The sequence below is a fragment of the Parasphingopyxis marina genome (genome assembly GCF_014237875.1).
Classification (GTDB): Bacteria; Pseudomonadota; Alphaproteobacteria; order Sphingomonadales; family Sphingomonadaceae; genus Parasphingopyxis; species Parasphingopyxis marina.
Window position 1 is genome coordinate 664,393 of record NZ_JACJVJ010000001.1, and the last position, 229,000, is coordinate 893,392.

Annotated in this window: 199 protein-coding genes, 4 tRNA genes and 1 pseudogene (2 of these 204 running past the window's edge); 115 read left to right on the forward strand and 89 right to left on the reverse strand. The window is 63.2% G+C overall.

The features are described 5' to 3' along the window. From H6P80_RS03355 to H6P80_RS03365, 3 genes are all read right to left on the reverse strand, one after another. On the reverse strand, positions 1-980 hold the 5' portion of the coding sequence (locus tag H6P80_RS03355; protein WP_185799918.1) for an MFS transporter. Its footprint begins 385 nt before the window's first position; only the first 980 of its 1,365 coding nucleotides appear in the window; its start codon is at positions 978-980; its stop codon lies off the left edge, out of view. Position 981: 1 nt separating this feature from the next. Further along, positions 982-1,884, reverse strand: a complete 903-nt coding sequence (locus H6P80_RS03360) for a CmcJ/NvfI family oxidoreductase (protein WP_185799919.1) — start codon at positions 1,882-1,884, stop codon at positions 982-984. Positions 1,885-1,993: 109 nt separating this feature from the next. After that, complete coding sequence (locus H6P80_RS03365) at positions 1,994-4,303, reverse strand: TonB-dependent receptor (RefSeq protein WP_221892866.1); 2,310 nt, start codon at positions 4,301-4,303, stop codon at positions 1,994-1,996. A 472-nt stretch (positions 4,304-4,775) separates the two neighbouring features. On the opposite strand from H6P80_RS03365, the gene H6P80_RS03370 reads away from it, so the two are divergent. Continuing rightward, on the forward strand, positions 4,776-5,912 hold the full coding sequence (locus tag H6P80_RS03370; protein ID WP_185799921.1) for an LLM class flavin-dependent oxidoreductase: 1,137 nt from the start codon (positions 4,776-4,778) through the stop codon (positions 5,910-5,912). A 95-nt stretch (positions 5,913-6,007) separates the two neighbouring features. Here H6P80_RS03370 and H6P80_RS03375 read toward each other — a convergent pair whose 3' ends face one another. The 3 genes and pseudogenes from H6P80_RS03375 to H6P80_RS03385 form a co-directional block, all read right to left on the reverse strand. Then, entirely contained in the window at positions 6,008-6,514 is a 507-nt protein-coding gene (locus H6P80_RS03375; protein WP_185799922.1) for a flavin reductase family protein, read from the reverse strand. A 16-nt stretch (positions 6,515-6,530) separates the two neighbouring features. After that, positions 6,531-7,172 (reverse strand): annotated as a pseudogene (gene ribB / locus H6P80_RS03380) (3,4-dihydroxy-2-butanone-4-phosphate synthase); the annotation flags it as partial. Positions 7,173-7,248: 76 nt separating this feature from the next. Next, positions 7,249-8,925 carry a CocE/NonD family hydrolase gene (locus tag H6P80_RS03385; RefSeq protein ID WP_185799924.1) on the reverse strand — a complete coding sequence of 559 codons (1,677 nt, stop codon included), beginning with the start codon at positions 8,923-8,925 and terminating at the stop codon, positions 7,249-7,251. 513 nt (positions 8,926-9,438) lie between these two features. Between H6P80_RS03385 and H6P80_RS16440 the strand changes: the two genes are divergently transcribed. The 3 genes from H6P80_RS16440 (at position 9,439) to H6P80_RS03400 (ending at position 12,268) form a co-directional block, all read left to right on the forward strand. Next, on the forward strand, positions 9,439-10,179 hold the full coding sequence (locus H6P80_RS16440) for a hypothetical protein (protein WP_185799925.1): 741 nt from the start codon (positions 9,439-9,441) through the stop codon (positions 10,177-10,179). Positions 10,180-10,503: 324 nt separating this feature from the next. Next, positions 10,504-11,505, forward strand: a complete 1,002-nt coding sequence (locus tag H6P80_RS03395; RefSeq protein ID WP_185799926.1) for a Rieske 2Fe-2S domain-containing protein — start codon at positions 10,504-10,506, stop codon at positions 11,503-11,505. Between the two features lie 22 nt (positions 11,506-11,527). Beyond that, the gene (locus tag H6P80_RS03400) at positions 11,528-12,268 is read left to right on the forward strand and encodes an SDR family NAD(P)-dependent oxidoreductase (protein WP_185799927.1); all 741 of its coding nucleotides are present in this window, start codon (positions 11,528-11,530) and stop codon (positions 12,266-12,268) included. 32 nt (positions 12,269-12,300) lie between these two features. Here the strand turns inward: H6P80_RS03400 and H6P80_RS03405 are convergent, their stop codons facing one another. The 3 genes from H6P80_RS03405 to H6P80_RS03415 all read right to left on the reverse strand — a co-directional run bounded on the left by H6P80_RS03405 (position 12,301) and on the right by H6P80_RS03415 (position 15,668). Next, entirely contained in the window at positions 12,301-13,257 is a 957-nt protein-coding gene (locus tag H6P80_RS03405) for an amidohydrolase family protein (RefSeq protein WP_185799928.1), read from the reverse strand. An 8-nt stretch (positions 13,258-13,265) separates the two neighbouring features. Further along, on the reverse strand, positions 13,266-14,624 hold the full coding sequence (locus H6P80_RS03410) for an MFS transporter (protein ID WP_185799929.1): 1,359 nt from the start codon (positions 14,622-14,624) through the stop codon (positions 13,266-13,268). A gap of 108 nt (positions 14,625-14,732) precedes the next feature. Then, the gene (locus H6P80_RS03415) at positions 14,733-15,668 is read right to left on the reverse strand and encodes an alpha/beta fold hydrolase (protein WP_185799930.1); all 936 of its coding nucleotides are present in this window, start codon (positions 15,666-15,668) and stop codon (positions 14,733-14,735) included. Between the two features lie 384 nt (positions 15,669-16,052). On the opposite strand from H6P80_RS03415, the gene H6P80_RS03420 reads away from it, so the two are divergent. The 11 genes from H6P80_RS03420 to H6P80_RS03470 all read left to right on the forward strand — a co-directional run bounded on the left by H6P80_RS03420 (position 16,053) and on the right by H6P80_RS03470 (position 30,853). Continuing rightward, on the forward strand, positions 16,053-17,048 hold the full coding sequence (locus H6P80_RS03420) for a methyltransferase (protein WP_185799931.1): 996 nt from the start codon (positions 16,053-16,055) through the stop codon (positions 17,046-17,048). Positions 17,049-17,064: 16 nt separating this feature from the next. Beyond that, a complete protein-coding gene (locus H6P80_RS03425; RefSeq protein ID WP_221892867.1) occupies positions 17,065-18,552 on the forward strand; it encodes an FAD-linked oxidase C-terminal domain-containing protein in 1,488 nt (495 codons plus the stop codon). A gap of 3 nt (positions 18,553-18,555) precedes the next feature. Beyond that, entirely contained in the window at positions 18,556-19,704 is a 1,149-nt protein-coding gene (gene glcE / locus H6P80_RS03430; protein ID WP_185799932.1) for a glycolate oxidase subunit GlcE, read from the forward strand. Further along, complete coding sequence (glcF, locus tag H6P80_RS03435; protein ID WP_185799933.1) at positions 19,694-21,043, forward strand: glycolate oxidase subunit GlcF; 1,350 nt, start codon at positions 19,694-19,696, stop codon at positions 21,041-21,043. Before glcE ends, glcF begins: the two co-directional genes overlap by 11 nt. After that, a complete protein-coding gene (locus H6P80_RS03440; RefSeq protein ID WP_185799934.1) occupies positions 21,030-21,476 on the forward strand; it encodes a GlcG/HbpS family heme-binding protein in 447 nt (148 codons plus the stop codon). Before glcF ends, H6P80_RS03440 begins: the two co-directional genes overlap by 14 nt. A 276-nt stretch (positions 21,477-21,752) precedes the next feature. Then, positions 21,753-24,056 (forward strand): TonB-dependent receptor, encoded by a 2,304-nt coding sequence (locus tag H6P80_RS03445; RefSeq protein ID WP_185799935.1) that lies wholly within the window; start codon positions 21,753-21,755, stop codon positions 24,054-24,056. A gap of 78 nt (positions 24,057-24,134) precedes the next feature. Then, entirely contained in the window at positions 24,135-25,769 is a 1,635-nt protein-coding gene (locus H6P80_RS03450; protein ID WP_235973700.1) for a carboxylesterase/lipase family protein, read from the forward strand. Continuing rightward, on the forward strand, positions 25,766-27,352 hold the full coding sequence (locus tag H6P80_RS03455; RefSeq protein ID WP_185800960.1) for an AMP-binding protein: 1,587 nt from the start codon (positions 25,766-25,768) through the stop codon (positions 27,350-27,352). The genes H6P80_RS03450 and H6P80_RS03455 overlap by 4 nt, the downstream gene beginning before the upstream one ends. 116 nt (positions 27,353-27,468) lie before the next feature. Beyond that, on the forward strand, positions 27,469-28,086 hold the full coding sequence (locus H6P80_RS03460; protein WP_235973792.1) for a TetR/AcrR family transcriptional regulator: 618 nt from the start codon (positions 27,469-27,471) through the stop codon (positions 28,084-28,086). A gap of 77 nt (positions 28,087-28,163) precedes the next feature. Beyond that, on the forward strand, positions 28,164-29,078 hold the full coding sequence (locus H6P80_RS03465; protein ID WP_235973701.1) for an SDR family NAD(P)-dependent oxidoreductase: 915 nt from the start codon (positions 28,164-28,166) through the stop codon (positions 29,076-29,078). Positions 29,079-29,173: 95 nt separating this feature from the next. Further along, a complete protein-coding gene (locus H6P80_RS03470) occupies positions 29,174-30,853 on the forward strand; it encodes an MFS transporter (protein WP_185799936.1) in 1,680 nt (559 codons plus the stop codon). 49 nt (positions 30,854-30,902) lie between these two features. On the opposite strand, the gene H6P80_RS03475 is transcribed toward H6P80_RS03470, so the two are convergent. Next, positions 30,903-32,216 (reverse strand): protease-associated domain-containing protein, encoded by a 1,314-nt coding sequence (locus tag H6P80_RS03475; RefSeq protein WP_185799937.1) that lies wholly within the window; start codon positions 32,214-32,216, stop codon positions 30,903-30,905. A gap of 187 nt (positions 32,217-32,403) precedes the next feature. Between H6P80_RS03475 and H6P80_RS03480 the strand changes: the two genes are divergently transcribed. Further along, positions 32,404-34,029, forward strand: coding sequence for a carboxylesterase/lipase family protein (locus H6P80_RS03480; RefSeq protein WP_185799938.1), 1,626 nt, complete (start codon positions 32,404-32,406; stop codon positions 34,027-34,029). A gap of 109 nt (positions 34,030-34,138) precedes the next feature. After that, the gene (locus tag H6P80_RS03485; RefSeq protein WP_221892868.1) at positions 34,139-34,312 is read left to right on the forward strand and encodes a DUF1559 family PulG-like putative transporter; all 174 of its coding nucleotides are present in this window, start codon (positions 34,139-34,141) and stop codon (positions 34,310-34,312) included. Between the two features lie 19 nt (positions 34,313-34,331). Here the strand turns inward: H6P80_RS03485 and H6P80_RS03490 are convergent, their stop codons facing one another. The 3 genes from H6P80_RS03490 to H6P80_RS03500 are packed head-to-tail and all read right to left on the reverse strand — an operon-like array spanning position 34,332 to position 37,115. After that, a complete protein-coding gene (locus tag H6P80_RS03490) occupies positions 34,332-36,092 on the reverse strand; it encodes a sodium:solute symporter family protein (protein WP_185799939.1) in 1,761 nt (586 codons plus the stop codon). After that, a complete protein-coding gene (locus tag H6P80_RS03495) occupies positions 36,089-36,385 on the reverse strand; it encodes a DUF4212 domain-containing protein (RefSeq protein ID WP_185799940.1) in 297 nt (98 codons plus the stop codon). The genes H6P80_RS03490 and H6P80_RS03495 overlap by 4 nt, the downstream gene beginning before the upstream one ends. Positions 36,386-36,407: 22 nt before the next feature. After that, complete coding sequence (locus H6P80_RS03500; RefSeq protein WP_185799941.1) at positions 36,408-37,115, reverse strand: 6-phosphogluconolactonase; 708 nt, start codon at positions 37,113-37,115, stop codon at positions 36,408-36,410. Positions 37,116-37,304: 189 nt separating this feature from the next. Here H6P80_RS03500 and H6P80_RS16395 point away from each other — a divergent pair, with 189 nt between their 5' ends. Beyond that, positions 37,305-38,048, forward strand: coding sequence for an LCCL domain-containing protein (locus H6P80_RS16395; RefSeq protein WP_221892870.1), 744 nt, complete (start codon positions 37,305-37,307; stop codon positions 38,046-38,048). 17 nt (positions 38,049-38,065) lie between these two features. Here the strand turns inward: H6P80_RS16395 and H6P80_RS03510 are convergent, their stop codons facing one another. Continuing rightward, positions 38,066-39,652, reverse strand: a complete 1,587-nt coding sequence (locus tag H6P80_RS03510; protein WP_185799942.1) for a phytoene desaturase family protein — start codon at positions 39,650-39,652, stop codon at positions 38,066-38,068. Between the two features lie 140 nt (positions 39,653-39,792). On the opposite strand from H6P80_RS03510, the gene H6P80_RS03515 reads away from it, so the two are divergent. Next, positions 39,793-40,839, forward strand: coding sequence for an LCCL domain-containing protein (locus H6P80_RS03515; RefSeq protein WP_185799943.1), 1,047 nt, complete (start codon positions 39,793-39,795; stop codon positions 40,837-40,839). Positions 40,840-40,946: 107 nt separating this feature from the next. Continuing rightward, positions 40,947-41,672: an esterase/lipase family protein gene (locus tag H6P80_RS03520; RefSeq protein WP_185799944.1), complete on the forward strand. Its 726-nt coding sequence runs from the start codon at positions 40,947-40,949 to the stop codon at positions 41,670-41,672. Positions 41,673-41,678: 6 nt separating this feature from the next. On the opposite strand, the gene H6P80_RS03525 is transcribed toward H6P80_RS03520, so the two are convergent. After that, on the reverse strand, positions 41,679-42,077 hold the full coding sequence (locus H6P80_RS03525) for an acyl-CoA thioesterase (protein ID WP_185799945.1): 399 nt from the start codon (positions 42,075-42,077) through the stop codon (positions 41,679-41,681). 10 nt (positions 42,078-42,087) lie between these two features. Next, positions 42,088-44,157 (reverse strand): S9 family peptidase, encoded by a 2,070-nt coding sequence (locus H6P80_RS03530; protein WP_235973793.1) that lies wholly within the window; start codon positions 44,155-44,157, stop codon positions 42,088-42,090. 188 nt (positions 44,158-44,345) lie between these two features. On the opposite strand from H6P80_RS03530, the gene H6P80_RS03535 reads away from it, so the two are divergent. Both H6P80_RS03535 and H6P80_RS03540 read left to right on the forward strand, forming a co-directional pair. Next, a complete protein-coding gene (locus tag H6P80_RS03535; protein WP_185799947.1) occupies positions 44,346-46,142 on the forward strand; it encodes an aminopeptidase P family protein in 1,797 nt (598 codons plus the stop codon). A 37-nt stretch (positions 46,143-46,179) separates the two neighbouring features. After that, the gene (locus tag H6P80_RS03540; RefSeq protein ID WP_185799948.1) at positions 46,180-46,335 is read left to right on the forward strand and encodes a hypothetical protein; all 156 of its coding nucleotides are present in this window, start codon (positions 46,180-46,182) and stop codon (positions 46,333-46,335) included. Here H6P80_RS03540 and H6P80_RS03545 read toward each other — a convergent pair. Next, on the reverse strand, positions 46,332-46,469 hold the full coding sequence (locus tag H6P80_RS03545) for a hypothetical protein (RefSeq protein ID WP_185799949.1): 138 nt from the start codon (positions 46,467-46,469) through the stop codon (positions 46,332-46,334). The two genes, H6P80_RS03540 and H6P80_RS03545, sit on opposite strands and share 4 nt — an antisense overlap. A 101-nt stretch (positions 46,470-46,570) precedes the next feature. Between H6P80_RS03545 and H6P80_RS03550 the strand changes: the two genes are divergently transcribed. The 6 genes from H6P80_RS03550 to H6P80_RS03575 all read left to right on the forward strand — a co-directional run bounded on the left by H6P80_RS03550 (position 46,571) and on the right by H6P80_RS03575 (position 53,145). Next, positions 46,571-46,645 (forward strand) — tRNA-Thr (locus H6P80_RS03550). A gap of 378 nt (positions 46,646-47,023) precedes the next feature. Then, positions 47,024-49,543, forward strand: coding sequence for a TonB-dependent receptor (locus H6P80_RS03555; protein WP_185799950.1), 2,520 nt, complete (start codon positions 47,024-47,026; stop codon positions 49,541-49,543). A gap of 208 nt (positions 49,544-49,751) precedes the next feature. Then, complete coding sequence (locus H6P80_RS03560) at positions 49,752-50,756, forward strand: sensor histidine kinase (RefSeq protein ID WP_185799951.1); 1,005 nt, start codon at positions 49,752-49,754, stop codon at positions 50,754-50,756. Between the two features lie 11 nt (positions 50,757-50,767). Further along, entirely contained in the window at positions 50,768-51,166 is a 399-nt protein-coding gene (locus H6P80_RS03565) for a response regulator (protein WP_185799952.1), read from the forward strand. A 30-nt stretch (positions 51,167-51,196) separates the two neighbouring features. Then, positions 51,197-52,204 carry a threonine aldolase family protein gene (locus tag H6P80_RS03570; RefSeq protein WP_185799953.1) on the forward strand — a complete coding sequence of 336 codons (1,008 nt, stop codon included), beginning with the start codon at positions 51,197-51,199 and terminating at the stop codon, positions 52,202-52,204. Next, positions 52,201-53,145, forward strand: coding sequence for a DMT family transporter (locus H6P80_RS03575; protein ID WP_185799954.1), 945 nt, complete (start codon positions 52,201-52,203; stop codon positions 53,143-53,145). Before H6P80_RS03570 ends, H6P80_RS03575 begins: the two co-directional genes overlap by 4 nt. On the opposite strand, the gene H6P80_RS03580 is transcribed toward H6P80_RS03575, so the two are convergent. After that, positions 53,142-53,936: a Rossmann-fold NAD(P)-binding domain-containing protein gene (locus H6P80_RS03580; protein ID WP_185799955.1), complete on the reverse strand. Its 795-nt coding sequence runs from the start codon at positions 53,934-53,936 to the stop codon at positions 53,142-53,144. The genes H6P80_RS03575 and H6P80_RS03580 overlap by 4 nt on opposite strands. Before the next feature lie 55 nt (positions 53,937-53,991). Between H6P80_RS03580 and pepN the strand changes: the two genes are divergently transcribed. Then, entirely contained in the window at positions 53,992-56,592 is a 2,601-nt protein-coding gene (pepN, locus tag H6P80_RS03585) for an aminopeptidase N (RefSeq protein ID WP_185799956.1), read from the forward strand. 25 nt (positions 56,593-56,617) lie between these two features. Here the strand turns inward: pepN and H6P80_RS03590 are convergent, their stop codons facing one another. Genes H6P80_RS03590 through H6P80_RS03605 form a run of 4 tightly spaced genes read right to left on the reverse strand, consistent with a single transcriptional unit; the run spans position 56,618 to position 60,071 of the window. Continuing rightward, on the reverse strand, positions 56,618-57,205 hold the full coding sequence (locus tag H6P80_RS03590) for an ABC-type transport auxiliary lipoprotein family protein (protein ID WP_185799957.1): 588 nt from the start codon (positions 57,203-57,205) through the stop codon (positions 56,618-56,620). Positions 57,206-57,214: 9 nt separating this feature from the next. After that, positions 57,215-58,159, reverse strand: a complete 945-nt coding sequence (locus H6P80_RS03595) for an MlaD family protein (protein ID WP_185799958.1) — start codon at positions 58,157-58,159, stop codon at positions 57,215-57,217. A 15-nt stretch (positions 58,160-58,174) separates the two neighbouring features. After that, positions 58,175-58,954, reverse strand: a complete 780-nt coding sequence (locus H6P80_RS03600) for an ABC transporter ATP-binding protein (RefSeq protein ID WP_407947216.1) — start codon at positions 58,952-58,954, stop codon at positions 58,175-58,177. A 7-nt stretch (positions 58,955-58,961) separates the two neighbouring features. Further along, a complete protein-coding gene (locus tag H6P80_RS03605) occupies positions 58,962-60,071 on the reverse strand; it encodes an MlaE family ABC transporter permease (protein WP_185799960.1) in 1,110 nt (369 codons plus the stop codon). 65 nt (positions 60,072-60,136) lie between these two features. Here H6P80_RS03605 and H6P80_RS03610 point away from each other — a divergent pair, with 65 nt between their 5' ends. Beyond that, the gene (locus H6P80_RS03610; protein WP_185799961.1) at positions 60,137-60,808 is read left to right on the forward strand and encodes an HAD-IB family hydrolase; all 672 of its coding nucleotides are present in this window, start codon (positions 60,137-60,139) and stop codon (positions 60,806-60,808) included. A 9-nt stretch (positions 60,809-60,817) separates the two neighbouring features. On the opposite strand, the gene H6P80_RS03615 is transcribed toward H6P80_RS03610, so the two are convergent. From H6P80_RS03615 to lgt, 6 genes are all read right to left on the reverse strand, one after another. Beyond that, on the reverse strand, positions 60,818-62,161 hold the full coding sequence (locus H6P80_RS03615) for a cystathionine gamma-synthase family protein (protein WP_185799962.1): 1,344 nt from the start codon (positions 62,159-62,161) through the stop codon (positions 60,818-60,820). Between the two features lie 50 nt (positions 62,162-62,211). Next, positions 62,212-62,844: a sulfotransferase family 2 domain-containing protein gene (locus H6P80_RS03620; protein ID WP_185799963.1), complete on the reverse strand. Its 633-nt coding sequence runs from the start codon at positions 62,842-62,844 to the stop codon at positions 62,212-62,214. Positions 62,845-62,933: 89 nt separating this feature from the next. After that, positions 62,934-64,340 carry an SLC13 family permease gene (locus tag H6P80_RS03625; RefSeq protein WP_185799964.1) on the reverse strand — a complete coding sequence of 469 codons (1,407 nt, stop codon included), beginning with the start codon at positions 64,338-64,340 and terminating at the stop codon, positions 62,934-62,936. 62 nt (positions 64,341-64,402) lie between these two features. Further along, positions 64,403-65,179 (reverse strand): peptidoglycan editing factor PgeF, encoded by a 777-nt coding sequence (pgeF, locus tag H6P80_RS03630; RefSeq protein ID WP_185799965.1) that lies wholly within the window; start codon positions 65,177-65,179, stop codon positions 64,403-64,405. Between the two features lie 70 nt (positions 65,180-65,249). After that, complete coding sequence (locus H6P80_RS03635) at positions 65,250-66,305, reverse strand: class I SAM-dependent methyltransferase (RefSeq protein WP_185799966.1); 1,056 nt, start codon at positions 66,303-66,305, stop codon at positions 65,250-65,252. Continuing rightward, positions 66,292-67,164, reverse strand: coding sequence for a prolipoprotein diacylglyceryl transferase (gene lgt, locus H6P80_RS03640; RefSeq protein ID WP_185799967.1), 873 nt, complete (start codon positions 67,162-67,164; stop codon positions 66,292-66,294). The genes H6P80_RS03635 and lgt overlap by 14 nt, the downstream gene beginning before the upstream one ends. A 101-nt stretch (positions 67,165-67,265) precedes the next feature. Here lgt and H6P80_RS03645 point away from each other — a divergent pair, with 101 nt between their 5' ends. The 8 genes from H6P80_RS03645 to H6P80_RS03680 all read left to right on the forward strand — a co-directional run bounded on the left by H6P80_RS03645 (position 67,266) and on the right by H6P80_RS03680 (position 76,444). Then, the gene (locus tag H6P80_RS03645) at positions 67,266-67,832 is read left to right on the forward strand and encodes an HD domain-containing protein (RefSeq protein ID WP_185799968.1); all 567 of its coding nucleotides are present in this window, start codon (positions 67,266-67,268) and stop codon (positions 67,830-67,832) included. Positions 67,833-67,882: 50 nt separating this feature from the next. Then, a complete protein-coding gene (locus tag H6P80_RS03650; RefSeq protein WP_185799969.1) occupies positions 67,883-70,129 on the forward strand; it encodes a xanthine dehydrogenase family protein molybdopterin-binding subunit in 2,247 nt (748 codons plus the stop codon). After that, complete coding sequence (gene hemH / locus H6P80_RS03655) at positions 70,126-71,133, forward strand: ferrochelatase (protein WP_185799970.1); 1,008 nt, start codon at positions 70,126-70,128, stop codon at positions 71,131-71,133. The genes H6P80_RS03650 and hemH overlap by 4 nt, the downstream gene beginning before the upstream one ends. An 82-nt stretch (positions 71,134-71,215) precedes the next feature. Next, the gene (phbB, locus tag H6P80_RS03660) at positions 71,216-71,938 is read left to right on the forward strand and encodes an acetoacetyl-CoA reductase (protein WP_185799971.1); all 723 of its coding nucleotides are present in this window, start codon (positions 71,216-71,218) and stop codon (positions 71,936-71,938) included. A gap of 14 nt (positions 71,939-71,952) precedes the next feature. Further along, positions 71,953-72,189: a ribbon-helix-helix domain-containing protein gene (locus H6P80_RS03665; protein WP_185799972.1), complete on the forward strand. Its 237-nt coding sequence runs from the start codon at positions 71,953-71,955 to the stop codon at positions 72,187-72,189. 75 nt (positions 72,190-72,264) lie between these two features. Next, positions 72,265-74,568, forward strand: coding sequence for a TonB-dependent receptor (locus H6P80_RS03670; protein ID WP_185799973.1), 2,304 nt, complete (start codon positions 72,265-72,267; stop codon positions 74,566-74,568). 44 nt (positions 74,569-74,612) lie between these two features. Then, the gene (locus H6P80_RS03675; protein ID WP_185799974.1) at positions 74,613-75,296 is read left to right on the forward strand and encodes a Fe2+-dependent dioxygenase; all 684 of its coding nucleotides are present in this window, start codon (positions 74,613-74,615) and stop codon (positions 75,294-75,296) included. Positions 75,297-75,328: 32 nt separating this feature from the next. Beyond that, positions 75,329-76,444 carry a PepSY-associated TM helix domain-containing protein gene (locus tag H6P80_RS03680; protein ID WP_185799975.1) on the forward strand — a complete coding sequence of 372 codons (1,116 nt, stop codon included), beginning with the start codon at positions 75,329-75,331 and terminating at the stop codon, positions 76,442-76,444. Here the strand turns inward: H6P80_RS03680 and H6P80_RS03685 are convergent. Both H6P80_RS03685 and H6P80_RS03690 read right to left on the reverse strand, forming a co-directional pair. Beyond that, on the reverse strand, positions 76,441-81,108 hold the full coding sequence (locus H6P80_RS03685; RefSeq protein ID WP_185799976.1) for an NAD-glutamate dehydrogenase: 4,668 nt from the start codon (positions 81,106-81,108) through the stop codon (positions 76,441-76,443). The genes H6P80_RS03680 and H6P80_RS03685 overlap by 4 nt on opposite strands. A 103-nt stretch (positions 81,109-81,211) precedes the next feature. Beyond that, positions 81,212-82,543 (reverse strand): PAS domain-containing protein, encoded by a 1,332-nt coding sequence (locus tag H6P80_RS03690; protein WP_185799977.1) that lies wholly within the window; start codon positions 82,541-82,543, stop codon positions 81,212-81,214. A 189-nt stretch (positions 82,544-82,732) separates the two neighbouring features. Between H6P80_RS03690 and H6P80_RS03695 the strand changes: the two genes are divergently transcribed. Beyond that, positions 82,733-82,808, forward strand: a tRNA-Thr gene (locus tag H6P80_RS03695). Between the two features lie 401 nt (positions 82,809-83,209). On the opposite strand, the gene H6P80_RS03700 is transcribed toward H6P80_RS03695, so the two are convergent. From H6P80_RS03700 to H6P80_RS03730, 7 genes are all read right to left on the reverse strand, one after another. Next, entirely contained in the window at positions 83,210-83,929 is a 720-nt protein-coding gene (locus tag H6P80_RS03700; protein ID WP_185799978.1) for a CPBP family intramembrane glutamic endopeptidase, read from the reverse strand. 76 nt (positions 83,930-84,005) lie between these two features. Beyond that, complete coding sequence (locus tag H6P80_RS03705; RefSeq protein ID WP_185799979.1) at positions 84,006-84,950, reverse strand: pirin family protein; 945 nt, start codon at positions 84,948-84,950, stop codon at positions 84,006-84,008. Between the two features lie 125 nt (positions 84,951-85,075). Then, complete coding sequence (locus H6P80_RS03710) at positions 85,076-86,344, reverse strand: serine hydrolase domain-containing protein (RefSeq protein WP_185799980.1); 1,269 nt, start codon at positions 86,342-86,344, stop codon at positions 85,076-85,078. A 1-nt stretch (position 86,345) separates the two neighbouring features. Beyond that, positions 86,346-87,335: a hypothetical protein gene (locus H6P80_RS03715; protein WP_185799981.1), complete on the reverse strand. Its 990-nt coding sequence runs from the start codon at positions 87,333-87,335 to the stop codon at positions 86,346-86,348. A gap of 29 nt (positions 87,336-87,364) precedes the next feature. After that, positions 87,365-87,868, reverse strand: a complete 504-nt coding sequence (locus H6P80_RS03720; RefSeq protein ID WP_221892871.1) for an anthrone oxygenase family protein — start codon at positions 87,866-87,868, stop codon at positions 87,365-87,367. 47 nt (positions 87,869-87,915) lie between these two features. Next, the gene (locus H6P80_RS03725) at positions 87,916-88,728 is read right to left on the reverse strand and encodes an NAD(P)H-binding protein (protein WP_328804966.1); all 813 of its coding nucleotides are present in this window, start codon (positions 88,726-88,728) and stop codon (positions 87,916-87,918) included. Between the two features lie 128 nt (positions 88,729-88,856). After that, positions 88,857-89,936: an AraC family transcriptional regulator gene (locus tag H6P80_RS03730; RefSeq protein WP_185799984.1), complete on the reverse strand. Its 1,080-nt coding sequence runs from the start codon at positions 89,934-89,936 to the stop codon at positions 88,857-88,859. 62 nt (positions 89,937-89,998) lie between these two features. Here H6P80_RS03730 and H6P80_RS03735 point away from each other — a divergent pair, with 62 nt between their 5' ends. From H6P80_RS03735 to H6P80_RS03750, 4 genes are all read left to right on the forward strand, one after another. Continuing rightward, positions 89,999-90,472: a helix-turn-helix domain-containing protein gene (locus H6P80_RS03735; RefSeq protein ID WP_185799985.1), complete on the forward strand. Its 474-nt coding sequence runs from the start codon at positions 89,999-90,001 to the stop codon at positions 90,470-90,472. 135 nt (positions 90,473-90,607) lie between these two features. Continuing rightward, positions 90,608-90,695, forward strand: a tRNA-Leu gene (locus H6P80_RS03740). 165 nt (positions 90,696-90,860) lie between these two features. Beyond that, positions 90,861-92,081, forward strand: a complete 1,221-nt coding sequence (locus H6P80_RS03745) for a tyrosine-type recombinase/integrase (protein WP_185799986.1) — start codon at positions 90,861-90,863, stop codon at positions 92,079-92,081. 63 nt (positions 92,082-92,144) lie between these two features. Further along, positions 92,145-92,420 (forward strand): hypothetical protein, encoded by a 276-nt coding sequence (locus tag H6P80_RS03750; protein WP_185799987.1) that lies wholly within the window; start codon positions 92,145-92,147, stop codon positions 92,418-92,420. Positions 92,421-92,453: 33 nt separating this feature from the next. Here the strand turns inward: H6P80_RS03750 and H6P80_RS03755 are convergent, their stop codons facing one another. The 3 genes from H6P80_RS03755 to H6P80_RS03765 all read right to left on the reverse strand — a co-directional run bounded on the left by H6P80_RS03755 (position 92,454) and on the right by H6P80_RS03765 (position 94,282). Then, entirely contained in the window at positions 92,454-92,831 is a 378-nt protein-coding gene (locus tag H6P80_RS03755) for a hypothetical protein (RefSeq protein WP_185799988.1), read from the reverse strand. Between the two features lie 138 nt (positions 92,832-92,969). Further along, positions 92,970-93,575, reverse strand: a complete 606-nt coding sequence (locus H6P80_RS03760) for a class I SAM-dependent methyltransferase (RefSeq protein ID WP_235973794.1) — start codon at positions 93,573-93,575, stop codon at positions 92,970-92,972. A 122-nt stretch (positions 93,576-93,697) separates the two neighbouring features. Further along, positions 93,698-94,282 (reverse strand): SOS response-associated peptidase family protein, encoded by a 585-nt coding sequence (locus H6P80_RS03765; RefSeq protein WP_185799990.1) that lies wholly within the window; start codon positions 94,280-94,282, stop codon positions 93,698-93,700. A 219-nt stretch (positions 94,283-94,501) separates the two neighbouring features. Between H6P80_RS03765 and H6P80_RS03770 the strand changes: the two genes are divergently transcribed. The 9 genes from H6P80_RS03770 (at position 94,502) to H6P80_RS03810 (ending at position 106,812) form a co-directional block, all read left to right on the forward strand. Beyond that, on the forward strand, positions 94,502-95,527 hold the full coding sequence (locus H6P80_RS03770) for a hypothetical protein (protein WP_185799991.1): 1,026 nt from the start codon (positions 94,502-94,504) through the stop codon (positions 95,525-95,527). 89 nt (positions 95,528-95,616) lie between these two features. Then, positions 95,617-95,784 carry a helix-turn-helix domain-containing protein gene (locus tag H6P80_RS03775; protein WP_185799992.1) on the forward strand — a complete coding sequence of 56 codons (168 nt, stop codon included), beginning with the start codon at positions 95,617-95,619 and terminating at the stop codon, positions 95,782-95,784. A 9-nt stretch (positions 95,785-95,793) separates the two neighbouring features. Beyond that, positions 95,794-96,273 (forward strand): helix-turn-helix domain-containing protein, encoded by a 480-nt coding sequence (locus H6P80_RS03780; RefSeq protein WP_185799993.1) that lies wholly within the window; start codon positions 95,794-95,796, stop codon positions 96,271-96,273. A gap of 3 nt (positions 96,274-96,276) precedes the next feature. Then, on the forward strand, positions 96,277-97,377 hold the full coding sequence (locus tag H6P80_RS03785; protein WP_185799994.1) for a site-specific integrase: 1,101 nt from the start codon (positions 96,277-96,279) through the stop codon (positions 97,375-97,377). Positions 97,378-97,489: 112 nt separating this feature from the next. Further along, on the forward strand, positions 97,490-99,664 hold the full coding sequence (locus H6P80_RS03790; RefSeq protein WP_185799995.1) for a site-specific DNA-methyltransferase: 2,175 nt from the start codon (positions 97,490-97,492) through the stop codon (positions 99,662-99,664). A gap of 3 nt (positions 99,665-99,667) precedes the next feature. Further along, positions 99,668-102,259 (forward strand): DEAD/DEAH box helicase, encoded by a 2,592-nt coding sequence (locus tag H6P80_RS03795; protein WP_185799996.1) that lies wholly within the window; start codon positions 99,668-99,670, stop codon positions 102,257-102,259. A 508-nt stretch (positions 102,260-102,767) separates the two neighbouring features. Next, positions 102,768-104,432, forward strand: a complete 1,665-nt coding sequence (locus H6P80_RS03800; RefSeq protein ID WP_185799997.1) for a GSCFA domain-containing protein — start codon at positions 102,768-102,770, stop codon at positions 104,430-104,432. A 57-nt stretch (positions 104,433-104,489) separates the two neighbouring features. Then, positions 104,490-105,656, forward strand: a complete 1,167-nt coding sequence (pobA, locus tag H6P80_RS03805; protein ID WP_185800964.1) for a 4-hydroxybenzoate 3-monooxygenase — start codon at positions 104,490-104,492, stop codon at positions 105,654-105,656. A gap of 124 nt (positions 105,657-105,780) precedes the next feature. Beyond that, positions 105,781-106,812, forward strand: coding sequence for a hypothetical protein (locus H6P80_RS03810; protein ID WP_185799998.1), 1,032 nt, complete (start codon positions 105,781-105,783; stop codon positions 106,810-106,812). Here H6P80_RS03810 and H6P80_RS03815 read toward each other — a convergent pair. Further along, the gene (locus tag H6P80_RS03815) at positions 106,809-107,969 is read right to left on the reverse strand and encodes an acyl-CoA dehydrogenase family protein (protein WP_185799999.1); all 1,161 of its coding nucleotides are present in this window, start codon (positions 107,967-107,969) and stop codon (positions 106,809-106,811) included. The two genes, H6P80_RS03810 and H6P80_RS03815, sit on opposite strands and share 4 nt — an antisense overlap. Before the next feature lie 132 nt (positions 107,970-108,101). Here H6P80_RS03815 and H6P80_RS03820 point away from each other — a divergent pair, with 132 nt between their 5' ends. After that, positions 108,102-108,560, forward strand: coding sequence for a MaoC family dehydratase (locus tag H6P80_RS03820; RefSeq protein ID WP_185800000.1), 459 nt, complete (start codon positions 108,102-108,104; stop codon positions 108,558-108,560). Here the strand turns inward: H6P80_RS03820 and H6P80_RS03825 are convergent. Continuing rightward, the gene (locus tag H6P80_RS03825; RefSeq protein ID WP_185800001.1) at positions 108,557-109,018 is read right to left on the reverse strand and encodes a hypothetical protein; all 462 of its coding nucleotides are present in this window, start codon (positions 109,016-109,018) and stop codon (positions 108,557-108,559) included. The genes H6P80_RS03820 and H6P80_RS03825 overlap by 4 nt on opposite strands. A gap of 117 nt (positions 109,019-109,135) precedes the next feature. On the opposite strand from H6P80_RS03825, the gene H6P80_RS03830 reads away from it, so the two are divergent. The 3 genes from H6P80_RS03830 (at position 109,136) to H6P80_RS03840 (ending at position 112,661) form a co-directional block, all read left to right on the forward strand. Continuing rightward, positions 109,136-109,516, forward strand: a complete 381-nt coding sequence (locus H6P80_RS03830; RefSeq protein WP_185800002.1) for a histidine triad nucleotide-binding protein — start codon at positions 109,136-109,138, stop codon at positions 109,514-109,516. Positions 109,517-109,558: 42 nt separating this feature from the next. After that, positions 109,559-110,986, forward strand: coding sequence for a sodium-dependent transporter (locus H6P80_RS03835; RefSeq protein WP_185800003.1), 1,428 nt, complete (start codon positions 109,559-109,561; stop codon positions 110,984-110,986). 109 nt (positions 110,987-111,095) lie between these two features. Beyond that, a complete protein-coding gene (locus tag H6P80_RS03840) occupies positions 111,096-112,661 on the forward strand; it encodes an amino acid permease (RefSeq protein ID WP_185800004.1) in 1,566 nt (521 codons plus the stop codon). Positions 112,662-112,664: 3 nt separating this feature from the next. On the opposite strand, the gene H6P80_RS03845 is transcribed toward H6P80_RS03840, so the two are convergent. Next, positions 112,665-113,663: an adenosine kinase gene (locus H6P80_RS03845; RefSeq protein ID WP_185800005.1), complete on the reverse strand. Its 999-nt coding sequence runs from the start codon at positions 113,661-113,663 to the stop codon at positions 112,665-112,667. Positions 113,664-113,778: 115 nt separating this feature from the next. On the opposite strand from H6P80_RS03845, the gene H6P80_RS03850 reads away from it, so the two are divergent. Both H6P80_RS03850 and H6P80_RS03855 read left to right on the forward strand, forming a co-directional pair. Next, complete coding sequence (locus H6P80_RS03850; protein ID WP_235973702.1) at positions 113,779-114,522, forward strand: EI24 domain-containing protein; 744 nt, start codon at positions 113,779-113,781, stop codon at positions 114,520-114,522. Then, complete coding sequence (locus tag H6P80_RS03855) at positions 114,512-114,862, forward strand: hypothetical protein (protein ID WP_185800006.1); 351 nt, start codon at positions 114,512-114,514, stop codon at positions 114,860-114,862. The genes H6P80_RS03850 and H6P80_RS03855 overlap by 11 nt, the downstream gene beginning before the upstream one ends. A 26-nt stretch (positions 114,863-114,888) precedes the next feature. Here the strand turns inward: H6P80_RS03855 and queG are convergent, their stop codons facing one another. Then, entirely contained in the window at positions 114,889-115,941 is a 1,053-nt protein-coding gene (queG, locus tag H6P80_RS03860) for a tRNA epoxyqueuosine(34) reductase QueG (protein ID WP_185800007.1), read from the reverse strand. A gap of 58 nt (positions 115,942-115,999) precedes the next feature. Here queG and H6P80_RS03865 point away from each other — a divergent pair, with 58 nt between their 5' ends. The 4 genes from H6P80_RS03865 (at position 116,000) to H6P80_RS03880 (ending at position 121,189) form a co-directional block, all read left to right on the forward strand. Then, entirely contained in the window at positions 116,000-116,944 is a 945-nt protein-coding gene (locus H6P80_RS03865) for an ABC transporter ATP-binding protein (RefSeq protein WP_185800008.1), read from the forward strand. Beyond that, positions 116,941-118,176 (forward strand): ABC transporter permease, encoded by a 1,236-nt coding sequence (locus H6P80_RS03870; protein WP_185800009.1) that lies wholly within the window; start codon positions 116,941-116,943, stop codon positions 118,174-118,176. Before H6P80_RS03865 ends, H6P80_RS03870 begins: the two co-directional genes overlap by 4 nt. A 214-nt stretch (positions 118,177-118,390) precedes the next feature. Continuing rightward, on the forward strand, positions 118,391-119,746 hold the full coding sequence (locus H6P80_RS03875) for a cytochrome P450 (protein ID WP_185800010.1): 1,356 nt from the start codon (positions 118,391-118,393) through the stop codon (positions 119,744-119,746). 177 nt (positions 119,747-119,923) lie between these two features. After that, a complete protein-coding gene (locus H6P80_RS03880; RefSeq protein WP_185800011.1) occupies positions 119,924-121,189 on the forward strand; it encodes a cytochrome P450 in 1,266 nt (421 codons plus the stop codon). Between the two features lie 3 nt (positions 121,190-121,192). On the opposite strand, the gene H6P80_RS03885 is transcribed toward H6P80_RS03880, so the two are convergent. After that, positions 121,193-122,431, reverse strand: a complete 1,239-nt coding sequence (locus H6P80_RS03885; protein WP_185800012.1) for an adenylate/guanylate cyclase domain-containing protein — start codon at positions 122,429-122,431, stop codon at positions 121,193-121,195. A gap of 181 nt (positions 122,432-122,612) precedes the next feature. Between H6P80_RS03885 and H6P80_RS03890 the strand changes: the two genes are divergently transcribed. Then, positions 122,613-123,692 carry a PAS domain-containing protein gene (locus tag H6P80_RS03890; protein WP_221892873.1) on the forward strand — a complete coding sequence of 360 codons (1,080 nt, stop codon included), beginning with the start codon at positions 122,613-122,615 and terminating at the stop codon, positions 123,690-123,692. Here the strand turns inward: H6P80_RS03890 and H6P80_RS03895 are convergent. The 3 genes from H6P80_RS03895 to H6P80_RS03905 all read right to left on the reverse strand — a co-directional run bounded on the left by H6P80_RS03895 (position 123,689) and on the right by H6P80_RS03905 (position 126,481). Beyond that, positions 123,689-124,471, reverse strand: coding sequence for an isocitrate lyase/PEP mutase family protein (locus H6P80_RS03895; RefSeq protein WP_185800014.1), 783 nt, complete (start codon positions 124,469-124,471; stop codon positions 123,689-123,691). The two genes, H6P80_RS03890 and H6P80_RS03895, sit on opposite strands and share 4 nt — an antisense overlap. A gap of 118 nt (positions 124,472-124,589) precedes the next feature. Continuing rightward, positions 124,590-125,390, reverse strand: coding sequence for a LytR/AlgR family response regulator transcription factor (locus H6P80_RS03900; RefSeq protein ID WP_185800015.1), 801 nt, complete (start codon positions 125,388-125,390; stop codon positions 124,590-124,592). Then, complete coding sequence (locus tag H6P80_RS03905) at positions 125,387-126,481, reverse strand: sensor histidine kinase (RefSeq protein ID WP_185800016.1); 1,095 nt, start codon at positions 126,479-126,481, stop codon at positions 125,387-125,389. The genes H6P80_RS03900 and H6P80_RS03905 overlap by 4 nt, the downstream gene beginning before the upstream one ends. A gap of 179 nt (positions 126,482-126,660) precedes the next feature. On the opposite strand from H6P80_RS03905, the gene H6P80_RS03910 reads away from it, so the two are divergent. Beyond that, entirely contained in the window at positions 126,661-127,695 is a 1,035-nt protein-coding gene (locus H6P80_RS03910; RefSeq protein WP_328804927.1) for a substrate-binding domain-containing protein, read from the forward strand. A 146-nt stretch (positions 127,696-127,841) separates the two neighbouring features. Then, positions 127,842-128,540, forward strand: coding sequence for a phosphate signaling complex protein PhoU (gene phoU, locus H6P80_RS03915; RefSeq protein WP_185800017.1), 699 nt, complete (start codon positions 127,842-127,844; stop codon positions 128,538-128,540). Between the two features lie 28 nt (positions 128,541-128,568). Here the strand turns inward: phoU and H6P80_RS03920 are convergent, their stop codons facing one another. Then, positions 128,569-129,954 (reverse strand): OprO/OprP family phosphate-selective porin, encoded by a 1,386-nt coding sequence (locus H6P80_RS03920; protein WP_185800018.1) that lies wholly within the window; start codon positions 129,952-129,954, stop codon positions 128,569-128,571. A 275-nt stretch (positions 129,955-130,229) separates the two neighbouring features. Here H6P80_RS03920 and H6P80_RS03925 point away from each other — a divergent pair, with 275 nt between their 5' ends. From H6P80_RS03925 to H6P80_RS03935, 3 genes are all read left to right on the forward strand, one after another. Next, positions 130,230-131,840, forward strand: a complete 1,611-nt coding sequence (locus tag H6P80_RS03925) for an inorganic phosphate transporter (RefSeq protein ID WP_185800019.1) — start codon at positions 130,230-130,232, stop codon at positions 131,838-131,840. Positions 131,841-131,910: 70 nt separating this feature from the next. Continuing rightward, positions 131,911-132,522 carry a glutathione S-transferase family protein gene (locus H6P80_RS03930; RefSeq protein ID WP_185800020.1) on the forward strand — a complete coding sequence of 204 codons (612 nt, stop codon included), beginning with the start codon at positions 131,911-131,913 and terminating at the stop codon, positions 132,520-132,522. A 125-nt stretch (positions 132,523-132,647) separates the two neighbouring features. Next, on the forward strand, positions 132,648-132,842 hold the full coding sequence (locus H6P80_RS03935) for a Flp family type IVb pilin (protein WP_185800021.1): 195 nt from the start codon (positions 132,648-132,650) through the stop codon (positions 132,840-132,842). 678 nt (positions 132,843-133,520) lie between these two features. Here the strand turns inward: H6P80_RS03935 and drt3b are convergent. From drt3b to H6P80_RS03960, 5 genes are all read right to left on the reverse strand, one after another. Next, a complete protein-coding gene (gene drt3b / locus H6P80_RS03940) occupies positions 133,521-135,587 on the reverse strand; it encodes an antiviral reverse transcriptase Drt3b (RefSeq protein WP_185800022.1) in 2,067 nt (688 codons plus the stop codon). After that, entirely contained in the window at positions 135,577-136,920 is a 1,344-nt protein-coding gene (gene drt3a, locus H6P80_RS03945) for an antiviral reverse transcriptase Drt3a (protein ID WP_185800023.1), read from the reverse strand. The genes drt3b and drt3a overlap by 11 nt, the downstream gene beginning before the upstream one ends. Before the next feature lie 76 nt (positions 136,921-136,996). Continuing rightward, the gene (gene lepA / locus H6P80_RS03950) at positions 136,997-138,817 is read right to left on the reverse strand and encodes a translation elongation factor 4 (RefSeq protein ID WP_185800024.1); all 1,821 of its coding nucleotides are present in this window, start codon (positions 138,815-138,817) and stop codon (positions 136,997-136,999) included. 65 nt (positions 138,818-138,882) lie between these two features. Further along, on the reverse strand, positions 138,883-139,584 hold the full coding sequence (locus H6P80_RS03955; protein WP_235973703.1) for a COG3904 family protein: 702 nt from the start codon (positions 139,582-139,584) through the stop codon (positions 138,883-138,885). Positions 139,585-139,588: 4 nt separating this feature from the next. After that, complete coding sequence (locus tag H6P80_RS03960) at positions 139,589-140,098, reverse strand: hypothetical protein (protein WP_235973704.1); 510 nt, start codon at positions 140,096-140,098, stop codon at positions 139,589-139,591. A gap of 260 nt (positions 140,099-140,358) precedes the next feature. On the opposite strand from H6P80_RS03960, the gene H6P80_RS03965 reads away from it, so the two are divergent. From H6P80_RS03965 to H6P80_RS03990, 6 genes are all read left to right on the forward strand, one after another. Next, on the forward strand, positions 140,359-141,102 hold the full coding sequence (locus H6P80_RS03965; protein WP_185800026.1) for a CsgG/HfaB family protein: 744 nt from the start codon (positions 140,359-140,361) through the stop codon (positions 141,100-141,102). 161 nt (positions 141,103-141,263) lie between these two features. Continuing rightward, positions 141,264-142,571: an FAD-dependent oxidoreductase gene (locus tag H6P80_RS03970; protein WP_185800027.1), complete on the forward strand. Its 1,308-nt coding sequence runs from the start codon at positions 141,264-141,266 to the stop codon at positions 142,569-142,571. Between the two features lie 141 nt (positions 142,572-142,712). Beyond that, on the forward strand, positions 142,713-143,708 hold the full coding sequence (locus H6P80_RS03975) for an aldo/keto reductase (RefSeq protein WP_185800028.1): 996 nt from the start codon (positions 142,713-142,715) through the stop codon (positions 143,706-143,708). 69 nt (positions 143,709-143,777) lie between these two features. Then, the gene (locus H6P80_RS03980) at positions 143,778-145,526 is read left to right on the forward strand and encodes an N-acyl-D-amino-acid deacylase family protein (protein ID WP_185800029.1); all 1,749 of its coding nucleotides are present in this window, start codon (positions 143,778-143,780) and stop codon (positions 145,524-145,526) included. Positions 145,527-145,536: 10 nt separating this feature from the next. Then, complete coding sequence (locus H6P80_RS03985) at positions 145,537-146,343, forward strand: Stf0 family sulfotransferase (protein WP_185800030.1); 807 nt, start codon at positions 145,537-145,539, stop codon at positions 146,341-146,343. Positions 146,344-146,413: 70 nt separating this feature from the next. Next, positions 146,414-147,238, forward strand: a complete 825-nt coding sequence (locus H6P80_RS03990; protein WP_185800031.1) for a Stf0 family sulfotransferase — start codon at positions 146,414-146,416, stop codon at positions 147,236-147,238. Positions 147,239-147,241: 3 nt separating this feature from the next. On the opposite strand, the gene H6P80_RS03995 is transcribed toward H6P80_RS03990, so the two are convergent. Beyond that, positions 147,242-148,033 (reverse strand): alpha/beta hydrolase, encoded by a 792-nt coding sequence (locus H6P80_RS03995; RefSeq protein ID WP_185800032.1) that lies wholly within the window; start codon positions 148,031-148,033, stop codon positions 147,242-147,244. A gap of 203 nt (positions 148,034-148,236) precedes the next feature. Between H6P80_RS03995 and H6P80_RS04000 the strand changes: the two genes are divergently transcribed. The 6 genes from H6P80_RS04000 (at position 148,237) to H6P80_RS04025 (ending at position 155,125) form a co-directional block, all read left to right on the forward strand. Next, a tRNA-Pro gene (locus H6P80_RS04000) sits at positions 148,237-148,313 on the forward strand. A gap of 188 nt (positions 148,314-148,501) precedes the next feature. Next, a complete protein-coding gene (locus tag H6P80_RS04005) occupies positions 148,502-149,902 on the forward strand; it encodes a spinster family MFS transporter (RefSeq protein ID WP_185800033.1) in 1,401 nt (466 codons plus the stop codon). Further along, positions 149,899-150,324, forward strand: a complete 426-nt coding sequence (locus H6P80_RS04010) for a nuclear transport factor 2 family protein (protein WP_185800034.1) — start codon at positions 149,899-149,901, stop codon at positions 150,322-150,324. The genes H6P80_RS04005 and H6P80_RS04010 overlap by 4 nt, the downstream gene beginning before the upstream one ends. A 75-nt stretch (positions 150,325-150,399) precedes the next feature. Next, positions 150,400-151,926: a tryptophan halogenase family protein gene (locus tag H6P80_RS04015; protein WP_221892874.1), complete on the forward strand. Its 1,527-nt coding sequence runs from the start codon at positions 150,400-150,402 to the stop codon at positions 151,924-151,926. Further along, positions 151,923-153,422, forward strand: a complete 1,500-nt coding sequence (locus H6P80_RS04020; protein ID WP_185800035.1) for a tryptophan 7-halogenase — start codon at positions 151,923-151,925, stop codon at positions 153,420-153,422. Before H6P80_RS04015 ends, H6P80_RS04020 begins: the two co-directional genes overlap by 4 nt. 83 nt (positions 153,423-153,505) lie before the next feature. Continuing rightward, positions 153,506-155,125, forward strand: a complete 1,620-nt coding sequence (locus H6P80_RS04025; protein WP_221892875.1) for a hypothetical protein — start codon at positions 153,506-153,508, stop codon at positions 155,123-155,125. A gap of 85 nt (positions 155,126-155,210) precedes the next feature. On the opposite strand, the gene H6P80_RS04030 is transcribed toward H6P80_RS04025, so the two are convergent. After that, complete coding sequence (locus tag H6P80_RS04030; RefSeq protein ID WP_185800037.1) at positions 155,211-155,996, reverse strand: MmyB family transcriptional regulator; 786 nt, start codon at positions 155,994-155,996, stop codon at positions 155,211-155,213. Between the two features lie 82 nt (positions 155,997-156,078). Between H6P80_RS04030 and H6P80_RS04035 the strand changes: the two genes are divergently transcribed. From H6P80_RS04035 to H6P80_RS04045, 3 genes are all read left to right on the forward strand, one after another. Beyond that, the gene (locus tag H6P80_RS04035) at positions 156,079-156,855 is read left to right on the forward strand and encodes a class I SAM-dependent methyltransferase (protein ID WP_185800038.1); all 777 of its coding nucleotides are present in this window, start codon (positions 156,079-156,081) and stop codon (positions 156,853-156,855) included. A gap of 156 nt (positions 156,856-157,011) precedes the next feature. After that, a complete protein-coding gene (locus H6P80_RS04040) occupies positions 157,012-157,929 on the forward strand; it encodes an SDR family NAD(P)-dependent oxidoreductase (RefSeq protein ID WP_185800039.1) in 918 nt (305 codons plus the stop codon). Positions 157,930-157,939: 10 nt separating this feature from the next. After that, positions 157,940-158,779, forward strand: a complete 840-nt coding sequence (locus H6P80_RS04045) for an SDR family NAD(P)-dependent oxidoreductase (RefSeq protein ID WP_185800040.1) — start codon at positions 157,940-157,942, stop codon at positions 158,777-158,779. Between the two features lie 10 nt (positions 158,780-158,789). Here H6P80_RS04045 and H6P80_RS04050 read toward each other — a convergent pair whose 3' ends face one another. Beyond that, positions 158,790-160,796, reverse strand: coding sequence for an amidohydrolase family protein (locus H6P80_RS04050; RefSeq protein ID WP_185800041.1), 2,007 nt, complete (start codon positions 160,794-160,796; stop codon positions 158,790-158,792). Between the two features lie 72 nt (positions 160,797-160,868). Continuing rightward, the gene (locus H6P80_RS04055) at positions 160,869-161,789 is read right to left on the reverse strand and encodes a TauD/TfdA dioxygenase family protein (protein ID WP_185800042.1); all 921 of its coding nucleotides are present in this window, start codon (positions 161,787-161,789) and stop codon (positions 160,869-160,871) included. Between the two features lie 242 nt (positions 161,790-162,031). Here H6P80_RS04055 and H6P80_RS04060 point away from each other — a divergent pair, with 242 nt between their 5' ends. After that, positions 162,032-162,253 carry a hypothetical protein gene (locus tag H6P80_RS04060; protein WP_185800043.1) on the forward strand — a complete coding sequence of 74 codons (222 nt, stop codon included), beginning with the start codon at positions 162,032-162,034 and terminating at the stop codon, positions 162,251-162,253. 17 nt (positions 162,254-162,270) lie between these two features. After that, complete coding sequence (locus H6P80_RS04065; protein WP_185800044.1) at positions 162,271-162,471, forward strand: hypothetical protein; 201 nt, start codon at positions 162,271-162,273, stop codon at positions 162,469-162,471. A 6-nt stretch (positions 162,472-162,477) separates the two neighbouring features. Here the strand turns inward: H6P80_RS04065 and H6P80_RS04070 are convergent, their stop codons facing one another. Then, positions 162,478-164,241, reverse strand: coding sequence for a DUF885 domain-containing protein (locus tag H6P80_RS04070; protein ID WP_185800045.1), 1,764 nt, complete (start codon positions 164,239-164,241; stop codon positions 162,478-162,480). A gap of 159 nt (positions 164,242-164,400) precedes the next feature. Here H6P80_RS04070 and H6P80_RS04075 point away from each other — a divergent pair, with 159 nt between their 5' ends. From H6P80_RS04075 to H6P80_RS04100, 6 genes are read left to right on the forward strand one after another with little or no spacing between them, the layout of a single operon-like run. Further along, positions 164,401-165,465 carry a phosphotransferase family protein gene (locus H6P80_RS04075; RefSeq protein WP_185800046.1) on the forward strand — a complete coding sequence of 355 codons (1,065 nt, stop codon included), beginning with the start codon at positions 164,401-164,403 and terminating at the stop codon, positions 165,463-165,465. 54 nt (positions 165,466-165,519) lie between these two features. After that, complete coding sequence (locus H6P80_RS04080) at positions 165,520-166,284, forward strand: SDR family oxidoreductase (protein ID WP_185800047.1); 765 nt, start codon at positions 165,520-165,522, stop codon at positions 166,282-166,284. Positions 166,285-166,306: 22 nt separating this feature from the next. After that, complete coding sequence (locus H6P80_RS04085; RefSeq protein ID WP_185800048.1) at positions 166,307-167,110, forward strand: SDR family NAD(P)-dependent oxidoreductase; 804 nt, start codon at positions 166,307-166,309, stop codon at positions 167,108-167,110. Continuing rightward, on the forward strand, positions 167,110-167,907 hold the full coding sequence (locus H6P80_RS04090) for an SDR family NAD(P)-dependent oxidoreductase (protein ID WP_185800049.1): 798 nt from the start codon (positions 167,110-167,112) through the stop codon (positions 167,905-167,907). Before H6P80_RS04085 ends, H6P80_RS04090 begins: the two co-directional genes overlap by 1 nt. 13 nt (positions 167,908-167,920) lie before the next feature. Beyond that, on the forward strand, positions 167,921-168,877 hold the full coding sequence (locus tag H6P80_RS04095) for an aldo/keto reductase family protein (RefSeq protein WP_185800050.1): 957 nt from the start codon (positions 167,921-167,923) through the stop codon (positions 168,875-168,877). Between the two features lie 7 nt (positions 168,878-168,884). Beyond that, complete coding sequence (locus H6P80_RS04100; RefSeq protein ID WP_235973705.1) at positions 168,885-169,670, forward strand: acyl-CoA thioesterase; 786 nt, start codon at positions 168,885-168,887, stop codon at positions 169,668-169,670. On the opposite strand, the gene H6P80_RS04105 is transcribed toward H6P80_RS04100, so the two are convergent. Then, complete coding sequence (locus H6P80_RS04105) at positions 169,667-171,376, reverse strand: class I adenylate-forming enzyme family protein (RefSeq protein ID WP_185800970.1); 1,710 nt, start codon at positions 171,374-171,376, stop codon at positions 169,667-169,669. The two genes, H6P80_RS04100 and H6P80_RS04105, sit on opposite strands and share 4 nt — an antisense overlap. 233 nt (positions 171,377-171,609) lie before the next feature. On the opposite strand from H6P80_RS04105, the gene H6P80_RS04110 reads away from it, so the two are divergent. The 4 genes from H6P80_RS04110 (at position 171,610) to H6P80_RS04125 (ending at position 177,551) form a co-directional block, all read left to right on the forward strand. Next, positions 171,610-173,661, forward strand: a complete 2,052-nt coding sequence (locus H6P80_RS04110; RefSeq protein ID WP_185800051.1) for a 3-hydroxyacyl-CoA dehydrogenase NAD-binding domain-containing protein — start codon at positions 171,610-171,612, stop codon at positions 173,659-173,661. A gap of 23 nt (positions 173,662-173,684) precedes the next feature. Next, positions 173,685-175,001, forward strand: coding sequence for an amidase family protein (locus tag H6P80_RS04115; RefSeq protein ID WP_185800052.1), 1,317 nt, complete (start codon positions 173,685-173,687; stop codon positions 174,999-175,001). Between the two features lie 155 nt (positions 175,002-175,156). Continuing rightward, positions 175,157-176,242 (forward strand): acyl-CoA dehydrogenase family protein, encoded by a 1,086-nt coding sequence (locus H6P80_RS04120; RefSeq protein ID WP_185800053.1) that lies wholly within the window; start codon positions 175,157-175,159, stop codon positions 176,240-176,242. 34 nt (positions 176,243-176,276) lie between these two features. Then, on the forward strand, positions 176,277-177,551 hold the full coding sequence (locus H6P80_RS04125; RefSeq protein WP_185800054.1) for an MFS transporter: 1,275 nt from the start codon (positions 176,277-176,279) through the stop codon (positions 177,549-177,551). Here the strand turns inward: H6P80_RS04125 and hmgA are convergent. The 4 genes from hmgA to H6P80_RS04145 all read right to left on the reverse strand — a co-directional run bounded on the left by hmgA (position 177,548) and on the right by H6P80_RS04145 (position 182,663). After that, a complete protein-coding gene (gene hmgA / locus H6P80_RS04130; protein WP_185800971.1) occupies positions 177,548-178,825 on the reverse strand; it encodes a homogentisate 1,2-dioxygenase in 1,278 nt (425 codons plus the stop codon). The genes H6P80_RS04125 and hmgA overlap by 4 nt on opposite strands. Positions 178,826-178,871: 46 nt before the next feature. Further along, positions 178,872-179,945, reverse strand: a complete 1,074-nt coding sequence (hppD, locus tag H6P80_RS04135) for a 4-hydroxyphenylpyruvate dioxygenase (RefSeq protein ID WP_185800055.1) — start codon at positions 179,943-179,945, stop codon at positions 178,872-178,874. Positions 179,946-180,156: 211 nt separating this feature from the next. Continuing rightward, positions 180,157-181,347: a CaiB/BaiF CoA transferase family protein gene (locus tag H6P80_RS04140; RefSeq protein WP_185800056.1), complete on the reverse strand. Its 1,191-nt coding sequence runs from the start codon at positions 181,345-181,347 to the stop codon at positions 180,157-180,159. Positions 181,348-181,451: 104 nt separating this feature from the next. Further along, positions 181,452-182,663 (reverse strand): acyl-CoA dehydrogenase, encoded by a 1,212-nt coding sequence (locus tag H6P80_RS04145; protein ID WP_328804928.1) that lies wholly within the window; start codon positions 182,661-182,663, stop codon positions 181,452-181,454. A 352-nt stretch (positions 182,664-183,015) separates the two neighbouring features. On the opposite strand from H6P80_RS04145, the gene H6P80_RS04150 reads away from it, so the two are divergent. Next, a complete protein-coding gene (locus tag H6P80_RS04150) occupies positions 183,016-183,633 on the forward strand; it encodes a sulfotransferase family protein (protein WP_185800057.1) in 618 nt (205 codons plus the stop codon). Here the strand turns inward: H6P80_RS04150 and H6P80_RS04155 are convergent. Next, positions 183,630-184,814 carry an acetyl-CoA C-acyltransferase gene (locus H6P80_RS04155; RefSeq protein ID WP_185800058.1) on the reverse strand — a complete coding sequence of 395 codons (1,185 nt, stop codon included), beginning with the start codon at positions 184,812-184,814 and terminating at the stop codon, positions 183,630-183,632. The genes H6P80_RS04150 and H6P80_RS04155 overlap by 4 nt on opposite strands. Positions 184,815-184,959: 145 nt before the next feature. Here H6P80_RS04155 and H6P80_RS04160 point away from each other — a divergent pair, with 145 nt between their 5' ends. Both H6P80_RS04160 and H6P80_RS04165 read left to right on the forward strand, forming a co-directional pair. Then, the gene (locus H6P80_RS04160; RefSeq protein ID WP_185800059.1) at positions 184,960-188,175 is read left to right on the forward strand and encodes an amidohydrolase family protein; all 3,216 of its coding nucleotides are present in this window, start codon (positions 184,960-184,962) and stop codon (positions 188,173-188,175) included. Between the two features lie 175 nt (positions 188,176-188,350). After that, positions 188,351-189,475 carry a serine hydrolase gene (locus H6P80_RS04165; protein WP_185800060.1) on the forward strand — a complete coding sequence of 375 codons (1,125 nt, stop codon included), beginning with the start codon at positions 188,351-188,353 and terminating at the stop codon, positions 189,473-189,475. Here the strand turns inward: H6P80_RS04165 and H6P80_RS04170 are convergent. From H6P80_RS04170 to H6P80_RS04185, 4 genes are all read right to left on the reverse strand, one after another. Further along, a complete protein-coding gene (locus tag H6P80_RS04170; protein ID WP_185800061.1) occupies positions 189,472-191,091 on the reverse strand; it encodes an alkaline phosphatase D family protein in 1,620 nt (539 codons plus the stop codon). The two genes, H6P80_RS04165 and H6P80_RS04170, sit on opposite strands and share 4 nt — an antisense overlap. 66 nt (positions 191,092-191,157) lie before the next feature. Beyond that, on the reverse strand, positions 191,158-191,958 hold the full coding sequence (locus H6P80_RS04175) for a tryptophan 2,3-dioxygenase (protein WP_185800062.1): 801 nt from the start codon (positions 191,956-191,958) through the stop codon (positions 191,158-191,160). A 49-nt stretch (positions 191,959-192,007) separates the two neighbouring features. Further along, the gene (locus H6P80_RS04180) at positions 192,008-194,092 is read right to left on the reverse strand and encodes a RelA/SpoT family protein (protein WP_185800063.1); all 2,085 of its coding nucleotides are present in this window, start codon (positions 194,090-194,092) and stop codon (positions 192,008-192,010) included. Between the two features lie 46 nt (positions 194,093-194,138). After that, positions 194,139-194,447, reverse strand: a complete 309-nt coding sequence (locus tag H6P80_RS04185) for a CC_3452 family protein (RefSeq protein WP_185800064.1) — start codon at positions 194,445-194,447, stop codon at positions 194,139-194,141. Between the two features lie 248 nt (positions 194,448-194,695). Between H6P80_RS04185 and H6P80_RS04190 the strand changes: the two genes are divergently transcribed. After that, positions 194,696-195,172, forward strand: coding sequence for a winged helix-turn-helix transcriptional regulator (locus tag H6P80_RS04190; protein ID WP_185800065.1), 477 nt, complete (start codon positions 194,696-194,698; stop codon positions 195,170-195,172). Between the two features lie 69 nt (positions 195,173-195,241). Here the strand turns inward: H6P80_RS04190 and rpoZ are convergent, their stop codons facing one another. Continuing rightward, on the reverse strand, positions 195,242-195,586 hold the full coding sequence (gene rpoZ / locus H6P80_RS04195) for a DNA-directed RNA polymerase subunit omega (RefSeq protein ID WP_185800066.1): 345 nt from the start codon (positions 195,584-195,586) through the stop codon (positions 195,242-195,244). A gap of 117 nt (positions 195,587-195,703) precedes the next feature. Between rpoZ and H6P80_RS04200 the strand changes: the two genes are divergently transcribed. Then, positions 195,704-196,870, forward strand: coding sequence for a phospholipase D-like domain-containing protein (locus H6P80_RS04200; RefSeq protein WP_185800067.1), 1,167 nt, complete (start codon positions 195,704-195,706; stop codon positions 196,868-196,870). 11 nt (positions 196,871-196,881) lie between these two features. Here H6P80_RS04200 and H6P80_RS04205 read toward each other — a convergent pair whose 3' ends face one another. Continuing rightward, positions 196,882-197,499, reverse strand: coding sequence for a class I SAM-dependent methyltransferase (locus tag H6P80_RS04205; protein ID WP_185800973.1), 618 nt, complete (start codon positions 197,497-197,499; stop codon positions 196,882-196,884). A 162-nt stretch (positions 197,500-197,661) separates the two neighbouring features. Between H6P80_RS04205 and H6P80_RS04210 the strand changes: the two genes are divergently transcribed. Next, on the forward strand, positions 197,662-198,954 hold the full coding sequence (locus tag H6P80_RS04210; RefSeq protein ID WP_328804929.1) for an MFS transporter: 1,293 nt from the start codon (positions 197,662-197,664) through the stop codon (positions 198,952-198,954). A gap of 7 nt (positions 198,955-198,961) precedes the next feature. Here H6P80_RS04210 and H6P80_RS04215 read toward each other — a convergent pair whose 3' ends face one another. Further along, a complete protein-coding gene (locus H6P80_RS04215) occupies positions 198,962-201,274 on the reverse strand; it encodes a CDC48 family AAA ATPase (protein WP_185800069.1) in 2,313 nt (770 codons plus the stop codon). 283 nt (positions 201,275-201,557) lie between these two features. Here H6P80_RS04215 and H6P80_RS04220 point away from each other — a divergent pair, with 283 nt between their 5' ends. Beyond that, the gene (locus tag H6P80_RS04220; RefSeq protein WP_185800974.1) at positions 201,558-202,466 is read left to right on the forward strand and encodes a LysR substrate-binding domain-containing protein; all 909 of its coding nucleotides are present in this window, start codon (positions 201,558-201,560) and stop codon (positions 202,464-202,466) included. A 1-nt stretch (position 202,467) separates the two neighbouring features. Here H6P80_RS04220 and H6P80_RS04225 read toward each other — a convergent pair whose 3' ends face one another. Genes H6P80_RS04225 through H6P80_RS04235 form a run of 3 tightly spaced genes read right to left on the reverse strand, consistent with a single transcriptional unit; the run spans position 202,468 to position 204,744 of the window. Then, a complete protein-coding gene (locus H6P80_RS04225) occupies positions 202,468-203,229 on the reverse strand; it encodes an SDR family NAD(P)-dependent oxidoreductase (protein ID WP_185800070.1) in 762 nt (253 codons plus the stop codon). Positions 203,230-203,243: 14 nt separating this feature from the next. After that, positions 203,244-203,690, reverse strand: coding sequence for a peptidylprolyl isomerase (locus tag H6P80_RS04230; RefSeq protein ID WP_185800071.1), 447 nt, complete (start codon positions 203,688-203,690; stop codon positions 203,244-203,246). Between the two features lie 28 nt (positions 203,691-203,718). Then, a complete protein-coding gene (locus H6P80_RS04235) occupies positions 203,719-204,744 on the reverse strand; it encodes an LLM class flavin-dependent oxidoreductase (RefSeq protein ID WP_185800072.1) in 1,026 nt (341 codons plus the stop codon). A gap of 103 nt (positions 204,745-204,847) precedes the next feature. Here H6P80_RS04235 and mgtE point away from each other — a divergent pair, with 103 nt between their 5' ends. Both mgtE and H6P80_RS04245 read left to right on the forward strand, forming a co-directional pair. Next, positions 204,848-206,260 carry a magnesium transporter gene (gene mgtE, locus H6P80_RS04240; protein ID WP_185800073.1) on the forward strand — a complete coding sequence of 471 codons (1,413 nt, stop codon included), beginning with the start codon at positions 204,848-204,850 and terminating at the stop codon, positions 206,258-206,260. Between the two features lie 50 nt (positions 206,261-206,310). Continuing rightward, a complete protein-coding gene (locus H6P80_RS04245; RefSeq protein ID WP_185800074.1) occupies positions 206,311-206,715 on the forward strand; it encodes a DUF1489 family protein in 405 nt (134 codons plus the stop codon). On the opposite strand, the gene H6P80_RS04250 is transcribed toward H6P80_RS04245, so the two are convergent. Then, entirely contained in the window at positions 206,712-207,428 is a 717-nt protein-coding gene (locus H6P80_RS04250) for a GIN domain-containing protein (protein ID WP_185800075.1), read from the reverse strand. The genes H6P80_RS04245 and H6P80_RS04250 overlap by 4 nt on opposite strands. Next, on the reverse strand, positions 207,425-208,045 hold the full coding sequence (locus H6P80_RS04255) for a class I SAM-dependent methyltransferase (protein WP_185800076.1): 621 nt from the start codon (positions 208,043-208,045) through the stop codon (positions 207,425-207,427). Before H6P80_RS04255 ends, H6P80_RS04250 begins: the two co-directional genes overlap by 4 nt. 90 nt (positions 208,046-208,135) lie before the next feature. Between H6P80_RS04255 and H6P80_RS04260 the strand changes: the two genes are divergently transcribed. Then, on the forward strand, positions 208,136-208,438 hold the full coding sequence (locus H6P80_RS04260) for an ArsR/SmtB family transcription factor (protein WP_185800077.1): 303 nt from the start codon (positions 208,136-208,138) through the stop codon (positions 208,436-208,438). Continuing rightward, positions 208,438-208,968 carry an SRPBCC family protein gene (locus H6P80_RS04265; protein WP_185800078.1) on the forward strand — a complete coding sequence of 177 codons (531 nt, stop codon included), beginning with the start codon at positions 208,438-208,440 and terminating at the stop codon, positions 208,966-208,968. Before H6P80_RS04260 ends, H6P80_RS04265 begins: the two co-directional genes overlap by 1 nt. Positions 208,969-208,971: 3 nt before the next feature. On the opposite strand, the gene H6P80_RS04270 is transcribed toward H6P80_RS04265, so the two are convergent. Next, positions 208,972-209,166, reverse strand: a complete 195-nt coding sequence (locus tag H6P80_RS04270) for a hypothetical protein (protein ID WP_185800079.1) — start codon at positions 209,164-209,166, stop codon at positions 208,972-208,974. A gap of 217 nt (positions 209,167-209,383) precedes the next feature. Between H6P80_RS04270 and H6P80_RS04275 the strand changes: the two genes are divergently transcribed. The 4 genes from H6P80_RS04275 to H6P80_RS04290 are packed head-to-tail and all read left to right on the forward strand — an operon-like array spanning position 209,384 to position 213,412. After that, a complete protein-coding gene (locus H6P80_RS04275) occupies positions 209,384-210,319 on the forward strand; it encodes an SGNH/GDSL hydrolase family protein (protein ID WP_185800080.1) in 936 nt (311 codons plus the stop codon). Continuing rightward, positions 210,316-211,569 (forward strand): GDSL-type esterase/lipase family protein, encoded by a 1,254-nt coding sequence (locus H6P80_RS04280; RefSeq protein WP_185800081.1) that lies wholly within the window; start codon positions 210,316-210,318, stop codon positions 211,567-211,569. The genes H6P80_RS04275 and H6P80_RS04280 overlap by 4 nt, the downstream gene beginning before the upstream one ends. 12 nt (positions 211,570-211,581) lie before the next feature. Further along, complete coding sequence (locus tag H6P80_RS04285) at positions 211,582-212,991, forward strand: MBOAT family O-acyltransferase (protein ID WP_185800082.1); 1,410 nt, start codon at positions 211,582-211,584, stop codon at positions 212,989-212,991. A 16-nt stretch (positions 212,992-213,007) separates the two neighbouring features. Next, a complete protein-coding gene (locus tag H6P80_RS04290) occupies positions 213,008-213,412 on the forward strand; it encodes a hypothetical protein (protein ID WP_185800083.1) in 405 nt (134 codons plus the stop codon). Positions 213,413-213,486: 74 nt separating this feature from the next. On the opposite strand, the gene H6P80_RS04295 is transcribed toward H6P80_RS04290, so the two are convergent. After that, complete coding sequence (locus H6P80_RS04295) at positions 213,487-214,131, reverse strand: cell wall hydrolase (RefSeq protein WP_185800084.1); 645 nt, start codon at positions 214,129-214,131, stop codon at positions 213,487-213,489. 412 nt (positions 214,132-214,543) lie between these two features. Here H6P80_RS04295 and H6P80_RS04300 point away from each other — a divergent pair, with 412 nt between their 5' ends. Then, on the forward strand, positions 214,544-215,875 hold the full coding sequence (locus H6P80_RS04300) for a CapA family protein (RefSeq protein WP_185800085.1): 1,332 nt from the start codon (positions 214,544-214,546) through the stop codon (positions 215,873-215,875). Here H6P80_RS04300 and H6P80_RS04305 read toward each other — a convergent pair. Genes H6P80_RS04305 through H6P80_RS04330 form a run of 6 tightly spaced genes read right to left on the reverse strand, consistent with a single transcriptional unit; the run spans position 215,872 to position 221,947 of the window. After that, positions 215,872-216,792, reverse strand: a complete 921-nt coding sequence (locus H6P80_RS04305) for an RDD family protein (RefSeq protein WP_185800086.1) — start codon at positions 216,790-216,792, stop codon at positions 215,872-215,874. The genes H6P80_RS04300 and H6P80_RS04305 overlap by 4 nt on opposite strands. Next, positions 216,779-217,789, reverse strand: a complete 1,011-nt coding sequence (locus H6P80_RS04310) for a stage II sporulation protein M (protein WP_185800087.1) — start codon at positions 217,787-217,789, stop codon at positions 216,779-216,781. Before H6P80_RS04310 ends, H6P80_RS04305 begins: the two co-directional genes overlap by 14 nt. Next, positions 217,789-219,123, reverse strand: coding sequence for a DUF58 domain-containing protein (locus H6P80_RS04315; protein WP_185800088.1), 1,335 nt, complete (start codon positions 219,121-219,123; stop codon positions 217,789-217,791). The genes H6P80_RS04310 and H6P80_RS04315 overlap by 1 nt, the downstream gene beginning before the upstream one ends. Positions 219,124-219,145: 22 nt before the next feature. Then, the gene (locus H6P80_RS04320; RefSeq protein WP_185800089.1) at positions 219,146-220,102 is read right to left on the reverse strand and encodes an AAA family ATPase; all 957 of its coding nucleotides are present in this window, start codon (positions 220,100-220,102) and stop codon (positions 219,146-219,148) included. Continuing rightward, positions 220,092-221,291 (reverse strand): hypothetical protein, encoded by a 1,200-nt coding sequence (locus H6P80_RS04325; protein WP_185800090.1) that lies wholly within the window; start codon positions 221,289-221,291, stop codon positions 220,092-220,094. The genes H6P80_RS04320 and H6P80_RS04325 overlap by 11 nt, the downstream gene beginning before the upstream one ends. Next, positions 221,288-221,947, reverse strand: coding sequence for a hypothetical protein (locus H6P80_RS04330; RefSeq protein ID WP_185800091.1), 660 nt, complete (start codon positions 221,945-221,947; stop codon positions 221,288-221,290). The genes H6P80_RS04325 and H6P80_RS04330 overlap by 4 nt, the downstream gene beginning before the upstream one ends. A 125-nt stretch (positions 221,948-222,072) precedes the next feature. On the opposite strand from H6P80_RS04330, the gene H6P80_RS04335 reads away from it, so the two are divergent. Together H6P80_RS04335 and H6P80_RS04340 are read left to right on the forward strand one after the other, a co-directional pair. Then, on the forward strand, positions 222,073-222,966 hold the full coding sequence (locus H6P80_RS04335) for a hypothetical protein (RefSeq protein WP_185800092.1): 894 nt from the start codon (positions 222,073-222,075) through the stop codon (positions 222,964-222,966). Positions 222,967-223,031: 65 nt separating this feature from the next. Then, positions 223,032-224,036: a fumarylacetoacetate hydrolase family protein gene (locus tag H6P80_RS04340; protein ID WP_185800093.1), complete on the forward strand. Its 1,005-nt coding sequence runs from the start codon at positions 223,032-223,034 to the stop codon at positions 224,034-224,036. A gap of 4 nt (positions 224,037-224,040) precedes the next feature. On the opposite strand, the gene H6P80_RS04345 is transcribed toward H6P80_RS04340, so the two are convergent. Beyond that, on the reverse strand, positions 224,041-224,466 hold the full coding sequence (locus tag H6P80_RS04345) for a DUF2147 domain-containing protein (RefSeq protein ID WP_185800094.1): 426 nt from the start codon (positions 224,464-224,466) through the stop codon (positions 224,041-224,043). A 113-nt stretch (positions 224,467-224,579) separates the two neighbouring features. Between H6P80_RS04345 and H6P80_RS04350 the strand changes: the two genes are divergently transcribed. Continuing rightward, positions 224,580-225,473 (forward strand): S-methyl-5'-thioadenosine phosphorylase, encoded by an 894-nt coding sequence (locus tag H6P80_RS04350; RefSeq protein ID WP_185800095.1) that lies wholly within the window; start codon positions 224,580-224,582, stop codon positions 225,471-225,473. Here H6P80_RS04350 and H6P80_RS04355 read toward each other — a convergent pair. The 3 genes from H6P80_RS04355 to H6P80_RS04365 all read right to left on the reverse strand — a co-directional run bounded on the left by H6P80_RS04355 (position 225,470) and on the right by H6P80_RS04365 (position 228,544). Then, on the reverse strand, positions 225,470-226,093 hold the full coding sequence (locus tag H6P80_RS04355; protein WP_185800096.1) for an O-methyltransferase: 624 nt from the start codon (positions 226,091-226,093) through the stop codon (positions 225,470-225,472). The genes H6P80_RS04350 and H6P80_RS04355 overlap by 4 nt on opposite strands. 25 nt (positions 226,094-226,118) lie before the next feature. Continuing rightward, complete coding sequence (locus tag H6P80_RS04360) at positions 226,119-227,015, reverse strand: radical SAM protein (protein ID WP_235973707.1); 897 nt, start codon at positions 227,013-227,015, stop codon at positions 226,119-226,121. A 113-nt stretch (positions 227,016-227,128) separates the two neighbouring features. Then, positions 227,129-228,544 (reverse strand): dihydrolipoyl dehydrogenase family protein, encoded by a 1,416-nt coding sequence (locus H6P80_RS04365; RefSeq protein WP_185800098.1) that lies wholly within the window; start codon positions 228,542-228,544, stop codon positions 227,129-227,131. Between the two features lie 155 nt (positions 228,545-228,699). On the opposite strand from H6P80_RS04365, the gene H6P80_RS04370 reads away from it, so the two are divergent. Beyond that, positions 228,700-229,000, forward strand: the start of a protein-coding gene (locus H6P80_RS04370) for a methyltransferase domain-containing protein (RefSeq protein WP_185800099.1). It continues 743 nt past the right edge of the window; the window shows 301 of its 1,044 coding nt (coding positions 1-301); its start codon is at positions 228,700-228,702; its stop codon lies beyond the right edge, outside the window.

Here is a 229,000-nt window from a genome sequence, read left to right on the forward strand (position 1 = left end):
AGCGCCCTGGCCATGTCCATTCGCGATATCAGGAAGGTGAGGAGGAGCGGGCCCAGTATCGCGCCGATCGCCGAAAGGCTCATCATTCGCGTCGCGGTCGCGGCCTCGATTCCGGCGAGCACGTGCAGGAAGCTGGGCAGCCAGGCCGTCAGCGTCTGGACCGAGCAGAGCAGCATCGCGCTCGCCAGCCACAGGAGGAGGGTGAGCGGCGCCCGGCCATCGCGGAAAAGCGCGGTCAGCGACGATCCCGATACAGGCTTCTCGCTCGTGACAAAGCGTGTCCCGGGCCGCGGCACGAAATCGGGATCGATGCGGCCAAGCAGTTGCCCGATACGCGGGTCGTCCGGCCGATTGACGAGCAGGTATCGGCAGGATTCGGGCAGATAGACATAGAGGAACGGGATTGCCAGCAGCAGCGCCCCGCCGCCGAACCAGAAGGCGAGCTGCCAGCTGTGCCAGGCGACGAAGCTCGGGCCGATAAGCCCCGCGGCGGAGGCGCCCAGTCCCTGCGCTATGAACAGCCAGAGCAGCAGTTTGCCGCGTCTCTCCTCGGGCATATATTCGGCCACCAGCGCGACGATGTTCGGCATCGTCCCGCCAAAGGCGACGAAGGTCAGGAAGCGGATCACCGCGAACTGGGTCAGGCTCCCCGGCAGCGTCGATAGCAGCGTCAGGATCGCGAAGGCCGCCGCGCCGATCAGGATGATCCCGCGCCGTCCCTTGATGTCGGCCAATAGCGGTATGGTGTAGAACCCCACCGCCATGCCGGTGCTTTGCGCCATGAACACAAAGGCCATCGCGGCGATCGGCTCGTCGAACGACCCGATGATGAAGGGAGCCAGATTCGAAACGACAAAGGCATCATAGCCTTCCATCGCCATGAGCAGCGCGCCGGCGGCGTAGAGCAGTCTGCGAAATCCGCCGAGCTCGGCGCGGTTGAGGATCTCGTCGACGGATTGGGTGGCGGGATGGTCCGTCACGCTATCGTTCGAAATAGGCCGTGCAGCGCAATTCTATGCTCTTCCTCGTCACGGGGCGGGCGACGGAGCGATCGACAAAGGCGGTATGGGGGACGCGCCACGCGCCCGAATGATCCGAATCGTGGAATTTGAACAGCAACGCCTCGTCGCGGGTCATGTCCGGAAAGAACCACCAGCGATGTTGCGGACTATAGGCGAAAAGCGTCGCGGCCTGCATCGTCTCCTCGCCTTCGATCGGCGCGTTGCGTGCGGCTTCGTCCGGGACGTCGTCGACGAACACCAGCGTGTTGCGCAGGCCCTCTTCCGGCGCGACGCTGGGCGATTCGCAGACCGCGAGCGGGCGATCCTGGGGAGGATCGGAAAAGGTCCGCCAAAGGCTCATGCTGATGGCCCGGCGGTAGCCGGGTCCGCCCGGCACCTGCTCTTCATAGAGCTGGCGGGCGAGCCGTTCGGCGACATCGGGATAATGGTCGATATGAACCTGCAGGCCGGGCGGTTGCATCCGCCCCGTCCGGTCGCGCCGGCCCCGCGCCTTGAAATCCCGGACCTCGTTCTCGTCGGTCGATCGGAGGTTCCAGTTGGTTATCGCCACGGTGCTGGCCCCGGTGACGTCTTTTACCAGGGCAATCGCTTCGGCCGGATAGGCCGCGCCGACTTCGTCCTGGTCGAGAAAATTTGCGATCTTGCTCTTATGGTCGAGCAATTCGAAGCCGGCGGCGTCCAGGTGCAGCCGGTCGCGATGCGGACGGCCGTTTCGGATCTGCACGGCATGTTCGGTGAAGCCGAAGGTGTTGACCTCGGCGCCGGTGGCGACGAAGCGGCGATATCGCGGCAGCCCCGGTTCGGCGTAGTAAATCCGGGCGTCGATCGCTTCCGGTCTTGCGGCGTCTTTCGCTTCAGCCATGGGGCCCACTCCTTGGGGCGGGTCGCGGGCGGGCCTTCGGCCCGCCCGCTCGTCGATCCCGACGGGGCCGCCCGCGCAGGAGCTGGCCCCGATCTGTGCGGCGGTTCCGCTAGAAGCGGAACTGGCCGCGGATGCCGAACGTACGCGGCGGCCGGATATCGGCTCCGGAGAAGTTGGTGGAACCGAACCGCCGGGCGTCGTTGTAAACCGCTTCGTTGGTCATGTTGCGCATCCACAAGGCGATCTCGTAATTATCGTCCGGCGAATGATAGGCGACCTGCGCGTTCAACAGCGCATAGGAACCCTGCTCCATGAAATCGACGGTCGTGAAGTCGAGCATGTAGGACGAGCTGAACTGGCCATCGATGTCGGCGACGATCATGCCGCCATTGGCCAGTTCGAATTCATGCGTCCAGCCGGCGCTGATCGTCCAGTGCGGAGCGCGCGGCAGCGGCAGGCCCGAACAATCATGCCCGAAGAGCGGCGAAGTCGCGCCCGTGGGGTTCGTCACGAAATCGACGATGCCCAGCGAGGCGCATTCCCGGTTCGCGTCGACCGGGAACGGCGTCGAATAGGTGAAGTCCGTGAACTTGGTATTCAGATATTCGATGTTCGCGCGGAACGTGTCGCTCTGCGCCGGTTGCCACACAATGTCGGCGCTGGCACCGTAGAGCCGGGCGGAACCCGCATTGCGCGTGACGAACGCCGGAATGCCGCGTGTGTCGACATTGACGAAGCTGAACTGGTAATCGGTATAATCCCAGTAAAAGGCTTCGATGTTGAGCTGCAGCGTGTGGTTGAAGAACTGGTTCCGGATGCCGCCATTGTAGGAGGTCAGGAATTCCGGGTCGTAATCGTTGCCCGGAGCGCCGCCCGAGAAGATACCGCCCGACTTGAAGCCGCGATCGACGGTGAAATAGAACATCGAATCCGGGCTGAGATCGAATTCCACGCCCGCACGCCAGGTCCATGCATCATTCTGCACCGAATTGTCGGGGCTGCCGCGAACGCAGAAGGGCAGGGAAGGATCGATCGTGCCGATGGACGGGGGACAGGGCGGTGCGTTGGGAACCGACGAATAGGTCGTCCTGACGCCGAAAAGGCCCCGCTCTTCGTCCGTATAGCGCACGCCTGCGAGCACCCGCAGATTATCGGTCAGCGAGATACGGCCGTCGGCGAAAAAGGCGATGGCTTCGGTCGTGCCGATATAGCTGGTGATCAGCGTCGAAGGGCCGACCATGCCGCCCGCCGTTGCCGGGGCGTCGATCTGCGCGTCGAAGTCGGTCTCTTCGTCGAAATAATAGCCGCCAACGACGAGATTCAGCCGCTCGGTGTTGCGCGCCAGGCGAACCTCAAGCGTCTTCTGCTCGACATCGTCCTGCTCGTAAAAATTGAGCGTCCCGGCGGGCGAGGCAAAGAATTCGAAATCCTGCCAGCGATAGGCCGGGATGATGGTAAGTTCGGCAAAGCCGAGATCGGCATTCAGCTCTGCCGAAATCCCGGCATAGCTGTTGTCGACAAAGCCGTCGTCGGGAACGCGCGGGGCGTTGGTGACGATCTGATATTGACGGAACAGGTCGCCCGAGGATGCCATCCACGGATCGGCGCCCGGGGGCACCGGAAAGAGAACCGGGCCCTGGCCCATGCCGCCGGTATGCGTATATTCGCCGCGCAGGCCGAGGCTGATCGAATTGTTCGGCTCCCAGAGCAGCCGGAGGCGCCCCGATTGCTGGCTGGCGTCGTTATAGCCGTCGTCCAGATAGCCGTCGCGATCGATGACGTTGAACGCCACGCGCGCGGCAAGCGTGCTGCTGAGCGGCGTGTTCGCCATGCCCTGGACATGGATCAGGTCGTAATTGCCGAGATTGAGCATGACGCTCCCCTCGGTGTCGAAATTCGGCTCGTTGGTGATGACGTTGATAACGCCGGCCGACGCGTTGCGACCGTACAGGGTGCCCTGCGGCCCCTTGAGCACTTCGACGCGGTTCACATCGTAAAAGCCGCCGCTGAACTGGGTCGAGCGGGCGATGTGCACGCTGTCGACGTTGAAGGCGACCGCGCTCTGCGCGATACCGTTGACGGTATTGTCGCCGACGCCGCGCAGATAGATGCGCGAATAGGCGAAGGTACCGATCTGCAGGTTGGGCACGAGGCGGCTCAGCCCCTCGGCGTCTGCCAGATTGGAACTGACCAGCTCTTCGCTGCTGACGACATCGATCGACAGCGACGAATTCTGAACCGTTTCCTCGCGACGCTGCGCGGTCACGAGAATCTGTGTGATTCCGGCATTCGTTTCGGCGGTCGAACTGGCCGCCGTTTCGGTATCATTGGTCCCGACTGTTGAATTATCTACCTGGGCGATTGCAGCGTGTGAGACACTGGCCGCAGCGATTGCAATACCCGTTTTAATGTAGCGCATTTCCTCTCCCCTATTCGGCTTTTTTGAACTCGGCGGCCGTCGCCTTACCGTGCGCTGGGCTAGCCCGGTTCGGCACGATATTCAATAGAAAGGATAAAAATTTATTGATTGTGCCTTACAAATCACGGCGTAAAAAAATATCATGAATACAGAGGTATAACGGGATTTTTCCCGGGATAAGCGGCGGATGGCGGCAAAGGGATTTAACCGGATATAGAAATAATCGGATTATTGTCGCTTGTTATTCCAGCCGGAGTCCCGGCGCGAAAACGGACTCCGCTGCCGGGCGCCGCGAGGCCATGGCGACGGGCGGCGCTTGGGCGCCGAATCGGGTGGCTGAGACGGGCATATTTTAAATTTAATTAGAAATACTATTGTGCGGGATACGCAATGGCGTTAGGAAATCGCCAGACAGTCAGGCGGGCCGCCGCGTCCGCTGGATCAAAAAGATAAACGAAACGGGAGAAGTTCCTTGTCTGAAACGCGTAACGTGCGATCGGGAGTGTTCTTGCCGCCGCATCACGGCAACAATGAAGACGTCACTCTATGTATGCAGCGCGATTTCGAACTGGCCGAATGGCTGGATCATCTGGGCTTCTCCGAGCTGTGGATGGGCGAGCATCATTCCGGCGGCATGCAGATCTATGGATCGCCCGAACTTTGGATCGCCGCGGCCGCCGAGCGGACGCAGCGCATCAAGCTCGGCGCCGGCGTCATTTCCGTGCCCTATCACAATCCCTATTTGATCGCCGACCGCATCGTGCAGCTGGATCACCAGACGCGCGGACGGGCGATGTTCGGCTTCGGTCCGGGCATGCTCGTATCGGATGCGGCGATGCTCAATATCGTGCCCGACCAGCAGCGTGCGCGGCTGGTCGAGGGGGTCGACGTCATTACGCGCCTGATCGATGGCGAAGTGATCACGCAGGATAGCGACTGGTTCTCGTTGCGGGATGCCAGCCTGCAGCTGGCGCCCTATAGCTATCCGCGGCCCGAACTCGTCACCGTCACCTCGAAAACGCCGACCGGCTCGCGCCTTGCGGGCAAATATGGGCTCGGCATCCTCACGCACGGCGCCGGCAATGTCGATGGCAGCTGGCAGGCCGCGGTCGAGGCCGGCAAGGAACATGGCAACGATCTGGACCGCAAGGACCTGCGCGTCGTCGTGTCGTTCCACCTCGCCGAGAGCAAGGCGCAGGCGATCAAGGAACTGGATTTCGGCCTCGAAGACTGGATGCATTATCTCGAAGCGCTGAACCCCAAAAGCTATGCCGAGACTCGTGCCAAGGGCGGTACGGACCCTGAAAAACTGATCGCCGCGCGCGGCGGCCTGGCGGGCACGCCCGACGAGGCGGTCGAGTATCTCGAGGCGCTCTGGGAGAAGACGGGCGGTTTCGGGACGATCGTCCTTACCGGCACCAACTGGATGGGTTTCGAGGCGACCAAGCGCTCCTACGAATTGTTCATGCGGTACGTGCTGCCGCGTTTCAACGGCTCCAACGCCCGGCGCGACCGGTCGCTCGAATGGGTTTTCGAGAATCGCGAAAATTTCAGCGGTGCGAACCAGGCGGCGATCGAAAAGGCCGTCGCGGCTGACGGACGCACCTGAGCAAAGAGATCCTCCCCGGCGAATATTCCCGGGTAACTCGTGCCGGTCGCCGCGGTGGAAACCGCGTGCGGCCGGCCTTTTTTCGGAAGCTGCGGCTAGACGAGATCGAGCGGATTGCCGATCCGCGCATAGCGGCCATCGACATAGATGAGCGGGCTGACGCTGCCGTTGACGGCGACCTCCTCGACCTGGCCGATCACGATATGGTGGGTTCCGTAGTCGAACGCCTTGTCGTTGCGGCAGAGGAAGCTCGCCTGTGCGTCCGCGAGGACCGGGCAGCCATCGGGCGCGCCTCCCCAGTTGCCGAAGGCGAAGCGCGCCTCGCCCTTCTCCTTGCCGCTGCAGGCGGTGGAGATTTCGCTATGATCGCTGTGCAGGATGTTGACGCAGAAATCCGCGCCCTCGGAGAGCGGGGCATAGAGGCTCGCCGAACGGTTGACGCAGATCAGCAGCGAAGGCGGATCCATGCTGAGTTCGCTGACCGCGGTCGCGGCCATCGCGTAGCGCTGGCCTTCGTGCCGGCAGGTAATGACGACCACGGCCTTGGCGAGGCGGCGCAGGCCGTCGCGCAGGGCCTCGGCGACGGTTGTTGGGCTATCCATGTGCTTTCTCCAGAGTGCGCCGATAGGCGATAAGGTCCTCTATCGATCCGATCCGCAGCCCGTGAAGCCGGGCGAACCGCCTGAGCTCCGGCAGCCGCGCCATCGTGCCGTCGTCGTTCATGATCTCGCAGATCACCCCGGCCGGCGTTAACCCGGAGAGGCGGGCGATGTCGACCGCCGCCTCGGTATGGCCGGGCCGTTCGATCACGCCGCCGGGCCGGGCGACGAGCGGGAAGACATGGCCGGGCGAAACGATATCGGCCGCGCCGTTCGCGGGATCGACGGCGGCGGCGATGGTGACGGCGCGGTCGTGCGCCGAGATTCCGGTGGTAACCCCGCGTACCGCCTCTATCGAGACGGTGAAGGCCGTGCCCAGCGGCGATTGGTTGCGCTTGACCATCGGTTCCAGGCCGAGCTCTTGCGCGCGTTCCCGGGTGATGGCGAGACAGATCAGTCCGCGCGCATGCTTCGCCATAAAGTTGATCTCGCGATCCGATACGAACTGCGCGGGCAGGACGATATCGCCTTCATTTTCCCGGTCGTGCGAATCGACGAGAATGAAAGGCTTGCCCGCTTGCGCTTCGGCAATAATCTCCGGGATGGACGAAAAGATATCCGGCGTCGCGTTCCGGTTATGCTCCGCGCGGCGCTCGAGCAGCGCCGACAATTTCGGACATGGCGCGCTCAGCCCGTATTCGAGCGTGTCGATATAGGGCTGGCGCCCGACAACGGCGTCACTGCGCATCGGCAAGTTCCTCGGCAAGCGTCACCATGGGGACGAGAAGATAGGATTCGGCGCCGGGGCCGGTGTGAATCCGGTTGGTGCCGATATTCACCGTGTCCTCGTGCCGCATGTAGAGCATCGGTTTGGGATAATTGTAGATATCGCGTCCCTTCACGCGCAGGCGCAGCACGTCGCCGGCTGAAAAGCGCGTGCCGGAGGGCAGGATTTCGACATGCGCTTCGACGACCTCGCCGGGCGCGACTTTCTGCTCGGTCGCGTTGGTCAGGATGGGCTGATATTCCGTGCTCTGCCCGGGATCGAGCTCGCGGCGCGACAGGCGCAGCCAGCCAAAGGCGACCGGGCCGTCCTCGAAAAAGGCGTAATGGGTGAAGCCCGTCTTGCTTGTCCCGCCGTCGAGCTTCTCGATCGTGACGAACAGGTCCATATCGTCCGCTTCGTCGGCCGAGACATGCAGGCAGAGCTTCATATGGCCGACGAGTTCGGCATCCTCTTCGAAGCGATAGTCGAAATTCGCTTCCTGGGCGTCGTCCAGCGGATCGTAACTCACCGAGCATTTTTCGGCGGGAACTTCCCCGTTGAGGCTGCCCTCGCCGGCGTCGAGATAGAGCCGGCGATAGTCGGTGTTCTCGACCGGCCATGCGGCAGCGGTTTTTTGCGTCGCGACGCCGTGGCGATCGCGGACATGCAGCCTGACCGCCGGCCATTGCGTGATCTCGCTATCCTCGCCCTTGAGGAAATGATCGAAAAAGGCGGACTGGCGAGCGATGGATTGCGGCTCGTAGAAATAGGCCCATTTCTTGCTGCCGTGGATCTCCAGCCATTTCTGCGGCGAGGCGATCCTCTTGAAGCCTTCGAGCGTACCGCGCGTATGGACGCCGTGGTCGCTCCAGCTCGAAACGACATAGGCGGGCACGTCGATATTCGAAAATTCGGGAACCTTGGATTTCCAGTAATCGTCGAAAAACAGATGCTCGCGCGTGAGCGCCCAGAGATCTTCGACCTTATGGTCCGACACGCCCCAGCGGACCTGGATGTGCGGCCAGAAATAGGTTTCCGGGATGCCGCCATGGCGGACGATATCGTTGAACGTGTCCGACCAGCCTTCCCAGGGGTTGATCGCTGCGAGATGGGGCGGGTTGAGCGCTGCGACGCGCCATTGCGCGGAGGCGAGATAGGATACGCCGGACAGGCCGACCTTGCCGTTGCTCCAGTCCTGCGTGCCGGCCCACTCGATAAGGTCGTAATGCGCCTCGGCCTCGCGCGGTGTGAAATAGCCGCCTTCGGTGTTCGCATACCAGTTGCCGGGTGTTTCGGCATGGATCACGGCATAGCCGCGCGGTACCCAATAGGCGGGATCGGGCGCTTCGAAGATGCAAAGGTCGGACTGCCATTCTTCCAGCACGCCGGAAGCGGGATAGAGTTTGCCGAGCGGCGTCGGATCGTGCTTGCCATAGGGCGTCCATACGACGAGCGGCGGTACGGGCCGGCTTTCGTCGGCCGGGCGGAACAGGTCGATATAGATGGTGAACCCGAATCGCGTCGGCACCTCGACATCGCGTTCGATGATCATACCGTCCCGGACGATGCGCTCATATTTGCGCGGACGTCCGTCCCTATATTCGGGCGAATTGAGCGGTTCTCGAAGCCGTTCCAAATAGCTGCCCATCGGGTTCTCTCCATTGCTTGCCTGTTTTGTCCGGCCAATCTAGCGGGCCGAATGTTTAAATTCAATACATCTATAAATTATACATGCCGGCGCGGAGTAGGGTGCGCTCGGCTGCCGCTTTCGGTCGATAGCAGCCGGGCCGCGCGGATGCGCGCGCCCTGGGCTTCTCCCCGCCACGCACGCCGCCAGCCCTCTTCTCGGCGCCGCGAAAATCCGGCAGCCGCCTGGTTGCGGCCGCGCGCGCGAGGCAAGACGGGCGCGGCGCGGGCGGCCGCTGCTGTCTTTCCCGGGTGGGCCCGGTCGCCAGGCCCGTTTATTCTATCACAGTAGAAAATATACCTTGGTGACGACAGGCGGGCCTTGCGTTCCGGAGCATCCATCTTGCGGCTCCGAAATTGTGGCGCCGTGTTGCCCAAATATCAAAGCCCGGCTAGTCAGTACGAGGCGATTCCGCCGCGAATTCGATGGGATAGGCAATTTCGCCGGCGTCGAAGCAGACAGGAGACCCGGCCCGTGCCCGGCAAGACGACATCGGCTGATGAGGCCCAGAAAAAGGCGGCCGGGAAAAAGCCGGTTGGAAAAAAGCCGGCGGCCAAGACGAAAAGCCGGTCGATCGGGCGGCCGAAGGGAAAGCGCCGGATCGGCAAGACGTTTCTCGTCGACAAGACGGTCGAGCTCCTCAGGACCGTGCCGCCCGAGAAATTGTCGCTGTCGATGGCGGCGCGTCACGCCGGCGTGCATCTGACGCTGTTCAAATATTATTTCACGGACCGCACGCGCCTGCTGGTCGATGTCGCCAGGACGCTGTCGATAGCGCTGGGCGACGGAGTCGCGGCGATCGAGACCAAAGAACTGCCGGCGCCCGAGCGGCTCCGTATCCGGATCGATGCGATGGTCGACTTCTTCTTCACCAACCCCTTCTATTACCGGCTGATGGTTGAAATTATCGGCGACGATACCGATCCGCTGGCGACCGAGCTGATCACGGTGTGGATGTCGAAGACGCTCGACATCTACAAGGAGATTATCGACGCCGGCGAAGCCGAAGGGTCGCTGCGGCCGATCGATCCCTATTTCACCTTCGTCGCCATCATGGGGGTGTGCGAGCAGTTCCAGCATGCCTCCCGTATCGTCGAGCGGACCCAGGCCGTCGGCGGCGGCAGGAGCCGCAACACCGCCGCCGAGTATAAGGCGTTCGTTTACGAGCTGATGATCAAGGGACTCGGCACCGAAAAGCTGGCCAAGGCGCGCTAGCCCCCGGCCGCGAATATATGGGCCGGCGCTCTCGCGCGGCACTAATTCATATTCTCTAGAAATAAATCGGGCGTCGTCGTTCGTGCCCGCCACACATCGAGGCGAGCGAAAATCGCCGCCGGTCGTTGCGTCTTTTCCCACATTCCTCGAACATTTGCTGGTGCGCGCGGCGGTTGGCGCGGGGTGGCCGTGGCGACGGAGCGCCGCCGCAGCGGCGGCAGCGGCCATTTTTCCCGAATTATTTTATAGATACCTATAAAATCTTTTATTTTGGACGGCTACGTGTTACGCGACTCCAAAATACGGAGAAACAGGATGTCTTTTATGGAACCGAACGAAGCGGAAATGCTCGCCCAGCCGCGACGCCCCGATTATCTGGGCCGGGAATATGGCCGGGAGCATGACGGCAAATATCTGAAGAACTGGAATCCGCTGCTGCTCTCGTCGAATCTGCCCCAGGGCGAGATCGTCGGCGTGGATTTCCTGGGAACGCGCGTCATCGTCTATCGCGACGAGGCCGGGCAGGCCATCGTGCAGAGCGCCTATTGCCCGCATGTCGGCGCCGATCTGTCGTGCGGCGAAATCGTCGATGGCAAGGTCCGCTGCCCCTATCACCACTGGAAATTCGCGGCCGACGGCAAATGCGCCGAAATTCCCGGCGAAACCGTGATTCCGCGCGTTGCCAAAATCTACAATTATCCGGCGGCGGAACGCTGGGGGATGATCTGGGCCTTTAACGGCGAGGAAGCGCTTTTCGACCTGCCGGAAATGCCCAATATCGCCGAGGAAGACCTGGTCTACGAGGCCTTTCATCGCGGGGTCCGTCCGATCGAAGGGTGGATCGGATCGTCCAACCTCGTCGACTTCCAGCATCTCAAGACCGTGCACGGGATCCCCGATCCCTATCCGACCAAGGTCGATTATGACGATTATCTCGTCACCGTTCGCCAGGAATCGGACAACCGTATCGCCGATACGCAGCTTTACGGCGGTACCTGGCTGACTGCGCACATGCAGTTTTCCGACGGGACCGAACGGTTTTTCATGGCCGGCAGCTCGCAGGTCGCGCCCGGCTTTTCGGATTCCTTTTTCGTCGTCGCCATGCGTCGCTCGCAGGCGGAGGAATTGGGCGAAGAGGGGACGAATGAAGAGCTGAAAAACCGCATCGCCTATATGCACAAGCTCTATTCGGAGGACGAGCCGATCCTCTTCTCGATCCGCTTCCGCGGTTACGGGAAGAGCGCGCTGCTCGGTGCCGACAAATATTTCGGCCAGTTCCTGCGCTATATCGAGCAATATCCCCGGTCCGCGCCCTTCGACGTCTAGGCCGCAGCAAGGAAATATCGCCATGAATGCAACGACCGACCCCGCCGGCCGGATCGCGCTGGTCACCGGTGCCAACAAGGGTATCGGCCGGGAGATCGCCAAGGGCCTGGCCGAAGGCGGGGCGACCGTGCTGCTCGGCGCGCGCAACGCCGAGGCGGGGCGTGCGGCGGCGGAAGAGCTGGCCGCTAAAGGCCTGAGCGTCGAATTCCTGGCCGTCGACATAACCGATGCCGATTCGGTGGGGAACGCGGCCTCCGAAATCGAAAAGCGCTTCGGCCGCCTCGACATTCTCGTCAACAATGCCGGCATTTCCGTCGACAAGGGTGCGCCGCCGAGCCAGGCCGATCTCGGCTTGATGCGCGATACCTATGAAACCAACGTCTTCGGCGTCGTCGCGATGATCCAGGCGATGCTGCCCTTGCTCCGCAAATCCGATGCCGGGCGGATCGTCAACATGTCGACCGGGCTGGGTTCGCTCACATTGACCCGCGGCGCCGATGCTCCGCTCTCCTTCAGCCGCCTGCTTGCCTATAATTCGTCCAAGACCGCTGTGAACGCGGTCACCGTGCAGTTCGCCAACGAGCTGCTCGACACGCCGATCAAGGTCAACGCCGCCAATCCCGGCCTCTGCGCGACCGACCTTTCGAACGGCAACGGGCGTCCCCCCAGCGAGGGCGCGGCGGTCGCGATCGAACTCGCGCTGCTCGACGCCGATGGGCCGACGGGCGGGCATTATGGCGATACCGGGCCGGTGCCCTGGTAGGATCTGCGCGGTCGGTGCGTCGCGGCGCCGCGCTATGCCGCCCGATGGCGAAAGATATGCTCACCGGTTTCCTGCAATACCTGCCTTGCCTCGCTTTCGGTTAGCCGGCTGCAGGCCGCATGCGCTTCGGCGACCAGCTGCCGATAGGGCCGCGTCGAATTGCCGAAATCCGAACCCCACATCAAGCGCTCGGCGCCGAACGTATCGACCGCCGTGCGCAGAAAGGCCGAGGTCGCTATTCCGGCGTTGTAGAGGATGTCGAGGTCCAGCGTCGTCCATTTGAACAGGATGTTGGGAAGGCCGACCATTTCGAAATGGTCGGGCAAAAGTCCGTTGTCCGAATCCGCGCCGCCTAGCCATCCCAGATGTTCGAGGACGATGATATTGTCGGGGAAGCGCCCGGCGAGATCGCGCACGGCCGTCAGCGCCGTCGAGGTCGGCCGGGGCGGCAGATAGGTCATGCAGATCGGCAGGCTCAGGTCCCGGGCCAGAGAGCAGATGGCGAGCGCCTCGGGCGAGTTGAGCCAGGGCAGGGTGCCGTCGCCGGTGTCGAAACCGGTCAGGCGGACCGCGGTGATCCGGCGATGGGCCGCGAAATCGGCCAGCATCCGGGGGCTTTCGGGGTTGCTGGCCTCCAGCATGATCTCGGTAGCGATGCGTTCGGGAAAGGCGTCGGCGACGTCGAGCAGATAGCTGTTGTCGCCCTTGTACGCGCCGCGATACTGGACGCCGACCCCGCCGCTCACGCCGAGCGCGTCCCACAGCGCCAGCATCGGCGCGGGCATTACCGGATGGCTGAGGATTCGGGCACGCATCACCTCTTCGGGTTCGCGGGCGCCGCGCGGATCGATCGGATAGCGGGCGATGTCGTTGGTGAAAAAATGGATATGGCTGTCGTAGAGCGCCGCCGCCGGCGCGGCCGCGTGCGCCGCATGGCCCAGGAACGGCGCGAGCGCGACGCCGGCGAGCACCGATCTCCGGGACAGCATGATCGGGCCTATCCGCGCGCCGGGGCGAGCCTGGCCTCGCGCGGCGCGGCGGCGCTCTTGGTGATGTGGAAGATGAACATCGCCGCCGCCGCGATCAGCAAAGGCGCGGCGATCGCCGAGTAGATCCACAGCGCCGGCCATTGGGCGGCCAGCATCGCGCCGCCGAGCCCCGGGCCGATCATCGAGGTGATGCGCCCGATGCCGCCGGCCCAGCCGATGCCGGTCGAACGGTTCGAGGAGGGGTAGCTCGAGGCGACCAGCGCGTTGAGCCCGGCCTGCGAGCCGATGACGAGCAGCCCGAAGGAGAAGCCCAGTACCCAGCCGAGCACCGGCGCCTGGGCGACGAGGGTCAGCGCCGCCATGGCGAAGAAGGACACGAACAAGGTCATGGTCAGCGACGCCGGCATGCCGAACCGCTTCATCAGGAAGGTGAGCAGGATCGGCCCCGTGATCGCGCCGAAGGCGGAGAAGGAGGACATGCGCGTCGCGGTGGAAGGATCGAGCCCGCCCAGCACATGGAGATAGCTGGGCAGCCAGGCGGAGAAGGAAGCGACCGAACACAGCGCGCCGCCCATCGCGATCCATAGCAGCAGGGTCATGAGCGCGCGGCCGTCGCGGAACAGCCCGGCGACCGGCGAACCGCTGGCCTGGATCTCGTCGGTGACGAACACCGTGCCCGGCGCGAAGGTGAGCCCCGGATCCACTTTTCGCAGCGTCTCGCCGATCCGCGGATCGGCGGCGTCGCGCGTGACGAGGTAGCGGCAGGATTCGGGCAGATAGACATAGAGGACCGGCACGAGCAGCAGGAGCGCGATGCCGCCGGCCCAGAAAGCGGCTTCCCAGCTGTGCCAGGCGATGAAGGTCGGGCCGACAAGTCCGGCCAGCGACGCGCCGAGGCCATGGCCGATGAACAGCCAGGTGATCAGTTTCCCGCGCCGGCTTTCGGGCATCAATTCGGTTACCAGCGCGACGATATTCGGCATCGTGCCGCCCAGCGCGCCGAAAGCGAGAAAGCGCACAAAGGTGAATTCGCCCAGCGTGCCCACCATGGTCGAAAGGATCGTCAACACGCCGAACGTCGCGGAGCCGATCAGCACGATGCCGCGCCGGCCGATACGGTCGGCCAGCACCGGGATCGTGTAAAAGCCGAGCGCCATGCCCGCCGCCTGGGCGGTGAAGACAAAGCCCATCGAGGGAATCGGAATATCGAGGCTTCGCGCGATGAACGGCGCAAGATTGGCGACGATATAGGCGTCATAGCCTTCGAGAGCCATCAACAGGCCGCAAAAGGCGTAAATGCCCCAACGGTATCGGCCCATGGCCGGTTGCTCGAGAACCGAGTCGATCGAATGAACCGAAGACGCCATATATTCCCTCTCCACCCTGCGCTTCCCGGCAGTTTGGGGTTGTTGCTATCACCAGACTCCGGTCACAGCAATATATTCTATTGCTTTTTAATTTAGGTGCGTCGGCGCTCAGCCGGACCGCGAATGTCTCCCGATGAAATCGAGAATGGCGGCGTTGAACGCATCCGGCTGCTCCCAATAGAGCGAGTGTCCGGCTTCGGCGACGATGACCAGTTCGTTCGGCTGCACCCGGCGCGCCACAAAGCGCATCAGCGAGGGCGGTATCATCAGGTCGGCGCCGCCGGTCATGAGCAGCAGCGGCGCGGAGATCGAAGCGATGCGCGCAAGGGTGATCGGACTCTCGGTCGACTGGCGCACGCTTCCGCCCTGCCAGGCGATGTCTTCAAGCGCCTCCCATGCGGCCACGCCTTCCCGGTTGCCGGCGCGATAGGAGGGGCCGAGCTCGCTAAAGGCGTGCGAAATCCCGTACACGCCGGGCGGGAACATCTGCCGGGCTATCTCCAGGAACTCGGGATCGCTGATCCCCATATGGCCCGACGAAAGGGCGACGCTCAGGGCCCGGCCCGGATGATCGAGCGCGAATTCCAGGGCCGGCAGCGCGCCGCCGGCGCTGCCGACAAGGTGCGCGGCCGGAATCCGGAGATAGTCGAGCAGGGCGGCAAGGTCCGCCGTAACCGTGCCGGGCTCTGCGGGATCGATGGGGTCGGACCGATAATGGCCGCGCCCCGAATAGGTGATGACGCGGTAGCCGGCCGCGGCGAACGGGCCTTGCTGGTAAGCCCAGACGGCGTAACTGCCGGTCCAGGGATGACACAGGACCACCGGCTCCCCGTCTCCGCCGGTGTCCTGATACCAGAGGCGGGTCTGCGGCAGCGTGGCCAGGCCTTCGTCCTGCGGTCGGAGTGGCGGCGGCGGGGGCCAGGCGGTCTGCGCGGCGCGCATGGAGAGGGAAACGGGCGCGGCGTAGGCGGTCCTTGTGCAGGCGGCGGCCGCGAGCGTGCCGGCGATACCGGTAAGGGCGCCCCTGCGGCTAAGGCCGGTCATGCGGACGGTGCACGGCTAGACAAGAGGCATCCGGGATGCGGATACCGGGATGGACGCGGCGATCGAACGGTGCCGATGAGGGCGCGTAGCTCCGATATTGGACGAGTGCAAAGGCCATATCCTCCCCCGAACGTTCGAGCGCCAGTCTAAAAGGGCCTTTGTCGCCGCGCAAGATATTATAGACATATTGAAAATAATGCTGCTACAGAGGTCCGGCGATGGCGGATCCCCGGAACATCCATTTAAAAAGCTTTTTGGTGGAACTATTTGGCGGTTTTCCGCTGGGCTATCGGGGAAAAGCAAAACTATTAAAAGCAAGTCGAATTAACGACGCTGAAAAATAAACGCGCCAGAGGCGCGCGAAGGCAAGGAGGGGACAGGCATATGACGGACGATCCGCGAGCGGAATTGCGGGATTCGATCACGGCGGGGTGGCGAACCAGGTTGATATATGCCGGGGTCAAGAGCGGGCTGATAGATGCGCTTTCCGCCGAGCCGCGTTCTGCCGGAGAATGCGCGCGCGAGCTCAGCCTCCACGAGGACACGACGTTTCGCGTGTTGCGCGCGCTCGCCACATTCGGCGTGTGCGATCATGTCGCTGACCGCGATTTCGTGCTGACGCCAAAGGGCGCGATGTTGCAGTCCGGCGCCTCGCTGTCGTTGCGCGGCATGGCGCTGCACTGGGGCGGGCGCACCATGGCTTCGCTCGAAACCGTCGGCGCCACGCTGGAAACCGGCGAACCCGGCTGGGGCGGCGGCGACTTTGCCGGTCTGCTCGCGGACCCGGTCGAATCGGACATCTTCTACCGGGCGATGGCCGAGCAATCGCTCCCGGTTGCCCGGGCGCTTGCCGAGGCATGCGATTTCGGCGGTTTCGAAGCCGTAATGGATGTCGGCGCCGGCTATGGCGCGGTGCTGGCGGAAATCCTGAAGGCCACTCCGTCGATCCGCGGCATCGTCTACGATCTCGAAGGCGTGGCGGCGGGCGCGCAGGCCTATCTCGCCGAGGCGGGGGTGGGCGAGCGCGTCGAATTCCTTCCGGGGAGCTTTTTCGATGGCGTGCCGGCCCGGGCGGACTGTCTGGTCCTCAAATTCATCCTTCACGACTGGTCCGACGCGGAAGTGGCGACGATCATGGCGAACTGCCGCGAGGCCCTGCCCGTTGGCGGGACGGTTTTCGTCATCGAGAAGATATTGCCCGAAACGGTCGGTCCCGAGGATGAAAGCGCCGTGCGTTCGGACCTCGTCATGATGCCGATCAACGGCAAGGAGCGGACGAAGCGGGAGTATAAGCAGATCGCCGCCGATGCCGGCTTCAATTATGTCCGGGCTGCCTTTCTGGTGGACGAATGCTCGGTCATCGAGCTCGAAGCGGTTTAGGATATCGGGCGGAGGGATGGCGACCGGCCCCGCCCTTGCCAATTCGGCGCCGCCGCGTGACGCGATCGTGGCGGCGATGCGCGATATCCTGCCCGCCGATGGCGTCGTCGACGACGCGGCGGGCCTGCGCTCCTATGAATCGGACGGCCTCACGGCCTATCGGCAGGTTCCGCTCGTCGCCGTGCTTCCCGAAACCACCGCCCAGGTCGCGGCGATCCTGCGCTGGTGTCATGCGCGCGGCGTAAAGGTCGTCCCGCGCGGATCGGGCACGTCCCTGTCCGGGGGCGCGCTGCCGCTGGCGGACGGCGTGCTCCTCGTCCTTTCGAAGATGCGGGCGATCCTGGACATCGATTATGCCAATCGCGTCGCCGTCCTCCAGCCGGGCATCGCCAATCTGGCCGTCACCCAGGCCGTGGAAGCCGAGGGCTTCTATTATGCGCCCGATCCTTCCTCGCAGATCATCTGCTCGATCGGCGGCAATGTCGCTGAAAATTCGGGCGGGGTTCACTGTCTCAAATACGGGATCACCACCAACAATGTGCTGGGCGTCGAGCTGGTCCTGATGGACGGCGAGACCGTTCGCCTCGGCGGCACCCTGCTCGAACAGCAGGGCCTGGACCTGCTCGGCCTGATCGTCGGTTCGGAAGGGCTGCTGGGAATCGTGACCGAAGTCACGGTGCGGATCCTTCCCAAACCGCAAACGGCGCGCGCGCTGCTGCTGGGCTTCGCGACGATCGAGCATGCCAGCCAGTTCGTGGCCGATGTGATTTCAGGCGGGATCATACCGGCAGGCATGGAGATGATGGACCGTCCGGCGATCCATGCCGCCGAGGCCTTTGTGGGCCGGGGCTATCCGCTCGATGTCGAGGCGCTCGTCATCGCCGAACTCGATGGCCCGGCGGTCGAATGCCAGCATCTTGTCGACGAAGTCGCGGCGATTGCCGGGCGCAATCATGCGGTGTCGACGCGGGTTTCCCATAGCGAGGAGGAGCGGCTCTCCTTCTGGGCGGGTCGCAAGGCGGCGTTTCCCGCCGTGGGACGGCTGGCGCCCGATTATTATTGCATGGACGGGACGATCCCCCGGCACCGGCTTGCCGAGGTGCTGCAGCGGATCGCCGCGCTTTCCAGCGAGTATGGGCTGGGGGTCGCCAATGTCTTCCATGCCGGTGACGGCAACCTGCATCCGCTGATTCTTTACGATGCCAACCGACCCGGCGAGCTCGAACGTGCCGAGGAATTCGGGGCGGATATCCTGCGGCTGTGCGTCGAGGTGGGCGGCGTGCTGACCGGCGAACATGGGGTCGGCGTGGAGAAGCGGGATCTGATGCCGGTCATGTTCACGCAAACCGATCTCGATCACCAACAGCGGGTCAAATGCGCGTTCGACCCGGAACTGCTCCTCAACCCGGGCAAGGTCTTCCCCACGCTGCGCCGCTGTGCCGAGCTTGGCCGGGTGCACGTCCATGGCGGCCGGCTGGCCTTTCCCGACATTCCCCGGTTCTGAGCGATGGAAACGGAGAGACTTCAGCGGGCGATCGCCGATGCCGGGCGGGAAGGGCGGCGGCTGGAGATTCGCGGCGGCGGCAGCAAGCGCGCGATCGGCGCGCCGCGCGACGATGCCGCGATCCTCGATACCTCGGCCTGTCGGGGGATCCTCGCCTATGATCCTGCCGAACTCGTGGTCACCGTCGGCGCGGGAACGCCGCTTGTCGAGGTCGAACAGCTGCTTGCTGATAATGGCCAGATGCTCGCCTTCGAGCCCTTCGATCATGGCCCGATCTTCGGCGAGCCCGAGGGCAAGGCAACGATCGGCGGTGTCGTGGCGGCGGGGGTGTCCGGTTCGCGCCGGCTGTCGGCGGGCGCCGCGCGCGATCACCTGCTGGGCTTCCGGGCGATATCGGGCCGCGGCGAAGCCTTTGTCGGCGGCGCCAAGGTGGTGAAGAATGTGACCGGTTACGACCTGCCCAAGGTGATGGCCGGAAGCTGGGGGCGGCTCGCGCTGCTCACCGAGCTCAGCCTCAAGGTGCTTCCCGCGCCGCGCGAGCGCGCCAGCCTGATGCTCGAAGGCCTGACCGATGCCGAGGCGATCGGCACCTTGTCGCGCGCGCTGGGCGGCGATTGCGACATCGCCGCGGCGGCGCATTTTCCGCAGGGAACGGCCCGAGCCGATGCGGTCACGCTGATGCGTCTCGAAGGGTTCGGCCCGTCGGTCGAGGCGCGGCTGGCCGCGCTGACACAGGATTATGGCGGCGCAGTCCTTCGCGGCGAGGAAGAGCGGGCGCTTTGGGAAAAGCTGAAAACGCTGGAGCCGCTCGCCGACGGCGCCCTGTTGTGGCGGATCGTCGTCCCGCCGTCCTTGGGCTGGAGGGTTCCGAAAGGACTGGACGGCTTTGCCCGTCGCTGGCTCTACGATTGGGGCGGCGGGCTCATCTGGTTGACGGCGTCCGATCCCGAGGCGCCCGTACGGCGCGTCGCCGAAAGCGTCGGCGGCCATGCCATGCTGGTCCGGGCCGCGCCCGACGTGCGCACCTTCGTCGATACCTTTCATCCCGAAGCGCCTGCCGTCGCGGCGCTTTCCCGCCGGGTCGCCGCAGGCTTCGATCCGGCCGGCGTTTTCGCTTCGGCGCGTTTTGCAGGGGGCGCCGATGCGCACTGAGTTCCCGCCGGGCAGCGCCGAACGCAGCGACATGGCGGTCAGCGAGGCCGAGGTCCGCAAATGCGTGCATTGCGGTTTCTGTCTCTCGACGTGCCCAACCTATGTGCTGCTGGGCGACGAGCGCGATTCCCCCCGGGGCCGCATCTATCTGATCAAGTCGATGCTCGAGGAGGAGGCCGCGCCCACGCCCGAGGTCGTGCGGCATATCGATCGCTGCCTGTCCTGCCTGTCCTGCGAGACGACTTGTCCCTCGGGCGTCGATTACCGGCGGCTCATCGATCACGCGCGGATTTATACCGAGGAGCATTATAAAAGGCCGCTTCATGAACGGATCGTGCGCCGCTTGGTGGCGGCGCTCCTCCCGCATCCGCGGCGGTTCCGCTTCGCTTTGCAGCTGGGCCGCCTGGCCCGGCCGCTCGCCGGGCTTTTCGGCCGGGGATCGACGATCGGGGCGATGCTGGGCCTCGTTCCGGCGCGGATGCCCGCCAGGGCGGGCCTGCAGGTGCCGTCCGGCGGCAGCCGAGGCAGGGTCGCCCTCGTCCAGGGCTGCGCGGAGCCCGTGCTCCGGCCCGAGATTCGCGCGGCGACGGCAAGATTGCTGGCGCGATCCGGCTATGAAGTCGTGTTCGTGCGCGGCGAAGGCTGTTGCGGCGCGCTCGTCCACCATATCGGGCGGGAACGCGACAGCCTCGCGGCTGCCCGCCGCAATGTCGATGTCTGGACGGCCGAGCAGGAACGGTTCGGCCTCGACGCGATCGTCACCACCGCCGCCGGCTGTGGAACGATGATCAAGGATTATGGCGCGCTGCTGCGGAACGACCCCGACTATGCCGAAAAGGCCGAGCGGATTTCGGCGATGGCCCGCGATGTGACCGAGCTTTTGTCCGAAGGCGATGTCGCCGCCGCACCGACTGGCCTCGCGGTCACCTATCACGCCGCCTGTTCGTTGCAGCACGGCCAGGGGGTCGTCGAACAGCCGATACAGCTGCTCGCTTCGGCCGGCTTTGCCGTCAGCGAACCGGCCGAGGCCCATCTGTGCTGCGGTTCGGCGGGGCTCTACAACATCCTGCAGCCCGATCTCGCAGCCAGGCTCAAGGAACGAAAGCTCGGTCATATCGCCTGCGCGAATCCCGATATCGTCGTAACCGGCAATATCGGCTGCGCGATGCAGCTCGCATCGGGAGCGGCGGTGCCCGTGCTCCATACCGCCGAAATGCTCGATTGGGCGACCGGAGGTCCGTTGCCCGCCGCATTGGCGGAAGCAGGAATCGACCGCGTTTTGGGAATTTCGCCGCGCTCGAAGACCCCGCCTCAAGGAGAAGACCATGACCCTCGATGAGAAGCCGACCATTCTATCCCTTGAGCGCGCGGAGACAATGATTGCGGCCGGCTTCCGCAAGGGCGGCGAGCTCGGTCTAAAGCCGCTCAGCATCGCCGTCCTCGATGCCGGCGGGCATCTCCTTGCCTTTGGCCGTCAGGACGGTTCGTCGATCATGCGGCCTCAGATCGCTATCGCAAAGGCCAGCGGGGCGCTCGGCCTCGGCGTGTCGTCGCGGACCATTGGCGAGATGGCCGGGGAGCGGCCGAGTTTCATTGCGGCTCTTCACCGGCTTTCGCCGCAGGGCCTATTGCCGGCGGCAGGCGGCCTGCTGGTTGCCGATAGTGAAGGTCGGCTGTTGGGCGCTATCGGCGTGACCGGCGACACGTCGGATAATGACGAGCTGTGCGCGCTTGCGGGCGTGGCCGAGGCGGGTTTCACAACGCCAGGCTAACCGGCGGGCACGAAAATTCCTCTCGCGTGAAGGATTGGAGTCGAGCGCATTCTTCGGCCCTCCCGTTATGCGCAGCGGATCACAGAATTTTTGATCGCGACGTCACAGCGTTATCGTCCGGCATTCGGCCCCGATTTGCGCGGCGACACCCATTCCTTATCTTCGCCAATGTTATTCACGCTCGCGATAGTGAATATTGACAAGCGACTGCGGCGCGCGCATGGGAGGCTCAGAACAAAGGTGGAAAAATCCGCCATAGAGAGGGGAGATGGTTGCATGAAAGCCAAGTTTTTGGGGTCCGCCTGCGCGGCCGCATTTATCTGTCTGCCGAGCGTTGCCGCGGCTCAAACAGGTCCAGGGTCGGAGAGCGAGGAAGGGAGCGAGGCGCAATCGTCGGCGCCTTCTGTCCAGCAGACCCAGGGGGCCAATGGTCAGATCATCGTTACGGCGACCCGTCGCGAAATGCTGCTACAGGATGTGCCGCTGAGCATCACCGCCTTTCAGCAGGAAGAACTGACCGAACGCGGCGTCGTCGGCTATGAGGGCTTGGCGCAAAATACGCCCGGCGTCGTCGTCAACCGGCCGACGGCGAACTTCAACAACTTTACCGCTCGCGGCATTGCGACAAACGGCTATGGCGCGAACCTGCAGGGAACGGTTGCGATCTATATCGACGAGTTGCCGATCTCGGCGAACGGCAACTCGACCATTCTTGATCCCAGCCTTTATGATGTGGAGCGGGTTGAATTCCTGCGCGGCCCGCAGGGCACGCTGTTCGGTTCGAATTCGCTCGCCGGTGCGGTCCGCATCATCACCCGCGCGCCCAACGCCCGGGAGTTCGAAGCTTCGGCGCTCATCGATTTGGGGCTGACCGGGGACGATTCCTTCCGGCAGCGCTACAATGCGATGGTCAATATCCCGCTGGTGGAAGACCGGCTCGCCTTCCGCGCAGTCGGCTTCTATCGGCACGAGGAAGGCTATGTCGATAATATCGGCACCGGCGTCCATAACTCGAATACACTTGAGGATGTCGGCGGCCGCGCAACGCTGCTCTGGGAACCGACCGACCGGCTGTCTATCCGGCTGGGCTATTCATACGAGAACAGCCAGCCTCAGGATTCGTCGCTGATCATTCCTGCGATCGATCGCCGCACGCGCCTTTCGGATCGGCCGGACCTGTTCCAGGGTGAACTGACAACCTATAACGGCACGATCGAATATGATTTCGACGGGTTCGATTTCATCAGCTCGACGACCTACGCCACCTATGACGCGAGCTTCTATGTCGATCTCGCCGGCACCTACGGTCAGGCATTCCCGTTCGCTCTCGATGCCTATGGCTATGACGACATCTTCGTGGAGGAGGCGCGTATCGCGTCCGATCCGGGTGGCAGTTTCGACTGGGTCTTGGGTCTCTTCTATTATGACAAGCGCCGGGACGTCGACTACGCCTATCGCTCCACCCCCGAATATCTGGCGATGCAGGGCATTACCGGTCTGCCGGACGAATATTATCAGCGTTTCGGCGCCCATTTCAATTCGAGCGAACTGGCCGGATTCGGTGAGCTGACTTACCGGTTTGCCGACGATTTCTGGGTGACGGGCGGGCTACGCTACACCAGAAACTCGACGCAAGGCTTCACCGAACCGGGCGGTTACAACAGTAACTATCTCACCCTCGCTTTCTTTGGATTCACCAATGTTCCGGTGACGATCACGCCGGTCGCGGCGGCGACCGGCCTCAAGGTCACGGACAGTCAGGCCTCCTGGAAGATCAGCGCCTCGTGGCAGCCGTCGAACGAACTCACCACCTACGCGACCGTCGCCACCGGCTTCCGTTCACCGGTGGTCAACGCCCGCGCCGGCCTGGTCAGCACGCTCGACCCTACCGACATCGTCATTCCCGACGGCGCCGATTCGGACAGCCTCATCAACTACGAGATCGGGCTCAAGGGTGTCTGGCTCGGCGGCGATCTGCGGGTCAATCTGGCGGCCTATTATATCGACTGGAACGATATCCAGGTTCAGGCGAACCGCGTGTCCGATTCGATCCAGTTCGCCACCAATATCGGCGGCGCAGTCAGCAAGGGCATCGAGCTGGAGCTATTCGCACGGCCATGGCCGCGAGTCAGCATCAATCTGGTAGGCTCCCTGAACGACGCGGAGGTAAACGATCTGACAGCATCGGAGTCGGCGATTTCGGGCGCTGTCGACGGTACGCGTCTCGCCGCACCGCATTTCCAGGGATCGGCCACCGTCCGCTACGATTTTCCCATCTCGACGAATGATAGCGGCTGGGCCGCATTCAACATTTCGCATGTGGGCTCGTTTCCCGGCCTGTTCCCGTTTGTGCCGGGCCAGCCGGGCGTCGTAAACCCGACCTATGATTTCACCGAGGCATGGCAAAATGTGAACCTCTATGTGGGCGCGAACATCGGTGATCTCAACATCACCGCCTATGTCGAGAATCTCTTCAACGACAGCTCGATCACCTATGTCCACCCCGAAGCGTTTCTCGAAAGCCGCTACGCGACCTTGCGCCCGCGTACGATCGGCTTTCGCGTCGGATATAATTTCTGATCGGTCATTATCGCCTGGCTGCGGTGTCCTGCCTTCCGGGCAGACACCGCAGGCCGTTACGGTGAACGGAGAAAATTTTTGAAAGCTGGTTTCCGATTGCTGGTTCTTGCCGTCGCTGCATGTACCGCGATGTCGGCTGCGGCGCGTTCCGAAGTTATCGTCGACGCCCCGGCCGGCAGCGTTCGTGGATATGCCGAAGACGGGCTCGAGATATTCAAAGGACTGCCCTATGCCGCGCCACCGGTCGGCGAAAACCGCTGGAGGCCTCCCGTCGAACTGCCGCGCTGGGAGGGCGTACGCGAAGCGACCGAATTCGGCGCTTCCTGTATCCAGGTAGGGTCGCTGCCTCAAAGCATTTACGCCGACGATCCTGGCAGACAGAGCGAAGATTGCCTGTCGCTCAATATCTGGGTGCCCGAAGGTGCGGAAAACGCGCCCGTCTTCGTATGGATATATGGCGGAGCGCTGGTCAACGGTTCGAGCAGTTTCTCGATATATGACGGGGCCGAGTTGGCGCGGCGCGGACTTGTCGTCGTTTCGATCAACTATCGTGTCGGTCCGCTCGGTTATCTCGCACATCCCGCGCTCAGCGCGGAATCGGCGGATGGCGTTTCGGGCAATTATGGCCTGCTCGATCAAGTCGCGGCTCTACGCTGGGTCAACCGCAACATTGCGGCGTTCGGCGGCGATCCCGATCAGGTGACCATCGCGGGGGAATCCGCCGGTGCGCTCAGCGTGATGTATCTGATGGCGTCGCCCAATGCCCGCGGGCTCTTTCACCGCGCCATCGCGCAAAGCGCATATATGCTCTCGACTCCGGAACTTTCGGAGGAGAGTTTCGGTATGCCGTCTGCCGAAGCGGTCGGCAGCTGGCTGGAGGAGCAACTCGACGCCGATGGGATAGATGCGCTGCGGGCGATGGATGCGCGCCGCGTGACGATGGGTGCGGTCCGAGCTGGATATGTTCCTTGGGGGACGATCGACGGCCGAATCCTTCCGCGCCAGCTGGTGGATATTTTCGATGACGGCGAACAGGCACCGGTTCCGTTGATCGCAGGGTTCAATAGCGGCGAAATCCGCTCGCTGCGCCGCCTTCTGCCGCCGGCGGCCAGCGATGCGGATGCCTATGAGGCGGCGATCCGCAACGGCTATGGCGATCTTGCGGACACCGTTCTGGGCTTTTACCCGCCGGGCAATATCGACGAGGCGATGCTCGCGACAACCCGGGACGCGATGTATGGCTGGACAGCCGAGAGGCTGGTCGCGAAACAGACGGCGCTTGGCGTTCCCGGCTATTTCTACTTGTTCGATCATGGCTATCGGGCCGCAGACGAGGCGGGCCTTCACGCCTTTCACGCATCCGAAATTCCCTATGTTTTCGGGACGACGCGGCGCACCGCGCCGAACTGGCCGGAGGTGCCGCGCAACGAGACGGAGCGAAGCCTGTCGCGGGCAATGACCGATTATTGGGCCTCCTTCGCCCGCACTGGCACGCCGGTGGCGGAAGGCCAGCCCGATTGGGCACCCTATGGAGAGAATGAAGCCTATATGTATTTTTCCGAAGCGCCGCAGCTCGCCAATCACCTGCTGCCCGGCATGTACGAGCTCCATGAACAGGTAATGTGCCGCCGTCGCGCCGCCGATATTCCGTGGAACTGGAATGTCGGGATCATTGCGCCGCCCATGCCTCCGCAGGCTTCGGGGTGTCGATGACCCATGGCGAGATACAGCCTTATGCGCTGACATTGGATAAATTTCTTGTCCACGCCGCCAAATGGCATCCCCGCGCGCAGGTCGTGACGGCTCGCGATGGCGGCGAGGTAGATCGTATCGGCTATGCCGAGCTGCTTGAGCGCGCCCGCCGCGTGTCGAGCGTTCTCGCCGATCTGGGCGTATCCCAAGGGGACCATGTCGCCACGCTCGCCTGGAATACGCAGGCGCATGTCGAAACCTGGTATGCGATCATGAGCATGGGCGCGGTCTGCCACACGCTCAATCCGCGAATATTGGCGGCGAGCAGCGCGGATATGGTGCGGCAATCGAAGGCGCGCGTCCTTATCGTGAGTGCCGATCTTCTGCCCTTGGCATCGGAGATCGCCGAACTGGCGCCCGTTATAGAGCATCTCGTCGCGATCGACGAACTTGGGGACGTGCAATCCAGGCTTTGCGGCGATCGCACGGTTCTCAGCCTCGAAACGGCAATTGCGGCGGAGCTCGATGAAGTCGAATGGGGCGATTTCGACGAAACCGCGCCATGCGGCCTGTGTTTCACCTCTGGCACGACCGGCGCGCCGAAGGGAGTGACCTATACCCATCGCGGCAATTATCTGCACACGCTGCGGCAGTTGCAGGCGGAGGTTGCCGGCATCACCTCGCGCGATGCGGTCCTGACCGTCGTTCCGATGTTTCATGCCAATGCCTGGGGCTTGCCCTTCGCCGTCCCGGCGACGGGCGGAAAACTCGTGCTGCCCGGGCGGCAGGCGGACGGCGCCAGTCTGGCCGGTCTCATCAAAGACGAAAATGTAACGATTGGGGTAGCCGTTCCGACGGTCTGGCTGGGCCTGATGGATTATCTTGATGAGACGGGAACAGAGATTCCTTCGCTGGAGCGCATCATGGTCGGCGGTTCGCCGATGCCGCCCGCGCTGATGCAAAGGATCGAGGATCGCGGGATCGTGCTGCAAACAACATGGGGCATGACCGAACTTTCGCCTTTGGGCACGTCCGCATCGCCGTGCGATCTCGACAGGACGGCTTCGCAATCAGGGCGCCCTGCGATGGGCATCGATCTGATGCTGACCGACAGCGAGGGGACGCCCCTTCCCGAACAGCGGGGCGTCGAGGGCCATCTGCATGTCCGTGGCTCGTCTGTGGTCGGGCGCTATTTCGGGCAGGAAGAGCCATCTACGCAGGACGGCTGGTTCGATACCGGCGATCTTGCCCGCATCGACGATCGCGGCAATCTGATGATCACCGGACGCTCCAAGGATCTCATCAAGTCGGGTGGAGAATGGATCAATCCGGCGGAAATCGAGGCCATTGTCGGGGCGTTGCCGGAGGTTTCACTGGTCGCCGTTATCGGTCGGTCCGATCCAAAATGGGGCGAGCGGCCCATCTTGCTGGTCGAGACGCAGAAGGATCAGTCGATCAGCGACGCCGCCCTTTTGGAACCGTTACAGAGCCGTGTGGCGTCCTGGTGGATACCGGAAATTGTTGTTCGGGTTGGCAACATGCCATTGGCAGCGACGGGCAAGATCGACAAGATACGCCTAAGAGCGGAATATAGTGCCGCATGAACGGGCGAAATTCGATTATGTACCAGCCCGTCGAAGCCAAACGGAAGGGGCGCATCTTGGCAGAAGCCGACAAACCACGGCGCAAACGGCTGACGAAAGCGGAACGGCGTGCGGAGATGACCGAGCAAATTCTGGACGCCGCCGAATACCTGTTTTCCAAGCGCGGCCTTTACGGCGTGACGCTCAACGATGTCGCCAAGCGGGTCGGCGTGCATCACACGCTCGTAAACTATTATTTCGACGACAAGCAGAAGCTGTTCGAATCGGTCTTCGCGCGGCGTGCCGGCGTGACCAGCGAATTGCGGATGAAGGCGCTCGACGATTATGACGCGTCGACCGGCGGCAAGCCCACAGTCGAAGGGGCATTGCACGCCTTTCTGGATACCGATCTCGATCTCTATATCCAGGGCGGCGAAGGGTGGAAGAATTATGCGGCTTTCGGCGCGCGGGCATCGAACGCGTCCGAGGGCACCGAACTGATGGACAAGCATTTCGATCCCGTCGTGCTGCGGCTAATCGACTTGCTCAAGAAAGCGCTTCCCGATTGTGCCGAGGAAGACATCTTCTGGGGCTACCATTTTGTCACCGGCGCATTGATGCTCACGCTCGCGCGGACGGGGCGTATCGACACGCTGTCGGGCGGGCTTTGCAAGTCCGAGGATTATTCTGCGGTCAAAAAGCGCATGGCGAAGTTCATGGCGGCGGGCTTCAACGAGATCTGCAAGGGGAACTAGCGGTTGTGAGAAAATGTAGCGCGATGGACGCGCGCGCCGCCCAAGTCATTAACTAGCGTGAGAGTGAAGAACTGAAAATGGATCAGCAGACGGGTAGGATGAATCTTGACGGGCGGATTGCCATCGTCACCGGCGCCGGAGGCGGGCTGGGGCGCTGCCATGCGTTGCAGCTATCGAAACTGGGCGCGAAAATCGTCGTCAATGATCTCGATGCAGCGGGGGCGGAAAGCGTCGCCGAGGAAATTCGCTCCGGCGGCGGCGCGGCGATCGGTGTGGGGGCATCGGTCACCGATATGGTCAAGGTCGCCGCGATGGTCGATCGGGCGATGGCGGAGTGGGGGCGTATCGACATTCTCGTCAACAATGCCGGCATCCTGCGCGATCGGAGCTTCGCCAAGATGGATCTCGACGATTTCCGGCTGGTTCTGGACGTCCATCTGATGGGCGCTGCGATCTGCGCCAAGGCCGTGTGGGACATCATGCGCGGGCAGCATCATGGACGCATCGTGATGACGACTTCGTCTTCAGGGCTCTACGGCAATTTCGGACAGGCAAATTATGGCGCCGCGAAAATGGCGCTGGTCGGACTGATGCAGACCCTGGCGATCGAGGGCGAGAAATACGGGATTCGCGTCAATGCGCTCGCACCGACCGCAGCGACGCAGATGACGGACGGCGTACTGTCGGAAGATGCGCTCGCGCAACTGGACCCTGCTTTGGTTAGTCCGGGCCTGCTGGCGCTGGTCGGCGACGATGCCCCGACACGGGCCATCCTCTGCGCGGGCGGCGGGCATTTCGCCCGCGCGCACGTCACGCTCACCGAAGGCGTTTACGTTGGCGGCGGAGAAAACGCTGCCGAACGCGTGGCCGATAGCTGGGAGGCGATCGGCGACCGATCGGCCGAAACCGTCCCCGCATATGGTTTCGTCCAGGCGGAGCGTGAACTGGCCAGTGCCGGCTGCAAACTGCCGGCGATGGCGGTTTCGCGCTAGCGCCGAAGCAAGAACGAGCCGGCGCGAAACAAATAAACACGGCGCCGAATGGAAAGGCCGAAGCCCAAAAAAGGGGCGCGGGGAGGGGATGAGAAATGGCGACGAACGAAACGGTATTGCCCAAGGATGATGCAGAGCCCAGCGGGGCGAAACAAAGCGAAAAACTGGTCATCGCCGCCTCGTCGCTCGGCACCATGTTCGAATGGTACGACTTCTATCTCTACGGCCTGCTCGCGACCTATATCTCCGCCCAGTTCTTTTCGGGCGTCAACGAAACCACCGCGTTCATTCTCGCTTTGGGGGCGTTTGCCGCGGGTTTCGCCGTGCGTCCCTTCGGCTCGATCGTGTTCGGCCGCGTCGGCGATCTGGTGGGAAGGAAGAACACTTTCCTCGTCACCATGGGATTGATGGGTCTTTCCACCTTCGCCGTCGGCTTTTTACCGAGCTACGCTTCGATCGGTGTGGCGGCGCCCATCATCCTTGTGGGCCTAAGGCTGTTGCAGGGGCTGGCCGTGGGCGGCGAATATGGCGGGGCGGCAACCTATGTCGCCGAGCATGCACCGCATAACCGGCGCGGCCTTTTCACGAGCTTCATCCAGACGACCGCGACGGTGGGCCTGTTCACGGCACTGCTGCTGGTGATCGGGCTGCGTACGCTGTTGGGCGAGGAAGCCTTTGCCAGCTGGGGCTGGCGCGTGCCGTTCCTTGTGTCGATCCTGCTGCTTGCGGTGTCGCTCTGGATCCGGATGCAGCTTGCCGAGAGCCCGGTCTTCCAGAAGATGAAGGAGGAGGGCAAGACCTCCAAGGCGCCGCTCAAGGAAGCCTTTGCGCGCTGGGGCAATCTCAAATTCGTGCTGATCGCGCTGTTCGGCGCCGTCGCGGGGCAGGGGGTGATCGGCTATACGGCTCAGTTCTATACGCTTTTCTATCTCGAACGGATCGCCAGGATCGACGGCGCGACAGCGAATATCCTGCTCGTCATCGCCCTGATCATCGCCACACCAACCTTCATTTTCTTCGGTTGGCTCAGCGACAAGATCGGTCGCAAGAAGATCATCATGACGAGCTGCGTCCTCGCGACCGTTACGCTCTTTCCGCTGTTCCAACTGCTCACCCATGCCGCAAACCCTGCACTGGCAGAGGCGGTGGAAAGCTCGCCGGTAACCGTGGTTGCGCATGACGGCGAATGTTCGTTCCAGTTCGATCCGATCGGCAGCAACACTTTCGACACCTCGAGCTGCGACATCGCCAAGGCCTATCTCGCGCGCAGCGGCGTGAATTACAGCAATGTCGAGATGCCCGCCGGCACGATTGCCGAAGTGCGGGTCGGTGGAAGGGTGATCCGTGCGCCGGATCCCGCAGCTTTGTCGGGCGAGCAAAGGGTCGCCGCGATTTCCGCTTTCCGCGATGAGGTCGGCGCCGCGCTCGAAAGCGCCGGCTATCCCTCGGAGGCCGATCCGGCGCTGATCAACCGGCCGCTGGTGATTGCGATCATCGTCGCGATCATGTTGCTGGCAACGGCGGTCTATGCGCCCCTGGCCGCGATGCTGGTCGAGCTGTTCCCGGCGCGTATCCGCTACACCTCGATGTCGCTTCCCTATCATATCGGCAATGGCTGGTTCGGCGGATTCCTGCCGACGGTGGCCTTCGCCATGGTCGCGGCCACCGGGGATATCTATTACGGGCTCTGGTATCCCGTGCTCGTGGCAGGAATGACGGCGATAGTCGGCATTCTCTTCCTGCCCGAAACCTTCCGGCGCAATATCGACAATTAAGGGGGCCGGAAGGCACTAGCGGAGGCGGTTTGTGCCGCCTCCGCCTTTTTTACGCGGTCGCCAGGACATGCTCGACCAGCCGCCGGAAGGCGGCGGATGTTTCCGCCACGGCGCCCGCCGATACGCAGCGCGCATCGTCTTCGGCGATATGGTGAAAGCGGTGAATGCCGAAAATTCCGGCGACCGGCGCATAGCCGGCCTCGATGACATTGGTCAGCTCGCCGGCCGACAGGTCCTCGCTTGAATAGGGCGCTTCGAGCCCGGCAAGCCCCGAAAATTCGCGCTGCGCCGCCGGCAGCAATTCTGGACTGACGACTAGATAGCGCTGCGAATCCGTGCCGGGAAGCGGCGTCATCGCGCCGACGGAATCGTGCCAGTCGCGCGAAGCAAGGTTGGCGCCGAGATGCAGCCAGAAGGCCGTTTCTTCCGGGCGCGGCGCGGCGGCGTGCAGCATCTCCTCGGCGCCGAGATATTGATATTCGTGCGCGCTGTTGCAGATGAAGGCGAGGTCGAACTGCGTCGCGGCGCTGCCGGCCCAACGCGCGATTTCGAGCCATGCGGCCACGCCGCCGCCACGTTCCCCCGCGCAGCTGCCCCAGCCGGAACGCGGCGTGGAGACGACGAGCCAGCGGCCCCGGCCCCGGTCTATGCGTCCGGAAATGTTGAAGCAGGGCCGCCGTCCGCCGATGCCGGTCACGGTCATCGTGGCACGGTCGCCGCGCGTCGCCGCGGCGAGAAACGGCGCGGCCGCTTCCGGCGCCAGAAGCGCGACCGGGCCGGCGAACATCGGTTCGCGACCGTCGGTGTTCAGCGCGATCGTCTTTCCCGTCGGGCCGTTGGTGATGACGATGGCGGCGCGCGCGCCTCGGGCAAAGGCGGTTTCGATCGGCCGCCGGATGGCATCGGACAGCGCGGTCGACCAGCGCCGCGATGGCAGGTCGATGAGCGCGATGGCACCGGCGAGTGACGCGGACATGCCTTCGGGGCCGACGCGCACGAGCGGGCCGGTGATCCCGTCCGGTCCGCTCGGGATGACGATCGGCTGCGGCTGGAGCGCAGCGTGCTCCTCGCCGCAGACAAGGTCGCTGCGCTCCGCATCGAAAAAGGGCACGCTCAGGGTCTGCCGCTCGACGGAAAAGCCCGCGCTTTCGAGCTCGGCCTCGAGCCATGCTCCGCAGGCATTGTCGCCTTCGCCGCCGGATTGTTTGTTTCCAAAGCCGATATAACGGGCCAGATCGTCAGCCACCGATGTCGATCGGCCGGTCGCCGCCTTGAGAGCAGACGGCATCAGGGTCGATGGTATCAGCGGCAGCGCCGTCGTCCCGGCCAGAAACTGGCGCCGGGTTGCATCCTGGCTTTTCATACCCTCTCCCGGATTTCTTCCGCGCGCCGATTCATCTTATGCGCGGGGCAACGGCCTTTGCGCCATTGATATTCACTATCGCGATAGTGTATTTCTGGCGCGCCCGGATGACAAGCGGAACGACGGTCGCGAATCGGGCGAAGGGGAGACTCCTATCCTGAAGACCCGCCAACTCATTCGCGCGGTCATGCTGCTCGCCGCGGCGCTTGCGACGGGCTTCCCGGCGTCCGCCCATGCCACCGATGGGCCCGAGGCCGTCGTCGAACAGGGCAGGCTGGCCGGCGTCTCCGAAAACGGGCTCCACATTTTCAGGGGCATTCCCTATGCCGCGCCGCCGGTCGGAGACGCCCGTTGGCGTCCGCCCGCGCCGCCATCGGCTTGGGAGGAGATACGCGATGCCACAACCTTCGGGCCGAGCTGCATCCAGCCCCCGGTGCCCCCGACCAGCCTATATTTCGACCCGCCTGAGACGGTTAGCGAAGACTGTCTGACGCTCAACATCTGGGCGCCGGAAGACGCGGCCGATGCGCCGGTGATCGTCTGGATCCATGGCGGATCGCTGCGGATCGGCGGCAGCGCGGAGCCAATGTACGACGGCGCCAACTTTGCCGAGCGGGGTATCGTCTTCGTGTCGATCAACTATCGGCTCGGCGCGCTCGGCTGGCTTGCGCATCCCGAGCTCAGCGCGGAATCGCCGCACGCCGCATCGGGCAATTACGGCCTGCTCGACCAGATCGCCGCGTTACGCTGGACGCGGGACAATATCGCCGCATTCGGAGGCGATCCCGGTAATGTCACGATCATGGGCGAATCGGCGGGCGCGCTCAGCGTTACCTATCTGATGGTGAGCCCGCTCGCCCGCGGCCTGTTCCACAAGGCGATCGCCCAGAGCACCAATACCCGCGCCGTGCCGGAACTCCGCCGGACGGTCTACGGCCTGACGCCGGCCGAGGAGACCGGCGCCGCTATCGCCTCCGCGCTGGGAGCGGCCGACCTCGCCGCCCTGCGGGCAATGGATGCGGAGAGGCTGATGATGACGGCGCTGATGGCGGGCTTCCGCCCCGAAGGAACGATCGACGGTTGGGCGCTCACCGAACAGGCCGTCGAGACGTTCGATGCGGGGCGTCAGGCGCCGGTGCCGTTGCTGACCGGCTTTACCGAAGGGGAGATGCGCGCGGGGCTCGTTCCGCTGCCGGCCATCCCCACCGATGCCGCGAGCTATGAGGCCGAAATCGTGCGGCGCTATGGCGATCTCGCGCCCGAATTTCTCCGCCTCTATCCGTCGTCGGATATCCGCGAAAGCATGATGGCGACATTGCGCGATGCCGTGTTCGGCTGGGCCAGCGAATATCTGGTGGACCGGCATTCGGCGGCCGGGCTTCCGGCCTATCTTTATCTGTTCGACCATTGCGATCCCGCCGCGCGCGAGCGGGCAATTTGCGCCTTTCATGCGAGCGAACTGCCCTTCGTCTTCGGCCAGACCGGGCCTGAGGCGTCGCTACCGCCCAACTGGCCCCGGCCGGACGGGGCGGATGAGATCGCGCTATCTTCGGCGATGATGGATTATTGGGTGAGTTTTGCCCGTACCGGCGTTCCGTCCGGCGAGGGCCGCCCCGATTGGCCGGCCTATGCGGCGGACCAGGCCTATATGCGTTTTGCCGGCGAACCGGTTCCGGAGACCAACCTTTTTCCCGGTATGTTCGAAATGCAGGAAGATCTCGTCCGCCACCGCCGTGCCAGCGGCCAGCAATGGTTCGTCAATGTCGGCGTGATGGCACCCATGATGCCGGATGCACAGGAACCCGGCCCCTAAAAGGGCAAATCTTTTCCGGATTTCCGTTTCGACCGGTGATGCCGGTCACAATGCGGCCTTTGGCGATGTCCCATACCGTCGATCGGAAACAACGCATGGAGACGCAACGATGACGAACAAGACGAAGCCCGAAGAACTCAACAATGACGAACTCGAAAATGTTACCGGCGGCATCGCGCTGCTGCTTCCCGCCGTACAGTCGGCGCGCGAAGCCGCACGGAGCACCGATACGCCCAAGTCCAGCAACAATCTGAAGCAGATCGGCCTCGCGCTCCACAATTAGGCGCGCGATTCCGGCAGGATCAGGCCCCGGCGTTGCCGGGCAGCCTGATCCGGTCGACGAGCCTGCGGATTTCGAGCGGCGGCGCCTTGGTCGCCGCCGAGACGCTGATCGCTACGGCGAAGTTCAGCAGCATACCGATCACGCCGATGCCCTCAGGCGAAATCCCGAACCACCAGTTTTCCGCAACATTGCTCTCGGGCGACCAGAGTTTGAACCAGGCGATATAGAGGAAGGTGAAGGTGAGGCCGGTGACCATGCCGGCGATCGCCCCTTCCTTGTTCATGCGTTTGGAAAAGATGCCCATGAAAATCGCCGGGAAGAGCGAGGCCGCGGCCAGCCCGAAGGCGAAGGCGACCACCTGCGCAACGAAACCCGGCGGATAGATGCCGAGATAGCCGGCGACGAGGATCGCCGCCGTCGCCGCGATACGCGCGGCGCGGAGCTCGCCTTTCTCGGTTATTTTCGGCCGGAAAGTCTGTTTCAGAAGATCGTGACTCACCGCCGTCGAGATGACGAGCAACAGACCCGCCGCCGTCGAGAGCGCCGCCGCCAGCCCGCCCGCCGCGACCAGCGCGATCACCCAGCCCGGCAGGTTCGCGATCTCCGGATTGGCGAGCACCATGATGTCGCGGTCGACATAGACCTCGTTCTCGCCCTCGGTCGCGTCGTTGGAGACGAGCCGCTCGCCCGATGCGCCGCGTTCTTCGGTAAAGACGGGCGCGCCGGCAAAGGGATCGCCCGAGCGATATTGCATGACGCCGTCGCCGTTGCGGTCGTTAAAGGCGATAAGGTCGTTTTCCTCCCAGTTGGTGAACCAGCCGGGGGCTTGCGTGTATGGCGTCTCGTTGACCGTCTCGACGAAATTCAGCCGCGCAAAGGCGCCCACGGCCGGTGCGGTGGTATAAAGGAGCGCGATGAAGACCAGCGCCCAGCCCGCCGATTTGCGCGCATCCCGCGCGCTCGGCACGGTGAAGAAGCGCACGATGACATGCGGCAACCCTGCCGTGCCGATCATCAGCGCGGCGGTTATGCAGAAAATGTCGATCATCGATTTGGTGCCGTCGGTGTACGCCGTGAAACCGAGATCGGTGAGCGTGCCGTCGAGCTTCTGGAGGACGTAGAGCCCCGATCCGTCGGCGACCTGACTGCCGAGGCCGATTTGCGGCACCGGATTGCCGGTGACGAGAAAGCTGATGAAGAAGGCCGGCACCATATAGGCGAAGATCAGCACGCAATATTGCGCGACCTGCGTATAGGTGATCCCCTTCATCCCGCCGAGCACGGCGTAGACGAAGACGATCCCCATGCCGATGATCACGCCGAGATCGACCGGCACCTCCAGGAAGCGCGAAAAGACGATGCCGACCCCGCGCATCTGCCCGGCAATATAGGTGAAGCTGATGAAGATCAGGCACACCACGGCGACGACCCTCGCGGCGCTCGAGTAATAACGCGCGCCGATGAAATCCGGGACGGTATATTGGCCGAACTTGCGGAGATACGGTGCGAGCAGCAGGGCGAGCATCACATAGCCGCCGGTCCAGCCCATCAGATAGACCGATCCGTCGTAGCCCAGAAAGGCGATCAGCCCCGCCATCGAAATGAAGCTCGCCGCGCTCATCCAGTCGGCGGCGGTCGCCATGCCGTTGACGATCGGATGGACATGGCCGTCCGCGACATAGAACTCGCTCGTCGAGGCCGCTCGCGAGGCAATGGCGATGCCGATATACAGCGCGAAACTCGCGCCGACGAATAGGTAGATAAGCGTTTGGGTCGTCATTCGCCATCGACCCCATATTCGCGCTCGATCACCCGCATCTTGCGGACATAGACGACGATCAGCAGGATGAAGACGTAGATCGAACCTTGCTGGGCGAACCAGAAGCCGAGCGGATATCCGCCGAGGCTCCACTGGTCGAGGAAATCGCGAAACAGGATCCCGCAACCAAAGGAGACGATAAACCAGATCGTCATCAGCACCGCGAGCAGCCGGACATTGGCGCGCCAATAGCCGCTCTCGCGGGCGATGCGTTGCTCTTCGCTTTCAGGACCGGCGTTTTCGCTCTCGTCCATCCTCATCCCCTCCGGTGTTCGGCTAGTTGGCGCTCCAGTAGATATCGATCGGGATTTCGGTTTCGGCGAGAACCCGGCCGATCGGCACGTTGGACAGCGGCCCATCGTCGATCGCCTTTTCGAGCAATTCTTTCTTCTGGGCGCCGGATAGCGTGACGATCATGGTGTGTGCCGCCAGCAGCGCGCCGCGCGTCATCGTCACCCGGTCGACCGGCGCGTCGGCGGGCATCGGATCGGGCGTCACGCCGATCGCCCGGCGCGCCTTGGGCGCGTTGATCGCATCGTCCATCACATTCGGGAATATCGAGGCCGTCGAGCCGTCGTCCCCCATGCCGAGCCAGACGAGATCGACCGGCCAGCTGAACCCTGCCAGCCGCGCATCGGCGCTCTGGCCGGCTTCCTTGGTGCTCCAGTGCTGGTGATGATCGAGCAGCGGCTCGACGGTCGCTCCGGTCGGGCCGAGAATCCGCTCGAGCATCTCGAAATTGCTATATTCGCTCCCCGCATCGACGATGCGTTCGTTGGTCGGAAAGACGCGGACCTTGGACCAGTCGAAATCGCGCTTGGCGAGCACTTCGAGAATCGGCTGCGGCGTTTGGCCGCCAGGCAGAGCCAGTTCGGCCTTGCCGTTGGTTTCGATGGCCTTTTCGATGATGAAGCCGATATCGCCGGCGACTTCGCCCGCCATCGTTTCGGCATCGTCAAACTCCCACCATTCCACTTCGATCATTCTCTGCTCCGCTTGGATGTGCGTGTTTTCCCCTCATAGCCATTGCGGCGGTGAAGGCCAGAGTGCCGGGCACCGCGTCGCGGCATTTGCCAGCTTTCCAACGCGCGGATAGTCTCCAGCCGCCGTTAAGGTCGTTTCGATTCGGCCGGGTCGCGTCCGGCACCTTGAAGTCATCACGAGGGGATTTTTATGAAACGCACTACCATTCTCACCATGTCGGCGCTTGCGGCGTCGGCGGCCATTCTCACCGCTTGCGGCGGCGCGGCGGAAGCGCCGGCCGAAGAAGAGGTCGTCGAAGCCGAGCCGCTCGCCGATGCTTGCCCCGACAGGGTACAGGATATGCGCGGTTCGGAAGACAGCTTCACCTGCTCCTGCTCGGCTGAGACGGCCGAAACCGGCAGTGTCTGGGGTGCGGGGCCCTATTCGGACGATTCGGCGGTTTGTCGCGCGGCGATGCACGCGGGTCTCGTTGGCGATGAACCCGCCAATGTGACGATCACCTTCCTGCCGGGCCGCGATTCCTATTCGGCCGCGACCGCGAACGGCGTCGAAACGCGGCGCTGGGGCAGCTGGGGCGGCAGCTTCTTCTTCGAAGGTGCCGAAGCCGGCGAACCGGAAGAGGAAGTGGCAGCGGTTGAAGCTTGTCCTGCCAATGCCCGCGATCTGCGCGGCACGGGCGAAACGGTGACGTGCGGCTGCGATGCCGCCGCTTCGGCAAGCGGTTCGGTATGGGGTAGCGAAACCTATACCGACGATTCGCGGATTTGCCGTGCGGCCGTCCATGCCGGTGTGATCGAAGCCGATGGCGGCGAAGTCACCTTCACGGTGGTCGATGGCCTCAGCAGCTATTCCGGCTCGGAAGCGAACGGCGTGACCACGCGCGACTATGGCACCTGGTCCGGCAGCTTCGAATTCCAGACCGACGAAGGATAGGGTTTCACCCTTTTGTTTCAGGCGCGGGCGGCGGTTCGAAAGAATCGCCGCCCGTCCTTTATGACCGCCTGGGCCGCATTACGGCCGGGCCGCCCGGTGACGCCGCCGCCCGGATGCGCGCCCGCGCCGCACAGATAGAGGCCGGGCACCGGCATCCGGTGATCGGCAAGCCCCAGCATCGGCCGCATCGCCCAGAGCTGGTCGAGCGACATCCGGCCGTGGAAGATATCGCCGCCGACCAGTCCAAAGCGCCGTTCGAGATCCAGCGGAGAGAGAGCCATCTGGCCGAGGATGCTGGACCGGAATCCGGGTGCATGCGCCTCGACCGTGTCGAGGATGGTGTCGGCCGCCGCTTCGCGATGCCTGTCCCAGTCGAGCGTCGGATCGAAATGCTGGCAGAACAGGCTGGCGACATGCGCGCCGGGCGGCGCCAGCGTGTCGTCCATCGTGGAAGGGATCAGCATCTCGATTACCGGGGCCTTCGACCAACCCCGCGTGCGGGCCTCCTGATAGGCCGCGTCCATATAGTCGAGGCTCGGCGCGATGATGATGCCGCTGGAAAGATGCGGGCCCGGTTCCGGCAGGCAGGCAAAGCGCGGCAATTCCTTCAGCGCGACGTTCATCCGGAAGGTGCCCGATCCCGAGGCGTGCTGTTCCATCCGGGCGCGCAATGCCGGGTCGAGCAATCCGGGTTCGACGAGATCGAGCAACAGCCGCTTGGGATGGACGTTACCGATGACGATATCGCCCCTGATGCGTTCGCCGTTCGCGGTTTCCACGCCATCGGCATGGCCCGAATCCGCCAACACCTTAGCGACGGTTTCGTCGGTACGGATGTTGATGCCCAGCGCTTCGCAGGCGCGCGCCATCGCCTGGGTGATTGCGCCCATGCCGCCGATGGCATGGCCCCATTTCCCATCCTTGCCGTTCACTTCGTTGAAGACATGGTGGAGCAGCACATAGGCCGATCCCGGCGTGTCGGGGCTGTGATAGGCGCCGACGATGCTGTCGAAGCCGAAGGCGGCCTTTACCGGCTCGCTTTCGAAAAAGCCGCCCAGGAATTCGCGCGCCGAGCGGGTGAAAAGGTCGATCGCGTCGCGCTGCGCGTCGAGCGGCAGTTTGAGTGCCGCGCGCCCTTGGCCGAGCGCACGGAACAGATCCGCAATGCCGCCGCCGGCATTGGGCGGGATGACATCGGCAAGATAGCGCAGCAGCGCGGCGGCGGCCGAAAGCCGCTGCCGATATTCGGGTAATCTCTCGGCGTCCCGCACCGAGAATTTGGCAACCTCCGCATGACTGCGCCCGCCGCCGAGAATCAGATAGCCATCCTCGCCCAGCGGCAGGAAATTGTCGATCGGCCGCTCGACGATTCTCAGCCCATGATCGTGGAGCTTCATGTCGGCAATGATTCCGGGATCAAGCAGGCCGACCGTGTAGCTCGCCGTCGAATTGCGAAAGCCGGGGTGGAAGGTTTCGGTCACCGCAGCGCCGCCGACGATGGATCGCGTCTCCAGCATTTCGACGCGATAGCCGGCGCGGGCCAGATACCAGGCGCAGACAAGGCCATTATGCCCTGCGCCGATAATGATTACCTTCCTACCCATTGCCAAGGGCATAGGCCTTCGCGCGGGCCCTGTCAGCGGTTGCCAAGCTCCTGATTTTCGGCAAGACTGCTCCTCGAAAAGGGTCGCACCGAAACTATTGCGAGGCGCTGGAACGGGGCGCGTCGAACAGGGAGACTGTGATGACCCGAATAGCCATACCCTTCGTGCTGGCGCTTTTCGCGCTGCTCTCGTTGCCCGTCGCAACGCCGGGCGAAGCGATGCAATCCCAGCAATATCGCGAATGTCCGAGAACGTCCGCGCAGTTCGGCCAGACCCGGGGCTCCGAAACCTGCTATTGCAGCGCGAGTGCTGTCCGTTCCGGCAATGTCTGGGGCACCGGATATTTTACGGACGATTCAAGCGTCTGCAGGGCCGCGCTGCATGACGGCAAAGTCGGTCCTGGCGGCGGCAATGTTCGCGTCGTGTTTCTTGGCGCCCATGGCAATCATCACGGTTCGACGCAGAATGGCGTTACATCCCGCGATTACGGGCTTTGGCCGCGCAGCTTCCGCTTCGCGAACGGCGATTATGGCGGCGGACCTGAAGACCGGCCGGGTTATGGCAACGGCCAGGCTTGCCCGGGCAATGCGACCTCGTTCCGCGGCAGCAACCGGGCCGTGCAGTGCCAGTGTTCGGCGAGCGACACGCAGTCGGGCACGGTTTGGGGCACCAACACCTATACCGACGATTCGAACATTTGCCGCGCGGCTCTTCATGCCGGCGTGATCAGCGGGCGCGGCGGTGCCGTCACCCTGTGGCCGCGGTCGGGCCGCAGTTCCTATAGCGGCAGCTATCGCAACGGTGTCGAAACGCGCAACTATGGCCGGTGGAGCGGCAGCTTCGAATTCTCCGGCAGCAGCAGCGGAAACCCACCGCCCAATTGGGGCCGGGCGGAGGAATGCCCGCGCAACGCGGTCGCCCTGCGCGGTTCCCGTGCAACTTTGCGCTGCGAATGCCCAAGCGGCGCAAGCCAGGGCGGCACGGTATGGGGCACCGGTATTTACACTGATGATTCCAGCATTTGCCGCGCAGCGGTGCATGCCGGTGTGATCGATACCCGCGGCGGCACCATTCGCGTGACGCCGCAGTCGGGACGCAGCTCTTATAATGGCAGCCGTCGCAACGGCGTCGAGAGCCGCAATTACGGCCGGTGGAGCGGCAGCTTCGAGGTCCAGCGCGACCGCTAACGCGGAATCGGGGCGGGCTGCCGCGTTTCGGGCGGCCCGCTTCCCCCCAAAGCCTTGATTGTCGGGCCCGTTTCGGCTTCCTTTACGTTTTTGTGACACTGGAAGCCATGCAGACGAGTTTCAACAGCACCGGCGCAATAGCCGCGTCTCCCGCGATCGAACGCCCGGGCCTGGGCGGCTTGGCGCGTGAGGGCTGGGAAGCCTGTTTCCGCTTTTTCTCCGAAAGTACGGGCCGCTCCCTGGCCGGAACCGTCGACGGCGGTGGACGTCCCGTACTCGGCATTCCGGGATTCCTCGCTTCCGACCGGTCTATGCGCGGGCTTTATGCCGCCCTCGGCGCGAATAATTTCGGCGTGCATGGCTGGGAGCAGGGGCGCAATTTCGGTGTCACCGAAGAAACCATGCCGAAGCTGATCGAGCGACTCGATGCGCTTCACGTTCAATCAGGCCGCCGGGTTGCGCTGGTCGGCTGGAGCATTGGCGGCATCATTGCGCGAGAGCTTGCGAAATGCCGGCCAGACAAGGTCGAACGCGTGGTGACCCTGGGCAGCCCCTTTTCCGGCGATCTCCACTCGATCCGCATCTGGCGGATTTACGAATGGGTGGCGGGTCACAAGGTGGACGAGCCGCCCTATGCCTGCGCGACACACGAAAAGCCGCCGGTCAAGACCATCGCGCTCTGGTCGCGGCAGGATGGCGTAATTCCGCCGGCCCTCGCGCGCGGCGGCAAGGGGGAGGCGGACCGGACGATCGAAATCGATTCCGCCCATATCCGGATGACGTCCGATCGCTCGGCGCTGCGTGCGACGCTCCACGCGCTCACCGAACGCTAGAAGACGCTAAAGGAACGGCGCGGCGACTTCGGGCGGCACGCGTAACGGCTTGCCGCTTGCCCGGTCGATCATCGCCCAGGTGGTCTTCGCCCGAATGCGCGGCTTTCCGTCCCCGCCTGTAAATTCCATATATCGGTCGAACCGCGCGCCTTTCGGCCCTTCTTCGATCCATGTGGTGCCCGTCACCGTTTCGCCTTCCAGAGCGGGACGCAGATAGTCGATCTCGTGCCGGGTCACGACCCAGATATAGGCAGCTACATGCGCGGGATCGGACACCGCGTTCCAGTGCGCGACCGCGAGTTCCTGGATCCACTGCACCCAGACCGCGTTGTTCACATGGCCGAGCTCGTCGATATGTTCGGGCCTTGCGGTGACCCTGTGCGAGAAGGCCCTGTCGCGGCTCATGCGGCTACGCTTACTCCTCCACGCCGAGCTGGGTCAGGATGAAGGCCTGGGCCTGGGCTTCGTCGACGATCGACTGGAAGCGGCCGGACTGGCCCTGGTGCCCCGCACCCATATTGGTCCGCAACACCGTCAAATTGTCGTCGGTGCGCGTCGCGCGCAGCCGGGCCGTCCATTTCGCCGGTTCCCAATAGGTCACGCGCGGATCGTTGAGGCCCGCGGTGATCATCATCGGCGGATAATCTTGCGCCGTGACATTGTCATAGGGCGAATAGCTCTGGATCAGGCGGAAGGCGTCGGGATCGGTGATCGGGTTGCCCCATTCGGGCCACTCGCCGGGGGTGAGAGGGAGCGATTCATCCAGCATCGTGTTGAGCACGTCGACGAACGGCACTTCGGCGACGATCGCGCCGAACAGCTCGGGATCGGTGTTGGCGATCACGCCCATCAGCTCGCCGCCCGCCGAACCGCCCGAGGCCGCTATCCGGCCTTCGCTCGTATAGCCGCGCGCGACCAGCCCGCGGCCGACATCCACGAAATCGTTGAAGGTGTTGGTGCGACGTTCGAGCTTGCCGTCGAGATACCATTGATAGCCGAGATCGTCGCCGCCGCGGATGTGGGCGATGGCGAAGATGAAGCCGCGATCGACAAGGCTCAGCTGCCGGGTCGAGAAATAGGGCGTCACGGCATAGCCATAGGCGCCATAGGCATAGAGATGGACCGGCGTATCGGCGTTAGGGGTCACATCGCGGCGATGGACGAGGCTGACGGGCACCATGGTGCCGTCGCGTGCCTCGATTTCGAGCCGCTCGGTGACATATTGGCTGGCGTCATAACCCGAAGGCACCTGCTGCACCTTGAGCGTGGTCAGCGTCCCGCCGCCCTCGGCCGAGTCATAGCCCACGGCATAACTGTAATCGGTATCGGGGGTGACCATCGACTCGTAATCGATGCGGATCGTATCCGTATCGAACTCGGCGACCGGGCCGAGACCCGCCGTATAGCTCGCTTCGGGGAAGGGGATGCGCTCGACGGTCTCATTGTCGTAATAGCGGATCTCGACCTGATCGAGCCCGCGTTCACGCGCCTCGACGACGTAGAAATTCTGGAAGGTCGTCAGCCCGGTGATGTAGAAATCGTCCGATCCTGCGACCAGTTCGGTCCATTCGACGGGCGCCTCGACCGGCGCGGTTGCGAGACGGAAATTCACATGCTCGTCGTTGGTGTGGATGTAGAGCGTGCCCTCATGCTCGTCGACATCGTAAAGCCGGTTGGTTTCGCGCGGCGACACCAGCACCGGTTCGGCCGTCAGATCGTCGAGCGGGACGAGGCGGATCTCGTTGCTGACATTGTCGCCGGCCCAAACCGTCAGGAATCTGCGCGACTGGGTCATGTCGATGCCGATTTCCATGCCTTCTTCGGGCTCGCGATAAAGCTCGGCATCTTCCGAAGGATCGGTGCCCAGCCGGTGATGCATCGCCACTTTGGAGCGCCAATTGTCGTCGACCGGCGTGTAGACGATGCTCGCGGAATCGGCGGCCCAGACGACGTCGCCCAATATGCCGGGAATGGCATCGGGCAGCGTTTCGCCGGTTTCGAGATTAAGGAAACGCAGCACATAACGCTCCGCGCCGTCGGTATCGGTCGAATAGGCAAGCAGCCGGGCATCGGGGCTCACCTGCACGGTGCCGAGCGAGAATTGCTCATGCCCTTCGGCCAGCGCATTCTCGTCGAGCAGCAGTTCGTCGTCACCGCCGGCTATCGGGCGGCGGTACCAGAGCCGGTATTCCTGGCCTTCATTATAGGCATACCAATATTCGTAATCGCCGTCGGGAACCGGGACGCTGGCGTCGTTTTCCGGGAGCCGGCCGCGCATTTCGGCATAGAGCGTGTCGATAAGCGGCTGGTGCGGGGCCATGACCGCTTCGAAATAGGCGTTTTCGGCGCGCAGATAGTCGAGCACGGGCTCGTCGTCGATTTCGGGATAACCCTGGTCCTTCAGCCAGAAATAGGGATCCTCGACCGTGATCCCGTGCAGGGTGAAGCTGTGAGGGCGCTGCTCGGCAACGGGCGGCGCGGGCATTTCGGAAGCGGCGGTTTCGGACACGGTTTCATTTTCCTGCTGGGCGAGTGCCGGTGCGGCGATGGCGACGAGGCTGACGGCGGCAAGCAAGGAACGTATCGGCATGGCGGGAAGTCCTTTCTGGCGGTGGCGCGCCGCCGTTCGGGCGACTATGTAGGCCGCTAGTAACACCAAAAGGGCCAATTGCCATGTCCACCTACGAAGATCGTCTCAACGCGCTGCGCGAGGAGCTCGCGTCCCGCAAGCTCACCGGTTTCGTCGTGCCGCTGACCGACGAACATATGAGCGAATATGTCGGCGCCTATGCCCAGCGCCTTGGCTGGCTGACGGGCTTTCAGGGCTCGGCCGGCACCGCCGTGGTGATGTCGGAAGAGGCCGCTATCTTTACGGACGGACGCTACACCCTGCAGGTCCGCGAGCAGGTCGATGGCGAGAATTGGGAATATGTAGGCGTGCCTGCGACGAGCGTCGCCGACTGGCTGAAGGATCATGCCAGCCAGGGTGGCCGGATCGGATACGATCCCTGGCTCCACACGAGGCAATGGGTGACGGCCGCGACCAAGGCGCTTGCGGAAAAGGGCGCGGAACTCGTTGCCGTCGACACCAATCCGATCGATGCCGTGTGGCCCGACAAACCTTTGCCTTCGGACGCCAAGCTGATCGTCCATGACGAGAAGTTTGCCGGCAAGTCATCGCCCCGTAAGCGCCAGGACATGGCCGACGAAATGGCGGAGAAAAAGGCCGATGCCGCAGTGCTCGCCGCACTCGATTCGATCGCCTGGACATTCAACATCCGCGGCGCCGATGTCGATCACACGCCGGTCGCGCTCGCCTATGCCATCGTTCACAAGGACGGCACGGCCGATTTCTTCGTAGAGCCGGACAAGATGAGCGAAGACGTCCAGCGCCATCTCGGCAATGGCGTTCGCGTGCATGAGCGTTCGGCTTTCCAGGGGGTGCTTGGGTCGCTCAAGGGCAAGCGTGTGATCGCCGACCCCGAACGCGCGGTCGCGGCGATCTTCCAGACGCTTGAGGATGCCGGCGCGACGATATTGTCCGAAGCCGAACCGGCCGTGCTGCCGAAGGCCATCAAGAATCCGGTCGAGCTGCAGGGCATGCGCGATTCCCACGAACGCGACGGCGCGGCGCTCGTGCGCTTCCTGCACTGGCTGTCGATTGAGGCGCCCAAGGGCGGCGTTACCGAAATGTCGGCGGCGAAGCGGCTGCTGGAATTCCGTCAGGAAAACCCGCTGCTGCGCGATCTGTCCTTCGACTCGATTTCGGGCGCCGGGCCGCACGGCGCGAGCCCGCACTACCGCGTTTCCGAGGAATCCAGCATCCCGCTCGAAATGGACTCCATCTATCTGATCGATAGCGGCGGCCAATATCCCGACGGCACGACCGATGTGACGCGGACCGTGATCATCGGCACGCCGACGCCGGAAATGCGCGATCGCTTCACCCGCGTGCTGAAGGGCCATATCGCGCTGGCGACAGCGGTTTTTCCGCAAGGTACGCGCGGCAGCCAGCTCGACAGTTTCGCGCGGCAATATCTCTGGGCCGCGGGGCTCGACTATATGCACGGCACCGGCCATGGCGTCGGCAGTTTCCTGGGCGTTCATGAAGGGCCGCAGCGGATCAGCGCGGCCAACTATCCGGGCTCCGGCTGGGACGAACCCCTGCACGCCGGGATGATCCTTTCGAACGAACCCGGTTATTACAAGGCCGGCGAGTATGGCATCCGGATCGAAAATCTCGTCGCCATCGAAGAACGCGAGATCGCAGGCGGTGAAGCGACGATGCTCGGCTTCGAAACGCTCACCTTCGTACCGATCGACCGCAATCTGATCGATACGACGATGCTGACGGCCGTCGAGTGCGATTGGGTGGACGGCTATCATGCCGATGTCGTCGCCCGGATCGGACCGCACCTCGATGATGCGGCTGCTGCCTGGCTCGGCGAAATGTGCGCGCCGCTGGATTGACGGTACCGGTATGAAATTTCCGGGGCAAAGCGACGAAATGCGCGAACGCCGCCGCCGGCTCAACCGGCGGATCGCGCTTCCCGCGCTGATTGGCGGGCTGGTCCTTGCCGCCGGGATCTACTGGTATTTCGATACGTCGCAGCGCGACTGTGGACGCTGCAGCGGGCCCGGCGACGCTGCGACTATAAATTAGTCCCCGGCGGGTTCGCCGCTATCGCCTCCGCTTCGCTGTTCGCGCGCCTGGCCTTTGCGGCGACGCAGGTTCTTGCGCAGCTCCTCGGCCAGCCGCTTCGCGCGTTTGTCCTTGGCGTCCTTTGCATCGCTCATGCGCCGCGTCATGCCGTTTCGCCGCCGCCTTGCCAAGCTGTGCTTGACAAAAGGCGCGCGCTGCCGCCATAGGCGCGCCCTGCTTTGATGCGTACCGGTTTGCTGCTGTAGCTCAGGGGTAGAGCGCACCCTTGGTAAGGGTGAGGTCGAGAGTTCAATTCTCTCCAGCAGCACCATTTTCTCAAGAATATAGACGAGTTTCCCGTCCCCCATTTTGTGGTCGGGAGAGCGTCCGCCCGGCCGGGGCGTACCCATCTGCCCGGCTGCGCTCGCCCCTCGAAAGTCTGCGACAAGGATTATGTATAGTATAGTGCGTACCGTTCCGGCCTTCGCTTGCATCCATGGCCGTTTCATCGTCCCCATCCGAACGGCCCTTTGCAGAGTGCAGAGGCAAGATCGTCGATACCGGGCCTGGAATTAACCTCTTGTCGCTATCGTTAGCCGGGCCGGACATCCGGTCCGCAAATTCACCCCCCGATCCGCAGGTCGATGCTGCCGCATTGCCAGCGATCACAATTGTCATCCCCCACCCAAGACCCCCGAAGGAATGAAAAGTGAAAAAGTCCATTTTGCTGGCCGGTGCGGCCCTGTATTTCGCCGCGACGCCGGCTGGCGCGCAGTCCATCGAAGACGAGGCCGCACCTGCGGCCGCCGATAACGAAACGTTCGGCGATACGGTGATCCTGGTGACCGCCACGCGGCGTTCCGAAGACGTGCAGAGCGTGCCGCTTTCTGTTTCCGTTCTCGGCGGCGAGCTGGTTGAAAATGCCGGCGTGGCCGATATCCGCGATTTCGAACAGCTGACGCCGAGCCTCGTCGCGACCACCGGCCAATCCTCCTCGAACGCCACGGCGCTCGGCATTCGCGGCATCGGCACCGCCGGCGACAATCCCGGCTTCGAGCCCGCCGTCGGCGTGTTCATCGACGGCGTCTATCGCGCCCGCGCCGGCGTTGCTCTCAGCGAACTTCCGCCGATCGAGCGCGTCGAAGTGCTGCGCGGCCCGCAGGGCACGCTGTTCGGACGTAATACGTCAGCCGGTGCGCTGAGTATCGCGACGGAGATGCCGGAATTCGAACTCGGCGGCTTCGTCGAGGGCAGCTATGGCAATTACGATGCCTATGAATTGCGCGGCATGGTCACCGGGCCGGTTAGCGACGCCATCGCGCTGCGGCTCGACGGCGTCTATCGCCAGCGCGACGGCTATATCACCGACGTAAACAGCGGCCGCGATATCAACACCGTCGATCGTTACGCCGTGCGCGGACAGGGCCTGTTCGAGAACGAACGGCTGACGATCCGCTTCATCGCGGACTATGCCGAGACCGACGAAGAGTGCTGCGGCGCCGTCAACATCGCGCGCGGCCCCACCGCCGGGATCGTCGATTTCGTTGCCGGGCTGGCGGGCAATGCGGGTATCCCCGTTGCCGATCCGGAAGACCGGATGATGGCGGTAACGCCCGGCCGCAACTATAATGAAGCGGTCAAGGACTGGGGCGTTTCCGCCGAAGCCACCTATGAATTCGATACCGTTACGCTGACCTCGATCACGGCGTTCCGGGATTGGCGCTCCCTGCGCAATCAGGACATCGATTTTTCCGGGATGGACCGGGCGTATCGCGATGGCTACCGCACCGGGCTGCAGGATTTCACCCAGGAAATCCGCATCCAGGGCACCGCGTTCGACGACCGGCTCGACTGGCTCGTCGGCGGTTTCTATCTGAACGAAACGCTGACCCTTCGCGACAATGTCCGCCTGGGCGCGCAGGCCAATCAATATGCCGACGGTGCCTTTGCGTTCAATCCGGCCGCCGGGTTCGAATTTTTCGACAGCTTCGGCCCGACCGTACCGGAATTCGGCCAGGTGCTGTTGGCGACCAATCCGCAACTTGCCGCCGCTGCCGCCGGAAACCCCGCCCTGTTCGCGCTGTTAAACACGCCGCTGCCGGGCAACCCCGAGGGATCCGGCCAGCTGGCCGACAATTATACCGTCGATACTCAGGCGATCGCGCTGTTCACGCACAATGTCATCGAAATCGCCGATGGACTCTCGCTGACGCTCGGCCTCCGCTGGAATCACGAGGAAAAGGATATCGATGCAAATCTGGTGGCGAATACGCCGGCTTGCGATTTTTTCTTCGACCCGGCCGCCACGGCCTATAGCAGCCTGATCATTGCGAATGTGCCGACCGCGTTCCTGCTGGCGTGCAATCCGACCGTGAACCCCGAATTCAACGGGACCTATTCGGGCAGCACCAGCGACGATGAATTTACCGGCACCATCCGGCTCGCCTATGAAATCACGCCTGACGCGCTGATCTATGCCGGGTTCGATCGCGGCTACAAATCGGGGGGCTATAATCTCGATCGCGCCGGTTTCGATACCGTCCTGCTGGGCGGCGATGGCCCGCAGATCGAGGATCTCGAATTCGCGGCGGAAACCGTGGACGCCTATGAGATCGGTCTCAAGACGAACTGGGGCCGCGAATTCACCTTCAACATCGCGGCTTTCTATCAGGATTTCTCGAACTATCAGCAGCTGGTGTTTTCGGGCACGAGCTTCTTCGTTCAGAATGTCGAACAGACGATATCGAAGGGCTTCGAAATGGATGCCATCGTCCGGCCCGTTCGCGACCTGACCTTCCAGTTCGGCTATGCCTATACCGATGTCTCCTATGATCCTTCCAGCAATCTTGCGGGCACGCCGCTCGACGGGGAGCAGGGGCTGCAACTCAGCAATGTGCCGCGGCACACGCTGACCGGGGCCGCGACGTGGACGCCGCCCTTGACCGACCGGCTGAACGCGTTGCTGCACGTCGATACCCGTTTCAGCAGCGATGAAGCGACCAGCACGGGCGGGCGTGGCATTGCCGATAATGAAGGCCATGCCATCGTCAACGCCCGGATCGGCATCGCGTCGGACGACGATCGCTGGCGGGTCGCGCTGTTCGTCGAGAATCTGTTCGACACCTATTACAATATCTCCAGCTTCGCGGTGCCCGAGCAAACGGGAACGGTCGATGGTTATCCGGGGCTGCCCCGTTTCTACGGCGTTTCCGCCCGTTTCGGCTTCTAGCCCGTTTCGCGAGATCCCTTGGATTGACGGCAGGGCCGGCGCGAGCAACCGCGCCGGCCCTGTTTCTGTGGGATTATGCGTGCCGGCGGGGCGGGCATGGCTAATAGAAAATTTACCAATGCCGCCTACCCCTTGGTCTTTGGGATACGGGGTATTGGGCGCGTATCGGACGGCCTGCGGGCGCGTGCGACAAAGCCGGAGTGGTTGAATGCTTCATCAGCGCGGTGTGTTTCACCAGGAAGCCGGATTGATCGACGCGACATTCGAGAATGCAGCGGTGGGCATGGCCCATGTCAGCTTCCAGGGGCGCTGGCTGCGGGTCAACGAGAAGCTGCTCGATATCGTCGGCTATTCGCGCGAAGAGCTCCTGCAGATTACCTTTCAGGATATCACGCATCCCGACGATCTCGACGCGGATCTCGAGCAGCTCGATGCGCTGATCAAGGGCGATATTCCTGCCTACACAATGGAAAAGCGGTATTTTCACAAGGATGGCGGTCTGATCTGGATCAACCTGACGGTTGGCCTGCAGCGCGACGAGGACGGCGAGCCGCTATTCTGCATTTCGGCGATCGAGGACATTACCGAGCGCAAGGCCAATGAAGAGCGGCTGCGGGTGCTGGTCGACGAACTCAACCATCGGGTGAAGAACACGCTCGCCACGGTACAGGCGATCGCGCACATGTCGTTCCGCAAGGACGAGCCGATCGCCGATGCCCGGGCCGAATTTACGAGCCGCCTCCACGCGCTGTCCGGCGCACACGACCTTCTCACCGAAGAAAAATGGATGGGTGCCGATATCATGAGCGTGGTCGATCGGGCGCTGCGCGCCTTCCGGCTGGCCGACGAGACGCGCTTCCATGTCGCCGGACCGCGCATCCGGCTTTCGCCGCGCGCGGCCCTGACCTTGGCAATGGCGGTCAATGAACTCGCGACCAATGCGGTCAAATATGGCGCGCTTTCGGTGCCCGACGGTTCCGTGCAAATCGCCTGGGGCCGGTTCGGCAAGGAAGGCGTCGACGAGATCGTCTTCAAATGGATCGAATCCAACGGCCCCGAAGTATCGATGCCGGACGGCAGCGGCGGCTTCGGCTCGACCCTGCTCGAACGTATCCTTCCCGGCGATTTTCAGGGCGAAGCCGAACTCGAATATGCGCCCACAGGCCTGCGCTACACGCTGACCGCGATCCGGCCACGGTCCGCGGATATCTAGAGACAAGGCATATGGCGAACCCGCAAAACCTGCTTCCGGAAAAAGTCCTCATCGTCGAGGATGAATTCATGCTAGCCGTGATGCTGCAGGATATCCTGGAAACGCTCGGCGTACGGCAGGTCAGCCATGCCGCCACGCTTGCCGATGCGCTCGATCTGGTCGCCCGCGAACCTTTCGATTTCGCCTTTCTCGACATCAATCTTGGAAAGGAAAATTCGATCCCCGTTGCACGCGCCCTGGCGGATCGCGATATTCGCTTCGTCTTTGCCTCCGGCTATGATGCGAAATTCGTCGCCGAGGGAATTTCGGCGCCGCTGCTACGCAAGCCGCTGGGCCTGGACGAGATTCGGACGGTGCTGACGGCATCGGATTTCGATACGCAATCGGGCCGGATCAGCCGTATCGGTTGACCTTTACGCCGCCGCGACTATGCGGCGGACATGCGCTTCTTTTCCGATAATGCGGCCCCGGTCTGCCCCGAAATACTCGAAGCGCTAGCCCGCGCGAACAGCGTCGACACGGCCTATGACGGCGATGCACTGAGCGCGCGGCTCGACGCCGCCTTTTCCGATCTTTTCGAAACCGAGGTAACGGCGCTATGGGTATCGACCGGCACGGCGGCCAATTCGCTCGCTCTCGCCGCGCTCTGCCCGCCGCATGGCAGCATCATCTGCCATCGCGAGGCGCATATTCAGAATGACGAGTGCGGCGCGCCGGGTTTCTACACCCATGGCGCATCGCTGCTGCTCGGGACAGGCGAGGGCGCGAAGCTCGATCCCGAAGAAATTTCACGGATCGCGGGCGCGATCCGCGACGATGTCCACCAGATGCAGGTCCATGCCGTCTCGATCACCCAGGCCAGCGAATATGGCATGGCCTATGCGCCCGACGAGGTCGCGGCGATCGGCGATCTCTGCCGGGCAAAGGGCTGGGGGCTGCACATGGACGGCGCGCGCTTCGCCAATGCCGTCGCGCATCTGGGCTGCGCGCCCGCCGACATCACCTGGCGCGCCGGCGTCGACATGCTGAGCTTCGGCTGCGTCAAGAACGGCGCGATGTCGGCCGAGGCGATCCTGCTGTTTGGCGATGCCCGGGAAAAAGCGGAGGAAATCCGTTTTCGGCGCAAGCGCGGCGGGCATCTGCTCTCGAAAGGCCGCTATCTCGCCGCGCAGATCCTCGCGATGCTCGAAGGCGATCTGTGGCTCGACAACGCCCGGGCTGCCAATGCGGGCGCGGCGCTGATCGCCGAGGCCGCTCCGGACCGGCTCGTCCATCCGGTTGAGGCGAACGAGGTGTTCATCCGGCTCTCTTCCGAAGAAGCCGCCGGTCTGCGCGCCAAGGGCTTCGATTTTTACGACTGGGGCGAAGGCGAAGCGCGGCTGGTGACGGGTTGGAACCAGGATGCCGAGGCTGTGCGCCCGCTCGCCCAGGCCATCGCCGCTTTATGAACGCAGCCCCAGCGTTCGAAGCCGAAACCAGCTTCTGGACGCCGCGTATCCTGCTCTCCTTCCTGCTGATCGTGCTGATCTGGGGATCGACCTGGATTGTCATCAAGGATCAGATCGCCAGCGTGCCGCCGGTCTGGTCGGTTTGTTATCGTTTCTTGGCGGGCAGCACAGCGATGTTCCTGCTGATCGCCTTGCGTCGGCAGCGGCTATGGCTGGACCGGCGCGGGCAGTTCTGGGCGATCCTGCTCGGCCTCAGCCAGTTCGCCTTCAATTTCAACTTCGTCTACCGGGCGGAAGGCTATATCACCTCGGGTCTCGTCGCCGTGCTGTTCGCATTGCTGATGGTGCCCAATGCGGTTCTCGGACGGATATTTCTTGGCCAGCGGATCAAGCCGGGCTTCGCCGCGGGCTCGGCGATCGCGATAGCCGGTATCGCGATGCTTTTCGTTCAGGAATACCGGCTGGCCCCGGTCGGCGGCGATGCCGTCTATATCGGCATCGGGCTTACGGCGATCGCCATATTGTGCGCGTCCGTCGCCAATATCCTGCAGGCGAGCGATGGCGCCAAGGCGCATCCGATCCTCACCCTTCTCGCCTGGGCGATGTTCTGGGGCATGCTGGCCAATGCGATCATTGCCCTGTTCACGGCGGGCCCGCCGGCGGTCGATCCCCGGCCCGGCTATTTCCTCGGCATCCTTTATCTGGGCGTGATCGGATCGGCCGTCACCTTTCCGATCTATTTCGGGCTGATCCGCGAAATCGGCGCGGCCCAGGCCGCCTATAGCGGTGTGCTTATCCCCATCGTCGCGATGATCATCTCGACGATCTTCGAAGGCTATCGCTGGTCGCCGCTGGCGCTCGGCGGCGCCGCCGTGGCCATCGCCGGACTCTTGCTGGCAACACGCGTGCGGCGGCCGAAAATCCTGCGCGTTCAGGGCTAGCGAGTGGCTATCGCCTGCAAACCTTCGCGATAGGTCGGATAGCGGGGCGCCCAGCCCAGAATCCGCTTCGCCTTGCCGTTCGCGATCCGTCGGTTCTCGGCATAGAAGCCGCGCGCCATCGCGCTGAGCCCGGCCTCGGCCATGGTCTGGAGCGGCGGCGGTTCGATCCCCAGCAGCCGGCAGCCATATTCGATTATGTCATTGTGCGGCGCTGGCTCGTTATCGGCGAGATTGTAGACGCCCGACGGTCCGTCGAGCGCGGCGAGGACGCCGGCGACGATATCGTCGACATGGACGCGGCTGAAAACCTGGCCCGGCAGATCGATCCGGTGCGCCTTGCCGGCGTCGATACGATCGAGCACCGAACGGCCGGGGCCGTAAATGCCGGGCAGCCGGAAGACGCGAACCGCGTCACCGAGCGCCTGCCAGCGCGCATCGGCCGCGGCGCGCGCCTGTCGCCGCCCGCCGCCGATGGGCGCGGTTTCGTCGGCCCAGGCACCGCCGGTATCGCCATAGACTCCGGTGGAGGAAAGATAGCCGATCCAGGGCGCGTGCTTCAGCGCCTTGCCGTAAAGATCGAGCACCGGGTCGCTATCATCCACCGGTGGTACCGAGGACAGGATATGCGTGGCGTCGCGGATCGCCGCCGTTACGGCCTCGCGGTCGGCAAAGGCGATCGCGTCCTCGTCGGCCTCTCTCCGCGTCGCCGAGACCGTCCAGCCCTCGCCGCGTAGCCGCCCTGCGATTCGCCCGGCTGTGTAACCCAGACCGAAAATCAAAAGCTTCGTCATGCTTTCGGTCCTAGCCGATATTGTGCCCGGGGGGCAGCGGGCCTAGATCGGTGGAATGCTCGATATGCAATCCGCGACCCCGCCGCCGCCCATCATCCACCGTGAAGACTATCGCCCGCCCGACTGGCTGGTGCCGGACATCGCCCTCGATTTCCGGCTCGACCCCGGAAAGACGCTGGTCAGCGCGCGGCTCAAGGTCGTGCGCAACGGCGATCATGCCGAACCGCTGCGTCTCGACGGCGAGGGGCTGAAGCTGATCGAGGTCAAACGCGACGGCGTGGCTCTTGAAAGCGGGGTATGGCGGCTGGAGGACGACCGGCTGGTTGTCCCGATCGACGCCGACGAGGCGGAGATCTCGACCTTGGTCGAAATCGAACCGGAAAAAAATAGCCAGTTAATGGGCCTCTATGCCTCGGGCGGTATCCTGTGCACTCAGTGCGAGGCTCAGGGCTTCCGCCGTATCACCTTTTTCCCGGACCGGCCGGACGTGCTGTCGCGCTACAGCGTGTTGATGGAGGCGGACCAGGCCAGCTATCCGGTGCTGCTCGCCAATGGGGATTGCATTGAAAGCGGCGAAGGCGTGGAAGGCCGCCACTGGGCGCGATGGGAAGATCCCTGGCCCAAGCCCTGCTATCTGTTCGCGCTCGTTGCCGGCGATCTGGCCGCCAATCGCGACAGCTTCGTCACCATGTCCGGCAAGACCGTGGATCTCGCCATCTGGGTTCGCGAAGCGGATATCCCGAAGACCGGGCACGCGATGGCGGCGCTCAAGGATTCGATGGCCTGGGACGAGCGCGTCTATGGCCGCGAGTACGATCTGTCGCAGTTCAACATCGTCGCGGTTTCCGATTTCAATTTCGGGGCGATGGAGAACAAGTCGCTCAACATCTTCAACTCGCGCTACATCCTCGCCGATGCCGAAACCGCGACCGACATGGATTTCGATGCGATCGCCGGCGTCGTTGCTCACGAATATTTCCACAACTGGTCGGGCAACCGCGTCACCTGCCGCGACTGGTTCCAGCTCTCGCTCAAAGAGGGGTTCACCGTCTTCCGCGATCAGAGCTTTTCGGCCGACCAGGGCTCGGCGGCCGTTGCGCGGATCGGCGATGTCCGTACCCTGCGCGCGGCGCAGTTCCCCGAGGATGCCGGGCCGCTCGCCCATCCGGTGCGCCCGGAAAGCTATATCGAGATATCGAACTTCTACACGGCGACGGTCTATAACAAGGGCGCCGAGCTCATCCGGATGATGCACACGATCCTCGGCGAAGAGGGATTCCGGAAGGGCAGCGACCTCTATTTCGAGCGGCATGACGGCGAAGCCGCGACCTGCGAGGCATTCGTGCAGGCGATGGAGGATGCGACCGGCGCCGACCTTGCGCAATTCCGCCTCTGGTATGCCCAGTCGGGAACGCCCAAAGTGACGGCGAAGCTCGCGCACGATGCCGGCGCCGCGCGCGCCGTGCTGACCCTCGAGCAGACGATGCCGCCCACACCTGGCCAATCGGAAAAGCAGCCGATGGCGATACCGCTGAAAACGGCGCTGCTCGGCAAGGAGAGCGGCACCCCGCTGGCACGCGAGCGGCTGGTGATGCTGACCGAGGCGCGCCAGGACGTTGTTTTCGATGATGTCGCGGAAACGCCGATCCTTTCGATCAATCGGAATTTCACCGCGCCCGTCGTCATGGATGCCGAGAAGGATCCGGCAACGCTCGCCTTCCTGTCCGCGCATGATGACGATCCCTTTGCGCGCTACGAAGCGATGCAGCAACTGATGGTCGAAACGATCATCGATGCGGTGTCGGGCCGGGCTGCGGATCATGCGCCGGTGATAGAGGCGGTGCGCAAAACGCTCGCCGATGCCGATCTCGACAAGGCTTTCGTCGCCGAGGCGGTGCTGTTGCCGAGCGAAAGTTTCGTCGGCGATCAGATGCTCATCGTCGATCCCGAAGCGATCCATCAGGCGCGCGAGGCGCTACGCCGCGATCTGGGATCAAGGCTGGAGGCCGATTGGCGCGCGGCCTATGCGGCGTCGAGCGGCAACGCCTTCGAATATAGCCCCGCCGCCAAGGCATTGAGGCGCCTGCGCACGGTGGCGCTCGGCTATATCGCGGCGAGCGGAGCGGACGACGCCGCGAAGCTGGCCTTCGGCCAGTTCGAAAGCGCGGACAATATGACCGACCGGCAGGGCGCGCTCGGTGTGCTCGCCAATGGTGGCGCGCCCGAGCGGGTCGCGGCGCTCGATATCTTCTACAATCGCTATCGCGACGAAGCGCTGGTGCTCGACAAATGGTTTACCGTGCAGGCCTTTGCGACGCGCGACGATACCGCCGCTGCGGTCGAGGAACTTGCGCAGCATCCCGATTTCACGATCGAGAATCCCAACCGGCTGCGCGCACTGGTCGGCGCGTTCGGCGCGAACCAGCGGGCCTTTCATCTGGCATCGGGCCGCGGCTATGCCTTCCTCGCCGATTACATTCTGAAGGCCGACGCGATCAATCCGCAAACCGCCGCCCGGCTGTTGCCGCCGCTCGGCCGCTGGCGCCGTTTCGACGAGGGGCGTGGCACGATGATGCGCGCCGAGCTCGAACGGATCCTCGCCGCTCCGGGTCTTTCCAAGGACGTTTACGAGCAGGCTTCCAAGAGCCTCGCCTGAACGGAGCTCCGGTGATGCGGCGGGCCTAGACTGCCAGCCAGTCGGAAAATTCGATCGCGATCCGGTTCGCGGCGCGATTGAGCGCTTCCGACACGCTGCGCGCGTCTTCCGCGCCCACCGGTTCACGCGCCTCGAAGCGGCGAGTGCGGACGCCCTCGGCGGTGGTGATAGCCGCATCGTAGAGGATAACGGCTTCACGGGTGCGCGCGTCGAGCCCGAATTCGTGGAGTTGGCCGCGCACGATCGTGCCGGGATCCTCGGTATAGGTCGCCGGATCGAGCACGACGCGACCGGTGCGTGCCGCGACGACTTCGCTGAGCAGCGAGCGGAACAGCTGGTTCGGCGTCGCCACCCAGACGGCGTCGGCCAGGAAGGCGATGGTCGTGTCGGCGGTCTGCACCGGCAGGCGGTTCGTGGTCAGCTTTTGCGGCACTTCGGGCCTGGCGATGGTGATCGCCTGGCCGATGGCCGCCGTTCGGTTGGTGCCGCTTTCCACCTGCGCATCGGGCGTCAGCGTCATCAGGAAGGGCGGCGGCTCGGAGCCGAAGCTGACGCAACCGGCCAGCGCCGCGAGCGCAAGGGGGAGCGCTAGGGGAAGGAAGAGGCGTTTCATCGTCGGCTCCTATCGCGGCTCATATTCGGGAAGTTCGGCGGACCCGATCAACGACCCCGCACCCTCGCGGTTCACCCGCTCGGTGATCGCGGTCAGCGAATCGGATGTATCGCGCAGATCGCGGACCAGCTGGCCGATCTCGGGCACCGTCTGGCGCGAAAAGGCGTTGAGGCCCGGTTCGGCCGCGGTGATCGTCCGGTCGAGCGACGTCATGCTCGATTCCGCCGATGCGACGGCCGTGCGCAGGTCGCGCATCAGCGCCTGCCCCTCGGTCGAAAGCAGCCCGTCGGTGGTATCGGCGAGTTCGCCGATCTCGCCCGCGGCGATGCCGATGCGCTGCACCGCTACGCGGGTCTCGGCCAGGGTCGCGGCGATTTCAGGCCCGCGATTGGCGAGCTCGGTACTCAGCCGCTCGGTATTGGCGAGGATCGCGGCGATCGAATTCTGGTTGCGGTCGCCGAGCATTTCGGTCAGCCGCTCGGTCAGGGTCGTCAGCCGTTCCAGCAGCCGCGGCGCGCTGTTGAGCAGCTCGCCGAATGCGCCGGGCCGGGTCGGGATGACGGGCACGCCGCCGGGGCCCGCATCGTCGATCGGATCGGCGCCCTGGACGCCGCCATCGAGGGTGATCTGCGATACCCCGGTAAAGCCGATCCCGGCGACCGTCGCCGTCGTGCCTTCGAGGATCGGCACATTGTCGCTGATCCGGATGCGCACGCGGACGAACTCCGGATTATCGGGCATCAGCGCGATTTCTTCGACCTGCCCGATAGGGACGCCGGAATAGGAAACGGCCGAACCGCGCGCCAAGCCTTCCACCGATTGCGTGAAATAGATGTCATAGGCGTTGTTGCCGCCTTCGCCGAACCGCGACAGCCAGACCGTGAAGAGCGCAAGCGCGACGAGCAGCGCCAACACGACGCTGCCGACGAGCATTTGGTTGGAACGGTTCTCCATCGCCTTCTCCTCGGCCTAGCCCTGCGCCGCCACGGCGGCGCGGCCACGCGGCCCGTTGAAATATTCCTGTATCCAGGGATGATCGGTGGCAAGCAATTCCTCGATCGTTCCCGTGGCGATGACCTTCTTGTCCGCGATCACCGCGATACGGTCGCAAATCGTATAGAGCGTGTCGAGATCGTGCGTGATGAGGAAGACGGTAAGGCCCAGTGCTTCCTTCAGCTCCGCGATCAATTCGTCGAATGCGGCGGCGCCGATCGGATCGAGCCCGGCCGTCGGTTCGTCGAGGAACAGGAGGATCGGATCGAGCGCCAGTGCACGCGCGAGCCCGGCCCGCTTGCGCATACCGCCCGAAAGTTCGGACGGGTATTTGGGCGCGGCGTCGGCCGGCAGCCCGGTCATCACGACCTTGTAGGTGGCGATCTCGTTGAGCAGCTGCTCGTCGAGATATTTGTAGAATTCCCGCAGCGGTACCTGGACATTCTCTGCCACCGTCAGTGTCGAAAACAGCGCGCCGTTCTGGAAAAGCACGCCCCAGCGGCGGCGCAGGTCCAGATTTTCCTCGGCCGTAGCCATGTCGATCCGCTCGCCAAGGATGCTGATCTCGCCTGCCACAGGCTCCTGCAATCCGATGATCGAGCGCATCAGCACGGATTTCCCGGTCCCCGAACCGCCGACCACGCCGAGTATTTCCCCCTGGCGGACGTCGAGATCGAGACCTTCATGGACGACCTGGTCGCCAAAGGCGTTTTTGAGATCGCGAATGCTGATGATCGGTTCGTCGCTCATGTCCATCCGCCCCCTAGATCCAGCCGATCGACGAGAAGAAGATGGCAAAAAATGCGTCGAGGACGATCACCAGAAAGATCGCCTGGACGACCGCGGCCGTTGTTTTCAGGCCGACCTGCTCGTTATTCCCTTCGACCTGCATACCGAAATAGCAGCCGGTCAGGCCGATGATGAAGCCGAACACGGGCGCCTTGATCAGCCCGACCCACAGATCGGTCATTGGCACGACTTCGCGGATGCGGCTGATAAAGGTCGCGGGCGGGATGCCGAGTTCGTACCAGCAGAGCAGCCCGCCGCCCATGATCATCATGATCGCGGCATAGAAACCGAGCAGCGGCAACATCAGGGTCGTCGCCAGCACGCGCGGGAGCACCAGCGCCTCCATCGGCGGGATGCCGATCGTCCGCATCGCATCAACTTCCTCGGCAAGCTTCATCGATCCCAGTTGCGCCGCGAAAGCGCTGCCCGATCGGCCGGCAACCATGATCGCGGTCATCAGGATGCCCAATTCGCGCATCGTGATCCGGCCGAGCAGGTTGATCGTGAAAACCTCTGCGCCGAACTGGCGAAGCTGGACCGCGCCCTGCTGGGCGATGACGATGCCGATCAGGAAGCTCATCAGCCCGACAATGCCGAGCGCCGCCAAGCCGACGGTTTCGAAGCGCTGGACGACGGCGTTGAGACGCAGTCTGCGGGGATGGCGGATCACGCTTCCGGTCGCGATCATCAGGCCGCCGAAAAAGGCGAGCAGGCCCTTGAGACTGGACAGCGCCTCGATTGTTGCCGCGCCGACCCGCTCCACCGTGCGCACGACGAGATTGCGGTCGTCGAGCCGTGCTGGCTGCGGTTCGTCGGCGCAGGAGACATGGTGCAGCAGCTGCTTGGCATGATCGCTGGCGCCGGCGATCTCCGTGCCATAATCGCGCTCCAGCCGGTGGAGGATCCAGGCGCCGATCGTATCGATCCGTTCCACGGCGGAAATGTCGGCGCGATCGGGGGCGATGCCCAGTTCTTCGAGCCGCACCGGCACGTCGCCCAGTCGTGCGACGGTCAGTCGGCCGGAAAAACGCAGAACGCGTTCGCCGTTTTCGTCGATCTCCGTGAAATCCGCCTCGCCGCTCATCGCGCTACTTGTGCGGGTAAATTCCCCCCTCGGCAAGCGCCGCCTTCATGCTAAGGGAGCGTGCTATGACCCCGATAGCCTTATACGACCTCGATAAAACTATCACCCGGCGGCCAACCTATCTGCCGTTCCTGATGCATGCATTGTGGCGGCATGAACGCTGGCGGATCGTGCTGCTGCCGGTCCTGCTGCCGCTGTTTCTCGGCTATGCCGTGCGCATCCTCGATCGCGGAAGATTGAAAGAGGCGATGCACGCATTGTTGCTGGGTTCTGCCGTCGATGCCGGGAAAATGGCGGAAATTGGGGAAAGCTACGCGGGCAAGGTGCTCGCCGAGAACGTCTATCCGCAAGCGATCGACCGGATCGCGCGGGACAGGATGCAGGGCCGCCGCCTCGTAATGGCGACGGCCTCCTATGAATTCTATGTCGCGCCGCTCGCCGAGAAGCTCGGCTTCGACGATCTGATCGGCACGAAAGTGCGCCATGACGAAGACGGCGCCATCCTGGCGAAGATCGACGGCGAAAATTGCTATGGCGCGGCCAAGCTGCGCCGCGTCGAGGCCTGGGCCGCCGAAGCGGGCATGGCGGGCGACGTCCGCAACGTCCGTTTCTATTCGGACAGCCCGACCGACCTGCCGGTGTTCGACTGGGCGAGCGAACCCATCGCCACCAATCCGACTTCCAAGCTCCGCCGCCTCGCCGAAAAGCGCGGCTGGCGGATCTTCGCCTGGGGCTGATCGCGCGCGCTAAACCGCCGCCAGCGCCTGTTCGAAATCGGCGATCAGGTCGTCCGCGTCTTCCACGCCGATCGATATCCGCACGAGATTGTCGGTGATGCCGAGCGCTTTTTTGCGCGCATCGGGCACCGAGAGGTGGGTCATCGCCGCCGGGTGGCTCGCAAGGGTCTCGGTGCCGCCGAGGCTGACCGCGAGTTTCGCGACCTTCAGCGCGTCGAGGAAGCGGAAGCTCTCCGCCTCGCCGCCCTTGATGAACACCGAGAAGGTCGATCCCGCGCCCGCGCAATGGCGGTCATAGATATCGCGCTGGCTCGATCCCTCTTCGAGGAAGCCGAGATAGCCGACATTATCGACCTTGGGGTGATCGCGCAGGAAGGTGCAGACCTTTTCGGCATTTTCGCCGGCCCGCGTCATCCGCAGTTCGACGGTTTCCAGGCTGCGGCACACCATCCAGGCGGTGTTCGGATCGGAAATCGTGCCGATCGTGTTGCGCATCGCCCGGATCGGATCGAGGCATGTTTTCGATCCCAGCACCCCCCCGGCGACGAGATCGCTATGGCCGCCCGCATATTTGGTGAGGCTGTAGAGCGAGATATCGGCGCCATGCTGGAGCGGTTGTTGCCAGAGCGGCCCGAGAAAGGTGTTGTCCATCGCGATCGGCGGGGGATCGTCCGGGAAGGCGGCGTCGCGCGCGTCGCGCACCATTTCGATATCGACGAGCGCGTTGGTCGGGTTGGCCGGGCTTTCGAGATAGATGATCGCGACCCGGCCGTTGCCCATGGCGCGGGTTTTCGCCAGTTCGAGGATCGCATCGACCTCTTCGCGGCCAGCGCCGGCCGGGAAATCTAGAAAGGTCACGCCGAACCGGCCGAGCACGCGGTTGATTAAGGTTTCGGTCGCCGCATAAAGCGGGCCGGAATGGACGACGACATCGCCCTGATGGACATTGGCGAGCAGCACGGTGGCGATGGCCGACATGCCGGACGAAAAGACGAGACCCTCTTCGGCATCTTCCCAGACCGACAACCGGTCTTCGAGGATTTCCTGGTTGGGGCCGTTGAACCGCGAATAGACGAGACCTTCGGATCCGCCGGGCCGTTTGCCGGTAACCCCTTCGAAATGGCGCTTGCCTGCGGCCGCGCTCTCGAAGGCAAAGGTCGAGGTCAGGAAAATCGGCGGTTTCAGCGATCCTTCGGAAAGCTTCGGATCATAGCCATGACCCATCATCAAGGTGGCGGGCTTCAGCTTGCGGTCGCCGATCTTTTCGATTTCGGGCTTGGGATAGCGGCGCGGGGTCGTGCCGGTGATATCGGCTTCGGTTTCGTCGGGCTGGTCGGGAGTGTCGCTTACCATGTCATGTTCCGTTCTGTGTATACCTGGTCGGGCACTGGAAGGGCCACGTTTCAGGCCGCCGGGTAATATTTAGCCAAAAAGGCTATGTCCTCTTTGCAGTTATTTTCGATGATCGCGCGGCTTTCAGGCGTGATTCGGATTTGTTCCGAGTGGGTCTTGTGGGTGTGCGGCATATCGTGGCCGATTAGCTGCGCGATGAAATCGATATCCTCAAGCTTTACGACATCGTCATACCAGTCGAGCGAGGGCCCGAGGAAATGTTTTTGCGGCAGGATGTGGATGCGGATGTCGCTGCTGATCGCGCAATAACGTTTGAGCTCGCGGCAAAAGGTGTCGAGATCGGGGCCGATAGGGAGCCCGGCCTCGGCGAGTATGTTGCGCGCTTTCCGTCTGTCGGGGTCGATCTTTCTGAGAAAGCTGGTCTTCTTCGCGACGCGGTGTTTGTAGAGCGATACGAATCGGTCGACCGGGTTCCGGACCAGCGCGATTTTGCGATAATCCTCCCAGCCTGCTGGTTCGAAGCGGGACGAGACGAGTCTTTTTTCCGGAGGCCGGCTGTTCACCCATTCGACGAAATCTGCGTCTTCGCCTTCGACCTCGTAAATCATGTTGCGTAGCGAAGCCGAAGCGACCTTACGCGAGGTGAAAACGACGATCTTCTTGCTTTCGAACGAATACGGCATGACGCTCGTTCGGCTCCTTTCCTGAGCTAGGTCGACGAGAGACCGGCTCGGGCCTTCCGACATATATCACGGTACGGGCCCTCGGCGGGCTAGGTGCCGAGGCTGGCGATGATCCATGTTACCAGCACGATCATCGGAATGCCGCAAATATCGAGCAGCGCGCCGGACTTCAACATTCGGGGCAGCGCGATATGGCCGGACGACCAGGCGATGGCGTTGGGGCCGGTGCCCGATGGCAACATGAAACCCCAGCTCGCGGCGAGCGCGGCTGGCATGGCGAGCAGCATCGGATCCGCACCGGTTGCCAGAATGAGCGCTGCAATGACGGGCATCACGCCCGATGCGGTGGCAACATTGGACGCGAACTCGGTGACGAGCACGACCAGCGCGGTGACCGCGAGCGCGATGACGATGACCGGCACCGCCTGCAGCGGCTCCAGCGCCTCGCCCAGCCAGGTGCCGAGGCCGGAGACGATGATTCCGGAGGCCAGCGCGAGCCCGCCGCCGAACATCATGATGACGCCCCAGGGAGCCCGGTTCGCCTCGGGCCATTCGAGCAGCGGCCGCCCAGTGCCGTCGGGCAGGAAGAAGAGCGCCAGCCCGCCGAGAATTGCGATCGTCCCGTCATGGACCGCGCCGTCGGGCAGCAGCGGCGCGACGAAGGGCAAGGCTACCCAGCCGGCGACCACGGCGGCGACGACCGGCACGAGGCGCTTCTCCGCGCTCGACCAGGCGCCGGGATTGCCGATCGCGGTTTTCGCGGCTTCGATGTCGAAGGCGTTGCGCGCCACCTTCTGGGTGCGGATCAGGAGGAACAGGCACAGCGGAATGCCGAGAGCAACGACCGGCAGGCCATAGGCGGCCCAGCTGAGGAAATTGATGTCGGTGCCGAGCGTGCGGTTGATAAGGCCGGCGGCGATGGCGTTGGTCGGCGATCCGACAAGCGTGCCGAGCCCGCCGATCGAGGCGGAGAAGGCGACGCCCATGAGCAGCGCGCCGGCAAAACCTTCCGTCTCGCCTTTCTCGACGCCGCCCGCGGCGAGCACGGCAATCGCGATCGGCACCATGATCAGCGTCGTTGATGTATTCGAAACGATCATCGAGAGGATCGCGGTCGAGGCCATGAACGCGAACAGAAGGCCCCAGGCGGTCGTCCCTGCGTGGCCGATGATTGCGAGCGCGAGGCGGCGGTGAAGGCCGGTCCGCTCGATCGCGAGCGCGACAAAGGCGCCGCCGAGGATCAGGAACAGGATCGGCGAATAATAGGCACTCGCCGTTTCGTTGACGTCCATCACGCCGAACATCGGCAGCGCGAGGAAGGGCAGGAGGGCGGTTGCCGTCAGCGGCAGCGCTTCGGTCATCCACCAACTCGCCATCAGCAGGACGAGCGCCGCGACATGCCACGCTTCGACCGGCATGCCTTCGGGGGGCGGCAGCAGGAGCAGCAGGATGAAGAGCGTAAGCCCGCCGAAGAATCCGTAATGTTTGGCTGTCATGCCTCTCCCTCTCGGGCGGAAGCTCTAACGGGATCGTTGCGCTGGGGAAAGCGGCGCGCGGTTCAAAGGCAGATCAGCGAGATCTGCCGGCCGTAGTCGCGTTCATCGCGATGGGTGGCGCGGCGATAGCTGAAATAGCGATCCTCGTTGGTATAGGTATCGAGATCCAGCGTTTCGACGGTTCCGATTTCGAGATAGGCGAGCCAGGAGGCAACATAGGCTTCAAGATCGAAATGATGATGGCCGGGCGCGCCATCGCGGAAGAATTTTTCATTCTCTCCCTCGATCGCTTCGAAGCGCTTGCGGAAATCGTCATCGACCTCATAGGAGCCGCGGCCAATGCACGGGCCGATGGCGGCGCGGATGCGCTTCCGCTGTGCGCCCAGCTCTTCCATCTTCTCTACGACCGAACGGGCGATGCCGGTCATTGCGCCCTTCCAGCCGGCATGGGCCGCGCCGATGACGCCCGCCTCGCGATCGGCGAGCAGGATCGGTGCGCAATCGGCGGTCAGGATGCCGAGCGCAAGTCCCGGCTTGTCGGTCGCCATTCCGTCCGCTTGGGGCCGGGCATCGTCCGGAAAGGCTTTGGTAACGATGATTGCGTCCGGCGTATGCGCTTGATGCAGGGTGACGAGCTTCGCCTTGGGCGCAACGGCTTCGAGCGCGCGGCGCCGATTCGTATCGATGTCGGAACGGACGTCGTCGGTGCCCAATCCGACATTGAGGCTTTCGTAAAGGCCGGTCGAGACACCGCCCGCGCGGCCCAGAAAAGCATGGGTGACGCCATCCAGTGCGTCTGCCGTGACACTGTCTATCTTCTTGTTTTTCTTAGCGGCCATATGCTCTCTGCCCCGCATTGCCGGGGCGGTCTCTTTAACGATCCGGCCCGGCGTTGCAATCTTGACAGCGTCAGAATGCAGCCGGTTCGGGCCAGTCTCGCGCCAGCCAGGCCGTTGCCTTGAACAGCCTGCCCATTTCGCCATCCGAGGTTAAACGATCCCGTGCCGCAACGAGTTCCGCCTGGCGATGCGGCGCGGCGCGAACCAGCGCCGCAGTCCGCGCGCCGATCCCCAGCGATTCAAGCAATTCGCCTTGGCCGATGGGACGATGCACGACCAGCCCAGCCTTTTTGGCGATCCGGCCAAGGGCGGTGAAATCGACATGGGCGGTGAGGTCTCGTTCGCCCGGTTCAGCGAAGACATCGGCATAGCCGTGGCGCGATACCGCCTGCAGCGTGTCGCCTGTCGCGGGCCCAACATAGCCATAGTCGACGATCAGCGCGGTGCCGCCCTGTTTCGCGATTCGCTCGGCAAGCGCGCGGGCGGCGATTTCGACGGCGGGCGAGGTTTCGACGATGCTGCCCGCCGGTGCATCGCGCAGTATTTCAGGGATCAGCGCGTCGAGCGGCGGCCCCGATGTCACAGGGGAGAATGTGCCGTCCCGCCAATCGACCATCACCTCGTGCCAGCCATTCGCTCCGCGCTGGATCTGGCGGATAGGCAGCGCGTCGAAGAATTCGTTGGCGATGACGAATAACGGCCCGGTTTCGGGCAGGCTGTCGATATCGTCGTGCCATCGCGCGGTCGGCAGCCGCCCGGCTTGGCTCTGGCGCAGCGCCGGGCTGGTTTCGACGAGATGGATGGGCGGTTCGAAGCGCACGGCGCGCATCGCCCGCAGCGCGTCCTCGGCCAGGGTACCGCGGCCCGGCCCTAGCTCTACATAATGGGCATTGGAAGGCTTGCCGGCGCGCGTCCAGATGTCGGAGAGCCATAGACCGACGAGCTCGCCGAACATCTGGCTCACCTCGGGCGCGGTGACGAAATCGCCCTCCGCGCCCAGCGGATCGCGGGTCGCATAATAATGCACGTTGGCCTGCGCCATATATTGGGCGAGCGGGATCGGCCCCTCGGCGCCGATCAGCCGGGCAAGGCGCTCGCCGAGCGGTTCGCCGTCAGTTGCCGGCATTCGCCTCGGCCGGAACCGGCGTCACGCCCCCGGCACGCCCCTTGGCGGTGGCGATCAGCCAGGCGCCGCCGATCAGCATCGGCAAGGTCAACAATTGCCCCATCGACAGGTTGAACCAGAGCAGGCCGAGATGATCGTCGGGCTCGCGAAAGAATTCGACGACGAAGCGCGAGAGGCCGTAGCCCATCAGGAAAGCGCCGACGAGCTTGCCCGGCTGGTGCCGCGCATCGGTTTTCCAGAACAGGAACCAGAGCAGAAGGAACAGGCCGATCCCTTCGAGCCCCGCCTCATAGAGCTGGCTGGGATGTCGGGCCTGTTCGTCGGCGCGTGGGAAGATGATGGCCCAGGGCACATCGCCCGGCCGGCCCCAAAGTTCGCCGTTCACAAAATTGGCGAGGCGGCCGAAGAACAGACCGAAGGGGATGGTGCAGGCGACATAGTCGTGGATACGCAGCCAGCTCAGCTTGTTCTTCCACGCCATGAACAGGATCGCGAGGCTGACGCCGATCACGCCGCCATGGAAGGACATGCCGCCATCCCAGACGCGGATGATCTCCGCAGGATTCTGGAGATATTCCATCGGTTTGTAGAAGAAGACATAGCCGAGACGGCCGCCCAGCAGGATGCCGAGTGTCGCATAGAAGACCAGGTCGTCGGCGTGGCGGCGAGCCATCGGCGCGCCGGGCTTGGCGATGAGTTTGAGCAGGTACCACCAGCCGACGACGATACCGGCGATATAGGCGAGGCTGTACCAGCGCAGCTCGAAGAAGCCGAGATCGAGTGCGATCGGCGACAGGCCGAGGTCGCTCCAGCGCAGATAATCGATACTGGCTGCGGCGGTGCTTACAAGAAAGTCCAAGGCTTCCCCCTCACGGTTTTTGTCCTCATAATGGTGCACGACAGAAACCGAAAGCGCCGCAACCACAAGACAGAACAGCGCGGCGCGGGAGAGAGGCGATCATGGCGACGCAGGCAGCACCCCGTTCCTTCACCCGGATGCAGGACGGCCAGCCCGAACAATGGATGGTGATCGCGAAGGAACACCAGGCCCACTACAAGACATCCGCGCCGATGCGGATAATGGAGCATTTGCGCGATCTCGGCGAATTGACGCTGGGCTTTGCCTGCGACCAGCTCCATCATTCGCTGATGACCGCGACCCTGGCTCGACGCGACGACGCCAGCGACGAGGAAGTGGTTGCCGCGCTTTGCCATGATATCGGCAAGACGATGTCGGTGCCCAATCACGGCGCGATCGCGGCCGAATTGTTGAAACCCTATGTTTCGGACGACCTGTTTCACGTCATCAAATATCATCAGGATTTTCAGGGCGCCTATTATTACAACTATCTCGGCCGCTCGACGACGATGCGCGAGGATCACAAGGATAAGAGCTGGTACGGCCTTGCCTGCAAGCTGGTCGATGAATGGGACGCCCCGGCCTTCGATCCCGATTTCCAGGTCGACAGCCTCGAAAGCTTCGAACCCGAAGTCGTGCGCGTCTTCACCGAACCCAAGATGATGTAAGGCTTGATAAGCTGCTGGCATCGCATCGCATGCGCCATTAGATCACTGCCATGGCCGAAGGCTCAAACCGTTTCGGGATAACCCGTCGCCGCGTCCTTGTGGGCGGCGGAGTCGGCGCGGGGCTCGTCGTCGCCTGGGCGATCTGGCCGCGCAGCTATGTCCACAATCTCGTCGCCAATGATGGCGAGACAATCTTCAACGCCTTCCTCAAGATCAGCGAAGACGGGCATATCAGCGTCGTCGTGCCGCAGGCCGAAATGGGGCAGGGGGTATGGACCGCCCTGTCGCAGGCGCTGGCCGACGAGCTGGGCGCGGACTGGCGGACGGTGGGGGTCGAACCCTCGCCGATCAATCCGCTTTACGCCAACGATTTCCTGCTGAGCGAAGGGGCCGAGGGATCGCTGCCCGGCTTCCTGAGCGGCGTGGGCCGCTGGGCGGCGCGCGAATATGCGACGCGCAACGCGTTGATGATTACAGGCGGATCCTCCTCGATCCGTGGGTTCGAGCAGCGTTTCCGGGAAGCCGGCGCAGCGGCGCGCGCGGTGCTCTGCAAGGCCGCCGCGGCGCGCTGGGATGCCGATTGGCGCGAATGCGACGCCGAAAACGGCTTCGTCGTCTGGGGCGAAGAGCGGGTGCGCTTCGGCGAGATCGCGGCCGAGGCCGCCGATTATTCGCCGCCCGGCACGCTGGACCTGCGGCCGACCGGCGGCCGGCCCATTACCGGCCAGTCGATGCCGCGGATCGACCTGCCTTCCAAGGTCGATGGATCGGCGCGCTATGCCGCGGACGTTCGCCTGCCCGATATGGTGTTTGCCTCCGCCACCCAGGCGCCGACGCCGCGCCACCGGCTGAAAGCGGTCAACCGCGAGGCCGCGAACAATGTTTTCGGCGTCACCGCGATCTTCGAGAATCCCCGCTTCGCCGCCTGTGTCGGGACCAACTGGTGGGCCGCCAATCGCGGCGTCGAGGCGCTGGCCGCCGAATGGGAGCGCACCGAAGGCGAGCCGGTCGACGATGCGAGCATCGATGCGGCGCTTGCCGCCGCGCTCGACAGCGATGGCGGCAGCCGCTTCGTCAATGAGGGCGATCTCGCAGCGGCCTTTGGCAACGGGCCGGTGCGCCGCGAAATCTATTCGGTCGGCTTTGCCGCCCATGCCGCGATGGAACCGCTGACCGCGACCGCGCGGGCGCGCGGCGACCGGATGGAGATCTGGGCGCCGACCCAGGCGCCGAGCCTGATGCGCGCGGCAGTCGCCGATGCGATCGGCTATGGCGAGAGCGACGTCATCATCTATCCAACGCTGCTGGGCGGCGCCTTCGGCCGCAAGGTGGAGCATGACGCCGCCGTCCAGGCCGCGATCATCGCCAAGCGCGTGAACCGCCCGGTCCAGCTCACCTGGTCGCGCGAAGAAGAAACCCGCAGCGATTATTACCGGCCCGCCGCCCGGGCGCGCCTCTCCGGCAAGCTCAACGGATCGGGCGGGATATTGGCGCTCCACACGCGGATCGCGGTGCCCTCGGTCAATGCGCAGATGGCGGCGCGCGTCTTCCCCGGCTCGGGCAGCGGCAACCCGGCCGATCCCGATCCCGGCGCCGTCGAGGGCGCGCGCCCGGCTTATGGCATCCCCAATCTTGCGGTCGAGCACATGGCCTGCGATCTTGGCGTAGAGGGCAGCATCTGGCGTTCGGTCGGCCATAGCTACACCGCTTTCTTCACCGAGACCTTTATCGATGAAATGGCCCACGATGCCGGCGTTGAACCACTCTCCTTCCGCATCGGTATGCTGAACGATGCGCCGCGGCTCGCCCGTTGCCTGACGCGCGCGACCGCGCTTGGCGGCTGGGATGGCGGCGAGATGGGCAACGGTATGGGCCTCGCAGCGCACAGTTCGTTCGGCAGCCATGTCGCGATGGTCGTTCAGGTGCGGATCGGCGACGATCAGCGCCCGGTCGTCCAGCGCGTCGCCGCAGCCGTCGATTGCGGGCGGATCATCAACCCCGAAATCGTCAAGCAGCAGATCGAGGGCGGCATCATTTTCGGCATGTCGCAGGCGCTGGGGGGGCGTATCGGCCACGCCAATGACGAGCCGACGGCGCGCAATTTCAACGATCTGCGCCTGCCGCTGCTTTCCGATTCTCCCGAAATCGTCGTCGATCTCGTCGAAAGCGCCGAAGAGCCGGGCGGGGTCGGGGAAATCGGCGTGCCGCCGATCGCGCCGGCTATCGGCAACGCGATCTTCGCGGCGACCGGGCAAAGATTGCGCGACCTGCCGTTCACGGTCGGCGGGGCCACATGATCGAAAAGCCCGAATTCCATCCCGATTTCGAACCGTCCAAGGTTGGCGTACTGCTCGTCAATCTCGGCACGCCCGACGCACCGACGCCCGCCGCGGTGCGCCGTTATCTGGCCGAATTTCTCTCCGACAAACGCGTCGTCGAGCTGCCGGCCCTGCTCTGGAAGCCGATCCTGCATGGCATCGTTCTGCGAACGCGCCCGCGCAAATCGGCCAAGGCTTATCAGAAGGTCTGGACCGAAGCAGGTTCGCCGCTTGCGGTCCATACCAAGAAGCAGGCGGAGTTGCTACAGCAGCGGTTCGGCGATGCGGCCGTGGTCAAACATGCGATGCGCTACGGACGGCCCGGCATCGGCTACCGGATCCAGCAGATGCACGACATGGGCTGCGAGCGTATCCTGCTCGCGCCGCTCTACCCGCAATATTGCGGCGCGACGACCGCGACTGTGGTCGACGAAGCCGGGCGCCAGCTCGCCGATATGCGTTGGCAGCCAGCCTTGCGCACCCTGCCGCCCTATCATGACGATCCGGCGCATATCGATGCTCTGGCCGCCTCGGTCGGCGCCTCGCTCGCCGCACTCGATTTCGAGCCCCAGATCGTAATCGCGAGCTTTCACGGCATGCCCCGGCGCACGCTGGAACTCGGCGATCCCTATCACTGCCAATGCCAGAAGACGGCCCGGCTGGTCGGCGAGAAGCTCGGCCGGCAGCTCTTCGTCGCCTTCCAGTCGCGCTTCGGCAGCGCGAAATGGCTGGAGCCGGCGACGACGGATCTCCTCAAGGCACTGCCCGAGCGGGATATCCGCAAGGTGGCGGTGTTCGCGCCCGGCTTCTCCGCCGATTGTCTCGAAACGCTGGAGGAAATGGCGATCGCAGGGCGGGAGCAGTTCCTCGAGGCCGGCGGCACCGATTTCGCCTATCTGCCCTGTCTCAACAGCAGCGAGGAAGGCATGGCCATGCTGGAGGCGCTGGTACGCCGCGAGCTCGGTGGCTGGATCGCCGGCTGAATTGCCGCATACGGAACTTGCGCGGCTCCGGTGCGCTTCCTAGACATCGGAAAAATACAGGGATTCGCGAGGAGAGAGCGATATGGGCAAGGTAGCGATAGTCACGGGCGGTACGCGCGGTATCGGCGAAGCGGTCAGCGTCGCGCTCAAGGATTTGGGCATGACCGTTGCCGCCACCTATGCCGGCAACGAGGAAAAGGCGAAGGCGTTCAGCGACCGCACCGGCATCGCCGCCTATAAGTGGGACGTCGGCGACTATGATGCCTGCCAGCAGGGCTGCGCCAAGGTTGCCGAAGAGCTCGGGCCCGTCGACGTGCTCGTCAACAATGCGGGTATCACGCGCGACGGCGTCCTCGCCAAGATGAGTTTTGACGATTGGAACGAGGTGATGCGCGTCAATCTCGGCGGCTGTTTCAACATGGCCAAGGCCTGCTTCCCCAGCATGCGCGAGCGCGGTTGGGGGCGGATCGTCAACATCGGGTCGATCAACGGCCAGGGCGGACAATATGGCCAGGTCAATTATGCCGCCGCCAAGTCGGGCATTCACGGTTTCACCAAGGCGCTGGCACAGGAAGGCGCCAAGGCGGGGATCACCGTCAACGCGCTTGCGCCCGGCTATATCGATACCGATATGGTCGCCGCGGTGCCTGAGCCGGTGCTGGAGAAGATCGTCGCCAAGATTCCGGTCGGTCGCCTTGGCCATGCCGAGGAAATCGCCCGGGGCGTTGCCTTTCTGTGCTCGGACGAGGCCGGCTTCGTCACCGGATCGACAATGTCGATCAATGGCGGGCAGCACATGTACTAGCTAGGGCTCGGCCGGTGGACGAACGCTATCATCCGCCGGTCAAGCGCAGCATCACGATCGCCGGGCACCAGACGTCTCTCACGCTGGAGCCGCTCTTCTGGCGCGGGCTCGAACGCGCCGCGGAGGCCGAAAACCTGCCGTTGAGCGCACTTGTCGCGCGGATAGACGCCGAGCGGCTCGAGGCCGGCCATCCCCCCAATCTCGCAAGCGCCATTCGAAGCTGGCTCTACGGAAATTTCTTGCGCGATTGATAACCATTATCAATTCGGTTGACTGTGCGAACGGCTCGCAATAACGGGGGCGCGTTCAACAGGAGTTCCCGTAAAATGTCCAAGTCCGAAACCCGCGAAACGCTGCGTCCTGCGGCCGTGCCGGGCGCGATCATGATGAGCGTGCTTTCCGCTTCCCTCATCCCGTCCACCGCTCATGCAGAGATGGCCGCAGCGGATAATGATCGGCAGATCGTTGTCAGCGGCCAGCGCGTTTCAGACGCCAACCCCGATGCCGATCCCGACGCGCCCTATCGGGTCGAGCGATCCTCCAACGGACGGATGACGGAAGAGGTGCGCGATACGCCGCGCTCCGTCACCATCATTCCCAAGGAAGTTATCGAGGATATCGGCGCGCAGAGTTTTCGCGATGTCGTTCGATCGACGCCGGGTGTGACCCTGGGCACGGGCGAGGGCGGCAACGCTTTTGGCGACCGCATCTTCATCCGCGGTTTCGAGGCGCGAAACGACGTTTATATCGACGGGATGCGCGATCCCGGCGTTTCCAGCCGCGAGATTTTCGGCGTCGAGCAGGTCGAGATCGTACGCGGGCCTTCGTCCTTCCTCGGGGGCCGCGGCACGACCGGCGGAGCCGTGAGCCTGCAGTCCAAGGCGCCGCTCGAGAATGATTTCATCATCGGCCAAGCTTCTATCGGTACCGAGGATCTCTATCGCGGAACGATCGACATCAATCAGAATATTGCCGAAGGCTTCGCCGTCCGTCTCAACGGACTCTATCATAATGCCGATACGCCGGGCCGCGACTATGTCGGCAGCGAACGCTACGGCATCGCCGCGGCACTGAGCTGGCAACCGGCGCCGGGCCTCGAGATCGCCGCCGACTATTATCATTTCCGCCTCGACGGCATGTCCGACTATGGCCATCCGTTCGATATCGACAGCCAGGGGCCGGTCGATGTCGACGCAGACAATTTCTACGGCGTTGTCGGCCGCGATTTTCTGGAGAACGGCTCCGATATCGGTACGGTCACGATTCGCTACACGCCAAACGATCAGATCGATCTCCGGTCGATGTGGCGCTATGGCGAGGTCTATAACCGCTATATCGTCAGCGCCCCGCGCGCGCCCTGCCGCTTTGCGCTCAATCCCGACAATAGCTGTTCGAACGCCGGCCCCGAATTGCCGATCGACCAGTGGACGGTCGCCGTCGGCGCCCCGCAGCGCAACGCGCGTACCCGCTACTATGCCACGATCAACGATGCGACGCTGAACGTGTCGACGGGCGGGATCGATCATACGATCGTTGCCGGTTTCGAATATGCGAATGAGCGTATCGGGAACCGCCGTTACGCAATTCCGGATTTCGTCGAGGACGGTAACGGCAACCAGTTCGACACGTCGACCTCCTTTGTGCGCAATCTTCTCAACCCTGATCCGGTGCTGGGTTTCACCATCCCCCATCTTCTCGATCCGACGCCGGCGACCACGACCGACATCGAATCGATGGGCGTCTATCTGATCGACACTTTGAAATTCTCTCCGCAGTGGGAGGCGCTTGTCGGCATCCGCTACGATACATACGATATCGATCAGTTCCTGCCGGCTCGCATCTTCCGCGGCACAGCGCTTCCCGAGCAGCGCCTCGGCAATACCGTCGACTTCCTCAACTACCAGGCGGCGCTTGTCTTCAAGCCGGTCGAGCCGCTGACGATCTACGCCTCGTTCAGCACATCCTCCAACCCGAGCGGCGAGCAGCTCGACAGCACGAGCTCCAGCTATGGCGGGCTTGCGCCGGAAACGGCCAGTCTCGATCCGGAGCGCAACACGGCGTTCGAGATCGGCATCAAATATGAGCCCAACGACGATCTGCTGCTGACCGCGGCGCTGTTCCACATTACCAAGGACAATGCTCGCGAGCAGACCGCGCCGGGCATATTCGAACTCGTTGGCGAGCAGCGTTCGCAAGGCTTCGAGATCAGCGCGACCGGCAACCCGCTACCCGGCGTTTCGGTCTTCGCTGGTTATGCGTTCGTTGATGCCGAGATCACCGACAGTCCAGATCCGGTCAATGTCGGCGTCCGTTTCGCGAACATTCCGCGCCATTCGGGCAACATCCTCGTCACCTTCGAGCCGGTGTCGGGGTTCCAGTTCGGGGGCCAGGCCTATGCCCAGTCGCGCATTTATGGGGGCACGATCGGTGCGGGCGACGCCAGCGTTCCCGGCTATGTCCGTTTCGATGCCGTTGCACGCTACCGCATCACCGAGCAGGTTGAGCTGCGGCTCAACGTGCTCAACCTGACCGACGAGCGCTATTATGACGCGATCTATCGGTCGGGCACGCCCTTCTCCTATGTCGCGCCTGGCCGTTCGGCCTTCCTGACCTTGACGGCGGGCTTCTGACCGGTGTGCTGGTGGTGGATCGGGACGGCTGCTAAGTCGCGGCGATGTTAATCGTCATTCCCGATTTGCTGCCACGCGCGGAAGCGCTGGCGCTGCGCGAGAGGTTGATCGCCGCCCCGTGGGTGGACGGCAATGTCACGAGCGGTGCCGGCGCTGCGCTTGCCAAGAAGAACCGGCAACTGCCGGAAGACGGTGACGCGGCGATCGAGGCTCGCGCGGCGATCACTCGGGCGCTCGCCGGCAATGCGCAGTTCCTCGCCGCGGCGTTGCCGCGCACGGTGTTTCCGCCGCTGTTCAACCGCTATGGCCCCGGCGAGCGATTCGGTGCGCATGTCGACAATGCGATCCGGCTCGATCCCGGCTCGGGGCAACGTATCCGCACCGATCTCTCAGCGACGATCTTTCTCACCGACGCCGTCGATTATGAAGGCGGCGATCTTGTCATCGAGGATGAATTCGGAGGCCGCGCCTACAAGCCCGATGCTGGTTCGATGCTGCTCTATCCTTCGAGCAGCCTCCACCGCGTTGCCGAGGTGACCAAGGGTGAGCGGGTGAGCTGCTTCCTGTGGCTGGAATCGATGGTGCAAGACGGGGCGGCGCGGGCGATGCTCTATGATCTCGACCAGAGCGTGCAGCGGCTGACGGCCTCGCTCGGCGCCGACGACGCCGAAGTTCTTCGCCTGACTCAGCTCTATCACAACCTCATGCGCCGCTGGGCGACCGCCTGAGCGGATCGCGCGGCTTTCGAAGGAGACCGTACATGGCAGCCAACCGCTTTGCGTTGCGCAAGCTCTGGTTCCAGATCCACAAATGGATCGGAATCGCGCTGTTCATGCCGGTTATCATCGTGTCGATTTCCGGTTCCGCACTGGTCTGGGACGAATGGCTGAGCGGTACGCTCTACCCTTCGCGCCACCACGCCGAAAGCGAGGTCGCGCTGCCGCCCTCGGCCTATGCCGCGGCGGGCCGGGAAGCGCTTGGCGCGGGCGAACGGATCCTCTCACTCGAATTCGGCGAGGGCGAACCGGTGCTGCTGACAGCGGCACAGCCGCCGAGACCCGAAGGCGGCCGGCCGGTGCGCACGCGGATTTGGCTCGATCCCGCCGATGCCCGGGTGATCGATATGGCTGCCAGCAATGAAGGCGCGCTGCGCTTCCTGCATATCCTCCACGGTACGCTGTTCGTGCCCGAGGTCGGGCGCAAGCTTGTCGGCTGGCTGGGCGTTGCAATGCTGCTCTCCTCGCTGACCGGTCTGTGGCTGTGGTGGCCGACCAAGCGCCGCTGGTTCCGCGGCTTGCGCTGGAAGCGTGGCAACGGGCTGAGCACCAACCTCCACCACCAGACCGGTTTTTGGGCCTGCATCCCGCTGGCTATGCTCTCGCTCACCGGCGCCTGGATATCCTTCCCGGCCTTTTTCGGTCCGTTGGTCGGCGATGCACCGCCCGACCGCGCAGCCCGCATCGCGCGGATGAGCGTTCAGCCGATGGCCGAGACGCGGCTTGGGCCCGACGGAGCACTGGCCTCTGCACAGGCGATGGCGCCCGGTCACGGGGTCGAGATCGCCTGGCCGACCGATCGATCGGCCGAGTGGAAGGTCGTACTCGCCGAAGACGAAGGTTCCTCTGAATATCTGGTCGGTGACGCTACGGGCGAAGCGGTTGCCGCGCCGCCCGAGGAGCCCCGCCGCGCCAGCGTCGCCCGCACTATGCGGGTTTTCCACGACGGCAATGGCATGGGGCTGGTGTGGCAGATCATCATCTTTGTCGGCGGGCTGGTGCCGGCGATCCTGGGGATCACGGGAATCGTGATGTGGCTGCGTTCGCGCGGCTGGCGGCGTGCGGTGGCGGACCGCACGAGAGAAGCTGCAAAGGCCTAGCCGTCGCGGCTTAGCAATATCCTCGCCTGCGCGCCGATCTGGGCGAGCATCGCCGCGCTCGATGCCGGTGCCAGCCGGGCACGTTCGACGAGATCGGTGAACTGGCGGATGCGGGGCTTTTGCATCTGCAGCCAATCCTCGACCGCAGCCAGAGGGTCTTCGGCCTTGCTATGGGCGAGGAAATCGAGCCGCAGCTGCTCGAAATCGCGGCTGAGCCCGGCGGCGAGCAGCCGTTCCCAGGGATCGGCCGAAGCGAAACGCATCGCCGCGGCTTTCGCCCAGTCGAGCCCCAGCGCCTCGCCGAGACGGGTATAGGCACGGGTTACCACCAGTTCGCTGACGCCGAGCCGGGCCGCGAGCGCGGCCGTGCCGACTGCGCCGTCAAGCTCGTAGAGCCGCACGATCCGATCGATCAGGGCGCCATCGACATCGATGTCGGACAGCCGCTCGCGTAGCGCGTCCGACTGGCTTTGGGCTTCGTTGCGCAACAACTCGCTGGCCGCGTCGTCGAGCCGCTTGATGCCCGCGCCGATCTCGTCGGCGATGGCACTTGGCATCGTCGTCGCGTCGCTGTTGCGAATGATGTCGGCGAGATGAAGCCGGAGGCTTGAGCGCGCGGTGCCGAACAGCCGGAACCGCTCGGCTTCCGGTATCGCGGCATGCTCAATCGCTTCCCACAGGCTCTCCAGCCCGAACAGTGCATCGGCGGCGAAATAGGCATTGGCGATCTGCGCCAGGCTGACGCCCTCTTCTTCAGATAATTCGAACGGCGCAATTATTCCAATACGGTTAACAACTCTATTGGATATTTTCGTTGAGATAATTTGGCGTTTTAGGCGATGGCTTTCGATCGCTTCGCCGAAGCGCTCGCGCATCTTTGACGGGAAAGCCTCGCGTAATAGCGGCTCAACAACCGGATCTTCGGGAAGATCGGTACGTTCCACCGCATCCTGCAACGTCAACTTGGTGTGCGCGAGCAGCACCGAAAGCTCGGGCCGCGTCAGCCCGCGATTATCCTGCGCGCGCCGCAGCAGTTCTTCGTTGGTGTCGAGGCCTTCCACGGCCCGGTCGATGCGGTCGGCGGCTTCGAGTATCTCGATCGCGCGCACCTGGCTCGGCAGCGCGTCGGGCCCGTCATTTTCGGCGAGCGACAGGGCCAGCGTCTGAAGGCGGTTATCCTCCAGCACGATCTCCGCGATCTCGTTGGTCATCGATACAAGCAGCTCGTTGCGGTCCTCGAATTCCAGCCGCCCCTCGATCATCTCGCGGTTCAGCGGGATCTTGATGTTGACCTCGTTATCCGAGCAATCGACGCCCGCGCTGTTGTCGATAAAGTCGGTGTTGAGCCGGCCGCCGCGCATCGCAAACTCGATCCGCCCGGCTTGGGTCAACCCAAGATTGGCGCCCTCGCCAATGGCTTTCGCGCGGACGTCCCTGCCGTTGACGCGCAGCTTGTCGTTCGCCGGATCGCCGACTTCGACATGCGCCTCGTGCGAGGCCTTGATATAGGTGCCGATGCCACCGAACCAGAGCAGGTCGATCTCGGCCTTGAGGATCGCGGCGATCAGCTGCGAAGGCCGCATCACTTCGTCTTCTACGCCGAGCATCGCGCGGATTTCGGGTGAGAGCGGGATTTCCTTCAGGCTGCGCGGGAAGATGCCGCCGCCCTTGGAGATCAGCGTCGCATCATAATCCTGCCAGCTCGAACGCGGCAGCTGGAACAACCGGTCCCGCTCCAGCCAGCTTTTCGCCGGATCTGGATCGGGATCGAGGAAGATGTCGCGATGATCGAACGCCGCGACAAGCTTGATGGCTTTCGACAGCAGCATACCGTTGCCGAACACATCGCCCGACATATCGCCGCAGCCGCCGACGCGGATCGGGTCGGTCTGGACGTCGATGCCCATTTCGAGGAAATGCCGCTGCACCGAAATCCACGCGCCCTTGGCGGTAATTCCCATCGCCTTGTGGTCATAGCCATGGCCGCCGCCGCTCGCGAACGCATCGCCGAGCCAGAATTTCTTCTCCAGCGCGATCGCGTTGGCAACATCGGAAAAGCTCGCCGTGCCCTTGTCGGCCGCGACGACGAAATAGGGATCGTCGTCGTCGCGGATGGTCACGCATTCGGGATGGACGACTTCATTCTCGACGAGATTGTCGGTCACCGACAGCAGGGTGCGGATGAACATCCGGTAGCATTCGGTGCCCTCGGCAATCCACGCATCGCGATCTTCGGCGGGGCTGGGCAGGTTCTTGGGATAGAAGCCGCCTTTCGCGCCGGTCGGTACGATGACCGCGTTCTTCACGAGCTGCGCCTTCATCAGGCCGAGGATTTCTGTGCGGAAATCGTCGCGCCGGTCGGACCAGCGCAAACCGCCGCGCGCGACCGGGCCGCCGCGCAAGTGGATTCCCTCGACCCGGGGGGAATAGACCCAGATTTCGCGCCACGGCACGGGGGCGGGAAGACCCGGTATGCCGCTTGAATCGAGCTTGAACGCCAGCGCCTCGTTGCCGGCCGGGGCAAAGGCGTTGGTGCGCAGACAGGCGGTGACGACGGCGCGGATCGCGCGCAGGATCGTATCGTCGTCGATCGCCGCGACCTTGGTGAGGCCGCCGTCGATCCGCCGCTCGATCTCCTCGATCCCGGCCTTGCGATCGCCTTCGAAGGCGGGATTGTGGAGCGCGTCGAAAAGCGCGACGATTTCACGGCAGATCTCGGGATTGTCGCGCAGCGTTTCGACCACGGTCGCGAGGCCGTATGCCAAGCCGGTCTGGCGCAGATAGCGGAACCAGGCACGCAGCAATGTCACGTCGCGCGGGTTGAGCCCGACGGCGATGATCAACTGGTTGAACTCGTCATTCTCCGCCCGGCCTTCGAGCACGGCGGAGATCGCGCCTTCCTTCACGCCGGCGCGCTCGAGCAGGCTGCCTGCCTCGGCGACGCCGTCCACCTCCAGCAGGAAATCATGAATATAGCCAAGCCGGCCGCCGTCGAGCGGCGTCGGAATTTCCTCGAGCACGCGGAAACCGAAATTCTCGAGCGCCGGCACCGCATCCGATAGCGGGATCGACGCGCCGAGCCGGTAGAGCTTGAGCCGCAGCCGCGCATCGGCATCGCCATCGAGCCGGTAGAGGCGGACGCCGCGCTGTACATCGCTCAAGCCGCGAAGGCGAAGAATGTCCTTCGCCGCTTCCTCGGCGCCATATTCGGCGCGATAGCCGTTGGGAAAAGCATTGGCATAGGTCAGCGCCAGCCGTGCCGCGCGGGCCGAAGGCAGGCGTTCGCCGAGTTCGGCCTCGACACCGGGCGCCCAGCCCCGCACCATCTGCTCTATCTCGCGGTCGAGCGCTGCATCGTCGACCTGCGGGGAGTTTTCGGTGATATCGAGCGTGTATCGGATGAAGGCGAGATCGCCGTCGCCTAGCTCGATCGCCCAATTGGAGACCATCGCCTCCGCTGCGGCTTCCAGTCGTTCGGCGATCCGCGTCCGCCGCGCCGTCGACAGCTCCTCGCGCGGCATCCACACAAAGGCGAAGAGATGCCGGTGCAGCGGGCCCTTGACGAGCAGCAGCTTGGGCCGCGGGCGGTCGGCAAGCGACATGGCGGTCAGGGCGGCGCGTTTCATCGCTTCGGAATCGAATGCGATCAGGATGTCGTGAGGCAAGCGGGAAAGCGCATGTTCGAGCGCCTTGCCGGCATGGCTTTCCGGGTCGAAGCCGAGCTCCTGTTCCAGCATGGCGAGGCGCTGGCGCAGGACGGGCACATCGCGCGCCGTCGCGTTTAGGGCGGTGCTTGTCCAAAGCCCGGCATGGATCGAAAGCGCGACGATCTTGCCCTTTTCGCGCACCGGAACGATCACGAGATCGAGCGGAACGCGGCGGTGGACGGTCGCGATCCGGTCCGCCTTGGTGAGCAGCGGTTCGCTACCTCCTCGATCGAAATGGTCGAACGCGGCTTTGCGGGTCGATTCGCTCCAGCAGGTCGGGCCCGGCGTGTTGAAAATGCCATGCCCCTCGGTGCGTTCGCCCACCCGATCTTCGACATAATGGCCGATCTGGGTGAAGTGATTGCCGGCGAACCAGTCCAGCAGCGCCCGGCCTTCCTCGTCTTCCAGGGTTTCGGCATCGGCGGCGAGCCGCGCGCGCAGGTCCGGCCAATCGCGCACCGCAGCGCACACGTCGCTCAGCACGCGGTGGACGTCGGAAAGCAGTTCGTGCCGGGTGCGGGCATCGGCGCGATCGGTTTCGAGATAGACGAAGGATTCGCGTATCGCGTCGCTGTCTGCCGATCCGAACTCGGAGATACGGCAACCCTCGTCGCGCAGGACCGGTACGATCGGGTGCAGCAGGCGCAGCACGGTAAGCCCGTGGGCTCCGACGGCGCCGGTTATGGAATCGACGATGAAGGGCATATCGTCATTGACGACGGCGAGGCGCATGAAGCGCCGGCCATTTTCGTCGGTGACCGATTCCAGGGCGATCGCCGGGGTTCCCGGTTGCCGCTTTTCGGCGGCGCAGGCGACGAAGCGTGCGGCTTCGCGACGTTCGGAATCGCTAAAATCGTCGGTTTCGCCGGGCAAGGCGCCCTTGATAAGGGCTTCGGCGATTGCCGGGGCAAGCATATCGGCCTGCGCGCGCGGCGAGTCGGTGGGGAGGTCGTTCATGGGGCGGTGCTATGCTCCCGCCGGATGGGCTTCTCAACCCTTGTATCGCATAGCAATCAGCCGCGCAGAGCCCGTCCCGGCACGCATCTTTCGATAGGGAGAGTTAGCGCGCGAACTTGCGAACGGCGCGGTCTGCGAGCGTTTTGTCGTGCGGCACCTCGCCGAGGATCGCGAGCCGGCCATCGGGCAGGCGCCGGGCCATCAGCAGCGCGAATTCCTCGCCCGTGTCCGATCCTTCGAATTCGGCAAAGTCGACCGCTTCCAGTTCGCGCAGCGCGGCATAACGCTGCTCCAGCGTATCGGCCTTGCCTTCCGGACGGCGGAGTTCGCGTTCGGCGGCGACGACCGCCTTGAGGCCGCCTTTCTGCTGCGAAAGATAGTCCCCGAAGGTTCCGCGGGCGATGTTTTCGCGCTTGGCATGGCCGAGCGCGGTTGCGAATTCGGTAAGCCGGGTCTTGTCGTAATCGGTGCCGAAGACCAGCTTGACGACCGGCGTCATCGGCGCGCGATCCTGCTGCGTGATACCGGCCTCTTCCAGAATCTCCTGGTAGTCTTTCGGCGATTCTTCCGCGGAAAGCGCGAAATCATAGGCGCGGCCGAGAGCATCATAGAGCGCCGCGCGGCTGCGCTGGTCGGCCGATTTCGCCTGTTCGGCGCTTTCGCGTGCGACGACGAGATAGTCGGCAAGGTTTTCCGGTGTCGCCAGCGTGTCTTCAATGGCGGGAACGGGGTCGCGTTCGCCGGAACCGTCATTCGCTTCGACCTCAGTCTCATGCCCGGCTTCTGCGGCAAACTCGCCATCGGTAAATTCATGGGGGCCATCTTCCCAGATCGGGGAGGGTGGCAACGCCTGCTGCTTCTGGCCTTCGATCGACCGGGCGAATTCCGCCTGGAGCTGGCTCTCGACATCGCCGCCGGCTACTTCCTTCCAGCTGATGACGCCGTAGATGAAGTCGATCGTATCGTCGTCGGACGAGAAGGGCATCAGGATACCGCGATACATGGTGTTGGCGCCGCGGGCATTCTTGAACTCCGCCTCGAAGCCGATGGGTGCCTGATTGGCGATGATCTGCATATAATGGTCGGTCAGCCGGGACAGCAGCGAGCGCGACGGGACTTCGGAAACGGTCCTAATGGTATCCGCGACATCGCACTCTTCGCGAAGTTCCGGTCCAAGCCATGCGATGACGGGGTTGTCGACGCCGCGCGAGAAATCGAGCAATACGCTGTTCGGGTCGAAATCGCCGAGACCACCCGGATCGAGGTCGTCGATCGAGGGATAGGCTCGGTCGCGCAGCAGCGAGGCCCAGTAATTATAGGCTCGAACATGCATTCGCCGTTCATCGGTGCCGATTCCCGGCGGCCGTTCGATGCCCGCATCGTCATCCGCCGCAACGGCGGCTTCCTCCGGCTCGTAAGACTGGGGTTTGTCCATGAAATCAAAGGCCCGTGTAACAATGGTTTACACAAGCCTTATGCACCGTGATGGTTGACGTATCGTAAAGAGAGGCGTTTCGGCTGAGCGCCGGCCCAGCGCCAACATCCGGCTTGTTTTGCGTGAAACTGCTTGGTAAGGCCCGGCGCCCGCGCAACGGTCCATGCATTGGCCAACGCAATGGGACGTGCCGCTTTAGCTCAGCTGGTAGAGCATCGCATTCGTAATGCGGGGGTCAGGTGTTCGAGTCACCTAAGCGGCACCACGCAGTTTACCATTGTTTTACAATGGCTTAGATTGCAGAGACCTGGCCAATTTCGTGCCGTGAATTCGGCAGGTTACGCTAATCAGCTCATACAATACGGTGCCAAGAGACCATTGTGGCAGGGCAAAACCGGCGAATTTCGGCCGAGTGTCTCTGCCCCCCGAAAACAGTGGCACCAGTTGCAGATGTATGATTCGGCTGGAGATTGGGGATTTGCGGCTCGGGAAAGTGTCCGAGTGTCTCGCACACTTTGTACCTTTGCTTCCTATCCCGCTGAGTTCAAGCGCCCAATTATGGCAGACGTCCGCTCTTGGGCCGCAAGCGGACGGTCTCCTTTTTGGCTCGGGACACCTGAAGCGGACTTTCGGTAAGCGACCCATATGCGGAAGTTCGTGGCTTGCTTAGTCCTCGATCCCGAAAAACCGTAGTGTTTGGCCCAAGGTGTTAAATGCCCCATGCGCCAGGATTAGGGGTAGGATGTTTCGTCTTCCGAACCATAGGTAGAGTACACCGAAAGCGAAACCACCCGCGCCCGTCACAAGGGCGCCATGCCAGCCTTGATAATAGGCATGACGATATCCGAAAAAAGCGGATGATAGAAACAAAGCCAGGATATCCGCGCTGTGGCGGCCGCCTATGGCTTCGCTCGTGTGGTTGATTATGAAAGCCCGAAACAAGAGCTCTTCGAAGAATGAGCCATGCGTCCAAACGACCAGCATGATTAGCAGATATGCTGCCAGATTGTCCTCGATATGGGAAAAGCGGTCGCTGGTGCCGATGTCTTCAAAAAAGTGGTCTGCCACCGGGACCATAAGCTGAGTACAGGCCAGGAAGAATGCCATCGTGAGCAGGGTTAACCCCAGTGTCTTCAGCCAGTTTTCAGGCCAGCGCAGACCCAAATCGCGCCACCCCATTCCCCTGCGCCTCAACAGCAGGGTAGCAAAGATCATAGCGCTCAAAGTGGAGGCAGGACCTGCATAGAGCTGCGTGATCGGGAGCAGCAATTGCTTCACGAGCACAAGCGTCGTGACGACAAGAAGCAAATCCCGCATCGCGGTCCAACGCCCCGTCTGCTGAGGCAGTTCGATAGGCACGTCGGCGTCATCAAATCCTTGCGGCATAGCGATGCTGCTCCGATCTTGGTGTCATTGATTGGCAAGGCTGATGAGGATGCGAAAGGCATCGCTCATGAAACGCTTATTCTCTTGACTGCTCGTCTGTCAGAGTGCCGAGCAGTCCGGCCCGATAGTCCGCTTCGACTTGGTCAAGCTCGGTCTTGGTGCTCATCACAAAGGGCCCGCGCTGAACGAAGTCTTCGCCGATCGGTTCGCTCGTCACAAGCGCTGCTTGGCTCGCGACATCGGTACGAAGGGCAAGGGCGAACGGCTCCCGTCGCGCCTCGATCGCCAGGGCTTGTCCTGCGGCAACCTCTCGCACGCCCTCACCATGGTCCACTTCGATCGTTCCGCTGATGCAGACAAGCAAGGCTGCGTGACCAGAAGGCACTTCGTGGGCGAACTGTCCGTGCGCATCGAGTCTGGCATCCAGAATAGTCATCGGCAGTGCAGGAGGGCGAGCGCCGGAAAGTCCGTTGCTATCCCCCAGAACCACCCTGACGCTAGCGCCGGCGCGCTCGAATATGGGCATATCGGCGGCCTTCACATGAAGCGATTGCGGCGCGTCTTGCTTCATCCCGGCAGGCAGATTGACGAACAGCTGAAGACCATGGGCACGTGAGCTGAGCGTAGGTTTTTCATCGTGAACCGCTCCGCGTCCTGCCTTCAGCCAATAGAGATCCCCGGGTTTCAGATCGATGTCATTGCCAAGAGAGTCGCGGTTGTTGAAGGTCCCCTGGCTGTCCTCGAACAGCACGGTCACCGCTGAAATGCCTGCGTGCGGGTGCGCGCCGAACGTTGGCCCGGCCATGATGTAATGATCGATCATGACAAGCGGGTCCATCGCTCCAGCGAACATGGCGTGCTTGAAACTCAGCGCTTCGAAGCCCGTCCCGATTGAAATTGGCTTTCCCGGAACGGCGCCGAAGCTGCGCTGCTCACCGGATTGGCCGGCGGCGAATGGTTTTTCGATTGTTTTCGCTTCTCGCGTCAGGGTTTCTTGCGCCAGAGTTTCTTTGGGGGGCATTTGCCAATCTCCTGGGGATTTCACGAGCCGAGAAATAGCCTGCCACGCGCTGGGGCTCTTGCCTGATACCGCCATGGTTTTGGCGAATTGCGCCAAACGACCATGGCAGTGCGCAGTTGCCTTGTTTACGTGGGCGTCGCTGAAGTGCGCCGTTGTTTCCAAAAGAGCAGGGCGCTGAAAAGAAGGATCGCGATCACACCAACCGCGAACACCGTCAGTGCTGTTGGGAGCCGAGACGCAAAGGTCAGGCTATCCACATTGCCTGTTTTCCAAAATACCCACTCGCCGGCAATTTCGGTGGCCAGCATCGGGTTGCCGGTAGAAAGGATAACGATCCCGTCGCCGGTGGCTGGATCAAGCCGGGCGGCCGTGTTGATGGCCGGCTCGTTGCTACCGTCATGTCCGATAATGAAGTCACCTGCATTGTTGGGCGCATAAAGCATGGTGCCAAGGCCCCAGATGTCCGCTCCCATCTCCGATGCATGCGGCTGGCGCATCAAAGCCATTGTTTCTGCCGAGAGAACGGCGTTCGCAACACCCGGTGTTTGCGCGGAAATGAACCTGGCGAGGTCTTCGGACGTCGTGAAGAGGGAGGTGGCCGCTAATGCGGTGTACCAACGAAATGGCTGTGCCGAACCGTCCGGGAGAAAGTTTTGAGCCAGACCCAGTTCGATCGCCGCATCATGATCGAACGTTGTCCGATCCATTGCGAGCGGTTCGAAAACCCGGGCTTGCATGAACTCGGCAAAGCTTGTGCCCGAAACCTCTTCGATCACCAATTGCAGCAGGGTGTAGCTTCCGCCCGAATAATTCCATGCGGTGCCCGGCTCGCTGCCCAATATTGTCCTGCCATCGTTGCCCGGAGAGGCATCTCCTGCAGTCGTCAATGACGCCTCCAGAGTTTGCCGGTCCTGCGCTCGATCGAAGCCGTCATAGCCCAGACTGTCCGTCAGGCCGGCCGTGTGACTGAGCAAACGCCGGACAGTCACGCCTGAGGCGTCGAATTCCGACGCAGGCAGCTGCCAGCGGGACAGATAGGTAGACACCGGTGCGTCGAGATCGATTTCGCCGTCTTCGACCAGAGCCATTACGCCCCATGCAGTGAGCCATTTGCCAAGCGATGCGACTTGAAAGACGGTCCGGCCGTCGATCCGCTCATCCGTCGAGAGATGAAAGTCCCCTACCGGCGTCCCGCCTTCAATGAGGATGAAGCTGACATTCCCTGCGTTGCGTTGTTCGGCGATGTCCCTTGCTGCCTCTACGAACCCGCGCGCATCGCCTGTATCGGCGATCGCGCTGTTGCCCCACCCCTGGTCAAGGGTGGCGAACACAGACGCACCCCAAAGAATGCAACAGGTGAGAACCGAGGCCAATCCCAGAAAAATGCGTCTCATCTCAACGTTCTCCTTCATGTATAGCTTCGAAGAGGACCGAAGTCTCCAGCTCGATCAGTGGATCAATCCCCTGGACCAAATCATGGATAGCCTGCCGCCTGTCGGAGGATCGTTCGACGTACGCCAACGCAATTTCCCGGCCAATCCAATAGCCAAGATCGCTCTGCCACTCGTCAGGCACACGACCGTGGTTGAAGTGCCACCGCTGCAATGCCGCTCTTGCGTCGTCCGAAAGGGTGGTGATCGTTTCACCATCGCCGACGCTCTGCCTGAGTGTTTCCCGGTCTTCATCAAACTGCGCAAACAATTCGGCTCGCCGGGCGTCAGCCCATGCGTCGCGAGATGCGTTTGGGCTACGCCCCAGAATGATCCGGGCAACCAGGTCCGCAATTCCTTCGTGCAGCGAGAGCGACAATAAAGGATCAGGTCCGAGCGTATTCGCCGTCAGGGACGGTTGGAACGAGTGAATGGTCTCGTGCGCGAAGAAATATCGCAGCGCCTCACGCACTTCGGCGTCGGTTGGGCTGCTGGCGCACAAAGTCTCGAGCCCAATGACCTGAACCTCAGGTGCGGCAATGCCGGCTGCACTTCCGGCGCCGATCACGACCTCGACGCGTGGGAGCGATTGGCCCGGAAACAGCCCTGCAATTGCAAGGTAGATCGCCTGCAACGACGGCTCCATGCTCTCGGCAATCGGCAGGCACCGCTCAACTGTGTCTCGATAGATTGCAGGCGATGCCGCAATAGCATCGGCCAATGCCTGTGCGGTGCCAAAGCGCGTGGTCTGCATTAGCCGCAGTCCCTCTCCCGCTTCATCGAGATAGGCTTGCTGAATGTGTTCCGTTGTCGGCGACCCTTCATTCTCAAGGAACACGGCAGCAAATCTGCGTGCGTCGCCGGTGTCGATTACGGCGTCCAAAGGGTCCTGCGCGGCGACTGGCTGGACTGATAGCAATAGGGCGATCGCGACCGATAATTGGCGTTTCGACATCAGACGTGCTCCATCTTCCTTCTGCGGCCTCAAACCTGTCCGCTGGTGATGAGTGTAATTGCGGCGATGATATAGAGACCGGCAGTCAGAATGCTGCCGAGCGAGCGCAGGTGATTGAGTCGGGTCCATTTGCGACTATATTCCGCCCAATATGCTTCGGCCTCGGCCGTGCTGTGATCGAGCCTCTCAAGCTTGTTGTTCATCGGCACATTGCCGAACATCGTCATCAGGAAGACGCTAGGCAGATAGACGATGGGCGCCAGGATCAGCGTTGTGAGCGCAGCGCCCTCAAAGACCGTGACGCTGTAGATCGCGAAGAGAGCCGAGAAGAGCGCGATCGACAGAATGCCGGCGACGAACTGGGTCTTGATGACATCGCGGTTGATATGCTGCATCGCCTCAATGCCGCCCGCGGGCGTGGTCTTGAGCAATCCCGACATGACAAACTCGGAAAAAGCGGAAAAGACGCCTCCAATGACTGCGCTCCAAAGCGCTAGAAAGAGGCAAAAGTAGAGCGGCCATTCGTTGGTCATGGTCTGGATCTCCTAGGGTTTTGAGTGCTTCGGGAAGTAGTGGAACGTCAGCCAAGGGGGACTGCCCACGCCCCGCTTGCGGCGACATCGTGGGCATAATCGGCAAAGTCTTTGGGCGGACGACCAAGTGCGCGCTCGACACCGTCAGTCAGGTGCGCATTGCGGCCATCAAGGACGGTGGAAAAAAGATAGTCCAGCATCCAGACGACGTCCTTAGGCGCACCGGAATTTGTCAGCTCGTCGACAAAGGCATCGTGCGGCACGTCTGCATAAGTGATCTCGCGCCCGGTCGCGACCGATAGATCTGCCGCAATATCGGCCATGGTCATCAGCCGGGGACCGGTGACTTCATAGATTTCGCCATTATGGCCGTCTTCGGTGAGTGCTGCGACGGCAACATCGGCAATATCCTCGACATCGACGAAAGGCTCGGCTGTATCCCCGGCCGGCAAGGTTATCGCCCCGCCGAGAATCATATCGATAAAGGCGCCCTCCGAGAAATTCTGGTTGAACCAACTCGCGCGCACTACAGTCCATTCAAGGCCGCTGTCCTGCACGATCCGCTCGCAGGCTTGCGCCTCTCTCTCTCCGCGCCCGGAGAGCAGCACCAGCCGTTTCACCCGTTGTAGCCGGGCGCGCCGAACCAGCGCGCGGATTGCATCCGTCGCACCGGGCATCGCCAGGTCGGGCGAATAGGTAATGTAAATGCCGGCCACGCCATCAAGAACCGCGTCCCAGCCAGCTTCATTGTCCCAGTCGAAAGCTGGAATGGCGGATCGCGATCCTATGCGGACAGCTTGTCCTTTTGCGTAGAGGGCACCAGCAATCCGTCGACCGGTCTTTCCGGTCCCGCCAATCACCAGTGTCAAATTTCCGTCTGCATTTCGCCTTGTCATGTGCTTGCTCCCAAAGATTGGTCACAGGCACTGGATAGGGCGGATACTGTTCGCCCTCTTGCCTTAGGACGACAGCCTTTGTGCAGATCGCGTCATGAAGCGGTAGTTCCGCCCAAGCGATAAGAACGAGGCGTTTCGCCAGCCCACCGCTTGAACGCGCGGGTGAACCCACTCTGCTCTGCAAAGCCGGTAAGGAACGCGATTTCGACCAAAGGATATTCGGTCGTACGAAGCAGGCGTTCCGCCAGTTCGCGCCGCGCCTGATCGACCAGGTCCTGAAATACTGCACCGTCTTCGCCCAGCTTGCGCTGCAGTGTGCGTGCACTCGTGCCAACCGCCCGAGCGACATCCGAAAGTTTGGGAACGCCGCCGCTCAGTTTTTTTCCGATCTCGGACTTTACCTGAAGCGGTAAGGGAGTGGTTGAGCCGATATTTGCGAGCATCTCCTCGACGCGCTTATCGAAGAAACGGGATATAGCATCGTCGCCCACAGCATTGGGAAGCGCCAATTCCTCGTTTGAAATGATGACCGCATTGATGCCTGCTCGATCCTCAACCGAGCAACCCAGATAGTCCTCCATAAATTCCATGTCGCCGATGAATTCGTGCGCACAAAGCGCTCGAACCGGCTTGAAAGGCCGGCCCGAAGCTTCGCGGCAAATCGCGGTGAAGGTAGCGAAGGTGGCTTCGTTGGAAAGTTTCGCGCCAACCGAAGTTTCATCGGTCAAACGATGGAACCTATATTCTGTCGTGTCTCTACCGCGCGTCACCTCAAGCGCCCTGACGCGGGCGACTACGCCGACATAGCGCTGCGCCCGATCCCACCCATCCCTAAGGGTCGGCGAACTCTTCCAGGCAAGGCCAACGGCGCCCAGATCTTCGCAGCGCATGGATGCACCCAGCTTGATATGGGCTCTCGGCGGTTCGTCCTCGGCGGCCGCTATTGTCTCCAGAAGCGTAACATAATCTTCTTCTGCCACCATGGTGGCAAGGTCTGGGGGACTGTTCATATCGAGCTTGCAGATTGCGAACAGGTCAGCTCGATCCAAAGTCTCCGGAGCCTGTTCGATCGCCTTGCGTGAATAGATGGAGGAGGACTGGGACACACTCCATTTGTAAGCGTTCAGGATTGGCGTTGGAAAGGGGAGGCTAATCCGGAACGTGAAAGCCATTATTGCCAATTATTTGAAATGTCCGATTTGAGGGCGCAAAGCGGACATTGACCAGGTTCCGAATGACTCAGAGCAGATCCGTCATCGAAGGTTGGCCAGCGCTTCTCACGACGGAAATGGCCGCGCGATACCTATCCGTCGATGAAATCAAGTTCGCCGAGATCGCAAACAGGTGGCGAACTGACCCGGTCGACCTCGAAACGGATTCGCCGCGATGGCACAGATCGGACCTTGATCGCCTGATCTGGCGCCTGCCTTGCACAACCATGGCCGACGACCTCCACCGGCCGCGAAAGATCGATCTCGACAAGGCAACGATAGACCATATTGTCAGCGCGGTAGCATCGCGGCTGGCTGGCCAGAGGAGCGACAACAAGCGATTGCTGGTGTCGATCAGGGATGCCAGCGAAATGCTAGGGGTTGCTCGTACGACGATCTACCGCCTGATCAGCGGTGGGCGGTTGGGCACCCGCAGGATCGGGCGTCGCATGCTCATTCTCATGGCAGATATCGACGCGATATTGGTCGAGGATTGATAGTGCCAGACACCAGGAATTGAGTATCGTGGCAAAGGTATCCAGCTCGACCTGAAGTCTTGTTGACAAGGAGACCTCCGCACCGCTATCCGCCTGCGCCTACCCGGCGAGGCCTGCTTTGTAGCTTTGCTCCGTGCCCAGATGGCGGAATTGGTAGACGCGCCAGCTTCAGGTGCTGGTGTCCCTTGTGGACGTGGAGGTTCGAGTCCTCTTCTGGGCACCATTTCCTTGATCGGAAATGTTCGCGGAAGGTTGTAAAAACCCCAGAAATTCGGTAAAAACGACGCCTAGCTGGTCGCTGGCGTCCGTCTTCGTTCGCGTACAATCGCGATGCTTTGGGGGCCACGTTGGGGGCCATATCGAAACCTGATCAGGGAGTGGCCCCAAGATGGCGTTGACCGACACGAAGATTCGCAATGCGAAGCATGGCCCCAAGCCGATCAAGCTTTTCGACGAAAGGGGGTTGTTTCTGCTTCTCCAGCCGTCTGGCGGAAAGCTATGGCGGCTCAAATACCGGATTCAGGGCAAAGAGAAGAAGCTTTCGTTGGGCATCTATCCCGATGTGAGCCTCAAACTGGCGCGGCAGCGGCGCGATGAGGCACGTGCCCTAATTGCGGATGGCATTGATCCGTCGCAGGTGAAGCTGGACGAGACCGAGGCGGCAAAGGCGGCAGCGGCGAATACCTTCAAGGCCGTTGGCGAAGAATATATCGAGAAGGCCGCGCTTGAAGGGCGAGCGGCTGTGACGATCAAGAAAACGCAATGGCTGTTTTCGCTTATGGAAGGCGATCTGGGCCACCGCCCAATCGCCGACATCACGCCAGCGGATTTGCTTGCGACGTTGCAGAAGGTCGAGAAGAAAGGCCATTTGGAAACCGCGCGGCGGATGCGCTCGCTGGCCAGCCGCATATTCCGCTATGCCGTGGCGACATCGCGGGCGAGCGCCGATCCTTCGGCGCTGCTTCGCGGCGCGCTCGTGGCCCCCAAGGTCAAGCATCACAGTGCGATCATCGATCCCAAGGAAGTGGGCGGACTGCTCAGGGCGATCGATGGCTATTCCGGGCATCCGCTCACCTGTCTGGCTTTGAAGCTGACGCCCCATCTGTTTGTGCGTCCGGGCGAACTGCGCCGCGCCGAATGGAGCGAGTTTGATCTCGACAAGGCGATCTGGACGATCCCGGCGGACAAGATGAAGATGCGCAATCCGCATGTCGTGCCGCTATCCCGGCAGGCGTTGGAACTGCTGGAAGCCGCAAAGGCGATCAGTGAAGGCCAGCGCTATATTTTCTCGTCGCTCTATCCGGGCAATCGTCCGATGTCGGAAAACACGGTCAATGCCGCATTGCGGCGGCTGGGCTATACCGGCAAGGAAATGACCGCGCACGGCTTTCGTTCGACCGCCAGCACGCTCTTGAACGAAAGCGGCAAATTCAGCCCGGATGCGATCGAGCGGGCCTTGGCGCACAAGGATGCGAATGCAACGCGCGCGGCTTATCATCGCAGTCAGTATTGGGATGAGCGTGTTGAAATGGCGCAGTGGTGGAGCGATCGGCTTGATACGTTGAAAAACGGCGCGACCATTCTTCCGTTCGAACGGCAGCAAATTTAGGTCAGAACGGGTGATGCTTAATCCGGCCTTGCGTAATGTTCATTATATGTTCTCAATCGGGCCATGCGTCGAATCAGCCACGAAGAATTGCGTATTCGCATCTATGTGAAGCTCCGGACGTTCCGGAAGCGGACGCTGCGCGCATTGGTTTCCAAGCTCCCGCATGAAGGCGACAAGGCGACCGGAGAAGTCGCGGACGCCATCGCCGATCTCGTGGCGGGGGGAGACGCGCGGCTGATAATTCCCACGCCGGTCAAATCAAAATTGGACAATCAGGAAGGGCCGGGCAGGTGGGGGCCGGACGATCCCGACCCGACAGAATATCTGGATCGGGAATGACGGGTTTCGACCCCATTCAGACGTTCGCTGGAGCTAGAAGTCGTCAGAGGGTTCCAGTTCCTCGTCGGTCTCGGAGAAGCAGCCACGGGCTAACATTACCGAATGCGCTGTCCCCGCAAGTTGCGAAATACGCGACGGCCAAGCGGTGCTCAGAAACTCATCCGCGGACATTCCGTCCGTTTCAGCCCACGCGGCATTCAGCGCGTCGACAAGCGGCAATAAAGCCTGCCGCTCATCTTTGTTGAGCGCACCGTTTCTGTGCAGCGTGAAGTTGCCTCCGTCCACCCACGGAAAGGCTCCGTCTCCCCACATCTCGAAATACTCATCCACTCCCCATGCGAGGTTCGGTTCTACATCGAGATTGGCAGCGAGGGTGCGGGCGATGTTGTTTCGAATGACCTGCTGGGTCACTCGCGCCAAAGAAGGGTTTGTTTCCACGGGATTGGCTCTACACTGGCTAGCTGACCTTTAAAACCGAATGTCCGCTTTCCACCCCAAGTCAGCCATCTGCCAGCGCCGTTGAGCTTCTCCGGAGTGACGACCATATGGCTACGCGCGCGCAACGATGTAAAGCCATTCCGCGTGCGCCCTTTCGGTGGCAACCTCATTGATAGCCCAACTGGAAAACCTTGCCCGCGACAGAAGCGGAGCAAGATCTTCAGGCTGCCAATAACAAAAAAACCTCGGTGCATTCAGTTTCTCGTCTGACCATTCCTCGCCGTCGCCTCGTTTGAGGCTGAAAGCAAAACGCCCATTGGGTTTCAAAGCGCGAGATGACTTCCTCAGTGCCTCCGCAAATTCTTGCCTATCGAAATGCAGCAAGACCGCGTTTGCTATGATGAGATCATATTTTGCCGTAAACGCGTCGTTCAAAACATTGAAGAGTTTCGCTTCAAATCCCAAACGTCGCAAATGCTGGACAAACGCCGTAGAGGCATCTGTGCATTCAACCTCATATCCTTGCTCGTGGATGTAGGCTGCATCACGACCGATGGCACTACCAATCTCTAGCAGCGCCGCGTCGAGAGGGAGGCCGGCCAGGGCCTCATTTATCCAATCCCTGATGGCGCCAAATACGACGTGCGTTGTACCTGCGACATATTCGGAAGCATGCGAATTGTATGTAGCCAGCGTCTTTTCGTTGCTTCCAATCATTAATTTCACCCGCTCCAACTCTGAAATCACGCCCGCACGGGACCGTGAAAATGGATATGTCTGCTTGCTACGTAACGCAGCGCAATATCAATACAGACTGTCTGATTTCCACCCCATAACGGTCATTCGACGAGCGCCATCAACTGCGACGGGAACGGCTCGGCGAATTGTTCTGCATCGTCACCGGCCAGCCAGCCGTCATAGTCATCCGGTTGCAGGATCACCGGCATGGCCTTGGGATGGATCGGCTTCACGAGCGGGTTGGGTTCGCAGGTGAGGAAGGCATAGGCAGGGCCCTCCTCCGTCATGCGCCATATACCCGCGAAGGCCGACACCTGAGCCTCATTAACGGTAAACCAGCACTCTTCTCGCCCGGCATTAGGTTTCGGTTCGGCAAACTCGGTGAAAGGCACCAGGCAGCGGTTCTCGGCATTGGTGAGCATCGATCGCCAGAATGAGCTGTTGAGGTTGCGCACGTTCGTGATGCGCTTGGTGACGGTCGTGCCGGGACGCTTGCCCTTCATCTTGAGCGGCACGCCCCATTGGATCGCTTCCAATATCTTTTCGCCGTCGGCGATGCGGGCGATCACACCGTTTCGGCGCGGCCATACGTCTTCCGGGGGCGTTTCATCGAAGTGGCTGACATAATCCCGCCAGCTCTCGATCGTGGCCAGCGCTTCGGGGAGGTTGTGATAGTGGTTGCACATCGTTCGTTCCAAAATCCGTCCGGCGAATGCGTCCGACCGAGCAATTCTAAATCGTGGCGGCGAGATTAGCTAATCTGCCAATTCCTGCTTCTGTATTTGCGCTAGTCAACAGACCGATTTGCGGTTTTGCTTTTAGGTGCGCCGGACTCACGATATGCTGCCGCCGTGGATGATCGGCTAAGAAATCATCTTGACCTTGTTTGCCAGCGCAATTTGGAGATGGCCAAGCAGGCGTTCGACCGTTCCATTAGGGATTTGGATGCACGGCTGGTTGGCGAAGGACTGTTTTGGAGTGGGTATCGGATTCGGCGATCCGCTGAACTCATGAAAGAAAACGCACTGGTGTTTCTAGAGAACTCCCACGGCGCCGCGATCGCGCGGGAGGCGACCGACCAATCCGCGTATCTGATGATTACCGAGACCTTGGATCAACTGCTTCAATATTTCGAAGGCCGTATACCCAAGATCGCCCGAAACACCGGTGGTGCGTCCGTCGCAAAAGAACGCTCTGAGCATTCCGAAAATCTCTTGCGAACACAATTTGCAGTGGAGCGTAAAGCGATTCAAATCGAGATCGATATTGTTGCCTTCGATTTCGATAGTGCCGATGCTGTTTCAATGGACCCTCCGGAAAATCAGACCGTTGCCCAGCCGTTACCTGTCGCGACGAAAGGAAAGGCGCCCAATTTGCCGCCGTGGCTCAATCCTTTTCAGGCTGTCGCTTGGGTAACGTATCGCACCGATGAAGCGGCTGGCAATCTCGACAACTGGACATCCAAGGCAGCCGAAACATTCTATGGAAATCGCCCGGTTAAAGGGTCTTCGGTAGAGCTGACTGAAGCGCTTCAGGCCGGCAATCTGACGGCCTATGGTTCGATCGATGGCGGACCGTTTGATGTTATTCCGCCCGTGGAATGGGCGAGATTGCGACTGGATGCGTTAGACCGGCGTTACGTGCATCCCTATTCCGACATCCGCATTGCGACAAATGACCTCAAGCGTGTTTTCCCTATCGGGGGCGGAAGCCGGAAAGCAACGCAGCGCAAGAGAATTGGGGATCCCATGTTGCAGGCATGGTGGGATAGCCTGAGAGATGAAGTTAGGCTGGAATCCCAACAGAATCTCTGGGTTCTGGCCAAGGCAGCTTTTCCCGACCACGAAATTTCGCGCAGCCGCGTCCGCGCATTTACGCGAGGGCGGAAGCCCGGCCCTAGGCAATCCGGCGGGAAAGCGACCGCCGATTAGCCGCCGAAATAGACGGCCGAATTGATCCATTCCAAATTCACTCTCGCATTCGCTGGAATCCCGGCGGACACGAGCGAGGAAGTTGAACAATGGAACCTGTCACGATTTCAATTAACGGCGCTGCGAAGGCGTTGGGGCTGGGCCGCACGTCGATCTATGAACTGATCAACGCCGGGCGGCTGGAGAGCGTTAAGCTGGGGCGTCGTCGGTTGGTTAAAACCGAGTCGATCCGTCGCTTGATTGACCGCGCGGAATAGGCCGGGGCAATGCCGGGCAAACGGATCAACCCGCGCTTACCCAAGGTGCATCGGGCCTATGCCGTTGACGAGGCGGCGCGGCTGCTTGGGGTGCACAAGAATACGATCTGGACCTGGGTCAAATCCGGGCTGCCGACGATCGATAAATCGCGGCCCGCTTTGATGCTGGGCAGCGATCTGCGCGAGTGGCTTAGCCAGCGGCGCAAGGCGGCGAAACAGCCATGCCCGCCCGGTACGATCTATTGCATGAAGTGCCGCCAGCCGAGAGCGCCAGCCTTGGGCCTGGCGGAATACACGACCTGCAATGCCATCTCCGGCGATCTCAGCGCGCTTTGCGAGATATGCGAGACAGTCATGCATCGGCGCACCTGCCTGGCCGATCTGTCTAAGGTTTTGCCCGGTCTCGACGTCCTGATCAGGGAAGGACCTTCAAGCCTAAGGGAGCAGCCAAACCCTTCCCCAAATTGTGACAAGCAGAAGGACGACTAGGCCATGGTAAAACACAGCCCAAAAAACACTCGGATCAAGCGGGAATATTTCCTGTATCTCAGGGAAGCCAAGCGGCGCGACGAAACATCGATCGACAAGGTGGCGAAGGCGCTCGCCCGATTTGAAGAGGCAAATGGCCACAAGGGTTTTGACAAGTTTCATCGGCAACAGGCCGTCGCCTTCAAACGCAAGTTGGATACGGAAATCAATCACCGCACGGGCAAGCCGCTGGCACGGGCCACGGTGCATTCGACGCTATCGGCCTTGCGCGCCTTTTTCATCTGGCTAGCCGACAAGCCGGGTTTCAAATCCAAAATCAGCTATTCCGATGCCGACTATTTCAACCTTTCGGAAAAGGATGTGCGGATCGCCAAGGCGTCCCGGCCCAAGTCGGTGCCGACACTGGATCAAATTCACGCCGTGTTGGCGTCCATGCCAGCCGAGACGGACATTGAACGGCGAAATAGGGCTCTGATCGCCTTTACCATCCTCACAGGCGCTCGTGACGGGGCGCTGGCGTCCTTCAGGCTCAAACATGTCGATCTGCGCGAGGGCGTCGTTTTTCAGGATGCGCGCGACGTGCGCACCAAGGCATCCAAGAGCTTTTCAACCTGGTTCTTTCCGGTTGGCGGGCAGGCATTGGCGATCGTTGCGGACTGGCACGAGTATCTTCGAAAAAAGCTGCTTTGGGGCGACGACGATCCACTGTTTCCCAAAACGCAAATGGGGCTAGGCGAGACCGGCGGCTTCCAGCCGGTCGGGCTTTCCCGCGAATGCTGGAGCGGCGCGGGGCCGATCCGCAAAATTTTCAGAGATGCGTTCGAGTCGGCTGGCTTGCCCTATTTCAACCCGCATTCATTTCGCGATACGCTTGTGCAGTTTGCCGAACGACATTGCCGAACCGCCGAAGCATTCAAGGCATGCTCGCGAAACCTGGGCCACGAACATGTGCTGACGACGCTCACAAGCTATGGCCCGGTATCGCCGCACCGACAGGCGGAACTGATCCGCGCTCTTGGGCAGCCACCTTCGCCCGATAATGATGACGAGCGACTGGCAGCAATGCTTGCCGAAACCGTGCGCAAGTATCAGGCTGGTGGCTAGCCTCTTTCAGCCGAGAGCATATTCCTGTTAGGTGCACGGCCAGGCAGGGGAGCAGCCAAGTGTCGGAATTGCCAATTGCGCGTCGAATCGAATGCCAATCCGGTGAGGTGCCATGTCGCGGCTGACTGACCTGATTTCCAAGGCCAAGGCCAAGGATGCCGATCTGGGGCGGGAGCTGGAGCGGGAGTTCAAGGCGCTGTCTTCGCGCCGGTCGTTTGGCCTGAATTTCGAGCGGCATCGCCCGGAGAATGTCGAGCTTCCTGGTCGCCCAATCCGCAAGGGCGATAAGGTGCGCATCCTGCCGGAACGCGGATCGACCAAGAAGGGCGATCAGCGGCTTTGGAAGGTGATCAGCCTTGCGGGGAGGGGTGCTGAGCGCATCGCCAAGCTCTCCCTGCTTTACACCGATGAGTCGGAGCAAACTGAAGCGTTGTATTCTGATCTGGTCGTGGTGGCCGAGTTTCGAGATTACATCTATCCCGGCCTTGTCAGCACGGGGAAGGTCGAGCGCGGCGGTGACAAGCCGTTTCACACTGTGATCAATGGCGAGAACTTCCATGCGCTGGAGGCGCTGACATTTACCCATCGCGGCAAGGTGGATGCGATTTACATTGACCCACCTTACAACAGTGGTGCGACAGATTGGAAATACAACAACTCCTATGTCGAGAAGGACGACGCATATCGCCACTCGAAGTGGCTGGCTATGATCGAGCGGCGACTTATATTGGCGAGAGAGCTTCTCAATCCAAATCATTCGGTTTTAATTGTGACCATCGACGCGCGTGAGTTTCTGCGGCTCGGATTGCTACTTCCTCAGATTTTCCCTGAAGCGCGCATCCAAATGGTATCAAGCATAATCAATCCAAAGGGTGTCTCAGTTGCGGGCGGTTTTCGTCGAGCGGATGAATATCTTTTCTTTGCCATGTTGGGCGATGCCGCACCTAAGCGCCTGCGCTTGAGCAAAGAATGGTCGCCGTCTTCAATCGTTAGCGGAACTTCGAAAATCCCAGAATTGGATGAAGCTGAAGAACAAACAAGTGTGAGGCGGACTGAGCCAGCGTGGACTTCAATGATGCGACGCGGATCAGAGGCTGCGAGGGCCGACCGTGAGTCGATGTTTTATCCGATCTATGCTGATCCAGAGTCGAGAGTCATCGTAGAGGTAGGAGAAGCCCTTCCTCAAGGCGTTGATGAAGCGCCTGAAAAGGAAGGATTGGTCCCAATTTTGCCTATCCGCAGGAATGGCGATCAGGGCCGCTGGCAGATTTCGGCTGCTGAACTTAGAACTAGGATCAAGCAGGGCCGTATTCGACTTGGACGGCCAACTTCTTATGGTTTTGTAGTGAACTATCTGCCTGATGGAGCTTACGAAGCGGTTTTGTCAGACACGTTCGAGATTGAAGGATATGCACACGACGGCTCGATTATCGCGTTCCAAATTGAGGACGGGGATGATCGGATTGCACCTACCCAGTGGAAGATTGAGTCGCATAATGCTTCCGAACACGGTTCAGGGATTTTGGAGCAGCTCATGCCAGGTCGGAGCTTCCCCTTTCCAAAATCTCTGTATGCAGTCGAGGATGCATTGCGCTTTTTTCTCTTCGACAATCGTGATGCGAAGGTGTTGGATTTCTTCTCGGGTTCAGGAACGACTGCTCATGCCGTAATGCGCCTCAATAAACAGGATGGCGGGCAGCGACAGTGCATTTCCGTTACCAACAACGAAGCAAGTGCGGGTGAGCAAGCCAAGCTGCGTGAAGATGGCTTACGCCCCGGCGATCCCGAATGGGAGCAATGGGGCATTTGCGACTACATAACCAAGCCCCGGATTAAGGCGGCTATCACAGGCCAAACGCCTGAAGGCCAGCCGATCAAGGGCGACTACAAATTCACAGACGAGTTCCTGATGGCCGATGGCTTTGCGGAAAATGCCGAGTTCTTCACGCTCACCTATGAGACACCGGTCGCGGTCAGCCATAATCGTGCATTCGAGCGCATTGCGCCGCTCCTGTGGATGCGCGCTGGTAGCGCGGGAAGCCGGATCGAAAAATTACCCGAGGGCGGCTGGGCTGTCGCTGATTGCTATGGCCTGTTGACCGATCTGGATCAGGCAGCGCTCTTTGCCGAAGCGATCCACGGCAAGGACAGCATTCGCATCGCTTACATCGTCACTGATGATGAGCGGCGCTTCCAGTCGGTCGTGAGACAACTGCCCGACACGGTCGAACCGGTGCGGCTGTATGAATCCTATCTCACCAATTTCCGCTTTGCGACGGGGCGCTGAGCCATGAAGTTCACGCTGAAGGATTATCAGGACGAAGCGGTTGCCGATGTGCTCGACCGGCTCAAGAAGGCACGGCGGCGCTGGCACGAGGACAAGGACTCGCACGCCTTTTCGCTCACCGCCACGACCGGCGCGGGCAAGACTGTGATGGCGGCGGCTGTTTTCGAAGCTCTGTTCTTCGGCAATGACGATCACGAGTTTGAAGCCGATCCAGGCGCGGTCGTGATTTGGTTTAGCGATGATCCGTCCTTGAACGAACAATCCAAATGGCGGCTGCATCAGGCGTCGGAGAAGCTCACAGTGTCCGATCTAGTGACGGTAGAGAACACCTTCAGCCGGGAGAGGTTTGAGCCGGGGAAGGTGTATTTCCTCAACACTCAGAAGCTCAGCAAGACGAGCAAGTTGGTGCGCGGTCACCAACCCGACGATGAGGGACTCGAAAAGACCGCATCGGGCGAAGTGCTTATGCCCGATCTTCGGTCGCACACGATTTGGCAGACGATCCAGAACACCACCGAAGACCCCAATTTGACGCTCTATCTGGTGCTTGATGAGGCACACCGGGGAATGCGCGATGGCGGCAATAGCGGTGTGCAAGGCAAGCCCACCATTGTGAAGCAGCTTATCAACGGCACTGGCGCTGTTCCTGGCATTCCGATTGTCTGGGGGATTTCCGCAACCGTGCAGCGTTTCAACGATGCGATGCAGGGAATGACTGGGCGCAGCACGCTTCCCAATGTCGAGGTCGACTCCAAGAAGGTGCAAGACAGCGGCCTGATCAAGGACACGATCAAGCTGGACGTGCCAGATGAGGCGGGCGACTTCGCAACCGTGCTCTTGCGCCGGGGAACGGAGCGGCTTCGCGCCATGTCGAAGGCGTGGGAGGATTATGGCGCGGATCAAGGGCAGGGCGAAACGGTCCAGCCGCTCATGGTGCTTCAGGTGCCAAATAATCCCGATTCCGACGAGATTGGACGCTGGCTCGATACGATCTTCGAGACGTGGTCCGAATTGCCGCATGACTGTGTCGCCAACGTGCTGGGCGAACACCGGACGGAGCAATTTGGGAGCCATGCGGTCCCTTATTTGGAGCCTGAGCGGGTACAGGAGCGCGATGACGTGCGCATTCTGATTGCCAAAGATGCCATCAGCACCGGCTGGGACTGCCCGCGCGCCGAAGTAATGGTCTCATTCCGGGCCGCGAGCGACAGAACGCATATCACGCAGCTACTCGGCCGAATGCTGCGTTCACCGCTGGCACGGCGCATTCCGGGGAATGATCAACTTAACGCAGTCGATTGCTTGTTGCCGAAGTTTGATAAGGCCGCAGTCGAAGCCGTGGCCGAAGCCATTAGGTCGGGGAGCGAGGTAGAGGGTGATACCCTAAAGCGGGTACTTATCCAGCCGATCGAGCTATTTCCCGATCCGGATATTCCACAGGCGGTTTGGGCCAAGTTCGTCTCCCTACCATCGCAATCCCTACCGAAGAAGACCGCGCGGCCGGTCAAACGACTCACAGCCTTGGCGCACGAACTGGCTCGAGACGGACTGATGCCCGATGCCGGGAAGAAGGCTCATGCAGAAATGCACAAGGTGCTGGACGGTTTATGGGGCGATCTGGCTGGCGACGTTGCCAAAGCGCGCAAGGACGTTCTCACGGTCGAAGGCAAGACGCTCACGGCCGATATTGCCAGCGGCGGCACAAGCTTCGATGATTTTGTGGAGGCGGCAGACTACGCCGTTATCGAAGACGTTTATCTGCGCGCAGGGCGTATAATCAGCCCTGATCTGGCGACGAGCTATAGCGAGTACCTGGCAGCGAAAAATGAAGGCGCTGACGATGATGAGGAAGCCTTGATCGATGCCCACACCGATATTGCGGCCTTGGGGCTGATCGATGCGGTCAAAGTCAGGCTGGAGCAGGCGGCCGAAGCTTTGGCCAATGAATGGCTGACGCAGAAGCAGGACGCAATCGCCGCTCTTAGCGACGAGCGTCAAGATGCCTACCGAGAGATCAGCGAGCTGAGCGCCACACCGTTCGATGTACGGCTGGTGAAACCCGGTTCGCGGCTCCAGCCAACAAAGGCTCTTGAAGGGGGCAAGGAAACCGACCTGCCCAGGTTTGATAAACACTTGCTGTGCGATGACTCTGGTCTGTTCCCGGACGTGCTGAACGAATGGGAAGGTAAAGTTCAATCGACCGAGATGGAGCGAGAAGGCCGCATCGGCTGGTATCGCAATCCCCCGCGCACAAGTCAGGATTCGCTGGGCATTGTCTATGACTATGCGGGGAATACCGAGCTGGTGCGACCGGACTTCTTGTTCTTCAGCGAGGATACCAACGGCGAGATCGTCGTCGACATTATCGATCCGCATGGAGAGCACTTGGCCGACAGCCTGCCAAAGCTCCGTGGCCTAGCGGACTATACTGAAAAGCACGGGTCGCACTTTGGCCGGATCGAGGCGGTGGCCAAGGTCGATGGCAGCTATCGAGTGCTCAATCTGAAAGCGGATGAAGTGCGGGAATTGGTGCGTGGAGCAACGAGCGCGAAAGAGGCCTATCTAGATAAGTTAAGCGACGGTTACGGTAGGTAGTTGGGGGCCACATTGGGGGCCATCGAATCCATGAAATAGAATAAAATGATAAATATCAACATATTAAGCAGGCAATATTAGTCCTCTTCTGGGCACCAGAATTCTTGCAGAATCGGCTTGCCATAAGCCGCGATCTTAGCGAGGGGCCTTCCCTGATGTCAGCCGGTTGGTTCCCTGATCCGTGCTTCAGATTCCTTGATATCGGCGTGGTAATTCCCTGTTATTTCGAGCAGGGAATTTGTGGTGCAAACCGGTAGGAAAGTGGCATTTAATCTGGCGCAGATTGCTCTCCCACTGCGCAAAAAATGGGATTTCCCTGTTAATTGCCGCAAAACAGGGAAATTCAGGCTGAGACCAGTTAGCCGTCGACTGCGAGGCGCACCATTTCCTCCTTTTCCTGCGCTATCCCGGTATTTTGACCCCTTCACATGCGTGCGGGGGATCCGCGCGGTGCTTTCCGGTAAAACGGCCATTGCCGTCGCGTTCCGGGAGACTAGAAGGTTTTCCTATGCCGCTTGAGAGTATGAATGGCCCCGATGCAATACGCATCCGCAAGGCCAATACGCAGTCGACTTGGGGCGTTCGCGCCGAGGAAAACCGCGTCGAGCCGATCGCCAAGCCCGCCTTCGACGTACCCTTCGAACTGATTCCGGGCGAACCGATCTTCACTATCGGATCCTGCTTCGCCCGCAATGTCGAGGCGGAATTGCTGGCGCGGGGCTTCAAAATCCCGATGCGCCAACTGTTCAACACGCCCGCCTTCGAAGGCCTGGCGCCCGAAATCGTGAACAATTTCGGCACGCCGTCCATCTACAATGAGTTCGCCTGGGCGTTCGGCGAAGAAAGGTTCGACGAAGCCAAAGCGATCGTGGAGGTCGGGGAGAATCGGTATGCCGACCTCCACATCGTCAATTCGGTACGCCCCGGGCCGCTCGACGATGTATTGGCGCGCCGGCGCGGGCTGATGGAGGCGACCCGCACGCTCGCGGATTGCCGCGTACTCGTCATGACGCTCGGCCTCGCCGAAGTGTGGTGGGACGAAGAGGCCCAGACCTATCTCAACACCGTGCCGCTGCCCGGCGTTATGAAGGCGATGCCTGGGCGCTTTTCGCTGCATGTGCTCAGTTTCGAGGAATGTCACGATTATCTTCGTCGCGCGCTCGATCTCGCCTTCAAACATGGACGCGACGACCTTCGCGTGATCCTGACCGTATCACCGGTACCGATGTTCGCGACGCACCGCCGCGAGGATGTGCTGGTCGCGAACAGCTATTCGAAATCGGTGTTGCGCGCCGTGGCCGAGCAGATCGTGACTGCCGACCAGCGGATCGTCTATTTTCCGAGTTATGAATCGATCATGCTTTCGGATCGCCGGATCGCGTGGATGGACGATTTCGTTCATGTCACCCGGCCGATGGTCGAGTTCAATATCGCCCGGATGGTCGACGCCTATACCGGACGGCCCGAAAGCACAGAGCAACTGCTTCCGGGTGCCGGCGACTTTTCCACCGAATCGGCCGAAGCGCTGCTGCTCGCTGAAAAGGCGCGCCAGGCACGGACGGCGGGCGACGACGATTTCTTTGATAGGCACGCCGCTGAAGCCGCCGGCTCCCCCGCCTTTGCGATCGAGTTTGCGCGTTTCCTGATGGAGAATGATCGCCCCGCCGACGCGGTCGAGGCGATCGCCGGACTGGAACGGTCAGAAGCTGTGTTGCTGCGCGCCGAAGCGTTGCTGGCGATGGGCGAATATGCGGCGGCAGAGGAAACCGTTCGTCCGCTCTGCAATGCGCAGACCAAGGGCAATTTGCCCTGGCATATCCTGCTCGATTCTGCGGTGAAGCAAGGAAAAGCCGATGCGGTATTCGCCGTCGAACGCGATTGGCTCGAGGCGAAGCCGCGCCAGCAGCCCGTGATCGTGACGCGCACCGGTATGGCCTTGGGGCGGGTCGGCGAACATGCGGCTGCGATCGAGCGGTTAAGCGAAATTGCCGAAGGCGGGCATGAGGCAAGCGCGGCGGCGGCGATCGCCTGTGCCACTGCCATGCTGGCTTCCGGCGACCCCGATGGCGCGGTAGCGATGCTAAAAAAGGTGACGCCCCGCACCGAATGGCAGATCAAACGCATTCGCCGGCTCCACAACCAGGCAAGAAAGGCCCGCGCTGCCGCCCGGTAGGACGGGTTTTTCTGTTTGCATTACATACGAACTCGCTAGGGTGAGCGTATGGAGAAGATGCGTACCGATGTCGCGATCATAGGATCCGGTCCAGCGGGATTGCTGCTCGGCCATTTGTTGCGGCAGGCCGGGATCGGCGCGGTGATTCTCGAACGCCGAACGCGCGACTATGTCGAAGGGCGGATCCGCGCCGGGGTCCTGGAAACCGTCACGACCGGATTGATGCGGGATCTTGGCCTGGCCGAAGGGCTCGATGAATACGGCCTGCCGCATTCGGGGTTCCTCTTTGCCGATGGCGAACGGCTTATCCGTATCGATGTCGAAGAGCTGACGGGAAAGCAGGTAACCGTTTACGGCCAGACCGAGGTCACCAAAGACCTGATCGCCGCGGCGCCCGATCGCGGGCTCGATATCGTCTGGGATGCAGAGGATGTGGCGCTCCACGATATCGATGGCGATGCGCCCTGGTTGCGCTTCGTGAAGGACGGCGCCGACCACCGGCTCGACTGCAGGTTCGTCGCGGGGTGCGACGGCTTTCACGGCCCGTCGCGCCAAGCCGTGCCGGATAGCGCGAGCAAGGACTATGAGCGCGTTTATCCGTTCGGCTGGCTCGGCATCCTCGCCGATGTGCCACCTTGCAACCACGAACTCATCTATGCCAATCACGGTAACGGCTTCGCCCTCGCCTCGATGCGGTCGCCCTCGCGCAGCCGCTATTATATCCAGGTGCCGCTCGACGAGCAGCTTGAAGACTGGCCCGACGATCGGCTTTGGGATGAACTCGAACTGCGTCTGGGCCCGGCAGCGGGCAAGATCGTTCGCGGTCCGGCGATCGAAAAATCGATCGCGCCGCTGCGCTCCTACATCTTCGAACCGATGCGCCATGGCCGCCTGTTCCTTGCCGGCGACGCCGCCCATATCGTGCCGCCGACCGGCGCCAAGGGCCTGAACCTTGCGGCTTCGGACATAGCCTATCTCTCCCGCGCGCTGATCGCGCATTTCAAGGATGGCGAGGACAGCCGCCTCGAACGCTATGCGAGCGACGCCCTGAGCCGCGTGTGGAAGGCCAGCCGTTTCAGCTGGTACCTGACTACCCTCATGCATCGCTTTCCCGAGGCCAGCGCGTTCGACCGCAAGATGCAGCTTGCCGAACTTGACTATATCGCCAGTTCCGATGCCGCGCGGCGCGCGATCGCGGAGAATTATGTCGGCCTGCCGCTTTAGGGCGACGATCCGAACGAAGGCGGGACGCGACAAGGTTAATTCGCTATTATCGCCTGATTAGCTTTTGGATGATATCTTTCCGCGTTAAACGACGGCAGGGATGCCGGATCAGTATGGGCGGATAATGCAAGTGTTACAACGGGTTCTGGCTTGGGCGGCGCGCCTGCTCCTGTTCTGCATGCTGGGCATTTCCGCATCCGCAGGCGCGCAGGAGTTGCTGCAGAACCGGTCCTTCGAAAGCCCCGTGGCGCCGGCCAACGGCAATAATTTCTACGTCACCATTCCCAACTGGACCGTGACTTCCGCGACCGGCAATCCGCAGCCTGCAAATATCGTGCGCCCATGGGCTGGCTATGCCGGCAACCCGATCGTCACGCCCACCGGCGGCGGGGTCCAGTATTTCGACGTAAACAGTTCGGCCGGGACGCTGCGCCAGACGATAACCCTGCCGGCGGCCGGACTTGTCGATTTCAGCGCCTGGTTTTCCGTACGCGACGATCAGCAGGCGCTGAGCGGCTTGACCGTCAATATCCGCAATGCGGGCAATGTCGTCGTGGCGAGCGTCAGCACGAGCTTTACCGCGGCCAATCCCATCGGCCTCTGGAAACAGGCGGCTGCGACCAACATCCCGCTCGCCGCCGGCAGCTATACCTTCGAGATCGTCCTGCCCGATCCCGCCAATGTCGATCTTGCAAGCTTCGTCTGGAAGCCGCCCTTGTCGATAACCAAGACCAGCAGCGCCTATTCCGATCCGATACGCGGAACCACCAATCCGCTGCGGATTCCCGGCGGGGTCACCGAATATCTGATCACCGTCACCAGTCCCGCAGCTTATACGGTGAGCAACAACACAATCGCGATCGTCGATGCGACGCCCCCCAACGCCGATCTTTCGGTCGTAAGTATCGGCGGCGCCGGCCCGGCGGTCTTCGTCCAGGGCAGCCCGTCTTCGACGCTCGCCTATACCTATACGAGCCTTGCTAGCACGACCGACGATATCCAGTTTTCGAACAATGGCGGCGCAAGCTGGACCTATACGCCGGTTCCTAACGCCAATGGCGTCGATCCGGCCGTCACCCATGTCCGCCTGCGTCCCCGGGGGACGATGGCCGCGGGTTCGTCATTCCGCTTCCGGCTGCGATACCGGGTGCGCTAGGCACGCTGGTTGAAACGCCGCCCCACCAGCGCGGCGACGATGTTGGTTTTCTGGACGTCGGTGGTGCCGCCAGCGATGCCCCAGGCGAAGCCGTCGCGGACGCGCTGTTCCATGCGATATTCCTTCGAATAGCCATAGCCGCCCATGATCTGCATGCCGTGCGCTGTCACCTCCCGGACGATCTCGTTGGCGAAGCACTTGGCGATGCTGCTCTCATAGATGCTGGGCAGGTCCTGCGAGGCGTTGACCGCCGCGCGGTGAATGAGGAGACGGGCAGCCTCGACCTTCATCGCCATCTCGGCGAGCTTTATCTGCACCGCCTGGAAGTCGACGATCGGCTTGCCGAATTGGCGGCGCTGCTGGGTATATTCGCTCGCCTCTTCTAGCGCGGCGGCCGCGAGCGCCAGCGACATCGCCGCATTGCCACAGCGTTCTAGGCTAAAGGCGCTCATCAGTTTCGCAAAGCCGCCCGCGGGCACGACCATATTGCCGGCCGGCACGCGAACATCGTCGAGGAAAATATCGGCCGAGGGCACGCCGCGAAAGCCCATCAGCTCCTCGGGCCGGCCAAAGGAGAGCCCCGCGCGATCCTTTTCGACGAGCACCGCGCCGATACCCCTGGCGCCGGGTTCGTCGGACATCCGGCAATAGACGATATAGACATCCGAATGGCCCGCGCCGGAACACCAGCGCTTTTGGCCATTCAGCACGATCTCCTCGCCCTCGATCTTGCCGGTGGTGGTGAGATCGGTGAGCGCCGTGCCCGCTTCGGGTTCGGACATGGAGACGGCGACGACGGTTTCGCCTTTCACGACCTGCGGGATGATCCGAGCCTTCAATTCCTCCGAGGCGAAATGCTGGATGGTGCGGACGGGGCCGGTCAGCGCTTCGAAGATCGGGAAGGCCACAGCTACCGAGACTTGCGCGAATTCTTCCAGCACGAGCAGCGCTTCGAGATGGCCTAGGCCGAGTCCGCCATATTCGGCCGGCAGGTTGACGCCGAGAAAGCCCATCTCGCCATAGCGGCGGCGCATTTCCAGCGGCACGGGAAGATTCGTCTCTTCCAGTTCGCGTGCCAGATCCATGGTTTCGGCGCGCGCGAATTTGCGCGCGGCGTCCTTCAGTTCGGCCTGTTCGGGTGTGAGCTGGAAATCCATCGCGGCGATCCTCCGGTCCGTTTTGCGCAAACTCTATGCGAGCGCAGCGGGCGCGCAAGGGCGAGCGCGATTTTCCTTGGCCTCCGGTGCTGCTAGGGGAGGGACAAGCAACGACGATGCGGGAGCAGGACGATGGCGGGTAAATGGTTCGACGAGCTGGAAGTGGGGCAGACCTTCGATCACCCGATCCGGCGCACGATCACCGAGACCGACAATATTCTCTTCACGACGATGACCCACAACCCGGCCCAGCTGCATCTCGACGAGGAATATTGCAAGACCGAGACCGAATTCGGTACGCGGATCGTCAACAGCTGCTTCACGCTTTCTCTGATGGTCGGCATCTCGGTGAACGAGACGACCCTGGGCACCGCGGTCGCCAATCTCGGATGGGACGAGGTGCGCTTTCCGAAGCCGCTCTTTCCCGGCGATACGGTACGGATCGAGACCGAGGTTCTGGCGCTGCGGGAATCGAAATCGCGCCCTGACCAGGGCATCGTCACCTTCGAGCACCGCGCCTTCAACCAGCATGGCGATCTCGTCGCCAGCTGCAAGCGGTCCGGGCTGCAGAAGAAGAAGCCCGCGGGCTAGTCGAGCAGCTGCATCGTTCCCCGCTGGGCATTGATCAGGATACGCATGTCCCGCGGTCGTTGTCCGTCACCGTCGAAATCGGGCAGGCTTGTCGGGACGGTCAGTATCAGTCCGCGCGCCGCTTCATAATGTGAGCGGATATTGTCGACATCGGCCGAAGCCAAACCCCAGACGACGCGGCAGATGGTGCCGGGCGGGCCGTCCGTTCCGTCGCCATCGGGCATCATGATCACGAAACCCGCCGATGCGGCGGCCGGCTCTTCGCTATCGATGCGGAGGACGCGGACTGCGCCATTGTAGAATGTGCGGATGCCGCCGCCATCATCGGTCACCCAGATATTTTCGATCGAGGCATACCATTGGCCCTCGCAGGGCGTCAGGTCTCGCGTCTGGGCGGAAAGGGCGCCGGGCGTGGCGCACAGGGCTGCGGCAAGGCACGAGCGGGCAAGGGTCTTCATCGAACATCCCCCTAGGATCGTTTTTCTGCGCCCGTATACCTTATCTGGCTTTTCCCAAATGGCCATGACGTGAACGGCGCGATAGACTGCGGGAAAGCGAGCAAGAGAGGAACGGCCATGGCGATCGACCCGACACAGCCCTATGACCCCGACAATATCTTCGGCAGGATCCTGCGCGGCGAGATCCCGAACGAAACGGTGTATGAGGACGAGCATATCCTTGCCTTCAAGGACATCAACCCGCAGGCGCCGATCCATGTCCTCGTCATTCCCAAGGGCGAATATGTGAGCTGGGACGATTTTTCCGAAAGGGCGTCCGATGCGGAGATCGGCCACTTTGTGCGGAAAGTCGGTGAAATCGCCCGCGATCTCGGCCTTGTCGAACCCGGCTACCGCCTGCTCGCCAATATCGGCAAGCATGGTCATCAGGAGGTGCCGCACCTCCATGTCCATATCTTCGGCGGCGGTCCGCTGGGCCCTATGCTTGCGCGTAGCTAGGCGCTAGTCTCCCACGCAACATAGTTTCTTGGGAGGGAAGAAATGGCCGGACCGACGCATGTAACGACCGAGGGCTGGTCGTCGCGATGGGCTTTCATCCTCGCGGCGATCGGTGCGGCTGTCGGGCTGGGCAATGTCTGGCGCTTTCCCACTTTGGCGGGCGAGAATGGCGGGGGCGCCTTCGTGCTCTTCTATATCGGTTGCGTCGTCCTGATCGGCCTGCCTCTGATCCTTTCGGAAATCATCATCGGCCGCGCAGGGCGCAGCGATGCCGTGGGCAGCGTCCGCAATGTGGCCGAACAATCCGGGGTGTCGCGCGGCTGGACGACGTTCGGCTGGATGGAGATCATCTCGGCCTTCCTCATCCTTTCCTTCTACAGCGTCGTCGCCGGCTGGGTGATTTATTATGCCGGCGTCATGGGCGGAGATTTCTTCGGCAATCTTTTCTCCGGCGCGCCCTTTGCCGGGGCCCTGCAGGGTGAGGAGGCCGAAGCGATCCAGGGGCGGATGACCAGCCTGTTCGGCAACATCCCACTGCTGCTGGCGATGCACACCGTATTCATGGGCGTGACCTACGCGATCGTTGCCCGCGGCGTGCATGACGGGATCGAAAAGGCGGCGCTTTATTTGATGCCAGCCTTTTTCGTGCTGCTGATCGCGATCACTATCTACGGCGCATTTGTCGGCAATTTCGGCCAGGCGGTGGCCTTCATGTTCACGCCGGACTTCTCCAAGCTGGACGCTCCCGCGATGAACGCGGCGCTCGGCCAGGCGCTGTTCTCGATGAGCCTGGGTTCGGCGGCGCTCATAACCTATGGCGCCTATGTCTCCAAGGACACCAAGCTGCCGCCGACCGCCGCGATGATCGCCGTTGCCGATACCGGGGTGGCGATCATCGCCGGGCTCATGATCTTCCCGATCGTCTTCGCTGTGGGCCTCGATCCCGCAGCCGGGCCGACTCTCGTCTTCCAGTCGCTGCCGGTCGCCTTCCAGCAGATGCCGGGTGGATCGCTAATCGGCTTCCTGTTCTTCGTGCTCATCTTCTTCGCGGCGCTGACGAGTTCGATTTCGCTGCTCGAGGGGCCGGTTTCCTGGGGCATCAACGAACTGGGCTGGTCGCGGTTCAAATCGGCGACCATCTTCAGCCTCGCAATCTTCATCGTCGGTATCGCCTGTCTGCTCTCGCTCAATGTGTGGAGCGACGTCCGCCTACTGCCCTTCTGGTCGATCTTCGCAGAATCCAGCATTTTCGACGTGATCGACGGCTTTACCGGCAAGGTGATGCTGCCGGTGGCCGCATTCCTGACCGCGATCTTCATCGGTTGGCGCGCCGACAAGAAGCTGGTCGCGGCCGAAACCGGGCTCGAAGGCGGCCTGTTCGCATTGTGGCGTTTCCTCGTCGCCTGGCTGGCACCGATCGGCGTCGCGGTGATCCTCGTCTTCGGGCTGTTTCCTGGCCTGCTCGCCTAGCGCGGGGCAAGCGATTTCCGATTGCGCGGCGCCGGAAAGGGGATAAACCTTCGCATCCGGAGCCGTTCGGCCATGGGGGCCGGTTGACGCGCCCCCGGGACACAATCTCATGATATTCGGCCGGATCAAACCGCTCGACGCCATCCTCGCGACCGCCGAGAAGAAATCGCTCCACCGGACCCTGGGCCCGATCCAACTGATGCTATTCGGCATCGGCTGCATTATCGGCACCGGAATCTTCGTGTTGACCGCGGCCGGTGCGCAAAAGGCGGGTCCGGGGCTGATGCTCGCCTTCGCCATTGCCGGGCTGGTCTGCATCGTCGCGGCGCTCTGCTACGCCGAAATCGCCGCGATGATCCCGGTTGCCGGATCCGCCTATACCTATAGCTATGCGACGATGGGCGAGTTCCTCGCCTGGACGGTCGGCTGGGCGCTGGTGCTCGAATATGCGATCGCCGCAAGCGCCGTCTCGGTCGGCTGGTCGGGCTATTTCACCGGTACGATATTGGGCGAATTCTTCGGATTGCATTTGCCGGCCTGGCTCAGCGCCGGGCCGGTCGCGCTCGGCGGCGCGCCGGGCGGTTTCATCAACCTGCCTGCGCTCGTCATCGCATTGCTCGTGACCTGGCTGCTGATGATCGGCACCAGCGAGAGCGCCAAGGTCAATGCGGTCTTGGTCGCGATCAAGGTCAGCGCGTTGACCGCCTTTATCGTGCTGACCTTGCCGCAGGTCGAAATGGAGCGCTTCAACCCGTTCCTTCCCGCGGGCGTGTTCGGCGGCTTCGGCACCGGCGTCGGCGCGGTCGGCGCGGCGGCGACGATCTTCTTCGCCTATGTCGGCTTCGATGCGGTATCGACCGCGGCGGAGGAAACCAAGAACCCCCAGCGCAACGTGCCGATCGGGCTGGTCGGGTCGCTGCTCTTCTGCACCGTTTTCTACATCCTCGTCGCGGCAGGCGCGATCGGCACGATCGGCGGCCAGCCGATCATGGGGCCGGGCGGGGTCCCCTTCCCAGCGGGTTCGGAGGAACTCGCCCGCCAGTGCGCGCTACCGCAATATGCCGAAGCGCTCGTCTGTTCGAACGAAGCACTGGCCCATGTGCTGCGGCAGATCGGCTTTTCGGGAATCGGGAACCTGCTCGGCATCGCCGCCTTCGTCGCGCTGCCTTCGGTTATCCTCGTGCTGCTGTTCGCCCAGACGCGCATCTTCTTCGTGATGGCGCGCGACGGACTGCTGCCCGAGGGGCTGTCCAAGGTCCATCCGAAATGGCGCACGCCCTATGTGGTGACCGCGATCACCGGGGTTGCCGTTGCGATCGGCGCGGCCTTCTTCCCCGTCGGCCAGCTTGCGGATATCGCCAATGCCGGAACCCTCTACGCCTTCGCGATGGTGGCGGCTTCGGTGATGCTGCTGCGGCGCACCGATCCGTCGCGCGCTCGGCCGTTCCGCGTGCCGGTGCTGTGGCTGATCGGGCCGCTGGCCATCGGCGGCTGCCTCTTCCTGTTCCTGAACCTGCCCACGCCGGCGATGCTGATGGTGCCGATCTGGACCGGTATCGGGATCCTTATCTACGGCTTTTACGGCTATCGGAAGAGCCATCTCGGCCTTGGCAGGGTCGAGGTTCACGAGGTCGAGATTGAGGATATCGAGCCGCCGATCCCGGCGACCGAATAGCGGCTAGCCGAGCCGCGCGTCGATCGACTGGCGGAGGCCGCTTTCGGGCCGCGGGCCGACATGCTGGATCACCTCGGCCGCGCACATCGCACCCATCGTCAGGCTGTCGGCGATCGACCGGCCCTCGGCCTGGCCTTTGAGGAATCCGGCTGCGAACTGGTCGCCCGCGCCGGTCGCATCTACGACGCGGTCGATCGGCTCGGCGGCAACCTTGTAGGTTTCCCCGTCCTTCACCGCGATCGCGCCCTTTTCGCTGCGGGTGACGACCAGCAGCGGGGTCTTGGCGGCGGTCCTGGCGACGGCCTCGTCGAAATCTTCGGTTTCCTGCAGCGATTTGATCTCGTCTTCATTGGCGAAGAGGATGTCTATCCGGCCGTTTTCGAGCAATTCGAGGAAGCCGTCACGATGCCGGTCGACGCAGAAGGTGTCGGACAGGGTAAAGGCGACGCGGCGGCCGGCTGACTTGGCGAGATCGATCGCCTTGTCCATCGCCGCGCGCGGCTCTTCGGGATCCCAGAGATAGCCTTCGAGATAGAGGATCGCGGACTTTTCGATTAGTTCGTGGTCGAGCGCGGTGGCGGGCAGGAATTGAGAGGCTCCGAGAAAGGTGTTCATCGTCCGCTCGCCGTCGGGCGTGACGAGAATCAGGCAGCGCGCCGTCGCCGGCTCGCCCTCGCGCGCCGGCGTGGTGTATTCGACGCCGAGCGTCTTGATGTCATGCTCGAACACATGGCCGAGCTGATCCTTCGCGACCTGGCCGATAAAGCCGGTCTTGCCGCCCAGCGCCGCGATGCCCGCGATCGTGTTCGCCGCAGATCCGCCGCTGGTTTCCACCGCCTGGCCCATCTTCGCATAGAGCGCTTCGGCTTCTTCGGTCGAAAAGAGGAGCTGCATCGATCCCTTGGTGAGCCCTTCGGTCGCGATAAAGGCATCGTCGGCCTGGGCGATCACGTCGACGATGGCATTGCCGATGGCGACGATATCGAGCGTAGGATCGGACATGGAAACTCCTCAGAATTTTCGGGAAGGGGAATGGCGCGGACGTAGCGGGCGCGGGGAGGTGGTGCAAGCCTGGCTGTGATGTCTGGTTCCCTTCGCCATGCGGCGCCATCGGGTCATGGGCGATTATGTTGACGGCGGCGCTCGCCCGCCACATCACTGCTTGATGTTCCGCGCGCTGCTGCTCTCGATCCGCCAGCTTGGCGATCCCGCCTTCCAGAAGGTGCTGCTCAAGTCACTGGGGCTAACCCTGCTCGCCTTCGTCGTGATCGGGGCGGTGCTCGCCGCGCTCGTCATGGGGCTGTTCTATTGGTTCGGCTGGCTGGACATGGACGGCGGCGACGCGTTGACCGCGGTTGCGCTGACCGTCTTTTTCGTTCTGCTCACGATCATCGTTCTGTTTCGCGCAGTCGCCATCGCGGTAATCGGCTTGTTCGCCGACGACATCGTCGATGCGGTCGAGCACGAACATTATCCCGACAAGGCGGCCGCCGCGCTAACCTCTCCCTTTCGCGAACAGGTGTCGGTCGGCCTCGCCTCGATCGGCCGGGCGGTTGGCTGGAACCTGCTGGCGCTGCCTATTTATCTCCTGCTGTTCCTGACCGGGATCGGCACGGTCATCGCCGTCTATCTGGTCAATGCGCTGCTGCTGGGGCGCGATCTCGGCGACATGATCGCCGTCCGCCACGTGCCGAAAGCCGATCGACGCGACTGGATGCGCGCAACGCGCGGCAAACGGATGCGCGCAGGGCTTGTCGGGACCGGGCTTTTCGTGATTCCCTTCGTCAATCTTCTCGCGCCGATCCTGAGCGCGGCAATGGCGGCGCATCTGCTGCATGGGGGACCCAAAAATGCTGCGTAAGGGATTAACGCTTGGCGCTCTGGTAGGTTTGGCGGGCTGTGCCAGCGCGCCGACGCCGACGCCGACCACGGTGTCGCGGCCGATGAGCGTCGAAGGCCTCGAGCGGGTGATGGGCCGCAACGCCGATCAATTGACCCGGCTGTTCGGCGAGCCCGTTCAGGATTTCCGCGAAGACAATGCCCGCAAGCTGCAATTCGCCAGCAGCCGCTGCGTGCTCGACCTCTATCTCTATCCGCAGGGATCGGGTCGCGACTATATCGTCACCTATGTCGATGCGCGCAACGTGGCGGGCGAGGATGTCGACCGGGCAAGCTGCGTCGAGGCGCTGTCGCGCAGATAGTTCGTCACCCGACTCTCCGAATGGAATCAGGCGACCGCGGTTAGCCGTTCTGCCGCCCATTGCGCTGCTTCACGGACGACAGCGTCGGGATCGTCCAGCAGGCGCCGCACCGGTTCGACCAATGCCGTCTCGCCGCTATTGCCTGCCGCGATCAGGCAGTTGCGCACCATCCGGTCCCGCCCGATCCGCTTGATCGGCGAGCCGGAGAATATCTCCCGAAACTTGGCGTCGTCGAGCGCGAGCAGGTCGGCGAGTTTGGGAGCGGCGAGTTCGGCGCGGGGCAGGAAAGCTTGGTTGGCCTGGGCCTGCTCGGCGAACTTGTTCCACGGGCAGATGGCGAGGCAATCATCGCAGCCATAGATACGGTTGCCCATCGCTTTGCGGAACTCGGGCGGGATCGGGCCTTTATGCTCGATGGTGAGATAGGAGATGCAGCGCCGCGCATCGAGGCGATAGGGTGCCGGAAAGGCCTCGGTCGGGCAGATTGTCTGGCAGGCGGTGCAACTGCCGCAACTGTCGGTGCCTGCGGTGTCGGGTTCGAGGTCGAGCGTCGTGTAGATCGCGCCGAGGAACAGCCAGTTTCCGTTTTCGCGGCTCAGGAGATTGGTGTGTTTGCCCTGCCAGCCGATGCCCGCGGCCTCGGCCAGCGGCTTTTCCATGACGGGGGCGGTGTCGACGAACACTTTGACATCGCCCTTTTCGTCCGCCGCATCGACCAGCCAGCGCGCCAGCCGCTTCAGCGCCTTTTTGACGATATCGTGATAATCCTTGCCCTGGGCATAGACCGAGATGCGGCCAATCGCCGCCCGGTCTTCCAGCAGCAGGGGATCTTCCTTCGGCGCATAGCTCATGCCGAGCATGATCACCGATCGCACCTCGGGCCACAGCGCCTTTGGGCTTTCGCGGTGATGGGCCCGGCTCTCCATCCAAAGCATCTCGCCATGCGCGCCCTCCGCCAGCCAATGCTTCAGGCGCGCGCCGGCCCGGGGGGCGGCATCGGCCTGCGCGATGCCGCAGGCGGCGAAGCCTTCGGCTCTGGCCTGCGCCTTGAGGCGCGGCGCGAGGGCGGATGCAGTCATCGTCCTTCCTCTACTTTGTTGGTAGCCTCTTAACCATGGGGCGGCTAAGTCCCGGGCCATGGCTGACCAATGGGCTCTTGTCGCGACCGAACTCGTCAAGAATTTCGGATCGAAATGCGCTGTCGACGGCGTCGATATTCGTGTGCCCACGGGCTGTATCTATGGCGTCTTGGGCCCCAATGGTGCCGGCAAGACGACGACGCTGCGCATGCTTTTGGGAATTATCGATCCCGATTCCGGGCATCGCGAACTGCTCGGTACGACCCGACCCCGCAGTGTGAGCCACCGGATCGGCTATTTGCCCGAAGAGCGCGGCCTCTATTCGAACATGAAGGCGCGCGAGGCGATCGCCTTCATGGGCGCTTTGCGCGGCCTGCCCTGGGCCGAAGGCCGCAAGCGGGCCGAGATATTGCTGGAAAATGCCGGGCTCGGCTTTGCGACCCATGACAAGATCAAGAAGCTTTCCAAGGGCATGTCGCAATTCGTCCAACTGTTGGGCTCGATCGTCCACCAGCCCGAATTCATCGTTCTCGACGAACCTTTTTCCGGGCTGGACCCCGTCAACCAGGGGCGGCTCGAAAAGCTGATTCTTGGCGAACGGGATCGCGGCGCCACGGTGCTTTTCTCGACCCATATCATGGCGCATGCCGAACGCCTTTGCGACCGGCTGGCGATCATCGCCGGCGGCAAGCTGCGCTATGAGGGCAGCGTCGACGAAGCGCGCGCGACCTTGCCGATGCAGGCCCATTATACGCCGCGCGACAACGACCCGGCGCTCGCCGCGTTGCTGCCGGCGGATGCGGTGCGCGAAAATGGTAGCTGGCGTTTTCCCGTGCCCGAAAGCGGGATGGAGGCGATGCTCGGCACCTTGCTGGAAAGCGGCCACGGCATTGCCGGCCTTTCCATCGAACGGCCGAGCCTGCACGAGGTTTTCGTCGCGCTGGTTGGTGAGAAAGCCGTCGAGGAGATGGAAGCCGATGCCGGTGAGGAGATCGCCGCATGACGCGCTATCTTCGCCAGGCCGTGGTCATCGCGCGACGCGATTTCCTTGCGACCGTAGGCACGCCCGCCTTTATCATGTTCCTGCTCGCGCCGCTCTTCATGCTGGTTTTCGCAACCGTCGGCGGATCGGGCGCGCGGATGATTGCCGATAGCGGTAACCAGTCGCGGCGGCTCGTCGTCATCGCCGATGCCGGCTATGCGGAACGGATCACGGCGGCCGATCGCCGGATCCGGGGCGCTTTCCCGGTCGGTGTTGCGCCGCCGCGGCTCGATATCCGGGCACCGGAAGGTGATGTCGCAGTCCAGGCGCGGGCGGTATTTTCGGAATCGACGGTCGACGCCTCGGCCGTGATGTTCGGTGGGCCGCATGCGCCGCAGATCCAGTTTGCGTCAGGCGGGCGGACAGGCTCCCGCTATCTGCTGATCCTTGCCGAAGCCGCGGCACGCGCCGCCGATAGCGGCCTGGAACCGGGTGCAACGCTCGTTTCGATCCAGCCCCAACCCATAGAGCGGACGCACGCCACCATAGGCGGGCGGCAATCGCTCGGGTTCACGGCGCTTTTCGTCCTCTTCCTGCTCACCTTGTTGCTGGCGGGACAGACCGTAAGCGTGCTTGCGGAGGAGAAGGGCAACAAGGTGATCGAGATCCTCGCCGCCGCCGTTCCGCTCGAAGCGGTCTTTCTCGGCAAGCTGATCGGCCTGTTCGGGGTCGCGCTGACCTTCATCGCCTTTTGGGGCACGATTGCCATGTTCGGCTTTGCGCAGCTGCCGGCCGATGCCGGAGCGGCGAGTGCGCTACGGCCGGCCATCGGCCTCGGGACGTTCCTTGGGCTTGCCGTCGTCTATTTCGCGATGGGCTATCTGCTGCTCGGCGCCGTGTTCCTCGCGGTCGGCGCGCAGGCCAATTCGATGCGCGAGATCCAGATGCTATCGCTGCCGATCACCTTCTTCCAGATGGGCATGTTCGGCCTCGCCTCGGCGGCGGCCGCGCGGCCCGGATCGACCCTGGCGCTGGTCGCCGAGCTCTTCCCGTTCAGTTCGCCCTTCGCGATGGCTGCGCGCGGCGCGTCCGACCCCGCCATTTGGCCGCACGCTGCCGCGATTGCCTGGCAGTTGCTCTGGGTGGCCATCGTCATCACTGTCGGCGCGCGCTGGTTTCGCAAGGGGGTGCTGAAATCCGGCCCCTCCTTCTTTCGCCGGCTCGGTGCGGCGCTGCGCGGGAAGCCCGCCTGATTACTCCGTATCGGAGCGGATATTGAACCGCCGATAGCGCCGTCTTGGTCGTTATTACCGCTATTCTTCGGGAATCTCCGTTGGGCGAGAGCCGATTCTATTGACAATCATGTCAATTATGTCAGTCTCGATTTGCTACTCATAGGGTCGTGCGCGAGCAGATTCGACGCATGCCGAGACCGGACAACCGGCGGGTGGCACAGGAGAGACAGATATGGCGACGCAGCCGCTTGATACAGCCGAGACCGCCGGAGATGAATCGCGCACGCCGGACCAGCAGCTTCGCGACGAATGGGCGAAGGAATTTCGCGACGGGCTGGATCGCTCTTCGCTCGAAAAGCCGCTGGCGACCGCCGACACACCGATCGCGGATATCGACGTTTCCCGGCCTGAACTCTATTCGATGGATCGCTGGCAGCCGGTGTTCGAGAAGTTGCGCCGCGAAGATCCGGTCCATTATTGCAAGGACAGCATCTACGGTCCCTTCTGGTCGCTCACCAGCTACAAGCCGATCATCCATGTCGAGGCGCTGCCGGACATATTTAGCTCCGACTGGCGCAATGGCGGCTTCACGATCCTCGATTCCACCGACGATCCGACGATGGCGCTGCCGATGTTCATCGGCATGGACCGGCCCGAACACACGGCCCAGCGCCGCACCGTCTCGCCGGCCTTCACGCCGAGTGAAATGTTCCGTCTCGACGAGAATGTCCGCCACCGCACGGCCGAACTGCTCGACAGTCTGCCGGTCGGCGAAACCTTCGACTGGGTGAAGGATGTTTCGATCGAACTGACGACGGGCATGCTCGCCATCCTGTTCGGCTTCCCCTGGGAAGACCGGCGCAACCTGACCTACTGGTCGGACTGGATGGGCGACATCGTCGCGGCGCTCGATCCCGAACTGGGGCCCAAGCGCAACAAGATCATGTGGGAAGCGGCGACCTATTTCCAGGCGCTCTGGAAGCAGCGCAAGGAAAGCGATCCCGGCCCCGATCTGCTCTCGATGATGGCGCATTCCGATGCGCTCGGCGACATGGACGAGCGCAATTTCCTCGGCAATATCACGCTGCTGATCGTCGGCGGCAACGATACGACGCGCAACTCGATGTCGGGTGCGGCCTGGTTCATGAACCGGTTCCCCGAAGAGCGCGAGAAACTGATCGCCGACCCGGGCCTGATCAAGAATGCCGTGTCCGAAACCATCCGCCTGCAGACGCCGCTGGCGCATATGCGCCGTACCGCGACCGAGGACACCGAACTGTTCGGCAAGGAGATCAGGAAGGGCGAGAAGCTCGTCCTCTGGTATCTCTCCGCCAACCGTGACGAGAGCGTGTTTGAGGACGCGGACCGCTGGATTGTCGATCGCGACAATGCCCGGCGGCACCTCGCCTTCGGCTATGGCATTCATCGATGCGTCGGTGCCCGGCTTGCCGAGCTCCAGCTCCAGGTCCTGTTCGAGGAACTCGCCGCGCGGCGGCTGATGCCCGAAACCACCGGCGAAACGGAACGGGTGAATTCGAACTTCGTCCATGGCTACAAGTCGATGCCGGTGAAGCTCGTCAAATATTGATATCGATGCGTGGAGCCTGTCGGCGGAATCGCACCGATTTCCACGCTCCTTACCACGGCTGAACAAACGCAGAGGAACGATAGGGGCGGCATTCGAGATTTCACGATGACGGCATCGTTGGAGGAGCTTTCGCTGAGACGATCGGACCGGCCCCGTCGCAACAGAGGACAGACAATCATGGCCACCGCAATACGCGATACCGAGCAACCCCAAGAAACCGTCGTTGTGGAGGCCCCGCACGAATGGGACGTCAGTCGCCCCGAAATCTATACTGAGGACCGCTGGCAGCCGATTTTCAAGGAAATGCGCGAAAAGGCGCCGATCAACAAGGTCACCGGCTCGTCCTTCGGCGATTATTGGAACGTCACCACCTATACGCCGATCCAGCATGTCGAGGCGCTGCCTGACATCTATTCCTCGGCCGACGGCATCACCATTCTCGACGATTCCGATTTTTCGCCCGAAGGCGAGGAAATCATCCTCCCCATGTTCATCGCCATGGACCGGCCCCAGCATACCGACCAGCGCCGCGTCGTCGCGCCCGCCTTCACGCCGGCCGAGATGACCCGGATGGCCGACGATATCCGCCGCCGCACCGGCGAGACGCTGGACTCCCTGCCCCGCGGCGAGGCCTTCGACTGGGTCGATCTCGTTTCTATCGAACTGACCACCGGGATGCTCGCCATCCTCTTCGATTTTCCCTGGGAAGACCGGCGCCTGCTCACCTATTGGTCGGACTGGGCCGGTGATGTCGAGCTCAGCCACAATCCGGAAACGCGCGAGGAACGCCTCAAGATCCTGTTCGAAATGGGCGCCTATTTCCAAAATCTATGGGACGAGCGCGTCAAGAAGGATGAGGCGCCCGACCTCATCTCGCGCATGATCCATAGTGAAGCGATGCGCGACATGGATCAATTCACCTATATGGGGAACCTCATCCTGCTGATCGTCGGCGGCAACGATACGACGCGCAATTCGATGTCCGGGTTCGCCTACGGCCTCGACAAGTTCGCCGACGAGCGCGCCAAGCTGGAAGGCAATCCCGATCTCATTCCCAATGCCGTGCAGGAACTGATCCGCTGGCAGACGCCGCTCGCCCATATGCGGCGCACGGCGACCCAGGATCACGAGCTGTTCGGCCACCAGATCAGCGAAGGCGACAAGCTGCTGCTCTGGTATATTTCGGGCAATCGCGACGAAACCAAGTTCGAGCGGCCCGACGACATCATCCTCGATCGCGACAAGGCGGGGCGGCACCTGGCTTTCGGTTACGGCATCCACCGCTGTGTCGGCGCCCGGCTGGCCGAACTGCAGCTGCGCATCCTTCTGGAGGAAATGGCGGAGCGGCGGTTGCGGGTGAATGTGGTCGAAGAGCCCGAACGCGTCGCCGCCTGCTTCGTGCACGGCTATCGCAAGATGATGGTCGAACTCGGCGAATATTAGGGCTTAGAGCCGCACCCGGTAGATCTCGGTCTCGCCGACGCCCTTGAGGGTCAGCGTTTCGCCGGCGTCGAATTCGAAATGTGCCCGGGCCTGGTAATAGGTCGCGGCGGACACCGCGATGCCGTTATGCTCGGCCACGCCCTCCACCCGGCTGGCGATGTTCATCGTGTCTCCCCAATAATCATAGGCGAGACGGCGGGATCCCACGACGCCGCCGACTACCGGCCCCGAATGAATGCCGATGCGCAGCTTGATGTCGACGCCTTCTTCGGTGGCCAGCGCCTGCGTCTCGGCGATCAGTTCGCGGCCGAAGGCGATCGCCGCCTGCGCACCGCCGCCGGGTGAAGCCGTGCCCCCGGCGACCGCGAGATAGGCGTCGCCGATGGTCTTCACCTTTTCGACGCCGTGGCTTTCGGCGCACCGGTCCGCGAGCAGGAAGAAGCGGTTGAGCGTTTTCACGAGATGGCCCGGCGACAGCTGTTTCGCGAGGCCCGAAAAGCCGACGATATCGACAAAGATCACCGAAACGTCCGAAAAGGCGTCGGCGACCGCTTCGCCCGCGCGCAGCCGCGATGCGACCTCTTGCGGCAGGACATTGTAGAGCAGTTCCTCGGTTTTAGCCTTTTCGGCTTCGAGCGCCTCGTTGGCCGCGAACGTGTTGCGCGCGCGCCGGTCGATGTCCCAGTTCACATAGGTGGCGAAGACGAAGAAGGTCGAGAAGTTGGTGAGCGTATAGACTTTGGAGATGAAGCTGCGATCCGCCATCAGCAGGAACAGCACATATAGGCCGAACAGGGTCAGGGCCCAGAGCAGGTAAAGGCGGACATTGGCGATGAAACCGATCCCGGCGAAAACGACGAGGATACCGATATTGATGATCGCCATGCCGAAGCGGGAAATACCGGTGATTTCCGATTGCGCGGCCAGTGCTTCGATCAGCAGCGCCATGGCAACCGTCAGCGCCGTGAACAGTGCCAGGTCCACCCACAGCGTTTCGAGGTAAAAGCGCGTGCGTGTCAGCAGGAAGAAGCCCGCGAGCACGGCCATGAACAGCCCCGCCGCAATATTATACGCGATCACGCCTTCGCGCGGGAAATACATCGGGTTCATCGTGATATAGGTAAGGAAGGTTGCCAGCCCGATCAGGATCAGTGCTCGGCTCGCGGGAATCCGCGCAGCGCGCTCGCTCGTCACATAGCGCTTCTCGGTATCGGCATTGTCGAAACGATTAAGCAACGCCATGCCGCCGCCCCCCTCGTGCATCGCGGACCGCCATCTTGATGACATGATCCGGCGAAAAGACCAAGACGAGAGCATCGGCATAGGGCTTGGAAGCCCGCTCCCGGTTCAATTCGACTTGTAAATCGCCGGCAATAGTTTAAACGGCAGCTTCTATAATGACTGCGGAAAAAATATGTTTGTTATGAAGAACTTAGAAGAGTTTTTTCCACAGACGGCGATGTTCAACCTGCCGGTCGCGCTGGTCCTTACGGACCCGCATATCGACGATAATCCCATTATCTATGTGAACGGCGCTTTCGAACGGACGACAGGCTATACGCGCGAGGCCGCGATCGGGCGTAACTGTCGGTTCCTGCAAGGCCAGGATACGGACCCAGAGGCGCGGCGCGCGATCCGCCGGGCAATCGCGGACGAGCAAACAGCAACGATCGACATCTACAATTATCGCGCTGACGGTGAGGGGTTCTGGAACCGGCTGATCGTCGGCCCGATTTACGACGATGACGGCAAGCTGCGCTATTTCGCGGGCATCCAGAACGACCTGTCGATCATCCGCGACGACATCAAGCTTTCACGACATGCCGACCGCGTGCTCCGCGAGGTCCAGCACCGCGTGAAGAACCACCTGTCGATGATCGTATCGCTGATCCGGATGCAGGCAAAGGCGCCCGATCCTTCGGCGAGCTACGATGCGCTCGCCAATCGGGTGGAATCCATCCAGATTCTCTACCAGGAGATGACGGCGGCCGGGGTCGGCTCGATCGAGAGCGACACGATCCGTGTGGGAGCCTATGTCAGCCGTATCGCCTCGGCCATCGGCCATCTCGACGGGCGGGCCGCGGTGCGGCTCAACGTCGATTGCGACGATGTCGAAATGGACGCCGACGAGGCCGGGAAGCTGGGCCTGCTCGCTTCGGAATTCCTGACAAACGCCTTCAAGCACGCCTTCAAGGGCCGCGAGGAAGGGCTAATCGAACTGAGCCTCAAGCAAATCGACAGGGGCGGCATCCGTCTGCGCGTCAGCGATGACGGGCGGGGTATCCACCCGGACAATAAATGGTGCACCCTCGCGACCCGGAATGGGAGCGGAGAAAGCCCGGCCGACGCAGATGCAAAGGTTTCCGAAGGCGCGCGCAGCGGCCTGGGCGTGTCGATCGCGCAATCGCTGATCCGCAGCCTGCGCGCAGAGGTTTCGGTGGAGAGCGGGCAGGGCGGTACGGTCATCGCGATCGACGTGCCGCCTGCCGAACCGCTCGCTTAGCCTTCGAACGCCGCCCGCGCCGCTGCGGTGAGGCTCGCCATCGCCTCTCGCCAGGGCCCGGGACCATAGCTGATCCGGGCAATGCCGAGCTCGGCGAGCCGCGCGGTCGGCGGCATCGCGTCGAACATCATCGCGTTGACGGGAAGCGCGGTTGCCTCGCACACAGCGGCGATTTCGGTCTCGTCGGCAAGGCCCGGGATGAAGAAGCCGCTGGCGCCCGCTTCGGCATAGGCCTTGGCGCGCTCCAGCGCGATGCCCAGCCGGTCGCCCTCGGCCAGGGTCTTGCGGCCCGCGCCCAGCCACACGTCCGTGCGCGCGTTGATGAAGAAATCGACGCCTGCCTTGTCGGCGACCGCGCGGATTGCGGCGATCCGTTCGGTCTGAAGGGCCACCGGGTGAAGGCCGGCGCCGCCGATCACCTGATCCTCGAAATTGATGCCGATGACGCCGATCTCGATCATCGCCTGGGCATGGACGGCGACGAGCTTCGGATCGACCGCATAGCCGCCCTCGAAATCGACGGTCAGCGGTAAATCGACACTGTCGACGATCCGCATCGCATTGTTGAGCGCCTGTTCCATCGGCAGGGATTCGGCGTCGGTATAGCCGCGCGCTCCGGCAACCGAAGCGCTGCCGGTGGCGATGGCCTTCGCGCCGGCATCGGCGACGGCCTTCGCGCTGCCTGCGTCCCAGACGTTGAACAGGATTACCGGATCGCCGGACACATGCAGGGCATGGAAGGCTCTGGCGCGGGCTTGCTGGTCGGATGATTGGGGCATGGCGATGAATCTCCTTGGCCACCTGCTTAGGCCTGAAGCTGCACCGCGTCCTCCCGTTTCTTGCGTTCAACGCGTCGGACGAAGCGGGAGGCCGACGCTAGAGGCAAATCACTCCGTGCTAATGGACGAACCGCGCCACGACATCGCGATAGCTGCGGCTCACCTTCACCTGCGCGCCGCTTTCCAGCACCAGGAAGCATTCGCCGTTGGTGTGCGGCTTCACCTGGCGCACCTGATCGAGATTGACGATCGTCGAACGGTGAACGCGCTGGAAGGTGCGCGGATCGAGCCGCTTTTCGAGATCCTTCATCGTCTCGCGCAGGATCAGCGTATTGTCGCCGGTATAAATGCACATATAGTCGCCGGCCGCATCGATGCGTTCGATGCTGCTGATATCGACGCGGAAGATCTGGCCGCGATCCTTGACGTTGAGCAGCTTCTCGTAGCGGCTGGCTGCCGGCGCCTCGCCCTCGGCGGCCATTTCCTCGGCGGCTTCGGGGGCGACTTCGGCGAGCACTTCCTTTAGCCGCGCGATTTCCTCTCCGCTATTCTTCTCGGCCAGCCGTTCGCGCACCCGGGCCAGCGTGTCGGAGAGCCGGTCTTCCTCGACCGGCTTCATCAGATAGTCGACCGCCTGCGCCTCGAAGGCGCGGATCGCATGGTCGGAATAGGCGGTGACGAAGACGAAGAGCGGGGGCTCCACGTCCATCAGCCCCTGAACGACCGAAAAGCCGTCGAAGCCGGGCATCTGGATGTCGAGGAAAACAAGATCGGGCTTGTGGGTCTTTACCGAACGGATCGCCTCGCGGCCGTTGGTACAGGTATCGATGATCTCGACATCGTCATGGGGTTCCAGCCGCAGCTGGAGGCCCTGGATGGCGAGGGGCTCGTCGTCGACGATGATAGCGCGAATGGTCATGCGGCTTCCTTTGCCTGTTCTGTTTGCAGCGGAATCTCAATCAGAACGCGAAAGCCCCCTTCGTCGTTCTCCTGGATTTCAAATCTTTGGTCCTCCCCGAATGCCTGGGCCAACCGGTCCTTGATATTGGTCAGCCCGACGCCGGTTGAATCCTGACGCCTGCTGGGCGCTCCATGCAAGCCCGGCCCGGTGTCGGACACGGCGATCTGCACCCGATTTCCGACCTGTTGCGCCGAAATACGGATTTCCGCGCCTTCCTCCTGCGGCGTCACCGCGTATTTGATAGCATTTTCCACGAGCGGTTGCAGCAACAGTGATGGCAGGCGCGCGCGCGTGACCCGGGGATCGATGTCGAATTCGGGGCGCAGCCGGTCTTCGAAGCGCATCCGTTCAATCTCCAGATAGAGTTTCAGCGTTTCGATTTCCTGGCTCAGCGGCACCCGCGCCGTTGGCTCGTTGGCGAGGGTGTAGCGCAGGAAGGAGGACAGGCGGGAAAGCATCGCATTGGCCCGTTCTGTCTGTTTCAGCAGCACCAGGGTCGAAATCGAATTCAGCGTGTTGAACAGGAAATGCGGGTTGAGCTGGTAGCGCAGCATCGCGAGCTGCGCGTTCGAGGACTGGGTTTCCAGGCGCAGCAACTGATCGTTCTGCTCCTCGATCAGGATATAGAAGTTGATGCCGTAATAGAGGCCGGACCAGGCGACGAGGAGGGTGAAATCGAGCAGGATTGCGCCGAAAAACTGGAGGCCGGAAGGCATCTCTCCGCCCCGGTAGAATGCAGTGAACGCCCAAACCTCGATAAAGGAGAAGACCGCCGAGGCGAGCAGCACCACAAACACCGATCCACCCCAGGTCAGACGCGGCGTGCGCGTGATGAGCTGGCGGAAGATCACCGCCATGATCAGTGTCAGGCAATATCCGGTTGCCGTCGCGATTGCGGCGGGCACGATGAACAACGGACCCATATTGTTGGCAATGCCGCCGAGCGATCGTAGGATGAAATAGCCCGACCAGCCAACTGATTGGAGCACCCAGAAGGCGCGGTTCTTGTCGCCAAAAAAGGGTTTGGACCTGAGATCTTCGAGCGCCATCGCGTGTATCTAGTAGATTTCCCGGGGTGCGGGAAGCGCAGGTTTGCGCCGACCGTCCTATGCGCCGCGCACATCGCGGCATCGTTGTAACCATAGTGTCACATAGATGTCGCATGAGGCGCTTCAAGGGTCGCTATGGACGAAGCATGGCCCATCTGCACACAATCATGGAGGATCATGTGCGCACTCCTATCTTTGGACTGTTGGCGGCCGCGGCCGTTACCCTGGCGGCTTGCGGAGGTGGCGGCGGCGGAGACGGCGTGCGCGCCATCAAGGTGGTCGGCAGTTCGACCGTCTATCCCTTCACCCGCGCGGTGGCTGAGAATTTTGCCCGCAACAACCCCGATTTCGGTTCGCCGGTCGTCGAATCGACGGGCACCGGTGGCGGCATGGAGCTGTTCTGCAGCGGTGTCGGAACCGAGCATCCCGATATCGCCAACGCGTCGCGGCGAATGAAGGTTACCGAGTTCGAAAATTGCCAGGCAAATGGCGTGGACAATATCATCGAACTGCAGGTCGGCATCGACGGACTCGCGGTGGTCGCCGCGCCCGACGGGCCGAGCTTTTCGCTGACCCGCGCCCAGATCTATCAGGCGCTCGCTGCCGAACCTTGGGGCGAGGCACAGACTGCCGAGACCTGGACGGACATCGATCCCTCGCTGCCCAATGTGCCGATCCGCGTCTACGGCCCGCCCTCGACGAGCGGCACCCGCGATGCGTTCATCGAGCTGATCATGGAAACCGGCTGCGCTACCAACCCCGCCGTCGAAGAAATGGACGAGGAGCGTAAGGACGAGGTCTGCACATCGATCCGCGAGGATCAGGCGTTTATCGAAGCGGGCGAGAACGACAATCTCATCATCCAGCGGGTCAATCAGAATCCCGGTTATCTCGGCTTGCTCGGCTATAGCTATCTGGAAGAGAATGAGGGCCAGGTCGTCGGCGTTCCGGTGGACGGCGTCGCGCCGACCTATGAATCCATCGCCAGCTTTGAATATCCGGGTGCACGGCCGCTCTTCATCTATATCAAGGGTAACCATCTGGACGCCATTCGCGGGCTTCGCGAATTCGTGGCGGAGTATGTTTCGGCCTGGGGCCCGGACGGATATCTTGTCGGCGAAGGCATGATCGCCAATCCGGAAGATGTTCGCGAACGCTATGCCGCGATCGCCGAAGCGATGACGCCGCTCACCGCTGCGGATTTTGAAAACTAGGTTTCCATACAATGCTTTAAGAGGAGGCCGGGCAAGCGATTGTCCGGCCTTTTCTCTATGCGAAACATGCGCATTGCGCTGATTCACACATTGTTGTAACATAAGTGTCATAATTGTTGCGTGATTTGGATATTGGAGCGGACGTCATGAATGGCGATGCAAAACACACGGTCACCGCTTTCGACGATGAGTTGGAGGCATTGCGGGCCAATATATTGGAGCTTGGCTGGCGCACGTCGCTGGCCATGACCGATGCGATTTCCGCGCTTGAGAATCGCGATCAGGCGCTTGCCCGCCAGGTCGTAACGGCCGACCGCGAAACCGACCGGCTGGCCGCCGAGGTCGAAGCCGCGGCCGTCAACATCATTGCGCGCCGCGCGCCGATGGCGGACGATCTGCGCGTGCTGGTGTCAGCGATCAAGATCGCCGCGCTGCTGGAGCGCACGGCCGATTATGCGAAGAATATCGCGCGCCGGGTGCCGAGCATCACCGCCAAATTTCCCAAAAAGCTGCGCATGGTGATCGGCGAGATGAACGATGCGGCGCAGGCGATGCTGAGCGATGTCGTCAAGGCCTATGCCGAAGCCGATGTCGCGCTCGCCAATGAGGTGTGCGTGCGCGACGATGCGGTCGACGATATGCACGAGGCGTTGACCGCGATGCTGATCGAATTCATGATCGAGAGCCCGGATCAGATCAGCCAGGCCGCGCACCTGCTGTTCGTCAGCAAGCATCTGGAGCGGATCGGCGACCAGGCAACCAACATCGCCGAGATGGTTTCCTATATGGCGACCGGCGAGCAGCCGCGCATCCGCGATACCGGGCCAGACAGGCTCGCGGCCTAGCCGCGGCCCCTCCGCCCCGAAATCCCGTCTAGAAGTCCAGTTCGCCGCGCGCGCCGATAACGTCGACGCCGTAATTGGTGTCGAGCCCGGCGGCGATCGCCGCGTCATCATATTCGATATGGCTGTAGTTGATCGACAGCCTGGCATGATCGATCGGCGTCCAGATCAGCGAAAGTCCGTAGAGATTCTGCTCGCCGCCGATGATGCCAGCATCGGTCAGGTCGAGATAGTCGTAGCGCGCGTTGATCTGCACCGCGCCGATCCCGCCTTCGTCCAGCGGGCGCGCCGGGCGGGTGCGGTTGAACCGGCCGCCGCTATAGCCGCGTGTATCGCCGGGCGTAAGGAAGAAGCCGACCTCGGCATAGCTGCCGAAGAAAGTGGGGTTGTCCGCCCCGAGCACATCCGCCGTCAGCCAATGGCCCTCGGCGACCGCGTGGAAGCGCCCGCTGATCACCGCCGTTTCCAACCCGAAACCGGTTTCCTCCTCGACGATCAGGTTCGGCGTCGAGATGAAACGCGTATCGGTCGTGTGGACGGCCGGGCGCTGGCGATAGCGGATATCGTTGCCGGTCGATTGCAGGTCGCGCCAATGGGCGGAGCCGCCGAAGTGCAGCTGGGCGCCGCCGATTTCGGGCGAATAGACGAGCCGCGCATCGACGCTATAGGCGCTGTCCGAACTGTCGGTCAGCGCGTCGATATCGTCGGTAAAGGCGCCGGCGTTGAAGCGGATATCGCCCCGCGCATAGCCGACCGACAGGCCGACGCGGCGTTCGAAACCGAACGCGTCGGTAAAGGCCGCCCGTTCCATGAAGCTCGTGAAGCGGCTCGATGTCAGTTCTTCGAGCGACTGGAAATTATTATGCTGGCCGGCGGTGATCTCGAACCCGCCGCCCGCGTCATAGGTGATGATCGCATCGGTGATCGCGACGTCGTTATCGGCAAAATCGAGTTCAAGCTTGTAGCCGAATCCGCCCGGAATATCGCCCTGCACGCCGATCCGGCCGCGCCGTAGCTCGCTTCCGAAGCCGAGCCGGGCATCGCTATAGCCCGAAGGCCCGTCGACATTGGCGACATCGTACTGGAGACGGCCGAACGGCTGGAAGCTCCAGCCGGACGAAGACTGGGCGCGCGCTGCGGCGCCGAACGAGACTTGCGGCGCGGCGGCTACGGCTTCGGCGGTCTCGGTCGCCGTCGCCTGCGCCGCCTGGGCGGTGGTGGCCGCTTGGGCGGCCTGCTGCGCGACTTCCGCCTGGGTGCCCGTCAATTGCTGGACGAGCGCTTCCAGCGCGGAGACGCGGGCGCGCAGTTCCTGCAGCTCGGCGGTGACTTCCGGGGGCACCTCTTCGGCGAGCGCCGGGGTGGCGACAAGCATTGCCGCGGCACAGGCCGACAGCAGCAAAGCGGATTGTTTCATTTCAGTGAAGCTCCAGCGAAGAAGTTGGGGCGGCCCTATGACATTCCTGTTACAAATCGATGACATGTGCCTGGCCCACCTTTCTCGCCGTGCCACCTCCCCGATCTGTCCGGCGCGGCATTGCATAGGTTGGTCAGCTTACGCCGGAAGGAAGATTTGGGGTCACTAATGCGACAGTCCGCCGTTGCGATCGTCGCCAACCCGACATCGGGCTGACATCCAGCTGTTACAGACTCGGATTACCGCTGGCGGACCAGCACAGCGAAAGGCGACTCATGGCCAACAGCGAATCCGCCCTCCCTCCGTCCGCCGCCCCTTTCAGCCCGTTCAGCATTTCCGGCACCAGCCTGGCCTTCGGCTTTCTGCTCGTCGCGATGACCGGCTATTTCCTGTTCTGGGGGCTGGATTATACCAACCACAATCACGTGTTGCTGTTCGTCCTGGCGACGATTTTCGGCGTGTTCATGGCCTTCAATATCGGCGGCAACGATGTCGCCAATTCCTTCGGCACCAGCGTCGGCGCCGGCACTCTGACGATCAAGCAGGCGCTGTTGATCGCCGCGATCTTCGAGGTCAGTGGCGCGGTGATCGCGGGCGGCGAAGTGACCGACACGATCCGCAGCGGCATCGTCGATCTTTCCGGCGTCGCCGTGGAGCCGATGCAGTTCGTCTATATCATGATGTCGGCCTTGCTTGCCGCGGCGCTCTGGCTGCTGTTCGCCAGCAAGCGCGGCTGGCCGGTCTCCACCACCCATTCGATCATCGGCGGTATCGTTGGCAGCTCGATCGCGCTCGGCATCATGCTGAGCGGCAGCGAGACGGCGATGGCGCTGGTCCAGTGGGACAAGGTCGGCACGATCGCGATATCCTGGATACTCTCGCCGGTGCTCGGCGGCCTCGCCTCCTATGCGCTGTTCCACCAGATCAAGAAGCACATCCTGCAGTATAATGAACGCGTCAAAGACGATCTGAAGGTGATCAAGACCGAGCGCAAACAGCTGAACGAGGAACACAAGACGGCGTTCGAGCGGCTGAGCGAGATCCAGCAGATCGCCTATACCAACACGATGGTGCGCGATGCGCAGGCGCTGCGCGAAGAGGATTTCACGCCCGACGATCTGGAATCGGACTATTACAAGAAGCTCAACGACATCAATCTCAAGAAGGAAAGCGTCGCCGCGCACAAGGCGCTGGAAACCTGGGTCCCGCTGATCGCCGCGCTGGGCGCCGCGATCATCTCCGCGATGCTGCTCTTCAAGGGGCTCAAGCATATGGATCTGGGGCTCACCACGCTCAACAATTACCTGATCATGGGCATGGTCGCCGCCGGCGTGTGGATGGCCACCTATATCTTCGCGCGCACCCTGAAAGGCGCCTCGCTCGATCGCTCCACCTTTCTCATGTTCAGCTGGATGCAGGTGTTTACCGCGTCGGGCTTCGCCTTCAGCCACGGTTCCAACGACATCGCCAACGCCATCGGCCCGTTCGCGGCGATCCTCGATGTGCTGCGGACCGGAGAGATCGGCGCATCGGCCGCGGTGCCGCCGGCCGCGATGATCACCTTCGGCGTCGCGCTGATCGTCGGCCTGTGGTTCATCGGCAAGGAAGTGATCGCGACCGTCGGCCACAACCTCACCACCATGCATCCGGCCTCGGGCTTTTCCGCGGAGCTTGCCGCCGCCGCCGTGGTGATGGGCGCGTCCACCTTCGGCCTGCCGGTATCCAGCACGCACATCCTGATCGGCGCGGTGCTCGGCATCGGCCTCGTCAACAACCAGACCAATTGGGGCCTGATGAAGCCGATCGCGCTCGCCTGGGTGATCACCCTGCCGGCCGCCGCGGCGCTGTCGGGGCTCTGCTTCGTCGTCCTGTTCGCGATCTTCTAGGGCCATTGCGTCGCGCGGCGATTTCGCCATGGTGGCGCGAACCCATGCACCCGGAGAAGGAACCCGCCCCATGAAACTCTACAATTCGATCGGCCCCAACCCGCATGTCGTGCGCATCTTCATGGCCGAGCGCGGCATCGAGATGCCGATGGAGGAGGTGGACCTGCGCGCCGGCGACAACCGCGCCCAGCCCTATCTCTCCACCAACCCGGCCGGCCAGATGCCCGCGCTGGAGCTCGACAATGGCGATATCGTCACCGAGATCACCGCGATCTGCGAATATCTCGACGAAAGCCATCCCGGCGACAGCCTGATCGGATCGAGCCCCGAGGAGCGCGCGCAAACCCGCCGCTGGACCCGCTGGGCCGATCTCAACATCGTCGAGCCGCTCGCCAACGGCTTCCGCTTCGCCGAAGGCCTGCCGCTGTTCGAGAGCCGCACGCGCTGCATCCCCGAAGCCGCCGACGGGCTGAAAGCCTGCGCGCAGGACAAGCTCGCCTTTCTCGACACGCAGCTCGCGACCCGCGACTATATCGCCGGGAACCGCTTCACCCTCGCCGATATCCTGCTCTACGCCTTCCTGGCCTTTGGCGAGACCGTCGGCCAGCCGCTCAACCCGGAACTCAGGAACATCGCCGCCTGGTATGAACGCGTAGGCAAGCGCGAGAGCGTGAAGGCGTAGTTCGTCAGAGTTTCCCGCAAGCAACGTTCTGATAAACAACTGGGTCCGTTCCGGCGCGATCCTTTACCGCCCGTCAATCCCCGCCGCCCTAGCCTTGGCCGCGGAGCAGCAGGGGGAGGCGGATCATGGCGATACGGTTTCGGGCAATTCTTCGTCGCGGCAGGGCCCGCGCCGGCCTCTGGCGAAACGAAAAGGGCGCGACGGCGATCGAATATGGCCTGATCGCCGCGCTGATCAGCCTCGCCGCGATCATCGCCTTCACGACCCTGGGGCTGAACCTCGGCAATATCTTCAACACGATCACCAACGCGATGAAATAGCCGCGCGGTGCCTCGCCCGTCCCGGCTGACACCGGTTGACACGGAACGGGGGTAGTTGTGGGGGTGCGACGCGGCGCAAATCCCGGAAATCCGCGAAACTCGGAAAAACGGGTGTGACCTTTTCGGCGGCGCAAATAGGATTTGGGCGAGGCGCGCGGGGAGGGGTGTTTTCTTGGCGAAGAAGGGCGGCACAGGCTGGCGTAAAGGCGAGGACGCGGCGCATGGCGGGGAGTATGCCACAAGGCGGGGGCTGTAGGACAGGGAATAGGATTGGGGCGATCCGAGAAACGCGCGCTCGCGGAGTTGAAGGGGATGGGGTAACAGGACCGGCGCCATCCCGGCGCCCCGGCGTGGACGCTGTTGGGGATGGTCGATGCGAACCCGAAGGCGGCGCTGGATTTGATCGAGCGGACGGCGAGCTATTAGTGCACTGTCACCGTAATCAGGGCACCTCGCCCGCATGTGAGAGGAAGGCTGGTACATGGTCCACAAAGGCGACCCCGAACATGTGATCTGCGCGAAGCTGAAGCGGCTAATCGCGGAGTACGAGGAGAGAGAGTAGCGGTGAAGCCGGCCCGCCCCTACCGACTTCGGGCCCTCGTGCCGCGCGAACGGCCCTTAGGCGAGCGCTGGTGTGTGGGCTGCCAACAGCCATTAGGTTTGGACGGAGCGCTAAGCTCAGTATACGTCTCGATAGCGCTTGGCGTCCAGTTCCTTTGACAGATTAAAGCCAGACCAAGTAGTGAACCAATTTTTAGAGACTGCGCTCAGCTTGGCCAGCTCACCCGCAGTCAGGCCGAAAGTGGCTGCAAATGTGCTTTTTTCGGCGTCGTCAATATAGGGACAAGCGATGGCATCGAGAAAAATGAGAACTACTTCAGTGTCTTGACGCGCGTATGCCGCCTTATCGGTGAGAACTCTCGCGATTTCCTCAATGAGGAATCTCCGCAATTTATTGTACTTCGTGCGACGCCTAACATAAAGCAGAGTAACCGTTATCGTAAGATGAGTAAGCGGCTGCTCTCTGCACAATAGACCTGTCTTGTCTTTGCTAATATTAAGATGTTGGCACAGAGAATCCTCGTCAAGCCAATATTCTCGACCTAGTTCTCCCAAAGCGGTTAAAAGATAGAGTGTCTCAACTTCTCTATAGTTCGAGACCTGATTTTTACGAAGCTGATGAACGATATTGTCGTGAGCATATTTAAAAACATGATGTCTGAGTTCAAGCGCAATTCGCACTCTACGCAATGCCCTGGACACCACCGAAACTATGCGGGCCAACCGGATAGACAAGTTCACGCGTGGTGCTGCAGCGTAAATGAAAAATGCAAATTCCAGAATGTTCTCAATTGTATCGATCAGGCGTTGCTCAGATCGATGGCCTTCGCTGGAGCGAACGAAGTCGGCAAGCAGGCGGTCTATCGTAGATTCAAGAAGCGCAAAGGTGTAATTACCGACCTCCGGATACGACACCGATGCCGATTTCAGGATCGTCTTGTATCCAATGATCAGTTCGCGGCTCCGCGCATTCGAGACAAACTCGTATACTGGCTCCTCATGTTCCTGTTCGTCTTCGACCAACTTAAAGTCTGAGGAAACACTTTTTGAAATTAGATCACTAATCGCACTCTTCGCGATCGTGATTTCGGTTATGACTGGTTTTTCATAGAGTTTTGTCTTGGATCTGTTAAGGCTAAGTTTAACGCCTGAAAGGTGATGACCGATAACGTCGATTATCACTTCACAATCCACGTCTGAATTGAAGAATATATAATAGTCATCGACATAACGGAAAATTTCGTAGTCATGTCGATGCAAGAGTCCGTGAGCGATTCGGAGCTCTTTCTCGACTTCAACATCAACCGATTGAAGAATAATTTCTGCGAAAATACGGCAGAACTCGGGGCCGATTATAATTCCATTTGTTTCGGCATGATTGAGATTTTGCATTAACTTGTCAAACATTGCCGGAAACGTCGATAGAGACCCCTTGAGATCGTCCTTCACGGGGCGCTTACCAAGCACCGCCCAAGGCAGGGAATGTGTATAAATGCTATCGAAACACTTAGAGACGTCGGCCTGCATCATTGCATCGAAACGCTTCTCGGCTCTATGGTATCTAAAAGACTCAAAGAACTTGAAAACATTATTTACGATGCGATAAGCAAAGAATGAGCCAATTTGATCGTATTCTTTTCCGACTTCTTCAAAATTTTCTTGTTTCGCGAGCAACCGCTCATGCATACGGTCACGATGATTCGAATATCTTGCAATGGAATCGGGATGTCGAATAGAAAACGGACTTCGTCTTGCATAATATATTATGCTATCTGAGTAATCGTTATAGAAGTTTGCAACGAGAATCTGACTAAACGGATGCGGAATTGAAAGTTTGCGCGATTCGGCCTCTCGGTGACAGATTTCAAAGGCAAACGGCTCTTTGACAGTATCAACGTTCGAAAATTCAAGATTTCGATATGTTCGAACCTTGCCGAACTTGGTTTCGTGTGAGGAATTGACGACAGTCGAACGATCAATGCCTGTGAGAATATAGATCGCATCGTCGATTCGGTCGTCGCTGCATTCCCAGCGAATTACATTCCCTATAATCTGCACATCATGGGCGCGGAGCAACTCGAAGATATGCCGGTTACTAAACGAGGCGGGAAGCTCAAAGGGCAGCGTGTCCGAGAGGATCGGTCGCTGCCGCCTGGAATGAAGCCGCTCCCGTTTACGCTTCATAGCGCCACGCTTCCACAATCGTGGCCAATGTCCGCGTATTGTATCTTGCAAATCGACGCTCGATGAATCCGCGGACGAAAGAAAATTCATCAATGCGATCTTGAAGCGCGGCGCTTTGCAAGAGCGAAACCTTATGCGCGAGGTAGGCGTCCAGTCCATTGAGTTGAGCCCAACTCGTTAGATGAGAGTTGTTGAAATAGATGCCCGTGTATGCGTGACGTTTGTTGTTAATAAGTCTCGTGTTGCTGGTCATAAATTTGATTCTCGCCGAAAGGAGCCGGGCAGCTCCCTTCTGATCGTATACGGCCTGGCGATAGTAGGCGGCGAAGGCACGATCAATCCTGCTCCGATATCTTGCGAGCTTTTGAGATCCGATTGTCACCTCACAGCGCCCACCGGACACAGAGAAGTGATACCCAAGGTAGTCAAATTGAAAGGCAAGACCCGGTCCGGTCGACCCTGCGCGTGTCTTTGTAGCATTCAATGTCAGGTGCTTTTCGGTCAGAATGTCCGAAATTTCATCAACGTAAGATGCGGTGTCATCACCAGCAGTGCGTGCAAAAATGATGATCATGTCATCAACGTATCGGGCATAAAATATGACGCGCGGGAGCTGTCGAATCTTCTCGTCGATCGAGCGCATGTATAGCTCGGACAAAAACGCGCTAACCCCTAAACCTCTTGGTATTCCCGTGGCGGAATTGGCTAAACTACCATACGACGATAGGGCCTGCTTTATATATCTCTTCGATCCGTGGCTAAGTAGCTGATCTGAGTCTATCTCTGATATCAATGTTTGTCTGTTTATATTGTCGTAGAAAGCCGTGACATCGGCGCGTATACAAAAGTGTGAAAAAGAATTGTTTAGAGCATCATAAACTTGGCTAATTATTGCTCTTCGATTACCGGCTTGGAGCTTATAAAGTCGGCTAATGTTTCTTTGGATTTGCTTGCCAATAAAATAGGCTCGGGGATCGGATGGCAGTGTAAACAGCGCTGTGCCTTTTGGACCGATACGCGACTCAAGTTGAATTTGATAATCTGAGAGGATGGCTTGCGCCACTTCCTCCATTCTCGCCTCGACCAGATCTTCCCTGTTTTCTCTCGCCAAGCGGAGTCTTTCGCGCAGCGGTTGAACGATCAAATTCAATGCGTCAGGCGATGCTGTTGAGTTTGTTCTCCGTGCTACGCGGATGGCGGCTGACGCAGCGGTGATGCGCGCGCTAGCGTCGACAAGATCCGGGAAAAAGGCGCGATCAACATTGCGGCCTCGCCGATTCTCGACATCGTAAATTCGACGGAAGTTTTGTGCAGAAAATGTCTGGTCAAGCATCGGTAGCCCCGATGTACGACCGTAAGGTACTTAAAGATCTTTGCAAGCTCGGTTGCGCCCAAGTAAATATTGGCGCCTACTCCTCCCCCATCTTCAGCGCCGCAATAAACGCCTCCTGCGGAATACTGACATTGCCGTACTCCCGCATCTTCGCCTTGCCCTTCTTCTGCTTCTCCAGCAGCTTCTTCTTGCGGGAAATATCGCCGCCATAGCATTTCGCGGTCACGTCCTTGCGCATTGCGCCGATGGTTTCGCGGGCGATGATCTTGCCGCCGATCGCGGCCTGGATCGGGATCTTGAACAGGTGGCGCGGGATCAGGTCTTTGAGGCGCTCGCACATATGGCGGCCGCGGGTTTCGGCGGCGTCGCGGTTGACGATCATGCTGAGCGCGTCGACCGGATCGCCGTTGACCATGATCTCCATCTTGACGAGATCGCCCTCGCGGTGGCCGATCGGCTCATAGTCGAAGCTCGCATAGCCGCGCGAGATGCTCTTCAGCCGGTCGTAGAAATCGAACACCACCTCGTTGAGCGGCAGTTCGTAGATGATCTGCGCGCGGCCCGCGACATAGGTGAGCTGCTTCTGGATGCCGCGCCGGTCCTGGCACAGTTTGAGGATGGGCCCCAGATATTCGTCGGGGACGTAGATCGTCGCCTTGATCCAGGGTTCGTCGATGCTGGCGATCTGCGTCACGTCCGGCATGTCGGCCGGGTTGTGGAGTTCGATCGTCTCGCCCTTCGAAAGATGGATCTTGTAGACGACGCTGGGCGCGGTGGTGATCAGGTCGAGATCGTACTCGCGCGTCAGCCGCTCCTGGATGATTTCGAGGTGCAGCAGGCCCAGAAAGCCGGCGCGGAAGCCCTGGCCGAGCGCCGCGCTGGTTTCCATCTCGAAGGTGAAGCTGGCATCGTTGAGGCGGAGTTTCGCGATGCTTTCGCGCAATTTCTCGAAATCCGCGGCGTCGGCGGGGAACAGGCCGCAGAACACGACCGACTGGACTTCCTTGTAGCCGGGCAGCGCCTTGGCGGCGGGGTTCTTCACCGTGGTGATGGTATCGCCGACCGCGGTATCCGCGACTTCCTTGATCTGCGCGGTGATGAAGCCGATTTCGCCGGGGCCGAGCTCTTCCAGCTGCTCGATCTTGGGGCGCATGCAGCCGACCCGGTCCACCAGATGCTGGGTGCCGTTCTGCATGAACTTGATCGCGAGCCCTTTTTTGAGGACGCCGTCGATCACGCGGACGAGGATGACGACGCCGAGATAGGGATCGTACCAGCTGTCGACGAGCATCGCCTTGAGCGGCGCGTCGCGGTCGCCGGTCGGCGGCGGGATGCGGGCGACCAGCGCTTCGAGGATATCCTCGATGCCCTCGCCGGTTTTCGCGCTGGCGAGCACGGCGCCGCCCTCCTGCCAGGGGCCGGTGGCGGGGATGCCGATAATCTCCTCGATCTCCTCCTTCACGCGCTCGGGTTCGGCGGCGGGGAGGTCGATCTTGTTGATGACCGGCACGATCTCGTGATCATGCTCGATCGACTGGTAGACATTGGCGAGCGTCTGCGCCTCCACGCCCTGCGCGGCGTCGACCACCAGCAGCGCGCCTTCGCAGGCGGCGAGGGAACGGGAGACCTCATAGGCGAAATCGACATGGCCGGGCGTGTCCATGAGGCTGAGCTCATAGGTCTCGCCATTCTTGGCCGTATAGTTGAGCCGCACGGTCTGCGCCTTGATGGTGATCCCGCGCTCGCGCTCGATATCCATATTGTCGAGCACCTGCTCGCTCATCTCCCGCTCGGTCAGCCCGCCGGTCGCCTGGATCAGCCGGTCGGCGAGCGTGCTCTTCCCGTGGTCGATATGCGCGATGATCGAAAAGTTGCGGATTTTGGAGAGGTCGGTCATTTCCCGCGCCCTTTAGCACGGAGCGCGCCGGCGGCAACGCTATTCGCGCCGATTAGGCCCGCCGATTATTCGCGGACATTGGCGACATTATACTCATAGGCCTCGTCCTGCGTCAGGCAGCGGCGGGTTTCGCCCTCGCCGGTCGCGCGGGTCGCGTACATCACTTCGGAGAGCAGGCGGCGGGAAACCCCCATGCGGATCAGGAAGTCGTTATCCTCGGTCGCCAGCTGGGCGCTCGATTGCTCGATCTCCCCGATCAGCGCCACCGCCTCGTCGGTCCCGCCCGAAACGCCCTGCCGGATCGCCTGGCGGTTGCCGGTATGGGTGAACATATGGACCATGAAGTTGCCGCCGGCCTCGATCACCCGGAGCTGCCCGCCCATGAACACGAAATTGCAGGCGGAAAAACAGGTCCAGCCCGCCGGGATGCGGGTGACGATCCCCGGATATTGCGTGCGCAGCAGGCGCCCGGCCTCGTTGCCCGACAGCGCATTGCCGCCCGGCGAACGGAACCAGATTTCGGCTGCATCGGGATTCTGTTCGAGCGCGCGCTGCAACCGGTCGGGCAGCCCTTCGTCGATCACGCCTTCGGCCAGCAGCACCTTGACGCCGCCGGAATCGAGCGGGGTCAGCGTCATCCGCTGGTTGCCCGCCCAATTGGGGTTGGCCGGGCAGGTCGGGTTGTTGCGATCGGACTGCAGCGCCGGGGCCGCGCTCGCGGAGAGCACGGCTGCGGCAACGGCAATCAGGAATTTCATGCGGGTCATTGCGCTATGCTTGCCGCGTATACCTCGACTCGCCAGGGCCGCGGCACATGGTTTCCGGCACCGTCGTTTCCTCGCCATCGACGATCACGACATTGGTGACCTGGAGGCAATTGCCGCCATCGGCCCGCTGTTCGCGCCCGGTGACGGTCGAAGAACCGCGCACGCCGGGGCGGGTTTCGCTTTCCCAATTGGCCGATGTGCCGACCTCGCCGCTGCGGGTCGCTTCGATCGTCGCGTCCGCGGCCTTTTCCTGCTCTTCCTCGTCGAGCCGGCAGGCGATCTCGGTGGAAAGGACGTCGGCAAATTCCGTCATCGGCATGAAGGTCGGGATGCCCAGGCTGCGCGCCGCGCCGCCCAGGACGCCGCTCAGCACCGATCGTCCCGCCGACTGGCCGACCGTGTTGCAATGATTTTCGCTGTCGCTGGCCCGCGAAGACCGGCCGCCCAAAAGGCCGCCGAACTGCATCGCGGCGACGGGTTGTGCGGCAACGGCTGCGAGAAGGCAGGTCGCCATGAGCTTCCTCATACGCTGTCGTCCGAACATGAATGTGTCTCCAAACTGACTGCGACCGCGCCTTATGGTGCGACCGATTACCGCCAAATCGGCGGAAAATCAAGGTTTCTAGACCAGGACCGATTAACAAAGGCCGAATGGCGAAAGCCGTGACCCCCGTCACTGCCGGTCGCCTCCTCCTCCTTCATAACCGCGATTGTCGATGCCGCCCGATGGCGGGCCGGCGACGGAAACGAAACGAATTTTTTTGGAGACGCGCAATGTGGAAGAAACTTGCTTCAGTAACTGCCATCGCCGCCGCCATGACCATGGCGGCGACCCCGGCTTCGGCCGATCGCGGTTCGCGCCATCTCGCCGAACTGCCCAGCTGCACCCAGCCGATCGGCGCGGTCGCGATCGTCGAACCCGACGATAACTGGTGGCAGCGTTACGATCTCGACAGCCCCGAATCGCTGATCAACTATCTGGTGCTGCGTTCGGGCTGTTTCACGATCGTCAATCGCGGCCGCGGGCTCCAGCACCGCAACCTTGAACGCGCGCTTTCCGACAATGGCGATTTGCAGCCCGGATCGAATTTCGGGGGCGGGCAGGTGCGCGCCGCGGACTTTTTCATCATCCCCGACATCGTATCGACCAACCGCGACGCTGGCGGCTTCAGCATCGGCGGCAATTTCGGCGGCCTGTTCGGCAACACCTTCGGCCAGGGCGGGATCGGCATCAACACGCGCCGCAAGGAAGCGAGCGTGACCCTGACTCTCGTCAACGCGCGGACGACCGAGGCGCTGCGGCTGACCGAGGGCTATCACCGCGAAACCGATACCGGCGTCGGCGGGCGGCTGTTCGGCGGCGGCGGGGTGTTCGGCCAGACGTTCGGCGGGATCAATCTCGGCAGCTATGAAAATACCGAGATCGGCCAGGTCGTCGCGGCCGCCTATCTCGATGCCTATAGCCAGATGATCGTCCAGCTGGGCGGCGTCACCTATGACGCCCCCCTCGCCCAGTAGAGGGCCTGGCGCAGCAGCGACACGGTTCCGGGCCACCGGCTCCCCTTTGAACGGCCCGAACCTCGGGGCGCATGGTCAACAGGCCGTGCGCCCCTTTTGCTTGCCAGATGCGATGGCGGCGTTAGCATCCGGCGCGACCACAGTGCGGAGAGGACGCCTAGATGCGCCATATCGCCATCGTCGGTTCGGGTCCGGCCGGCTATTACACCGCAGAGGCGGCGCAGAAGACGTTCGGCGAAGATGTCTGCATCGACATTATCGACCGGCTTCCGGTCCCTTACGGCCTGATCCGCTTCGGCGTCGCGCCCGATCACCAGTCGATCAAGAATGTCGCGCGCCGCTACGAAAAGGTCGCGCTTTCGGACAATGTCCGCTTCGTCGGCAACCTTACCATCGGCGAGCATGTCTCGATCGAGGAGCTGCGGGCTCTCTACGACGCGGTGATCCTCGCCACCGGCGCGCCGCATGATCGGCCGCTGGAGATCGCGGGCGCCGACCTTCCCGGCGTGATCGGCAGCGCGGCTTTCGTCGGCTGGTATAATGGCCATCCCGATTTCGTCGATCTCGATCCGCCCCTCTCCGGCCGCCATGTCGTCGTTATCGGCAACGGCAATGTCGCGCTCGATGTCGCGCGCATCCTTTCGAAAACTCCGGATGAATTTGCCGGGTCCGATATCGTCCATCATGCGCTCGCGCGGCTGGAACAGGCGAAGACCGAACAGGTGACCCTGCTGGGCCGCCGCGGGCCGCACCAGATCGCGATGACGCCCAAGGAACTGGGCGAGCTCGGCCATCTCGCGCGCGCCTGTCCCCGCGTCGATCCGCTGGACCTGCCCGATATCGGCGAGGACGCGCTGCTGGAACCGGGCATGCGCAAATCGGTGACCCTGCTGCGCGAGTTCGCGGGCATCCCGGAATCCTACCGCGCCGACAAAACGGTGGAGATCGCGTTCGATTTCTTCGCCGCGCCGGTGCGGATCGAGGGCGATGGCAAGGTCGAAAATGTCGTCGTCGAACGTACCGAACTCGATGACGAGATGCGGAGCCGGGGCACCGGGGAAACATACACCATCCCCGCCTCGCTGGTCGTCAGCTGTATCGGCTACCGGACGCCGCCGATCGAGGGCGTGCCCTTCGAACATGGCCGGGGCCGGTTCGCCAATGATGAGGGCCGGATCCTTCCCGGCCTGTATTGCGTCGGCTGGGCGCGGCGCGGGCCATCGGGGACGATCGGCACCAACCGGCCCGACGGCTATGCCATCGTCGACCTGGTAGCCGAAGATATCGGCGAGGGCGGCGGCAAGGAGGGCCGCGCCGCGCTCGACGCGCTGCTCGCGCAGCGCGGCGTAGAGGCCGTCACCTTCCGCGACTGGAAGAAGATCGAGGAGGCCGAGGAAGGGCGCGCGCGCGAAGGCAGCCCGCGCGAGAAATTCGTCGCCATCGAGGAAATGATCGCCGCCCGGAAATAAAGGGCGCGGCCGAATCCGGGCTTGCCGATACGATCACCGACGGGGAAAGAGCAGCGACGGCGTCGATGCCGACGGGATCGTTGTTCCCCCGGCAACGGCCCAAGGGACGCCGGTTGAACGGAGCAAGGAAGGAAAGCCGCGATGAAACAGCGTAAATTGGGAAATACGGGCCCCGACGTCTCGGCCATCGGCCTGGGCTGCATGGGTATGTCCGGCATGTATGGCCATGCCGACCGCGCGGAAAGCATTGCGACGATCCATGCCGCGCTCGATGCCGGTATCGACCTGTTCGACACCGGCGATTTTTACGGCATGGGCCATAACGAGATGCTGATCGGCGAAGCGCTGAAAGGCGTGCCGCGCGACAGCTACCGGCTCAGCGTCAAGTTCGGCGCGCAGCGCGGGCCGGATGGAAGCTGGCTCGGCTATGATGCGCGGCCGCAAGCCGTGAAGGCCTGGCTCGCCTATACGCTCCAGCGGCTGGGCGTCGACTATATCGATATCTACCGCCCGGCGCGGCTCGATCCCGAGGTGCCGATCGAGGAAACGGTCGGCGCGATCGCGGACATGGTGGAGGCCGGCTATGTCCGCCATATCGGTCTTTCCGAAGTCGGCTCGGAAACCTTGCGCCGCGCCGCCGCCGTCCATCCGGTCGTCGATCTGCAAATCGAATATTCGCTGATCTCGCGCGGCATAGAGGAATCGGTGCTGCCGACCTGCCGCGAACTCGGCATCGCGGTCACCGCCTATGGCGTGCTCTCGCGCGGCCTGATCGGCGGCAACTGGCAGGCGGGGAAAGCCGCACCCGGCGATTTCCGCGCCCATAGCCCGCGCTTCCAGCAGGGCAATGTCGAACAGAATCTCGCGCTGGTCGAGGCGCTCAAGGCCGTGGCCGATACGAAGGGCGTCAGCGTCGCCCAGGTCGCCATCGCCTGGGTGCTGTCGCGCGGCTCGGATATCGTGCCGCTGGTCGGCTCGCGCACGCGCGACCAGCTGGTCGACGCGCTGGCGTCGCTCGATGTCGCGCTCACCCCGGACGATCTTGCCGCCATCGCGGATGCCGTGCCCGCCGGCGCCGCGGCCGGCGATCGCTACATGGCCGCGCAGATGGGCCAGCTCGACAGTGAGAGGGGCTGAGCCGCCCGAAAACCGTTTCGACACGCTACCCATCTCCGTGATATGTGAGTCGGCAAAAGGAGAGGATGGATGCATGATCTGGTCATTCGCGGCGGCACGGTCGTCGATGGTCTGGGCGGCAAGCCCTTTATCGCCGATGTCGCGATCGACGGCGATCTGATCACTCAGGTGGGCGCGGTCGTCGAAGCGGGCCGCGAGGAGATCGACGCGACCGGCAGGGTCGTCACCCCCGGCTTCGTCGACGTGCACACCCATTATGACGGCCAGGCGACCTGGGACGAGGAAATGGCGCCCTCCTCCTGGCACGGCGTCACCACGGTGATCATGGGCAATTGCGGCGTCGGCTTCGCGCCCGCCAAGCCGGACCGGCACGACTGGCTGATCGGCCTGATGGAAGGCGTGGAAGATATTCCCGGCACCGCGCTCGCCGAGGGCATGAGCTGGGACTGGGAAACCTTCCCCGAATATATGGACGCGCTCGAAAAGCTGCCGCGCACCATCGACATCGCCACCCATGTGCCGCACGGCGCGGTGCGCGCCTATGTGCTCGGCGACCGCGAACAGCCCGGAGCGGTTCCCACCGACGAGGATATCGACGCGATGTCGGCGATCGTCGAGGATGGCCTGCGCGCCGGCGCGCTCGGTTTCTCGACGAGCCGCACGGTGATCCACAAATCGGTCGATGGCGAGCTGGTGCCCGGCACAACCGCGACCGCCGACGAGCTGGTCCGCATCGGCCGGGCGATGGGCCGGGTCGGCCATGGCGTGTTCGAGATGGCGAGCGACCTGCGCCGCGAATGGAACGAGTTTTCCTGGATGGGCGATCTTAGCCGCGAAACCGGGCTGCCCGTCACCTTTGCCGCGCTCCAGTCTATCGCCAAGGAACTGCCGCTCGACGAACAGATCGCGATGATGCGCGCGGAGAATGACAACGGCGCCAATATCGTCGCCCAGATCGCGCTGCGCGGCAACGGCGTCGTCATGGCGTGGCGCGGCACCGTCCACCCCTTCCGCTTCAAGCCGTCCTGGAAGGCGATCGAAGGGCTGCCCTGGGACGCGCAGAAGGCGAAGCTCTTCGATCCCGAGTTCAAGGCGCAGCTCCTTTCCGAAGAGCATGATTTCACCGGCCAGCCCAAGGATATCATGGGGCTGATCATGGTCATCGCCGGCGGCTGGACGATGCAGTTCGAAATGGACGAGGATTTCGATTACGAGCCGGGCGCGGAAGCGAGCATCGCCGCGCGCGCCGCGGCCAGGGGCGTGAGCCCCGAAGACTATGCCTATGACCTGCTCTGCGAGGACGATGGCGCGGGCTTCATCTACCTGCCGATCCTCAACTATGCCGACGGCAATCTCGATTTCCTCGAAACCCTGCAGAAGGACGAGGACACGGTGAATTCGCTGTCCGACGGCGGCGCGCATTGCGGCACGATCTGCGATGCAGCCTCGCCGACCTTCATGCTCCAGCACTGGGTGCGGGACAGGAAGCGCGGCGGGCGCATCTCGCTGCAACATGCGATCAAGCGGCAATGCCACGATACCGCGCGGCTCTACGACCTCAACGATCGCGGCGTGCTCGCGCCCGGCTATCTCGCCGATATCAATGTCATCGATCTTGAGAATCTCCGTCTCGAAAAGCCCTGGCTCGCCTTCGATCTGCCGGCCGGCGGCAAGCGGCTGCTGCAAAAGGCGGTCGGCTATGACGCGACGATCAAGTCGGGCGAAATCACCTTCCGGGGCGGCGCGGTGACCGATGCCCGGCCCGGCGGCCTGATCCGCGGGCCGCAATCGGTGCCGGTCGCCGAAGCCGCGGAATAGGATCGGCCCCATGAGCCAGCCGCCGGGCGACCTTTCCCGGGACCAGCTTTGCGCGCTGATCGAGGGCTATATCGGCGAGCCGCGCATGGCGAAGATCGGCGAAGCGCTCGGCGATTTCGCGCCCGAGCCCTTCGCCGCCCCGCCGCGCATCCTGTGCATCCTCTTCGCCTCGCGTTCGGGCAGCAGCTATGCCGGGCGCCTGCTCGCCAAGACCGGGCATTTCGAGGAAGTCGGCGAGAATTTCGCGCCCGATCAATTGCGCGCCATCGCCGAACGCCGAAGCCTTCCCGATCTCCACGCCGCCGCGCGCTGGATGGTCGGGCGGCGCGGCACAAAGCGCGCGTTCGGCTACAAGGCGGGCTTTTCGGTGCTGGCTTCGGCGGCGCGGCTCGGCTTTCTGAACGAAACGCTGGAGCGCACGCAGTTCGTGGCGCTGCGCCGGCGGGACAGGATCGCCCAGGCGGTCAGCCTCGCCAGGGCGGAGATGAGCGGACGGTTCCATTCCAACCAGCAGCCGGACCGCGCCGTCACCGAGCAGGATTATGACGGCGAGGCGATCGCCGGCTGCCTGCACCGGATCGAGCGCGCCGAACATGACCTTGCCGATTTCGCCGAGCGGATCGGCGCGCGCCCGATGCTTGCCTATTATGAGGATATCTGCGCCGATCCCGCGCGTTTCGCGGCGTCGGTCTGCGACCTGCTCGACCTGCCGATGGCCGGCGATTTCGACGCCTCGGTGGATCTCGAGATCCTGCGCGACGCGGTAAACGACGCCTGGGCCGCGCGGTTCCGGGAGGATTGGCCGGTATCGAGCTAGCGCGGGGCTATGCCGCCGCGATCGAAACGGGCAAGATCGGCCTTCCAACAGGAGCACGCCCGCCACCGCCATGCCGTCTTTTCTGAAACGCTTTCTCCCCCGGCCCCGGTCGCGCGATGCCCTGCTGCGGCTGTTCGCCGGTTATGTCGGCCAGGGCCGTGTCGACGAGATCGCGGCGCAGGTCGAGCCGGTCGGCGAGCGCGCGCTGCAGCTGCCGCCAAGGATGTTGTGCATCGTTTTCGCCGCGCGCTCGGGCAGCACCTATGTCGGGCGGCTGCTGTCGAACACGCCCTTTTTCGCAGACGTGAACGAGAGCTTCCAGCCGGGCCAGCTGGCCGCGATCCGCGCGCGCCATGGCCTCGCCGACAGTCGCGCGGCGGCCCAGTGGATGATCGACAATCGCGGCACCGCCCAGGCCTTTGGCTACAAGGCGGGCTTTTCGGTGCTCATCGCGGCGGCGCGGATCGGGTTCCTCTCCGAAACGCTGGAGCGCACCCAGTTCGTCCGCCTCGTGCGGCGGGACCGTGTGGCGCAGGCGATCTCGCTATGGCGCGCGGAACTCGGCGGCAAGCTCCATTCGGTGGTGCCCGGGGAAGGCAAGGCGATTGCCCCCGATGATTACAACGCCGAAAGAATCGCCTTCAATATCGCGCATGTCGCGCGCAACGAGCGCTGGTTCTCGGAGATCGCCGATCGGCTGGGCAAGCCCGCGCCGATCTATGCGTATGAGGATATCTGCGAAGATCCGCGGGGCTTCGTAACATCGGTTTGCGCGCTGATGGATCTGCCCGTGCCCGACAATTTCGATCCCGGCGTCGATCTGGAAATCATGCGCAACGATATCAGCGCGGAGTGGGCAGAGCGGTTTCGCAAGGAACGGCCGGACCTGGCCTAGGCGTTAGCGCAGCAGCCCGAAGCGCGAGAGATCGGCGAGCGAGAGCTGGCGCATCCCGGCATTGGGCGCGCTGTTGGTGAGCGCATAAAAGGCGCGGGCCTGATCGGGAGCCATGCCGATTTCGCGGTAGAAATCGAGGTACGGCGCGTGGATCGGATCGTTGGCCGCATAGTCGGCGGCTTCGAGGCCAAGATCGTTGCGCCAGCTATGGACGATGAACTCGGCGCCGGGTTCGGCGGTCCGTGTCGCCCCGGCGAGGAACAGTTCGATGCCGCCCGAACGCACCGATCCGTTGGCGGGCACATGGGTGGCGAGGCCGGCCCGGTGGATCATCCGGGCGAGCGCGATATTGGCATTGTCGTCGACCGTGCCGCCGCATTCGAGGATGGCGATCATGCGCAGCCCCGGAAAATCCGCCAGCATCGCGGCGAATTCGCCCGGCGTATAGCTGTCGACATCGCCGATCATCTCCGCCCTGTCCGGCGCGACCACGTGAAAGGGGCCGTAGCGCGCCAGCGCAGGGCGGCTGGGCCCGTAGGCGGCATCCTGCCCGGCATAGCCATCGCCATCGAAACCGAAAGCGGCGTCCTCCTCCGAAACGCCGTAATCGACATAGTCGATATATTCGATCGTCTCGACGATGGTGACCGAACGGTGCGCGCTTTGGGCCCAGAGCGGGCGGTCCGGCAGGATCGCCACGATGACGAGCAGCAGCGCAAGCGCGACCCAGCCCAGCCAGGCGGTCGCCTTGCCGCGCCACAGTTCCAGAACGTCGATGGGATCGGGTTCGCGCATAATCTGCCGCTTGTCGCGCAAAGCCCTTACCCGGGCCCTGAAAGCCATGGTTAGACGGGGCTTAACCAGTTTGCGGTTCGGCCGCGGATGGCGCGCGATGCGGGGGCGCGAAACAGCAGTTGAAAGCGCGATACTTCGCCGCTAAAGACCCGCGTCTGCCTCCGGGGCCGGCCCGTCACAAGCGCGGGCCCATTGGCATCGGTCGGGGAGTAGCTCAGCCAGGTAGAGCACTGTCTTCGGGAGGCAGGGGCCGGAGGTTCGAATCCTCTCTCCCCGACCAGTTTTCGCAAAAAGGGGAAGGCGCTGGGCGCATTCCCCGCAAATACTCCCTAGCGACAGCGGCGTGCGCGACGCATTTCGCGAATAGTGCCGCCCAAGTCTCAGCCCATCGAATATTGAACTCTCAACGCTTCTCTCTACGATGCCTCGGCACAGCGGCCGCGATATCGGCACGGGGAGAGGGAAAGAATGGCGACGGCACCGGCCGATCAGGCGCAATTGCTGGAACCGGCCTATCGGCGCCGGTTCATCGCGCTGATGTTTCTCGTCTGCCTGTTCGATTTCGCGGATCGCGCGGTGTTCGCGGTGCTCGCCCAGCCGATCAAGGAAGAGTTGCTGCTCACCGATTTCCAGATCGGTATGTTGCAGGGGCTGGCCTTTGCCGCGCTCTATGCGGGGCTCGCTTTGCCGCTGGCCCGGCTGGCCGAACGCGCGTCGCGGCGCAACATCGTGGCCATCTGCACCGCCGTCTGGTCCACCGCGACCATCTGGTGCGGTTTCGCGACGAGCTTCGCGACGCTCGCCATCGGCCGGATCGGCGTCGGCGTGGGAGAGGCAGGCTTTCTCCCGGCCACCAATTCGATGACCGGCGATCTCGTCCCGCGCCATCGCCGCGCCTCGACGATGGCGCTGATCATGCTCGGCGCGCCGGCCGGCATCTTCCTCGGCGCGATGGTCGGGGGCTATGTCGCGGGGCTGGCAAGCTGGCGCGAGGCGTTTCTCGTGCTCGGCCTGCCCGGCCTCACGGTGGCGATCATGGTGCGCCTGTTCGTTCGCGAGCCGCGCCGCGGGCTTGTCGACAATGTTCCGCCCGATCCCAGCCCGCCGCCCGATTTCAAGGCCTTCCTGAAAACCCTGCGGCGCAAGCCCGCGCTGATCTTCATTCTGCTGGGCTCGACCACGGCGAGCTTCGGCATCACCGCGATCTCGCAATTCCTGGCGATCTTCCTCGCCCGCGTGCACGAGATGGACGTGCCCGACGCGGGCGCGCTCTACGGTACCATCTCGGGCATCTATATTGCGCTCTCGCTGCTGATCGGATCGTTCGGTACGGATTGGCTCTCGAAACGCGATGGCCGCTGGCCGGCCTGGGGAGCGGCAATCGGCCTGCTCTCCGCGCCTTTTCTCTATTATCTCGCCTTCAACGCCCAGGATATCGGCGCGGCGACGGCGCTGCTCATCGTATCGGGCGTGATGCTGATGCTGTTCTACGGCCCCTCGGCGGGGATGATCCAGAACCTGCTCGAACCCCGGATGCGGGCCACCGGTATCGCGCTGTTCACGCTCTTCTATTCGCTGATCGGTTACGGCCTCGGCCCGGTCTTTGTCGGCTTTGTCAGCGACCGGATGGCGGTGAGCGCCTATGGCCCCGGTTTCTTCGCCGATTGCCCAGGCGGGGTTGCGCCGGAAGGGGCGAGCGCGGCGCTCGCTTCGGCCTGCGCCTCGGCCTCGGCGGACGGCGTGCAACAGGCGCTGCTCGTCGCGATCTGCGTTTTCTTCGTCGCAGCGCTGTTCTTCCTGCTGGCCTCCCGCACCTTGCGCGAGGACGCCTATATTCCCGAAGCCGCCAACGAAGGAGCCGCCACATGACGATCAATGGCCAGCCGGTGCGGGAATTTCTCGGCGCCTATATCGATGCCTTCAACCGCAGCGACTATGCGGCGCTGACCGATTATTACGACGACGATGTCGAGCTGGTGATCGGCAACGGCACGGTGATGCGCGGCAAGCAGGCAATCGTCGATTTCTACAGCGTCGTCAAAAGCCAGACGAGCCGGACGATCAAGATCCTCCACTGCATGGAGCAGGACGGCGTGATCGCCGCCGAATTCGAATCCGAATTTCTCGCGCTGGAAGACGCGCCCGATTTCACCTCGGGCCCGCTCGCCAAGGGGGACCGGCTCTACATCAACAGCTTCGCCTTTTACGAGCTTGGGGGCGGCAAGTTCACCCGTATCCGCGCGGCGGTGTTCAAGCGGGTGTGGAAGCGGGTGGGGGAAGACCCGGCCTGAGGGTTGGTCGGCGGCTCCGATCCGGTCTAGTCTGCGCGCCCTCGGCATAGCGCCGGGATGCGTGGGAGGGAAAGCGTGGCCGATCGGCCGGACCACATGGTTCGCGATATCGTTATCGTCGGCGGCGGCACGGCGGGCTGGATGACGGCGGCCGCGCTCGTCCGGCGGCTGGCGGGCACGGGGATTTCCGTCACCCTGGTCGAATCCGCCGAGATCGGAACCGTCGGCGTCGGCGAGGCGACCCTGCCGCAGATCCGCTATTTCAACGAGATGCTGGGCATCGACGAGGCCGAACTAATGGCGCGGACCAGCGCGACGATCAAGCTGGGCATCGAGTTTCGCGACTGGGGCCGGATCGGCGATCGCTATATCCACCCCTTCGGCGCCCATGGCGAACGTATCGGCCCGGCGGATTTCCACCACTATTGGCTGAAGGAGCAGGCGGCCGGCACGGCGCAGCCCTTCGGCCGCTATTGCTATCCGATCGTTTCGGCGTGGAACGACCGCTTCGAACTGCCGCGCGAGGATCCGGCCTCGCCGCTGACGCATTTCTCCTACGCCTTCCAGTTCGACGCCAGCCTCTATGGCGCCTTCCTGGCGGACTATGCGCAGAAGCGCGGCGCGAAGCGGGTCGAGGGCAAGATCGTCTCGGCCGATCTCGACGGCGAAAGCGGCTTCGTCCGCTCGGTAACGCTCGAATCCGGCACGCAAATCGCGGGCGAATTGTTTGTCGATTGCTCGGGCTTTCGCGGGCTGCTGATCGAGGAACAGCTCGAAACCGGTTTCGAGGACTGGAGCGACTGGCTGCCCTGCAACCGCGCCTGGGCGGTGCCCTGCGCGATCGGCGGAGAAGTCGGCCCCTATACGCGCTCGACGGCGCGCACGGGCGGCTGGCAATGGCGCATTCCGCTGCAACACCGGATCGGCAATGGCCATGTCTATTGCGACCGCTATGTCAGCGACGGGGACGCGCTCGACCAGCTGATGACGAGCCTGGAAGGCGAGCCGCTCGCCGATCCCCGCAAGCTCTTTTTCGTGGCGGGCAAGCGGCGCAGATTGTGGAACCGCAACTGTATCGCCATCGGCCTGTCGGGCGGGTTTCTCGAACCGCTGGAATCGACGAGCATCGACCTCATTCAGAGCGGCATTGAGAATCTCGTCGCGCTGTTTCCCGAAGCGGACTGCGCGGCCGCCGACAGGGACGAATATAACCGGCTGATGGATCTCGAATTCGAGCGGATCCGCGATTTCCTCATGCTCCATTATGTCGCGACCCAGCGCGACGATGCGCCGCTCTGGCGCGACATGCGCAACATGACATGGCCCGACAGCCTCGCCGAAAAGATCGAAACCTTCCGCCATCGCGGCGCGGTGCCGAACTATGCGAGCGGGCTGTTCCAGCCGCCGAGCTGGCTTGCGGTGTTTATCGGCCAGAATATCGTGCCCGAGGCCTGGGACCCGCGGGTCGACCGGATGGCGGACGAGGAACGCAGCGCGCATCTCGAACGGGTGCGAACGACGATTGCCGATGCGGTCGAACGATCGAGCGGCCATCTCGCCTTTATCAAGAGCTATGGCGCGACCTTCGGGGACGCGGCATGACGGATCGGCCGACGCGCATCGCGCTGCTGGGAAAGCCGCACGAGATCTGGCCGGTCGCGGCGCTGCTGGCGCGGAACCTGCCGCCGCGCATTGCGCTCGTCATTATCGAGGATGCCGGCGCGCAGGAGGAAAGCGCGGCGCTCACAATTCCCGCCGATCACCGCTTCCACCACCAGCTCGGGATTACGGCCGGGGATCTCGTCCTGCGCTGCAACGGGACGATCGGCCTCGGCACCGACTGCATCGGCTGGCAGGGCGAGGGCAGCCGCTTCTTCGCCGCCCGGTCCGGCGAGCTGCCGCGGCTCAACGGCGTGGCGCTCCACCAGATCATGCTGCGCGCGGCGCTGATGCGCCGCGAGCCCGAAAAGCTTGCCTATCTCTTCCAGCCCTTCCGCTTCGCCGCCCGCGCGGCGATGGCGGGCAAGCTCGCCGGTCCCGTTGACGACGCGCAATCGCCGCTGCGCCTGCTCGGCCCCACCGTCCAGTGCGACCGGGCGGACTATGCGGCGCTGCTGCAGGCGCAATGCCGCGCCGTCGGGATTGAGCCGCGCGAGGGCCGGCCGGTCGACTTGGCTCGCGCTCCCGGTAGCGAGGCCATTGCGTCGGTCCGTCTCGAGGATGGCGAGGATATCGCCGCCGACCTCTTTATCGATGCCTCGGGCGCCCTGGCGAACCTTGCTGACGATGACGGAGAAACCGGCTTCGGCTCGCTTTCAGCGAATCTCGCCTTCGATCGCATCATCGCCGGCCCCGGAGCCAAGCCAGGCGATTCCGGCCACACCGTCGCCCGCGCGCTTCCGGGCGGGCTGTTACTCGAAACGCCATTGGGCCAAGGGCAGCGCTCCGAGCTGCTCTTTTCCTCCACGGCAATGGATGAGGAAACCGCGCTCGCGCTAGTCGGCGGCGATAAGGGATCGTCGCCCTTCGCGGCGGGCCATGCCGAGCGCCCCTGGACGGGAAACCTCGTGCGGATGGGCGGCGCGGCGGGCCGTTTCGGGCCGTACCAGTCGGCGGACATGCTGGCCCTGTACGAACAGGCGCTGCGGCTCGTGGAATGGCTTCCGGTGAACGCCGCGATGGCGATCGAGGCGCGCGGCTATAATCGCGGGCAAAGCGAGGCAATCGCGGAAATTCGCGATTTTTCGCTGCTGCCCTTCCTGCTGAACGGACGGACGGACGCCCCCTGGGCGGCGATGCGCGAGGCTAGGCCGCCCGAAAGCCTGCAAATGCGGATCGACCAGTTCGCCAGCCGCGGCCGGTTCCTGCCCTATGAGCATGCGCTGCTTGACGACCAAAGCTGGATCGACCTGCTGATCGGCTTCGGCGTCGTTCCCCGCCGCCATGATCCGCTGGCCGCGTCGCTGGACATGCCGCGCATCGCGCCGATCCTGAGACAGATGGTCGCGGCCTTCACCGCTGCCATCGACGCCATGCCGACACAGGCCGAATATCGCGCGCAATGCATCGAGGCTGCAGAGGATGGCGCGGGCCGATAGACGGGATCGGGCAACGCTTTCACCTTCCCTTGCGCGGCCCGGTCCGCCATGGCGGGTAGATTGATCGATTGAGGGGGCCGCCCATGATTTTACGGTTGGGATTCAGCGCAGTGTGCGCATTCGGAGCGATGGCGGCGCAGGCGCAAAGCAATGAGGGCGGCCATAGCGAGCGAGCCGTCAGCGCCGCGCCGCAAGCGGCCGGGGAGGAGACGCAAAGCGAAACCGCGCACGGCGCGATGGATCACGCCGCAACACCGGGCGAAGCCGAAGCGCCCACCGCGCTGATAGCCAATCACGGCAATGGCGGCTTTCCCGTCGCGACGAGCGTTCCCGAAGCCCAGGCCTTTTTCGATAACGGTATCGAGCTTGCCTTCGCCTTTGCCCATGAGGATGCGATTCGCGCCATGGCCGAAGCCGTGCGGCGCGATCCCAACTGCGCCATGTGCCTGGCCGGCCATGCCTTCACGCTGGGGCCGACGGTCAACTACCCCAAGTCGATGGAAGAGCGCGAAGCGGCCCATGCCGTCGCCGAGCAAGCGCTGGCGATGGCGGGCGATTCCGACTTCGAACGCGGCTTTGCCGAGGCGATGATCGAGCGCTACCGCCCCCAAGGCACTACCGACGACCGCGACACCGCTTATGCGCAGGCCATGGCGCGCCTTGCCGCGCGCTTCCCCGAACATGATACGCTGCAGGTGCTGGCCGCCGACGCGCAGATGATCAGCGATTTCGAAACCGCCTCGATGCGCAGGGCGATGGACCTGCTCGAGCCTGTCCTGGCGCGCAGCCCCGATCATAGCGGCGCCATCCATTTCTATATCCACGCGACCGAGATTTACGGCGAACCCGCTTTGGCCGAAGCGGCCGCCGATCGGCTGGCCGCGATGAATCTCGACGCCAGCCATCTCGTCCATATGCCCTCGCACACCTATTATTGGGTCGGGCGATACGGCGACGCCGCCGATGCCAATCGCATGGCCGTCCAGATCGGCGAGCATCAGGCGATGGCGATGGGCGATGAGGACCCGATGGCCGTGTGGGGCATCCCCTATCATGTCCATAATGTGATCTTCGGGCTTGGCGGCGCGATGATGGCAGACGATTCCCGCACCGCGCTAATGCTTGCGCGTCCGATGATCGAGCGGGCGCAATCGCGAGACGAAGGCAGCTATTTCGCCCAGTTGCTGATGTCGGCGGCCTATTTTGCGATGGGCCGGTTCGAGAGCCCGAACGTCGTGCTGGCGCTCGAGGAGCCCCGGCTGCCCTATCTCCAGGCGGCCTGGCATTATGCGCGCGGCGAGGCTTATGCCTTTCTGGGCGATGGGGAGGGCTTGGCGGCGGAGCGCGACGCGATCCCCGAAAATATCGCGCAGTCCGAAGCGGAAGAAGACGACCGGCTCCCCGCCGCCGACCAGATGTTGGCGATTACGCGCGCCGTTCTGGCGGGACGGCTGGCGATGATGGAAGGGCGCTATGACGAGGCCGCGGCCTTCTTCGCCGAAGCGGCCGCGACCGAGGAAACCGAAGATTTCAGCCAGTTCAGCGATCCACCTGCCTTCTGGTATCCGGTGCGGCGCGATCTCGCCCAGGCGCTGCTCGCGGCGGGCGACGAGACGGCGGCCTTGCGCGAAGCCGTCGCGACGCTCGAGGTGCGGCCCCGCGATCCCGTCGCGCAGGCGATCATCGCCCGGCTGGTGCGATGATGCCCAAGCAAACAGCCTAAACGCCCGGGCTTGAGGATCGGCGTTTTGGCGCCGCGCCATGCGGCGGCGCCAAAGACGCCCTGCGCTAAGCGGGGCTATCGCCCTCCGGGAACAGTGTTACGAGCTTGTAGTCCGGTCGCTCGGCGGGGCTGAAAGTGTGCTGCACATAGGCGAGAGGCCCGTCTTGCGGATGCACGAACATTCGCGAGCCCCCCTCCCGCGCCATGACGGACTGGGCATCCCATTCCCGCGCGAAGAATTCGGACTCGGCTCGCAATCGCTCCACAAGTTCGCCCAGCGCCGCATCGTCCACCAGCCGCCCATAATCGGCCCGGAATTCCGCGAGCACGCGCCGCGCCCGGTCTTCCCAATCCGGAATCAGCTCGCGCGAGGATGGCTCGGCGAACATGTAGAGCAGCAGGTTTCTCTGCTGGCCTTCGCCCAGCCAGCCCACGAACAGCCGTTCGGCGGCGGCGTTCCAGCAACAGGCGTTCCATTGCGGGTCCAGCCCGTAGGCGGGGCAGGACAGCGCCGCTACCAGTGCCGTAACGGCTTCCGGCGCCTGGGAGATCGGCGCGGATCGCGGCGCTTCGGGATCGCGGCGTCCCGCCAGCTCGAAAAGATAGGCGCGTTCCGCCGGGGTGAGCGCGAGCGCCACGGCAAGCCGGGCGAGCGTGGCCGGCGAGACGCTGACGTCGCGCCCCTGTTCTATCCATGCGCACCAGGTGACGCCGATCCCGGCCCGGGCCGCCAGTTCCTCGCGCCGCAGACCGGGCGTCCGGCGGCGGCGGACCGACAGGTCGGGGGTAATGCGATCCCGGTGAGAACGGACGAACTGCCCCAGTAATTTGCGCTGTTCGTTGCTGCTCATGGGTCATCTTATAACAGGATAAAATTGTCTATTGTACTAGTTTAATTGGCGGTGTTGGGTCGAATTCCAGGAGGATTGATTTATGACCCGTTCCCACGAAACCCTGGTCGACGACCAGTTCGGCGCGCAGGCAAGCGCCTATGTGCAAAGCGCCGTCCATGCCGAAGGCGAAGATCTCGAGGCGCTGGCGGCGATTGCCGCGCGCGAGAAGCCGGACCGAGCCTGCGACGCCGGATCGGGGGGCGGCCATGTCGCCTATCGGCTCGCCGCCCATGCCGGCGCCGTGACCGCCGTCGATCTTTCCGCGGCGATGACGGACGCGGTGACGGCCGCGGCGCGGGAGAAAGGCCTGACGAACATCGAGACCTGCGTGGCGCCCGTCGAATCCATGCCCTTTGCGGACGGCACATTCGATTTCCTCGGCTGCCGCTTTTCCGCGCATCATTGGCGCGACTTCGAGGCCGGGCTGCGCGAGGCGAGGCGTGTCCTGAAGCCCGGTGCCACCGCGATCTTTATCGACGTGATCGCGCCGGGGCATGCCGCGTTCGACACCCATCTCCAGACCGTCGAAACATTGCGGGATCCCTCGCACGTCCGCGACTATACGGCCTCGCAATGGATAGCGGCGCTCGATCGCGCCGGCTTCCGGGTGCGGAACACGCTGACCCGCCGGCTGCGGATGGAGTATTCGACATGGGTCGAACGCATGCGGACCGCCGAGCCGCATCGGGTGGCGATCCGTTCGCTGCAGGAACGCGCTTCCGCCGAAACGGCGGCCTATTATGCGATCGAGGCGGACGGATCGTTTACGCTCGATACGGTGCAGATCGAAGCGTCGGCGTGCCGGGCGAGGGCGTAGGAAATTTTGTGGCGTGTCCCGGCAACGCTGCGTGTGAAGTTCGTAAAGTTTGGGCCCCGTTTCGCCTGGTGGCGCGCATCCGATTGGCCTTGCCTCCATTTCCCGATATTATGCGCTGCATACAAAAGCCGGGCAGCGGCTATGGGGAGGATGAGGATGGACTATCGGGGCAAGACCGCCTTTATCACGGGCGGCGCCAATGGCGCGGGCTTCGGGCAGGCGCGCTACTTCGGGGGGCTGGGCTGCCGCATCTTCATCGCCGATATTCGCGGCGACGCGCTGGCACAGGCGCTGGAGGCGCTACGCGGCGAGGGCATCGAGGCCGAGGGCGCGCAGCTCGACCTGATGGACCGCGAAGCCTATGCGCGCGTCGCCGATACCGTGGAGGAGACCTATGGCGGCCCGCCTGAATTGCTCTTCAACACCGCGGGCGTGTTCGCCCACGGCCCCACCGAAGCCTCCACCTATGAGGATTTCGATTGGGTGTTCGGCGTCAATCTGGGCGGCGTCGTCAACGGCATGGTCACGATGGTGCCGCGGATGATCAAGGCCGGGCGGCCGGGGCATATCGTCACCACGTCCTCGCTCGGCGGCTTTCGCGGCGGCGACGGCGCAGCGCTCTATTCGGCGGCCAAGGCGGCGGTGATCAGCCTGATGGAGGGCTATCGCGGCGCGCTCGAAAAATACGATATCGGCGTCTCGGTGCTCTGCCCGGCCAATATCAATTCCAATATCGCGCTTTCCAGCGATACCCGGCCCGCGCACCTGAAGCGCTCCGGCTATGTCGTCAACGAGGACAGCAAACAGGCGCTGAAGGATATCTACCAGCACGGGATGGACCCGATGGAGCTCGCCGAAAATGTCCGCAAGGGCATCGATGCAAACGCGCTCTACATCATCCCCTACCCGGAAGCGAAAGAGGGGATCGCCGCGCATTTCGCGGAGATCGTCGAGGCCTTCCCGCCGCTGGAATCGGACCCCGAAGGCGCGAAGAAACGCACCGAGGCGCTGATCGAATGGGCGGGCAAGCGCCGCGACATCTTCACCGCCAAGAGCAAGGATGCGCCGGTATGAGGAGGACAGCATGACGATCGACAGCTTCGAGGGCAAAATCGCCTTCATCACCGGCGGCGCATCGGGCATCGGGCTCGGCATCGCCAAGGCGCTGGTCGGGCGCGGCGCCTTCGCGATCCTCGCGGATATGCGGCAGGACCATCTCGACGAGGCTGTGGCCGCGTTCGCGGCGGCGGGGCAGGGCGAGCGCGTCGAGCCGCTATTGCTCGACGTGACCGACCGCGCGGGCTTCGAGGCGGCGGCGCAGGATATCGACGCGCGGCACTGCGGCATCGACATCCTCGTCAACAATGCCGGGGTCGGCACCGAAGGGCCGCTGCGCCAGGCGACCTATGCCGATTGGGATTTCGGGCTCGGCGTGAATATCGGCGGCGTCGTCAACGGTATCGTCACCTTCATGCCGCGGATGATCGCCCGGGCGAAGGAGCGCGGCGGCGGGCATATCGTCAACACGGCCTCGCTGGCCGGGACGGTGCAGATGCCCGGCACGCTCGGCATCTATGCGACGAGCAAGGGCGCGGTGATCTCGCTCTCCGAAGCGCTGCGCAACGAGCTGGAGCCGGACGGGATCGGCGTGACCGCGCTGCTGCCCGGCTTCGTCAAGTCGAACATCCATGAGGCGAAGCTCAACCGGCCCGCGCATCTGCGCGAAGGCAGCGGCTATGCGGAGTCCGAAGAGGCGCTGTCCGAACGCGTGCTCGGCGACGACTGGATGGAGCCCGAGGAAGCCGGCGAGATGGTGGCCAAGGGCATTCTTGAAAACGCGCCCTTCGTGGTTACGCACGGCATCTTCCGCGATGCCATGCAGGCGAAGTTCGACGCGGTGATGGAGGCGACGCCCCCGGCCTGATCGGTACCGTCTAGTCCGCTGGCGTTACCGCCGGCGCCTCGGCGAAGGGCCGGATGCCGAAATGCGGGTAGATCTCGCTCGGGAAATAGGCGGTGCCGTTGGCGACGACCATCGAGATCGCCCGGATCGCGCCGAGATCGGCCGTGGGGTCACCGGGGATCAGGAAGAAATCGGCATATTTGCCATGCGCGATCGAGCCGAGATCCTCGTCCTGCCCCAGATATTCCGCCATGCCGAGGGTCGCGATCCGCAGCACTTCGGCGGGCGAATAGCCGATCTCCTCGAACAGCTCGAGTTCGCGGTGATAGGCGAAGGAGCCGCCCATATCGGTGCCGGGGACGAGGCGGATGCCGCGCTCGCGCATCATCCGCAGGGTCGCGATGATCTGTGCGTACGCGCCGCGATATTTCTCGTCCTGTCCGGGGGCGGAGACGTCCGACCAGGCTTGGCGCAGGCTGCGCTGCTCGCCGACCGGCATGTGATCGAAGACGGCGGCGAAGCTCGGCGAAATCTCGCCATTGCGGCCGAGCAGCAGCGATTCGTGGATGGTGACGGTAGGATCGAGCGCGATGTCGTTATCCGCCATCAGGCCGATCGTGTGCTGGACGGGTTCGCTGGCGAGATCGAGCTCGGGCAGCCGGTCGAGCGCCGTCAGCCGAAGGAGCGTGCGCGTATCCTCTCCCTCTTCGAGGATCCAGCCGAGCACGATCTGATTAATATGCGTGAGCTCGTCGAACCCGGCCGCGATCATTGCGTCCGCGTTGGAAAAGGCCGGGACATGGCCGGTGACCCGCATGCCGAGCCGGTGCGCCTCGGCAGCCAGAGCCGGAGCCCATTCCGGCGTCATCGAATTGTAGAGCTTGACCTGGTAGAAGCCGCGCGCGCCGTACCAGCGGACCATGTCGAGGGCCTGTTCCTCGGTCTCGACCAGTTCGCCGGTCTGTGAGCTGAACTCGCTCAGCCCCTCGATAAAGCCGCTGCGGGTGACGCGCGGGCCGGCGATGGTGCCCGCCTCGATGCGTTCGATCAGGCCGTCGAGCACGTCATTCTCGTTGCCCATGTCGCGGGCCGAGGTGATGCCGGCGGCGATGTTGAGCAGCGCGTCGTCTTGCGAGAGATGCGCGTGCATCTCGTACATGCCGGGCACAAGGGTGCCGCCGGCGCCGTCGATGATCGTCTCGCCCTCGGTTGCCGGTTCGTCATTGGGCTGCACGCCGGCGATGCGCTCGCCGTTCCACACGACCGCGAAGGGCCCTTCGCGCTCCAGCGTTGCGGGGTTGAAGACATGGACGTTGCGGATGCGCACCGGGCCATCGAAATTGTGCGCGGCTTCGGATTGGATCGAGACGAAACGCTCGGTCGAAAGCTGCTGCGCATAGGCGCGCAGATCCGCGTCTGCCGCTTCATAGCCTGAACGGATGACGGCGAAGCGGGAGGACGCCACCGCGAACAAAATGCCCTGCTCGTCGAGCAGCACATAGCTTGGATTGAGCTCGATCCCGCCAATCTCGTATGTCGTCGCGGTGACCGGCCCGCCTGGCCCTTCGAAGGTCTGGGTGCGGCGTGCGGTCAAGGTGGCGCCGCCGCCCGGCAGCACGTCGATGCTGTGATCCTCGTCGGCAAGCAATGCGCGGGCTAGCAGCGCCAGCGCCCAGGGGCTGCTATTCTGCGGGACGTAGAAATGCGAGATCGCGGCCTCGCCCGTGCCGGTCGAATCGCGCCATTGTGCGCCGTCGCCGGTCCGCGCGAAGCTTTCTTCGATCTGGTTGCCGAAGGTTGCCGCGCCCGCGATCTCCCAGGCCGTCGGGTAGCCATTCTCGTCGAGCGCGACGGTCTCGGCGATGGTCGGCCCGCGGCCGTTATTCTTGTAATCGTAATCGATCACGACGCGTCCGGGCTCGGCATCCACGTTGAGATGGCCGACATCGTTGCCACCGGAAAGCACACGATATTCGCGCATTTCGGCGCCGGCGGGAGCGGCGATGACGAGGGCGGCGAGAAGGAGCGGTCTGAGCATGTGCATGGGTCCTGTTGCGACGGGCAGGGCCATGGCTTGCCTCATCTGCCGGGCCTTCGCAACTCCATGCGGCTAGGCGGGTTTCTCCCCGGCGATCGTCGTGCGGTACAGCTCCCGGCGGAAGCCGTCATAATCGTTGAACGCCTGATGGATGCACAGGCGGTTGTCCCACATCGCCAGCATGTCGGGTTCCCAGCGCAACCGGCAGGTAAAGGCCGGCTGGGTCAGATGGCGTCCCAGGAAATCGAGGATCGGCTGGGCTTCGTCCTCGCTCAGCCCTTCGAAGCCGATCGCGTAGGAGGGATCGAAATAGAGCGCCTTCTCGCCGCTCACCGGATGGGTGCGGACGAGCGGATGGCATGTGCCTTCGATCTTTCGCGCGACATCTTCGGGGATATCGGCGCCCTTCAGCGCGGAGAGCCGCCCGACCGGGCCGTCATCGGCCTTGGCATGGGCCTGCGCGGAGACGAACACGTTGCGCATCGACATATGGACGCGCAGCGGCTCAAGCAGCGCCTTCATCGTATCGCTGAGCATCTTGTAGGCGAGGGCGGAATTCGCCCACATCGTGTCGCCGCCATAGGGCGGAATCTCGATGCTGCGCAGGCAGGTGATCGCCGGCGGTTCGGGCATGAAGGGCGAATCGGTATGCCAGCCCGATCCGAAGATATGGCCGGTTACCGCATCGGCTTCCTTGATCAGCGGATGGACGTCGCGATGGCCGGGCACGCCCTGGGTATAGGCATCCTCGGCGAACGCGCCGAAGCGCGCGCTGAAGGCTTCATGCTCGCCATGGCTGATCTTCTGGCCGCGGAAGAAGATCATCTTGTGGCGGAACAGCGCGTCGCGCACTTCCTCGAAGGCGGCGTCGGACAGGTTCGCAAGCTCGGCGCCCGCGATCTCCGCGCCCATGGCGGCGGCAAGGGGCTTTGCTTCGATATGCGCATAGTCGCGCGCCGAATTGTCGAACTGGCCGTAGGGATGGACGATCATGGCATTCTCTCCTGGGGCCGCATCCTAGGCGCAATAATGATGATTAATCAATATTGTTGGTTGCGCGCGCGCAGATATGTCCCGAGCCGGGTCTTACCCGGTTCGCGCAGCCGCTGTCGACCGACAGGCCCCGGCTTGGCGGGCCGCCACGCGCCGCTACGTTTTTTTGCGAAACGGTGACGGGCGTCACTCCATGGCTGGCGGGTCCGGGCTAGTCCGGCCTCACCAGCAGGGAGGAAATGATGACCGACAAGTCCATCCATCTCGACGACCGCGAACTCGAAGCGGTTGCCGGCGGCGCTTCGCGCGGCGATAATCAGGCCGCGGCGTATCAGCCGCACTATCAGGGCGGCGTGCACGTCGCTGCGGGCGATATCAACGGCGATGCGCCGCCTGCCAAGATTGTATTTAGCGACCTGATCGTTTCCAGCTATCAGGTCGGCGGTAGCCACGGCGACAGCTAGTCGAAGGAGACATGCACATGACCGAACGCAAGAAAACCGCGGAGCTGGACGATCGCGATCTCGATGCCGTCCAGGGCGGCGCCGATGCGCAGTATAACCCCGAAACCGTCAGCCGCTCGCTTTCGGCCGGCCAAACGTCCAGCGAGAGCGAAGAAGCGCATCACACGATCAAGCTCACCAACGCGACGGTCTCGAGCATCAAAAGCACGACGAAGTAAGCCGGCTCAATCGCCGGATTGCTGCTCCGCGATCCAGCGGCGCATATGGTCTTCAAGGGTGCTCAGGGGCACCGAGCCGAGCGCCAGTATCTCGTCGTGGAAGGTGCGCCGGTCGAAATTCTCGCCCAGCGCTTCCTCGGCCTCTCCGCGCATCCGCCGGATGGTGAGCTCGCCGAGCTTGTAGGCCAGCGCCTGGCCCGGCCAGCTGATATAGCGGTCGATCTCGTTCTCGATTTCGAGATCGGAGAGCGCGGTATTTTCCGAAAGATAGTCGATCGCCTGCTGGCGGCTCCAGCCATAGCGGTGCAGCCCGGTATCGATCACGAGCCGCGCGGCGCGCCACATCTCATAGGTCATCCGCCCGAAATTTTCATACGGCGTGCGATAGATACCCATCTCGATGCCGAGATATTCGGTGTAGAGTCCCCAGCCTTCGCCATAGCCGGAGAAATAGGTGTAACGGCGGAATTCGGGGCCGGCATCGCGTTCCTCGGCGAGCGCCGCCTGCATCGAATGGCCCGGCGCGCATTCGTGCAGGGTCAGCGCAGGCGCGTTGTAGAGCGGGCGGCTCGGCAGGTCGTAGGTGTTCATCAGGCAGCTTCTGAGGCCGCCCCGGCCGGACGTGTAGAAAGGCGCGATCTCGTCCGGCACCGGCAGGATGGTGAAGCGGCGGCGGGGCAGGACGCCGATCACATCGCCGATCGTCGCATCGGCGCGCTTGGCGACATAGGCCGAGAACATCAGCAGTTCCTCGGGCGTCTGTGCGTAGAATTGCGGGTCGGTGCGCAGGAACTGGATAAACTCGGCAAAGCTGCCTTCGAAACCCGTTTCCGCGATTGTCGCTTCCATATCGGCGCGGATGCGGGCGACTTCGGAAAGGCCGAGCTGGTGGATTTCTTCCGCCGTCATGTCGAGCGTCGTGAACTCGCGGATCTGCGTGTCATAATAGGCGTCGCCATCGGGCAGGTCGCTCGCCCCGGTCGTCGTCCGCGCTCCGGCAAGATATTCGTCCCGGTAGAAGGCGAGGAGCTCGGCATAGGCGGGCGCAACCGCCTCGGCGATCAGCGCGCGGGCCTCCGCCTGCATCGCTTGCCGTTCGGCAGTGGGAATCGCATCGGGCATGTCGGCGAAGGGCGCGTAAAAGGGGTTTTCGTCCGGATCGGCGTTGGTGAAAGGCTCCATCGAAGCATCGCGGCCAACCTGAGTCACGCGCGGAACGGTGAAGCCGCGGGCGAGCCCGGCGCGCATATTGGCGATATTCTCGTCGAAATAGCGGGGCAGGTCGCGCAGCCGGCCGAGATAGCGCTGGAAATCGCCGGCGCGGGTCAGCCGTCCGGGGCGCGGATTGATGCCGGACCAGAAGGAGGAGTCGCTGTTGAGCGGCATTTCATATTCGCGGTAGCGGGTGTCGTTGATCGCGATTTCGAGATTGGTACGGAAAACCGAAGCGTTGATGCGCTCGGCTTCGGACAGCTGGTCGGCGGGGATGGCGTCGAGCGCGGCGAGCGTTTCCTCCCAATGGGCGAGGCGGCGTTCGTAGTCCGCGGGCGTGACCGAAGGGAAATGGTCGCCCGACGTCAGCTGTCCGTCTTCGTCATGGGTCGTCGCCTGGTCGGCGAGGCTCCATTCCCAGTCGGCCTCGTAAAGCGCGCGCAGCCTTTCGTCGGCGGTCTGGGCGGCTTCGCTTTGTGCGAGCACGGGCGCGGCCACGGGGAGGGTGAAAGCGATCGCGGCGAGCGAGGCGGCGAAAGGAGCGAGGCGCAGGGTCATGGCATACCGATCCGTAAGCTGGGGAGAGATCGCCAAGGCATAACCGGGCGCGAACAAAAGTCCATGGTCTGGCCGGCGCCACTCGACTCAACTCCGCCGCCGCGTTACGTCTACGTAAAGCGATAAGCGCAAGCACCGGACAGGGGCACAGGATAGAGGATGGCCGACAAAGCGATCAGCGCCGAAGGCGTGGCCGAAAAGGATCGGCTGAAGGAGGACAATCTCGACGCCTGGATGCGCGAGCATGTCGAGGGCTTTGCCGGTCTTGCCGCTTACACCAAATTTTCCGGCGGCCAATCCAACCCGACCTACCGGATCGAGGACGCGGCGGGCAAAGCCTTCGTCCTGAGGCGCAAGCCTTTCGGCAAGCTGCTGCCCTCGGCCCATGCCGTCGACCGCGAATATCGCGCCATCGTCGGTCTCCACCCGACCGGCTTTCCGGTCGCGAAGCCCTATGCGCTGTGCGAGGACGATAAAGTCGTCGGTTCGGCTTTCTATATCATGGAGATGGTCGAGGGGCGGACCTTCTGGGACGGAATGCTCCCCGAATGCGATCCCGCCGAACGCACGTCGATCTACCGCTCGATGATCGGCACGCTCGCGCGGCTCCACACTCTCGATTATATCGAGATCGGCCTTGAAGGGCATGGCAAGCCCGGCAATTATTTCGAGCGCCAGATCGCGACCTGGACGAAACAATATCGTCTTGCCGAAACCGAGACGATCTACGAGGTCGAGCGGCTGATCGAATGGTTGCCCGAAACCGTGCCCGAGCAGACGCGGACCAGCGTCATCCATGGCGATTACCGGATCGACAACATGATCTATGCGCCCGACCGGCCCGAAGTCGTCGCCGTGCTCGATTGGGAACTGTCGACGATCGGCGACCCGCTGGCCGATTTCACCTATCTCGCGATGAACTGGGTGATGGAGGGCAAGGGCACGGCCTCGCTCGGCGGAGAGACGCTCGGCGGAACCGGCATCCCGACCCTGGAGGAAGCGGCCGCGCTCTATTGCGAGCTGACCGAGCGGGACGCGGTGCCCGATCTCAACTGGTATTTCTCCTACAACCTGTTCCGGCTCACCGGCATCTTGCAGGGGATCAAGAAGCGCTGGCTGGACGGGACGGCGTCCTCGCCCGAGGCCGAGGAACGCGCGAAACGCGTGCCCGAACTCGCCCAGGCCGCCTGGAAATTCGCAAAGGCCGCCGGCGCGCCCGGGTGAACCCGTGCCCGGAACGATGAAGACCAGGCCGAAAAGGCGCAGGAAGAGGTTAGTATGTCCCAATTCGATCTGACCGGAAAAGTCGCGATCATTACCGGTTCCACGCGCGGGATCGGCAAGGCGATTGCCGAGGAAATGGCCGAGCATGGCGCGAAGGTCGTGATTTCGAGCCGCAAGCAGCCGATCTGCGACGAGGTCGCCGCCGCGATCAACGCGGAGCATGGCGAGGGAACGGCGATTGCCGTGCCCGCGAACATCTCTTCGAAAGAAGATCTGCAAAATCTCGTCGATCGGACGCGCGAGGCTTTCGGCAAGATCGACGTGCTGGTCTGCAATGCCGCGTCGAACCCCTATTACGGGCCGATGGAAGGGATGGCGGACGAGCAGTTCCGCAAGATCCTCGACAACAATATCGTCTCCAACCATTGGCTGATCCAGATGGTCGTGCCCGAAATGCGCGAGCGGCGCGAAGGATCGATCATCATCGTCTCGTCGATCGGCGGGCTGCGCGGCTCGGAAACGATCGGCGCCTATTGCATTTCCAAGGCCGCCGACATGCAGCTCGCGCGCAACCTCGCCCATGAATATGGGCCGGACAATGTCCGCGTGAACTGTATCGCGCCGGGGCTGATTCGCACCGATTTCGCGCGCGCGCTGTGGGAAAATCCCAAGGCAGAGGAAGCCGTCAACGCCTCGACGCCGCTCCGGCGTATCGGCGAACCGCACGAGATCGCCGGCGCCGCCGTCTATCTCGCCTCGCCCGCCTCGACCTTCATGACCGGCCAGTCGCTTGTCGTCGACGGCGGCCGGACGATCTGAACCGAATAGAGAGGATAAGCGCATGAACCGCTTCGAAGGAAAATCGATCATCGTCACGGGGGCCGGTTCGGGTATCGGCCGGGCGACCGCCAAGCGTTTCGCGGCCGAAGGCGGCAAGGTCCTCGCCGCCGACAAGATGCCGAGCGTGCACGAGACGGTCGAGGAAATCACGGCGGCGGGCGGCACGGCCATCGGCGTGGAGATGGACGCGGGCGTAGAGGCCGACGTCAGGGCGCTCGTCGAGCGCGCGGTTGCCGACCATGGCGGGCTCGATATCGTCTTCGCCAATGCCGGGATTACGGGCGGGCTTTCCGGCGGATTGTTCGACAGCGATGCCGAAAACTGGGCCGAGGTGCTGCGGGTCAACCTGATCGGGCCCTTTCTGGCGATCAAATATGGCGCGCCCGAAATCGAGAAGCGCGGCGGGGGTGCGATTGTCTGCACCGCCTCGGTCGCGGGTATCCGTTCGGGCGCGGGGCCGAGCTCCTATTCGGCGTCCAAGGCGGGCGTGATGAACCTCGTCCAGACCGCCGCGCAGCAGATGACCGGCAGCAATGTCCGCATCAACGCCGTCTGCCCCGGCATCATCGAAACCGGGATGACGAAGCCGGTATTCGATTATGCGCGCGATGCCGGGAAGCTCGAGAAAATCGGCCAGCTCAACCCGCTGAAACGCGGCGGCCAACCCGAAGAACTGGCCGGGGTCGTCACCTTCCTCGCCTCCGACGATGCCAGCTATGTGAACGGCCAGGCGATCGCGGTGGACGGCGGGCTTTCCTCCTCGCATCCCGTGACCCGGCAATTGCCGAAACAGGCGGCGCATTGATGGCACAGGATTTCTTCGACGGGAAAGTCGCGATCGTCACCGGCGGCGGGCGCGGCATCGGCGCGGCGACCGCGCAGGCCTTGGCCGCGCGCGGCGCGAAGGTCGCGATCAACTATTCCAAGAGCCGGGACGAAGCCGAGGCGCTGGCCGCGGCGATCGGCGGAAATGCGGCTGCGTTCCAGGCCGATCTGGCTTCGGGCGAGGCCGACAAGCTGGCCAAAGACGCGCTCGCCCGATGGGGCCGGATCGATTTGCTCGTGAACAATGCCGGCAAGACCAAGATGGTCAACCATGAGGATCTCGACGGGCTTTCGGCCGAGGATTTTCTCGATCTCTACCGGCTCAACGTCGCCGCCGCCTTCGAGATGGTGCGCGCTTGCGTGCCCGCGATGCGAGAGGCCGGTGGCGGCGCGATCGTCAACATCACCTCGGTCGCCGGGCATTTCGGCATCGGGTCTTCGGTCGCCTATGCCGCCACCAAGGGCGCGCTGATCACGATGACGAAATCGCTGGCCCGCGCGCTGGCGCCGGATATCCGAGTCAACGCCATCAGCCCCGGCTATGTCGGCACCGGATGGTTTCGGGATATGCTCGGCGACGAAGGCATGGTGACGCTGAACGCCAAGATCGCCGGCAGCGTGCCGTTGGCCCATGCCACCCAGGCGGAGGACGTGGCCGATGCCGTTCTTCTGCTGCTCGACAAGGGCAGCCGAATGGTGACCGGCGAAACCTTGCTGGTGGACGCCGGGGCGCATCTCGATGTCGGGTTGTCGCGGCGGCCCGGCAAGGAACTGTGAAGGCCTTGTATCTATGAAATATCGCAAGCTCGGATCGAGCGACCTTGAAGTCTCGGCAATCTCTCTGGGCACCTGGCTCACCACCGCCGGCGGGATCGAGAAGGACATAGCGATCGCCTGTGTGAACCGGGCCTTCGATCTCGGCATCAACTTCATCGATACGGCGAACGTCTATGGCCGGGGCGCATCGGAATCGGTGCTCGGCGAGGCGTTGAAAGACCGGCCGCGCGACAGCTATGTGCTGGCGACCAAGGTCTATTTCCCGATGTCGGTGGAAGACAGCGGCCTTTCGCGCGAACAGATCGCCAAGCAGATTGACGCATCGCTCGGCCGTCTGCGGACCGACCATGTCGATCTCTATCAGTGCCATCGCTATGACGAAAACACGCCGCTCGAGGAGACGATGGAGGCGCTGACCCGCGTCGTGCAACAGGGCAAGGCGCGCTATATCGGCTTTTCCGAGTGGTCGCCGCAGAATATTCGCGATGCCCTGGCGATGGTACCGGAGATGGAAAAATTCGTTTCCAGCCAGCCGCAATATTCGCTGCTCTGGCGGCGGCCTGAAAAGGAAGTCATCCCGCTCTGCGCCGAAAACGGGATTTCGCAGATCGTCTGGTCGCCGCTCGCCCAGGGCATGTTGACCGGAAAATACAGTGCGGACGCCCCGCCCCCGGCTGACAGCCGCGCCGCGAGCGACGAGATGGGCGGCTTCATGGACAGGCTCATGCGGCCCGAGGTGATCGCGGCGGTCGACCGGATGAAGCCGCTCGCCCAAGAGGCCGGCTGCACGATGGCGCAGTTCGCGCTCGCCTGGGTGCTGCGCGAGCCCAATATCGCGTCGGCGATTGTCGGCGCGAGCCGGCCCGAGCAGCTTGACGACAACGCGGCTGCGGCCGAACTCGCGATCGCGCCCGCCCTTTTCGAACAGGCCGAAGCGATTGCGACGGCGATCCCGCGGCCGCAGAATTGAAACAACGATGAACTTTCCCGAGCTCCTCGCCGCGATGCGCGAGACCGAAACCGGCCTTGACGGCCATGTCCCGCAGGAATGGCTGCAGGGGCGCACGGCCTATGGAGGCCTCAGCGCCGCGGTCGCGCTGCATGCGGCCCAGCAAAAACTCGAGACATTGCCGCCGCTCCGGTCTGCGCAGGTCGCCTTTGTCGGGCCTATCGCCGGCGATATCCGCGTCGAACCCGTGCCGCTCCGGATCGGGCGCACCGCGAGCTTCGTCCAGAGCGACATTCATTTCGACAAGGATGGCGACTGGACCCTGGGGCTGAAAACGCTGTTCGTCTGCATGGACGAGCGGGAATCGGCGATCGACCACGTCCAGGCCGATTATCCGCCGGTGCCGCCGCCCGATATCGGCAAGGCGACGACGCGCGCGACGTCCCTGTCTTTCCTCCAGCATTTCGAATTCGCCGATGTGAAGGATGTCGAGGGGCAGGGGCCGGCCGACTATCTGCGCTGGATCCGCTTGCGGGATCGCGCGGATATCGACCCGATGGTCGAGTTGATGCTGATCGCCGACGCGCTGCCGCCTGCCGCCATGCGGCTAGTCGACGGCTTCGGCCCGATCAGCTCGATCACCTGGCAGGTCAATATCCTCACCACGACGCCCCAAACCGACGACGGCTGGTGGTTGCTGCGGTCGCGCTCGGATTATGCGCGGCATGGCGCGTCGAGCCAGGTGATGAGCGTCTGGAATACGCGCGGCGAGCAGATCGTGACCGGCATGCAAGGCGTGGCGCTCTTCCTCTAGGCGGCCGTTTCGGCTTCGGCGAAGAACAGGTCGGCCAGGTCCTTTTTCATGATCTTGCCATTGGCGTTGCGCGGCAGGGTGTCGTCGACGAACACGATCCTTACCGGCGTCTTGAACTTGGCCAGCCGCTCGGAAACCCAGCTCTTCAGTTCCTCCTCGCTCGCCGTCTTGCCGGGGGCGAGATGGACGACCGCCGCCGGTTCTTCGCCCAAAGTCTTGTGCGGCAGACCGATCAGCGCGGCATCGGTGACGGCGGGGTGGTCGTAGAGGACGTTTTCGACTTCGCTGGAATAGATATTCTCGCCGCCCCGGATGATCATGTCCTTGGCGCGGTCGCAAATATAGCAAAAGCCTTCCTCGTCGAGCCGGGCAAGGTCGCCGGTGCGGATCCAGCCGTCGATAAAGCTCTCGGCATTGGCTTCGGGCTTGTTCCAATAGCCGCGCACGACCATCGCGCCGAACGCCCATAATTCGCCGATCTCGCCGGTCGGCAGTTCGCGCGTGCCGTCTTCCGACATGATCTTGAGCTTGGCGACCGGCACGGGCGGGCCGCAGCTGTCGGCGCGATGGAGATAGTCTTCGGCGGTATGGCCGGTGACGGTGCCCGATGTTTCGGTCATCCCCCAGCCGCTGCCGGGCGAGGCGCCGAATTCGCTCTTGATCTTGCGGACCAGTTCGGGCGCCGCCGGCGCGCCGCCATAGGTTATGCTCTCCAGGCTCGAGAGATCATATTTGGCGCGATCGGGATGTTCGAGGATCTGCCAGGCGATGGTCGGCACGCCGCCGGTCATGGTCACTTTCTCGCGCTCGATCAGTTCGAGCGCGCCGGTCGCGTCCCATTTGCGCATCAGCACGACCTTGGAGCCGCTGGCCATGGCCGGGCCCATGATCGCCGTGCAGCCGGTGACATGGAACATCGGGATGACGAGCAGGATGGTGAGCGGGCTTGCCGGTTCGGGCGTTTCGCCCCGGCGCAGTGCGCCCCGGGCTGTGGCATAGCCCGAGGACAGGAGGTTGGTCAGCGAGTTGCGATGGGTCGCCACCGCGCCCTTGGGATGGCCGGTCGTGCCGCTGGTATAGAGGATCGTGCCGTCGTCTTCGGGCCCGATATCGGCCGCGGGAAAATCGTCATGCGGAAGCGTGCCCCAGCCGGACGACGGCCCGATCAGCGCATCGAGCCCGATCACGCCCTTATCGAGCGGGCCCGAAGGCCGGGTAACGATGACCTGTTGGATTCCGTCTATTTCCGGGAGCAGCGGCTTGATCCGGTCATAGCGGCGGCCGTCGGCGATCAGGATCTTCGCCCCGGAATCGGTCAGGCCATATTCGAGTTCCTGGCCCGTCCACCAGGCGTTGAGTGGCACGACGATGCCGCCAAGCGAAAGCACGGCATAATAGACGACCGGCCATTCGGGGAGATTCTGCGCGGCAAGCGCCACCCGATCGCCCTTTTCGACGCCCATCTCGTGAAGCTTGTGCGCCAGCGCCGTCGCGGCCCGGTACCAGTCGCGATAGGTGATCCGTTCCTCGTCGAAAACGATAAACTCATTGTCTCCGAAAGCCTCGACGAGAGCCCGTGCGAAGGCCGGGAAGGTCGGCGGGATATTCTTCCAGACCCGGGTCATATGGCCCCGGATTTCGACATCTTCGGTTTCGAACGTCGCGCCCGGCCCGGTCAGCATCTCCTCGGCCTCGGCAAGGGTCATGGCGGGCCAATCCGGGCGATCGGGATTGAGGAAGGTCTCTGTCACGACTCGGTCTCTCCACTTCGGGCAAATGCCGGATTCGTTCGATCCGGTCTTTCTTTGCAACGCAGGCTATGGTGGTTCCGCCTCAAGCTCAAGGGCTTGGAGCAGTTGACGTAACGTCAGCCTTGCCAGCGGCCCCGGCGATGCGCGACAAGCGAAAGAAAATTCCGGAAAACAGGAGATACTCCCCCATGTCGGTCATCACCGCCGAACGTCAGGACGACGTTCTCGTCATCATATCCAACAATCCGCCCGTGAACGCGCTGGGCGCCGCCGTCCGCCAGGGCCTCAAGGCGGAAATAGAGGAAGCGCTGGGCGACGATGCGGTCAAGGCGGTCGTCATTCGTTGCGAAGGCCGCACCTTCTTCGCGGGCGCCGACATCACCGAATTCGGCAAGCCGCCGGTGGAGCCCGGCCTTGGCGAAGTGATCGATCTGATCGAGGCGAGCGACAAGCCGGTGGTCGCGGCGATCCACGGGACGGCGCTGGGCGGCGGCTGCGAAGTCGCGCTTGGCTGCCACTACCGGGTTGCCGTGCCGAGCGCGAAGATCGGCCTGCCCGAGGTGAAGCTCGGCCTGATCCCGGGTGCCGCGGGTACGCAGCGCCTGCCGCGTCTCGTCGGCGCGGAGGCCGCACTGCCGATGGTGGTCGGCGGCGATCCCGTTCCGGCGAAACATGCCGAGGCGATCGGGCTGGTCGACAAGATTGTCGGCGAAGACAGCCTGGCGGCCGACGCCATCGCCTTTGCGCGCGAACAGATCGGCAAGCCCGTGCCGCGTTCCAGCGAGGGCACGGCGAACGAGGACGGTGTGAAGAATCCGGCGATCTTCGACGAATTCCGCGCCAAGAACGGCCGCAAGCTGCGGGGATTCGAAGCGCCAGAAGCGGGCATCCAGGCCGTGAAAGCGGCGGGCGAGATGAGTTTCGCCGATGGCGTTGCGAAGGAACGCGAGCTTTTCATGAAGCTGATGACCGGCACGCAATCGGCGGCGATGCGCCATTATTTCTTCGCCGAGCGCGCCGCCAACAAGATCGAGGGCATCGACAAGGATATCCCGCTCATTCCGATCAACAAGGTCGGCGTGATCGGCGCCGGGACGATGGGCGGCGGGATTTCGATGAATTTCCTTTCCGCCGGCATCCCGGTGACGATCCTCGAAATGGAGCAGGAAGCGCTCGACCGCGGCACCGGCACGATCCGCAAGAATTACGAGCGCACAGCCAAGCGCGGCCGGATGACCGAAGATCAGGTCGAAGCCGCGATGGGCCTGCTGACGCCGACCCTCGATTATGCCGATCTGGCCGATTGCGATCTCGTGATCGAAGCGGTGTTCGAGAATATGGACGTCAAGAAGCAGGTTTTCGGCAAGCTCGACGAGGTGGTGAAGCAGGGCGCGATCCTCGCCTCCAACACTTCCTACCTCAACGTCGACGAGATCGCGGCGGCGACGTCGCGGCCCGAATATGTGCTGGGCCTCCACTTCTTCTCGCCGGCCAACATCATGAAACTGCTGGAAGTCGTGCGCGGCGAAAAGACCGCGGACGACGTGCTGGCAACCGCGATGGCGCTCTCCAAGAAGATCCGGAAGATCGCCGTCGTCGCGGGCGTCTGCGACGGTTTCATCGGCAACCGGATGCTCTCGCCCCGACAGCAACAGGCGAATGCGCTCATCATGGAAGGCGCGAAGTATTGGGAAGTCGACGAAGTGTTGCTCGATTTCGGTTTCCCGATGGGGCCGTTCCAGATGTCCGATCTCGCCGGGCTCGATATCGGCTGGCACCGCGATCCGAGCCGGGTCGAAAGCATCCGCGACGCGCTGTGCGCGCTGGACCGGCGCGGCCAGAAAACCGGGGCGGGCTTTTACGATTATGACGAAGCCCGCAACCGCACGCCTTCGGACGAGGTGCAGACCATCATTTCGGAGTTTGCCGAAAAGCAGGGCGTCGTGCAGCGCGATATCTCGCGTGAGGAGATCAAGGAGCGGCTGCTCTATCCGATGGTCAACGAGGGTGCGCTGATCCTCGAAGAGGGTATGGCGCAGCGCGCGAGCGACATCGATGTCGTCTGGATCAACGGTTACGGTTGGCCGGTCTATACCGGCGGGCCGATGTTCTGGGCCGATACGATCGGGCTGAAGACGATTGCCGACGGGCTGGAGAAACATGCCGATCGGCTGGGTCCGGACTTTCCCTTCTCGCAGCTGCTGAAGGACAAGGCGGAAAAGGGTGAACGGTTCAACTAGGCGGTTCGAATGGGAGAGAGCCGATGCTGGAGGTGAGCGAAGCCGGGGCCATCGAAACCGCGCGGCGCATCGCCAAGGGTGAAAGCTCCGCCCTTGCCGAATGCGAAGCGGCGATTGCCCGGATCGAGGAACGCGATCCGCCGATCAACGCCGTTGTCGTGCGCGATTTCGATCGGGCGCGGGAGGCGGCGAGAGCGGCCGATGCGGCGCTGGCGGCGGGCGAAACGAAGCCGTTGCTGGGCGTGCCGATGACGGTGAAGGAATCGAACGACGTCGCCGGCCTGCCCACCACCTGGGGCCTGGAAGCCCATGCCGGCTATATTCCCGACGCGGATGGTCCTCCCATAGCGCGGCTGAAGAATGCGGGCGTGGTGATCCTCGGCAAGACCAACGTCCCGCCGATGCTCGCCGATTGGCAGGCGAACAATCCCGTCTATGGCCGGACCAACAATCCGCACGATCTCGAGCGCGTGCCGGGCGGCTCGTCGGGCGGCGCGGCGGCGGCGCTTGCGGCGGGCATGGTGCCGCTCGAATTCGGGTCGGATATCGGCGGCTCGATCCGGGTTCCGGCCCATTATTGCGGAGTTTACGGGCACAAGCCGAGCTATGGCGCGATCACGCTCGAAGGCCACGGCTTTCCGGGCACCGACGGCGCCGATCTGCCGCTTGCCGTGGTCGGCCCGCTGGCGCGCAACTGCGCGGATATCGCGCTCGCGCTGGACATCGTTTCCGATATCGCGCTGCCGCGTCCCCGGAAACAGGCGCTTTCGGAGTGCCGGCTGCTCGTCGTCACCGATGCCGCCTTCGCTGTCGAGGACGCGATCGCCGCGGCGGTGGAGAACCGGGCGGCGGCCTGCGAACGCGCCGGGGCCACGGTAGATCGGCGTAGCGATCTGCTGCCCGATCTCGGCGCGCTGCACGCGCAATATGTGGGCATGCTGCTCACCGTGCTCGCGGTCCGCGATCCGAGCATGGGCGTCGACATGCCGAAGCTTCCCGCCTGGTTCGACATGCTCGACGCGCAGGCGCGCTGCCGCCGCCAGTGGCGGGCGCTGTTCGAAGATTATGACGCCGTGCTCGCGCCGGTGGCGGGAACCACGGCCTTTCCGCACGATCCCAAGGGCATGGATGGCCGCATGCTGACGATCGGCGGCGAGGAGGTGCCTTTCGGCGCGCAGTTCGGCTGGATCGGCATCGCCACCTATCCGGGCCTGCCCGCGATCAGTGCGCCGATCGGCGAGGATGCGGCGGGCCTGCCCATCGGCCTCCAGATCATCGGTGGCTATCATCAGGATCACCAGGTGATCGAACTGGCGAAGCTGATCGGCGAACTCGGCTAGGTCGTCGGCCGGCTGTGCCAAGTATCAAGGCATAGCGGCGGCGCGCCCGATCGCGGAAATCCGTGCCGCCCCCTTGCCTTCGCCGCGCGGCTGTGGTTTCCGTTAACGGAAAGCAAAAGCGCGCCCGTGAGAGGCGTAACCGAATGAGGATGACGATGGCGGGACTCACCGAAGAACAGGCGATGCTGCGCGATATGGCGCGCGAATGGTCGAACAACGAAAATCCGGTTTCCGCCTTCCGCACCATGCGCGACGCCGGCCATAGCGAAGGCTATGACCCCGCCGTCTATGCCGAAATGGCGCAGATGGGCTGGACCGGCATCCTCGTCCCCGAAGAGCATGGCGGCAGCGGATTCGGGTTCGTCGGGCTCGGGCTGGTGCTCGAGGAGCTTGGCCGTAATGTCGCGGCGGCGCCGCTGGCGGCCTCTTCGGCGGCGGCGATGGCGATCATGCTCGGCGGTTCGGACGAGCAGAAGGCGAAATATCTGCGGAAAATCGCGAGCGGCGAACTCGTCGCCACGCTCGCTATCGACGAAGGCGCGCATCACGATCCGGAAAAGATCGAAACCGCGGTCGAAGGCGGCAAGCTCAATGGCAGGAAGGCTTTCGTGCCCGAAGGCGATAGCGCCGGGCTGTTCGTGGTCGCGGCGAGGGACGGGCTTTATCTCGTGGATGGCGATGCCGAGGGCGTGTCCCGAGAGGCGCGCAACGTCGTCGATTCGCGCAGCCATGCGGAGATCGCGCTGAAGGACGTGGCGATCGGCAACGATTCCCGGCTCGCCGAAGGCGGTGACGACTTGCTCGACAAGGTGCTGGATTGCGCGCGGGCCATTGCCTGCGCCGAGATGCTGGGCCTTGCCGTGCAAGCCTTCGAAACGACCAACGAGTATCTGAAGACGCGCGTCCAGTTCGGCCAGGCGCTTTCGAGCTTCCAGGCGCTGCAGCACCGGATGGCGGAGCTTTTCGCCGATATCGCGCTGATGCGGTCTTCGGTCGAAGGCGCGCTGCAAATGCTCGACAGCAATATCACGGGCGCTGCGGCGACCGTTGCCGTGGCCAAGGCGACCGCCAACGATGTCGTCCACCGCGCGACCCACGAGATGATCCAGCTCCATGGCGGTATCGGCATGACCGACGAGCATGATGCGGGCTTTTATTTCAAGCGCGCGCGGGTGCTGGAGCAGCAATGGGGCAGCGCCGGTTTCCACCGCAATCGTTTCGCGACGCTAAACGGCTATTGAGCATTGGCCGTGCTCCTGCAATGGCAGTGGCACCATGGCTGATAATCCGGATCTCGAAACACAGGAAGCTGATTACGATCAGTTCGTCCGCGACAATCTCCGCCACAATTATATAGCGCATTTCACGCACGGCATGCTGGGGATGACGGGCTTCCGGATCCTGATGGCGCCGACATTCCTGCCGGCCTATCTTTTCGCGTTGACCGGATCGAACGCCCTGGTCGGCCTCGGCCAGTCGCTTCTTCAGGCGGGCGCGACCATCTCGCCGATGATCAGCGCGTCCAATATAGAGCATCGCCGCCGCGTCCTGCCCGTGGCGCTCCGCACCGGGATGGCGATGCGCTTCCAGATCCTCGGTCTTGCGCTTGCCGGTTTCTTCCTCACCGGTTCGCCGCTGCTCATCGCCACATTCGTCTTCATCTTCCTGCTGGGCTTCTTCCAGGGCCAGCAGCGCGTCATTTTCCAGATGCTGCTCTCCAAGGTGATTCCGATCGACGTGCGCGGCCGGCTCCAGGCCTATCGCAACGTCGCGGGCGCGGGGCTTGCGGCGCTGATCTCCTACCTCGCGGGCGTCTGGTTCATCGGGCACAATGTGTTGGGCAACGGTTATGCGACGACCTTCCTGCTCTCTTTCGTGCTCACGACCGTCGGCCTGCTGATCCTCTACCGATTCATGCGCGAACCGGAGCCGCCGACCGTGCGGGAGCGCATGTCGATCCGCGAACGGTTGCGCGACCTGCCCGAACTGCTGGCCGATCGCGATTATCGCTGGTTCCTGGTTGCCCAGAGTTTCGGCGTCGCGGCGCGTATCTCCACGCCCTTCTGCATCCTCTACGCGGCCGACAAGATCGAGGTCAGCGGCGCGATGCTGGGGTTGCTCACCGTCGGCTTTCTCGGCGCGGACACGCTGTCCAATCTCGTCTGGGGCTATCTGGGCGACAGCCGCGGCTATCGCCTCACCTTCATTCTCGCCATGATCGTCTGGCTCGCGGCGCTGCTCCTGCTGATCGCCGCCAACGGGCCGATACCCATCTTTCTCGCCTTTTTCGGGATCGGCGCCTCGATGTCCGGCTATATGATGAGCGCGACGACGATGATCCTCGAATTCGGCAAGCGGGACGACCTGCCGATGCGGCTGGCGCTTTCGACCACGGCGGAAACCAGCATGGCGGCGATCGGGCCGCTGCTCGGCGGCGTTATCGCGGCCTATTATGGCTATGTGCCGCTTTTCTGGATTTCCATCGGCCTGCTTTGCGTGACGCTGGCGATCCTGCTGTTTCGCGTGCGGGAGCCGCGCACCCGCAACTAACCGGGAAGGCCGGCCTTTTCGAACCCGTCCCAGCCGTCGTCGTAATCCTCCTGCAGCAACGGCGTTTCCATCGCATGGCGCGTGGGCCGGATCGGCAGGCAGCTTTCGAACATGAAGGCCATCGTGTCCTCGATCTTGTGCGGCTTCAGTTCGGCGCTCATCGCCGCCTGCGCCGACGCCTTGTCGGGGCCGTGCGCGTTCATGCAATTGTGGAGCGACCCGCCGCCCGGCGCGAAGCCGCCGGCCTTGGCATCATAGGCGCCATGGATCAGCCCCATATATTCGCTCATTACATTGCGGTGGAACCAGGGCGGGCGGAACGTATCCTCGCCCACCATCCAGCGCGGCGGGAAGATCACGAAATCGCAATTGGCCGTGCCGGGGCTCGCCGAGGGCGAGGTCAGCACCGTGAAGATCGAGGGATCGGGATGGTCGAAGCTCACCGTGCCGATCGTGTTGAAACGGGCGAGGTCGTATGTGTAGGGCGCATTGTTGCCGTGCCAGCCGACGACGTCGAACGGCGAGTGGCCCAAGGTCGTCGTCCACAGCGCGCCGCCGAACTTCTGGACGAGCTCGCAAGGCTCGTCCCGGTCTTCGAAAGCGGCGACGGGTGTCAGGAAATCGCGGGAATTGGCGAGCCCGTTGGAGCCGATCGGCCCGAGATCGGGCAGGCGGAAGGGCGCCCCGTAGTTCTCGCAGACATAGCCGCGCGCCTCGCCATCGGTCAGCTCGACCCGAAATTTGAGCCCGCGCGGAATGACCGCAATGGCGTTCGGTGCGACGTCGATCACGCCCATTTCGGTGACCAGCCGCAGCCCGCCCATCTGCGGCACGATCAAGAGTTCGCCATCGGCATCGAAGAACGCCTTATTCTCCATCGAGGCGGTCGCCGCGTAGAGATGGATGCCGATGCCCGACAGCATCGCCGCATCGCCATTCCCCGCCCAGGTGACGAGCCCGTCGACCCAGTCGGTCGGGGATTCGGGCAGGTCCATCGGGCTCCAGCGCAGGCGGTTGGGCGGGAAGCTGTCGCCCGCGATCGGGCCGGTCTCTATTGCCTCGCCCCAGGGATAGGGGGCGAAGGCGTCATGCATCGCGCTTGGCCGCATCCGGTAGAGCCAGCTGCGCCGGTTATGGTCGCGCGGCACCGTGAAGGCCGTGCCCGAAAACTGCTCGGCATAGAGGCCGAAGGCGGGCCGCTGCGGGCTGTTGCGCCCTTGCGGCAACGCGCCTTTCACGGCTTCGGTCGCAAAGTCGTTGCCAAAGCCGGACATGTAGTCGGTCACTGCGGGGCCCCTTCCCAATAGCGGCGCAATAGCGTCAAGCCTCTTCGTTCGCCGGGATTACCCCGCGCTTGATCTGGTCGAGCTCGATCGACTCGAACAGCGCCTTGAAATTGCCCTCGCCAAAGCCTTCATTGCCCTTGCGCTGGATGATTTCGAAGAAGATCGGACCGACCATATTCTCGGTGAAGATCTGCAACAGCAGGCCTTCACCGGTTTCGGGCGAGCCGTCGATCAGGATCTTGCGCTTGCGCATCTCGTCGATTGAATGGCCATGGCCGGGCAGCCGTTCGTCGATCATGTCGAAATAGGTGTCCGGCGTATCCTGGAAACGAATGCCTTTTGCGCGCAGCGCATCGACCGTCGCAAAGATATCGTCGGTGGCGAGCGCGAGATGCTGGATGCCTTCGCCGTGATAATCCTTGAGGAATTCCTCGATCTGGCTGTGCTCGTCCTGGCTCTCATTGAGCGGGATGCGGATCTTGTTGTCGGGCGCAGTCATCGCCTTGGAGAGCAGCGCGGTCTGTTTGCCCTCGATGTCGAAATAGCGGATCTCGCGGAAGTTGAAGATGCGCTCATAATAGTCGGCCCAATAGTCCATCCGCCCGCGCATCAGATTGTGCGTCAAATGATCGAGCGTGTGCAGGCCGACGCTATTGTCGTCGGGCTTTGCGCCTTCGACCGGCTCGAAATCGATATCGTAGATCGTCGCCGCGCCGCGCTTGTCGACAAGATAGAGGTTCGCGCCGCCGATCCCCTCGATGCAGGGGATGTTGAGCTCCATCGGCCCAACCTTGCCTTCGACCGGCGTCGCGCCGCGTTCGACGGCGAGCTTCAGCGCCTTGGCCGCATCCTCGACACGGAACGCCATCGCATTGGCGGAAGGGCCATGTTCTTCGCGGAATTCGGCGACCTGGCCGGCGGGCTCCATATTGAGGATGAAGTTGATGTCGCCCTGCACATAACGGCGGACGTTTTTCGACCGGTGGTTGGCGATATGGGTGAAGCCCATAGCGGTAAACAGGCCGGCCAAGGCCTCGGGATCGGGGCCGGTGAATTCGACGAATTCGAAGCCGTCCAGGCCCATCGGATTTTCAAGTTTCTCGGTCATTGCGGGTCGTTCCTCTGAATGCTTTTGCGATAGAAACCGCGCTTCTGCCCCCTCAATAGGCGGGCCGGGCGCCGATCGTTGCGCCGCGCGGGCGCGCATTCAGAGGGCGAGCGAGCGGCTCAGCCGGTGGACTGTCCAATAGGCGATGGATGGGCAGTATACGTCCATGCGCCGATGATAGCAGAACAAAGCGCTTTTGTCAGCTTTGCCGCTAGAGGATGCCTTGCGCGCGAAAGGCGGCGATTTCGTCCGCCGAAAGGCCAAGCCGCCCGGAAAGCACGGCATCGGTGTGCTCGCCGAGCAGAGGCGGGGGCGAGGGTTCCGGCCGCTCCGACGCGGCGAGGCGCAGCGGGCTCGCGACATAGGGCACGCCCTCGATACTGCCCGACAGGCCGCGATGGAGCGCCTGGGGTTCGGCAAAGGCCTGTTCGATGGTATTGATCGGCCCATAGGGGATGCTTGCCTCGGTCAGCAGCGCCGTCCATTCGTCCGCGCTTTTCGTCTTCATCGCCTCTTCGAGCGGCGGGATCAGCGTGTCGCGATTTTCCACGCGCGCGGCATTGGTCGCATAGCGTTCGTCTTCGGCCATTGCGGGATGGCCGGCGATCTTCGCGAAGCGCGCGAACTGCGTATCGTTGCCGACCGCGACGATGATCCAGCCATCGGCGGTCTCGAAGGGCTGATAGGGCACGACATTCGGATGCGCGTTGCCGGTCCGTTCGGGTGCCTCGCCCGACACCAGATAGTTGAGCGCCTGGTTGCCGAGGCCGGACAGCGCGACGTCGAACAGCGCGATATCGATAGGCTGGCCTTCGCCCGTCTTCTCGCGCTGGTAGAGCGCGGCGAGGATCGCGGCGGCGGCGTTCATGCCCGTCGTCATGTCGACCATCGCCACGCCCATGCGGCGCGGCGGGCCTTCGGCGTCGCCGGTGATCGACATGAAGCCGCTCATCGCCTGGATCATCAGGTCGTAACCGGGCTTGTCGGCATCGGGGCCGTCCTGCCCGAATCCGGTGATCGAACAATAGATGAGGCGCGGATTGACGGCGTTCAGGCTTTCATAGTCGAGACCGTATTTCTTGAGGCCCCCACGCTTGAAATTCTCGACGACGATATCGCTGTCTTCGGCCAGCCGCCGGATCAGCGCCTGCCCCTCGGGCCTGGCCATGTCGATCGTCACCGATTTCTTGTTGCGGTTCGCCGCGAGATAATAGCCGGCGCGGCAATCCTCGCCTTCACCATGCCAGGGCGGCCCCCAGCCGCGCGTATCGTCGCCGGCGCCGGGCCGTTCGATCTTCACGATCTCCGCGCCCAGATCGCCGAGCATCTGCGTCGCCCAGGGGCCGGCCAGCACTCGGGAAAGATCGAGAACGCGGACGCCGGAGAGAGCTTGGCCAGTCATGCAGACCTACTCCGTCATCCCAGTGAAGGCTGGAATCCATTCCGGTCTTTCGAATTTTCGCGACCGGGGAATGGGCCCCAGCCTTCGCTGGGTTGACGACCTCATCACCCGGTAAAGGCCTGAATGCCGGTGATCGCGCGCCCCAGAATGAGCGCATGGATATCGTGCGTACCCTCATAGGTGTTCACGGTTTCCAGGTTGATCGCGTGGCGGATGACGTGGAATTCGTCGGCGATGCCGTTGCCGCCGTGCATATCGCGCGCGGTCCGCGCGATATCGAGCGCCTTGCCGCAATTGTTGCGCTTGATGAGGCTGATCATCTCCGGCGCCCATGTGCCCGCATCGATAGCGCGGCCCACAGTCAGCGCGGCATTGAGCCCCAGCGCGATCTCGGTCTGCATATTGGCGAGCTTGAGCTGGACTAGCTGGGTCGCGGCCAGCGGACGGCCGAACTGCTTGCGGTCGAGCGTATAGCTGCGCGCCCGGTGCCAGCAATCTTCCGCGGCGCCCATTGCGCCCCAGGCGATGCCGTAGCGCGCCTTGTTGAGGCAGCCGAACGGCCCGCCAAGGCCGCGCGCGCCGGGCAGCAGATTTTCTTCCGGCACGAACACCTCGTCCATGACGATCTCGCCGGTGATCGATGCGCGCAGGCTCATCTTGCCTTCGATCTTGGGGGCGGAGAGGCCTTCCATGCCCTTTTCGAGGACGAAGCCGCGGATTGTGCCGTCATCGTCCTTGGCCCAGACGACGAAAATGTCAGCGATCGGCGAGTTGGTGATCCACATCTTGGAGCCTGACAGCGAGTAACCGCCATCGACGCTTTTCGCGCGGGTCTTCATGCCGCCGGGATCGGAACCCGCATCAGGCTCGGTCAGCCCGAAGCAGCCGACCCATTCGCCGGTCGCCAGCCTGGGCAGGTATTTTTCGCGCTGTTCCTCGGAGCCATAAGCATGGATCGGATGCATGACGAGCGAGCTCTGCACGCTCATCGCCGAGCGATAGCCCGAGTCCACCGCCTCCACCGCGCGGGCGACAAGGCCATAGGCGACATGGGAAACACCCGCGCAGCCATAGCCGTCGATCGTCGCGCCGAGCAGGCCGAGCTCGCCAAGCTCGGTCATGATTTCGCGGTCGAATCGCTCTTCGCGGGTCGCGGTCAGCACGCGCGGCAGGAGTTTTTCCTGCGCGTAGTTGCGCGCGGTTTCATAGACCATCTTCTCTTCGTCGGTCAGCTGCTCGCCGAGCAGGAAGGGATCTTCCCAGCTAAAGGCGAAATCCGCCTTTTCCGCCGCTTTCGCCGGCTTTTCGATATTCACTTGGCTTGTCCTCTTGATCGCTTTTCCCCGCCTCTAGCACAGGCCGGAAAGCCGCGCGACAGCGAAGCTTTTTTGCGGAAAGGACAAAGATGTGACCCGTGTCACACCGGGTTCATCCGGAAATGCTCATAAGGGGGGCAACCGGAGAGGGAGCACCAAGCAACCAATTCGGCACAAGCCATCATGGGATCACCCGGTTTTTTGCGACCCGGCCGGGCTCCCATGGTGGCTTGACCATTTTCGGGGCGGCGATTCCGCGGCACCCGCTCAACACAGCCTCGACAATGGTGCGCCATCCGGGCAGATGGCCCCTATGCCCACGGCATGGGGCGATCAATCATGGGGGTAGGGAATGGCGTTATCCGTTATCGGTGCAGGTTTCGGGCGTACGGGCACGATGTCGATGAAAATGGCGCTGGAGCAGCTTGGCTTCGGGCCATGCCACCATATGGAAGAGGTCCTCAGCAATCCTCCCCAGACTCCCCTCTGGCTGGCCGCCGCCAATGGCGAAGCCGTGGATTGGGACGTGGTTTTCGACGGCTATACGTCCACGGTCGACTGGCCCGGCGCGCATTATTGGCGCGAACTGTCGGAGGCCTATCCGGAGGCCAAAGTGATCTTGACCACGCGCCCGGCGGACCGCTGGTGGGCGAGCATATCCACGACGATCCTCAAGCTTCTGGACAGTATGGACGAGGTCGAAGACCCCCAAATGCGGCAATGGCTGTCGCTGCCCTATAAGATCGTTACCGAACAGACCCTCGGCGGCGACAGCAGCGAAGCTTCGGCCCTAGCGGCTTTTGAACAGCGGGAACGCGATGTGCGTGCGGCAATCGCACCGGATCGCCTGTTGGTGTTCAACGTCGCCGAGGGATGGGAGCCGCTATGCAATTTCCTGGGCTGCGAGATTCCGGACAATGAATTTCCGCGCAGCAATTCGAAAGACGAATTCTGGGAGCATTTTACCTAAGCCAGCTCCACTGCGACCGCGGTCGCCTCGCCGCCGCCGATGCACAGGCTTGCGACGCCGCGCTTGAGACCGCGTTTTTCGAGGGCATTGAGCAAGGTCGCGACGATCCGCGCGCCGCTGGCGCCGATCGGATGGCCGAGCGCGCAGGCGCCGCCATTGACGTTGATCTTGTCGTGCGGGATGCCGAGTTCCTGCATCGCGATCATTGCGACCACCGCAAAGGCTTCGTTGACCTCGAACAGGTCGACATCCTCGACGCTCCAGCCGGCCTTTTCCAGAACCTTCTTCATCGCCGGGACGGGGGCCGAGGTGAACTTGCCGGGCTCGTGCGCGTGCGCGGCATGGGCGATAATGCGCGCCTTGATCGGCATGTTCTTTTCCCTGGCCACGCTCTCGCGCGTCATCACCAGCGCGGCCGCGCCGTCGGAAATGGATGAGGCGTTGGCGGCCGTCACCGTGCCATCCTTGGCGAAGGCGGGTTTCAGCGTCGGGATCTTGTCGGGCCGGGCCTTGCCGGGTTGCTCGTCGATCGTCACGCTGGTGCTGCCGCCGCGCGTTTCGAACTCGACAGGCACGACTTCGCCTTCGAAGGCGCCGCTCTGGATCGCCGCATTGGCGCGGGCGAGGCTTTCAATCGCATAGGCGTCCTGCGCCTCACGGGTGAACTGGTATTCCTGCGCGGCTTCCTCGGCAAAGGCGCCCATCAGCTTGCCCTCGTCATAGGCGTCCTCCAGCCCGTCGAGGAACATCGAATCCTTGATCGCGTCATGGCCGATGCGCGCGCCCGAACGGTGCTTCGCCAGCAGATAGGGCGCGTTGGTCATGCTCTCCATGCCCCCCGCGACGATGATGTCGGCAGTGCCTGCGCGCAGCGCGTCATGCGCCATGATCGCGGCCTGCATGCCGCTGCCGCACATCTTGTTGACGGTCGTCGCCTCGGTGGAAATCGGGAGCCCGGCGCCCATTCCGGCCTGGCGCGCCGGGGCCTGGCCGAGCCCGGCCGGCAGCACGCAGCCCATGAAAATCTGTTCGACCGCCTCGCCTTCGACCCCGGCCTTTTCGAGCGCGGCACGCACCGCCGTCGCGCCGAGCGCGGTGGCGGGAACGGAGGCGAGATCCCCCTGAAAGCCGCCCATCGGCGTGCGGGCATAGGCGGAAATGACGATAGGATCGGCGGACATGGTACGACTCTCTTTCTGTCGGTCGGGAATTTCCTGTCTTTCCAAGGTAAGCCTTCGACGAACGGCTTTCCAGAGCCGACGCCGAGCCTTTCATATCGCCCCTCATATGCTAGCTATCGGGGATAATCTCTCGCAGGGGGCCATCATGTCGAAAACCGCAATTCTTTCCTTCGCCGTCAGCGCCATGGCGCTCGCCTTTGCTGCGCCGGCGCTCGCGCAGGAGGAAGAGGCCGCCGAATGGGATGTCGCCAATCCGCCGCTCCCCACGCGCCAGGTGAATATCGACGTCACCGAGGGCACCTGGATGAATGTCGATGTCAGCCCCGACGGACGGACCATCGCCTTCGACCTGCTCGGCGATATCTACACCATGCCGATCACCGGCGGCACTGCGACCCGGATCGCAAGCGGGCTGCCCTATGAAGCCCAGCCGCGTTTTTCGCCGGACGGGACGCGCATCGCCTTTACCTCGGATCGCGGCGGCGGCGACAATATCTGGGTGATGGACGCGAACGGCGCGAATATGCGGCAGGTGACGAACGAGGATTTCCGCCTGCTCAACCAGCCCGACTGGTCGCCCGACGGCCAGTATATCATCGCCCGCAAGCATTTCACGACCCAGCGCTCGCTCGGCACCGGCGAGGTCTGGATCTATCATGTGTCGGGCGGCGGCGGGGTACGGCTTGTCGAACGGCCCAACGAGCAGTTCCAGAAGGATCTCGGCGAACCGGTCTTCGCGCCCGACGGCGAAGGCGTCTATTTCAGCCGCAACACGACGCCCGGCAACAATTTCATCTACGCGCAGGATTCCAACACGCAATTGTTCGCCATCGAGCGCTACGACATGGAATCGGGCGAACGCGAAACCGTGGTTTCGGGCGAAGGCGGCGCGCTCAACCCGCGTCCGTCGCCCGATGGCCGCTATATCGCCTTTGTCCGGCGCGAACGCACCCAATCGGTCCTCTATATCAAGGATCTGCGCAGCGGCGAGGAACGCCGGGTCTATGACAATCTCGACCGCGACATGCAGGAAACCTGGACGGTTTACGGCACCTATCCGCGGATGGACTGGACGCCCGATAGCGCCAGCCTGATCTTCTGGTCCGGCGGCCATATCAACCGCATCGGCATCAATGGCGGCGAGGCGCAGGTGATCCCCTTCCATGTCACCGACACCCGCGACGTTATCGATCCGCCGCGCCCGCAGATCGAGGTCGCGCCCACCACCTTCGAAACGCGGATGCCGCGCTTCGCCAGCGTGTCGCCCAATGGCCGGCAGGTCGTGTTCGAAAGCCTCGGGCACCTCTATATCGCCGATACCGGCGGCGGCACGCCGCGCCGGCTGACCAGCCAGAACAGCGCCTTCGAACTGTTCCCCAGCTGGTCTCGCGACGGGCGGCGGCTCACCTATGTCCGCTGGACCGACGGGGAACTCGGCCAGGTTCGCGTGATGAACGCCAATGGCGGCGGCGATCGCGCGGTGACGAGCGAACCCGGCCATTATCGCCGTCCGCGCTTCTCGCCCGACGGCTCGACCATCGTGTTCGAGAAAGGGGAGGGCGGGTTCCTGACCTCGCCGGAATGGTCGACCCGCCCCGGCATCTATCGCGTATCCGCTTCGGGCGGCACCGCCGAGCGCGTGACCGAAGCCGGCACGAGCCCGCATTTCGGCGCTTCGGGCGACCGCATCTTCTTCATGGTCAGCGAGGAAAACAAGCAGCGGCTGGTCTCGACCGATCTTTCGGGGAATGACCGCCGGGTCCATGCCTCGGGTGAACTCGTGACCAGCTATCAGGTCTCGCCCGATGGCGACACGCTGGCCTTTACCGAGAATTACCAGGCCTATGTTGTGCCGATGCTGCCCGGCACGCAGGATGTCGAGCTGAGCGGCGGAGCCAGCGCGCTGCCCGTCACCCGCGTCAGCGGCGACGGCGCGACCTATCTGAGCTGGAGCCAGAATGGCGACCGGCTCAACTGGACCCTGGGCCCGACCCTATATTCGGCGGCGACCAATATGGCCTTTGCAGCAGCCCCGCCAGCCGATGGCGAGGAGCGACCGGCCTTTACCCCGCCCGCAAACGGCGTTTCGCTGTCGATCCCGGTACGCGCCGCGCAGGCGACGAGCCGCGTCGCGCTGACCGGTGCGCGCATCGTCACCATGCAGGGGGAGGATAGCGGCATCATCGACAATGGCACCATCGTCATCGACGGCGATCGCATCGCCGCGGTCGGGCCTGCCGACAGCACGGCGATCCCCGCTGGCTACCAGACGGTCGACATGGCCGGGGCGACGATCGTGCCGGGATACATCGATGCCCATTCGCACGGACCCCAGGGCGTCGACGATATCGTCCCGCAGCAGAACTGGCACACGATTGCCCATTTGGCCTTCGGGGTGACGACGGTCCACAACCCGTCCAGCGATTCCGCGCTGATCTTCCCCGCCGAAGAAATGCAGCGGGCCGGGACGATCCTCGCTCCGCGCATCTTCTCGACCGGCGAAGTCGTCTATGGCGCACGGGCACCGGGCGTTTTCGCGCAGATCGGCAGCCTGGAAGATGCCCGCCACCATGTCCGCCGGCTGCGCCTGCAGGGCGCGCATTCGATCAAGAATTACAACCAGCCGCGCCGCGAGCAGCGTCAGCAGGTCGTTGCCGCGGCGATCGAGGAGAATATCGCGGTCGTTGCCGAGGGCGGATCGCTGTTCGGGATGGATATCGCGCTGATCGCCGACGGCAACACGACCCTGGAACATAATATCCCGCAGGCGGTGCTGTACGAGGACGTGCTGAGCTTTTTCAGCCAGACCGATGTCGGCTATACGCCCACGCTTGTCGTCACCTATAGCGGGCTCGCGGCCGATCCCTATTGGCGCGCGCATACCGATATCTGGCGGCACCCGATCCTCTCGCGCCACGTTCCGCCCCGGCAGTTGCAGGCGAGCGGCGTGCGCCGCGAGATCGCGCCCGAAGAGGATTATGTCGACGATGAAAGCGCCGCTTCGGCCCATGCGTTGGCGCAGCGCGGCGTCCGCGTGTCGATCGGCGCGCACGGCCAGGAGGAAGGCCTTGCCGCCCATTGGGAGATGTGGAGTTTCGTGCGCGGCGGGATGAGCCCGCTGGAAGCGCTGCGCGCGGCGACCATCGTTCCGGCCCAGGCGCTGGGCTTCGATCGCGATATCGGCAGCCTGGAGGTCGGCAAACTGGCCGACCTGGTGGTTCTCGATGCCGATCCGACGGCAGACATCCAGAATAGCGACGATATCCGCTATGTGATGATCGGCGGCCGGCTTTACGATCCCTTGACCATGAACGAGACGATTACCGGGAATCGCCAGCGCCAGCCCTATTTCTGGGAATAGACGCCGCGGGACGCGACGAAGCGACTCACATCTGCGGCGCGCCGTTGCCGGGACGCGGTTCGTTCATTCGCGGTCGAGCATGACGGGGCTATAATCGCATCCTGCATATTGTGGGACGGGGTTTGTCATGCGTTTTGGAAATTCGGTAAAAAAATCACTGTTTTGGCGGCGGTCCATGTCGGCTGCGCTGTTTGCCGCGCTGGCCGGATGCGCGGGCGTAATTCCCGCTTCGACCCAGGCCCAGCCGTCCTCCAGCCCCTATATCGCGCCGCCGCCGCCGCAGCAGCAGCAGGCGCAGGCAACGCGCCAGATGCCGGCGCGCGGGCCTTCGAGCCAGCTGGAAAGCACGATTACCGCGCTCGGCCGCGATTTTAGCGGCGAGGTCGGGATCGCGGTGCGCGATATCGACGAGGGATGGACGGTGTCGTGGAATGGCGACCGCTTCCTGCCGCAGCAAAGCGTCAGCAAGACCTGGGTGCAGATGGCGATGCTCGATGCCGTCGATCGCGGCGAGATGTCGCTCGATCGCGAGGTGCGTGTCGGACCCGAACATGCGGTCGTCTTCCACCAGCCGCTGCTTTCCCGCGCGAATAATGGCGGTTTCCAGGCCAGCATCCGCTATCTTTTCGAACAGGCGATGACGCGCAGCGACAATCTTGCCAATGATCGCATCCTCTGGCTGACCGGCGGCCCCGATGCGGTGCGCGCCTTTTTCCAGCGCAACAATCTGGAAGGCCTGCGCTTCGGACCCGGCGAACGCGAATTGCAGGCGGGGATCGCCGGGCTCACCTGGCAGGAATCCATGTCGCGCGGCCGCAATTTCTATTCGGCGCGGTCCAGCCTTGCCGCCGATACCCGCCAGGAAGCGATGCGCCGCTATCTCGCCGATCCCGTGGACGGGGCGACCGCGAACGGCATTGTCAACGCGTTTGCGCGGCTGGTGCGCGGCGAATTGCTGTCGCCGGAATCGACGCGGCTGATGCTCAGCACGATGCGCGCTTCGCATACCGGGCCGCAGCGGCTGCGCGGCGGCGTTCCCGATGGTTGGCAGTTCGGCCACAAGACCGGCACCGGGCAGAATCTCAACGGCCTTGTCGCCGGCTATAACGATGTCGGGATCGTCACTACGCCGGACGGGCACAATTATGCGGTCGCGGTGATGATCGGCAATACCCGGGTCGGGATTCCCGAACGCCAGCAGCTGATGCAGCGGGTGATGGGGCAGGTGGTCAGCCACCATCTCCGCCGCCGATACGAACTGTTCACCGCCGGTATCAATACCTCCGGCGATTCCAACTAGGCAGACCAGGCGCCTGCGCCACGAACCGTTTCCATCCTGTGGCGGCGGGCGATGGCGGTGGACCGGCTGCGGATGCTGTCGGTGAACAGCCATTCGCCGTGTGCGGCTTCGGGCGTCAGGGTGAGCGTCATATAGCCGCGGCCCGAAGTGTCGGCCCATTGCAGTTCCGGGCTTGCCGCCACGAGCTGCCCGGCTAGCGTATCGGGCGCGACCTGCGGCACGAAGCTTTCGAAGCCCGGCGAGGTGACGCTCTGGCCGGCCATTTCGATGCCCACCGCGCTGCCGTCCTGCGTCAGGTCGAAGGCCCAGGCATTGTGGCTGTCGCCCGCCAGCACGACGAGATTGGCCTCGGCTTCGAGCGCGGAACGCAGCAAACGCGTCCGCGCTGCCGGATAGCCGTCCCAGGCGTCGAGATTGAGAGGCAAGCCGGCCCGCGTCGCCGCCGCCAGCACGCGGGCGCGCTCGCGGACGAGGTCGGAATCGCTGCGGCCGATCTCCTCGGCCAGGGGAAGCGGGAAATAGTTGCGGCCCATGATCACCTGCTGGGCAAGGATCTGCCAGCGCGTTCCCGACGATACCGAATCCCGGAAACCCTGCCCCAGCCACTGCTCTTGTTCGACGCCGAGCACGGTGCGGTCCTCGGCCGACCAGTCGTCGTCTCGGAACGCCGCCAATGTCGCATCCAGATCGCCCGCACCCTCGACGATTTCCGGATATTCATATTGGCGGCTGCGCCCGACGATCCGGGTTTCCGGCATGAAGATCGTCGCAAGATCGCCGATCCGGTAGCTCGCCCACATCGGGTCGTTGACCGGCATCCAGTCATGATAGGCCTGCATCGCCGCGCGCTTGCGGACTTCCCAATCGCCCTCGTCCGCCTGGTGGTTCTCGGCCCCGCCCATCCAGGGATCGTTGGCGATTTCGTGATCGTCCCATCGCGCGATCATCGGGAAGTTGCGGTGCAGCGCGGCGAGGTTGGGGTCGGTGCGATAGCTGGCATAGCGCAGCCAGTAATCGGCGAGCGCGATCGCTTCGGTCGAGGGCATGATCTCGCGCCCGGCCAGCGCCTGTTCTTCGCCGGGATAACGGCCCGCCTGATATTCGTAGAAATAGTCGCCGAGATGGACGATCAGGTCGAGATCGTCGCGCTGCGCCGCGTGGGCATAGGCGTTGAACCAGCCGAAGCGGAGGTTGGAGCAGGAAAAGACGCCGAGGGTGAAACTGTCCACCCCGCCTTCCGGCAATGTCCTCGTGCGGCCGGTGGGCGAATGGCTGCCGTCGGGCGCGATGAAGCGATAGAAATACCAGCGCCCGGGGTCGAGCCCACCGACCGTGATCTTGGCGGTAAAATCATAGGCGCTGCGGGCCGGGCCTTCGCCGCGCGCGACGATCCGCCCGAATTCCGCATCCTCGGCGATCTCGGCGCGCAGGGTTGGCTGGCCTTCCGAAACATAGCGCGTCCACAGCAGCACCGAGCTTTGCGTGGGCTCGCCCGAAGCGACGTCATGGGTGAAGCCGCTGGCGGTCAAGAGCCGCGCCGCGCCCGGTGTCGCCAGGGCGCCCAGCCCGAACAGTCCGCCTTGCAGCAGCAGCCGCCGGTCGATGGTGATGGTCATGCTCGCTCTCCCCGATTTATCCGCGCTTATTGTCCCCTATTGTTGCGCGCCGATGACCGCGCCCGTCTAGAGCCGCGTGCGCAAACTCCACAGCTCCGGAAAGGCGCGTTTCGCGAGCGTCGTCTGCAGATAGGCGACCCCCGCGGTTCCGCCCGTGCCGGGCTTGCCGCCGATCACGCGCTCGACCGTCAGCACATGCTTGTGCCGCCAGCTGGCGAGCGCATCGTCGAGATCGACGAGCTTTTCGGCGAGCTGGTAGAGCTCCCACCATCGCTCGGTATCCCGGTAAACTGTCGCCCAGGCGATTTCGACGCCCTCGCTGGGCGCGTAGGGCTGCGCCCAGTCCCGCTCCAGCGCGTCGGTGGGGATCGGCAGCCCGGCCCGCGCGGCGGCCCGGTTGGCCTCGTCCCACAGGCTCGGGCCGAGGAGCGCGGCTTCCATCGCGGTCCGTTCGGGGCTGCCCTCGGCCTGGAATTTCAGATGCGCTGCGTCTTTCAGGCCGAGCAGGAATTCGACCTGGCGGAACTGGGCTGACTGGAAGCCGGAGCTCTTTCCGAGCACGTCGCGGAAGCGGGTGTAATCGGCCGGCGTCATCGTCGCGAGTATGTCCCAACTGAGCGTCATCACGGCCTGGATCCGGCTGACCCGCGCCAGCCCCTTATAGGCCGGAACGAGCGCGTCGGTGCGGACGAGTTCGAACACTTCCTCCAGCTCGAACAGGATCTGTTTCAGCCAGAGCTCTTTTGTCTGGTGGATGATGACGAACAGCATCTCGTCGTGCCGGTCCGAAATCGGGTGCTGGGAGGAGAGCAGCGTGTCGAGCGAAAGATAGCGACCATAGGTCATGGCGTCGGGCGGTTGGGTCATCCCGGCAACCTAGCCCCGTGGGCCGGGCGTCGCCAGCCCGATCGCAGTTTCAGACCCGCTCGGCCTGGCTCACGCAGTCGGCGGCGCGCAGCGCGGCGAGGATGCGCATCAGGTGGGGCAGGTCGTGCACTTCGATATCGACGCAGAAGCTGTGGAAGCTGCTGTCGCGGTCATCGAGCTTCACATTGAGGATATTGGCGCCGTGCGTGCCGAAAATCCCGGCCATCACCGCGAGCGAGCCGGGTTCGTTCTTGAGAACCGCGCGAACCTGCGCCGTGCCGCCGTCCGATCCGTCGCCCCAGTTCACGGCGATCCAGTCGGCATCGTCGCCATTGGCCAGTTCGTCGCAATCGATCGTGTGGATCAATATGTCCTCGCCGCGCGCGCGAATGCCGACGATCCGATCACCGGGCACGGGATGGCAGCATTCGGCAAGCTGAAAGGCAACGCCCGGCGTCAGACCCTTGATCGAAATCGCCTGTCCCTTGGGCGGTACGGCATTTTGGAGATCGCCGGAACCGGGCATCAAGGCTTCCATCAGCTCATGGTCGTCGATTTCGTGGCGTGCGATCTTTTCAAGAAGAGCCTCTTCCTGGCGGATGCCGAGCCGCTGCAGCGCATTCTTCAGCGCCCCCTTGCCGAGCGGCGCGGGAAGTCGCGAGACGACCTGGTCGTAGAGCTTGCGGCCCAGCGAGACGATTTCCTCATGCTCCTTGTGGCGCACGAAGCGGCGGATCGCGGCGCGCGCCTTGCCGGTGACGACGAAGCTGAGCCAGCCGGGATCGGGATGCTGGTTGTCGGACCGCAGGATGCGGACCTGATCGCCATTGTCTAGCTGGGTGCGCAGCGGCACCACGCGGCCGTTGACCTTGGCGCCAACCGTCTGGTTGCCGAGATCGGTATGCACTTCATAAGCGAAATCGACGACGGTCGCGCCCTTGGGCAGCTGGATCAGCTCGCCGGCCGGCGTAAAGGCGAAGATACGATCCTGGTACATCGCCATGCGGGTATTTTCGAGCAGCTCCTCGGGGTTTTCCGAGGTCTCGAGAATTTCGAGGAGATCGCGGATCCAGCCCGCCTGTCCGTCCGGCCTGTCTCCCTGCTTGTAGCTCCAATGGGCGGCGAGGCCGTGTTCGGCCTGTTCGTGCATGCCGATGCTGCGAATCTGCACCTCGATCCGCCGGTCCTCGCCATATTGCACCGAGGTGTGGAGCGAGCGATAGCCGTTGCGCTTGGGCGTCGAGATATAGTCCTTGAAGCGGCCGGGAACCATGTGCCAGCGTTCATGGAGGATGCCCAGCGCGCGGTAGCAGGCCTCGACGTCCGGCACGATCGCGCGAAAGGCCATGACGTCGGTCAGCGTTTCGAACGAAACATGCCGTTCGGCCATTTTCCGCCAGATCGAATAAGGGTGCTTTTCGCGGCCCGTCACTTCGGCATCGACGCCGTGGCGGCCGAGTAGCTGTTTGATCTCGTCGGCGATCCGCTCGATCGCGACCTCGCCTTCGCCTTCGCGCAGCCGCGCCTGGCGGGTTGTGATCGACTCATACGCATCGGGTTCGAGATGCTGGAAGGCGAGCGTCTGCATCTCCTTCATGAATTCGTACATGCCGATCCGCTCGGCGAGCGGGGCATAGATATCCATGGTCTCGCGCGCGATGCGGCGGCGCTTCTCCTCATTCTTGATGAAGTGGAGCGTGCGCATATTGTGGAGGCGATCGGCCAGCTTGACCAGCAGCACGCGGATATCGCCCGACATGGCGAGCAGGAATTTCCGGAGATTTTCGGCGGCGCGTTCGGTGTCCGATTGCGCCTCGATCGTCGACAGCTTGGTCACGCCGTCAACCAGCCGGGCGACGCGTTCGCCGAACAGCTTCTCGATTTCTTCCTGGGTGGCGACCGTATCCTCGATGGTATCGTGGAGGATCGCCGTGGCGATGGTCTCGTCGTCCAACCGAAGATCGGTCAGGATACCGGCGACTTCGATAGGATGGCTGAAATAGGGATCGCCCGAAGCGCGCTTTTGCGTGCCATGGGCGTTGACCGAGAAGACATAGGCGCGGTTGATCAGCGCCTCGTCGGCATCGGGATCGTAGCTTTTGACCCTCTCGATCAATTCATATTGTCTCAGCACCCGGCCAAGATGGCCGGGTGCCGGGATATTGCAACCAATTATCTCCTTAGCTGGCCGCTTCGTTGCAGCGAGCGAGCTCGTCTGCGGTAAAGGCTTCCTCGTTGACGGTGAAGGCCGTCACCATGCCCAGCTCGCGCGCCACCGAGTGGCAGACATTGGCAGGGCGGCTGCGAGCCTGGTCGGTCGCGCAGCTATCTTGCTCGCACACCCAGGGCGCATGACGGATGACGAACACCCGCTCGGTGGGCGTTTCGGCGAGCGTAGCGCGGTAGGCCGCGCCGGCCTGGGCGGCCGTTGCCGAGAAGAGGAAGGTGACGGTGAGAAGCGAGAGGATCAGGGAGAGAGAGCGGTTCATGGCGATGTCCTTTGTTCGATATGTGCGGTTGGGGAGGGGAAGAAAAAAGCGCTGCTAGGCCGCCGTGAAGGCCAGCAGCGCAGGGGGGTCGGCAATCGAAAGAAAGAGGGTGATGGGCTGTTGCATATTCCGCTGCTTTCGAATTAAGTTGCGAATCACTACCTAACCGATTCGGTTTTAGGTTGCAACTAAAAACTTATTTTTGCGGAATCTTTGCGAAAACAAAAAAACATACTAGGTTGAGGGCCATGGGCGAACTGATTGAAAAACTTGACCTGGGCGATGACGAGTGCGGCCTGCCGACCGCGCTCGCCGCGATGGGCGAACGCTGGTCGTTCATGATCCTGCGGGCCGCGTTCAACGGACTCAAGCATTTCGAGGAGATGCAATCGAGCCTCGGCATCGCGCGCAACATTCTCGCCAATCGGCTGGGCAGGCTCGTCGAAAGCGAAATTCTCGAACGCCAACCCTGCCCCGACGATCGCCGCAAGATCGAATATAAGCTCACCGAAAAGGGCATGGCGCTGCTGCCCGCGATGATCGCGCTGCGCCAATGGGGCGAGCGCTGGGGCACCGGCATCCCGTCCAATCCCGTGCTGTGCGACAAGCGCGACCGCCATCCGGTCGAGGATATCCGCGTCCATGCGCATGACGGCCGGCCGCTCGACTGGCACGACCTGATGTGGGTGGATCAGAGCGAACTGGTCGCCGAAGCCGCCGAATAGAAATTCAGCGATACCGACAAAAAAGGCCCGGGCAATGCCGGGCCTTTTTGTTTGCGTCAGCTGCCGCGTCTAGCCGTCGTAATCGGCCGCGACATTCTGGTTGCGGGGCGGCGCCGATGCGGTGAGGCGCAGCGCTTCGGCCGACTGGGAGAGAGAGCCGACGGCATCGGCCTCTTCCTCGTCGTCGATCTGCACGCGCTGCAGGCTCTGGACCAGAGCTTCTTCGAGATGTTTGGGCTTCACCGTCTGCTCGGCGATCTCGCGCAGCGCGACCACCGGGTTTTTGTCCCGGTCGCGATCGAGCGTCAGTTCGCCGCCGCCGGAAATCTGGCGGGCGCGCTGGGCTGCCAGCAGCACCAGATCGAAACGGTTGGGAATTTTGTCGACGCAATCTTCGACGGTAACGCGCGCCATGATGTCTTCCAATAATCAACGATGGACGGAGAGGCGGCGAAATAGGCGGGGGGCGCCCGATTGTCAAGAAATTCGCCGACTTGCCCCGGGCCGAGATTGCAGCCTAGAGAATGGGCGATGGCCGATATCGACACCCCGGAATATGGCTTGCCCGGCGTCGCGGGGCATGAGTTCAGGCTGCTCGCCGAAGGGCCGGAGCGGCTCGAAGCGCTTGTCGAACTGATCGAGAGCGCCGAGCGCAGTATCCGGCTGCTCTATTATATCTTCCTCGAGGACGAAGCCGCGACGCGGGTGCGCGATGCGCTTGTCGAGGCGCACAAGCGCGGCGTCACGGTGTCGCTGCTCGTCGACGGCTTCGGCAGCGACAAGGCGAGCGACGAATTCTTCCGTCCGATCAACGAGACCGGTTGCTTCTTCTGCCGCTACGAGCCGAAACGGACGCGGCGCTATCTGCTGCGCAATCATCAGAAAATGGCGATTGCCGACGAAGCCCGCGCATTGCTGGGAGGCTTCAACGTCGAAAAGGGCTATTTCGCAGCCTATCGAGACGAAAGCGGCTGGCGCGATCTGGGTATCGCGGTGGCCGGACCGCTCGTGCCCAGGCTGGCCGACTATTTCGACGCGCTGACGCGCTGGTCGGAAAACCCGAAATCCGAAATGGAGGATCTGCGCGCCATCCTCCATTCCTGTCACGAACAGGATGGCGACGTCCGGCTTCTCTTCGGTGGCCCCACCCGCGAACTCAGCCCCTGGGCGCAGACTATCCGCAACGATCTTTACGGGGCCAAGCGGATCGACGTGATCGCCGCCTATTTCGCGCCCTATGCGGCGCTCCTTCGGCCGTTTCGACAGACGGCGAAGAATGGACGGACGCGGGTGATCACGGCTTCGAAGACCGACAATAACGTCACCATAGCCGCCGCCCGCAACCGCTTCCAATATCTGCTTCCCGAGGTCGAGATCTACGAATATCAGCCGATGAAGCTGCACACGAAACTCTATGTGATCGACGATATCACCTATATCGGATCGGCCAATTTCGACGTGCGCAGCCTGTATCTCAACCTGGAGATCATGCTGCGGATCAAGGATCGCGGCTTTGCCGATGTGATGCGCCGCTTCGTCGATCACGAGGTCGCCGACAGCGAACGGATCACGCCGGAAGCCTATGCGGAGAGCCGGACGATATTCAACCGCATCCGCGGCCGGCTATCCTATTTCACCATGTCGGTGCTGGACTATAATGTCTCGCGGCGGCTCAATTTCGGGCTCGACGGTCAGTAAAGGGCCGGCCCTCAGGCCTCGTTCTTCCAACCCCAGAACAATACCGCAGGCGGGATGTTCCACCATTCGCGGCCGCGCTCGATCCGGTCGAAATTGGGCTCGATATAGTCGCGGCATTTCGGCGAGAACTGATAGACGAGAAATGCGCCGCCCGGGCGCACGACCCGGCCCGTCGCCTTGCCGATCTCTTCGCCCACGCCGTCGGGCAGGGTCGAGAAGGGCAGGCCCGAAAGCACATAATCGGCATGGTCGAAGCCCTTGTCGGCGACGATCTTTTCGACGTCCGCGGCCGACCCTTCGACGACGTGGAAGCGCGGATCGCGAATCTCGCGCCGGAGATAGTCGACGAAATCGGCATTGGTATCGATCACGACCAGCATCGCATCCGGGCGCATCCGCTCCAGAATCGGGCGGCAGAACGTGCCGACGCCCGGGCCGTATTCGACAAACAGCTTGGTGTTTTCCCAATCGACCGGCGCGAGCATCTTGTCGATGAGCTTGGTCGAGGAGGGGATGATCGAGCCGACCATCACGGGATGCTTGATGAACCCCTTGAGGAAAAGGGCAAGCGGCCCGGGTCCGTGGGCGCCCGAATGGCGGCGCGCGGCATTGCTGGCTGTTTCGGTCATCATGCTCTTCGCTAAAAACGGTTCGGGGCACGCGTTCGCAAATGTATGGCCGGTTGGCAAGGTTTTGCTGCTTTCGCGAGACCGGGCTTCCCGTTATGGGGGCGCCATGATTTTCAGGTTTTATCTTGCAACTTGCCTGGCCATGGCCGCCCGGTCGCGCTCGTGAACGTCGGTGCGACCGCCGGCATCCGCCGCGATCGCTTCGTGGTGCTTTTCCTCGTCATGCTGACGGCGGCGGCGGGCAACACGGCGATGCAATCGGTGATGCCGACCATCGGCCGGGCGCTCGATATCCCAGATTTCTGGGTGTCGCTCGCCTATAGCTGGTCGGCGCTGCTCTGGGTGATGCTGGCGCCCTATTGGGCGCGCCAATCCGACAGGCGGGGGCGCAAGCCGCTGATGCTGCTCGGCACGATGGGTTTCATCACCTCGATGGCGACCTGCGGATTGATCCTCTGGGCGGGCCTTGCCGGGCTGATGCTGCCGGCGACGACCTTCATCATCTTCGCGATCGCGCGCAGCCTGTACGGCGGCTTCGGTTCGGCCTCTCCGCCTGCCGTCCAGGCCTATGTCGCCGCGCGCACCGACCGGGAAAACCGGACGGCGGCGCTCTCGGTGATCGCCTCCTCTTTCGGGCTCGGCACGATTATCGGCCCGGCCCTGGCGCCGAGCTTCGTGCTGCCGGTCGTCGGGTTGGCGGGGCCGCTGCTGGTGTTCGCGGGGATCGGGATTGCGGTCTGGCTGTCGGTCTATTTCCTGCTGCCCAACGATACGCCACGCCACAAGGCGCGGGGGTCGATCGCCAGCGAACCGTCGATCGGCGGCTTTTCGGGCGCTTCGGCGATTGCGAGCGATGACGAGGAGGACGAGGAGGGACGTTCGGGGGAACGATTGCGCTGGCGGGACCCCAGGATCGCGCCCTGGCTGCTGATCGGCGTGCTCGGCGGCCATGGCCACGCCGCGATCCTCGGCGTGATCGGCTTTCTGGTGATCGACCGGCTCGGCCTGCCGCTCAACGAAGCGCAGCAGGCGATCGGCATCGTGCTGATGGCGAGCGCCGGCGCGACGCTGCTCGCGCAATGGGGGCTGATCCCGCAGATGAAGGTGGCGCCGAAGCGGCTCGTGATGTGGGGCTTCCTGCTGGGCGCCGCCGGCTGCATGCTGACCGCGACCTTGACGACCCTGCACGGGCTGACGCTCGGTTTCGCCATTGCCTCGCTCGGCATGGGGCTGTTTCGCCCGGGCTTTACGAGCGGCGCGTCGCTAGCGGTCAGCCGGGCCGAGCAGGGGCAGGTGGCGGGTATGGTCGCCTCGGTCAACGGCATGGCCTTTATCGCCGCGCCGGCGATCGGCGTGCTGATCTATGGCGCCTGGATGCCGCTGCCATTCCTGCTCTGCGGCGCGTTGTTCCTGCTGCTCACCGTCTGGGCGGGCTTCCGGCTGGAAGAGGAATAGCGCCCGGCTATCTATGCTTGGCCGAATTGCTGGGCGTCAGCATGCCGGGCGAAATGAACCCGATCGGATCGAGCGCCAGCGAATCCTGTTTCAGCTTCGCCGCCATGGTTTCATATTCGCGTTCCATTTCGGGGGTGACGCTGGCGCGCGTATCTTCGAGCGCCTTTTCGAAATCCTCCATCGTCACCGTATCGGCCTGGAGCGAGCGGCGCAGGGCATAGAGGCCCGCCCGGCGCGTGAGATCTTCCAGATCGGCGCCGGTAAATCGCTCGGCCCGGTCCGCCAGGGCATCAAGATCGACATCCTTGGCGAGCGGCATAGACCCGGTGTGGATCGCGAGAATACGCCGCCGTCCGGCCTTTTCGGGGACGGGGACATAGACCAGTTCGTCGAAACGGCCCGGCCGCAGCAGTGCCGGGTCGACGAGGTTGGGGCGATTGGTCGCACCGATCACGACCACCGATTGCAGCTCCTCCAGCCCGTCCATTTCGGAGAGGATGGTGTTGACGACGCGTTCGGTGACCTGCGGTTCGCCCATCCCGCCGCCGCGCGCGGGCACCAGGCTGTCGAGCTCGTCGATGAAGATCACGGTCGGCGCCACCTGCCGCGCCCGCGCGAACAGCCGGGCGATCTGCTGCTCGGATTCGCCATACCATTTGGAAAGCAAGTCCGAGGATTTGGTGGCGATGAAATTGGCGTTGGATTCATGCGCCGTCGCTTTGGCGAGCAGCGTCTTGCCGGTGCCGGGTGGGCCATAGAGCAGGAAGCCCTTGGCCGGGCGGATGCCGAGCCGGCGAAAGGCCTCGGGATCCTTGAGCGGCAGTTCCACGCCTTCCTTCAGGCGCTTCTGGACCTCGTCGAGCCCGCCGATATCGTCCCAGCTGACATTGGTGGCCTGCACCATCACCTCGCGCAGCGCCGAGGGCTGGATGCGTTTCAGCGCCTCTTCGAAATCGTTACGAGTCACCGAGAGCTCGTCGAGCACTTCGGTCGGCACAGTGCGTTCCTCAAGGTTGAGCTTGGGCATGATCCGGCGCACCGCTTCGATCGCAGCTTCGCGCGTCAGCGCGCCGAGATCCGCACCGACAAAACCGTAGGTCTTCCGCGCCAGTTCGCGCAGGCGCACGTCTTCGGCGAGCGGCATGCCGCGCGTGTGGATGGCGAGGATCTCGCGCCGGCCGCGTTCGTCGGGAACGCCGATCACGATCTCGCGATCGAAACGGCCGGGCCGCCTCAGCGCCTCGTCGATCGCCTCGGGCCGGTTGGTCGCGGCAATGACGATCAGGTTGGTGCGTTTCTGCAGCCCGTCCATCAAGGTGAGCAACTGGGCGACGATCCGCTTCTCGGCTTCGCCCGCCACCTTGTCGCGCTTGGGCGTGATCGAATCGATCTCGTCGATAAACACGATCGAGGGCTGCGCCTCGGCCGCCTTTTCGAACACTTCGCGCAGCCGCTTCTCGCTCTCGCCATAGGCGGACCCCATGATTTCGGGACCGTTGATGAGGAAGAATTCGGCGTCGCTTTCGTTGGCGACCGCGCGCGCCAGCAGCGTCTTGCCGGTGCCGGGCGGGCCATGAAGCAGCACGCCCTTGGGCGGATCGACGCCGAGCCGCTGGAAGAGTTCGGGATAGCGCAGCGGCAGTTCGACCATTTCGCGCATCTGGTCGATGGTTTCGCCGAGCCCGCCCAGATCGTCATAGGTCACGTCCGCGCGGCGTGCATCGGCCGGTTCGCTGTAATCGGCCTTGAGCTCGACCTCGGTCTCCTGGCCGATATGGACGATGCCCTTGGGCGTCGTCGCGGCGACCACCAGGCGCACTTCCTGCAGCGCATAAGCCGGTGCGTTCATGATCTGGCGCAGCTGGGGCGGCATGTCGCCCTGATCGACGGGGCGTTGCCCGGCGGTCGCCACGACATCGCCCTGGGTCAGCGGTTTCATCCCGAAACTGCGCTTCAACGCCTCGGCATTGCCGTGCAGGCGCACATTTTTTTGTGCAGGCGCGAACACAACGCGCTTGGCGGGTTGCGATTCGGCCTTTTGGATCGTCACCAGATCGCCCGATCCGGCGCCCGCATTGGCGCGCTGGAGGCCGTCGATCCGCAGGATGGTGAGCCCCTCGTCTTCCGGATAGGGATGCACGGCGCGTGCGGGGGTCGATCTTTTTCCGGTGATCGTCACGACATCGCCCTCGACCAGACCGAGTTCGGACATGGTTTCGCGGGACATGCGCGCAAAGCCCCGGCCCGAGTCTTCGGGCCTGGCGTTCGCCACCTGCAGTTTGTGACCGTCTGTTTTCGGGGGATTTTCAGCGTCGGCCATGGAAGCTCCGTTCTAGTGTCGAAGTCTTACATAGGATGTCGATCGGCGGTTGCGAACCACTTGAACGGGATCGTCGCGCGCGGGCTGCGCAAAAAAAATCGGGCCAGCCAAAGAGGGGAAGGCCGGCCCGAAAGGATCTTAGGAGAGGATGCCTGAAAGGCCTCCTGTATTTGGGTTTCAATCTGCAATTGTGCAAGTGCGAAAAACATGCTATAGATTGCAAATTATGCAACGCAGATTCGGATCGCGCCATTTATAGCAAGGGTGCAGGGGGACTGAAGAGATACGCAGACTGCCGCCTTTGACAGCCATCGAAGCATTTGTGCAGGTCGCCCGGCTGGGATCGGTGAAAGCGGCAGCCGAAGAGCTGTCCCTATCCTCTCCGGCGCTGAGCCGCCGGGTCCAGAATCTTGAACATTTTCTGGGGCGTACGCTATTCGAGCGGCGCCATCATGCGATGGTTCTCTCCGATGACGGGGAGGCGCTGCTGGCCCGCGTGTCCGGCCCGCTGGACGAGCTTGCCCAGGCGATAGAGCTGTCCACCGGGCAGTCGGACCTGCTGCGGCTGCGGCTTGGCGTGCTGCCGCTCTTCGCGTCGCAGCGGCTGATCGGCAAATTGCCCGAATTGCGCACGCTGCATCCCGAACTGCACATCGATATCGACACGGCGGCGCATGGCACGGCGCGGCTCGGCGACGGGCTGGACGCGGCGATCACCCTTGCCCAGTCGATCGATCCGAGCCTTTATTCTCGCAAGATCGATCACAATGTCATCACGCCGATCGGTACTCCCGGGCTCACGGTCCGCAACCAGCCGATCACCCATCCCGAACAGATTGCCGGGCTGACGGTGCTGCTTCACCGCGACATGCCCGAATCCTTCAATTTCTGGCGTGAGGCGATCGGCTTTCCCAATCTCGAACCGGCGGCAGAGGATCATTTCGATTCGGGCCAGCTCATGCTCGACGCGGCGGCGCAGGGGCTCGGCATCGCCTTCATGCTCGATTCCCATCTCGAGGATGCGAGCGACAGCCGGTTGATCCGACTGTTCGATACCGCGGTGGAAAGTCCCTATAGCTACTGGTTCTCCTGCCGGCGCTCGGCGCTCAGGCGCAGGCCGGTGAAGCTGTTCCACGATTGGCTGTTCAGCCGGGTCTGCCGGCAGGCGAGCGGCCGGGCCGCGGCGGCCTGAGCTAGCCCTGCAGCTGCTTGACGATCTCTCGCGTCACGCTGCGCGGCGTGATGCGGTTGGACTGGACCATCACCTTGTTGATGAGGCCCGGCACGACGACCGCCTTGTTCTTGTCGAGCCCTTTTAGCCCCGCTTCGACGACGGCGGCGGGATCGCCGGCGAACTTCTTGAAAAGTTGGGTGTCCGCCATATCGGCCTGATCGGCGAATTCGGTTTTGGTCGCGCCGGGGCACAAGGCCGTCACATGAATATGGTACGGCGCGAGTTCCTCGTGGAGCGCTTCGGTGAAGCTCAGGATATAGGCCTTGGTCGCATAATAAACGGCCATGTTCGGCCCGGCCTGGAACGCGGCGGTCGAGGCGACGTTGAGGATGCCGCCGCCCTGCCGTGCGATCATGCCGGGGATCGCCGCATGGCAGAGCTGGGTGACCGCGATCATGTTGACCTGCATCATGTCCAGCTGATCGCCCAGTGCGAGGTCATGAAACTGGCCGCGCGCGCCGAAGCCGGCATTGTTGATCAGGCAGTAGATATGGCATCCGGCCTTATCGACCGCCTCCAGGATCGCATCGGCGGCATCGGGGTCGGTCAGGTCTTCCGAGATGACGAGCGTGCCCTTGCCGATCTTCCTGGCAAGCTGGTCGAGATGGTTCTTGCGCCGCGCGACCAGCGCCACCCTCTTCCCGCGCGCTGCGCAAGACCGCGCGAACAGTTCGCCAAGGCCGCTCGACGCGCCGGTGACGAGGGTGACGGGATCGCTCATCGGATTGCCGGTTTCTAGCTGACCTTCATCGCCACGATCTTGCCGGGCTCGGCCGGAGGTTCGCCCTTGGGCAGCGCGTCGACATGTTCCATGCCCGATGTGACTTCGCCCCAGACGGTATATTGCCGGTCGAGAAAGCCGGCATCGTCGAAGCAGATGAAGAACTGGCTATTGGCACTGTTGGGATCCTGGGAGCGCGCCATCGAACAGACGCCGCGGACATGCGGTTCGTCCGAAAATTCCTGGGCGAGGTTCGGCTTGTCCGAACCGTGCATGCCGGTGCCGGTGGGATCGCCGCCCTGGGCCATAAAGCCCGGAATCACGCGGTGGAAGACGACGCCGTCGTAAAAGCCGTCTTCGGCGAGGGCGGTGATCTGCGCGACATGGTTGGGTGCCAGGTCGGGGCGCAGCTTGATGACGACGTCGCCGCTGTCCAGCGTCATGGTGAGGGTATCGGCCATGGGAATCTCCTTTGGTTCGGGCGGCCTTCTAGGCAGCCTCGCCGTGCTTCGCCAGCCCATATTCCCCGGCGACGAGGCTGTAGCTGTGCTTGCGCGCGTCATGATCGGCCATGATGTTGACGAGCATCATCTCGTCGGCCTCATATTCCGCGGCCACGGCATCGAGCTCGGCATGGACTTCCGCGGGCGTGCCGAGAATGGCGCGTCGCCGCCGCGCATCGAGCGCGCCCGGATTGTCCGCGATCCAGCTTTCCGCGGTTTCGAGGGTGGGCACGGGGATCAGCACGTTGCGATGGAGCAGCGCGCCGAGCATCGCGGCGGGCTTGCCGAGCCGGATCGCGGTTTCGCTGTCGTCGGCCGCAATCGTCCAGCTTGCGACCATCACATGCGGTGCCTCGCCATGCACCGACGGCGTGAAACGTTTGCGATATTCGGCGGCGATGGGGGCGCCGTCGCGGTTGATGAAATCGGCGAAACAATAAGGAAGGCCCGCTTCCGCAGCCCATAACGCGCTGTCCATCGACGATCCCAGAAGCCAGGGCGCAGGCATGCCGCCCCCCGAAGGCAGCGTGTCCTCGAGCGAGGCGAAGGGGTGATCCTCGGGCAGTCCTTCGCCGAAATAGGCGAGGAGCTCGGCAAGGTTGCTCGGAAAATCGTCGAGCGGCATGCGCCGGCTGCGGTCGCGCTGGAGCGCCAGCATCGTCCGCATGTCGCCGCCCGGCGCGCGGCCCAGGCCGAGGTCGATCCGGTTCGGCGCGAGCGCGGAAAGCAGCGCGAAGGTTTCGGCGACCTTGAAGGGCGAATAATGCGGCAGCATGATGCCGCCGGAACCGACGCGAATCTGCTGCGTCGCGAGCGCGATCGGTCCGATCAGCGCCTCGGGCGCCGCCCCGCCGAGCGCGGGGCTCGCATGATGTTCGGCTACCCAATAGCGACGATAGCCGAGCGCATCGCAATGCCGGGCAAGGTCCAGCGTGTCGGCGAGCGCATCCGCCGCGCTGCGCCCTTCGGCGATCGGCGACTGGTCGAGAACGGAAAGGGTGTATCGGGCCATGGCCTGCAATCTAGTGATTCCACGGCGCTAAGAAAGGCTGACAAGCCCGTAGCATCGGTTTAAGGCGCAGCCGGGCCCATTTTGCAGCGAAGGGAGGAGCCGCATGAGCCAAGATGCCGATACCTCCCCGGCCGAAGCGCCCGAGCTCGAAGAATCCAACCTCGACGAAGCCCATCGGCTCCGCCACGAATTCGTGGAATCGGTGCTCGAACGGCTGGATGCCGCCGACGATGAGGGCGTGCGGGAACTGGTGGAGCAGCTTCACCCGGCCGACATCGCGGATCTGTTCGAACAGGTCGATCGCGAACGGCGCGGGCCGCTTGCCGCCGCGGTAAGGGACCTTCTCGACGGCGAGGTCCTGTCGGAGATGAACGACTTCGTCCGCGAAGGGCTGGTTGACGAACTCGACAATGTCCAGGTCGCCGATCTCGCCTCCAATCTCGATACCGACGATGCCGTCGCCATCATCGAGGATATGGAGGCCGAGGACCAGCGCGAGGTGCTGCGCGCGCTGGACCCCGACGACCGGGCGGCGATCGAGGAAGCGCTCGCCTATCCCGAAGAGACCGCCGGCCGCGTCATGCAGCGCGAGCTGGTCTCGGTCTACGAGAATATGATGGTCGGCGACGTCATCGATTTCCTGCGCGACAGCCAGGACATGACGATGGAGTTCTGGGAAATCTTCGTCGTCGATGCGCGCCATCACCCGGTTGGCACCTGCGCGCTCAGCTGGATCCTGCGAACGCCGCGCAATTTCGCCATCGCCGATGTCATGAAGCGCGAGCAGATGCTGATCCCGGTCGATATGGATCAGGAGGAAGTCGCGCTGCGCTTCCAGAAATACGGGCTAATATCGGCGGCGGTGGTCGATAGCGACGGCCGGCTGGTCGGCATGATCACGGTCGACGATATCGTCGACATCATCGCCGAAGAGGCCGGCGAAGACATCCTGCGCCTGTCGGGCGCCGGCGAGGGCGACATCAACGAGCCGGTGAAGGACGCCTATCGCAGCCGTGTACGGTGGCTCGTCGCCAATCTCGGTACCGCGCTGGTCGCCAGCTTCATCATCTCGCTGTTCGGCGCGGCGATCGAGGAGATGGTCGCGCTGGCGGTGCTGATGCCGATCGTCGCCTCGATCGGCGGCAATGCGGGAACCCAGACTATGGCAGTCGCCGTGCGGGCGCTCGCGATCAACGAACTGACGCGTTCCAACACCTGGCGAACCATCCGGCACGAGCTCGCCGTGGCGATCTTCAACGGTGCGACGATTGCCGTGCTGATCGGGATCGGCGCGGCTTTGGTGTTCGGCAATCCGATGCTGGGCGGGGTGATCGCGGCGGCGATGCTGATCAACATCGTGATCGCCGGGCTGGCCGGGGTTTTCGTGCCGGTCACCCTGGAACGGATGGGCCAGGATCCGGCCGTCGCCTCCTCGGTGTTCGTGACGATGATCACCGATTCGATCGGCTTTCTCGCCTTTCTCGGCCTTGCGGTCGCCTCGGGCCTTGTGGGTTAGTCGGGCCCGGCGCGGTTGATTGCGCGCGGCTCGCCGCCCAGATTGAACCCATGGCCAGCCTTCACCTCACCCGTCCCGCCGTTGGCTGCGATTCGCTGACGGTGCTTAGGGAACGCCATGCAGCCCGCGCCAAAGGCGGCGAAGTGACGATCACGACGCGGTATCGGCCCAAGCGGTTCGAGGAGCTGATCGGCGGATCGCTCTACTGGATCATCAAGCACCGGCTGGTCGCGCGGCAGACGATCCTCGGCTTTGCCGAAAATGCGGAGGGCCATTGCGTGATCCGGCTCGATGCCCGGATCGTCCCGGTCCGCACCCGGCCGAAACGCGCGCATCAGGGCTGGCGTTATCTGAAGGGTTCGGATGCGCCGGTCGATTTCGAAGGTGGCGATGAGGCGCTGACCGCGATGCCGCCGAAAATGCTGAACGAGCTTGCAAAGCTCGCGCTGATCTAGCGCCGGTTGAGGAAGCCGGCGCAGCTGACATTGCCGGAACCGACGCTGCGGTCGATGCAGGATGCATCGCCGTGTACCGTCACCGTGCCGTTGCCGATGGAGGTAATATCGGCCTCGCGCTCGGCCGCGATTTCGACCGAGCCCGGGCCGTTCAGCGTTACGGTGAGATCGCCGACCGACAGGCCCGGCGCGACGAGCGTGCCCGGTCCCTGGATGTTGACGGTGCCGTTTCCGGCCTCGCCGCCCACTTCCATGATGCCGGCGCCGGTCAGTGCGAGGCCGAGATCCTCGGCGGTGATTACACCGACCGCGATCCGGCCGTTGCCGCCCAGGCTGACGAGCAGCCGCTGGCCCTGCATCCGGTCGATCTCGAGATCGCCTGCGCCGACCACGGTAGCCTGCTCCAGCCGGGGGGTGGAGAGATAGATGATCGCCGCGGCGTCGTTGCGTTCGCCCGGATATCCGCCCCAGTTCGACGAGATGTTACGGCGGATGCGCAAGGTCCGACCGGTAACGTCGAGCGCGATTTCGTTGATCGCGCGGTTGTCGCCCTCGACATAGGCCGAAGCGCCGCCGCCCGTGGTCAGCCGGACCACGAAAGGCCCGTTGACCTGCAGGCGATCGAAATTGGTCACCGAATAGCCGCGCCGTTCGGCCTGGGCCGGAAAGGCGAGCGCGATCAGAGCGGCGGCGAAAGCAAGACGGGCGATCATATCCGGGCTTCTCCCCATTCGACCCAGCCGGCCCAGCGGGGCGATTTTTCCATATAGCCTTCGCCCTTGTCGGCGACGGTGAAACCCGCGGCTTCGATCGCCGAGGTGACGGGGCGGGTCAGGTGGCAGCCGCCGGCGATGCGTTTCCATAGCGGTTCGATACGCCGCTGCCATTTGGCGGCTTTGGGATCGGGGGCAGCGCCATGTTCGCAGAACAGGAATTGTCCGCCCGGTTTCAATACGCGGCGGGCTTCCGCCAGCGAACGGGCCTGGTCCTGCACCGAACACAGGGTGAAGGTGGCGAGTACGGTGTCGAAGCTGTCATCGGCAAATGGCAGGTCTTCGGCGATGCCGCCCTTGATATCGAAAACGATGCCTTCGGCCTTGGCCGCCGCCCGGGCCCGGTCGAGCAGTTCGGGCGAAGGATCGACGCCTTCCACGCTTGTTACCTTTGCCGGATCGTAAAGCGCGAAATTGGCGCCGCCGCCCGCGCCCAGTTCAAGCACGCGGCCGCTGGCGCGCGGCACGACAAGGGCGCGGCGTTCCATGACGGGCGGCTGGCTGCAGCAAAAGCCGATCATCCGCGGCACGACATATTTGTCCCAAAGACCGGTCATGGCGGGGTCATGCCATGGGGTTTGAGGCGATGCCAGCCGCTTATACATTTAAGCATTGACTTAATTAAGTGAAGGCTTAAACATTGGCGTATGGACCGATTCGCCGCCCTTGGAGACCCGACACGCCGCGCCATTGTCGCCCGCCTTGCCGCGGCTGACAGCCGGGCCGGCGATATCGCCGCGGGTTTCGCGATCAGCGCGCCGGCGATCTCGCAGCATCTGAAAACGCTGCGCCAAGCCGGGCTGGTGCGCGTTGAAAAACGCGGGCGCGAACGGATTTACAGCCTCGATCCCGAGGGCCTGGCCGCGATGGAGCGTTGGGTCTCGGAAACACGGACACTCTGGAACGGCCGGCTCGACCGGCTGTCCCGGCTGCTTGAGGGAGACGAATGATGCGCGAGGATTTTGGTACCCAGCTGGAAGACGGATCGCTGCGTTTCGTTCGCGATCTTCCCGGGCCGATCGAACGGGTCTGGGCCTATCTCGTCGATCCGGAAAAGCGCGCGCTTTGGTTCTGCGACGGGACGATGGGAGGCCAGGTCGGCGACAGCTATACCATGGCCTTCGATCATGACCGGCTCTCGCATGAGCCCCTGCCCGAACGCTATGCCGGGATGCAGGGCGGCATCGAGATGAAAGCCGAGATCCTCGCCATTGATCCGCCGCGACTGATCGTGTTTTGCGGCGTAAGCGAAGATGCCGAAACGCGCATCGAGCTGGAACCGCTGGGGGAACGGGTCAGGCTGACGCTAACCCAGGCACCGCCCGCCGATTTCGGCGACCTCACCGGCACAGCCGGTGGCTGGCACGCCCATCTTGCGATCCTCGTCGACCACCTCGAAGGCCGGGTGCCGCGCGGTTTCTGGACCGAGCATGAAGAGGCAAGGGGCCATTATGAGGGCGTGCTCAAGCCCGCGGGCTGAAGTTCATTGCTGGTTTTTTTGCCATTCCTGCACCCGGCGGAAATAGGGCATGCCGCCCAGCGCCGCGCCAAGGCCGATAATGCCGCCGCCGATTGCGCCGATGCCGCCGATCACTGTCAGCGCGATGACGGCACCAACGGTTGCGCCAATGGCGATGAAAGCAATTTCCTTGCCGGACGGTTTCGGTTTGTCAGCCATGTTTAATCCCCCAGATATCCTCGACCCGGTCGTGCCTTAGGCGCGGCGCCAAAGCCGAGGCAAGGCCCCGCGCCAATGAGCCGTGGGCAGGCCGTATCGCTTCCGTTCATCCTGCGCGCGCCAAGTTACTCCGTGTTCTGCCCAAGGCGGCGCTTGCCAAGCACCGCGCCATTGGACATGAACCCCGGTCATTGGCGCTGGAAGACGGAGTAGCGCGATGGAAAAATTGAAGAAACTGGCCTTCCTGGCCGATCGGACCGCGGTCCTGTTCATCGGCATCGCGGTCGGCGCGGTGATCGGGCTGGCTTTTCTCGGCGGCGGGGAAGGGGCGGCGAGCGCCCCCGCGCCGGAAATCGTGGTGCAGCAGGCTGCGGCCACCGGCGATGTCGCGCCCAGCGAATGCGCGGCGATGTTCGACCGCGGGCTGACGCGCGCGCTGGCCGAGGGCGAGCCGGTCCAGATCGGCGTGTTCGGCGACAGTTTCGGCGACGGTCTTTGGGCCGCGCTCTATCGCGGTTTTCGCGGCGAGGACGATTTCGTCGTCCACCAGTTCGCGCACCAGTCGACGGGCTTCACCCGTTATCGCAGCCTCAATGTGCTGGAAGATATCGCCGCGCGGCTCGAGGAACAGCCGGTCGATATCGCCGTCCTTTCCTTCGGCGCCAACGACACCCAGGGGATCTATACCGGCAATTCGGCCGCCGCCTATATGAGCGAGGAGTGGCAGGAAATCGTCGGCGCACGCGTCGATGCCGTCGTCCAGCTGCTGCGGGACAATGGCGCGATCGTCTATTGGGTGGGCCTGCCGCGCATGCGCCGGCCCGAATTCGACGCCCAGATCCAGCAGATGAACGCCTTTTACGCCGCACGTATGCGGCAACTCGGCGTTCCCTTTATCGACACGGCCTCGTTGAGCGTCGATGAGGATGGCAATTATGCCGCCTATCTCCCCAATCCCGAAACCGGCGCCCGCACGCTCGTGCGCGCCAATGACGGCATTCACATGACCGGCATGGGCTACGGCTTTCTCACCCGCGGGCTCGAAGAGCGTATTCGCGGCTATGTCGATCTCGCCCGCGCCGAAGCGGTGCGCGAGGAACAGCGGCGCAGCGCGGCAAGCACGGTCGAAACCGGGGGGAGCTCCGAAGGATGAGGGCGGCCTTCGCGCTTCTGGCGCTGGCGACGATTGCCGGTGCCGGTCCCGCTGCCGGCCAGCAGGCGGGCTCTGCCTGGGAAGGCTGTGGCGAACGGCTCTGCTATGCCCAAAATCTCGCGCCCTTTTTCGCGCGTCTTGGCGAGAGCCGCCGCGATGGCGGGGAGCCTGTCCGCATCATCCAGATCGGCGACAGCCACACGGCGGGTGACATGATCACCAATGGCTGGCGCGAGGCGCTGCGCGAACGATACGGCCAGGGCGGCCGCGGCGTGCTGGCTGCCGGACGGCCCTATGCCGGCTATCTGACCTGGGGTGTCACCGCCTCGCAGACGGCGGGCTGGGAAGTGAACTCAATCTTCGGCCGGGGCTATGCCAATTACGGCCGCCCGATCGGCATTTCGGGCTTCAGCCAGACCGCGCGGGCCGCCGGTGAATCGCTCGGCGTCACCGCCGATGCGCCCGAACAGTCCTTCGATCGCATCATCGTTTGCGCGATCCGCGAACCGGGCGCGGGCACGGTGACCCTGCGGCTCGGCTTCGAAACCGAACGCTGGGCGCTCGATGCACCCGAACGCACCACCGAATGCCGGACGCTCGACAGCGACTATCCCCAGCTCGGCGCGTCGCTCCGGACCGAGGACGACCGGATCGTCACGGTCACTTCCTTCGCGACGATGCGCCGTCAGGGCGGCGTCTCGCTCTCCAATCTCGGCGTATCGGGATCGCAACTCGTCCACCAGGCGCGCTCGACCGACACGGTGGCGCAGGTCGAACTGCGCACCTACCAGCCGGACCTGCTCGTCTTCGCCTTCGGCACCAATGAAGGTTTTTCGCAACAGCTGACGCCGGCCAGCTTCGAGGCGACCCTGCGCGCCCAGGTGACGCGTTTTCGCCAGTTGATGGGCCGCGACGTGCCGATCCTGCTGATCGGCGCGCCCGATGCCAATACGCGCAATCGCGGCCTGGCCGACAATTTCGGCGCGCCGGTGGCCTGCGCGGAGGGCTGGTACACGCCAACCCTGCTCGCCGAGCTTCGGACGCTCCAGCGGCGCGTGGCGCGCGAGATGGGGCTGGCCTTCTGGGACTGGAACGCGGCGATGGGCGGCCGCTGTTCGGCGCATGACTGGCGCACGCGCGATCTGATGCGCGGCGACCATGTCCATTTCAACCAAGCGGGGGGCGCACGGATCGGACGGATGATATTCGCCGATCTCGAAAGGGCCGCCGGCGAACGAGCCCCGCGATAGGGGCCGGCGACGATGCTTTTTCCGACGCTCACCTTCGGGCTGTTCTTCCTCGCGGTCTATGCCATCGCCTGGGGGCTCAAGGGCTCGAACGAGTGGCGCAAGATTTTCCTGCTCGTCGCGAGCTGGTTCTTCTACGGGGCCTGGGACTGGCGTTTCGTCGCGCTGCTGATTGTCTCCGGCTTCCTCAACTGGGGCGCGGCGCGGCTAATCATATATTTCGAGGACGACCGGAAGCGGCGTAAGCTGTTCCTCATACTCGGCGTCATCGCCAACCTCTGCATTCTCGGCTGGTTCAAATATTACGGCTTCTTCATGGAGCAGTTCGCGGCGCTGCTTTCGGGCCTCGGTTGGGAACGCGACCTCTATATCATGCAGGTCGTTCTCCCGATCGGCATTTCCTTCTTCACCTTCCAGGGGATGAGCTACCTGATCGACATCTACCGGCGGCAGACCGAGCCGGCGCGCCTGCTCGACATGGTGCTTCTGATGAGCTTTTTCCCGCACCTTGTCGCCGGTCCGATCGTGCGCGCTTCGCACCTCATCCCCCAATTCCAGAGCGTTCCGAAGATGGATCGGGGCATGGCCGCGATGGGGCTGCTGCTGATCGTATGGGGCCTGTTCAAAAAGGCAGTAATCGCCTCCTATCTTGCGACCGAATTCGTCGATCCGGTTTTCTTCGATCCTGCCGCCCATTCGAGCCTCGACCTCATGCTCGCCGCCTATGGCTATGCGGTGCAGATCTACTGCGATTTTTCTGCCTATAGCGATATGGCGATCGGGCTCGCCGCGCTGCTCGGCTATCGTTTCCCGCACAATTTCAACCAGCCCTACCGCGCGGCCAGCCTGCAGGATTTCTGGCGACGCTGGCATATCTCGCTGTCGAGCTGGCTGCGCGACTATCTCTATATTTCGCTAGGCGGGTCGCGGCACGGGCAGCTTCGGCTCTACGCCGCGTTGATGACGACGATGTTGCTCGGCGGGCTGTGGCACGGGGCGAGCTGGAACTTCGTGATCTGGGGCGGCATCCATGGCGGCGTGCTCGTCGCCGAGCGGCTGTGGCGGCAGCACAAGCCCGAGCACTGGCCGGCGCTACCGCAATGGGCGGGGATCATCCTCACCTTCCATATCGTGACCCTGGCCTGGATATTCTTCCGTTCCTCGACCTCCGAGGGCGCGATGCAGTTCCTCTCCGGGATCGGCGCGCTGGATTTCAGCGGATCGATATTGCGGCCTATGGGGCTGTTCCTGATCCTGCTCGGCACCGCGCTCCACGCGCTGCCACCCGATGCGATCCAGAAGAACGCGATGCGCCTGCGCCGCATCAATGCCGCCTGGGTCGGGCTCGGCTTGGGCATTCTCATTCTCGTCATCGACGCGATGCGCCCGGCCGGTGTCGAACCGTTCATCTATTACCAGTTCTAAGGAAGGAGGAGCCGCGATGACCAATACCGATAAGCCCGCCGCCCTTCCCGGGGCCGACATGACATCGCCGGTTGATCTGCCGCCGATTGAGGGGGGGGAAGCGCATCCGCTGCTCTGGGCCTCGACCGCGATCGCGGTAGCATCCGCGTTCCTCCTGCTGTTTAACGCTTCGGCCCTGCGCAGCTGGGCCTATGAGCGGGAACCGGGGCCGGTTAACGAACGCGTCGTCGGCTATGCGGAAGGCTGGTTCGCGGTGACCGAACGCTTTTATCTGGATCGCCCGGTGGCGGCGATGAGCGGCTGGTGGGACGCGATGAAGGCCATCGGATTCCGCGGTAGCGATGCCGAAGCGGCACCCGAGCCCGCCGAGCCCGAACCCGTCGCCGCGGAAGAACCCCGGCCGGGCTTCACCGTCCAATAGGCCCCAAAGCAAAGGCCGCCTTCTCCATGTCGGAAAAGACGGCCCATGCGACCCGGTAGGAAAGGGGGGAAAGTCTACCGGTAAAAAATATGATCGCCGATCTGCGCGACGCGCGGACGCGAAGCGTGGAAGCGCGAGGGCGCATAGGCGGCGTGATAGAAAACCGCTTCGCCGATCACCGGATCGCTGATCTGGTTGCGGGCGTCGAGCGAGACTTCCAGCGCCGACTGCCACAGCGCGTCGCTCCGCGAAGGGTTGTAGGCGTTGGTGTTGAAGAACTGGCCGCGCTGGTGGGCGACGGAACAGATCGAATTGGGGAAGCGCGGCGAGCGCACGCGGTTCATCACGAGCTGCGCGACAGCGAGCTGGCCGGTCTGCGACTGGTTGGCCGCTTCATGGCGCACGATCTTGACGAGGCAGATGAGATCGGCGTCGACCGTCTCGTCCATCGCCGGCGTTTCGTCGGCGGCAGGCAGCTCATCCTCAATGGCGAGGAATTCGGCCGCTTGGTCGAGCGCGATAGTCGGTTCGGTGGTTGCGGCCTCGGGGCCGGTTGCGTTCCGCTCAATACCGGATTCGGCGAGCAGGCTGGTGTCAGCTTCGTCCTGAATGGCATCGTTCGATTCAAAAGCGAAACCCGTGGCCATCGGCACTGCGGCAACGGTAACGGCGGCAGCGGCCGAAAGGCCGAAAATCACATTCTTGTGTCCCAGGGACATGTACACTCCATCAGGTGCGCCAAACGGCGCGGGTCCGCGCCTTACGTCTTCAAATTTTTTGCTGACCCGCTCCAGTTTCACGGCTTGCCGAGGTGGCTGCTTCCGCAAACGCACCTGTGCCTTTGTTGCGAGCTATATCTATTGTGCAGTGCAGCATTACAACCGGATTACGATGAGCCGTTGACCCAACACGATGAATCGCGCAACAAAATTACAAGAAATTTTTGGTTAATTTCGCCATAAAGCATTGAAAAATCAGCCGGGATTTTCTGTTGTGCAGTGCCTCTTGGTGAAATTTCGATGAATCGGGCCGGCGGAGGAATTACGTTGGAATCGACTCGCCGCACCGCCCACCGCTCTGCTAGCCTGAGCGCCGTTGGATTCGATTTCTGGCGGGGACAGAGGGTTGGAAATGCACCGATCGCGGTTTGCCCATATGCTGACGATTGCCCTCGCGGCGGGGACCGGGCTCGGCTCCTGTACGCAAGCGCATACCCAGCCCATGCCGATCCCACCCGTGCAGGCGCCCGCGCAAGAGGTTGCCCCGGCACCCGTGCCGCCGGACGCTATCGAGCCCAATGCCGCCACCCCTGCCGCCACCCCTGTCGTCGCGCCCCCGGAAACGATCCCCCCGGAACCGCGGATTCCGGAAACAGCCGTGCCGGTCGCTCCGGTCTCTGCCGCGGGCGCCGGTGCGGGGGCTCTCGCGGTTCCGGTGGTGGAGCCCGCCGTGTCCGAGCCGCGCACCTACAGCATCGTCGGCGTCGGCGACATCATGATGGGCAGCGACTGGCCCGAGCCGGGCATGGATCCGCGTATCTTCCCCGGCGCCGATCCGGCGCGGGTCGTCGGCGCCGACCTTTCGGCGCTGTTCGCCGGTGCCGATGTCGTATTCGGCAATTACGAAGGCACGATCCACAGCAGCGACGAGGACGCGAAGAGCTGCGGCAATCCCGAATTCTGCTACGTCTTCCGCAGTCCGCCCTTTCACGCCGATTATCTTCGCCGGGCCGGGTTCACCCTGATATCCCACGCCAACAATCACGCCCGCGATTTCGGCGAAACCGGGCGGCGCGCGACCTATGACTGGCTAACCCGGTCCGGCATCACGGTCGCTGGAGGCGATGTCGATGGCATGCGGATCGGCATCCAGACGCTCGATGACGGGCGCCGGGTGGCGCTTGTCGCGTTCGGGCACAGCCCCGGGCTGCTGCTGGTACAGAATTATGGGCGCGTCGCCGAAATCGTGCGCGCGGCCGATGCCGAGGCCGATATCGTCATGGTGTCCTGTCATATCGGCGCGGAAGGCGCGAGCCATGACCGGGTGACGCGGGAGACCGAGATGTTCCTCGAGGAGGATCGCGGCAATCCTTGGCGTTTTGCCCATACCGCGGTCGACGCCGGGGCCGATATTGTGCTGTGCCACGGGCCGCATATCCCGCGCGCGGTGGAAGTCTATCGCGGCCGCTTCATCGCCTACAGCCTCGGCAATTTCTGGACCTATGGCCGGTTCAATGTGCGCGGCCATAACGGGCTCGCGCCGGTCGCCCGGCTGGAAGTCGATGCCGAGGGCGCACTGGTTGCGGCAGAAATCGTCTCCGCGCGGCAGGAACGGCCGGGCGGGCCTATGCTCGATATCGCCGGCGGCGCCGCGCGGCGCGTCGCCGAGCTCACGGCGCGGGATTTTCCTGAAACCGGCACGCGCGTCGACACCGCCGGCCGGGTCAGCTGGCCCGGCAACTAGCTGTCGATACGGCGGCGCCAGTCGTTGCCGGTATCCGGCTCGTCGCCCCTGTCGAACTTGTCCCGCCGCCGCTTGCCGAACAGCATCCCGCGTTCAAGCCGGGCCCCGAGCGCCGCATAATAGGCGCTGAGAAAGTCATGGTCGTTTTCATGCTCGTTCCATGCCCAGCCGATCTTGCCGCGGATCGTTGCGGCGACGGCCGCCTGGGTGTCGTAATTGGACGCGCGCAGCACGCTTTCCAGGGTCTGCAATTCATATTCGCCATAGGCCCCGAGCTGCTCGTCGGTGAAGGCGTATGCGGCGCGATGTTCTTCGCTGACCGAGGAGAGATCGGCCTCGAGCGCGCGGCGCGGGGCGTAGACGACCCAGGTCCCGGCGATAATGTCCCCCGCGCGCAGGCGATCCTTGTTGAGCAGCGGGAAGAACAGGAAGATCGCCGCCCATAACAGCCCGATCAGCGTAATCGCACCGTCGACGCCTTCGCCGCCCGAAAAAAGGAAGGAGAGGGGCAGGAAGACCTCGATCTCACGCATCATGTTGCGTGCGATCACGGCATCGGCGGTCAACCGTCCGCCGTCGCGGGCCACCACCCGAAGGCCGACGATGCGCTTGCCGGGGGTCGCCGATCGTCGGCCGATCTCGAAAGCGATGAAGTAGAAATTCCGCACGAGGAAGAAGCCGAGCAGCCAGATGACGGCCACGAATTCTCCCGAATTCGCCGCCAAGGTGCCAACGCCGGCAGCGACCAATATGATGGTGAAGAGGATCAGCGAGCCGATAAGGATCACGAAATCGACGAGGAAGGCACCCGCGCGCTGCCCTGCCGTCGCCAGTTTCAGGCGCAGGTCGACGCCCTCGGGCGTGATCAGCGTCCGCTGCGAGCGGGTCGTATCGGCGAACGGGCTAGCTGTCGCCATAGGTCGCTCTGGGAAGGTAAAAATAGGCGCACCAGAAGGCGAACATCATCGCGGCGATCGCATAGCGGGTAATATCGTCTACGATCAGTTGGCGGCCGAACCCTTCGAGCAGGCCCGCGACAAGCAGCATCAGGACGACTCCGATCATCGCCGTCGCCGCCGTCCGCCCGGCGCGCCTCGCGGCCGCGAGGCGCGTTTCCATACCCGGGAAAATGATCTTCGTGCCGATATGCAGCCCCGCGGCGCCGGCCAGGCCGATCGCGAACAGTTCGGTCGATCCGTGGATCAATAGCCAGCCGCCCAGCTCGAAACCCAGGCCGTGGCTCACGAAAAGGGCGCTGAACGCTCCGATCATCGCGCCATTATACACCATCAGCAGCGCGGTCGGCACGCCGAATGCGAAGCCGAGCGCAAAGGCGAAGATCGAAACCTGCGCATTATGGGTGAAGAGATAGGTCGCGAAAACGCCAAGCCCGCTCCTCCCCTGGTCATGATAGAGCGTTTGTCGCAGCTGTTCGGTCGTCGCCGCCGGGTTGCGTTCGGCCGCTAATTCTTGCGGGATGATCGCATTATACCAGTTGGGATCGTTCGAGACGAGCAGATAGGCGGCGATCGCGCCCGCGACTATCAGCGCGAGCGCGATCAAGGTTTCGCGCCACAGCGCCCGGATCGAGCGGGGCCAATCGCGCGCAAAGAAGTTCGCCATCCGCTCCCCAAAACTCGTGCGGACGCCATAGACGAAGAAATAGGCCCGCGTGCACAGCCCTTCGAGATAGGAGACCAGCGCCATGTCGAGCGAGGTTTCGCGCGCCACCGACAGCGACGACAGCGCGGAGCGGTAAAGCACCGGCAGCTCCAGCAGATCCTCGTCGGAAAGACCGCCGACCGAACCGGCCTCGGCCCGGCGGAGCAGCTCCTCGAGCTGCAGCCAGTCATTCTCCCGCTCGGCGCGGAAGGTGCGGCTTGAAAAGAGGGCCTGATCTGCAACCCGCTCCATCAGATAAGGCTCCGGCGCTTGAGTTCGACATAGCGGGAAACGAGCTGTGTGCCGATCTGGCCGTGCGGCGCCTCGAGCACATGCGCGCCCATGCGTTGCAGCTTGGCGATGACGATCGCACGTTCACGCAGCAGCGCGTGCGCCGTCACCGCGCGCGATACGTCCATCGGTTCCTGCGGCTCGTCATGCGCGAGCGCGCTCAGTTCAGCGTCGCGCATCGTCACGAACAGGACGAGATGGCGGTCGAGCAGCCGCGCGGTCGCCCGCAGCATCAGTTCGGCGCTGGTCGGGTCCGCGAAATCGGTGAAGACGATGACCAGCGACCGGCGGTGAAGCTGGCCGGCGAGCGTGGTCAGCGCCAGCGTATAGTTCGATTCCTCGGCGGTATAGTCGATGCCGGCCGCCACCCGCTGGAGCGAGGCGAAGGCACGCGCGCCGGTCACCGTCGGGCTGGCGACATGCGGCCGGCCGGCAAAGCCAAACAGGCTCGTGCGGTCGCCGGCCTTCAGCGCGACATAAGCGGTGAGCAGCGCCGCGGATATCGCGCGGTCGATGCGCGGCAGGCCGTCGATCGGCTCGCACATCGTCCGTCCGCTATCGAGCGCGAAGACGATATGGTTGTTGCGCTCTGTCCGGTATTCCTTGGCCAGCAATTCGGTGTGCCGGGCCGATTGCTTCCAGTCGATCGTCCGCCGGTCCATGCCCGACTGAAATTCCGTCAGCGCATCGAATTCGGTGCCATCGCCGCGGTCCAGTTGCGCGATCAGGCCGATCGCCGCGTCGCGCAGATAGAGCTGGATACCCTTGTCGTGAATCAGCCCGATATCGGGCGTGACGATGATCTCGGCGCCGAAATAGTCCCGCCGCTGCACCCAGGCTAGCCCGAGCGGCCCGGTCCAGCGCGCCCAGACATGGCCGATCAACGCCGTGCCGCGCCGGTTGGCGGTGAAGACGGTGTCGAGTTCGCCGACGCCGTCGATCGTCCTGACATTCGCCCGCCGCGCGCCGCCGGCATCGAGCCGGTTGTCGACGCTGAGCGCGACCTGTATCTCGCGGGGCACGCCGCGACGGTCGGGCTGTCCGCCGCGCAGGAACCTTAGCCGGGTCGTCACCGTGAAGGGTGCGCCCGCGCCGACGCTGCCCGGTTTGTCCATCTCGATATCGAGCGCCCTAGTTGAACGCGCGGTAACGGCGTCGAGCAGGATCAGCATCGCCATCACGACGATCCAGACAAGGCCGAGATACCAATAATGCGGGACGAGTACGCCAATGACGAGCGCGGCGGGCGCGCCGAGCGCGGTAAGCACCACGGACCGGGCGGTCGGATAGATCATGAGGCGGCCGGTTCCATCGGCGTCATCGGGGCGCCTCGACCTGTTCGATCAGATTGGCGATGATTCCGTCGGCATCGCGTCCGTCGATTTCGGCGGCGGCCGAGAGGATCACGCGGTGCCGCAGGACGGCTGGTGCCAGCGCCTTCACATCGTCGGGGATCACATAGTCGCGGCCGTCGAGCGCGGCGCGCGACCTGGCGGCGCTCGCCAGCATCGCGGCGGCGCGCGGGCTCGCCCCGGCATCCAGATCCGCTGTCTCGCGGGTCGCCCGGACCAGCGACACGACATAGCCGGTGATATCGGGGACCAGCTTGACCGTCGCCACCGCCTCGATGGCCTCCGCGATTTTCGCGCCATCGGCTTTCGTTTCTATGCCGAACTCGCCGGCCTTTGGCGCACCGAAGCGGCTGCCATGGACGCTGACGATCTTCTGCTCCTCCTCCTCGCTTGGATAACCGACGGCCAGCTTGAAGAGGAACCGGTCGAGCTGGGCCTCGGGCAGCGGGTAGACGCCCTGCTGTTCGATCGGGTTCTGGGTTGCGACCACCATGAACCGGTCCGACAGCGCGTGGGTCTCGCCGTCGATGGTGACCGCGCGCTCCTGCATCGCTTCGAGCAAGGCCGCCTGGCTCTTTGGCGGCGTCCGGTTGATCTCGTCGGCGAGCAGCAGCTCGCAGAAGATCGGCCCGCGCGTAAGCTTGAACGAACTCGTCTGGAAGTTGAACAGGTTGGCGCCGATAATGTCCGACGGCATCAGGTCCGGCGTGAACTGGATACGGCCGAAATCGAGCCCCAGCGACCGCGCGAAACATTGGGCGAGGAAGGTCTTCGCCGTTCCTGGCGGGCCTTCGAGCAGGCAGTGGCCGGCGGAGAATAGCGCGATCAGCAGGTGATCGACGATCTCTTCCTGGCCGACGATCGCCTTGGCGATCTCGCTATGGATGCTCTCGCCGAGCGGTTTGATGTCTTCAACCTTCATGGGTGACGGCCTTTCTCCAGTGATTGAGGGCCCTTGCGGCGTTGAGGATATCCTGGCGGCTTGTCGCGCGCTGCGCGGCGGCGGCCAGCGTGGTGAATGGCGGTGTCGAGGCGGGGCCGAGCCCGTCGAGCCAGTGATCGAGCGCGCCGCCCTTCAGCTTGCGCGGATTGCCGATTGCGGCGACGGCCGCTTCGCGCGTCATCGCGACATAGCGTTCGCTCGACAGATGCTCGCGCCGGGCAAGCCTGAGCAATTCCGCGCTATTGTCGACCAGCGCGCGCTTGCCGAAGGCGATGGCGCGTTGCGGGCGCAGGGCCGGGCCGAAGCGATAGACAGCCTGTAAGCCCGCAAGCAGCGCCGCGGCGAGGATGCAAAGCGTCAGCGCGAGGAAGGGCGGCTCGAAGGCGAGGGTGAGCAGGTTGTGCGCGCCGCCAAAGCCGTTTGCGATCAGCTCGAAGCGGAACGGTCCCTGATCCTCGTTGAGCGCTTCGAGCAGCAGCAACGCAGCGCGCGCGCGTTCGGGATCGCTGAGCGCCTGGTTGTTGAGAAGATCCGGATCGGCGAGGATATAGGCGCTGGTGCCGTCGACACTGGCGAGGACGATCTCGCCGTCCCGCGTTTCGACGACGCCGGTCAGATGCTTGCCCGATAGTGTCTGCAGGCGCGCGGGCGCGCGCAGCTCTGCATCGATATAGGGATTGACGAGCGCGGAGCCGGGCCGCGTCTCGACGATATCCACCGCGATTTCGGCTAGGTCCTGCAGTTGGTACGCGCCTTGGCTTCCGGCGATGGCCCCGATCGATTCGACACGGTCTTGCTGGCCCATCACTGGCATGGTGCCCCATTTGGGGAGAACGAACAGCGTCGGCTGGTCGTAGACATCGCCGATCAGCCAGTTCAGCCGGTCGGGATCGACTTGTTCTTCCAGTGTAACGATCGTCAGCCCGGAAAAGGGCCGGGGATTCTCGTCGCGCACATAGTCGATTTCAGCCCCCGTCGCGTCGAGCAGTTCGGCGATCCCGCGAAAGCCGATGGCCGAGGTCGAAAGCCCGTGCGCCCGGCCGTTCTGGCCGTTGCGAAGATCGGGCGCATAGGCGACGAGGAGCAGGAACGCGCCGAAGCCGACGATCCCGGCTAGGACCAGCAGGATCAGCGTCCGCGGGTTGAAGGGGGCGGCGTTTTCGCTCAACTCCGGCCCTCCCGCGCCCAGCTGCGGCGGAAGGCGAAATCCTCATAGGCGATCCGCGCTTCATCCCATCCCTTCTCATCCACCGGGCGCTCCGCGAAGATCCCGCGTTCGACAATCGCGGCGATCGAGGAAAAGGCGGATCGGGCTGGTGTGGGCAGCGTTTCCGACGCCGAAATGTCGCGGCTGGTAAGCGCCGGCTTCAGGAAATCGGGGAGCCGGTCCTCAATGTCCGAGATGCTGCGAAACAGGAGCAGATGGACGGCCTCGGCATAGCGGCCCTCGCGTGCCAGCGCTTCGGCCTCGCCGAGCAGGCCGCGCGCCGTCTTCTCGTCGGGCTGCCACTCATCGATCTCTGCCTCTCCATCCTCCGCCGCGCCGCCGCCCGCGAAGCGCCGTTGAAGCGCGCGACCGACAAAGAAGAGCAGGAGCAGCACCAGCACGGCGGCGATGAGCCAGAATAGCACCTGCCAGAATGGGCCGGTGCCTGAAAGCCATTCGAGCAGGTTGGAAAGCCAATCGGGCGGCGGTTCGGGTGCGTCGGGCGGTTCGAAACGCGGCAAGTCGGTCTGGAAACGGTCGCTGTCGACCAGCTCTCGATAGGCCTGATCGAAATTCTGCTTGCCGTCATTTCCGGCTGGCGCCGGCGGTGCCGTCATATCGCTCTCAATTCCCCCTCGCGACCAAGGCCTCAATAACGCCGCTTTCCCGGCAAGGCGAGTGCCGGGCTGGACATGGCGGAAATAGCCATGAAAAATGCACTAATCGGTAAAGGGGCAAGTCGATGGCAAGTGCGGGCACGGGAATCTTCAGCGTCGGCCAGACGCTGGGCGACGGCTTCGGCGCGATGTGGCGCAATTTCTTCGCAATGTCCGCCATCGTGCTGATTTTCTCGATTGCGACAAGCACCCTCCAGTTCGGCCTTTCCTATGTCACCACCGGCAGCTTTGTTGCCGATTCGGCGGCGGGAGTTGCGGGGGGGCAGAATTTCACGGTTTCGGTGATCGTTTCCACCATCTTCGGTGTTTGCGCCTATATCGTTGCACAGGTCGCCTTGATCAGGCTGGCATTGTCCGATCTTCAGGGCAGGCAACGCGATATAGGCGGGGCGATCCGCGACGGTTTCACCCATTTCTTTCCGGCATTCGGAATCCAGCTGCTGGTCGTGCTCGCGCTCGGCGCGATTTACGTCGGCTTTCTTTTCTTCGTCGGGGTTATCAGCGTTGCGGCCGCTTCCGGGGGATCGGCGGCCAGCATGACGGTGATCGTCCTGCTGTCGTTCCTCGCCGTGGTCGCGGTGCTGATGTTTTTTGCGACCGGCTGGGCGGTGCCGCTGGTCGCCCGGCTTGTCGAAGGGACTGGGGTTTTCCGAAGCCTGGGGCGCAGCTGGTTTCTGGCCAAGGGCAATCGCTGGCGGATCTTCGTGATCTACATCGTGGAGTTCGTGATCCTCCTGGCGTTGATAATCGCGATGGCGGCCGTGATGATTCCGCTGTTCGGTTCGACGGCATCGGGAGGCTTTACGGCGACCTGGCTGTTCGTTCTCTTCCCGCTCCAGCTTGCCTTTTCCTGCCTGATCTGGAGCTTGTGGGCGTGCTTCATGGCTGCGCTCTATGTGAATCTGCGCCGGGCCAAGGAAGGCGTCACCGAAGATTTGGTAGCCGATATCTTCGAATAGGCGGCAAGTTTGGACGCAGACGATTTGCCGGTCTATGAAGCAAGAAAATTTCGCGGGAGACATCGATGAAACTGGGATCGCTCAAGAGCGGCCGCGACGGCAAGCTCGTCGTCGTCAGCCATGATCTCGCCTGGTGCGCGGATGCGTCACATATCGCGCCTACCCTGCAGGCAGCGCTCGACGATTGGGACACGATCGCGCCGCAGCTTGAAACGCTGGCCACCGATCTCGCGCACGACGTCATCCCGAAGGAACGCTTTCACGAGCGCGAGGCGGCCTCGCCGCTGCCGCGCGCGTACCAGTGGGCGGACGGTTCTGCCTATGTGAATCACGTGGTCCTTGTTCGCCAGGCGCGCGGCGCGGAAGTGCCGGAAAGCTTCTGGGAAGATCCGCTCATGTACCAGGGCGGATCCGACAGTTTCATCGGCCCGCGCGATCCGATTCTGCTTCCCGACGAAACCTGGGGCTGCGATCTGGAGGCGGAAATCGTCGTCGTCACCGGCGATGTAAAGCAGGGCGCGAGCCGCGACGAGGCGCTGGCCGCGATCCGGCTCATCGGCCTCGTCAACGATGTCTCGCTGCGCAACCTGATCCCGGCCGAACTCGGCAAGGGGTTCGGCTTCGTCCAGTCGAAACCGGCAAGCGCCTTTTCCCCGGTGTTCGTGACTCCGGACGAACTGCCCAACTGGAAAGAGGGCAAGCTGCACGGCACGCTGAACGCGGATCTCAACGGCCAGCCCTTCGGCCGCGCCGATGCGGGTGTCGACATGACCTTCGATTTCGGGACGCTCGTCGCCCATCTCGCCAAGACGCGCGATCTCGTCGCGGGCAGCATCATCGGTTCGGGTACCGTCTCCAACCGCGATGCCGATGGCGGGCCGGGCAAGCCGATCGCCGAGGGCGGACTAGGCTATAGCTGCATTGCCGAGGTACGGATGGTGGAACAGATCCAGGACGGAGAGATGAAGACGCCCTTCCTGAAAGCCGGCGACAGCGTTCGCATCTGGATGGAGGACGAGCATGGCCACGCCACGTTCGGCACGATCGAGCAGGACGTCGTAAAGCCCTGAGCGGCTAACGCCGGCGCGTCCAGACTTCCGACTGGCAGATGATGCCGCCGAGCACACAGCCCGTGACGCTCAGCGATCCATTGGCGTTGAGCTCCATCCGGGCGCTATAGTTGCGCCCGTCTTCCGGATCGTAAATCTCGCCATGGCGCCAGCGATTGCCGTCGAGCCGGAATCCGGTGAGCACCGGCATGCCGATGATGCGGCGGCTGCGAAGCGCGGGGTCCGGATTGTTCTCGTCGCGCTGGTCCGCATCGGGCATTTCCCGCAGCACCTGCTGGATATAGCCGCAAATCGCGCCGCCGCAGGGCGCGATGCGGATGATCGCGCGGCGATCTTCGGTCAGCCAGCGGCCGGTTATGCTGGATTGGGCAAAGGCGGGCGCTGCCGCGGCGAGCGCCGCTATGCCCAAAACTATCGTAGCAATACGCATGGTCTACTGGTTCCTCCGCCCCGCTCGCACGGGCTATTGAGGTGAAGAGTGGCTTCCCCCATTAGTAACGGATCAACGGATCGGCGAGGGGAAAGTTCAATGGCGGCCAGCGAATGACAGGTGGCGAATGGGTGATCGGTGTCGTCGGCGGGTCCGGGCTCTATGCCATGGATGCGCTCGAAGACGCTCAGTCGATCCGCGTCGAAAGCCCCTGGGGAGAAGCATCGGACGAGCTTGTCATCGGCGAAATTTCCGGCAAGCGCTTCGTCTTCCTGCCGCGCCACGGCAAGGGCCATAGAATCGGGCCGAGCCAGCTCAACTTCCGCGCCAATATCGACGTGCTGAAGCGTGCGGGATGCACCGACATGCTCTCGCTTTCGGCCGTGGGTTCACTGCGCGAAGATTTGCCGCCCGGCGATTTCGTGGTCGTCGACCAGTTTATCGACCGCACCTTTGCGCGCGAAAAGAGCTTTTTTGGAGACGGTCTCGTCGCGCATGTCTCGATGGCCGATCCGGTTTGCCCGGCGCTGTCGGATCTCGCCGAGGCTGCGGCGAAGGCGGCTGGGGCCACGGTTCATCGCGGCGCGACCTATCTCGCCATGGAAGGCCCGCAATTCTCCTCCCGCGCGGAAAGCGAGCTTTACCGGTCTTGGGGCTGCGACCTGATCGGGATGACGGCGATGCCCGAAGCCAAGCTCGCCCGCGAGGCGGAGTTGCCCTATGCGCTTGTCGCCATGGTCACGGACTATGATTGCTGGCGCGACGATGTTGCCGAGGTCGAGGTTCATGACATCCTCGCCACCCTCCACGCCAATGCCGACAAGGCGGTGCAGACTGTCGTCGAGTTCGCCAGGGCGCTGCCCGATAAACGTCCGGCCAATCCGCTCGACACGGTGCTCGACATGTCGATTATCACCGATCTTGCGATGGCCGACCGTGCCTTGATCGCGAAGCTGGATGCCGTCGGCAAGCGGGTCTTCGCCGCGCGAGGCGTGGATCAGGACTAGTCCGGGGAGCCCGGAGAAGCGCTTCCCGCTTTCACTGCGATGTCGATACCGCTGCCGATTTGGAGCAGCGCGCCCTCCATATCGGGCTTTGCGCGCACATGGGCGCGATATTCCGTAGCGCCTTCGTTGAAACTGGACGGGTAGAGCATGTTGTCGGCGACCACGATGCCACCTTCGGCAAGGTTCGGATGGAGCGCATCGAAGCACGGAATATAAAGGTCCTTCCAGAGATCGAGCAGCACTATATCGATCGGGCCCGGCTGGTCGGCGAGCAGATCCACCGCGTCGCCCAGGCGCCAGTCGACATGGTCTGCCAGCCCCGCCTCGCCGATCCGTTCGCGCGCCCAATCCTGTTTTTCGGGCGCGATCTCGTAGCTGTAGAGCGTGCCGCCGGTCAGGCTCGCCGCCTTCGCAAGAAACAGGGTCGAGAAGCCGAAGGAACTGCCGAGCTCGACGATCACCTTCGCCTTGCGGCCGACCGTCAGGTCGAGCAGCAGCCGCCCGACATCCTCGCCGACCCAGAGCAACCGGTCGTCGCGGCCCAGGCTGTCGTCCTGCCGTTCCGCCGCGTTACGCTCGCGATAAATGTCGAGCACGCGCTCAAAGGCTTCGTCCTGCATGATTTTCTCCCTTTTCGCGGGTCTATTAGGCGCTGCAGCTCGCGCCGCCCAATACGCAAAAGCGCGCGCAATGGGGATGGTTGAGCGCTATGTCGCGGCCGGCCTCGGCCAGCGTCTCGCCCATCTGGAAATCGGCGCCATAGGGGAGCAGCGTGCAGGCCGCGACCACCGGCCTTTCCGCGCCCTTGTGCTTCACGACCATCCGGCTCGTCGCGCACATCATCGCGCGGGGATCGACGTCGAGGATGCCCCAGCAGGCGGCGGTGATTTCGGGAACGTCGGCGGTCGCGTCCATCTCGGGAAAGAGGACGAGCCGGGCGGGATCGGTGGCGTCGATGCTCAGGCCTTCGCGCGCGAAGAGATCGGCATAGCCCTGCCGAGCCGAGCCGTCGTTTTCGTCGGCCAGGTGCCGCCCAGCGACGGCGATCGAGAAGCCGTTGTCCGACAGCCATGTGAGCCCGGCAATCGCCTTGTCCCATGTGCCGCCGCCGCGTTCGCTTTCATGGATCGCCCGCGTGTAGTGATCGAGGCTGACGCGCATCGTCAATCGTTCGCCATGGCGGGCCTTGAGATCGAGCAACTCGCCCTCGAACCGTCGCATCGGACGCATCGCGTTGGTCAGCATCAACACGTCGAAACCGCGGGCGAGGCAGCTTTCGAGCATTGCGATCATCTCGCGGTTCATGAAAGGCTCGCCGCCGGTAAAGCCGATCTCGCGGGTACCGAGCCCATCCCGTTCGATCTCGTCGAGATAGGCATCCACCTCGGCGGCGGTCAGATAGACGAGCGCGTCGTTGATTGGTGAGCTTTCGATATAGCAGCTCTTGCAGGCGAGATTGCACAGCGTTCCGGTGTTGAACCAGAGCGTCTCCAGCCGGTCGAGCGCGACATACGCGCGACGCTCGCCTTTTGCGGTGGTCAACGAATCGCGAAATTTCTCCGGCGCCAGCGGCGCAGCGTCTGGCACGAGGAAAGGCGAGGGGCCGGGCAGGGGGCTTGTGGCGATAATTGAGTCTCCGTGCGGTCGGCGCTGGGCTATAGCAGATATTTCGCGCGGAACCGCGCCCAGCGTTTGGGCCAGCTGCCGAAGATCGTCGGTTCCCATACGCCGTATCCGGCCTGTTTCGAAATGTCGGAGCGCGTGGGGTAGGGCACGATGGCGCCGCCGATCGCGAAGGCGTTAGCCTTACCCCCGATCGCGAGGCTCCAGGGCAGGAGCAGTTCGCCCGCATGCGGGCCGACAATGGTCGCGCCGAGGATTGTCTTGCCCTTGCGGATAATCTTGAGAAATCCGCCGGTGTCGTTTTCGGCCCGGGCGCGGTCGTTGTGCGAAAAATCCCGTCGCGTGACTTCGGCCTTCTCGCCGAACTTCTCGCGCGCCTGCGCCTCGGTCATGCCTACCTGGGCGAGTTCGGGGTCGCTATAGGTGACCCAGGGCAGCGCGGTATAATCGGCCTTGCCGCCAAGCCCCAGCGCGACCTGCAACACGACGAGCGAGCCTTCATAGCCCGACGCATGGGTGAAGCGCGGGCCGACCCGGCAATCGCCGATCGCATAGACTTTCTTGTTGGTCGTGCGGCGCTTGGCGTCGACGGTGATGCCGCGCGGGCTCCATTCGATTCCTGCATTTTCAAGTCCGAAGCCGGCAAAGTCGCAGGTCCGACCGGTGGCGACGAGCACATGACTGGCGAGGATGGTGTCGCCGCCATCGGTTTCGACGGCGATGCCGCTATCGGTCTTGCTGACGGCCTTCACCTCGGTATCTTCGCGAATATCGACGCCCTCGGCCTGGAAGCGCCCGACGACGATGGCGGCGGCTTCTGGATCGTCCTTGTCCATCGCCTTGCCGCGCTGGATCACCGTCACCCTGCTGCCGAGCCGCCGGAAGCTTTGCGCCATCTCCATGCCGATCGGCCCGCCGCCCATCACGAGCAGATGCTCAGGCCGTTCGGTGAGGTCGAAGATCGTCTCGTTGGTGAGATAGGGAATGTCAGCCAGCCCCCCGACCGGCGGCACGAAGGGTTTCGATCCGATGGCGAGGCAGATGCGCGGCGCCTTCAGGGTGCGCCCGTTCACTTCGATGGTGGAGCCGTCGATGATCTTGGCTTCGCCCCGGATCACCTCGACGCCGAACTCCTCCTCGAACCGTTCCTGGCTGTCATCGACCGCTATTGACGCGATCGCGCGCTGGACATGAGCATGGACGGCGTGGAAATCGATTTTGGGCTCGGTATCGGCAATCCCGTATTTCGCATTTTCGCGCATTTCCTGCGCGCGCCGCGCCGCCGTGATCAATGCCTTGGAAGGCACGCAGCCGGTATTCAGGCAGTCGCCGCCCATCGGGCCTTTTTCAACGAGCGCGACCTTGAGCCCGAACTGGCCGCAGCCCCCCGCCGCGGTGAGCCCGGCCGAACCGGCGCCGATCACAATCAGATCATGGGTGCGTTGCAAGGCATCCTCCCTTTCATGGCGAGGCATTCGAGGCCGTAAAGGCGAAAGTTACACCAAGTTACATGGGGCCAGTCTTGGTGTAACCCGAAAGCCGTCCGATTCGAACACTTCCGTGATTTATGCTTTCGCCTGCCGTACCCAGGGAGATGGGCTGGATGAATATCGAGAATAGCCGGGATTATTACGGGCAGGTGTTGCAGGGCTCGGCCGATCTCAAGACCGATGCCTGCTGCACGCTCGAAGCGCCGGCGCCGGAGATCCTGGCCGCGCTGGCCAATGTCCATCCCGAGGTGAAAGCGCGCTATTATGGCTGCGGCCTGATCGCGCCGGAAGCCGCTAAAGGCATGCGTATCCTCGATCTCGGCAGCGGCTCTGGGCAGGACGCCTATCTGCTGGCGCAGCTTGCCGGCGCGGAGGGCAGCGTCGTCGGCGTCGATACCACGCCCGAGCAACTCG

What these genes read in the sequence shown, in the direction of transcription:
- H6P80_RS03360 (WP_185799919.1), bottom strand. Translation starts at nt 1,884, where the DNA reads ATGGCTGAAGCGAAAGACGCCGCAAGACCGGAAGCGATCGACGCCCGG.
- H6P80_RS03365 (WP_221892866.1), bottom strand. Translation starts at nt 4,303, where the DNA reads ATGCGCTACATTAAAACGGGTATTGCAATCGCTGCGGCCAGTGTCTCA.
- H6P80_RS03375 (WP_185799922.1), bottom strand. Translation starts at nt 6,514, where the DNA reads ATGGATAGCCCAACAACCGTCGCCGAGGCCCTGCGCGACGGCCTGCGC.
- H6P80_RS03385 (WP_185799924.1), bottom strand. Translation starts at nt 8,925, where the DNA reads ATGGGCAGCTATTTGGAACGGCTTCGAGAACCGCTCAATTCGCCCGAA.
- H6P80_RS03395 (WP_185799926.1), top strand. Translation starts at nt 10,504, where the DNA reads ATGGAACCGAACGAAGCGGAAATGCTCGCCCAGCCGCGACGCCCCGAT.
- H6P80_RS03400 (WP_185799927.1), top strand. Translation starts at nt 11,528, where the DNA reads ATGAATGCAACGACCGACCCCGCCGGCCGGATCGCGCTGGTCACCGGT.
- H6P80_RS03405 (WP_185799928.1), bottom strand. Translation starts at nt 13,257, where the DNA reads ATGCTGTCCCGGAGATCGGTGCTCGCCGGCGTCGCGCTCGCGCCGTTC.
- H6P80_RS03410 (WP_185799929.1), bottom strand. Translation starts at nt 14,624, where the DNA reads ATGGCGTCTTCGGTTCATTCGATCGACTCGGTTCTCGAGCAACCGGCC.
- H6P80_RS03415 (WP_185799930.1), bottom strand. Translation starts at nt 15,668, where the DNA reads ATGACCGGCCTTAGCCGCAGGGGCGCCCTTACCGGTATCGCCGGCACG.
- H6P80_RS03420 (WP_185799931.1), top strand. Translation starts at nt 16,053, where the DNA reads ATGACGGACGATCCGCGAGCGGAATTGCGGGATTCGATCACGGCGGGG.
- H6P80_RS03425 (WP_221892867.1), top strand. Translation starts at nt 17,065, where the DNA reads ATGGCGACCGGCCCCGCCCTTGCCAATTCGGCGCCGCCGCGTGACGCG.
- glcE (WP_185799932.1), top strand. Translation starts at nt 18,556, where the DNA reads ATGGAAACGGAGAGACTTCAGCGGGCGATCGCCGATGCCGGGCGGGAA.
- glcF (WP_185799933.1), top strand. Translation starts at nt 19,694, where the DNA reads ATGCGCACTGAGTTCCCGCCGGGCAGCGCCGAACGCAGCGACATGGCG.
- H6P80_RS03440 (WP_185799934.1), top strand. Translation starts at nt 21,030, where the DNA reads ATGACCCTCGATGAGAAGCCGACCATTCTATCCCTTGAGCGCGCGGAG.
- H6P80_RS03445 (WP_185799935.1), top strand. Translation starts at nt 21,753, where the DNA reads ATGAAAGCCAAGTTTTTGGGGTCCGCCTGCGCGGCCGCATTTATCTGT.
- H6P80_RS03455 (WP_185800960.1), top strand. Translation starts at nt 25,766, where the DNA reads ATGACCCATGGCGAGATACAGCCTTATGCGCTGACATTGGATAAATTT.
- H6P80_RS03460 (WP_235973792.1), top strand. Translation starts at nt 27,469, where the DNA reads ATGACCGAGCAAATTCTGGACGCCGCCGAATACCTGTTTTCCAAGCGC.
- H6P80_RS03465 (WP_235973701.1), top strand. Translation starts at nt 28,164, where the DNA reads ATGGATCAGCAGACGGGTAGGATGAATCTTGACGGGCGGATTGCCATC.
- H6P80_RS03470 (WP_185799936.1), top strand. Translation starts at nt 29,174, where the DNA reads ATGGCGACGAACGAAACGGTATTGCCCAAGGATGATGCAGAGCCCAGC.
- H6P80_RS03475 (WP_185799937.1), bottom strand. Translation starts at nt 32,216, where the DNA reads ATGAAAAGCCAGGATGCAACCCGGCGCCAGTTTCTGGCCGGGACGACG.
- H6P80_RS03480 (WP_185799938.1), top strand. Translation starts at nt 32,404, where the DNA reads ATGCTGCTCGCCGCGGCGCTTGCGACGGGCTTCCCGGCGTCCGCCCAT.
- H6P80_RS03485 (WP_221892868.1), top strand. Translation starts at nt 34,139, where the DNA reads ATGACGAACAAGACGAAGCCCGAAGAACTCAACAATGACGAACTCGAA.
- H6P80_RS03490 (WP_185799939.1), bottom strand. Translation starts at nt 36,092, where the DNA reads ATGACGACCCAAACGCTTATCTACCTATTCGTCGGCGCGAGTTTCGCG.
- H6P80_RS03495 (WP_185799940.1), bottom strand. Translation starts at nt 36,385, where the DNA reads ATGGACGAGAGCGAAAACGCCGGTCCTGAAAGCGAAGAGCAACGCATC.
- H6P80_RS03500 (WP_185799941.1), bottom strand. Translation starts at nt 37,115, where the DNA reads ATGATCGAAGTGGAATGGTGGGAGTTTGACGATGCCGAAACGATGGCG.
- H6P80_RS16395 (WP_221892870.1), top strand. Translation starts at nt 37,305, where the DNA reads ATGAAACGCACTACCATTCTCACCATGTCGGCGCTTGCGGCGTCGGCG.
- H6P80_RS03510 (WP_185799942.1), bottom strand. Translation starts at nt 39,652, where the DNA reads ATGGGTAGGAAGGTAATCATTATCGGCGCAGGGCATAATGGCCTTGTC.
- H6P80_RS03515 (WP_185799943.1), top strand. Translation starts at nt 39,793, where the DNA reads ATGACCCGAATAGCCATACCCTTCGTGCTGGCGCTTTTCGCGCTGCTC.
- H6P80_RS03520 (WP_185799944.1), top strand. Translation starts at nt 40,947, where the DNA reads ATGCAGACGAGTTTCAACAGCACCGGCGCAATAGCCGCGTCTCCCGCG.
- H6P80_RS03525 (WP_185799945.1), bottom strand. Translation starts at nt 42,077, where the DNA reads ATGAGCCGCGACAGGGCCTTCTCGCACAGGGTCACCGCAAGGCCCGAA.
- H6P80_RS03530 (WP_235973793.1), bottom strand. Translation starts at nt 44,157, where the DNA reads ATGCCCGCGCCGCCCGTTGCCGAGCAGCGCCCTCACAGCTTCACCCTG.
- H6P80_RS03535 (WP_185799947.1), top strand. Translation starts at nt 44,346, where the DNA reads ATGTCCACCTACGAAGATCGTCTCAACGCGCTGCGCGAGGAGCTCGCG.
- H6P80_RS03540 (WP_185799948.1), top strand. Translation starts at nt 46,180, where the DNA reads ATGCGCGAACGCCGCCGCCGGCTCAACCGGCGGATCGCGCTTCCCGCG.
- H6P80_RS03545 (WP_185799949.1), bottom strand. Translation starts at nt 46,469, where the DNA reads ATGAGCGATGCAAAGGACGCCAAGGACAAACGCGCGAAGCGGCTGGCC.
- H6P80_RS03560 (WP_185799951.1), top strand. Translation starts at nt 49,752, where the DNA reads ATGCTTCATCAGCGCGGTGTGTTTCACCAGGAAGCCGGATTGATCGAC.
- H6P80_RS03565 (WP_185799952.1), top strand. Translation starts at nt 50,768, where the DNA reads ATGGCGAACCCGCAAAACCTGCTTCCGGAAAAAGTCCTCATCGTCGAG.
- H6P80_RS03570 (WP_185799953.1), top strand. Translation starts at nt 51,197, where the DNA reads ATGCGCTTCTTTTCCGATAATGCGGCCCCGGTCTGCCCCGAAATACTC.
- H6P80_RS03575 (WP_185799954.1), top strand. Translation starts at nt 52,201, where the DNA reads ATGAACGCAGCCCCAGCGTTCGAAGCCGAAACCAGCTTCTGGACGCCG.
- H6P80_RS03580 (WP_185799955.1), bottom strand. Translation starts at nt 53,936, where the DNA reads ATGACGAAGCTTTTGATTTTCGGTCTGGGTTACACAGCCGGGCGAATC.
- pepN (WP_185799956.1), top strand. Translation starts at nt 53,992, where the DNA reads ATGCTCGATATGCAATCCGCGACCCCGCCGCCGCCCATCATCCACCGT.
- H6P80_RS03590 (WP_185799957.1), bottom strand. Translation starts at nt 57,205, where the DNA reads ATGAAACGCCTCTTCCTTCCCCTAGCGCTCCCCCTTGCGCTCGCGGCG.
- H6P80_RS03595 (WP_185799958.1), bottom strand. Translation starts at nt 58,159, where the DNA reads ATGGAGAACCGTTCCAACCAAATGCTCGTCGGCAGCGTCGTGTTGGCG.
- H6P80_RS03600 (WP_407947216.1), bottom strand. Translation starts at nt 58,954, where the DNA reads ATGGACATGAGCGACGAACCGATCATCAGCATTCGCGATCTCAAAAAC.
- H6P80_RS03605 (WP_185799960.1), bottom strand. Translation starts at nt 60,071, where the DNA reads ATGAGCGGCGAGGCGGATTTCACGGAGATCGACGAAAACGGCGAACGC.
- H6P80_RS03610 (WP_185799961.1), top strand. Translation starts at nt 60,137, where the DNA reads ATGACCCCGATAGCCTTATACGACCTCGATAAAACTATCACCCGGCGG.
- H6P80_RS03615 (WP_185799962.1), bottom strand. Translation starts at nt 62,161, where the DNA reads ATGGTAAGCGACACTCCCGACCAGCCCGACGAAACCGAAGCCGATATC.
- H6P80_RS03620 (WP_185799963.1), bottom strand. Translation starts at nt 62,844, where the DNA reads ATGCCGTATTCGTTCGAAAGCAAGAAGATCGTCGTTTTCACCTCGCGT.
- H6P80_RS03625 (WP_185799964.1), bottom strand. Translation starts at nt 64,340, where the DNA reads ATGACAGCCAAACATTACGGATTCTTCGGCGGGCTTACGCTCTTCATC.
- pgeF (WP_185799965.1), bottom strand. Translation starts at nt 65,179, where the DNA reads ATGGCCGCTAAGAAAAACAAGAAGATAGACAGTGTCACGGCAGACGCA.
- H6P80_RS03635 (WP_185799966.1), bottom strand. Translation starts at nt 66,305, where the DNA reads ATGCCGGCAACTGACGGCGAACCGCTCGGCGAGCGCCTTGCCCGGCTG.
- H6P80_RS03645 (WP_185799968.1), top strand. Translation starts at nt 67,266, where the DNA reads ATGGCGACGCAGGCAGCACCCCGTTCCTTCACCCGGATGCAGGACGGC.
- H6P80_RS03650 (WP_185799969.1), top strand. Translation starts at nt 67,883, where the DNA reads ATGGCCGAAGGCTCAAACCGTTTCGGGATAACCCGTCGCCGCGTCCTT.
- hemH (WP_185799970.1), top strand. Translation starts at nt 70,126, where the DNA reads ATGATCGAAAAGCCCGAATTCCATCCCGATTTCGAACCGTCCAAGGTT.
- phbB (WP_185799971.1), top strand. Translation starts at nt 71,216, where the DNA reads ATGGGCAAGGTAGCGATAGTCACGGGCGGTACGCGCGGTATCGGCGAA.
- H6P80_RS03670 (WP_185799973.1), top strand. Translation starts at nt 72,265, where the DNA reads ATGTCCAAGTCCGAAACCCGCGAAACGCTGCGTCCTGCGGCCGTGCCG.
- H6P80_RS03675 (WP_185799974.1), top strand. Translation starts at nt 74,613, where the DNA reads ATGTTAATCGTCATTCCCGATTTGCTGCCACGCGCGGAAGCGCTGGCG.
- H6P80_RS03680 (WP_185799975.1), top strand. Translation starts at nt 75,329, where the DNA reads ATGGCAGCCAACCGCTTTGCGTTGCGCAAGCTCTGGTTCCAGATCCAC.
- H6P80_RS03685 (WP_185799976.1), bottom strand. Translation starts at nt 81,108, where the DNA reads ATGAACGACCTCCCCACCGACTCGCCGCGCGCGCAGGCCGATATGCTT.
- H6P80_RS03690 (WP_185799977.1), bottom strand. Translation starts at nt 82,543, where the DNA reads ATGGACAAACCCCAGTCTTACGAGCCGGAGGAAGCCGCCGTTGCGGCG.
- H6P80_RS03700 (WP_185799978.1), bottom strand. Translation starts at nt 83,929, where the DNA reads ATGCCGCAAGGATTTGATGACGCCGACGTGCCTATCGAACTGCCTCAG.
- H6P80_RS03705 (WP_185799979.1), bottom strand. Translation starts at nt 84,950, where the DNA reads ATGCCCCCCAAAGAAACTCTGGCGCAAGAAACCCTGACGCGAGAAGCG.
- H6P80_RS03710 (WP_185799980.1), bottom strand. Translation starts at nt 86,344, where the DNA reads ATGAGACGCATTTTTCTGGGATTGGCCTCGGTTCTCACCTGTTGCATT.
- H6P80_RS03715 (WP_185799981.1), bottom strand. Translation starts at nt 87,335, where the DNA reads ATGTCGAAACGCCAATTATCGGTCGCGATCGCCCTATTGCTATCAGTC.
- H6P80_RS03720 (WP_221892871.1), bottom strand. Translation starts at nt 87,868, where the DNA reads ATGACCAACGAATGGCCGCTCTACTTTTGCCTCTTTCTAGCGCTTTGG.
- H6P80_RS03730 (WP_185799984.1), bottom strand. Translation starts at nt 89,936, where the DNA reads ATGGCTTTCACGTTCCGGATTAGCCTCCCCTTTCCAACGCCAATCCTG.
- H6P80_RS03735 (WP_185799985.1), top strand. Translation starts at nt 89,999, where the DNA reads ATGACTCAGAGCAGATCCGTCATCGAAGGTTGGCCAGCGCTTCTCACG.
- H6P80_RS03745 (WP_185799986.1), top strand. Translation starts at nt 90,861, where the DNA reads ATGGCGTTGACCGACACGAAGATTCGCAATGCGAAGCATGGCCCCAAG.
- H6P80_RS03750 (WP_185799987.1), top strand. Translation starts at nt 92,145, where the DNA reads ATGCGTCGAATCAGCCACGAAGAATTGCGTATTCGCATCTATGTGAAG.
- H6P80_RS03760 (WP_235973794.1), bottom strand. Translation starts at nt 93,575, where the DNA reads ATGATTGGAAGCAACGAAAAGACGCTGGCTACATACAATTCGCATGCT.
- H6P80_RS03765 (WP_185799990.1), bottom strand. Translation starts at nt 94,282, where the DNA reads ATGTGCAACCACTATCACAACCTCCCCGAAGCGCTGGCCACGATCGAG.
- H6P80_RS03770 (WP_185799991.1), top strand. Translation starts at nt 94,502, where the DNA reads ATGGCCAAGCAGGCGTTCGACCGTTCCATTAGGGATTTGGATGCACGG.
- H6P80_RS03775 (WP_185799992.1), top strand. Translation starts at nt 95,617, where the DNA reads ATGGAACCTGTCACGATTTCAATTAACGGCGCTGCGAAGGCGTTGGGG.
- H6P80_RS03780 (WP_185799993.1), top strand. Translation starts at nt 95,794, where the DNA reads ATGCCGGGCAAACGGATCAACCCGCGCTTACCCAAGGTGCATCGGGCC.
- H6P80_RS03785 (WP_185799994.1), top strand. Translation starts at nt 96,277, where the DNA reads ATGGTAAAACACAGCCCAAAAAACACTCGGATCAAGCGGGAATATTTC.
- H6P80_RS03790 (WP_185799995.1), top strand. Translation starts at nt 97,490, where the DNA reads ATGTCGCGGCTGACTGACCTGATTTCCAAGGCCAAGGCCAAGGATGCC.
- H6P80_RS03795 (WP_185799996.1), top strand. Translation starts at nt 99,668, where the DNA reads ATGAAGTTCACGCTGAAGGATTATCAGGACGAAGCGGTTGCCGATGTG.
- H6P80_RS03800 (WP_185799997.1), top strand. Translation starts at nt 102,768, where the DNA reads ATGCCGCTTGAGAGTATGAATGGCCCCGATGCAATACGCATCCGCAAG.
- pobA (WP_185800964.1), top strand. Translation starts at nt 104,490, where the DNA reads ATGCGTACCGATGTCGCGATCATAGGATCCGGTCCAGCGGGATTGCTG.
- H6P80_RS03810 (WP_185799998.1), top strand. Translation starts at nt 105,781, where the DNA reads ATGCAAGTGTTACAACGGGTTCTGGCTTGGGCGGCGCGCCTGCTCCTG.
- H6P80_RS03815 (WP_185799999.1), bottom strand. Translation starts at nt 107,969, where the DNA reads ATGGATTTCCAGCTCACACCCGAACAGGCCGAACTGAAGGACGCCGCG.
- H6P80_RS03820 (WP_185800000.1), top strand. Translation starts at nt 108,102, where the DNA reads ATGGCGGGTAAATGGTTCGACGAGCTGGAAGTGGGGCAGACCTTCGAT.
- H6P80_RS03825 (WP_185800001.1), bottom strand. Translation starts at nt 109,018, where the DNA reads ATGAAGACCCTTGCCCGCTCGTGCCTTGCCGCAGCCCTGTGCGCCACG.
- H6P80_RS03830 (WP_185800002.1), top strand. Translation starts at nt 109,136, where the DNA reads ATGGCGATCGACCCGACACAGCCCTATGACCCCGACAATATCTTCGGC.
- H6P80_RS03835 (WP_185800003.1), top strand. Translation starts at nt 109,559, where the DNA reads ATGGCCGGACCGACGCATGTAACGACCGAGGGCTGGTCGTCGCGATGG.
- H6P80_RS03840 (WP_185800004.1), top strand. Translation starts at nt 111,096, where the DNA reads ATGATATTCGGCCGGATCAAACCGCTCGACGCCATCCTCGCGACCGCC.
- H6P80_RS03845 (WP_185800005.1), bottom strand. Translation starts at nt 113,663, where the DNA reads ATGTCCGATCCTACGCTCGATATCGTCGCCATCGGCAATGCCATCGTC.
- H6P80_RS03850 (WP_235973702.1), top strand. Translation starts at nt 113,779, where the DNA reads ATGGGCGATTATGTTGACGGCGGCGCTCGCCCGCCACATCACTGCTTG.
- H6P80_RS03855 (WP_185800006.1), top strand. Translation starts at nt 114,512, where the DNA reads ATGCTGCGTAAGGGATTAACGCTTGGCGCTCTGGTAGGTTTGGCGGGC.
- queG (WP_185800007.1), bottom strand. Translation starts at nt 115,941, where the DNA reads ATGACTGCATCCGCCCTCGCGCCGCGCCTCAAGGCGCAGGCCAGAGCC.
- H6P80_RS03865 (WP_185800008.1), top strand. Translation starts at nt 116,000, where the DNA reads ATGGCTGACCAATGGGCTCTTGTCGCGACCGAACTCGTCAAGAATTTC.
- H6P80_RS03870 (WP_185800009.1), top strand. Translation starts at nt 116,941, where the DNA reads ATGACGCGCTATCTTCGCCAGGCCGTGGTCATCGCGCGACGCGATTTC.
- H6P80_RS03875 (WP_185800010.1), top strand. Translation starts at nt 118,391, where the DNA reads ATGGCGACGCAGCCGCTTGATACAGCCGAGACCGCCGGAGATGAATCG.
- H6P80_RS03880 (WP_185800011.1), top strand. Translation starts at nt 119,924, where the DNA reads ATGGCCACCGCAATACGCGATACCGAGCAACCCCAAGAAACCGTCGTT.
- H6P80_RS03885 (WP_185800012.1), bottom strand. Translation starts at nt 122,431, where the DNA reads ATGGCGTTGCTTAATCGTTTCGACAATGCCGATACCGAGAAGCGCTAT.
- H6P80_RS03890 (WP_221892873.1), top strand. Translation starts at nt 122,613, where the DNA reads ATGAAGAACTTAGAAGAGTTTTTTCCACAGACGGCGATGTTCAACCTG.
- H6P80_RS03895 (WP_185800014.1), bottom strand. Translation starts at nt 124,471, where the DNA reads ATGCCCCAATCATCCGACCAGCAAGCCCGCGCCAGAGCCTTCCATGCC.
- H6P80_RS03900 (WP_185800015.1), bottom strand. Translation starts at nt 125,390, where the DNA reads ATGACCATTCGCGCTATCATCGTCGACGACGAGCCCCTCGCCATCCAG.
- H6P80_RS03905 (WP_185800016.1), bottom strand. Translation starts at nt 126,481, where the DNA reads ATGGCGCTCGAAGATCTCAGGTCCAAACCCTTTTTTGGCGACAAGAAC.
- phoU (WP_185800017.1), top strand. Translation starts at nt 127,842, where the DNA reads ATGAATGGCGATGCAAAACACACGGTCACCGCTTTCGACGATGAGTTG.
- H6P80_RS03920 (WP_185800018.1), bottom strand. Translation starts at nt 129,954, where the DNA reads ATGAAACAATCCGCTTTGCTGCTGTCGGCCTGTGCCGCGGCAATGCTT.
- H6P80_RS03925 (WP_185800019.1), top strand. Translation starts at nt 130,230, where the DNA reads ATGGCCAACAGCGAATCCGCCCTCCCTCCGTCCGCCGCCCCTTTCAGC.
- H6P80_RS03930 (WP_185800020.1), top strand. Translation starts at nt 131,911, where the DNA reads ATGAAACTCTACAATTCGATCGGCCCCAACCCGCATGTCGTGCGCATC.
- H6P80_RS03935 (WP_185800021.1), top strand. Translation starts at nt 132,648, where the DNA reads ATGGCGATACGGTTTCGGGCAATTCTTCGTCGCGGCAGGGCCCGCGCC.
- drt3b (WP_185800022.1), bottom strand. Translation starts at nt 135,587, where the DNA reads ATGAAGCGTAAACGGGAGCGGCTTCATTCCAGGCGGCAGCGACCGATC.
- drt3a (WP_185800023.1), bottom strand. Translation starts at nt 136,920, where the DNA reads ATGCTTGACCAGACATTTTCTGCACAAAACTTCCGTCGAATTTACGAT.
- lepA (WP_185800024.1), bottom strand. Translation starts at nt 138,817, where the DNA reads ATGACCGACCTCTCCAAAATCCGCAACTTTTCGATCATCGCGCATATC.
- H6P80_RS03955 (WP_235973703.1), bottom strand. Translation starts at nt 139,584, where the DNA reads ATGACCCGCATGAAATTCCTGATTGCCGTTGCCGCAGCCGTGCTCTCC.
- H6P80_RS03960 (WP_235973704.1), bottom strand. Translation starts at nt 140,098, where the DNA reads ATGGCGACCTGCCTTCTCGCAGCCGTTGCCGCACAACCCGTCGCCGCG.
- H6P80_RS03965 (WP_185800026.1), top strand. Translation starts at nt 140,359, where the DNA reads ATGTGGAAGAAACTTGCTTCAGTAACTGCCATCGCCGCCGCCATGACC.
- H6P80_RS03970 (WP_185800027.1), top strand. Translation starts at nt 141,264, where the DNA reads ATGCGCCATATCGCCATCGTCGGTTCGGGTCCGGCCGGCTATTACACC.
- H6P80_RS03975 (WP_185800028.1), top strand. Translation starts at nt 142,713, where the DNA reads ATGAAACAGCGTAAATTGGGAAATACGGGCCCCGACGTCTCGGCCATC.
- H6P80_RS03980 (WP_185800029.1), top strand. Translation starts at nt 143,778, where the DNA reads ATGCATGATCTGGTCATTCGCGGCGGCACGGTCGTCGATGGTCTGGGC.
- H6P80_RS03985 (WP_185800030.1), top strand. Translation starts at nt 145,537, where the DNA reads ATGAGCCAGCCGCCGGGCGACCTTTCCCGGGACCAGCTTTGCGCGCTG.
- H6P80_RS03990 (WP_185800031.1), top strand. Translation starts at nt 146,414, where the DNA reads ATGCCGTCTTTTCTGAAACGCTTTCTCCCCCGGCCCCGGTCGCGCGAT.
- H6P80_RS03995 (WP_185800032.1), bottom strand. Translation starts at nt 148,033, where the DNA reads ATGCGCGAACCCGATCCCATCGACGTTCTGGAACTGTGGCGCGGCAAG.
- H6P80_RS04005 (WP_185800033.1), top strand. Translation starts at nt 148,502, where the DNA reads ATGGCGACGGCACCGGCCGATCAGGCGCAATTGCTGGAACCGGCCTAT.
- H6P80_RS04010 (WP_185800034.1), top strand. Translation starts at nt 149,899, where the DNA reads ATGACGATCAATGGCCAGCCGGTGCGGGAATTTCTCGGCGCCTATATC.
- H6P80_RS04020 (WP_185800035.1), top strand. Translation starts at nt 151,923, where the DNA reads ATGACGGATCGGCCGACGCGCATCGCGCTGCTGGGAAAGCCGCACGAG.
- H6P80_RS04025 (WP_221892875.1), top strand. Translation starts at nt 153,506, where the DNA reads ATGATTTTACGGTTGGGATTCAGCGCAGTGTGCGCATTCGGAGCGATG.
- H6P80_RS04030 (WP_185800037.1), bottom strand. Translation starts at nt 155,996, where the DNA reads ATGAGCAGCAACGAACAGCGCAAATTACTGGGGCAGTTCGTCCGTTCT.
- H6P80_RS04035 (WP_185800038.1), top strand. Translation starts at nt 156,079, where the DNA reads ATGACCCGTTCCCACGAAACCCTGGTCGACGACCAGTTCGGCGCGCAG.
- H6P80_RS04040 (WP_185800039.1), top strand. Translation starts at nt 157,012, where the DNA reads ATGGACTATCGGGGCAAGACCGCCTTTATCACGGGCGGCGCCAATGGC.
- H6P80_RS04045 (WP_185800040.1), top strand. Translation starts at nt 157,940, where the DNA reads ATGACGATCGACAGCTTCGAGGGCAAAATCGCCTTCATCACCGGCGGC.
- H6P80_RS04050 (WP_185800041.1), bottom strand. Translation starts at nt 160,796, where the DNA reads ATGCTCAGACCGCTCCTTCTCGCCGCCCTCGTCATCGCCGCTCCCGCC.
- H6P80_RS04055 (WP_185800042.1), bottom strand. Translation starts at nt 161,789, where the DNA reads ATGATCGTCCATCCCTACGGCCAGTTCGACAATTCGGCGCGCGACTAT.
- H6P80_RS04060 (WP_185800043.1), top strand. Translation starts at nt 162,032, where the DNA reads ATGACCGACAAGTCCATCCATCTCGACGACCGCGAACTCGAAGCGGTT.
- H6P80_RS04065 (WP_185800044.1), top strand. Translation starts at nt 162,271, where the DNA reads ATGACCGAACGCAAGAAAACCGCGGAGCTGGACGATCGCGATCTCGAT.
- H6P80_RS04070 (WP_185800045.1), bottom strand. Translation starts at nt 164,241, where the DNA reads ATGACCCTGCGCCTCGCTCCTTTCGCCGCCTCGCTCGCCGCGATCGCT.
- H6P80_RS04075 (WP_185800046.1), top strand. Translation starts at nt 164,401, where the DNA reads ATGGCCGACAAAGCGATCAGCGCCGAAGGCGTGGCCGAAAAGGATCGG.
- H6P80_RS04080 (WP_185800047.1), top strand. Translation starts at nt 165,520, where the DNA reads ATGTCCCAATTCGATCTGACCGGAAAAGTCGCGATCATTACCGGTTCC.
- H6P80_RS04085 (WP_185800048.1), top strand. Translation starts at nt 166,307, where the DNA reads ATGAACCGCTTCGAAGGAAAATCGATCATCGTCACGGGGGCCGGTTCG.
- H6P80_RS04090 (WP_185800049.1), top strand. Translation starts at nt 167,110, where the DNA reads ATGGCACAGGATTTCTTCGACGGGAAAGTCGCGATCGTCACCGGCGGC.
- H6P80_RS04095 (WP_185800050.1), top strand. Translation starts at nt 167,921, where the DNA reads ATGAAATATCGCAAGCTCGGATCGAGCGACCTTGAAGTCTCGGCAATC.
- H6P80_RS04100 (WP_235973705.1), top strand. Translation starts at nt 168,885, where the DNA reads ATGAACTTTCCCGAGCTCCTCGCCGCGATGCGCGAGACCGAAACCGGC.
- H6P80_RS04105 (WP_185800970.1), bottom strand. Translation starts at nt 171,376, where the DNA reads ATGACCCTTGCCGAGGCCGAGGAGATGCTGACCGGGCCGGGCGCGACG.
- H6P80_RS04110 (WP_185800051.1), top strand. Translation starts at nt 171,610, where the DNA reads ATGTCGGTCATCACCGCCGAACGTCAGGACGACGTTCTCGTCATCATA.
- H6P80_RS04115 (WP_185800052.1), top strand. Translation starts at nt 173,685, where the DNA reads ATGCTGGAGGTGAGCGAAGCCGGGGCCATCGAAACCGCGCGGCGCATC.
- H6P80_RS04120 (WP_185800053.1), top strand. Translation starts at nt 175,157, where the DNA reads ATGGCGGGACTCACCGAAGAACAGGCGATGCTGCGCGATATGGCGCGC.
- H6P80_RS04125 (WP_185800054.1), top strand. Translation starts at nt 176,277, where the DNA reads ATGGCTGATAATCCGGATCTCGAAACACAGGAAGCTGATTACGATCAG.
- hmgA (WP_185800971.1), bottom strand. Translation starts at nt 178,825, where the DNA reads ATGTCCGGCTTTGGCAACGACTTTGCGACCGAAGCCGTGAAAGGCGCG.
- hppD (WP_185800055.1), bottom strand. Translation starts at nt 179,945, where the DNA reads ATGACCGAGAAACTTGAAAATCCGATGGGCCTGGACGGCTTCGAATTC.
- H6P80_RS04140 (WP_185800056.1), bottom strand. Translation starts at nt 181,347, where the DNA reads ATGACTGGCCAAGCTCTCTCCGGCGTCCGCGTTCTCGATCTTTCCCGA.
- H6P80_RS04150 (WP_185800057.1), top strand. Translation starts at nt 183,016, where the DNA reads ATGGCGTTATCCGTTATCGGTGCAGGTTTCGGGCGTACGGGCACGATG.
- H6P80_RS04155 (WP_185800058.1), bottom strand. Translation starts at nt 184,814, where the DNA reads ATGTCCGCCGATCCTATCGTCATTTCCGCCTATGCCCGCACGCCGATG.
- H6P80_RS04160 (WP_185800059.1), top strand. Translation starts at nt 184,960, where the DNA reads ATGTCGAAAACCGCAATTCTTTCCTTCGCCGTCAGCGCCATGGCGCTC.
- H6P80_RS04165 (WP_185800060.1), top strand. Translation starts at nt 188,351, where the DNA reads ATGTCGGCTGCGCTGTTTGCCGCGCTGGCCGGATGCGCGGGCGTAATT.
- H6P80_RS04170 (WP_185800061.1), bottom strand. Translation starts at nt 191,091, where the DNA reads ATGACCATCACCATCGACCGGCGGCTGCTGCTGCAAGGCGGACTGTTC.
- H6P80_RS04175 (WP_185800062.1), bottom strand. Translation starts at nt 191,958, where the DNA reads ATGACCCAACCGCCCGACGCCATGACCTATGGTCGCTATCTTTCGCTC.
- H6P80_RS04185 (WP_185800064.1), bottom strand. Translation starts at nt 194,447, where the DNA reads ATGAACCGCTCTCTCTCCCTGATCCTCTCGCTTCTCACCGTCACCTTC.
- H6P80_RS04190 (WP_185800065.1), top strand. Translation starts at nt 194,696, where the DNA reads ATGGGCGAACTGATTGAAAAACTTGACCTGGGCGATGACGAGTGCGGC.
- rpoZ (WP_185800066.1), bottom strand. Translation starts at nt 195,586, where the DNA reads ATGGCGCGCGTTACCGTCGAAGATTGCGTCGACAAAATTCCCAACCGT.
- H6P80_RS04200 (WP_185800067.1), top strand. Translation starts at nt 195,704, where the DNA reads ATGGCCGATATCGACACCCCGGAATATGGCTTGCCCGGCGTCGCGGGG.
- H6P80_RS04205 (WP_185800973.1), bottom strand. Translation starts at nt 197,499, where the DNA reads ATGACCGAAACAGCCAGCAATGCCGCGCGCCGCCATTCGGGCGCCCAC.
- H6P80_RS04215 (WP_185800069.1), bottom strand. Translation starts at nt 201,274, where the DNA reads ATGGCCGACGCTGAAAATCCCCCGAAAACAGACGGTCACAAACTGCAG.
- H6P80_RS04225 (WP_185800070.1), bottom strand. Translation starts at nt 203,229, where the DNA reads ATGAGCGATCCCGTCACCCTCGTCACCGGCGCGTCGAGCGGCCTTGGC.
- H6P80_RS04230 (WP_185800071.1), bottom strand. Translation starts at nt 203,690, where the DNA reads ATGGCCGATACCCTCACCATGACGCTGGACAGCGGCGACGTCGTCATC.
- H6P80_RS04235 (WP_185800072.1), bottom strand. Translation starts at nt 204,744, where the DNA reads ATGGCCCGATACACCCTTTCCGTTCTCGACCAGTCGCCGATCGCCGAA.
- mgtE (WP_185800073.1), top strand. Translation starts at nt 204,848, where the DNA reads ATGAGCCAAGATGCCGATACCTCCCCGGCCGAAGCGCCCGAGCTCGAA.
- H6P80_RS04245 (WP_185800074.1), top strand. Translation starts at nt 206,311, where the DNA reads ATGGCCAGCCTTCACCTCACCCGTCCCGCCGTTGGCTGCGATTCGCTG.
- H6P80_RS04250 (WP_185800075.1), bottom strand. Translation starts at nt 207,428, where the DNA reads ATGATCGCCCGTCTTGCTTTCGCCGCCGCTCTGATCGCGCTCGCCTTT.
- H6P80_RS04255 (WP_185800076.1), bottom strand. Translation starts at nt 208,045, where the DNA reads ATGACCGGTCTTTGGGACAAATATGTCGTGCCGCGGATGATCGGCTTT.
- H6P80_RS04260 (WP_185800077.1), top strand. Translation starts at nt 208,136, where the DNA reads ATGGACCGATTCGCCGCCCTTGGAGACCCGACACGCCGCGCCATTGTC.
- H6P80_RS04265 (WP_185800078.1), top strand. Translation starts at nt 208,438, where the DNA reads ATGCGCGAGGATTTTGGTACCCAGCTGGAAGACGGATCGCTGCGTTTC.
- H6P80_RS04270 (WP_185800079.1), bottom strand. Translation starts at nt 209,166, where the DNA reads ATGGCTGACAAACCGAAACCGTCCGGCAAGGAAATTGCTTTCATCGCC.
- H6P80_RS04275 (WP_185800080.1), top strand. Translation starts at nt 209,384, where the DNA reads ATGGAAAAATTGAAGAAACTGGCCTTCCTGGCCGATCGGACCGCGGTC.
- H6P80_RS04280 (WP_185800081.1), top strand. Translation starts at nt 210,316, where the DNA reads ATGAGGGCGGCCTTCGCGCTTCTGGCGCTGGCGACGATTGCCGGTGCC.
- H6P80_RS04285 (WP_185800082.1), top strand. Translation starts at nt 211,582, where the DNA reads ATGCTTTTTCCGACGCTCACCTTCGGGCTGTTCTTCCTCGCGGTCTAT.
- H6P80_RS04290 (WP_185800083.1), top strand. Translation starts at nt 213,008, where the DNA reads ATGACCAATACCGATAAGCCCGCCGCCCTTCCCGGGGCCGACATGACA.
- H6P80_RS04295 (WP_185800084.1), bottom strand. Translation starts at nt 214,131, where the DNA reads ATGTCCCTGGGACACAAGAATGTGATTTTCGGCCTTTCGGCCGCTGCC.
- H6P80_RS04300 (WP_185800085.1), top strand. Translation starts at nt 214,544, where the DNA reads ATGCACCGATCGCGGTTTGCCCATATGCTGACGATTGCCCTCGCGGCG.
- H6P80_RS04305 (WP_185800086.1), bottom strand. Translation starts at nt 216,792, where the DNA reads ATGGCGACAGCTAGCCCGTTCGCCGATACGACCCGCTCGCAGCGGACG.
- H6P80_RS04310 (WP_185800087.1), bottom strand. Translation starts at nt 217,789, where the DNA reads ATGGAGCGGGTTGCAGATCAGGCCCTCTTTTCAAGCCGCACCTTCCGC.
- H6P80_RS04315 (WP_185800088.1), bottom strand. Translation starts at nt 219,123, where the DNA reads ATGATCTATCCGACCGCCCGGTCCGTGGTGCTTACCGCGCTCGGCGCG.
- H6P80_RS04320 (WP_185800089.1), bottom strand. Translation starts at nt 220,102, where the DNA reads ATGAAGGTTGAAGACATCAAACCGCTCGGCGAGAGCATCCATAGCGAG.
- H6P80_RS04330 (WP_185800091.1), bottom strand. Translation starts at nt 221,947, where the DNA reads ATGACGGCACCGCCGGCGCCAGCCGGAAATGACGGCAAGCAGAATTTC.
- H6P80_RS04335 (WP_185800092.1), top strand. Translation starts at nt 222,073, where the DNA reads ATGGCAAGTGCGGGCACGGGAATCTTCAGCGTCGGCCAGACGCTGGGC.
- H6P80_RS04340 (WP_185800093.1), top strand. Translation starts at nt 223,032, where the DNA reads ATGAAACTGGGATCGCTCAAGAGCGGCCGCGACGGCAAGCTCGTCGTC.
- H6P80_RS04345 (WP_185800094.1), bottom strand. Translation starts at nt 224,466, where the DNA reads ATGCGTATTGCTACGATAGTTTTGGGCATAGCGGCGCTCGCCGCGGCA.
- H6P80_RS04350 (WP_185800095.1), top strand. Translation starts at nt 224,580, where the DNA reads ATGACAGGTGGCGAATGGGTGATCGGTGTCGTCGGCGGGTCCGGGCTC.
- H6P80_RS04355 (WP_185800096.1), bottom strand. Translation starts at nt 226,093, where the DNA reads ATGCAGGACGAAGCCTTTGAGCGCGTGCTCGACATTTATCGCGAGCGT.